Source organism: Paenibacillus sp. JT22N1 (assembly GCF_059692155.1).
This window is the reverse complement of sequence record NZ_JCAUAW010000012.1, coordinates 1-230,686: the sequence shown is the minus strand read 5'-3', so window position 1 is coordinate 230,686 and position 230,686 is coordinate 1. Positions and strand designations below refer to the sequence as shown.

Genomic DNA, 230,686 nt, shown 5'->3' with positions numbered 1-230,686 from the left:
AAATGGCGGCAGTTGTGATTGCAGCAGTTCCGATCGTAATGGTGTATCCGTTCCTTCAAAAATATTTTGTCAAAGGCTTAACGCTTGGTTCTGTGAAGGGTTAAGAAAAAAATTCTTGAGAGGGGGGATGCCGTGCTTTAGAAATGGTCATAAAGGTATCATATTCTCAAAGGCGGGCAGCAACATCCAAAAGAAAAATAGAGGAGGCAACAACCAATGAAAAAGTATTTGAAAATGACAGGCCTTACGGCAACAGTGGCTCTTATGTTTATTGCGACTGCGTGCGGAAGCGGCAATACCGCTAAATCAGGCGATACTCAACCGTCGGCGTCTACAAAGGCAGCGGAGAACAAAGCGCCTTCGGAAATTACGATTATTTCACCAACTTACAATGATGCACCTAAGAATGACTTGGAAGCCCTTCAACAGGTCAACCAGAAGTTTAATGTGAAAATCAATGCTACCTATGTGCCTTCCAACAATTTCGATGATAAAGTGAATGTCATGCTAGCTTCTAACGACTTGCCGGATTTGACAGTAGTGTGGGACATCACGAAACAAAACTGGACGCAAGCGCTTAGTCAAGGCGCGTTCTGGGATTTAACGCCATATATCAAGAACTATCCGAACTTGTCCAAAATTGATTCTAACATCTACAGCGCGCTTTCGTTTAACGGTAAAACGATGGGAGTGCCGCGTGTTAGACCTCAGGATGGCCATGAATCGCTGATTATTCGCAAGGACTGGCTGGATAAATTAGGCTTACAGCCGCCGAAGACGACTGATGAGTTCTACAAAGTCATGGAGGCGTTTACGAAAAACGATCCGGATGGCAATGGCAAGCCTGATACGTACGGCTTTGCCTCCTATGCTACGACATCGCCTCAGACCTACTTATTCTCGATGTTCGGCTCATCTTCTTCACAAAACGGCGCTCTTATGCAAGGCTGGCAGAAAAACAGCTCAGGTCAATTAACTCCGGCGTTTACTTCCCAGCAGATGAAGGATGCGCTCACTTTCTGGAGCAAAGCGTTTAAAGATGGCTTGATCGTTCCCGATTATCCGGTCATGAAAGCCCAGCAGCTGAAAGATATGTTCATTCAAGGTAAAATCGGGATGTATATCGGTAATATTGTCGATATTTACAATTCGCCAAACGTGATCAAAGAACTTCAAAAGGTGAATCCGAAAGCGGACGCAGTCGCCTATGAGCTTCCTGCAGCTCCGGATGGCAAACGTTACTATGAAAAAAGTACAGGGTCTTTCGGCCAGTTGATGATCAGCAAGAAAGTTCCGGAAGATAAAATGAAGAAGATTCTGGAAGTATTGGATTTTGGAAATACGCTCGAAGGTTCAAAACTGATTGGCAGCGGCATTAAGGATAAAGACTATACGGATACTAGTATTCCGACTATCGTCGTACAAACAGATGCCGGCAAGGCGAATCAGTACACGAATCCCGGTCAATGGATTCCTGGTTATTTTAACAAATATTCAAGAGCTGAACATGGAGATATGTCGCCAGAGGTCATCAAGTCCAACCACGAGCTCGTAGATGCGATCAGCAAGAGTTCCATCCTAGATCCATCTGCTGGCATCAATACGCCAACGAACGCAGAAAAGGGCGCCGATTTCCTTAAGAAAATTAGCGACAACGAAATCAATACGATTGTAGGCAAAAGCAGCTTGGCCGATTGGGATAAGTTCGTCAAATCTATGCTTGACGATGCCTCGTTCCAGAAGTTGGAAAAAGAAGTGAACGACGTTTACAAAGCTAAGTCTGGCGGTAATTAAGCAATGGTTTTCAAACTGACGTGCTTGTAAGTCGGGCAATACGGCGGGTACGGCGATGTCCGTACCTGCCGTATTTTTTTTGATCAAAGGAGAGGCGATGAATATGCTAACGGAGCGCTATGCGAATGATATTTCCAGGGTAATAACCACGTATGAAAACTATAATCCATATCCAAAAGCCCATGATAGGGCAATTTGGGAATCGATTCCTGATACGATTCGAAACTTCTGGATTTCCAGAGGAGAAGCTTACCTTAGCTTTTCGTGGCCTGCCCTTACGGCAGTTGATTACATGGAATATTCAAGAAATGGAAATGTAATGCGATTCCAGAGCAAATACGAGGAACGCAGAATTGCATTGGCCTCCTTGGTCCTTGCAGAATGTATAGAGGGGGCAGGCCGCTTTATCGATCAGATCATGAATGGGATCTGGACCATTTGTGAAGAAACCTCGTGGGTAACTCCACCTCATATGGTTATTTCCAAAGCATGCTCATCTGACTGCATACCTAATATTTCGGATCAATACATCGATCTGTTTGCCGGGGAGACGGCAAGTCTGATGGCAACCACACATTACCTTTTGCAAAAGCCTCTGGATGCAGTTAGTCCAAACATTTGCGGTCGAATTCGACTGGAAATGAAGCGCCGGATTTTCGATCCGTATCTGGAACGCAGCGATTTGTGGTGGATGGGACTGGAAACGAACCGTAAAATGAACAACTGGAACCCGTGGATCAACTCTAATTGTATTTCTGCTTTTCTATTAATGGAGAAAAATGATGAGCGGCGATACCTGGCAATAGAAAAGGTTATGCGTACTTTGGACCGGTATATAGGCGATTGCAGTACGGACGGAGGATGCGATGAAGGTCCGGTTTACTGGGATCGTGCCGGAGGGGCGTTGTTTGACTGTCTGGAACAGCTTTACCAAGCTTCCCTAGGCAAAATTAACTTGTATGATGAGCCATTGATTCAAGAAATCGGACGATATTTATACCGAGTTCACATTGCCGATAATTATTTTGCCAATTTTGCCGATAGCAGCGCAAAATTTGATATCGAGGCCACAACTGCATACCGATATGGCTCTCGTATCGGGGATCGGAATCTGATGAGATTAGCGTCATCCGCCTATCAAACGAACAAACCGCCACTCTCAAGATGGCTGACGCTTCATCGCGTGATTCCTTCCCTTTTTCTTGATGAGCAAATTACGGAAAATAAAAAAACACCTCCATATGTCCATGATGTTTGGATGAACAGTATCGAAGTTATGACTGCCAGGGAGCAAGAAGGCTCCAGCCATGGTTTGTATTTGGCCGTTAAAGGGGGCCATAACGATGAGAGCCATAATCATAATGATATCGGTCATTTCCTTGTATATTCGGACGGGAAACCATTTCTTATTGATGCCGGTGTCGGAACGTATACCGCCAAAACGTTTAGCCCGGAGCGGTACGACATCTGGACGATGCAGTCAGCGTACCACAATGTACCTTTGGTAAATGGAATTCAGCAGAAGGCCGACATTGCGTATAAAGCAAGTGAAGTGCATTATCAGGTCCATCATGAAGCGGCGCAAATATCGATGAATCTCACTAGTGCCTATCCGGAAACAGCAGGTATCGTTTCGTGGAAACGAACTTATAGCCTTTATCGCGGCCAAGCATCGTATATCGAGATCGTTGACGATTTTGAACTTATTCAGGCAACCGATGATATTATCGTCCACTTGATGACTCCTTGTATGCCACAGATTAACAACAATGGAAGCATTTTATTGCAAAACCCTGGCGGCGAGAAGGTAAATATTCAATATGACGCAAGCAATCTTCTAGCTTCAAGCGAGGTAATCAAACTAACAGATGAGAGGCTGCAGGCCGCCTGGGGCGAATATTTGTACAGAATTATTCTTAAGGCGAAACAAGCTGTTACTGCATCTGTATGGACAATGCGTATTTGCAAAGGATGACTCGCGGCCTCATCGCTTGCAAAGCAGGAAACCGTGAGTCTCGGCGCCATACCAAATCTTCGGCAAAGCCCGATAGGTTATAGGATAAGGGGAGGGCAGGTCGAATACAAGGATCTGCCCTCTTTGACGCCTGATTTCAAACTAACAATGCCTTCCCGGAATCAGATTGTCGGAGAACTGAGACTTGCGGAACATAGCAGGCGGAACGCTGCGGATGTCTAGGTTAACTAATAATCCCTTTCTTTGTGATTTCTACCTGAACCTCAGTAACAAAATTCACTTTTTGGTAGTTGCTCCCCCAGTCTTCCTTTTGCTTCTTCCAAATATCGGGATGGAACGCCAATAGTTGTCGGCCGATACCTAATCCGTCGCAGCGGGCTTTTTGCATTTTCTCAAGCGTTTCTTCTGCCAGATGGGTCATCTCTTTAGAAAGAAACTGGTCTAGTTGTGAGACCATTTTTTTATCATTTAAGCGATCTTTCGGATATTCATCGATACTTACTTTCCATTTTAATTCCATCGTAACCATGATTTTATCGCCCGATTGAGTCAGTACCTTCATTTTTCGCTTTGATTTTTCTACATTAAAGGTTATAAAGTCATGACCGCTTTGATGCCCCTTATGAGTACTTAGTTCTCTGGTGAATCTCGCTATCTTCCCCTTATTGCCCTTCATAAATAAATACATCCTAGATTCCTCAGGGCTTAGTGTCCCTGTAAATTGCTGATTATGAAACATGGCAATTCGCGAAACGTCGACTCGTTTCCCTTTTTCCGTGAGAAATGGAAGAACAAAATCCTCTCCGGGGTCCATCATGACAGAGTAAATCGTCTCAATGGTCACCTTAGGAACGGATGTCGTTTCTTCTTTACTCTTGATTAGTTCATCAATTTCTTCTTCTATTAAGACATTCCCTACCTTTTTAAGAGAAAGTACGTCAGCCGCTTTTCCTTGCACCACCCCGAACCTCGCATTTAAAGCGCTCTTAGGGTCGCGGTAAAAAAAATCGAGTATCGGATAAATATCTTGTTTGGCCTGTTCTTCTCCAATGAGAATTACGCGATTTCTGTAATTACGAAGATGCCGGGACATCATATCATCCGCTTTATTTTGGACTTCCCTTGCCGTATTTCCGACCGTGAAAATAATATCGTTTTTAGGGCTCTGTTGTTCGCTAGCGGGAACGTCCCGTATAACAAAGGTGGCTTGAAGCTCTCCATTCGGCGCGAGATCGAACCCTTCTGCATAAAGCAAACGGGCATTCTGTAAAAGATCTTGATCCCAACATCCAATCATCAATAAAAGAACACAAATAACTCCGCTTGAAGAGCAGATCATTTTCACCCGTTTCATCCGGTTTACACCATCCTTCTTCTAGTAAGGTAAGAGAAGATAAGCAGAATCAAAGGAAGCCCAACTACAAGCGTATAGTGAGAAATCTTATTCATGCGATCGTAAAAGTCGGTGATCGAAGGATTTTGAGCAATCATAGCCAGGATAAATAGAATGATTCCGGCATAGGGGACTGCCTTTTTATGTTCTCCCCGGTGAAATAGGTTGCCCAAACCTATTGTTGCCATGAATAACCAGGAGACAATGGCAGTGCTGACAACAAAAACCCATAAAGATAAAAAAATTAAATCGATCCGCTGAATGATCTGGAAAGAAAAACCTTTCAGCATATACAGTAAAGGTTCTTGAACGGAGGGCATAACCGCAGGACTGAATATAATTAAACTTGTAAACACCTCAAATGTGTAAAAAAGTGTAATTACCATATTCCCTAAAGAAGCTGCTTTTAATTTCCCGCCGCTCTTCCCTTCAACGAATGGATAAATCACCAATATCACTTCATATCCAACCATAGGAAACAATGCTTCATTCGCAGCTGCGATGATTTTTCCCCATCCAGCTTCAGTAATAGGAAATATATAGCTGAAATTTACATTGGAATAACCGAACATGGATAGTAACACCATGACAATGACAGTTAACGAAGAGATGACAAACAGTCTGGCAATCACTCTAAGGTTTTCTTTAACCAAATACATACAGGTGAGAAGAGTAAGAATTAATAACGCCCATCTAGGGGTGCTTTGGAGCACCCACTTTCCCACGACATCGGCAAATACGGCTAAGACCATACCCCCCGATAATAGAAAGTAGCCGATATAAACAAGGCCAAGCAGATTCCCAAAAATATTGCCGGCGATTTTGGGTAAAAAACCGTAGATCGTATCGGATGGATAACGCCTGCATAGCGCCCATAGAATCAAAATAATCACTTGTACGGCCAATCCGGCGATTAATGTTGATATCCATCCTCCTCCCTTGGCTATAGCCTGCATTTTATGAGGAAGCGATAAGATTCCAACCCCCACTTGAGACTGAATGACAAAAAACATAAATTGTCCCTGTGTAATTCTACTCTTTTCCGGGATCATCATGTTCCCACCTCCTTGAATTCTTTTCTTGAGTTAATTTTCTTGGATGCGGGTCATGAGGACGCTGATTTAAGCTCCAGATTGGAAAACGTACTAATGCATCTTTCAAATCTTTGATTCGAAGCGGCATTACCGGCGCAAAATAGGCTGAACCGAAGCACTCTAATTTACATAAGTGAATTAAGATAAATAACAAGCCGAACATGATACCGATCAAGCCGAACATCGAGGCCAGAATCATGAGAGGGAAACTCAGGATGCGAGTGGCTGTACTTATTTCACTAGAAGGGGCCACAAAGGACGAAATAGCGGTTAAAGCGACTACGATCACCATGGGATATGAAACCAATCCAGCTCGAACTACCGATTCACCGATAACCAGGCCGCCTACAACGCTGACGGTTTGACCTACTCGGCTCGGCAAACGAACTCCCGCTTCACGTAGCACCTCTAAGGTAATCTGCATAAGTAATGCCTCCACAATAGGTGGAAAGGGAACTCTGTCTATGCTGCTTTTTACGGTATAAATCAAATTTGATGGGAGAATTTCTGGATGATAGCCAATAATCGCAATATATAAAGCAGGTACGAGAGATGCGATGATAAAGCTTACCAAACGAATCAAACGTATGAACGATCCGACTATCCACCCGCTATGATAATCATCCGGGCTTTGATAAAAGGCAAAGAAAGTCACTGGCAAAATCAGCGCAGTCGGGTCTCCATCAGATAAAATAACTACACGGCCTTCCATGAGATGAGCTGTCGCCCGATCCGGTCTTTCCGTAAATAAAATTTGTGGAAATAGAGAAAACGGGTTGTCTGCAATCAACTCGGCAATGAATCCAGGGGAGAGCGTGGTATCCATAGCAATGGAACCGAGTCTATGATCCACTTCTTTGACCAAATCCGGATTCACCAGATCCTGCATATAGAGAAGAGCCAACTTTGTTTTGGTTGTCTTTCCAACCTGGTAATACCGAACGACCAAGTTCGGATTTTCAATACGTTTTCGAACTAGATACAGATTTGTAATTAGGTGCTCGATAAAGCCATCATGGGCGCCGCGAACGACTCCTTCATTTACTGGCTCTGATATACTCCGTTTATAGTTTGCTGTTACATCGATAATATAGGCCTCTACTTGACCTTCAAATAACAATAAGCATTTCCCTTGAACTAAGGCGTGTGGCACCTCGCCCAGATCCGATATTTTCGTAATCTCCATAGAAGTAATGAGTTCATCCACGGTTCCTGCTTTTTTTTCTTCTATAGGCTGAATAATTTCTTTTTGAATTCTCTGTTGATCAGACAGGGATTCTAAAAAGACGATAAGACCATCTAATTGATTAAACTTAATACTCCGGTATTTCAGATCACCCGAATGAAACAATTGGTCTTGAATGTATTCCTTATTTTTTTGCAAATGGGGATATACACTCATTTTCATATGTCCCCTTTTTACTACTTCGTGATTGTTCGACAACAATTTCCTTATGAGATTCCTCATTCGACTCCATCCAAGTACATTCCAATTTTGATTAATTTAACCAATAAAATGAGCATTATTCCGACAAAGTTATGAATTGGAAACGTACAATAGCGAATACATGAATTAAACGACAGCTTCACAAACTTTAAAGGTTACTTTTCCCATGATGAGATCGGCGAAAAGTAGTCTTTTTTCTTTACAAAACATTTACACCTATTTGATTTGTGGTTAACGTTGCGATTATACAATTGATTTGTTGATGAAAACAACAAAAACGCACAAATACACAAAATACGGAGGGATTCATTATGAAAAAACATCTATCATTGAAATCAGCCCTGATCATTAGTTTGATGGCTCTGAGTATGACTGCCTGTGGCGCGCCTCAGCAATCCGCTCCTGCGACAAGTACTCCGGTTCCGGCCAAAGAACAGACTTTGGAAGAGATTCAAAACCTGGCGAGGCAGGAAGGCAAGGTTGTCAGTGTCGGGATGCCCGATGACTGGGCCAACTGGAAAGAAACCTGGGGCAATATCACCTCCAAATACGGATTAACTCATTCGGATACGGATTTAACAAGCTCAGAGGAAATCGCCAAATTTGACGCTGAAAAGAACAATCCAACGGCGGATATCGGAGATGTAGGGATGGCTTTCGGACCGATCGCCATGCAAAAAGGCGTGACCATGCCGTATAAAACGTCTTACTGGAACGATATTCCGGACTGGGCGAAGGACAAAGACGGCCACTGGCTGGTTGATTATCAAGGTACAATCTCCGTGCTTGTCGATAACGCGCAGGTAAAAAATCCGCCGAAAACATGGGGAGATATTGAAAAAGGCGATTATAAAGTTCAGATTCCGGATGTCACCAAGTCATCGCAAGCGCAAATGGGCGTACTGGCAGCGGCGGTCGCGCATGGAGGCAATGAGGGCAACATTCAGCCCGGATTGGACTTCTTTGCGAAATTGGCCAAGCAGAACAGATTGGTTACGAAAGATGTAACCAAAGCAGATTTGGAGAAAGGTGAAGTGCAAGTTGCGATTCTGTGGGATTTTGTGTCGCTCGGCTTTAAAGACCAATTCGATCCGAATCGTTTTGACGTTAACATCATGCAAGAAGGCAGCATCATCGGAGGATATACAACCATCCTTAACAAGTATGCGCCTCATCCGAATGCCGCGAAGCTTGTCCGCGAATATATTTTGAGTGACGAGGGACAGATCAATCTGGCCAAAGGCTATGCCCGTCCGATTCGCAGTAACGTCAAATTGCCGGAAGATGTCGCCAAGAAGCTAATTCCTAACGAGCAGTATCGAAATGCGAAACCGATCACGGATTTTAAATTATGGGATGAAACATCCAAAAAAATTCCGCAGCTGTGGCAAGAACAAGTTTTAGTTAACATCAAGTGACGGATTAAAAAGAAGTGAGGTTTGTCTGAATGAATCACAAAGTCACGCTGCTCGCCGTCATTGCTCTGCTTCCGTTTGCCCTGCTGATTGTCGGGTTCGAGCTGCTGCCTCTGATTGCCATGATCCGCGACAGCTTTCTTGCGGATGACGGGATCACGTATACGTTTAAGCAGTATATAACGGCTTTAACCAATCCTTATTATACAAAAGGTATGCTGAACAGCCTGCTCATTTCTGTATATGCCAGCTCAATCGGTATCGCGATCGCCATCGCTACGTCGTATTCCATGACAAGAATGCCTGCGAAGATCCAAGCCGCTCTAGTGACATTCTCGAATTTAACGTCAAATTTTTCCGGCGTGCCGTTGGCCTTTGCTTTCATCATTTTGCTCGGCAACAGTGGAGTTTTTACGCTCCTATTCAAAGAATGGGGTTGGAACATTACAGGATCATTCAATCTATACAGTTGGAGCGGTTTAGTGGCTGTGTATGTATATTTCCAGGTGCCGTTAGCCATTCTGATGCTTTATCCGGCCTATTCAGGTATTCAAAGACAGTGGCGGGAATCCGCCGCGTTGCTTGGCGCATCGGCCTTCCAATTTTGGCTGCGAATCGGATTCCCTGTTATTATTCCCAGTGTGGTCGGTACGTTCAGCATTCTTCTCGCCAACGCCATGGGCGCTTATGCAACAGCCTATGCTTTAGTGGGGGGCAGCTATAATTTGCTGCCTATCCGTATCGGCGCGCTTGTAGCCGGAGATGTTGCCACAAGACCGCAACTCGGCAGCGCTTTGGCCGTCATTTTAGGATTGATGATGGTCATGGCGATGTGGTGTAATGAACGTATGATGCGACGGTTCAGGAGAGATTTGCGATGAAGAAAAAATGGCTGCACACGATGATCATTTCGGTGACTTTTCTATATCTCTTCCTGCCGCTTGCGGCAACGTTCTTGTATTCGATCGCCAAAGAATGGCATCACACGATTCTCCCGGTATCCTATACGTTCAGCGCGTATGAGAATTTGTATACGGATCCCCGATTTTTACAAGCAGTCGGGCGTACGCTTCTCGTATCTGCAATTACACTTGTTCTAAGTGTAGTTACCATGTCGATTGCCATCTTTGTCGTGTTCTTGTATTTGCCTAAAATGGAGCGTGTGCTGCAGACGCTTGTCATGATCCCCTTCGCTGTTCCGGGGGTGGTCGCGGCCGTTGGATTAATCAAGGTGTATTCAAGCGGGCCGATCGTATTGTCCGGGACGATATGGATATTAATCGGAGCGTATTACGTACTCGTTCTTCCCTATATGTATCAAGGTATCCGAAACAATTTGCGAACGATTGACGCCAAAAGGTTGATGGAAGCCGCTGAAGTGTTGGGAGCAAGTAAAATCAAGGGTTTCGCATTCGTTATTATGCCTAACATGGTAACCGGCATGCTGGTGTCCGCCTTATTATCATTCTCGATCCTGATCGGCGAATTCGTCCTGGCCAATTTTCTCATCGGCGGATATTATGAAACGATCCAAATTTATTTAATGAGACGCTTGAATGAAAACGGCCACTTGGCCAGCAGCATTGTAATTACGTACTTTCTAATGGTAGCGGCCATTTCGTGGTTGATGTTGAGATTAGGCAGACGCTACCGTAAGTTAGATGAAATCAAGGAGAAGGTATCATGAGCTACGTCCAAATCGATCAAGCGTTGAAGCAATACGCGGATTCTACTGTACTGAAGCAAGTATCTCTCCAGATAGAAAAAGGGGAGCTGGTTACCTTACTGGGACCAAGCGGCTGCGGGAAAAGCACGCTGCTGCGTTCCATCGCCGGGTTGGAAAAGCTGGACGGCGGGACGATCAGCGTTAATGGAAACGATATCTCCCAGCTTCCGCCGCAGCGCAGAAATGTCGGCATGGTTTTTCAATCCTATGCCCTGTTTCCGAACATGACTGTTTTCGATAACATTGCATTCGGTTTGAAAATGAGAAAATGGCCTCGAAACGAGATAGCCGTTAAGGTCAACCAAGTGATCGAGTTAATCCATATGTCCGATAAAGCATCCTCTTATCCGCATCAATTATCCGGCGGGCAGCAGCAGCGTGTAGCGCTTGCCAGAGGGATCGTCACTGAACCGGATATTCTGCTGTTGGATGAACCTTTAAGTGCTCTTGATGCCAAAATCAGGAAAAACCTGCAAACCGAACTGCGAAACATTCAGCGGGAATTGAAGATGACGATGATATTCGTTACGCATGACCAGGAAGAGGCGATGACGATTTCTGACCGTATTTTCATTATGAATGGCGGAAAAATTGTTCATCAGGGCAAGCCGGAGCATATTTACGCTTCCCCGAAAAACGAGTTTGTGGCCCGCTTTATCGGCAGCTATAACGTATTGACGGATCGTGAACTTTCCCGATTAACTGGACAATCCTTCAAGCCCGGAAGCTATGCCATTCGTCCGGAGGTTATGGAGCTGCACCCGCACGATGTGTTGTCCGATCAGCAGGAGCCTGGCCTATGGCTTGAAGGGATCGTGAAGAGTATGACGGTTCGAGGCAATGTGCGCCGCTATGAGATTCAAGCACAAGATATAAACCTGTCGGTGGATGAGCTGAATGTTCCCCATAAAAACGCTGTTGATGAGGAATTGTTCATTAAGGTGTGGATTCCGGCGTCAGCGTGCAACTTGTTAGAATAGAGGAGGATGATCGTCGTGTCGGTTTTGTCGTTAGAGAGAAAAAACTTTATTCTTGATCGATTACAAGCTTACGGTAAAGTGAACGCGGCTGAATTAGCTAAACTGATGGACGTTTCAATGGAAACCGTCCGGCGCGACCTTGATATGCTGGAGAAGGAAGGACTTCTCAAACGTGTGCATGGCGGAGCTGTCAAAATTAATTTTCAACTGGGTGAACCGTCGTTCTATCAACGCAAAGATGTTAGTCTGGAAAACAAAAAGAAAGTGGCTCAGAAAGCCGCGCAGCTGGTAAGAGACGGAGATACGATCGTCATGGGAGGAGGAACCACGATCCTTGAAATGGCGCACGCTCTCCGCGGCGTCAATAAGGTCACCATTCTGACCAATTCGGTACCTACGTCGCATACGCTATTGGATTCTTTAAATCAGGGTTTATTTCACGGAAAAGTGATTCTGTTAGGCGGGGAATTGAATGAAGAGCAGTATTCAACGAGTGGATCTGTTTGTGAAAAAATGCTGGATCTGTTTTGTGTAAATAAAGCTTTTATTTCGCCGGGAGGCATCTCCCTTTCGGGTGTTATGGAATATACGCTGGAAGAATCGTCGATTTCGGCCAAGATGATTCAGGTGGCGAAAGAAAAAATTATCCTTGCGGATCATGGCAAGATCGGTGCTGAAGCATTGTGCAAATTCGCGCAGCTTGACCAGATCAACGTGATCGTTTGCGACCAACAAGCGCCGCAATCGTGGAACTCTTCTTTGGAGAATATCGAATGGGTTACAGCGGATGAGGAGATTGTCAAGTGAAACAGATTAAAGGGATTTTATTTGATAAAGACGGAACATTAATGGATTTTTATTCCAGTTGGGTCTTGGTGGCTACGCAGCTAGCGGATCGTTTGCTTGAAAAGCTAGAAATCGCCAATTGCCCGGAGTTGAAGGACGATTTGCTCATTTCTATCGGGCTTCATGACAATAAAGTAGATCCGAAGGGGTTTCTGGCCAGCGGCACTACACAGGATATATACGGGGCGTTTGTTCAGGAGCTGACGAAAGCGGATGTAAGTCAGGAGAAACTGGTCGGGCTGGATGTTTGGATGACAGATGAGCTTTACAGCTTGACCAAAGCCAATCGGGACAATCTAAAGCCGACAGCGGATTTGCCGAATTTACTGGATCGGCTTCGCCGGCATGGTATTAAAATGGGTGTCGCAACAGCGGATGACCGGGATTCTACGATGTTCTTTTTGCATAAAATCGGCATTCAAGGTTATTTTGATTTTATCGGCACATCGGATTATTTCGAGAAAAAGCCGAATCCAAGCATGATTCAAGTATTTTGCGAGATTGCGAATATCAGCGCGGAAGAAGTGGCTGTCGCCGGCGATACGGTTGTCGATCTTCAATTTGCGAAGAACGGTTCGGCAGGACTCGCGATCGGTGTTCTCTCCGGTGTTAGTGGAACAGCCGAGTTAAGCGGATTCGCTGATCTCATCATAAATACAGTCGGGGATATCGTTACGGAGAACGGCGACTTGATTTGGAAGAAGATGCAAATCTGATGAAGCGGGATTGGTCTTATGTGCTGATTGCGAGTATTTTCGAGGTTGGCTGGGTAACTGGATTGAAGCATGCGGATAGCTGGTGGGAATGGCTAGGAACTTTAACAGCGATTTATATTACTTTTGACATGCTGATTCGTTCTTCAAAAAAACTGCCCGTCGGAACGGTCTATGCGGTTTTCACCGGACTCGGCACTTTTGAGACCGTCATCGTCGAGATGCTCGTGTTTGGAGAGCCGTTTAGCTGGGCTAAAATAGCACTCATTCTATTATTGCTGACCGGTGTTATCGGACTCAAAATGATAACGAAACAATCCGAGAAGGAAGGGGCCGGGGCGTAGTGGGCTGGATTTGCTTAATTCTCGCAGGCGCTTTTGAGATCGCTGGGGCTGTGAGTCTGAACAAACTGAGCAAAAACAAAAGTTGGAAGACAGTTATCCTGCTAGCCGTCAGCTTCTCATTAAGTTTCTTTTTGCTGTCCCAAACGATGAAAACCATTTCTATGGGTACGGCATATGCGGTTTGGACAGGAATAGGAACTGTAGGAAGTACGCTGATCGGCATGTTTATATATGGCGAATCGAAAGATTGGCGGCGGTTATTGTTTATTAGCATGGTCGTTATCGCTGCCATTGGATTAAAGCTGTCGGCGTAATAAGGATGTCATAGGATACGGAGGAGAGATTATGAAAATCGGGTTGGAAACTGAAAGTTATCACTTGCTGTTCATTTCTGGCAAAATGGATGTATTTCAATTTATCCGCAAGACAGCCGAATTGGGATTAGACGGTGTCATGCTGAATATTAACCCTTGGCCGGGGCTGCCGGGGTGGGGGGTTCTTGAATCATTTGATCCCGAATATTTGGCTAAAGTAAGAAACGAAATCCGGAAATACGGATTTTTTGCTGAGATCGATACGCGCGGAACGGATCCGGGGCATTTAACGCAAGTGATTGAAGCTGCTCATCAGATAGGGGCCGACGTCATTCGGACTTACGTTTGCACTGACGGATATGATCCGGGTAAATTGAGTAGAGCTCCGCAAGACATCGCGCAGCTTGTCCCGTTACTGAAGAAATACAGAATTCGACTGGCCGTGGAAAATCATGAAGAAGAGATTGCGGATGAAGTCATTCAAATCATCAAGGAAGTGGGTAGCCCTTGGGTGGGTGCACACTGCGATATCGGCAATAGCATGATGGCATGGGAGGATCCGGTCGCCGCTGTCAGGAAATTGGCGCCGTATGCATTTACGACCCATTTTAAAGACCACATCATTATTCATGACGGCGAGGACTTCCAGGTATGCGGAGTTCCTATAGGAATGGGCAATATTGATACAGAGGAATGTTTCAAAATATTGGTAGAACAATCGACACTTACCCGTATCAATGTGGAAATGTGTTTCCCGTATTCCGTGTCTTTCAAAAGAGAACCGGGAACCGGAGGTGTATTTGAAGTTGGTGAGGGAGCATTTAAAGTTGAAAAGCCCCCTTATGATTTAAATATCATTAGACCCGAGGACTATTATTACCCGCCAGAAGAACTTTTGGCAAAAATGATTGAAGATCAAAATAAAGGCGTAGAGCAATCGATTCAATACACGCTGGCATTAAGGGAGAAATATTGCCGTTAAATTAAATGTTCTCATCTAAAGGTCATCACGCAGGAAGGAAATATTTCAAGATATTTTAATTAAAAAGCATGAGGTATAAGACCCTCGTGCTTTTTTTTTTGTAAAACTGAATTGATTCACCAGTCGTTTTCACATACTCTAGTTAATCAAAATCCACAAACACTGCAGCAACAACTTGTCTCCCATTAAAGGTAATTCAAGCGAATATAAACTTACTGGATTCTTTTTCCGACTTTTGATCGGAGGCGTACCAGGGTCTAGTCAAAAATTTTTAGGAACATACATCATTACAGGATTGGTAGTAGGAATATCCTCTGGAATACTATTTCATCTTGTAGAAAAACTAATTTTTATTCATCTCAAAAAGAGTTAAAGCCTAGTTTTTCATCCCGCAGCACCCTCTGCTTCAAACACTCCAATACATCATAGTACTAACTAACGAAATTTAGTTCTAGTGCTCTGATCTGTCCCGAGGCTTGTAAACAACGAATTGAGTTTGAATTCCTATTTTTCTACTTGACTTCTAGTACGAGCGGTCACTGTAGTATATTCGCAAACAGCTAGTGTTGAAAGAGTTTCTAAAAGGGGAGACTTTCGGGGCTCCATTCTTTTTTCTTATGGGGGTAATAACCACGCAATTGTCGGACGACAAGAACTTGTCCCTTTTATGGACGTGCGAGCGACAAGAACTTGACCCTTTTGTCATAACTCGTATTTGCCCTTACCAATCAACACAACATTGCTAATGGTCCAATAGAGCTCTCTCAGTAACTATTGTCTAAAGTTAAGAAAACATTTGCGAATGCATTACTTTCCTAAATTCTGGTCATCATAAAAACAGATAAGGGGGGGGACTCGCATTGCAGACCATTAAAATCGCTTCGATTCAAGAAGCCTTATTTTATACCGAAGATTTAATCATGCGCGAACTTAATGTGGGCGAAGGCAAAGCCACCCTTCTCTATTTAGAAACGATGTGCGACCCAATCAAAATTGAAGCTAGCCTACTTAAGCAGTTACAGAGTGAATCCAAAGATGGGCACGCGATGCGTCTGGAAGAACTGCTCACCGCTACTAAAGTAAACCCTTGTCTCTCAATACAAGATGCTGTCGACGCTCTGCTTCAAGGCAGAGCTATTATTTATGATGAAGCAGCAGATCTCTGTTGCAGCTTTGATGTCAGCCAGCAAACCAAGCGCTCTCCCCAGGAACCCGAGAATGAACGGTCCTTAGCAGGCAATAGAGACGGTTTCGTTGAGCATTTGCAGACGAACTTGAATTTAATTCGCAACCACTTGTCCTGTAGTGAACTCAGAGTACGCTATTTCAAGCTAGGCAAAAAATCCATGCGTCTAATCGCTTTGGTATGGTTGGAAGGAACAGCCGAGGAGCGCATCGTAAAAGAAGTTGCTGACCGATTATCCTCACTGTCATCATCGCACGACTTGCATCCCGGTCTTATTCGGAAACAACTGCGAGAGAATAAGTATTCCATTTTTCCGCAAACCTTTAATACGGAACGCGTTGATTTCGCGGCGGCCCTACTGGCCCGGGGAAGAGTCAGCGTGCTTTGCGACCAAAGCAGTTCAAGCCTTATTCTACCAGCTTCCTTCTATACGTTTATGATGACAGTGGACGACCTGATACAAGGTACATACCCGTCGTTAATGATGAGGATGGTTAGAATAATTGGATTGCTATTTGGGCTAATTCTGCCGAGTCTTTATATCGCGATTGTCGGCTTCAATTATGAAGTCCTTCCGTTCAAAATGGTTTTTAGCATCAAGAGCTCCCTTGAAAACGTACCCTATTCCCCGGTATTCGAAACGTTACTCATGATATTCATTTTCCAGCTCCTTGCTGAAGCCACTCTACGTCTGCCCTCGACGCTTGCCCAGATGACGGGCATTGTCGGAGGCATCGTTATCAGTGAGTCACTCGTTAAAATCGGATTCGTGTCCAATATCCTGATCGTTGTCATCGCGATTACGACCATCGGGAAGTTTGTGATTCCTTCCATGGAGTTACGCTCTTCCATTACCATTATGCAGTTAATGCTTATTTTCGGGGCGACAATCCTGGGTTTTTACGGTATTGTGCTCGCACTTGTCGGATTCCTCATCCACTTTTTTGCCTTAGAGCCATTCGGCGTTCCGTACTGCTTACCGGTTAGGAGCTTCAAACGATGAAAAACGTAAAACTACCTATCGGCCCCATTCAGTTGTTCTGTCTGCTGTTCCAAGCGCAGTTCGGCCTTAGTTTCTTATCCCTCCCGCATTTGGTTGACGCCGATGCCGGATCGGATGGCTGGATTGCCTGCTTATTAGGTGGCCTATTGAATCTTATTCTACTGCTCGTGGTTTGGAAGCTTAGCGAGCAGGACAGGAGCAAAACCGTGTTGCAGATGGTACGGCGACGGCTCGGCCCGTACTTGGGAGGCTTTCTCATCGTGGTTTTTGCCGTCTATTCGTTTACCATATGCTATGAAAATCTCGCGAATTGGGTCTTTATATCCCATGTTTGGGCTTACGAGGGAACTCCTGCATGGATTCTGGCTTTGCTACTCGTTGGCGGATGCACCTATCTCGTTTCCAATCCGCCCCGTGTTTTGGCCCGCATAGCCGTGTTCGCCACAGCATTCGTCCCCTTGTTCATAGGGCTTATCTGTTATACGCTCAAGGATGCCAACTTACACAACGTGATGCCTCTATTTTCTTTCGGCCCTGTAAATATCGGCTACAGTACTTGGCAAAGTATGATGTCGTTTGTGGGCCTCGAAATTCTAATGGTTCTATCGCCTTGTTTTCAGATACCCTCTAAATCCGTCTTGCGCATTGCGATTTTCTGTAATTTCACAATCACCGCCATTTATATGCTCTGCGTATTCTCTGCGACGGCCATCTTGAGCTCCGAAATGATCAGTTTCATCCGCGAGCCGCTGCTGTTTATGTTCAAATCTATATCTTTCAAGATCATCGAGCGAATGGATCTGATCGTGCTGTCATGTTGGATCCTGTTTATGATCACTACATTATCTACCTATCTGTTATTGTTTGTGTCCTCGGTAACTGCTATCGCAACTCCTAAGAAGGGAATCCAAATTCCGACACTGCTCGTGAGCGCGCTTGTCTTGATCGGGCTTGGCCAATGGAAGCTGGATATCTCACAAATAACCCGCCTCCAAAATTTTATCTCCCTTTATGCGCCGGCTGCAGCTATCGGGATCCCGGCAACGATGCTGATAATGATCTACCTTAAAAGATGGCTATTAGGGGGAAAGGACTTCGAATATGAAGCCGGTCATAAGTAGCTTAATTCTGGTTCTCTTTATTCCATGGTTGACTGGGTGCTGGGACCAACGTGAATTGAAGGAAGTACGCATTGAGATGGCAGAAGGCTTCGACCTGCTTGAAAACGGCCGAATTCGGTTCACCATAACCATTCCGACCATTAAGTCACCAAGCATATCCCAATCCAGCATTATTGTGCCGGCCATCGGCGCTGAAGGAAGGACGATCAACGAAGCCTACTTGGAAATTAAGAAGGCCGTTTCCCAGGAGCTGGACTTCGGGAAAACACGCCTCATTCTCATCAACAAGCGATTCGCAGCCAAAGGCTTGTATCCTGCGCTGGAATCGTATTACCGAGAAGCCCATAGTCCGATCAATGTCAAGATGGCCATCGTGGATGATTCCGCAAGCGAGGTGCTACGGTTGAAAGTAGCGGATCGCTTGATGCTCAGCGATTATCTTTACGATTTGCTACAAAGTGGCGAAGAGAACGGTCTGATTCCGAAAGTCTCTCCTTATTTATTTTATTCGATGTTTTCGGATCACGGTATCGACGCTACGATTCCGATCGTCAATCCAATGGGCACCGATCGGGTTAAAATAACGGGACTCGCGCTATTCCACGACAAGCGGATGACCGGCGAGCTGGACAGTAAAGCATCCATGCACTTGATCATGCTTTCAAAATTCAAACCTGAGTACTTTACCATCACCGAGCATGTCACCCCCCTAAACACGGATGTTTCGCTGTTCATGAACCGAGGCGACCGTAACATAGACGTCACGACTGACAAGGGCTCCGTCAAGGCCGTCATAAGCGCCGACTTTGATTGTAATTTGGTAGAAGTGCCCTTAAATATTCACGTCGATGAAGAAATGCTGAAGGAGATCGGCTTGAAATTGGAGCAAAAGTTGAACGAACAGGCGAAGAAAGTCATTAAGGAGATGCAGAAAGCCAATTGCGACGCCTTCGGCATAGGGTTGCAAATAAAAGCTCATCATAACAGCTATTGGAAAACGATCCAATGGGATAAGGTCTATCCCGAAATATCCATTGAACCCAAAATCACCATAAACATCGTCAAAAGAGGCATTTTGGAGTAGCGTTTTTTTCAACCTGCAGGGATTAATAGGCCAATAGGTATGATGCTTTATGCAATAAGCGATTTAATGGAAAGATTCACCACTTCGTAATTTCAACTTTGGAAATTGGGATGAAAGAGAAAGTGGTCAACCAGAAAAAACTGGCTGACCTCTATACGAACGGGCAGTTTAACGCAACAAAATATTACCAGAGATCCGTCTAATAAAGTGGGTAGGATAAAGACTTTTTGTTTGCCAGATCACGAGGGCACGATGTAGTAAGTATGATCGCGAAGCAAGTAAAGGATCAACGAAAGAATGTATGGGGTGACACACACATTGGAATGATCTTGGCAATTCACTGGTATCTCTGATATACCCTAGGTGAAAAATGGGATATTATCGCTTTCAGCAATCTGAAGAGAGCGACGGAAACCATGAAATTGTACGTTCATCAATGGGTACCACCGAAGAAGAACTGCGAAGCGGATTGTGCGGTTTCGGGATGGGCGAATTCATGAAGATGTGTCGTGAGTTTTGTAACTTGCAGCAGTGAGTGGACGAACGTCATTGCAACGAGACACTAAGCCTATAATTATCAATCAAATATTTGGCATGTAGAAGACCGGACTCCTTGGAATATAAGGGGTGCCGGTTTTATAATTTTATTTTCACACTGTTGATTTTATCTACAATTCATTTGAAACAAGAATCTTGTTCTTCTTATTTGGTAGCTGCTACTGTATAATATTTATACAATCGAATGGCAGGTGAGAATGTTGAACTTAAGCCCTAAAGTATTGCTGCAGCAAAGCCAAAGCATTACAATAAGCCCGAAAATCTTACAATCGATTCATGTTTTGCAGTTATCTTCAGTCGATTTAGTAAGTTATTTGCAGGAGCAATCGTCTGAAAACCCTTTGCTAGAAGTTATATGGACCGAGAACATGAGTAGCCGGAGAACAAAAAACAAGTTAAATAGGGTATCCTCGAACACTGTAGTTTCTTTGTTAGAGCTTACAGCGCACCTAGAGGATTCTCTGGAAATGATGCTTTTAAGCCAGCTTCGCCTGGGCAATCATTCTGATCGTCAATACAAAATCGCGAAATTTTTAGCTGGAAGCTTAAATGAAAATGGTTATTTAACAATTACACTTAAGGAAGCAGCGCAATGCCTGTATGTTTCGGAGGAAGAAGTAATAGAAGCCTTGGACAAAGTTCAAGCACTGGAACCGGCAGGGGTTGCAGCAAGAACATTTCAAGAATGTTTGGAAATTCAAATTCGGCGGGATGAAAACGCAGATCCCTATGCCGAAAAGTTAGTAAGCTGCTATTTATATGAATTAGGCGCCGGAAAATGGAAGTATTTGGATCGTGAATTGAATATTCCTTTAGATAAGGTAAAGCAATCTCTCGCTTATATCCGCACTTTGAATCCCAAACCAGGCCTTGCCTTCAAGCACCATCAGCAATTGGATATAAAACCGGACGCTGTGATTAAAAAAATTGAATCGTTATATTGTCATTTTAAATCATGCCGGAATGCCGAATGTCTCTTTAAATAAACAAGTCCAGCAGCTCATTTCTGAAAGCGGTTCCAAAGAAGCTGAAGATTATATGAAGAAGCATGTTCAAACAGCAATGGGTTTAATCCAAAGCTTGGAGGATAGGCAGCATACACTTTTTAGAGTAATGGAAGCGATTACTGAAGAGCAGATGATGTTTTTGGATAGAGGGTTGTTCTTTTTGAAGCCATTGAATTTGAAAACGATAGCAGAGAGGCTGCAACTCCACGAATCTACCGTAAGTCGGGCCATTCAGAATAAAGTAGTGCAGACGCCGCAAGGTATATATGAATTAAAATTTTTCTTTGCAAAAGGTCCTTCAACGACGGAGGGAGAAGCAGCTTCCGCTGAACAGATTAAATGTCGGATTCAAGAACTAATCGATGGTGAGAATAAAAGCAAACCATTATCCGACCAGCAGCTTACTGAAATTATGAACAAGGAAAACCTTCAAATTTCCCGCAGAACGGTAATGAAGTATAGGGAAGAAATGAATATTTTATCTTCGCGGTTGCGAGGATGAGCTAACATAAGTAGTTTGGAGGAAAATAAAGATGTCTTATTCATTTGGAATACTAACCGTAGATGACGAAGAAAATCTGTGCCGTATTATTTCCCATAAGTTGAAAAAGTCAGGTTTTCGAACGTTTCATGCATTAACAGGAGAAGCCGCATTGCATACGATTACGGAGAAGGATATTGATGTTATTATTCTGGACTACATGCTTCCCGACCTGACTGGACTTGAGTTGCTGCAAAAGATAAAGACTGATTTCCCACACATCGAAGTGATCATGCTTACTGCATACGGAAATGTGGAAAACGCAGTCAAAGCCATGAGAATGGGTGCATTTGATTATTTGAATAAGCCGAGTGAGCTTGAATTAATTAAAGAAGTAGTTGTGAAGGCTTGTGAAAGTAAGCGGCTTCAACTTGAAAATCAGGTGTTAAAGGAACAACTAGCATCAACGAGCGATCATGAGGAACTAGTGTTTCAAAGCACAAAAATGATAGAAATCCGCGAGCTTTTCCATAAAGTCAAGGAGACCGATGCTTCCATCTTAATATTAGGGGAAAGCGGAGTAGGAAAAACCGCTCTCTCTAAGTGGGTTCATAAGCACAGCAATCGCAGAGACAATCCATTTGTATCCATCAATTGTGCAGCTATTCCAGATTCTCTATTGGAAAGTGAGTTATTCGGTTATCAGAAGGGTGCTTTTACTGGAGCAACAGAGACAAGAGCAGGAAAATTCGAAGCGGCCGACAGCGGAACCATTTTTCTCGATGAAATTGGCGAGATGCCGCTTGCTATGCAAGCTAAGCTGCTCCATATCATTGAGGAAAAGAAGTTCATGAAGCTTGGGAGCAATTCTTACCGCAGTGTAGATGTAAGAATTATTACTGCGACGAATAAAGACATTAAAAGACTGGTGAAAGAAGGGAAATTCCGTCATGATTTGTATTATCGTTTGAACTTGGTTGAGATTGAAATTCCTCCTCTAAGAGAGCGGAAAGAAGATATTCCTCAAATGATCGCCAACTACATTCGTAAACTAAATTATAAATATAACAAGCAAATCATTTTATCCGATGAAACGGTTGCGAAGCTCACCTCTCACGATTGGCCCGGTAATATCAGGGAGTTGCTGAACATGCTGGAAAGATTGCACATCGTACATTCAAAGGGTGTCATTCATATTCAGGACCTATCAGAGGAAATATTTAGATCTCAGCAACAAGAACAAGAACAAGAATCTAAAGGAACGAGTAAAAAAAGTGCCGGACAGCTGAGTTTGCAAAAGGTGCTGGAAGAAGTAGAGGAAGACCTTATCACTCGGGCACTTGAGGAAGTTGGAGGAAATCAGACCAGAGCAGCAGATCTGTTAGGTATTTCAAGGCACACACTTATCTACAAAATGAAAAAAATAAAATAAGGATGGGCAGATACTATGGCATCGAAGTTTTATAATCATCCGATCGCATCCATCACCAGCAGTATTAAGATGAAATATCTGATGATCTATTCTGTCATTATTATTGTTCCAGTTCTCCTTATCTACACGATTATTCTTGACTATACCCATAGGGTTGTTGAAGAGGATATTGTTAGAAAAAATATGCTAAGTGCGGATGCTTTGGTGAAGCGGTTCAATACTGAAATCTCAGATGCGGTTCTACAAGTGCAATTGATCGCAGAGGTGGATGAAGGCAACAAGCTCAATACTCAAAGAATGTATGAACGCGCCAAGCAAACCATAGCAAGCAGCTCGATGATTCAGTCAATCACAATGGTTGATGCTCAAAAGCAAATGCTATTTGAGGCGCCTTTTGCCTTGCATACGCTAATGACGACCTATAATTTCCCTAACTTCGATATTGTTCGTTGGAGCAGAAATTATGCGGTTTCCGATGTACACCAGAACCCTCGCGGAGAGCGGGTCGTAAGTATATCGATCCCGGTTATGGGCATAAATGAACAGTTTATAGGCGTTATGGTTGCAGAGCTAAGCCGTGACCATCTTTCGGAAATATTAAGTGTAAGCAGTATACCCAACAATGGATTTAGTTTTCTGGTGGACAGTAATGGTGAGGTTATTGCAGCTACAATTGTTTCTGAAATGGGCATAAATACGTCTACCCACCCGGCTACAATGGAGTTGTCTCGTTATACCTCAGGCTCGATGAAAGGCAACTATCATAACGAGCCGAGTATTATGGCTTACAAAACGATGTGGGATGGTTGGGGGCTTGTCCTCGGTGTGCCGGATCAATATGCCTTTAAACCTTTGACTGATCTGACAAGGGCAATAACAGGAACTTTTATTTGTATTCTATTGTTAACATTTCTATTTATCGGAATCGGTGTACAAAAAATTTTGCAACCTATCGTGAAGTTGACCCAATTTGCCAGAAGTATCGAACGCAACGACCCACTCGCAATTAAACCCAAAGTATCGAGCCAATCCAAGGATGAAATTGGTATTTTGTGGAAAACTATGATTGCAACGGCGTTAAGCTTACGTGAGAAGCAGAAAATGGTCGAGGATAATGAACGATATTTGCGCGATGTGATTGAAGGCATTCCTTATGCCATATTGACTGTAGATAATGAAGGCATAATTACGCATATAAACAGGCAGTTTGAACAAATCACAGGGTATTCTAGAAATGACATCATGGGAAAACTTTTATCTGAAATTCCGATAAAGAACAAGGATGCCGACTTTGTTTTATTGAATACATTAAATTCTGACCGCATTGGAGAGGAAGCGGAAAGCTACATTATGAACGCCAATGGACAAAAGCATGTTGTAAAGATAGCGACTTCAAAACTATATAATATTCAAGAAGGGAATATTGGCAGCATAGCTGTATTACAGGATATTACCCAATTGAAACTCCTTGAAGAACATGCTAAGCAAAGCGAGAAACTTGCCTTAATCGGACAAATCAGTACAGGTATAGCTCATGAAATCAAAAATCCGCTGGCCATTCTTTCCGGTGCATCTGAGCTGCTAAAAGAAGAGGTCGATTCCGAACCTAGGGGAGAAAGTATAAATGAATTGGTGAACGACATTTATCGTGTGGTTAGACGTATGAATGGTATTGTCACTCAATTTCTATCTTTTTCCAAGATGAATAATGAAAAAGACGAGACAATCCGGATGGACAAGCTGCTGGATGAGGCGCTGCAATTATTGAGAATTAAGCTGCGGGATGCCAAAATCAACACAATGAAAGATTATCCGCCTCAGCAGACTACGATGATTGGAAAATATAACAAATTAATGCAAGTATTTTTAAATTTGATCATCAATAGTATTGAAGCGATGCCTAATGGAGGAACATTAAGCATTCGGACATTGGAGAGCACAGAGAATGAAAACAGGCTCTTCGTTGTCGAAGTGAAAGATACCGGTGCTGGTATTTCCGACCAATCGATGGAATGGCTGTTTAACCCCTTCTTCACAACAAAACAGGAGGGTTCTGGATTGGGGCTCACTATTGCTAGAGATATCGTTATGGAACACGGCGGGGAGCTTCAAATTCAAAGTTGTGTGAATGAGGGAACTACGATGAGGTGTAAATTTCCCATAAATGAGAGGGAGAGATAGGATGAAAATGAAGTCAGCAACTATCATAACTCTGTTGATTGTTCTATCTCTGTCTGCTGCTCTATTGATTGCGTATACGTTTAGCGTGAGGAAGAAAGATAAAGCTAGCATCGCTGAAAATCTGTCCTCAAGCATGAAGCCAGTCATTACCATTGGTTCCAAATCCTTCACAGAGCAATACCTGCTAACGAAAATGACCGGTATTTTACTAAGAGAAAACGGGTTTGCCGTAAAGGAAATTATTTTTAAAGGAAGTACCAGTATCCGTTCCGCCATTGAAGCCGGAGTAATTGACCAATATTGGGATTATCCAAATACGGCGATACCTTTTTATCATCATAAATCTGTCATTATCGATGCCAACGAGGCGTTTCGGACGATCGCTGAGGACGATAAGAAGATCGGATTGCATTGGCTGCCCATGACCACCGAAATTAACAATACCTGGACGTTGCTGATCAAGAAAGATCTGAAGGAGCAGTATGGCATCAAGACAATTAGCGACTTAAGCAAATATGCTAAGGAACAAAAGCCACTCAATATTGCTACCAACAGTGAATTTCTAATTCGTGGTGACGGCATGGAACAATTTCAAAAGGTATATAGTTTGGATATTCCACGTGAGAATATTATCGTTTCGGATACGAAGCTATTCGCGCAGGCTGTAAAAGAATCCCGCGTCCAAGCTGCAGTCGGCTTCGCCTCGGATGGCCGGATCAAAGCTTATGACTTGGTCGAGCTAGAGGATGATCGCCATTTCTTTCCTCCGTATAATCCGGCACCGGTTGTTACTGCTCGAACTTTAAATCAGCATTCGCAGGTGGAGTCGTTATTAACAGGTCTCTCACAAAAAATAGATCATGACAAGTTTATGTCGTTTCTTTACAAGGCAGATGTTCTGCATGAGGATGTAACCGAACTAGCTAGACAATACTTAATCGATTCAGGATTAATTAAGAAAAAGTAAAAAAAACATACAGTGTGTAAAAACTCTACAATATAATTGTAGAGTTTTTACACACATTAAAATACGGCTCTTGAAAAGAGCCGTATTTTTGTATGCAAACAATTGGCACGGTTTTTGCTGTATATATAATGAGTAATAAATAAAAAAACTTCAAGGGGGGGATCCAATGATCCGGTTTGAAAGCGTTAGCAAAGATTATGCAGAAGTGCAGACGTTGGTCGATATTAGCTTTGAAGTTCAGAATGGCGAAATCGTTTCCTTAATCGGACCGAGCGGATGTGGCAAGACAACGACGTTGCGTATGGTCAACCGACTGATCGATCCATCATCTGGAAAAATTTTTGTCCAGGATGAAGACATTTCGAAATTAAACGCGGTGGAACTCAGGCGCAATATTGGTTATGTCATTCAGCAAGTCGGTCTGCTGCCGCATATGACGATTGGCAAAAATATTGGACTAGTACCAAAGTTGAAAGGGTGGAAAGAGAAGGACTATTCACAACGAATCGATGATTTGCTTGATATGGTTGGACTTGATCCGAAAGTATTCCGAAATCGTTATCCGTCTGAGTTAAGCGGAGGACAACAGCAACGAATTGGAGTCATTCGAGCGTTGGCCGCAGAACCGCCTATTGTGCTAATGGATGAGCCGTTTAGCGCACTCGATCCTATCAGTCGAGAACAACTACAAGATGAGCTTAGCAAACTGCAGAAGGAAATTAATAAAACAATTTTATTTGTCACACACGATATGGACGAGGCCTTAAAAATCTCCGATCGTATCGCAATTATGAATAAAGGGAGTATTGTACAGCTGGACACGCCAAAAAATATATTGGGCCGACCAGCGAATCGCTTCGTTAGCGAGTTTATCGGCGAGAAGCGACTGAATGTACCTCGTGTTGACTCAAAAGCGACGATTGCTCAGTTCATGATTCGATCGAAAGCGAAATTGCGACGTGAGCATACAATCAGAGATGCTATTGAAGTTTCGCGTAAAGTCAATGAAGAAGCGTTTATTGTATCGGATCGTGACGGAAGGCTTTACGGCATGGTGACGTTGGAAGCGCTTCAACATCCATTGAATAGGGCAGACGATAGAGTGGATTCGCTTACTGTTACACATGCTCCTATGCTTGAGTCTGATGAATGCTGGGAAAAGGCAGCAGCCCGGATGCTCGAGTATAAAGTTAACGCACTTCCTATTGCTATAAGTGGGGAAGTCGTTGGATACGTAACTAAGGAAAGTATTCTCTGCGGCCTATCGGGAGTAGATATGAGGATTAGTTAAGAAAGGAGGTTTGGTTTCTGATGGACAAATCGACAAATGCTTTGGACTTATTCTTAAACACCTTTATTACGAACAAAAGCATCATTCTTACTGCATTATGGCAGCACATTTACATTTCGCTAACAGCATTGATGATTTCACTTATCATTTCCATTCCGCTTGGTATTTTTTTAACGAGAAGGAAAAATATCGCGGGGGTTGCTATTGGAATTACCGGTGTATTTCAAACAATTCCAAGTATTGCTTTATTCGGTTTCATGCTTCCTTTCGTCGGTATTGGCGTTAAGCCGACCCTTATAGCATTAGTTCTTTATTCTCTTTTACCAATTGTACGCAATGTTTATACCGGTATTCTTGAGGTGAATCAGTCTGTTGTAGATGCGGGGCGAGGGATGGGTATGACGAATTGGCAAATTCTTTGGAATATTGAATTGCCACTCGCTTTACCTGTTTTAATGGCTGGAGTACGCACAGCGGCTGTTTTGACGATTGGGGTAACGACAATTGCAGCATTTATTGGCGCTGGAGGCCTCGGCGAAATCGTTTTTAGAGGTGTGGCACTTATGCGAACAGAGCTGATTATTGCAGGTGGTCTGCCTGCGGCGCTGCTGGCTGTTATAACAGAATTTTTGTTGAAGCGTTTGGAGATCAAGGTAACGCCTAACAAACAATCTAACCCCCAAAAATCAAAGCGTTTGAAAAAGAAAGTGGAAAGAATCGCTAGAGTATAAAAATATGAGGAGGATACGACAAATGAAAAAAATGAAATGGTTAGCCGTAGCAATGTCCTTGGTCGTCTTATTACTCTCTGCATGCGGAAGCAAAGCGGTGCCGGCAGCAGGTACTGCTCAACCATCTTCGGCTCCGGACAAGGCGGCTCTAGACAAAAAGAAAATCAAGATGGTTGTAGGCGGAAAAGGGTTTTCAGAACAATACTTGCTAGCTCAACTAGTCGGCCAATTGATGCAGAAAAATACTGATTATGATGTCTCTATCAATGAATCAGGTTTTGCCGCATCCTCCTTTATTAATCAGGCTATGAAAGATGGTAAGGTCGATGTATTCGTCGATTATACAGGAACCGGTTTTCTTAATGTTTTGAAAAGTAAACTTGCGCCCGATGATACGAAGGAAACCGTATATAAGAAAGTCAAAGAAGGTTATGAGAAGGAATTCGGCTTCACATGGCTTGAGCCCCTTGGATTTACGAACACGTACACCATTCTGTTAAGAGAAGAAAAAATGAAAGAATTAAATATTTCGACTTTCTCTGACCTTGTCAAACATGCGCCTAATTTGGTGCTCGGTATCGACAATACATTCTATGATCGGCAGGATGGACTCAAGGGCTTATCGGAGAAATACGGATATAAATTTAAAGATGTTAAGCAAATGGAAATTCCGCTAGCCTTTCCGGCACTTGCTGAGAAAAAAATCGATGTTCTTGTAGCTTATTCCACAGACGGGCGTATACCAGCATTGAAATTGGCAGCGTTAAAAGACGATAAAAATTACTTCCCGCCCTATTATGCTGCACCTATTGTCACCTTGGATTTCGCAAAAAAATATCCTGATGCCGTTCAAGTGATCAACAAGTTAGCTGGAAAAGTAAATGATCAGACGATGTCTAAGCTGAATGCGAAAGCTGACGTAGAAAAAAGAACACCTGCTGATGTTGCAAAGGAATTTTTGACTGAAAACGGTTTGATTCCAAAAAAATAGCTGTCCAATTGCCGTGCTAATAAGGAGATGAGTTGCCTTGTGGACGTTAGTTGCCATATTTTTCATACAAGTCATTTATGTCTCCAGTTTGACCACCAGAATGATTTTAACTATAAGGGGCTACCGTTATTTTGCGGCTTTATTAAGTATGGTCGATATTATGGTTTATACAATCGGTTTGAAAATTGTACTTGATAATTTAAGCAAACCTATCAGTCTAGTCGTTTATTGTGTGAGCTATGGAATCGGCATTCTCGTTGGCATGAAGCTTGAAGAGAAACTGGCGCTCGGCTACATTAATGTGCAAGTAATTCCGAGCAGCCGTGAGATTTCGTTATCTTCGATTCTGCGTGGGAAAGGCTATGGCATTACGCAGTGGATGGGAGAGGGAATGGACGGCGAACGTGTTTTGCTGTCGATTACGATGCAAAGGCGAAACCAGAGTCAACTGCTTCAGGAGATTGAGAAAGTCGATCCGCATGCCTTTGTGGTCACTCATGACATCAAACAATATCGTGGCGGTTTTTTTGCCGGACAATTAGGAGGAAATAAAAAATGAAAATAACATCGATTGACATTAAACATTACCGAATTCCGCTTGATCCTCCATTTAGAGCATCTTGGGATCCTAAACCGCGTACTCAGTTCGGCTCCACGGTTGTTTCCGTTCATACGGATGAAGGTATCACGGGTGTTGCGTCTGGGGATTTAATGGTCGGTTTCGCCGGGCATGAAAATTTGTTTATCGGGCAAGATCCATTCCAAATCGAAAGGCATTCACAAATCATTGATAATATCGATTTGCATTACGGCCGAAACTGGCCGCTTGACCTCGCTTTATGGGACCTTATGGGCAAAGCGACCGGCCAGCCCATCTATAAACTGTTGGGGGGCCGTCAAGATAAGATGCTCGCTTATGCGTCTACGGGTGAAATGCTTGCTCCTGAAGTCCGTGCTGAACGAGCAATCGGCTTGGTGGAAGAAGGATTTAAAGCGATGAAAATTCGCTTTCATAATGCAAACCCTAGAGATGATATTAAGATCGTGGAAGCCGTTCGCAAGGCTGTTGGCAACAAGCTGGAAATTATGGTTGACGCCAATCAAGGCTGGAAGATGCCTTGGGATGTCGAAAGAACGTGGGATTTAAAGCAAGCCTACCAAGTAGCCAAGGAACTCGAAAACCTCGGTGTCCTTTGGTTGGAGGAGCCTTTGCCGTGTCATGATTTTATAGGAATGGCACAACTTCGTCAAATGGTTGGTATTCGCATTGCCGGAGGCGAAATGAACCGGAATTGGTACGATTTTAGGGAAATGATACGGCATGGTTCATTGGATGTCTACCAACCCGATGTAGCTTTGACAGGCGGATTCACACAAATTAAGAAAGTAGCCGAGATGGCGCAGGCCAACGGGCACTGGTTTACGCCTCACAGCTGGAGCAACGGTGTGGGCATGCTTGCCAACCTGCAACTTACTTGCGCGATCAGTACATGTCCTTATTTCGAGGTACCTTATGATCCACCGACTTGGACACCAGAGCGCCGGGATTTCATTCAAGCTGACAAGATGAGGGTCGATAAGGATGGTTACATCTCTGCACCAGATAAGCCGGGATTAGGATTCGAATTGGATACAGAAATGTTAGCCAAATATGAGATCAATCAAGTTCACATGTGGTAGACAACTATGGAGAAGATGCGGACAGAAGAGGATTTTTTAGGAAAAGTGTCAGTTCCGGCAGAAGCCTTATATGGTATTTATACCGTAAGAACAGTTCGTAATTTATCTTTTTCGGGGCGGGTATTGGGTGCCTATCCGGCCTATATTCGTTCACTCGCATTCGTGAAAAAGGCAGCTGCAAAAGCAAATTATGAAGCCAGAGTAGTTGACGAGCGAATATGTGAAGCCATTGAAGCGGCGTGCCACCAAATCATTTCAGGAGAGTATGAGGATCAGTTTCCTGTTGATATTTTGTGCGGTGGCGGTGGCACCGGAATTAACATGAATATGAACGAAGTGATTGCAAATGTCAGCAATGAGCAGCTCGGCGGGAAGCGGGGTGTTTACGACCTCGTTCATCCGGTTGACCACGTCAGCGCCTCACAATCTTCAACCGATGTGTGTCATACGGCCATGCGCATGACGATTTTAGAGCTATGGAAGAAATTGAACGGATCGTTAAACAAGCTAGTTTGTTCCTTGGATCAAAAGGCTGTCGAGTTTATGCCGATCCGGACGATCGCCCGCACCTGTTTTCAAGATGCAACAACGATTTCAATGGGTAACCAGTTCAGTGGCTATTCAGCTGTCATTGAACGGCGAAGGAAAGAAATCGACCGAGCGGCCGACAGGTTAAACATGATTAACTTGGGTGCAACTGTTGTCGGTACTGGCATTAGCGCACCTGAAGCATACCGGAAGGTTGTCGTCGATAAGCTGCGAGAAGTTACGGGTTCCTCCGATTTGCGCTTGCGCGATAATTTGTTTGATGCCGCTCAAAACTTAGATGATCTGGCGGAAGTGTCTTCTCGGCTCGCGTTAATGGCATCGACGCTAAGCAAAATCGCACATGATTTCCGCATGCTCTCCTCAGGACCGGAAGCTGGGTTTGCAGAGCTGCAATTGCCCGCTGTGCAGCCGGGGTCATCATTCTTCCCAGGGAAAATCAATCCGGTTGTCCCAGAGACGATGATTCATTGTTGTTTTCAGATGATCGGCTTCGACCGAACCGTACAAGCGGCATACGAGCATGGCGAATTAAACTTGAACGTATGGGAGGGGCTTGCCGCTTGGAACATTTACGAATCGATGCGCATGTGTTCGGAAGCGGTCGACCATTTCGCTTCGGACTGTGTCAACGGAATCACTGTGAATGAAGAGCGCTGTAGGCAATATGCGGAAAGTACAATCCCGTTTGTTCTTGAGCTAAAAGTAAAAGAAGGATATTCGACCGTTTCAAACATGCTTAAGGAAGCGGGAAAAAAAGGTATCAGTATCAAGGAGCTAGTCCAACAAGGAGGAGAGTAAGGGTGGAAAATCCAAAACTGGAATGGGCCAAAGAATGGCTAAAAACTACGAAGCAGCTCTATATCAACGGTAAATGGGAAGATAGCTCGAGCAATCGTCTAATCGAATCGATAAACCCTGCAACGGGTCAGATGCTCGGTAATATTCAAGAAGCGACGAGAGATGACGTTGATCAAGCTGTAGCAGCCGCTCAGAACGCTTTTAAAAGAGGTCCATGGCCGTCTATGGGACGCAAGGAACGAGCCAATGTCATGCGCCGAATTGCTGAAGTTATTCGTATGCATCGTGCAGAACTAGCGACACTTGAAGCTCTTGATAATGGAAAATTATACAAGGAAGCTTATTACGACGATTTGGGAGAATCGGCTGATATTTTTGAATACTACGCAGGTTGGACAGATAAAATACACGGTGAAACGATGCCGGTTGAAGGAGACTTTTTAAACTACACGCTGCGTGTGCCATTTGGCGTGTGCGGTCAGATTGTTCCATGGAATTATCCGATGCTGATGTCTACTTGGAAGCTGGCCCCGGCACTTGCCACGGGTAATACCGTTGTACTTAAACCATCAAGTGCAACGCCGTTTTCCGTCGTTCGATTATTCGAAATATTACACGATGAACAAGTGCTGCCACCCGGCGTAATTAACTTGATTTTGGGAAGCGGAAAAACAGGCTCCTATATTTCCAGTCATTTAGGGGTCAACAAAGTATCCTTTACAGGCAGTACAGCCGTCGGCAAACAGCTTGTTCACGATTCAGCAGACTCGAACTTGAAGACAGTAACGCTTGAACTTGGCGGCAAATCGCCAAACATCATTTTCAATGATCCACCAGATGTGGAGTATGCGATTGAACGTTCGTTTACTGGACTATTTACCCACAAGGGTGAAAAATGCTCCTCACCGACTCGCCTTTTCGTTCATAGGACCTTATACGATTATACAGTTACGCGCCTTGCTGAGTTTGCGGATCGTTATGTACTTGGAGATCCGTTTGATCCGAGGAGTGATCAAGGAGCACAATGTACGAAATCGCACATGGAGAAAATTTTGGAGTATATCGAAATCGGAAAAGCCGAAGGCGCACGTGTCGCAGCCGGAGGTGGGCGGGATATGACTGGTTCGAACGCAAACGGCTATTTCGTTAGACCTACGATTTTAGCAGATGTGACAAACAACATGAGAGTTGCACAAGAAGAAATTTTTGGTCCTGTGCTTGTTGTGATCCCATTCGACAATGATGAGGAAGTCATTGAGATGGCTAACGATACCATTTACGGTTTGGCCGCAGGGCTGTGGACGAAAGACATCACTCGCGCTCATCGGATCGCAGCACGGCTAGATGCAGGTGCAGTCTTTATCAACAAATACGGCTGTTACGATTTGGCTAGTCCGTTCGGCGGATTTAAAGAAAGCGGTTGGGGTAAAGAATGCGGCATTCAATCGCTTGATTCGTATACGAAAGTAAAATCGATCTGGGTCAACTTAAACTAAATGAATGATGGAGAGTGTAACATGAAAGTTAAGGCAGCGATACGCACAGAACTCGGTAAACCACTTGTCATTGATTATGTTGATTTGGCTCCTCCTAAAGCGAATGAAGTGTTGGTCAAAATCGGCGCCTCCGGTGTGTGTCATAGTGATTTGAACAGTTTGAACGATCCAACACTTCGCTTACCGAACATTCTTGGGCACGAAGGATCGGGCATCGTCGTTGAAATTGGTGCCAATGTAAAAAGTGTGAAAGTGGGAGATAAAGTCGCATTAAGCTGGATTCCGTATTGCGGCGTATGTTTGTTTTGTAAGAACGGCCAGGTCCATTTATGCGAAACAGCGTTCGGGCCTATATTCGACGGCACCTTGCTTGACGGTACATCACGGTTAAGTAAAGACGGCGAGACGGTTTATCACGATTCGGTCTTGTCTACTTTTGCTGAATATGCCGTTGTATCAGAAATGTCCTGTGTGAAAATTCCAGACCAAATGCCATTTGCACAAGCAGCTTTGCTTGGATGCGGTGTCGCAACCGGATATGGTGCAGCCGTATATGCAGCGGGGGTAACAGCGGGGTCTTCCGCAGCCGTCTTCGGTATCGGCGGTGTTGGTGTCAATGCGATTCAAGGGGCTCGAATCGTCGGAGCGTCGAAGATTATAGCCTGTGACCTCAAAGATCAGAACCTAGAGATTGCCAGAAAGTACGGTGCAACGCATACAATTAATGTCGGTAAAGAGGATGTCGTTGAAGCGTTAAAAGAATTAACAGGCGGCTATGGGGTCGATTTCGCGATTGATGCGACGGGTAACACGAACGCCACCGTTAACGCTTGGCTTGGGACGCGTAGGGGGGGAACTACAGTTGCTGTCGGATGGTTCAACCCGAATAAAGAATTGAATATTCCTGCAAAAGCGTTTCATCGTCAAGCCAAAACACTCAAGGGCAGTCTTTACGGGAATATTAACCCACTGAGAGATATAGCGATTTTGGCGCAGCTTTATTTAGACGGTAAGCTCCTGCTTGATGAACTCATATTGGAGAAAATTAGTCTTGATGAAATCAATAATGCGCTAGACTCTTTCCATGATTGCAATTGTGTAAATGTAGGCCGTTCTGTTGTCATGTTTGAATAAGTGTATGATGAGAAGCTGCTCCGAAAGGGCGGCTCCTCTTTTTTTTCTTTAATTGTGTATTTGCTTCGAAAAGGAGGTAGGCGTGTGAAAGAAACAGTATGTATTACGGGCGCAAGTAGAGGTCTTGGCTATGAGCTGACTAAACTATTTTACGCGCATCATTATCGTGTGTTTCCATTGGTAAGATCGAACACTGCGGCTGAAAATCTTCTCAACGAAATGCCAAATTGCCATCCAATTATCGCTGATGTTGCTAAGGATACATGTACCGACATTTTGAAATCAGCTTTAAGCGCCCATACGGATGTTCTGGATATTTTGATCAACAATGCAGGGATACCTGGAATTGCTTACCAAATTACAACGGTCACGACGCATGAAACGGGTGCGTTATTTAATGTACATAGCTTAGGCGTCATTCGTACGGTACAGGCTGCACTCAGCTTTCTCGAAAGATCAGCTAAACCAAGAATTATTAATGTTTCGTCTAGACTAGCCTCTTTGACAAAGACAGCATCGGGAGAGTTCAATGAAGGCAGGTTTAGCTATTCCTATAGAATGGCCAAAGCCGCACAAAATATGTTGACTCTCTGTTTGGATCAAGAGCTAAGGAGCAAGGGCATTCATGTGAGCTCGGTTCATCCTGGAAAAATCAATACAAATTGCGCATCCTATGATGCCAATTTGGAGCCAAATGAAGCAGCAAAAAAAGTTTTTGATTGGTGCAATACGGCCGGTTTTCATAATTCAGGTCATTTTGTAGAGCCTGGGACGGGGGAGTTACCTTGGTAATCTTATCATTTCAATCTCGGATTGCTGTCATCAGGCAAGACTGTGGATACACATTTGGACAATATATGCGTTTTCTTCTGTTCCCGTAATCTAATTTCATTTGATTCAACACACGTTATCCCGGACTTTCGACGAAGAGGAACAGATCCGCTAACATCAAGGTCGTCTCAACGACCCCAAGGCTCTATGGAGTCTTGGGGTCTTTTGTATCCATATATTCCCTGAAGAGGGCATACAAGTTCTTGGTGAAATATCCAACAACGTAAAAAATGTTTATTATTTTTTTCTTCATGTGTTATTCTAGATAAATATAATTTTTGAGGTGAAGATAATGCAATTAACTGATGTCAAAAAGGTCCCTGCAACATTTTCAAGGACAAATCCGTTTCAAGCGAAGGTTCTCAAGAATGTAAATTTAAATGGAGCCGGTTCGAGAAAAGAAACTCGACATCTCGAGTTATCGTTAAAAGGATCGGGCCTTTCGTATCTCCCAGGCTATGCTCTTGGTATTTTCCCGCAAAATGATCCGAAACTAGTGGCTTCGCTTCTTGAGGAAATGAAGTGGGATGAAAAAACGATCGTTACAATTAATAAGGAAGGTGACACACTTCCATTGAAGGAAGCGTTAATCACTTACTTTGAAATTACGCTACTGTCGAAAAAGATTTTACAACAGGTCGTGGAATTCACAGAAAACGAAGAGCTACAAAAGCTTTTATTAGCTGAACATGCAAACCAACTGAAAGAATATACCAATGGGCGTGATTTGCTTGATATGTTACGCGATTTCGGTCCATGGAAAGCTTCAGCCCAAGTAATGGTGTCTCTATTAAGAAAAATGACACCACGTCTCTATTCAATTGCAAGCAGCATTGCCGCTCATCCTGAGGAAGTGCATCTAACCATCGGTGCTGTACGCTATATGGCTCACGGACGCGAACGGAATGGAGTTTGTTCTGTTTTAGTTGCAGATCGCCTTCAAGAAGGAGATACGCTTCCAGTATTTATTCAACCCAATAAACACTTCCATCTGCCAGAGTCACAAGATAAAGACATTATTATGGTTGGTCCAGGGACAGGCATTGCACCATTCCGTTCCTTTATCGAAGAACGTGCAGTGAATAAAGCAACAGGCAGATCATGGCTATTTTTTGGAGACCAGCATTCAGCGACGGATTTCCTTTATCAGGACGAGTTGGAGAAATATCAAAAAGATGGGGTCTTGACAAAAGTAGAGGTTGCGTTCTCTCGTGATACGGTTCAAAAAGCTTATGTGCAACATAAAATGCTTGACAACAGCAAAGAATTGTTCGAATGGCTAGATGATGGAGCATACTTCTACGTTTGTGGAGATAAGCAAAACATGGCGAAGGATGTCCACAACGCACTTATTGATGTAATTGAAAAAGAAGGCATGATGACCCGTGAAGCAGCCGAAGCGTATCTAAACGATATGCAAGAGCAAGGGCGTTACCAACGTGATGTGTATTAAAATCTATGGTTGTTAGTGGCACTGCCGCATTATTTTCAAAAAGAGTGACTCTATTCCGCAATTAGCGGTCAATTGGAGCCACTCTTTTTTTAGTTGTAACCCCAATTTCAGTGTATTTGCTATCCATCTGAGATTCTTTTTTGCATGCTTGCCTTTGACGGAGGATAGCCTTTAATGGATCTGAATACATTGCTGAAATAGCTGATGTCTTTGTACCCGCAGCGTTCCGCCACTTCTGAGACGGAAAACCCGCCGCCGGACAGCATCATTTCCGCGTTGTTGACCCGAATGATATTGATGAAATGCTTGACGCTGAAGCTCGTGTTTGTTTTGAAGAGCTTGCCGAGATACACAGGGTGCAGATTGACTACCTTGGCGACGGTCGCCAAATCCAGCTCATTCGAGTAGTGGTCGATGATGAACTCCTTGACCTTGTCGATCCGGATATCGGAATGAGATGTCGGGGAATGGTGAAAGGAAATCGCCAGCAACCGGTGGAGAATCAAATGAAAGATACCCCTCGCAAACATCCGATATCCGGGCTGCATGCCACTCCAAACGCGATTAAATTCAAGGATGTAGTTTAAGATTTCACTAGAGATTCGATTTTTGGTTACGGTTTCGAATGGAAATCGGATTTTACCAGAGGGCTGCAACAGAGTAAAGTTGAAAGCATAGGAATGCATGGGATCATCTTTGAAGGTATGCGCCTCGCGGATGCTTCCATGGGGAATGTAAAGCATATCCCCCGCTTCCACCGTGATTTTCTCGCCGTTAACAAAATAATTCGATTTTCCCCCGACGATAAACGTCAGGTCGTGAAAATCGATTTCCTGTCGGATGATTTCCCATTCGGGGAAACAGCGTCGGTCGACGAATAAGAAAACCTCGGGGACAATTGATTCGAACTGCTCGAAGTCCATGGCAAAGATCAGCTCCGGGATTATTCAGGATCGCTTCCTTTCTCGGGAAAAGGAGGCACTATGTCCATCATAACATGCCCATACGGCGCTTAAAAAGATATTTAATAATTACAAGTTTTCTTGTATTCTTCTATGGTAAAAAAAAGGGCCATTTTGTAAAATAATATTAAATAAATGGTGCTTATGCTACAATTGAAACCGCGCCAGTTTGCGATGAGAATATTTAATAATTACAGGTTTTTATGATTCGAATAACGCGGGGAACGGCAATTGAGGACAACTTTAGGCAACGTAACCGTTTTTTTTAAAAGCATTTTGTATGCGGTTTCTGAAAACGCATACGAATCAAGGGGGATAGTGATGAAGCACGATTTCGAAGATTTATTGGTGTGTGATTAGTGGACAATTTTCCAATAGAAAGTGGTGGGTGATTGTATGTCAGTTGCGAATAAGGCGGTTTTACAGACCCCTCTTCTGAGACACGTCAGGAAGGAGTGGAAGTTATATTCCTTTCTAATTATTCCCGTTATTTACTTTATCATTTTCAAGTACGTTCCTATGCTTGGTAATGTAATCGCTTTCCGCAAGTATAGAGGCGGAACCAACTTGTTCGGGACGGAATGGGTAGGATTATCTTACTTTACCATGTTCATGAAGGATCCCTCCTTTTGGAGAGCCTTCCGCAACGATTTGTATTTAAGTGTCTTGTATTTAGTCATTCGTTTCCCGCTCACTTTGATTTTTGCGCTGTTGCTGAATGAACTGCTGCGGATTCGCGTCAAGAAATTCGTCCAGACCGTATCATATCTGCCTCACTTTATCTCCATGGTCATCGTCGCAGGCATGACCAAGGAATTGCTGTCCATGTCCGGGCCGATTAACACACTGCTCGTCAATCTGGGGTTCGAGAAAATTGCATTCATTTCCTTACCGCAATGGTTCCCGACGATTTATGTGACGTCCGGCATTTGGCAAGGGCTCGGTTGGGGCACCATTCTCTACTTGGCGGCGATGACCGGCATCAATACCGATTTGTACGAAGCGGCCAAAGTGGACGGGGCTAATCGGTTACGGCTAGCATGGCACATTACGATTCCAGGTATTTTGCCGACGATCATGACGCTGCTCATTCTCGATATTGGCAGCATATTGGGAGCGAATTTCGAGAAAATCCTGCTCTTGTACAATCCATTAACCTATGAGTCGGCAGATGTTATCTCCACTTACGTCTACCGGATGGGGATCACCGGCGGGAACTTCAGTTATGCCACTGCTGTTGGTCTGTTCGAAGGCATCATCGGTCTTATTCTGGTCACGTCGGCGAACTACATTTCTAAGAAAACAACGAATTCGGGCTTGTGGTAGAAAGGAGCAGTTCAGGTGAAGGTGTCCGCGTCCTACCGTGTGTTTCAAGTCATGAACGGATTCATCATGGCCTTTGTCGTTGTCATGACTTTGTATCCGTTCCTATATCTAGTCGCTCAGTCGTTCAGCTCGGAGGCTGCCGTATATGCAGGGAAGGTCACCATATTCCCCGTTGACTTTACGGACCAAACGTACCGAGCGGTGCTAAGCAGGCCGGAATTCTTCAAATATTATGGCAATACGATCCTGTATGCCATTGTAGGAACGGTGATATCAGTTGCTGCGACGGCCGTTATGTCTTACCCGTTGTCGAAGGATAAGTTGCGCCTTAACAAATTTTTTATCCCTTTCGTCTTGTTCACGATGTATTTTGGCGGCGGGCTGATCCCGAACTATATCTTGGTCGCCAAAACGCTGCACATGAGGGATACCATCTGGGCCATTATCATACCCGGTGCCATCAGCGCTTTCAATGTCATCCTAGTGAAGACCTTCTTTGCAAGCTTGCCGAACGAATTGGAAGAATCGGCTAAGGTCGACGGCCTAGGCGTCTACCGCATCTTCCTAAGGATTACGCTTCCGCTCTCCAAACCGATCCTGGCCACGATGGTGTTGTTCAGCATGGTCTCCATCTGGAACAACTGGTTCGGCCCGTCTCTCTATCTGGAGTCGAAGGATAAATGGCCGATCGCCCTCTATTTGCGGCAGATCATCGACAGCGCGATTAATCCGACCGAAGCCGGACTCAGCAGCGATGCGACCGCTCAGATCGCGGCAACCATTAAATCCACTGCGATGGTGTTGACCTCTTTGCCGATTATTTGTCTCTATCCTTTCGTTCAAAAGTATTTTGTGCAAGGCATGATGATTGGTTCCGTAAAAGGGTAATCGCGTTATGTTTTGGAAAGGCTGCAATCGCTAGATGTTATTAATGGGCTTCTACATGGCAGCGTTTCTGTTATATAAAATAAACACATTTGAAAGGGTGGCACTGAATGAAAAGATCTGCAAAAGCAGTAGGGGTCGCATTGGCGGTCATGATGGCCGTCGGCATGACAGCATGTACGAATAGCGACACGAAAGAATCGTCCAGCAGCGCATCCCCAGGCACGAGCTCTGCAGCACCACAGAATTACACCTTTGGTGAAGGCCAAACGTTCCGTTCGAATGAGCCTGTGAACTACTCGATCATGTTCAGCGATCAACCGACCTATCCGTATAAGAAGGAATGGCGGCTCTGGAGCGCGATCAAGGAGAAAACGAACGTATCGTTTGACGTAAACGTAGTAGCGGCTACCGAATACGAGAACAAGAAGTCGCTCTTAGTCAACAGCGGCGACGCTCCCTTCATTATTCCCAAAACATATGACGAATCCGCTTACGTAGCTGGAGGCCAAATCGTTCCGATCAGCGATTGGGTGCAGTACATGCCGAATTATCAGAAGGCTGTAAAAGCTTGGGGAATGGAAAGAGACCTGCAGCAGAAGCTGAAATCGGACGGGAAATATTACGTCCTGCCAGGGCTGTGGGAATCGCCGGGTGCAGGATACTCCTACATGATTCGGAAAGACATTTTCGAAAAAGCGGGAGTCGACGTAAAAGGTCAGGAAGGCAAATGGACTTATGAAGACTTTTACCAAGCCCTCAAGAAAGTGAAAGAATTTACCGGCGGGAAGTATGTAATGTCCGATGAATTCACCGGAAAATCGACGCTGAATATTACGGCAGCTCAATACGGCGTAACCGGCGGTTGGGGAGTTGCCAACGGCACGCGCTTCAACGAACAGACGAAACAGTTCGAATTCGCCAATTCGACCAATGAGTTCAAGGATTATGTGACGTTCTTAAATAAGCTGGTCAAAGAGGGGCTGCTCGATCCGGAGTCCTTCACTCAAGACGATAAAACCGCGCAAGCCAAGTTCTATAAAGGCGATACTTATGTCATGAACGCCAACTACCAGATACTGGCCGATTCCAAGACCAAGATGCAGGTGCCGAACGCCGATCTGTATATGATCGTTCAACCAGGCGGTCCGAAAGGGATGCTTCAAATCGAAACGTCCCGTCTCGAGAACGGAGTTATGATCAGCCAGAATGCGCTCAAGAAGCTCGGCAAGGACAATTTTATCAAAATGCTTCGCTTTGTTGACTGGCTGTGGTATTCGGACGAAGGCCAAACGCTCAGTTTGTGGGGAGTTGAAGGCGAGACTTATACGAAGGATGCGAGCGGCAACATCACGATCAAACCGGACATCTCCTTTAACGGCATGAACCCAACAGCAACGAAGAAATTAAACGTCGATTTCGGCTTCGGCGGCGGCAACTTCGCGTATGGCGGTTCCACTAAACTGCGGATGTCCAAAATGACCGAAGGCGAGAAAGACTACCTCAGCCGCATTCAGACTCATCGTAAACCGAGAACGATAGCTCCGCCAATCATGGGTACCCCGGACGAAAGCGAACAAATGAACCTGATCTCGAAGCCGCTGATGGATTATGTGGATACGATGACCCTGAAGTTCGTAACCGGCCAAGCTAACATTGCAAACGATTGGAATGCCTATGTGGCTCAGGTCGAAACACTCGGCGCATCCCGCTATATCAAAATGGCAAATGATATTTTTAACAAGACGAAGAGCAAGCTTGGATACTAATCATAACAAATAGTGCCCTTATAGGATCTGCGACAATGGACATTGTCACAGATCCTGAATTTTAAAATATGACAATTACTCGTGGCGTTAGCCCGAGTCATCTATATATGAAATATCTTGGAGCGCGGGAGAAAACTATGAATGAGAAGACACTGTTTAATAGTGGATGGGAATTTGCCAAGAGCAGCCTGGATGTGACGGATGGCGCCGGTTTGACATTTGAGCTGGTAGATATCCCTCATGATTGGCTGATCAACAATACATTAAATCTCTATGAAAATAGTATCGGCTGGTACCGGAAAAGATTTACATGGACTCAAGAAGCGGAACGGCAAATTTTATTATGCTTCGATGGGGTCTATATGGACTCATCCGTATATGTGAATCAGCAGTTTATTGGAGAGTGGAAGTACGGATATTCATCCTTCGAACACGAGATCACAGATGTGCTCGTTGACGGGGATAATGAAATCGTGGTGAAGGTTGTCCACCAAAGTCCGAATAGCCGGTGGTATTCGGGGGCCGGCATCTACCGAAATGTGTGGCTAAAGACGAGAGCTCGAGATCACATTGTAACGGATGGAATTTATGCTGCTGCGAAAAGGGTCAACGATAGCTGGGAGGTAGAAGTCGAGACGGAATTGAGCCTCCATGAGGACGAGGATGTCCGAATCTCGCATACGATCCTGTACAAGGGCGAACTTGCTGCGACAGCGACAGACAAGATTGTTGCAGGCGGCTTTCTTCATCGACAGACGCTATCGATAGATCGCCCTCATTTATGGAGCACGGCAGAGCCGAACCTGTATCAACTTGTCACCCAATTGCAGCGTGCTGCAGAGGGCCAGGAAGTCATAGTCGTAGAGAGCATCTCTCAAAATATCGGGCTTCGTGAGATCAAGCTGGACCCTCAGCTGGGCTTTTATTTGAACGGCACAAGAATGAAATTAAACGGGGTTTGCGAGCACCACGACTTAGGCGCGCTTGGAGCCGCCTTCTATAAAGAAGCATTGAGAAGAAGGCTTCGGATATTAAAAGAAATGGGCGTTAACGCTATTCGAACGGCTCACAATATGCCGGCGGTGGAACTTATGGATCTAGCAGATGAGATGGGGTTCTTGGTCGTCTCGGAAGCGTTCGATATGTGGGAAAGAACCAAAACCCCTTACGATTATGCGAGATTTTTTAAGGATTGGGCTAAGGCCGATGTGAAAAGCTGGGTCAAGCGGGATCGGAATCATCCGAGCCTGATGATGTGGAGCATAGGAAATGAGATTTACGACACTCATGCAGATGCAAGAGGGCAAGAAATCACTCGAATGCTTAGGGATGAAGTGCTGAAATACGATCCGAAGCAGAACGGCCGAGTGACCATCGGTTCCAATTATATGCCTTGGGAGAACGCGCAAAAATGTGCGGATATCGTGAAGGTGGCCGGCTACAACTACGCGGAAAAGTATTACCATAAGCACCATGAGGAGCATTCCGATTGGATCATTTACGGCAGCGAGACGGCCTCTCTCGTTTCAAGCAGAGGCATTTATCGATTCCCGTTCGAGAAGTCCATTCTTGCTGATGACGACGAGCAGTGCTCAGCTCTGGGAAATAGTGCGACGAGCTGGGGAGCCAAGTCAGTTGAGGCCTGTATTATCGCCGAAAGAGAAGCGCCTTTCTCTCTAGGGCAATTCATATGGACCGGCTTCGACTATATTGGGGAACCGACGCCATATCATACCAAGAACTCTTATCTCGGACAGATTGATACGGCTACATTCAAGAAAGATTCGTATTACATCTACCAATCCGCATGGACCGACTATAGGACGAATCCGATGGTCCATATTTTCCCCTATTGGGACTTTAATCCGGGCCAATTGATTGATGTTCGAGTGTGCTCGAATGCGCCGAAAATTGAATTGCAATTGGGTGGCGCTATCGTGGGAACTTTTGATATCAATCATAAGCATGGAACCCAGCTGGTCGGCTGGTGGAAGCTTCCTTATGAAGCAGGGGAATTGAAAGCAATAGCCTATGATGAAATGGGCCGTGTAATTGCGACAGATATTAGAAGATCCTTTGGGGATACGAAGAAGATTTGTCTGCTGCCGGATAAAGAGAGCCTGAGGGCAGATGGTACGGACTTGATCTTCCTGGAAATCTACATGGAAGATTCAGATGGCAATCCGGTGGAGAATGCAAGCAATCGGGTTCGTGTCGAGGTGACGGGGGCTGGCCGTTTGCTTGGTTTGGATAATGGCGACAGTACGGACTATGATCCGTATAAAGGGACTAGCAGAAGACTATTCAGCGGCAAACTTATGGCTATTATCGGGGCTACACTTGAGCCCGGTAAGGTTCGGGTTGAGGTTTCTTCAGTCGGTTTGGAGAGTCAGACGGTGGAATTTGATGCTCTTCCAGTAAGGGGTGAAACATCCTTAGCAGGGGTTTCCGCCCACACCAAGAATCAAGAGCTGCCGCCGGTCATGGGAAACGTAGACGAAATCCCTTTGCGCAAGCTTGAAATCGTAAGCCCGTCCGGTCAAATGTTCGACGGATCGAGAAAAGAGATGACGGTGCAAGCCTACCTGTATCCTGCTGATACTTCCTATCAAGAAGTCGAGTGGAGTGTAGTGAATGATGCGGGAATTGCCTCCAACCTTGCGAAAGTGGAAGCATTCGGTCATGAAGCGAGAATCACCGCGTGGGGCGATGGAGATTTCCGGCTTCGCTGTATGAGTAAGAACGGTACGAACAAGACGAAGCTCATCTCCCAACTGGAATTTAAAGCAGCGGGACTCGGCACAGCTTACAAGGATCCTTATGGATTTATCTCTGCCGGCCTTTTTGATTACAGTAAAGGGGAGGTTGGAAACGGGAACGAGAGAGGCGTAGCTACAAGCCGGGACGGTGAAACTGAAGTTGGGTTTCGTGATATTGATTTCGGAACGCACGGGTCCGATATGCTTACGATTCCGATTTTCGCCTTGTCCAGTGAAGAGTATTCCCTGCAAATTTGGGAAGGCATGCCGGATGAAGAGGGCAGTGTACTCCTAGCGGATGTCATCTATCAGAAACCGTCCAAGTGGAATGTGTATCAAGAAGAAACCTATCGGTTATCCAAGCGTCTTTGCGGGATCACTTCCATTTGCTTCGTCCTACAGAAGAAGGTGCACATCAAGGGTTTTTCGTTTCAAAAGCAGAACAGAGCTTTCGAGAAAAATTACGCTACGGAATGCGACCGCATTTATGGCGATACGTTTACTATCTCGGAAACCAGCGTTGAAGGGATAGGAAATAATGTTTCTTTGGAATTCGACCAAATGGATTTTACAAGCCTAGGGGCAACGCAGCTTGTCGTCTATGGCCGATCGTTACTTGATAAAAATACCATTCATATTCGTTTCGCTAATCCGGAAGGTGAGGGAAATCAACTCATCGAGTTTACACAGTCCGATGGTTACGAAGAGCGGGTATTTGAATTGGAACAAATAACAGGCATCCAAAAAGTAATCTTTCTATTTTTGCCGGGAAGCCATTTCGATTTCGGTTGGTTTCGATTTGAGAGGTCGTTTACCTGATCGGACGAAAATTGTGAATGAACATAAACTAGCGGAGGTATCACGATGAGTCACATCACGAACGCATATGCCTGCTGGTTGCGCAATGCGCCGATAAACGATGATAAGAGGGTAGAGGAATATCGGGAGTGGGCACGGGAGATCGTCGTTCCCGGTCCTGTATCAGAGGTGCTTCAGACTGCGGTCGCCGAGTTGAAGGATGGTCTCGATGCCATGCTTGGAGTGAGGCCCCTCCGTTCAACGGCTTCCAAAGGGAGCGCCTGCATCTTGATCGGCGTCCGCGGGCAGTTACAGGGTTTTGATGCGGAGCTAAGTTGGCAGGATGGATCCGAGGACAGTTACGTGATCAGAAACGTATCGATAGATGGACAATCAAGACTTGTGGTTGCTGGCCATTCGGCCAAAGGAGCCTTGTACGCGGTTTTCCATCTACTGCGGCTGATGCAATGCGGCGAGAGTTTGGCAGATCTTGAGATAACGGAAACGCCTGCGAACGGATTGCGGATGCTAAACCAATGGGATAATATGGACGGTTCGATTGAACGAGGCTATGCGGGGAAATCCATATTCTACCAAAATAATGAGATTGTTCGAGACATGTCCCGAATCCGTGATTATGCCCGCTTGCTGGCATCGGTGGGGATCAATGCCGTTTCGATCAATAACGTGAATGTACACTCCGTAGAATCCTTGCTGATTACGGATAAGCTACTACCGGATGTCGCCCGGGTCGCCGGCGTATTCCGGCGCTATGGAATCTCAACTTTCCTAAGCGTCAACTACGCCAGTCCGATGCAGCTTGGAGGCCTGACCAGCGCAGACCCACTTGACGAAAACGTCAGGCAGTGGTGGAAGGAGAAAGCAGAGGAGATTTATCGGGATATCCCGGACTTTGGCGGCTTCCTGGTAAAGGCAGACTCCGAGGGGCGACCCGGGCCGTTCACCTATGGGCGTGACCATGCCGATGGTGCGAATATGCTGGCGGAAGTGCTTCAGCCCTTCGGCGGGATCGTCATTTGGCGCTGCTTCGTATACAATTGTGAACAGGATTGGCGCGATAGCAAGACCGACCGGGCGAGAGCAGCGTTCGATCATTTTACACCACTTGATGGTAAATTTCGTGATAACGTCATTCTGCAGATTAAGAACGGACCCATGGATTTCCAGGTCCGCGAGCCGGTTTCTCCGCTTCTCGGAGCGATGTCCGCAACGAATCAGTTGCTGGAGCTGCAAATTACGCAAGAGTACACGGGTCAGCAGAGACATCTGTGCTACCTGATCCCGCAATGGAAAGAGGTTCTTGATTTCGATACGTTTGCCCATGCGAGCGGAAGTACGGTTGCGAAAGCAGCCAGCGGCCAGTTATTCGGGAGAAGGCTTGGGGGCATTGCTGCGGTATCGAATATTGGAGACAACCGGAATTGGACCGGACATACGCTTGCACAAGCCAATTTATATGGCTTTGGAAGACTTGCTTGGAATCCGCAGCTATCAGCTGAGCAAATCACGCTAGAATGGATCTACATGACATTCGGTTCTGACCCCGATGTAGCACGCAGTGTGTCGAAGATGCTTCTCGATTCGTGGAGAATCTATGAAAATTACACAGCTCCTCTTGGTGTAGGATGGATGGTCAATCCGGGTCACCATTATGGCCCGAATGTAGACGGTTATGAATACTCAAGATGGGGGACGTACCATTTTGCCGACTGCCACGGCATCGGCGTAGATCGAACCGTCCAATCGGGAACAGGGTACACATCCCAATACTTTGCGCCGCGTTCGGAATGGTACGAGTCGAGGGAGTCATGTCCGGATGAACTGCTTCTCTTTTTCCATCATGTGCCATATACGCACAAACTGAAGACGGGTAAGACGGTCATCCAGCACATCTACGATACCCACTTCGACGGCGCTCTTCAGGCGGAGGAATTGGTCCAGAACTGGAGTTCTATAGAGGGGAAAATAGATGCGGAGCGCTTCGAAGATGTGAGGAGCCGACTGCGAGCGCAAGCGGACCATTCGAAGGAGTGGCGCGACCAAATCAATACATACTTCTTCCGCAAATCGGGCATTCCTGACGAGTACGGCCGCATCATTAATTAAAATTATGAAGATGGGACAAACGAGATGACGTGGTCACCGGTGTCTGTCTACAATCCCGTCTTTATTTTGCTGATCACTTCATATAAGGGATGGTTTGGATGACGATTACAATTGGACAGGTTATTGATCGATTGTTAGAGCAGGCTCCAGTAACCGAGCCCACTGTGGATTCATTGAGAGTCGGATCGGCCCAAACGGAAGTAACGGGAATTGTCGTTGTTTTTTTGGCCACGCAGGCTGTGATCGAGCAGGCTGCGGCTTTAGGAGCCAACTTGATCATTTCACACGAAGGGACGTTTTACCGCCACCAGGAGGATATGAAGGGGGTACTGGATGATCCGGTTTTCAACGAAAAGCGCGAATTGCTTGATCGTACCGGAATCGCCATTTATCGTTATCACGATCATATTCACCGTTACAAAACGGACGGTATTATGATGGGGTTAATAAACGCACTTAGCTGGGCGCCCTATGTTGAAGAGCATTTGCCCGCTGCAACGGTTGTGCAAATTCCTTGTATGACCCTTGAACGAACGGTGCAATACTTGAAGGAAAAGCTTCAAATACCATTCGTGCGCGTTGTGGGGAAAATAGAGATGTCTTGCACCCGCATTGGACTATTGGCAGGCTACAGAGGTGGGGCAGCCTTGGCACTCCCATTGCTGAAAGATTACAATCTCGACCTAGTTATCGCCGGAGAAGGGCCGGAATGGGAAACGCCGGAATATATTCGCGACGCTGTTCATCAAGGCAAGAACAAGGCATACATCGCATTGGGTCATGCGGAAAGCGAAGAGCCGGGCATGAAAGAATTGGCGGAACGACTGTCGGAACAGTTCCCCGGCCTTCCCGTTCATTTTATAAGGGAAAAACCTTTATTTCTTATTTTGTAGTTCAATTAGGAAGAATGAAGCGACTTCTCCACTTATTATAGTGGAGAAGTCGTTTGACATTGAGCAGTAGATGGATTCTCCTAGAATAGTGATGTCGTTTTTACACACCCACAAAGTAGTGGTATTTTTGAACAAAGTAACGGCACATATGAAAGCGTGTTCTTGGTATATTTAAAACAACTAAAAGTTGGAGAGTGAAGAGAATGTTGAAGGTAGCGATTATTGGAGCAGGCGCGATTTCAAGAGCGCACATTGAAGGGTATTTACAGTTTCCGGAACGATGCCAGATTGTTGCGATTAGTGATATTTATGTGGAGAAAGCGCAGAAGCGCATTGACCAATTTCAATTAGCTGCCAGGGCGGTTAAGGATTATAAAGAACTGCTGCAGGAGGATATAGATCTCGTTTCCATCTGCACACCCCCATATACGCATGCAACCCTTGCAACTGAGTTTCTTGAGGCGGGCTCTCATGTTATGGTTGAGAAACCGATGGCCTCTTCACTCGAAGAGTGCGACCTGATGAACGACGTTGCCAAGCGGACAGGCAAGATTTTATCGGTAGTGGCGCAGAATCGTTTCAAAACGCCGATGATGAAAATGAAATCCGTTCTGGAAAGCGGACTAATGGGGAAAATTGGTCACGTACAAGTTGACTCCTTCTGGTGGCGTGGGCATTGCTATTATGATCTCTGGTGGCGCGGTACATGGGAGAAAGAAGGCGGCGGTCCAACACTGAATCACGCTGTTCATCACATCGATGCGCTGCTTTGGATGATGGGTAGTCCAACGGAAGTCCAAGCTTTCATGAGCAACGTTTCCCATGATAATGCGGAGGTCGAAGATCTGTCCATCGGCATGTTGCGCTTTGCGAACGGTTCTTTGGGGCAAGTAACTAGTTCAGTAGTTCATCATGGAGAGGAGCAGCAATTGATATTTCAGGGAGCGAGAGCACGAGTTTCCACTCCATGGAAGGTGACGGCATCAAATTCAACAGCCAATGGCTTCCCTGAGCCGAATCATGAGCTAGAGGCTCAGTTGCAAGCTTTCTATGATGAACTTCAGGAAGTTGTGCATGAAGGACATACTGGGCAAATCGATGATGTATTAACCGCTATTGAAACAGGCGTTCCTGTACTTATTGACGGCATCAGCGGACGTCAAACGCTAGAGCTTATTACTGCTATATATAAATCAGCAAGTACTGGGGAACTCGTGAAACTCCCACTGACGAATGAAGATGCATTTTATACAAGAGAAGGCGTGCAAGCGAATGCGACCCAGTTCTATGAAAAGAAGACATCCATCGAAAATTTCGTTTCACAGACGATTACGACTGGCAGCAACTATAAATAGTAGATAAGGAGCCGTTTGACGACGATCACTGCTTCGGAGAAACAGTGATGTCAAACTGACGCTGCCATTGTTTGCGGTATTGGTGCGGCGTAACCCCAATTAATGTTTTAAAAGTCTTGCAAAAGTGTGAGCAATTGGGCATACCAATGGTTTCACCGATATGAGCTACAGATTGCTCTGTCGAGATTAACAACTTAACACCCTCCTGCATGCGTCTTGCAATCACGTAATCAGAAATGCTGGAGCCGGTGCACTCTTTAAATAAATGGGATAAATGGTGTGGAGAAAGGTGAAGCTCATTCGCAATTTTCTCCAAACGTAAAGATTCGGTGTAATGCCCCTCCAGCCATGCGAGAATTCGCTCTGCTTGGTGGGGCTTTCTTGCTGTACTTGTACGAATTTGGCCTGAACTTTGTTCCCAGATGTGCTTAAATTCGTGGAAAAAAGCAATCAAAAACAAAGAGTATTCTTCGAAGGCATCTTTCTTACTTAAAGTGGATTGTTTATGATCCAACATTTGGAGAAGAAGGTGAAATTGTTCTTTCTCACAAAGGTTATATAAGCAAGGGTAGGGTAGCTTGTTTGAATGAATATGTCTAAAAAAAGCCAATAGACTTGGCCATTTTTCGAAATAGACTTCGTAAAGAGAAGGCTCGAACTGAATGATAGAACGAACGAAGGGGACTTCTGGACTTAGTTCCATCTGGATATGGTGCAGTTGGTAAGGCTGGAAAACACACAACATACCGGGCTTAACTTCGTAACTTTTCTGATCAACTATAAGGGTTCCATTCCCTTCATGGACGATTAGAATTTCAATGCCTTGATGGGCATGGAAAGTTCCTTGAAATTGTTCTTTCCCTGTACTTTTTCGTTGATATGCAAAATACAGCATTATTTCGTTCAAACCAATAGGTTGAATATAAGACATCAGGCTCACATCCTTTTTTCATTAAACGCCTGAATATGCCATAAATCCGCCATCAACGGGAATTGTTGTGCCTGTTACGAAGCCAGACATATTTTCATCGGTTAGCCAAAGTAGAGTACCAAGGAGATCTTCCGGTTTGCCGAAACGCCGCATGGGCGTGTGAGTAATAATTTTATGCGATCGATCTGTAAGAGACCCATCTTCTTTAAGTAAAAGCTTCTCATTTTGCTGTGTCAGGAAAAATCCTGGAGCAATTGCGTTGACACGTATTCCGCTCTCAGCTAAATGTACAGCCAGCCATTGAGTGAAGTTGTTAATGGCTGCTTTGGCAGCACTGTAAGCAGGCACCTTGGTCATAGGTGAAGGTGCGCTCATGGATGAAATATTGATAACGCTTGTGCCTTGCTTGCCAAGCATCTGCTTTACAAATATTTGAGTTGGAATCAAGCTACCAATGAAGTTCAGATCAAGCACATTACGAAAGCCAGTAACGCTTAAATCGAAAAATGTTGTTAAGTTCGGATTGCTTAGATCTTCCGCATTAAAAATCTCATTTGTTGTATTTGCACTTGGATGGTTACCGCCGGCTCCGTTGATTAAGATATCGCAGGATCCGAGTTGTTGAAGAACGACTCCAGCTGCCTGCTGCGTGCTGTCTACGTCTGTGACATCACAAGCAATAGCAATGGCATTACCGCCAATTGAATGGATTTCGGCCACAACCTCTTGACCCTTTTCAAGGGTACGATTCAAAATGGCTACTCGAGAGCCTTGACGAGCAAGTTCTAATGCCATGGAACGACATAACACACCTGCCCCGCCAGTAATGACAATTACTTTATCTTTCAGTGATGGATGATTAGTTAATGTACTCATTCGTTTTCTACCGCCTTTTGGGTTAGTGAATTTTTGGAATACGCATCCCAAAGTCCCCAGAGATACATAATGCCAAGAGCGCGATCGTATAGGCCATAGCCTGGACGACATTGTTCGTTCCATATATGTCTGCCGTGATCTGGTCTGCAAAAACCATCAAAATTATTTTGATGCAGTGCTTGAACGATTCCAGACATATCAACCGTTCCGTCTTGCGTGCGGTGTGAGGTTTCGATGAAATCCCCATTATCGTAAACACGGACATTACGCAAATGTGCAAATGGAATGCGATCAGCAAATTCATGGACCATCGCAACTATATTATTGGAAAGGTTAGCTCCAAGAGATCCGCTGCAAAGTGTGAGGCCGTTATACGGACTAGCGTGTAGGTTTAAGAAACGTCGAATGTTTGTCTGGTTCGTCATTATTCGCGGGAGTCCGAATATCGGCCATGGCGGGTCATCCGGATGAATGGCCATTTGAATATCGTGTTCGGCAGCAACTGGAATAATAGCGTCCAGAAAATATTTGGCGTTATTGAACAAATCTTCTTCGGTCACATCGCGATAGGCATCAAACAACTCGGTTAAGCGACCCAGGCGTTCTGGCTCCCAACCAGGCATTGTAAAATTCGGGTTTGCATTTATTCGTTGAACTTGCTCGTCTAAATTTAGATTGGCTATTTTACTTTGTTCATAAAATAAGGCTGTAGACCCGTCTTCAAGGACTTTATGTAAATCTGTTCGTACCCAATCAAATATAGGCATGAAGTTATAGCAAATCACTTTGACGCCAACAGCTGCAAGTTTAACGATTGTTTTCTTATAATTTTCGATATATGTATCTCGAGTAGGAAGTCCTAGTTTAATATCCTCATGAATGTTTACACTCTCCACGACTTTCAAATGGAGACCTACATGATCGGCTTTTTCTTTTAACACCATGATTTTATCCATCGGCCATTCTTCGCCCACCGGGATGTCATGCAGTGCCCAGACGATGCCCTCTACGCCAGGAATTTGCTTAATTTGGTCAAGACTGACCGTGTCATTGCCTTCGCCAAACCATCGGAATACCATTTTCATACCCGTTGTCTCCTCCCGTTATTTGAAGTATGTGGGGAACTTTTGCTTGAGCAACGCTTGATCTAAAATGGTCAAATGCATATGCTCACTCATTATTTTTTCTGCCTTAACTACGTTGCTTTCTTGAATGGCTTCCACCATTTGTTGATGCTGAGTAAAAAGATCATCCCAATGATGGTCAGCCGCAAGCCTTAGCATTCGGGTCCTGTTTAGGTGTACATTGATTTGTTGAATAACCGCCCATGTATTGAGTTTTCTACAGCCTTTAAAGAGAGTTCTATGGAAGGCTTCATCATATTCAAACATTTTTTTATAATCCTGATCGGTGACACATTTTCTCTGCAAAATAAGGTTGGTTTGAAGAGCATCTAATTCTTCAGAAGGAAAGCTGAGGCAAGCCAATCGAATGACAGCGCATTCTAGCTGTTCGCGCATGAATCGTGCTTCTTCCACAAGCTCTAAGTCGATGAGCGAGACAACCGTTCCGCGTTGCGGGTAGATATCCAACAATCCTTCCTGAGATAGTCGAACAAAACTTTCTCTTACTGGCGTTCGGCTAACACCAAACTGAATCGACATTTCTTTTTCTGAAATACTTGTGCCAGGAAGTAGCTCGTTACTTAAAATTTGCCCCTTAAGTGTGTGGTAAACAGCTTCACGTGCGGAATGAATCGGTGGTTTGATTGTATAGTTCATTGAGCAACTCCTTAGTATCATTATTACCCATACTACCATACTTGTATGGTAGTATGGTAGTGAAATTAAGTGCCTATGAGAATGTGGAGTTGCCTTTGATCTATCGGGGAACCGTAAAAAATGACATGGGGATCATAAATTAATCTATACTGGAAATTTCATCAATTCATTATAATGATAGTTGAAAGCGTTTGCCGGCAAGCATGGCCTTCATACCCTGAGGGTCGTCATCACCGACCAGGCAGGCAATACGAACGGACGCCAATGCTTTGATCATAGGATGGTCCGCGAAGTAAATAATACAGCATCGTACAACACATGCACTCAAGCATCCGACCTGGATTGGCGGATGCTTTTACTCTCTGTGACTTGGAGCGGCTGCCATTGAGGCAGCCACTTTTTCTATATCAATGACCGAAAAATGTAAGAGGACAAGTCCATATAACATATAACTATTGCCGGGAGGATTCCAATGTTTAACGTGTTGATCGTGGACGACGAAAAATTTGAACGTGACGGAATCAAATATTTGCTATCCAAATACAACTTTAATGTAAGTGTTACCGAAGCACAAAATGGCAAAGAGGCACTTGATTATCTTCTTGATCATGAAGTGGATGTTCTGATAACGGATATTAGAATGCCGATCATGGATGGAATAAGCTTGGTGAAATCGCTTAGAAAGCATAACGAATCGTTGAAAATCGTCATTTCCAGCGCATACAGCGAATTCGAATATGCGAAAAAAGCTATCGAGCTTGGCGTAGAGCATTATATATTAAAACCTGTCGACATCGAAGAATTTATTGACGTCATTCGAAAAGTGTTCAGCTCGTGCGAAGCTGGAAGAATGGAGAAAGTAAGGAGCGAAAAGCTGCTCGCGGGATATCATCGAAGTATCAAATACGAGAAGGAAAAAATAATGTTGGATCTTATCAATGGGGCAAGTGTCGATGTGCCGATGAAGACAAGAATGCGGCAATCCGATTTCGATTACCAATATAACTGTTTCCAATTGATCTTGATCCAAGTGAACTTTAAAATATTTGATTCAATGACATATCGGCTGGAGAATGATTTGGGCAACATGATTCAAACGCCATATGACCATGTCAATCTGAACGAATATCAAAGCGTGATCTTGTTAAAATCAAACCATATGCTCGCACATTCCGAATTGTTGGAGATTGGCAACCGGATGCAGCAGTTTTTTACTAATAATGACCTTACCGCCGCATGGATCGTATTCGGCAGATCGGTGAACAAAATCGAGGATCTTCATGATGCATATATGGATATGGAGACGATGCTTGATTACCATCTCTTCGGTCATGGTGAAGGCAGTTTATTGTTCGTGGATCAGTTCTATGTGAAGGAAGAGCAGCCTTCCTCGATCATGAACCGGGATTTGGAGGATATAAAGGGCTTGATTCGATTTCGAAACCTCAAAGAAGGGAAGCGTCGCATCTCCATGTTCTTTGACGAGCTTCAGGAAAGCAATCACTTCTCCAGTATTTACATCAAGCATTTGTGCGTGGAGATTATAAAAGAAATTTGCGCAAATTACCCCATTCACGCTCATAAATTTCAAAGTGTGATTCGAGACGTTTATTTAATTCGGACGCCCGCAGATATCAAGAAGATAATTTACACATTACTCGAAAATGAGGATTCCGATACGACTAACGACAATATCGACCAGAATCGTAAAGTGATCCAGGAAGTTGTTGACCTTATCGCCAAACAGTACAATCAGGATATTTGCTTGGACACGATCGCTTCCGGCGTTCATTTGTCCCCAAGCTATTTAAGTCATCTGTTTAAGAAAGAAACAGGTGAAAATATGGTCAAATATATTACAAGCATAAGACTTAAGGAAGCAAGCCATTACTTGAGGAATACGAATATGAAGATCGTTGACATCAGCAAAGAAGTGGGATTCTCCAATTTGCCTTACTTCTGCACCTTATTCAAGAACTATTACGGTTTTACCCCTGCAAAGTATAGGGAGAAAGCCTAATGAAGCGGGCCCTACGGATTCATGCATTTCAATTCGCTTCTATTAAGCAAAAGCTGTTCCTCTCTTATATATTACTAATCGTGATCCCAATTGTGGTACTGGGCTGGTATTCTTATTATCAGTCCAAGTTATTGCTCCAGAAGCAGGCCCTACAGGGAATACGAGAGACGATTCAAACGATTTCGGACAATATGGACTATAAGGCGGATCAATATAACCGGATTATGGACTCCATTGTGTACAATACCGGCATCCTCAAAATATTCAATAACGATTATACGGACGTATCTAATTTATCTTATGATTTAAGAAGCTACCTAGATCCTACGTTCAACATGATTAAGGGATTAAACAAGGAGATTATTCAGCTTACCGTTTACACGCAAAATAAACTACCGGAATACGGCGATTTTATTCAAAACAGCAGCCGTGTATCGGAAACGAATTGGCACCGGAGCGCTTCAGCCAACGTCAATACGGAATGGTATTGGGAAGATGGAAACTTGATCGTAGCCAGGAAAATACCGGATATTTTCCAACTCCGAAATCCGAGCACCGTCTCTATGTATCTTACCTATAGCAAAATGTTTGAAGGTTTGCAGGGCAAAGAAATGAACAATTTCGGCATTGTCGTAAGAGATAAGAATTCTAATGTCGTTTACAGCAATTCCGCCTACCAAAAACAACGCCCCCTTTTTGAGGCTATGGGCAGATCCTCTAAGATTGGAAATCAAGAATACTTCATTATCGAAGAGCAAATTCAGCATCCGAACTGGACGTTATCGTATTATATTCCGCTTCATGAGGTATCTATCAATGCAACGAGCATCATTAAAGCGACTGTTATTATCGTACTTGTATGTTTTTCAATCCTACTGCTGATGATTTGGATGTTTTCCAACATGTTTACCATACCGATCAAACGGTTGATCCATAAAATGAAACTGATCGAAAACGGAAATTTGGATATCGTCGTCTCTTCCAATTCAATAGACGAATTCGGCATCCTGACCAATAGATTCGGACAAATGCTGCAAAAAATAAACGAGTTGATTCTAGTCGGTTATCAGAACAAGATCGATCAACAGAAAGCGGAATTTAAGGCTCTCCAATCCCAAATTAACCCTCATTTCCTTTATAATACGCTGTCTGCTATTAAGTGGAAGTCCGTTCAGGCTGGACAGGAGGAGATCAGCAAAATCGTCACCGCGCTTTCCAAATTTTATCGAACGGCGTTGAACAAAGGGGACAATATCATTCCCGTACGTGAAGAGGTCGTCAATATGAAATCCTATGTGGAGATCATGTTGATTATGAGGGAAAGCAGCTTCGACGTTCATTACGATTTTGATGAAGACATATTTCGTTGTGTGACCATTAATTTGATTTTGCAGCCTATTGTAGAAAATTGTATCGAGCATGGGATTGCGGGCAAAACGGACGGGCGGGGAAAGATCACGGTAACAGGACGAAGCCGTGATGGGTATATCGAGATCACGGTAGAGGATAACGGAGTCGGTATGACGGAGGAGAAAGCTCAAGAAGTGTTGTCTTGGGAATCCAGAGGCTACGGGTTGAAAAATGTAAACGACCGGTTAAAGCTGTTTTTCGGCGAAGAGTACGGGATCTCGATTGAAAGCAGTTTGGGGAAAGGAACAGTAATGACCGTTCGCTTTCCGAAAGGAGAGGAGCTATTGATGTGCATATGAATCGAACACAACTTCAAAATTTATTGAAGCATATCTAAAGAATCTGAAATTGTCGGCGAGAACGGAAACTCCTACAATAAATACAAGGAGGTGGACGTTCTGGAGAGCAGAATGAGGAGCTTCAAGAAGTATAAGGTGTTGTATGTGATGATGCTGCCCGCGATAGCTTATTACATCCTTTTCCATTATGTTCCAATGTACGGTGCTGTGCTGGCCTTTAAGGATTTTCAGCTTATGAAGGGGATTTGGTATAGTCCTTGGATTGGCATGCACCATTTTATGTATGCGTTTTCAGATCCGGTTTTTTTGCAAGTGCTGAAAAATACGATCATCATCAGCTTTTACAAATTAATATTCGGCTTCCCTGTTCCGGTCGTGTTTGCCCTGCTGTTGAATGAAGTAGCCAGTGCAAAGTTTAAAAAATTAGCTCAAACGATATCGTATTTGCCGCATTTTATCTCGTGGGTGGTGATGGCGGGGATCTTCATGAGTATCTTATCGATAGACGGTCTCGTCAATTCCGTTATCAAGCTGCTCGGGATGGATCCTGTCTTGTTTATGGGAAATGAACAGTATTTCCGGCTCATTCTCGTGTTGACGGAAATTTATAAAAGCTTCGGCTGGGGAGCGATCGTTTATTTCGCCGCCATTTCGGGTATTAACGGTGAATTATATGAAGCGGCCATTATCGACGGCGCAGGCAGATTCAAAAGGGTTATTTACATTACGATCCCCATGCTCGCTCCAGTCATGGCCATCCTGTTAATTTTGTCGATGGCGGGAATTCTGGATGCCGGGTTCGATCAAATTTTCAATATGTATAGTGTTAACGTATACCGGGTATCGGACATTATCGATACGTATGTGTACAGAAAAGGCATGGTCGAGATGAAGTACAGCTATGCAACAGCGGTTGGTTTATTCAAATCGGTCGTTGCCTTGATCATGATCGTAACTGTTAATCAGGTGATCAAGACGGTGGGCGGAAAAGAGCATGCATTATGGTAAAACCGGCATCTGGCGGAGGGGCTTATGAAGAAAACGAAAAGTGAAAAATGGTTTGATATCCTGCTGTATGCGCTCGTATCAGGGATCCTAATGGTTACCTTGCTGCCGTTCTGGAATCAGATTGTCATCTCCTTATCTTCAGGCAAGGGAGCTTATTCATCCGGGCTGATGTTGGTGCCTCAGAATTTTTCTTTAGCCGCTTATAAGCTTGCTCTGGAATTCACAGGCTTGTGGATCGGTTATGGAAACACGCTGCTGCGGACGGTGCTCGGAGTAACCTTAAGCCTCCTATTTACTTCGATGTTGGCTTATCCTCTTTCCAAGTTGGATCTGCCGCTTAACAGAACGATCACGATGTTCATCTTGTTTACCATGATCTTTAGCGGCGGCTTAATTCCTTCATTTCTGCTAATCAAAAATTTAGGTTTGCTCAACACGATATGGGCATTAGTGCTGCCGTCCTTGGTCGGTACGTACAACGTTCTCATTATGAGAAATTTTTTTCGGTCGTTGCCGGAAAGTCTGGAAGAGTCAGCGAAGGTGGACGGGGCGGGTTATTTTATGATTTTCTGCAGGATCACGCTCCCATTGTCGAAGCCTGTTCTGGCAACGGTTGCGCTATGGGTAGCGGTTTATCATTGGAATGCATGGTTCGACGCCATGATTTATATTAAGGATCCTGGCAAGCAGGTACTGCAAATCGTGCTTCGTAAAATCGTGCTCGAAAACAACCTCGATTCCATGCAAGCTTTGGTCAACAGGACGGATACGACGAAGCATTTGGGCAGAGAATTGTATGCGACTATCGTGATCTTGTCCATATTGCCTATGCTGATCATTTATCCGTTTGTGCAAAAATTTTTCGTTCAAGGTATCATGCTGGGGGCTGTTAAAGGTTAATCCGTTGTAGGACAGGGGAGCCTTTATCGATACATACACTATATAAAAAGGGCGTGATTCAATTGAAGAAGAAAGTGTTAGCAGGCAGTATTATGGCAATTACGCTTGTGGTTATGACCGCATGCACCGGTCAGGGCAATCAGAGCTCCAAAGGAGATGCGGTGGCGACGGCAGGTGTCCCAGGTAAGGAAGAACGATACAAGCTGACTTTCTTAAGCTGGGCCAGTGACAAAATGACGGATCAGCCTTATGCAGTCAAAGTGATACAGGACAAGTTTAACGTAGACATTACCATTGACCCGGAAAAGGCGGAAACGTATCAGCAGCAGCTGCTTTTGGATATCGCTTCGGGAAAGGTGCCCGATTATTGGGTGGATTTGAAAATGCCTGACTACGATAAATTTGTCGCACAGGGCATTCCGGCCGAGCTTTCAGAGGATTTCATCAAGATGAACGCTCCCAATTATTATAATTGGCTGGTCAAAAATTTGGGCCAAGACCCGTTCAAGTATCAACGCCGGGACGGCAAAATCTACTCCTTGCCGATTATATGGACACTCGGCAGCGATGCCACTGTAGTCGGCATCCGGAACGACTGGTTGAAAAATGTAGGGATTACCAAAGTGCCGGAAACTCTCGGTGAGCTGGAAGAAGCGTTAATTAAATTCAGAAACGACGACCCCGATAAGAACGGTAAGAAAGATACGTTCGGCATGACCGCAAAAGCCGAGCTGCAGCCCGGGGTGGTACCGTTCTCGGATATATTCACTTCAATCTTCGCGGCATTCGGCGTGTATCCTGGTGCATTCACAGAAGAAAACGGGAAAATTGTCAAAGGAGAAATTCAGCCCGGCGCCAAGGATGCATTAACCATACTAAATAAATGGTATAAACAGGACCTCATAGATCTCGAGTTTGCCGTGAACAAAAAAGCGAACATAGATGATAAAATCATTTCCGGGAAATATGGCGTCATCGAAAGCAACTGGTGGAACTTTCTTCCCGCAAGAGCGTTCTCCGGAGGCAAATATTTTGAGAAAATACCCGGCGTAGATTGGGCGCTTTTTGCCGGACCCAAAGGCCCGAATGGAGATTACGGCGCACTCCAGAAAAACCCGGTAGGCAATTCCGGTCAACAGTTTTCTAAGAAAATGGAAAAAGATCAAGGGAAACTGAAAAAGTATCTTGAGATTATGGATGCCTACAGCTTTAACACGGATGTTCGCGCCTCGGTCACCTACGGGGAAAAGGGAAAAACGTATAACGTTACACCGGAGGGCGACTATCAATTTATACCTCCATATGACCAAGAAAGCGAACGAATCAAGTTTGGAATCGGACCGCAATATCCGTTTATGGGCAGCTTTAACGATTATGATTTCCAGACTCCATTCATGACCGACGCGAAATATCGGGATTTGAGGAAAAAAGTCGAGCATATCGGCAGAGGGAAATATGATATTCTGGAGCCCGTATCTAGACCCTTGTTCAACGAGAATAAAGATCGTCTCGATCAATTTGCCGTCAAAGCCTTCATCGACTTTATTACCGGGAAACGGCCGATCAACGAGTTTGATGCATTTGTTGCGGAATGGAAAAAAATGGGCGGTGATCAAGTGATGAAGGAAGCCCAACAAAAATACGACGAATTATTCAAAAAATAAAAATGGAAAGAAGGAGTGATTTTAAATGAGAACTTATCGTTTACAGCAGTTGGCAGATGTTACGGAAGGACATATTTTGAAAGACATTATGCCGGGGGATTACCTCTCTTACGGCGGGCTTGCCTTCGAGAAGCCAGGCGCGCGCGCTCATACGAACGACGGTCCAGGCGGCATCGATTATCATGTACATGAAGATTGCGAAGCTTTCCTTATCCTGCAGGGCAAAGGCGAGGTTGAAATCAACAAAGAGCACATGTACCCCGTAAAGACGGGAGATGTCGTCATTATTGAGCCGGGAGAGGACCATCATCTCATTTCAAGCGTAGAAGATCCTATTGTCGTAGTCTGGTGTCATGCTGGACCGTCCCGAAACAAAAATCAAATGTAAAGTAGATAAGAGAGGATGAGCAATATGAAGGCGGTTCTGGTAGGTTTAGGAAACTTCGGTTCAGGGTGGTATAAGAGACTGAGACGTCATGCTGGCGTGGATGCGGTATGCGTTGTTGAAGCGAACGTTCAGCTGCGCGAAACGATTGATCCGGAAACTCCGTTTTACTCGTCTTTGGAAGATGCGATCATCAGCGAGCGCCCCGATTTCGTCATTAATGTTACACCTCCACACATTCACACTTCGATTAATGAGATTGCGTTCGCGCATGGCCTGCCTGTGCTCTGCGAGAAGCCGATTTCGAACGATATTACGGATGCGCAATATATTGTCGGCCAGGCCGAACTGAAAAACATCCCGTTCATGATTTCCGAGAATTACCGTTTCTTCGCCCCAGTGCTAAAGGCGAAGGAGCTTTTAGACAGCGGCGTTATCGGACATTTGTCATCCGTACACATCGAATTCGACCGCTATCATGTCGTACCCGTTCCTTATTTCGGTCGGCTGGCAAACGGATTGCTGGAAGATGTCACGATTCATCATTTCGATATGATCCGTTATTTTACCGGTCAGGAAGCGGTGAAATTGTTCGCTATGAACAGCAATCCGCCCGGAAGCTGGACGGAGACGACGACGGTCCACCTTAGTGCTTGGATGGAGCTTGACGGAGGAACGGTCGTGGATTATCACGGCAGCATGATGGCCAAGGGAAAACTGACTGAATGGTATGGTGATTGGCGTTTCGAAGGTGCGGATGGCGCGATTGTGATAACGAGCAACCGAGTGCAGCTTATGAAGGAAGGAAAAGCCGATGAAGTGTACACCTTCGACGGGGTAGGAAACGTGTTGTCGATCGATGAATTTCTAACTGCGTTGAAGGAAAAGCGGGAGCCAAGACCAAACGGAAGAGATTATTTAAAGTCGCAAAGCTTGGTACATGCTGCTGCTGTATCGTCGAGAACAGGCAAAATGCTTTCCGTGGAAGAAGCACTTAGAGAGGCTGTCTTAAAATGCTGAATTTGGACGATGTAAAAAAAATCAAATCTAGTGTTAGACTTTCCGATTGCACAACAGCTACCGACCGTGAGGTTACCGTAGAGAAATCATGGGTGAATAATCTTTTAAGCGCTAGAGTTGTCAATCGGTCCGATCATTCACTGCGGATTAGAGAGGTCGTGCTTTTTTCTGGGGATATGCCTCTCGCCCCGGATACGCCATTTTATGGTGAAGGCTTTCAAATGCTTACTCAATACGGAGGTACGCTTTCTTTGCCCTATGTGATTGGGGCTTACGGAAAAGATCGGGACTTCTTCCGAATCCCCGAAACTCCGTTTCATGAGAACTTATGGACGGTTTACAATCTATTGGCATTGTCTCCCTATAATGAGGAGCACCTGCTGATGGCCTTTACTTCATGCAATCGCTTTTCCGGCGAGTTTCGATTTAGAAATTCCTATATAGAAGTGATTCTGGATACAGAAGATTTAGAGTTGGGGCCTGGCCAGTCGTGGGAGTTGGAACAATTCATGTTTGCTTCCGGATCGAACCGCGATCTGCTCTTTCAAGAATTGGCTGAATGTCTCAATCGGAACCACCCGCGCATGCTTTATCCTGAAATTCCTACGGGGTGGTGTTCCTATTATTGCCTTCGTCCAATAACTGCAGAGGGACTTTACGATAATGCGCGCAGCATGGTCCAGCGAATACCTGAACTGAAGCGAATTCAAATTGATGGGGGCTATGCAGAAGCTGATGGCGACTTCTTAATTCCGAGTGTCACGCTTGGAGCAGACGTCAAAACAATTAGTGAAGGTATCCGAGCAACCGGGATTGAAGCTGCAGGCTACCTATCTCCCTTTATTGTAGAACCAGGGTCGAAGCTGATGCTTGAGCATCCGGATTGGCTGGTTCAAGATCAGGAAGGCAAACCTTTCAATGGAATCGGTCAGAAAAAGAAGCTGCCGGAAAAGCAATGGTATATGTTGGACGGAACGCATCCTGAAGCCCAAAACTATTTGAGGTCAGCTGTCAGGGTTATGCATGATGAATGGGGTTGGCGGTATTTTAAGCTGGATTTTCTGCAATACGGTGCTTTGCCAGGATGCCGTTACGACAAACAAGCAACAAGAATCGAAGCATTTCGCAGTGGAATGAAGGCGATTATCGATGAAGTCGGGCACGACAGCTTTATTCTGGGGTGCAATGCTCCATTCTGGCCGCTGCTTGGCTTAGTTCACGGGAACCGGGTGACCAATGATATTGCAAGGGACTGGAAACATGTCAGCGGCAATGCGAAGGAGCTATTTCCTCGGAACTGGCAAAACGACACCTTGTGGTATAACGACCCGGATGTCATAGTTCTCGAAAGAGTAACGTTTCGTAACCAGACGATTAGCGGTGAAGTCATTGAGAAGAAATCGGATATTTCAGATCAAGAGTTCGAATTTCATAAAGCCGTTATCCTAGCATCCGGAGGGATGATCCTAAGCGGAGACTTAATTCCATCTCTGTCCGAGGAAAATATTCGGGTATTGCAGAAGCTCTTGCCTCCAACCGGTAAAGCCGCCCGTTTTGACGATGATACGTATACGATTGGACGAATAAAATTGGAGGATCGTTATCTCATTTGCGTCTTCAATTTTGACGATCAGCCTAAAGATATCGAGATAAGCTTGGATGGAAGCTATCGGGTTTATGATTTCTGGACGGAAGAGGAAGTTGGTTACTTCACGAACGCGATGAAACTTAACAGCTTAGAACCTCATTGTGCCAAAGTATTGTATTATGAGGTACACGGGAACTTATAAATGTATGTAAAGGTTTCGAGAGTCGCATGACAAACACGGTTGTACGGTATCAGTTCCGTCAGGTATCGGGGTGTCAATATCCAAACCACAAGATCCGTGTCTTTTCGTTTTGTGGAAGTACGATGTGTCATTGCAGAAATAGCCATGGGATCTCCTTAACAGGAGATCCCATGGCTATTTCTTACGCTATTCTTGGATTCACATAGCTTTTACAAAATATGGAAGTATTTTACCACTAAGAAACAGTTAAACGACAACCGAATGTTATTAAAAGGTCCCTGAAAGTATTACAAGGAGTTTATTAGACCAATATCGAATTTTTAATAAATCATAAATACTTTCGAAGGAGTGTGAAGATATGAAAAATATTTGGAACTGGGCTGGCAACTACAGGTATAGTGCCTCTGAACTCCATATGCCCACAAGCGTGGAACAAGTACAGGAATTAGTGGCTCGCAGTAAGCAAATAAAGGTGCTTGGCACACGGCACTCGTTTAATAGCATCGCCGATTGTACTGAAAGCTTTCTTTCGCTTCAGAAGCTTAACCAAGTGATAGCATTAGATACTGTACAAAATAAGGTAACTGTTGAAGCCGGAATTCGGTATGGAGAGCTTGGTGAACACCTTCATAACCATGGCTATGCGCTTCACAATTTGGCGTCGCTGCCGCACATAACCGTTGCTGGTGCATGCGCTACGGCTACGCATGGTTCTGGTGATCGGAATGGCAATCTTGCTACAGTGGTTGATTCTATGGAAATCGTTCAGGCGAATGGGGACATGGCTGTATTCTCCCGCGAGCAACAAGACATTGCAGGTTCAATTGTTGGGCTTGGAGGATTGGGTGTAGTCACTAAAATTACACTGGATGTGATCCCAACATTTCAAATGAGTCAGCATGTTTACGATAATCTGTCTCTAGTGCAACTAAATGAGAACTTTGACGATATTTTTTCCAGTGCTTATAGTGTTAGTCTATTCACCGATTGGAAGAATGCGAATTTCAATCAAGTCTGGCTAAAGCGGAAACTGACTGATCAAGTCTCTGATCAGGTGGCACCTGAGTTTTTCGACGCGCAATTAGCAACTTCACCTCGGCATCCAGTGCCAGGACATACAGCAGAGAATTGCAGCGAGCAGATGTGCATCGCGGGACCATGGCACGAGAGATTGCCGCACTTTCGCATGGATTTCACTCCGAGTGCTGGAGAGGAGCTGCAAAGCGAGTATTTCGTGCCACGACAAGATGCCTATCAGGCATTGAATGCGCTTAATGGCATACGGGAGCATATCTCGCCACACCTTTATGTTTCTGAAGTTCGTACCATTGCAAAAGATAATTTGTGGATGAGCCCAAGTTACAATCAGGATTCAGTTGCTATTCATTTTACGTGGAAACCGAATTGGGAGGCAGTCAAACAAGTGCTGCCGATGATTGAAAAGCAACTTGCGCCTTTCCGGGCTCGTCCACATTGGGGGAAGCTGTTTACCATGCAGCCCACTCAGTTGAAGCCGCTCTATGAGAAGCTGCCAGACTTCCGACAACTACTCCTTCATTGTGATCCACACGGAAAGTTTCGTAACGACTTTTTGAATAAATATTTGATCGAGAAATAGATATTGATAACGGCTACAATTCTCTTTTTTCATGAATTGTATGGCTGATGGATATGCTGGGTTTTTGTCCAAAGTAATCACACGTGGTATTGTGAGTTCGTTCGCTCATTGGCAGCCTTTTGCATTGCACTGGTCGAAATCGTACAAGCAAGAAGTCAAAAACGGAGTAGTGAGTGACCAGCGCAGTCACTATAATAAAGATATTATTCTAGTAAATATAAGAAGCCAGCAGATTGCTGGCTTTTTTAATTCGTGCATTCAGTCAATAATGATTAGAGAAGAATATGAAAAGGGGGAGCAATCATGACAGGCCGATTTTTTCGAATTCCTTTCAATTCCATTCGTTTCAAGCTGATCGTCGGCGTGGTGCTGATCACAGTGCCGTTAAGTTTGCTGCTCATTTATACCAACTACTATGCGATCGGTGTTGTTCGGAGCCAAGTGGCCGATTCCAACAAAAAAATGATCTCTTTGTATATGGGACAAATCGATGAACAATTACGGTTCGCGGAATCGTATTTAATGGGCTTAACTATCGCCGAGGCCGACTTTACCGGCATTGAGAACAAAGTTTCGGAAAGTGATCGCTACTTCGCTTTAAGAAGACTGTCTAACCGGATTACCGAAAATATGTTGAATTTCAAATCGGTGGACGGCTTTTTTATTTATTCGGCTCCCACGCAATCTTACATGAATGCATTTCGGGAAGTTACCAATTATGCTGAACGAGAATCGGTCAGAAACTTTATTGAGGATGAAACCGGAAAGGCAACGCCCAATTTACCGATCAATCGTTGGTACGTGCAGGAAATCGGAGAAAAATATTACTTGCTGCGTACGATCAAGGTGAGCGATACGTATGTCGGTACATGGATTTTATTCGACAATTTAATGATGCCGCTAAATCTCATCGGTCTAGGTGAAAAAGGGGCAGCCTTATTTACGACGAGTAACGGCGTGCCTTTGGTGAATGCGGAAATTGTCAAGAATAATCGGCTCGATGTAAATAAAAATCTTCAACACTATTATTTAACCGGGGACGATTATCGTTATCTGGTCGTCGGCGAAAAGTCGGCTGTGGGGAATTTCAATCTGATTGCGCTCATACCGGATGAACAAATATTAAAAAATCTTCCTATCCTCCGAAACATTGTCAATTTCATTCTCATCGGAGTTTTCATTCTGTTGCCAGTCTGTTTGCTGCTTCTCCGAAAAACACTGCTCATTCCGATCAATCGACTGATTTTAGCGATGAAACGAATTAAGGATGGCAATTTGGACATGCGGATTCAATCGTTTAAGACATCTGATGAGTTTCAGCTTGTGTATGAAACCTTTAATAACATGATGTCACAAATTCAAGAATTACGGATCCATGTCTATGAAGAGCAGATGAACAAGCAAAAGGCGGAGCTCCAGCATTTGCAGCTGCAAATCAATCCGCACTTTTATTTGAATTCGCTTAATATTATGCACACGCTCGCGCGCGCCAAAAATTATGCGCTGATTGAAGAGATGGCGCAATGTTTGGTTGGCTATTTCCGTTATATGTTCCGAAGTAATTTGACTTTTGTCTCTGTGCAAGAAGAAGTACAGCACGTTCGAAATTATTTGCGCATTCAGGAGCTGCGATTCCCGAATCATTTACAATGTACGATTCATGTTCCTGACTATTTGCTGCGTACCCCGATCCCGCCGCTTGTCGTTCAAACGTTTGTGGAAAATGCGATCAAGCATGCGGTAACGATGGACGAACCGGTTCTATTGACGATCGATATGGAACTTGATGATGCGGCTGCGGCCCCCACTCTCAAAATAACCATACAAGATACGGGGCCGGGTTTTCCCGAGGATGTGCTGGAAGGCATTTGCAGTGGAGCCCAGATGACGAGTACGCAAGGCGAGCATATCGGAATTTGGAATGTTCAACAAAGGCTGCTGCTGTTGTACCAGAGCCGTGCTGAAATCTCATTTGCTAATGATGCTTCTGGAGGTGCTGTCATTGTCATTACGATGCCATTACAGCCGGATATGGGAAAAGGAGAGCGATTATGATGCAAATGCTCATTGTGGATGATGAAATTCTGTTCGTGGAAGGGCTCAAATCAGATTTGCACTGGGAGACGTTTGGGGTTTCAACCGTCCACACGGCTTATAATATTAGGCAAGCGAAGGAGATTTATGAGGCTCATCCCATCGATATCATGCTTTGTGACATTGAAATGCCACAAGGCAGCGGCCTAGAGCTCTTGACATGGGTACGGGAGCATTATCCGAAAACGGAATCGATTTTCTTAACTTGTCATGCCGATTTCAAATTTGCGCAGCAAGCCATTCAGCTTGGCTGCTTTGATTATTTATTAAAACCAGTTGCTCTTACTCAGCTGGAAGAGGTAATTGTGAAAGCAAGGGCTAAGATCAATAAAGAGAGTGAACTTCAGCAATATAGCCGTTATGGCCAATTCTGGGTCCAGCACCAGCCGCTCCTGATTGAGCGATTTTGGCTCGATATTTTGCATGAAACCATTCCCTCAAATTTGGAAGCTATTCGAGAGTCTGCCGCGGATCGCAATATCCCTTTTTCAGAGGAAATGAGGTTTTTGCCTGTTCTAATCAGCGTTCAACGCTTTTATAAAGAGTTGAGTTTGCGCGATGAGAAGATTATGGAATATGCCATTCAAAATAGCGCCGAAGAAATGATCGTTGAGCACAAAGAAAAGGGACAAGTGCTGCTGTTGGGCAGACAAAATCTGCTTGCGATCGTGTCCTGGGATCAAGAAGCTGAACCGGAGATGAAGCGATTGAAACAAAAGTGCGAAGCCTTCATCTCGTCATGCAGACAATTTTTCTATTGCGATATCTCCTGCTACATCGGGAATCGAGCGTTCGTACACGAACTGCCATCGATGGTTCACGAGCTGTCTCATCTCGAGAAAAACAATGTTGCCTATAACAATACAGTTTTCATGCTATCTGGAAAAAAACAATCCGCCAAGGCCGTCGCAATGCCGGATTTGCCTGTGTGGTCGGTCATGTTGAAAGAAGGATCAATGACGAAGGTGTTGTCGGAGGTTGAGCGATATTTGGAGAGCATGATGCATACAGGAGAACTAGATGCGAGGGTGTTGCATCAATTTCACCACGATTTCCTGCAAATGCTGTATCACGTCATCATGCTGAAAGGCATTCAGGCACGCGAGCTGTTAAGTGATGCCGTATCGATGGAACTTGCACCGCGTGCTACGCGTTCTGTAACGGATACGATTGCATGGATCAAGCACATTATGGAGAGATCTCTTCAATACGTGAATACGGTTGAACAAACGCAATCCGTCGCGGAGCGTGTTAGAAATCATATTGCGCTTCACTTGAATGAACAAGAGCTGTCACGCGAGGAAATTGCTAATCATGTCTATTTGAATCCAGATTATTTGGATCGCATCTTCAAGAAAGAAACCGGGATATCGGTTACTGAATATTTGGTTCAGGAGCGTATGGGAATGGCCAAGGAGCTATTGTCCAAAAGCGGCATGTCGATCAGCAGCATTGCCTCGCATGTCGGGTACTCGAATCTTGCGCATTTCTCCAAACGATTCAAAAGTGTGACCGGTATGAACCCGAATGATTATCGACAACAGCATGGTCGGAATGGTACAAACGGAAAGTCGAAAACGGAGTAGTGACAGTTTCAATGGGTACTTATAATGAAATTGTTCGGATAACAACAAATAAAAGGAGATAACCATGAAGAAAAGATTGAGTTTCTTAAGTTCGATTGTGGCATTGACGGTTATTGTTTCAGGTTGCGGTTCCGAGAATGGTGCAGCAAGTCCCAAGAAGCAGGACGACAAGAAGACCGAAGCGCCATATGAGCTCACGGTGGCGATTCCTGTTAAAGGCGCAATTCCGAAAGACATGCAGCTGGTGAATGACGAGATTAACAAAATTGCCAAAGAGAAAATTAACGCCACTGTTAAGCTGTTGCCTATCAGTTACAGTGCATATGTGAATCAAATGAATTTGATGATGACTAGCGGAGAAAAGCTCGATTTAATGGTGGTGTGGGGAGCATTCTACTCCAGCTATGTCGCAAAAGGACAAGTGCTGGCCCTTGATGATTTGCTTACCAAGCATGGCAAGAATATTTCAGAATCGTTGGGACCTGTATTTCTAAATGCTCCGAAAGTGAAGGGTAAAATTTACGGCGTGCCGACCATTCGTGATTTAGCGCAAGATTACGGATTTATCATGAGAAAAGACTTGGTAACCAAATACAACATCGATTTGAGTAATGTGAAAAAATTGGAAGATCTTGAAAGTGTACTAAAGAAACTCAAAGAAAACGAGCCGAGCATGGCTCCTATGACGAATAAGGTGAATAGCTCCCTATACGGAACGTTTAGCACTAGAGATTCTTTGGGCGACGATTTAGGGGTGCTTCTGAATAATGGTCAAGGCGAGCTGAAAGTCGTGAACTGGTACGAGACTCCTGAATATGCCGACATGGTGAAGCTCATGAGAAAATGGAACCAAGCGGGATACGCGATTAAAGATGTCGTGACAAACAAAGAAAGTGAAAACACGATTATAAAAGCAGGTAAAGCAGCAGGGAATATCACGCACATGAAACCGGGCTTTGCTGAACAGCAGTCGAAAATAGTCGGAACTGAAATGATCGCGGTCAAACTTGCTCCAGCAGCTGCGAATACAAGTACGGTAAATAGCGTGATGTGGGGCATTTCTCAAGGTTCGAAAAATCCCGAGAAAGCTATGCAGTTCCTTAATCTTATGTACGCTGACAAAGATATTGTTAACTTATTCTCTTGGGGTATCGAAGGCAAGCATTATGTCAAAAAGCAGGATGGTTTTATTGGCTACCCTGCAGGAGTAGATGAGAATAATACGGGTTTCGCTTTGAACCAAGGGTTTATGTTCGGTAATTCGTTCCTTGCCGATATATGGGAAGGTAATGACAAGAATGTATGGCAGGAAACGAAGAAGTTCAACGAGAGTGCAACCCGATCGAAGGCGCTTGGGTTTACGTATGACAACACTTCGGTGAAGACAGAAGTTGCCGCTGTAAGCAACGTCGTGAATCAGTACCGATTAGGGCTGGAGGATGGAGCCTTCGATCCGGATAAAGAACTGCCTAAGTTCATTTCTGAGTTGAAAGCTGCCGGAATCGACAAAATCATTGCCGAAAAGCAAAAACAGTTGGATGTTTGGGCTAAAGAAAATAACGTGAAGTAAGCGAAATATCAGTGAAATTCAGGAGGATATGATGGAAACTGCCTACAAGCAAAGAGTAGAGGAAATAGAGCGCAGAACCAACTTGCGTAATTTAGGTGGATATCGCACTGCAGATGGAAGGACAATCAAGCCTAATCTATTGTTCCGCTCCGCAGAGCTAGCGGAAATGAACGAAGCAGATATTGCTTACCTGCAAGAAAACGGTTTGCGTTATATTTGCGATTTCCGTTCGGAAGGTGAACAAAAAGCAACGCCGAATCCAGTCGTTGCTGGCGCGGAAAACATTCATATTTCCGTACTGGGTGGAGTTGTTAATCCACAGGAAATGATTGCGGTGATTAAGAAAATGGACATCGCTGAGTTCAAGGGAGATTGGCTGGAAAACGTTTATGTGCAGTTTGTCTCAGATCCAATTGCTCAAGCTGCTTATCGTCGATTTTTTGATTTGGTGCTGCAGGCAGAAGGCAGTCCGCTGCTCTGGCACTGTGCAGCAGGTAAAGACCGAACGGGATTTGCTGGAGCCATCTTGCTTCTTGCACTAGAAGTGCCGATGGAAACCGTTATGGAGGATTTCTTAAGAAGCAACAATAACCGGAAAGAAGCGATTGAGCACCTGCTTAGCTCGATTCAAGAGAAGCTAGGAGATGACAACAAGCTTGCAAAGGTTAGAGAAATGATGGCAGTAAAACAGGAATACTTGACTACGGCACTGCGTGCAATCATAGAGAATTATGGGACCATGGAAACTTATATGGAAGAAGTGCTCGGATTGACATCCGAAGCGCGCGAAAAACTGAAAAGCATTTATTTAGAGTAAAAGTTAGAACTCCAAACAGTCATAAGAGAAGAGGGACGCTACATGGTTGATTTGCATGCAAAACCTTTTCATCTAGACGATGATGGGATTGAGTGGGTTAAGGACACTTTGGCCTCCATGGATCTTGCCGCCAAGGTTGGACAGCTGTTTTGTCCAATCGGATTCACGGATGACAAGGAGCAGCTAGCGAAGCTGACGCAAAAGATGAGAATCGGCGGCATCCTGTACCGACCTGGTCCCGGGGAGAAAGTCCAGGAAACGCATCGCTATTTGCAGGATACTTCGGAAATTCCGCTGCTTATTGCCGCCAATCTGGAAGCTGGGGGCAACGGCTCCGCTGTGGATGGCACTTTTTTCGGCAAGCAATTACAAGTCGCAGCTACGGACAATACAGAGATGGCTCGCAGGCTCGGCGTTATTGCTGCTCGGGAAGGCAGCGCAGTTGGCGTAAACTGGGCGTTCGCGCCAGTTGTGGATATCGACGTTAACTTCCGCAATCCAATCACGAATGTGAGAACGTTTGGTTCCGACCCAGAGCGTGTTGCTCGTATGAGCAAAGCTTATACGACTGCGGTTCAGGAACATGGCATGGCTGTATCGATTAAGCATTTCCCAGGCGACGGCGTGGATGAGCGCGATCAGCATTTGTTAACTTCGATCAACTCGTTATCGGTTGAGGAGTGGGACACTACCTTTGGTAGTGTGTATCAAGACTGCATTGACGCTGGAGCCATGACCGTTATGGTCGGACATATTGCTCATCCTGCTTACAGCAGGCACCTTCGTCCGGAGATCAAAGATACGGACATTATGCCTGCGACTTTGGCGCCCGAGCTGCTGAACGATCTGCTGCGAGGGAAGCTTGGATTCAATGGGCTTATTACGACGGATGCTACGCCTATGGCCGGTTTTATGATGGCGATGAAGCGGGAGACAGCCGTTCCGGCTTCGATTGCTGCAGGCTGTGATATGTTCTTGTTTAATAAGAGTATCGAGGAAGACTTTTTCTTCATGATGAAAGGGATCGAGACGGGCATCTTGACCGTGGAGCGGCTGGATGAAGCGGTGACACGCATTCTCGGTGTTAAAGCTTCGCTTGGTCTGCATACGAAGAAGCGGGAAGGGACCCTTGTGCCGGGCGTAGAGGCGCTATCCGTTCTGAAATGCGACGAGCATATGAGATGGACTGTGGAATGTGCGGATCAATCCGTTACACTCGTGAAGGACACGCAGCAATTGCTGCCCGTTAGCCCAGAGCGTCACAAGCGTATTCTGCTCTTATCGCTCGGCGGCGAGGATGGCTTGTTCAAAAGTACGAACATCATGCCATACTTCATTTCCAAACTGGAAGCGGAGGGCTTCGAGATCAAGATATTTGATACGAAAAATTTCGATTTCAGAACGATGTTTGCTGGGGTGAAGGCGATGAGTGATCAGCATGACGCTGCTATCTACTTCTCCAATATGGAGACCCATAGTAACCAGACCGTTGTCCGCATTAACTGGGCGCCTCCTTTTGGTCTAGATATGCCGTGGTTCATTCAGGAGCTGCCAACGATGTTTATTTCCGTGGCTAACCCGTACCATCTGCTGGATGTGCCGCGCATGCCAACGTTTATTAATGCGTATTCAGCCAGCGAGCAGGTCGTGGACGCGATTATCGAGAAGTTGCTGGGACGCTCCTCCTTCAAGGGGATTAACCCAGTAGATCCATTTTGCGGCTATTGGGATACACGTCTGTAAGCGATACATGCAAGCCGGACTATGAAAGGGAATTTCTACCATGTCAATACTTGCAGTCATTTTTGATTTGGATGGTGTGCTTGTGCATACAGATCAGTATCACTACCAAGCGTGGAAGCGAATGGCGGACGAAGAAGGCATTGTATTCGATGAGTCCGTTAACGACAGACTGCGTGGCGTTAGCCGGATGGAGAGCTTGGAAGTCATCCTTGAGAAGAGCGGCAGAACGTATACAAGCGCGGAAAAAGAAGCTTTGGCTGAGAGAAAGAACGGTTACTACCGCGAACTGCTTGACCGTTTGACTCCAGCAGACGCGGCGCCGGGTTCTCGCGAGGTCATTGCTGCCTGCAAGCAGCAGGGGACTAAAGTCGCGATCGGATCATCCAGCCGGAATACGCCGGTCATTTTGGAAAGGCTTGGCTTTACGCACTTGTTTGAAGCTGTGGCAGATGGTAATGAGATCGTTAACAGTAAGCCGGATCCTGAAGTATTTCTACTCGCAGCAAAAAAGCTTGCCATAGATCCAAAATATTGCATCGTCGTAGAAGATGCGGAGGCTGGCCTTATCGCCGCTAAGCGTGCCGGTATGAAGACGGCTGCCATTGGTACTGTGATAAAGAGCTCGACAGCAGACTATCGGCTTCATCGTTTGGAAGAGCTGACAGGTGTAATTTGGGGTTAAGTAAACAAAAGGAGAAGGAGCTGACAAGGTGGCTCCTTCTCTTTTTATATTGCACGTCTAAATTTTACATAAGGAGAGATCTTTCATGATGCTAAGCATAGACGTTTATATTTTGATCAAATTAGGTCTTTCGGCTGTACTCGGGTTAATTATCGGTCTGGAACGCGAAGTTCGCAATAAGCCGCTAGGGCTGAAAACTTCCCTGGTCATCTGCTTAAGCAGTTGCTTGTTAACCATTGTTTCCATCGAATCTGCGAGTAAATATGCAGTCCCAGGCTTGCATGTTATGGACCCCATGCGGCTAGCAGCACAAATCGTCAGTGGAATTGGTTTTATCGGGGCAGGGGTTATTCTAAGGAAGCATAACGATGTCATTATCGGTCTAACGACTGCTGCGATGATTTGGGGAACGGCAGGGCTAGGGATAGCCATTGGTGCTGGATTTTTCGGTGAGGCTATTTTTGGACTTGCACTTATTATGTTTTGTGTCATTGTGCTGCCTTATTTTATTAAGAAAGTCGGCCCGAAGCCATTGATTATGAAAGATCTGCGTGTAAAGCTCATCGTGTCCCATGATGCTAATTTAACCGCTATTATTAAAGCGATCATTGCCAAAGGGTACAAAATGAATAGCGTTCATATTAAAGAGTTGAACGGCGAACAGCAGGAGCTTAATTTCATCGTGTTCATCGACCGAAAGTATGCTTCTGAAGTGTACGATGAGCTGAAAAGCATGACATACATCGAGATCGCCGAAGTGGAAACGCTTTAGAACGGCGAGGTCGGAATGGTACAAACCGAAAGTCGAAAACGGAGTAGTGACTGTCCCGCCTAGTTCCTATAATAAAAGTGTAAACAAGCAATAGATGCGATGAAGTGGAGGAAATGAGCATTATGACACCATCAACAACGATTAAATCCTCAACAAGTAGAAGGCTTGCCAAATGGAAGAATTATTTTCCTCTGTACTTTCTGATGATCCCCGGCGTGCTTTACTTGCTCATTAACAATTATGTACCGATGTTCGGTGTAATTATCGCGTTTAAAGACATCAATTATCAAGCAGGCATTCTCGGCAGCGATTGGATTGGCTTTAAAAATTTTGAATACTTGTTCAAGACGAAAGATGCCTTAATCATTACACGCAATACGATACTGTACAATTCGCTTTTTATCGTTGTACACACGGTAATAGCCATTTTTGTGGCGATTTTGCTGAATGAAGTGAAGAAGAAATTTTTATCCCGTTTTTATCAAAGCGTAATATTACTCCCTTATCTGATTTCAATGGTCATTGTCAGCTATCTCGTCTATTCCATGTTAAGTGTCGAATCAGGCTTGATGAACAAGGCCATTCTTCCGCTGTTCGGAATTGACAGCATTTCTTGGTACTCAGAAGCGAAGTACTGGCCGTACATTCTGACACTGGTGCATATCTGGAAAGGTGTCGGATTCTTATGCGTAGTTTATTTAGCATCCATCATCAGCATCGACACGGAGTATTACGAGGCAGCGACACTGGATGGCGCTTCAAGATGGTATCAGATTCGCTCGATTACCATTCCTTTGATCATGCCTGTTATTATCATGATGACCTTGCTTGCTATCGGCCGCATTTTTTATTCGGATTTCGGCTTGTTTTATCAAGTGCCAATGGATTCGGGCGCGTTATCCAAAACGACCAGTGTAATTGACACCTACGTGTATAGAGGTCTGATGAACCTCGGAGATATCGGGATGTCATCGGCAGCCGGTCTGTACCAATCGCTTGTCGGATTCGTGTTGGTTATCGTATCTAACTATGCGGTGCGCAAATTCAGCAAAGACAATGCATTATTTTAGAGGGGGAAAGATTCATGGCACAAGATAGTAAAGCGCTGCAGTGGACTACTCATATTGTTCTGATCGCATTATCCGCTGCAAGCCTTCTGCCTTTTTTACTGCTCATCATGTCCTCCATTTCAAGTGAGACAAGCATTATTCAACATGGATACTCTCTGTTTCCACAAGAATTTAGTTCCAAAGCGTACGTGTATTTACTGGATCACTGGCAAGAGTTGGGCCGCGCGTATGGGATTACCGTGTTCATTACGGTAGTGGGCACCACTGCAAGCTTAGCCATCACGTCGATGCTGGCGTATCCGATTTCCCGTCAAGATCTGCCATGGAAGAAATTTTGGGCATTCTTTGTTTTCTTTACACTTTTATTTAATGGGGGCCTTGTCCCAACATACTTGATTTATACGCAGGTTTTACATGTGAAAAATACGATTTGGGCGCTGCTTATTCCTGGACTGCTCATGAACGGATTTAACGTCCTGCTCGTCCGAACCTTCTTCATGACTTCCATTCCGCCAGCGCTTATCGAAGCGGCTAAAATCGATGGGGCGGGTGAAATTAAAACGTTCTACAAAATCGTTCTCCCGCTTTCGCTTCCGATCATGGCGACCATCGGTCTTTTCGAGGCCATCTTGTATTGGAACGATTGGTTTAACGGATTGACTTATGTGACCAACCCGAAGCTGTTTAGCATTCAAAATATTTTGAATCGGCTCATTCAAGATGTCCAATTCTTGAGCAGCAACTCGGACATGGCTTCGGGCGCTGGGGCGAAGGTCGCAGAGCTTCCGAGCACATCGGTAAAAATGGCGATTGCTGTCGTCGGCGTACTTCCGATTCTGGTGGCGTATCCGTTCTTCCAAAAGTACTTCATCAAAGGGATTACAATTGGTTCTGTGAAATAGTGGGAAATATCGGGAGGATACGGCTATGAGAGCAGTCATGATCATGTTCGATTCTTTAAATAAGCATATGCTGCCGAGTTACGGCTGCGACTGGATTCACGCTCCTAACTTTCAACGTCTGTCTGAGCGGACAATGACGTTCGACAAATGCTACGCGGGTAGCTTGCCCTGTATGCCGGCACGGCGCGAGATTCATACAGGACGTTACAACTTTTTGCATCGAAGCTGGGGGCCGCTTGAGCCATATGACGATTCGATGATCGATTTGCTTCGGAAAAGCGGTGTGTATACGCATCTAACGACCGATCATAATCATTACTTCGAGGCTGGAGGAGCTACATATCACACGAGGTACAATTCGTGGGAATTCGCCCGCGGTCAAGAGGGAGATCCGTGGAAAGGAAATGTGGGGGATCCGCATATTCCGGAAAGCTTAAGTGGTCCTAAGCAGGGCGATTTATGGAGACAGGATTGGGTGAACCGACCATATTTGGATAGCGAAGAGAAGATGCCACTAGCGGTAACCGTCAATCGGGGCATTGAATTCATCGAAAGAAACCACGATCAAGACCGCTGGTTTTTGCAAATCGAAGCTTTCGATCCACATGAGCCTTTTTTTACCCAGCAAAAATATAAGGATTTATATCCGCATGATTATCAAGGCAAACATTACGACTGGCCGGATTATTCGAAAGTCACGCAGCAGCCGCAAGAAGTGCAGCATATGAAATACGAATATGCGGCGCTCGTCAGCATGTGCGACGAATATTTGGGCAAAGTGCTGGACGCATTCGATCGGTACGACCTTTGGGAAGATACCCTGTTAATCGTGAATACGGATCATGGATTTTTGCTGGGTGAACATCGCTGGTGGGGGAAAAACATCCAACCGCTCTATAGGGAGATCACGAACCTCCCCCTATTTATTTGGGATCCCAGATACGCTGTGAAAAGCAGGAGAACGGACGCGCTAGTTCAAACGATCGATCTTCCTCCAACGCTGCTCGATTTTTTCGGGGTGGATATTCCTGCCGATATGCAGGGCAGTTCCATCCGCCCGATCATCGAATCGAATCAGACCATTCGTGAAGCGGCTTTATTTGGCATACATGGCGGTCACATTAATTGCACAGATGGAAGATACGTATACATGCGGGGACCAAAGGACATAAACAACGGGCCGCTGTACGAATATACGCTGATGCCGACGCACATGCATACAATGTTCAATCCAAAAGAGTTTGCCGGAATGGAACTCGCCCCTCCTTTTTCGTTCACGAAAGGCTGTTCTGTGATGAGGCTCCTGGCCGCAAACTTTTTGAACCCGTACCTTTATGGTGATTTGTTATTTGATCTTGAAACCGATCCTTCACAGGAGACCGTCATAGCAGATCCGGAAGTGGAGGCGACCATGATCGACCATATCGCCAGGCTGATGCGAGAGCATGATGCACCGGCCGAGCAGTATGAGCGTATCGGCATTCCGAAGGACGGTATAGTGACGGCAGAGGAGCTCGAACGGGAAAAAGAAACGAAGCGGAAGCAAAACGAAGTTGATTTGGGGCTAAAAGAGCGATGGATCGGGAAATCGAAAGAAGCCTTTTTCACCCTGAGCTGCCTGACGCCGAATCCGATGCGATCGATGCTGAAAGCGAAGCTGGCTACGATGGTGCAAAGCAAACCATCGATGGAAGTCAGTGAAGATGACGTTGTCCTGCTTGCGACGAGCTTGTTTGGCAATCACGCGCCGCGGCTTGTCGGTTTTCTGAAAATGCTCTTGGTGTAAGGGATAGCGGAGCGGATAAAACATATAAAGGAGTTTGCCGGATGAAGGATGCAGGACGAAAACCTAACTTTTTGTGGATTACATTGGAGGATACGAGCCCAAGAATGGGCTGCTACGGAGATCCTTTGGCTCGTACACCCCATATAGATTGCTTAGCCCAAGAGGGAACTTTGTATCGGAACGCATTTGCCACGGCGGGAGTATGCGCTCCCAGCCGATCCGCGGTCATTACGGGCATGTATCAAACCGCGATAGGTACGCAACATATGCGAACAGCACATACCAATGTGCACACACCGGAGCTGCCGACACCTTATTTTGCAGTCCCACCCGCTCATGTCAAAACCATTTCCGAAATTATGCGGGCGAACGGATATTATTGCACAAACAATGCGAAAACAGATTATCAGTTTCAGGCGCCTCTAACGGCATGGGATGAAAACAGCAAGGAAGCCCACTTCCGCAAACGGGAAGGCAATCAGCCCTTCTTCGCCGTATTTAATTATGACGCTACGCATGAAAGCGGCATGTGGCCGGCTGAGTCAATGAGGCAATTTGCGCCTAACTACGAAGAGAGACCGCTCACGACTGACCCGGATCAGGTTGTTCTTCCACCCTACTTGCCGAATACTCCAAAATCGCGAGCAGCGCTTGCTAGACATTATGATAATCTAGCCAATGCGGACGAGTATGTAGGTCTTATTCTTCAACAACTTGAGGAAGATGGTTTGACGGACAATACGATCGTCATGTTATGGAGCGACCACGGAGAAGGACTGCCGCGTGCCAAGCGGTGGACGTATGATGCGGGGATCCGCGTGCCGCTTATCGTTAAGTGGCCCGATATGGTGGGAAATGGCCAAGTCAGCGAACAACTAGTTAGTATGATCGACTTGGGACCTACGGTGCTTTCTTTGGCAGGGATACCCGTTCCCCGGCATATCCAAGGTCAGCCGTTCATGGGAGAGCTTGCCGAATCGAGAGATTATGTATTTGCCACACGTGACCGTTATGACGAGTCTTATGATAAGGTTCGTGCTGTAAGAGATACGCAATTCAAATACATTCGTAATGATTATCCCGATCAGCCTTACCTTCAGTGGATCCCGTTTAGTCATTTCCATCCGATATTCCAGGAGCTATGGAAATTACAATTGGCGGGCGAATTAGAAGGCGATAAGCAAGTGCTCATGCAGAATAAGCGTCTTCCGGAGGAATTGTATGACTGTTTAAACGATCCGCATGAATTGAAAAATTTGGCGGACGATCCATCGTATCGGGATGAAAAGATTCGTTTGCGCAAGGAGCTTGACAATTGGTGTGGGAAATTCGACGTTTGGGGTGATGTTCCAGAGGCGCAAATGGTTGCGACCATGTGGCCAAATGGCATTCAACCACAAACGGCTAAGCCGCTCTTCATCCCGATCAACAGCAAGTTGCCGGGTAAGAATGCAGTAAATGAGGGAACCTTCAAAGAACCGACAGCGGTCATGCTTCATTCAGCGACACAGGGTGCTTCCATTGCCTATACGACCGATGAAGATGTGAATCCTCGATGGAAGCTGTACACAGGCCCGATTATCATAACCGCAGGTCATGCGCGTATTCGAGCGATTGCGGTGCGCATCGGCTATAAGGATAGTGAGGTGGCGGAGGCTACTTTTGTTGTTGAATGAGGAAGTGTTTGCTGCAGGAAGTTGTATCATGAGCGAATGCCGATAGACTAATTGACCATACGGAGGAACATTTCACTCAGTTGATAGTTCGTCATCGGTGGGGATTGAGAAATTGGAAACATTATAATGAAATGAAGGGAAGCCTGTTAAATAAGGCTTCTCATATTTGTTTTTGTCGAAATTAAGCTGGGCATTGTCTAGCTTGAGCTTAGGGATATTGTTTGGACGTTTTTGAAGATTGGGCCAGTTACTTTCGGAGGTGGTTATGCTATGCTTCCGATCATTGAGAGGGAGGTTACAGTCAAACGGGCATGGATTCCTGAGAAAGATATAGCCAATCTTATCTCAATCATAGGCTCCGCACCTGGTGACATTGGTGTTAGAGGCTGCATTGGTAGGCATTCATGCTGCAATTATTGGGCTCATTGATGTAGCCGCTTATAATATGGGGAAATCAGCTATTTTTGATAAAACAACCTTGATTACCTCGCTTAGTACTTTAATCATTTTATTGTCTTTTCCGATTCATCCCTTGTACGTAATCCTCGTTGGATTATTTATTGGCAATATCTTGGTAAAAGGCTATGCCAATTACGAGTATATTGCTTTGTTCAGTTAATTACGTTTAAATAAAAGTAAAGGGGCGATCTCCAATAGATACCAATAAACCATCATGCTGCTCGGCAAGTCGGAGCGCTATTCATCAAACTGACGTAAGTCCAGAACGTTTGCTAGATTATACACAGGCTCAAACAAAGTCAAATTGCCAAACAGAAGGTATGATTTATATACCAGGTGGGAAGTTTTTAATGGGGACCGACGATCAAGAAGGATTCCCATCTGATGGCGAGGGGCCTGTCAGAGAAATTTCTGTTAACCCATTTTACATCGATGCTACGACGGTAACGAATGAAGAATTCAAGAGATTTGTTGAGGATACAGGCTTTCAAACAGAAGCTGAAACCTTTGGGTGGTCCTATGTTTTTCATCTTTTTGTTTCTGAAGCAACTACGTTGCAAGTGAAAAATTCGGCCCAACAAACACCATGGTGGTGGGTGGTACATGGTACTGACTGGCTTCACCCCGAAGGCCCTGATTCAGGGATCCAAGATCGGATGGACCATCCGGTCATCCATGTATCCTGGAATGATGCAGTTGCGTATTGCCGATGGGCTGGGAAAAGACTATTAACAGAGGCTGAATGGGAGTTTGCTGCCCGAGGCGGACTGGTGCAGAAGAGATACCCTTGGGGTGATATATTGAAGCCAGACGGACGGCATATGTGCAATATTTGGCAAGGAAAGTTCCCAGAGAAAAATCATGCTAGCGATGGATATGCGGGCACGGCGCCTGCCAGATCTTTTGAACCAAACGGATATGGCCTTTACAATGTAGCTGGTAATGTGTGGGAATGGTGCTCGGATTGGTTTAGCCCTACCTATCATATCAATGGCGCAAAGGATAACCCCATTGGCCCTCCATCTGGAGACAACAGGGTTCTAAGGGGAGGTTCGTACTTGTGCCATGCCTCCTATTGCAATCGATATCGTGTGGCGGCACGGAGTAAGAATACACCTGACAGTTCTGCGGGAAATATAGGTTTCCGTTGTGCTGCTGATGCTTAGTTACACTTTTATGTCGCGAAAGGAGCTTGCCTCATGGCATCTCCTTTTTTTGTTCATTCAAGTAACAGGCAGGATGCACAAATAATAATGACTGTACCTAGGTTTTGCACCAGCATAAAGGATCCTCTCCCCCAATGTCCGACCACTTTCCACTCCACGAACAGAGGCTGCACTTTGAAAGAAATAAAGAATGTCGTCTTATCGTAATGAAAAAAAACAAACGTCTTTATTCCGATGAAATGAACCGGAGCATAGACGCTTGTCATAATCGAATTTTCTAGATAATTGCTGTTTTCCTTAAACAATACCTTGAGCAATCATGGCGTCGGCCACTTTTGTAAAGCCTGCAATATTGGCGCCTACAACAAGGTTGCCCGGATGCCCGTATTCCTCTGCCGCTTGGACAGCGCTTTTGTAAATATTTTTCATAATCGCATGGAGCTTATCGTCTACCTCATGGAATTGCCATGAGTACCTCATGCTGTTTTGAGACATTTCTAGCGCTGATACTGCAACGCCGCCTGCATTCGCTGCCTTGGCCGGTCCAAATAGCACACCTGCCTGCAGGAATACATCAATCGCTTCCAAGGTAGATGGCATATTCGCGCCTTCCCCCACCGCTATTACTCCGTTGCTTACAAGGATCTTCGCCGCATCCTCATTAATCTCGTTCTGTGTTGCGCTAGGAAGCGCAATTTCGCATGGAACGGACCATATGTCGTGACAACCCTCATGATAGGTTGCTGTCGGATGCTCCTTTACATACTCGCTGATTCTCTTTCTCTCAACTTCCTTCAACCGTCGAATCGTGTCTAGGCAGATCCCTTTTTTATCATAGATATAGCCATTGGAGTCGCTGCAAGCAACGACCTTGGCGCCTAATTGTATCGCCTTTTGCATGGAATATATGGCCACGTTGCCGGAGCCGGAAACTACTACGGTGCTGCCCTCGAAGCTAAGGCCCTTGGATTGCAGCATTTCATTCACAAAGTAAACACATCCATACCCAGTCGCTTCGGTACGTCCCAAGCTGCCTCCATAGATGATCCCTTTTCCTGTCAGTACACCAGCCTCGTAAGCACCGCGAATTCTCTTGTACTGACCGAACATGTAACCAATTTCGCGTGCACCTACGCCAATGTCTCCTGCCGGAACGTCGGTATCTTGACCCATATATTTATAGAGCTCTGTCATGAAACTTTGGGTAAAGCGCATGATTTCATTATCGGACTTTCCTTTAGGATCGAAATCGGAGCCGCCTTTACCGCCGCCGATGGGCTGGCCTGTAAGGGAGTTTTTGAACGTTTGTTCAAATCCAAGAAATTTAATAATGCTCGCATTAACGGAGGGATGAAAACGCAATCCACCCTTGTACGGCCCAATCGCACTGTTAAATTGAACACGAAAACCACGATTAACTTGCGTAATCCCTTGGTCATCTACCCATGGCACGCGGAAAGTGATTAAGCGCTCTGGTTCCACGATCCGCTCAAGAATACCTGATTTCATATACTTCGGATGCTTTGAGAGAACCGGGATCAGCGACTCTAAAATCTCCTTCACAGCTTGATGGAACTCATACTCATAAGGATTACGTTTGACTACGGTTTCGTATACGACGTGTACATATTCCCTTGCAACTACCTCATTGTCCACTTGAACAATCACAATCTCATCCACCTTCACAATCAGTTATGTTAAAAATGTCTAATAGTATAGTTTTACCTTATCCTTGGCAATTGAGCAATTAAAATTTACATGTCATGTAAGCTTACTTTGTTGTGTTAATCAAGTGTTCATTTGGTATGAAATAAAATAACATGACATCCATGCTCCGTTACTAGGTACAAGACTGATGACATAAAAAATATAAGTAAATATTACTATTGTTTCTAATTATGTATTGGGGTAAATTGATAAAATAAGAATGAATCATACTACGCTTAATTCTTTAGATTAAAGAAGCGGGGGAACCAAGTTTTCTGGGGTGAGTACACTTTTTAAGTGTTAGGGTTAACTTTCAACCCGAATCCGTCAGCTAACTTCGTCAGCGTAGAAAGAAAATGATAGAAATATTAAAAGGGTCCTTTATATTTTAGGACTATATTCCCTCGCTTCCTTTTTTCGTTCAAGAGAAAAAAGGAGGAATTAGACATGTTTATTAAGAGAGTTACCAAAGAGGTGAAGAAGCTTTTTCAATTGAAAAGATCAAACACTTCTGTACAGCGTCAAGATGAGATTCTTCACTTAAAGCGACGGCTGGAGGAGTTTGACATTCAATTTTCGAATTTGGCGTATCGGCCATCAGGTGTCGAAACACAGGCTTTATTGGAAATAAGCAAAACGGTCGGACAAAACAATGACTTGCTAAACCAACTAAGTTCGGAAAGTGAATTAGCGGTTCAACAATTACTAGCCAATCGCGTCGGCATTTCCCCAAAAATTTGGGAGGAACATCACAAATTTATCGTAACTATGGCTCATATTTTTGGTGGTCCGTATCCTTGTCTCAGAGAGTACATCAGAAGTAGTATTATATGAGCTTCGTTGAAGGTTTCTATATATTTTTCGGTTGGTTGCTACTTCTACCTTCTACATTAAGCCCGTCATAACCAACTTTTTGAATGTATGTTATGGAAGTCCTTCAAAAAACAATACTAAAAAGCAGCCTCTGTGAAGAAGCTGCTTTTTAGTATTGCATTAGTAAGTGGTCTATCACTCTATACAATAATGTTATGTTTTTCCAGCAGTTTCATCAAGGTCTTCGTTGTAAGCCAATATCCCGCGTTTAAAATAATGAAGTTTTTCGTCTGAGGTAGTTTCCATTAAATTGGTGATCAACAGTTCAACACTTTCTTTGTAGTTTTGGCTATTGTACAGAGCCATGGCGAGAAACACTTGAATTGCCCGATTCTCTGGAAATTCTCTCACGCCTCTGCGCAACGTCTCAACTGCTTTTTGGTAGTACCCCCAGTAGCGGTATGTACTCCCCAGACCCATTAGGCATCTTTCTAGGTCAGAACCAGATAGGCCTAACTTAAGAGCCCGCTCATAATGTGGAATAGCCTCACGTCCAAGGCCGGAGTTGTCATGCACTATCCCGGTTTGGTAGTTGATTTCTGCATCATCCGGGTAATCGGATAGCAATTCTAATAACTGCTCGCGAACCTCACTTAAGATCGCTTGATCTTGTTTGGCTCGCCCTTCTTCACGCCGTTCAATTATTTTGCTCAATTCGTTTCTTGTCATATTTTCACCATTCCCAAGTTTGGCAGTCTTTTTTAAATGAGACCATTTTAACATAAAACTGACTCTCATTGCGTTAACGGGAAACAATAGTTCAATTGGTAACGACGAATCATAAGAGGTGACATAATCCTTATCTCTCCTGCCATTTACTCCTTGATAGACCCCACAACCATGCCTTTAACGAAATATTTCTGCAGGAACGGATACACGATGAGAATCGGCAGAGCACCGATGAAGATTTGTGCAGCCTTCACTGTGTTATTTGATATGTTCTCCATTTCCCGTCCAAGTGAAGACAGCTGCGTCGAATCGAGTTGAATCAAGATCGTCTGAAGGAAGGTGGCCAGCGGATAATCTTGAATGTTATTCAAATAGATTAGCCCGTCGAACCAAGAATTCCAGTGACCGACCATTTTGAACAGCGAGAGTGTGGCGATAGACGGTAGGGATAGCGGAATGTAGACAAGCATCAAAATTTTAAACTGCCCCGCACCATCAATTAACGCCGCTTCTTCAAGCGCTTTCGGGATGCTTCGGAAGAAGTTGAGCAGCAGCACGATCAGCCAAACATCGATGGCTCCCGGAAGTATAAGCGCCCAAAGGGAGTTCATCAGCCCGAGCTTTTGGATGACGATATAGGTAGGAACCAACCCCCCGCCAAAGAGCAGGGTCACTACAAAAAACCACGAATACCAAGTGCGACTCCGCATCACAGTCGAGTCCTTCGAGAGCGGGTAGGCGGTCAAAAAAGTAACGATCATCGTAATGAGCGTGCCGATCACCGTCCGTTGCACGGATACCCAAAGCGAATGAAGAAAGTTTTCGTTGGTTAGTGTCTTCTTATATGCATCCAGCGTAAAGTCGATCGGGATCAATCCTACCAGGTTGGCATTCGCCGGCCCACGGCCACTGAAGGAAACCGCGAGCGTATGAATGAGCGGAAGAATGCATAAGAAGGCGATGACAGCCAAGAACACATAGTTGCAAATGTTGAAAATCCGGTATGGCAGAGTTTTATGGTACAAGTCGAAGCCCCCCTTTAGAAGATTCGGTAATTAGCCATCTTAAGTGCAAGCCGATAGACCGATAGAATCAGAATACAGCTCACAATGGATTTGAATAGTCCGATCGCCGTAGCAAAGCTTAACTTCTGGCTAAGTATACCGACCCGATACACATACGTATCGATGATATCCCCTTTCTCGTACACGAGCGGATTATATAAGTTATAAATTTGATCAAAGCCGGCACTGAGGATGCTGCTTAAGGATAAGGTTGCGCAGACGGTCATGATCGGGACGAGCCCCGGAAGCGTGACATGAACGGTTTGCTCCCAGCGGGAAGCGCCATCAACCTCCGCTGCCTCATAGAGTTCTGGGTTGATCCCCGATAAGGAAGCAAGATAAATAATTGTGCTGAAGCCAAATTCCTTCCACACCTCGCTCGTCACGACTGTAAATCTGAACCATTCTCCATCCCCCAGGAAGAAAACGGGAGGGAGACCAAACCAATCCTGCAGCACTCTATTGACAAGCCCTCCTTCAGGAGATAACAGATCGACCAGGATCGCACCCAAGATCACCCATGATAAGAAATGGGGAAGATACACTAGTGTCTGTACGATTCGCTTGAATGCCATCTTGCGAATCTCGTTGAGTAGGAGAGCAAACGCAACAGGGACGATAATCATGAATCCAATCTTCAGCGAAGCGATGAGCAGCGTGTTCCAGATCACCTGCAGACTGTCTGTTCGTTCGAATAACGCTTTAAAATGCTTGAACCCTACCCATTCGGATCCGGTAATCCCAAGGTATGGCTTATATTCCTGAAAGGCGATCACTACACCGAACATAGGCAAATAATGAAACAACAAGGCAAGGATTACAGCAGGGAGCAACATCAGATGAAAGGGCCAGGTTTTGCGAAATCGGCGGAGTGGTGACGTTTGGGTGCCCGTTTGGAACGAACCCTCGGGGTGTGTAGACGTGTTCATTCATTCACCTCTTTAAGGACTTATTGTGATTTGTTAACAGTGTAGCATAGGCTCACAGACAGCTATATACCATTTTCTTAACACCTGATAATGTTTTGTAAAGGCGATAGGTATGAGGAGGCCGGATGTTAATAAAAAAACATGCTGTGTTAACAAAGTGTTATTTCACCCGCCGATATATTCCTTTATGATTTGAATGTAAGCCCAATACAATAGGTTAAGGGGGAACGTACGTTGCATCTAACCAAACGAAGAATGGCACTAGCCGTGCTCACTATTGCCCTAGCCGGATCCTCGATCGGCTGTACGTCGAGCAGTGGCGGCACAACGACAGGGACACCGGCAGCGCCGGACAAAGCTCCGCTTCAGCAGGTCAACGGTAAATTTGATCCGCCTGTAACGATTACAACGGTAAGAGGGGTTCCCGGCCCAGCTACATTTAAGAACGGGGAGACGATCGACGATAACGTGCATACCCGCTGGGCGAAGGAGAAGCTGGGCATTGAGATCAAAAGCTTGTGGTCCGTCGTGAACACGAACAATGCCTATGATACGAAGTTGAAGCTGGCGCTTTCCGCCAACGAGCCGATGCCCGATATCGTGCATGCCAGCGGGGAAATGGCTCGGCTCCTGATCGAATCTGGTCGTTTCCAAGACGCTGGAGCCTTATTTGATAAGTATGCTGGCGAGACCTGGAAGAAAGCGATGGCTGAGAATCCATCAGCCTGGTATGAATTCACCAAAGACGGCAAGCGGTACGGTATTCCTGGGCTCGATTACGATTACAATAACGACCCTGTGCTTTGGGTTCGCGATGACTGGATGAAAAAGCTGAACCTGCCTGAGCCGAAAACCGTCGACGATTATGAGAAGGTACTGGATGCTTTCACGAATCAGGACCCGGACGGTGACGGTCAGAAGAACACATTTGGCCTATCAGTGGGCTTCAAGAAGGCGTATGCCAACCATTTCGGAGTCAGCTGGCTGTTCGGTGCGTACGGCGCCATCCCAGGGATCTGGATGAAGCAAGCGGATGGTACGCTGGCTTACGGCTCTGTACAGCCGGGCGTCAAGGAAGGGCTCGCGAAGCTCAAGAGCTGGGTAGCCAAAGGCTACATTCCGAAAGAAGCGCCTGTATGGGATGAAGCGAAGGCGGGCTCCTTCGTATCCGCAGGCCGGGCAGGCAGCTTCGCCGGTCCGTATTGGTCCGAAGCATGGCCGATGGGCGACTTGACCAAAAACAATCCGCAAGCGAAGCTTAATACGTTCCAGCTGCCGGTGGGCGCAAACGGTAAAGGGCTTCATTTTGCCACACAGCCGTATGTAGGTGCAATTTTTATCAATAAAGAGATGAAGAAACCGGAAGCCTTCTTCACTTATGGAAACTTCCTGTTCGATAACATCGCCGATCCGAAGGCCGGAAGTGAGTTTGAGAATGGTTGGGCGAAGGGCTATGACTGGGATATGGTTGACGGCAAGGTGACAACGGATCTGCAAAAGATTCCCGGCGGCGGTGTACGTGTCTTCTTCTACAGCCTACTGATGACTCAGGGTCCTCGTATTCCGTCTCAGAACATTACGGCACTGGTCAACCTGGCGAAGAACGGACAGCCGCAAACGCCGTACGAGCGCTACTGGTCACAGCTTGCTCCTCCGATCGAGATTCAGTCCTCGAGCAATGTCTGGAATCAGCGGGCCAATCGTCTGATGAACGCGTATACGGGTGGGGCAACAGCAACCATGACCGACAAAGGCGACTACTTGAGCAAGCTCGAAATGGAAACGTTTAGTAAAATTGTATTCGGCGACGAACCGATCGAAGCTTACGATAAGTTCATCCAGACCTGGAAATCACAAGGCGGCGATGCAATCACCAAGGAAGTCAATGAATGGTATAAGAGTGCCACCAAAAAATAATCCGCTTCAAAAAGGGAATTTTTCATTACTACTGAGAAGTTCCCTTTTTGCTCAGGAAGGATTTGAGTCCCTCATAGAGAAGGCAATAACCATCAGTGTCTCTACAGAGGGGAAAGGTGAGCAGCATTGGATAAGAAGGTTACGATATTCACGAAGATCGTTGTGATGATTATAGGCTTGTTGGTGCCCGTAATGCTCTTATTTGCATTGTCCAACCAGACGGCGGTTCGTGTCTTGGAAGATGAAATGAAAACGAACAATTTGAATAAGCTTCGGTTTCTTTATCAACAAATGGAGGCGAAAATCGATCAAATCTCCATGAATTCCATTGCGATGTCGAATGACGCAGCTATACGTGAATTGGAATATCAGCATCAATCCGGCTCTTATTACGAACGGGAGAGGCTTCTCCAGATGCTTCTGGATAATATTACACTCCAGTCTGGGATCAGCGGGTGGATGACGGACATTACCGTCTACTCACGGCTCACGAAGGATATCATCTCGACCTCCAGCACATCCGTTGATTTGAAAGAGAATCTTCTGCTCAGTCAGATTGCGAAGGGCTGGAATTATGCAACGATGGATAACGGGAAAGCCGTGAAGCCCGAGTTTGTTTGGTATGCGGTGCATCCGATTACAGCGTTTGAGAAGCCTTCAGAAGCAAAACTGATTGTCAAAACATCGTTTTCGCCTTCATATCTGCAGGATCTGCTGGATCAATATAAAGCGGACGGGCAGGGCGATCCGTTCTTATATCATCCTGAGCATGGAGTTATTGCTAACCGAACGCTGAACCCGGCCAACTCGGCCGATTTAATAAAGTATCTCGATAGCCAGACGATGGTGAACTCGAACATTCATTTCACGGTGGAGATGAACGGCAGAAAGTCTCTCGCCAGTTACATGAAGCTTAATAACTTGGGCTGGTATTTGGTGGACACCGTGCCGCTTGAGGATATTTTGACGCCGGTGGTCAAAATGCGCAATTTATTCTACGGTTCAACGTTTCTCCTGCTCTTGCTCAGCTTGTTCGCCTCGTACATGCTGTACCGCAATGTGCAGGTTCCTATTCGTGCACTGGTTTTACATGTACAGCGAATTAAACACGGGGATTACTCCTCTCGGGTCAAGCTTAACGGCGGGACAGAGTTCAGCTTTCTGATCGTACGATTTAACGAGATGGCGGAACAAATCCAAGATCTGCTGGAGAAAGTGGTCGCCGAGCAATTGCGATCCCGGGAAGCTGTGCTCAAGCAGCTGCAGTCACAAATCAATCCACACTTCCTTTATAATTGCCTGTTTTATATTAAAAACATGGCACGGATGGGGGACGAGGAGTCAGTCGTTGCGATGGCTTTAAACTTAGGAGAATACTTCCGGTACACGACTAGGCTTGGTAACCAGTCATCCACTTTGGAGGAAGAACTGTCTCTGATCGTGAATTATCTGGAAATCCAAAACCTGCGCATGCGAAGAATCGCTTACGAAGTAGATGTTCCCGAGGAAATGAAAAGTCTTGTAGTTCCGCGCCTTTTGCTGCAGCCGTTGGTCGAGAACGCCATCCTTCACGGTATCGAGCCTAAGGACGGCAAGGGGAAGGTGAGCATTACCGGAGAGTCGGGCGTTGGGGAATACCGTTTGATCGTGACCGACGACGGTATCGGGATGGATCAGGAAGAGCTCATCTATATGAAGCGGGCCGTAAACCGGAGCGAAAATGAGGACGAGAACGGCATCGGCTTTGGACTATGGAACGTAAATCAGCGGGTAAAGCTTATGTATAGGGATGGATCAGGTTTATTCTTTGCACACGGACCGGAAGGCGGCGTGAGGGTGATGATCGTGCTTCGTACAGGAGAGGGGGATTCGCATGTATCAGCTGCTGATCGTAGATGATGAGCCGTCGGTTGTCGATACGATCGCCCATACGCTTCCGTGGGCAGAGCTCGGCATCGAGGATGTCCTGTGTGCTTATTCGGGACGCGAGGCGCTCGAGCTCATCAAGAAGCAAGTCGTGGATATCGTCGTTACCGATATTCGCATGCCCGGTATGGACGGCATTCAGCTCATGGAGCAAATTATCAAATTTTCGAAGGACACTCAAATTATCCTGTTAACGGGCTACGCCGAGTTCAAATATGCCAAACGGGCACTTCAGCTCGGTGCGGTGGACTATTTGCTTAAGCCAGTCAGTGACGACAAATTGGCGGAGTCGATCCGAAGCATAACCCGTAAGCTGACGGTTGAAGGGGAAGAGGCGGCTTCCTATCAGCGGGCTGCGCAATTCTTGAAGGAGCACCAGCCAGCTTTAAAGTCAGAAGTGCTGGCTAATATGCTGGAAGAGAGTAGATTTGAGGCGGAGGACAGTCTGGCCATGATGGGCATCCCATTTTTCCAAGGGGATGAGGTACCGCTAGTGTTAATCCGGCAGGAAGGGCGGTTCACCCGGTATAACCGGAGAGATCGTTTGCTGATGGAATTCTCGATCTGCAATATGGCCGAGGAATCGCTGGGACCGTATTTCGAGATCTGGTCTTGCCGAGACAGCCATGACTATTTGGTGCTCGCGCTTAAGGCCAAGGAGGCTCCGGATACAGAGGAAGTAATGCACCTGCTTCCGCGCTTGTGCAGCCAGCTGCAGCATAATGTCAAGCGCTATTTGCAGGGGGACATTTCCATTGTTATCGGCAATTCGGTATGCTTCCCGAATGATATGGCAACTGGCTATCAATCCGTTCTGAAAACGATGCGGCGCCGAATCGGCAAGGACGTCGGTCTGCTAATGACGGTCAATGACCCAGAAGAGAATCGGAAGGTTTCTGTATTGAAAACGCTTCATGAGGCGCCCTCCCTCAATCACTTATTCGAGGCGGGAATGTGGGAGGAAGCAGCCCGCAAGCTGGACGCAGTGTCGGACGAATTGGATCAAGCCTGGGACGATTCGCCGGAGTTGCTGGCCGAATGGTATCATACCCTCGTTTCGGCGATCTATCGTTTTGCCCACATGAATGGAGAAACGCTCGCCCAGCTGCTTGAACGCATCGGGGAGATGGAAGGCATTCCGGACATGCGTGCATTGCTGTCTGTCCAGCGGATGAGGGAATGGGCGGTGAGCCTGTGCAGGAAGTTAGCCAGCGACAATACAGAGGACATTCGCAGCTCGCGTGCATTGGTGATCAGTCAGGTAAAGGATTTCATTCATGAGCATTTATCGGAGGACGTGTCTCTGCATATCCTTGCTGACCGGGTAAACCTGCATCCCGTTTACCTGTCGAAGGTGTTCAAGCTAGAGACCGGTGAAGGGCTCAAGGAATATTTGCACCGGGTGAGAATGGAGAAAGCCGTCCACCTCCTTAAGAAAAGCGATGCGAAAATCTATGAAATTACAGCCGCTGTCGGCTATTTGAATACGCCGTATTTTATCAAGGTATTTAAGAAGGAGTTTGGCATGACCCCGCAGGAATACCGGGATCATCATGCCGTAAGGCAGCTGTGATTTTATCAAAACGTTATTGTAGAGCAGGATTTGCTCTACGTCGTAATATCTGACAGAAGTTACGTTATGGATTCAAGTCTTTAATAAAGTAGGAGGTCTCAGCTATGTCCGATATCAACATTTCATTGAGTCATTCAGCTGGAGAAATCAAGGCTATCCATGGGGTCAACAACGGACCGGTCTGCTACGGCTCGCTCATTGATGTATCCCATTATTACATAGAGGCGGGAATTCCGCTGGTCCGCATCCATGATCCCAACTGGCCTCATGCCTGGGAGGTGGATATTCATACCATTTTCCCTGATTTCAGCAAAGACCCGCAGGACCCGCAATATTACGATTTCTCGCGCACGGATGAATATTTGCGTACGATTCTGGAGACAGGGGCGAAAATTGTTTACCGGCTTGGCGAAAGCATCGAGCACACCAAGCAGAAGTATTACGTTCATCCGCCGGCCGATTATCAGAAATGGACCCAGGTTTGCGTCAATATCATCCGCCATTATAACGAAGGCTGGGCTGACGGTTATCACTACGATATCCGGTATTGGGAGGTTTGGAACGAGCCGGATTTGGACGAACGGATGTGGTCCGGCACTCCGCTTCAGCTGTTTGAGCTGTATGAGGTGACCGTAAAGACCATTAAAGCGTATGACCCCACCCTGAAGGTAGGAGGCTATGCGGCGGCCCGGCCTACACTGCCGTTCTTGACAGATTTCCTGGCCTACTGCCAGGAGCGTAGTTTGCCGCTCGATTTCTTCACTTGGCATACGTATACCGGCAATCCCCATAAAATCGTGGAGCACGCCCATCATGTACGCGCCGAGCTCGACCGGCATGGCTACTCGGAGACCGAAAGCCACTTGAATGAGTGGAATTACCTGGAGACGGATTTTACGAAAATCTGGCATCGCGGAAATGAATATGTACGCAAGAGTAACTTTGACAGGCAAAAGAATGCGCACGGCGCAGCCTTTACCTCTACCGTGTTGACGCTGCTTCAGGATTGTCCTGTGGACGCCGCCAATTACTACGACGGTCAACCGACAGCCTTATTCTGCGGCCTGTTTGATTACCACGGGGTACCGCAGAAGCCCTACTATAGCTTTAAGGCGTTCCAACGGATGACAAAGTATGCTGAACGTGTGCAGACGCTCGTCGATGACAAAGCGACTAATGTGTCTTGCTTGGCCGGGCTGAACGGAGCGGGGGGCGGCGCTGCATTGATTACTAGCTACGGTGGCAATGCAAGGCTGCATACGATTGGATTTGAGGGGATGCAGGGGCCAAGCACGGTTCGCATCTATACGGTAGACGACGATCATCGGCTCGATCTGCGGGAAGAGCGCATCGTGTCGGATGGCCAGCTCGTATGGTTTCTTCCTTCCTATAGCGTGACCTTGCTCGAATGGTCGCCTCTGGAGGTGTAGCGCTTGGGTCGTGGCAAGGGCAAGAAGGTATTGATCGGGAGTCTGATTCAGGAAAGCAACACATTTACTCCTGCGCGAAGCAGTATGGAGGAATTTTATCGGCACCACTGGGTAATAGGCGAAACGATCCGGGATATCCGGACGGAAAATGAACTGTGGGGATTTATGCGGGAGGCAGTCGAGGAGGGCATCGAGGTCATTCCTGTTCTAGCCGCAAATGCAGTATCCTCCGGAATGCTGAGGGCTCAGGCGTTTACAGAGCTGAAAACATCGCTTCGCGAGCTGCTTCAGACTGCGTTTCGGGATGCCGGAAGCTGCGACGGAGTGTATTTCGCCTTGCACGGGGCTATGGTTTCTGAGGATTGCGATGATACGGAGGGCGAACTGATCGCGCTGATCCGGCAGTGTATCGGACCGGACATCCCCTTGGTCATCTCCTTGGATTTGCATGCGAATGTCACACGAAGCATGGTGCGTCATGTGGATGGACTTATCGGGTTCCGTACCTATCCGCACACAGACTTCGCTGAGACGGGGCGCCGGGCGGCTAAGCTGCTGTTTGCCACTATTCGCGGCGAGATCGAACCGATCGTTATTATGCGGAAGCTGCCCCTGATCGTTCCTGCGGAAAACAGCCAATCGACCTCCGGACCGTTTGCCGAGATGTGGGCGGAAGCAGAGGCAGGCGAGGTCCGGGGGGACTCCTTTGTAACCTCGTTATTTCCAGTCCAGCCCTGGCTTGATATCGAAGAAATGGGCAGCGCCGTGGTGATCGTCGGCGATGCCCGCCGCAAAGAAGCCGCCGCCCGGGAGGCGGAGCGTCTGGCATCGCTCTTCTGGGAGAAGAGGAAGGAATTCGATATTCGGTTATATAGCGTGCAGGAGGTCGTGGAAAAGCTGCAGCAGCTGCATCCTGGGGAGGGCCAGATGGTCGTCTCAGATTCGGCGGACAGCCCTAGTGCTGGTTCGCTAGGGGACAGCAATGCCGTGCTGCAAGGACTTCTCGCTAGTGGAATACACGAATCGTATAGCTGCCTGCTCACGATGGTAGACGCGCCTGCCGTTCTGAAGGCCATTGCCTCCGGCGTAGGGCAGGAGGTTACACTTTCGCTTGGCGGCTCTGTATCCAGTATGGATTCGAATCGGAACATCAGGCCAATCGAGGTGAAAGGCCTCGTCCGAAGAATCGGCGATGGGCGATTTTTCCTGAAGGGCGGCTATGCCAAGAATACGGAAGCGTTCATGGGACGCTGCGTCGTATTCGACATCGGGCGTATATCAGTGCTAATTACGGAACGCGCCACCTTCTCCGGAGATCCGAGCATGTATCGAAGCATGGGGCTGGAACCGGTTGAGGCAGATCTGGTGCTGGTCAAATCTGCGAACCAATTCCGGGCCGATTACGGAAAGATGACCCGTCATATTTATATTCTCGATACCCCCGGGTACAGCACGGCTAACATCAAGTCCCTATCGTTTCGAAAAATTGCACGGCCCTTCTATCCGTTTGATGACGTAGCAGATTGGACGGAGCATCCGTTATACGGGATGACTTGCCAGAAGAGAGAGGACGAAGACAATGAACGGTCATGATCGAGTAGAATGCGGTGCAGCAAGCGAGCCTGCGCAGAAGAAGGAGCATGAGTCGAATATGGATGTTGAGCTTAATAGCCAAAAGACCCGCAAAATCAGCTTTGAGGGCGACGCGCTGCGCATGTCGATGGATTGGACAGTAGAGGACCTGGATAAGGTGCAGGTACTCGTGGAAAGCACGAATGGAGCGAGCCACCCAAGCTCCTACCACCTCGGAGAACTTGTAACAGAGATCGAGAAAGGCGTATTCCAGAGCGGCGGTAAGCCGGCGATCTATACCACGACGGACATTTGCGACGGCGTGGCTCAGGCGCACAATGGGATGCACTATTCGCTGCCGTCGCGAGATATGATCGCTTCGATGGTGGAGATTCATGCGCTTGCGACCCCGTTCGATGCCATGGTATTGACCTCGGCTGGTGATAAAGCCGTTCCAGCGCACCTCATGGCCATCGCACGGCTCAACATTCCGGCCATTCATGTGCCTGGTGGTGCGATGAGTGCAGGTCCATGCTTGCGGAGCAACGAAGAACTGTGGCATATGAGTGTGGAAGTAGAAAAGAACAAGATGACGAAAGAGGAGTTCCTTGCTTTCCAGCGTGCCTGCTGTCCGACCTGCGGTGCCTGTCAATATATGGGCACTGCAGCGACAATGCAGGTTATGGCCGAGGCACTGGGGCTCGCTCTCCCGTGGACGGCGCTCATTCCTGCCGTCAATGCTGAGATCCGGAGAGCTTCGCGGGCAGCTGGGCAGCAGATAATGCGGCTGATGAAGCTGAACCTCAGACCGTCCGATATCTTGACGCCTAAGGCGTTTGAGAATGCGATCATGGTGCATTCGGCGATCGGCGGCTCTTTGAACGCTGTGATGCACCTGATAGCGATCGCTCAGGAAGCGGGGATTGAGCTGAACGCCGCCCGGTTTGATGAAATTCATCGCAGCATTCCGGTTCTGGTCGATACGAAGACTGCCGGACATTATCCGACGGAGTTGTTCTGGTATGCCGGCGGAGTACCGGCGGTCATGGAGGAGCTGCGCGATTATCTTCACTTGGATGTCATGACCGTTACGGGGAAGACGCTCGGGGAAAATCTCGAGCAGTATCGGAGCAATGAGATGAGGTCCTTCGCGGAGATGTTTCTTGCTAACTATAAGCTGAACCGACGGGATTTAATTTATTCCATCCGCAAGCCGCTGAAGGCGGAGGGCTCCCTTGCGGTGCTGCAAGGCAGCCTGGCTCCTGAAGGCGCAACCGTGAAAAAGTTCGCCGTAGCCGATTCGATGCAGGTGCATCAAGGCCCGGCGAGGGTCTTCGACAGCGAGCGTGAAGCAGTTGACGCCTTGACTCAAAAGCACATTCAACCAGGCGATGTGGTGATCATCCGTTATCAGGGCCCTAAAGCAGTTGGGATGCCTGAAATGTTCTTCATGTCGGAGCTGATCGCTTCCGACCCGGTGCTTTCCCATACGACGTCCCTCGTTACGGACGGCCGTTTTTCCGGGGCTACACGCGGGCCATGCGTAGGCTATCTCGGTCCGGAGGCGCTTGACGGCGGACCGATAGCGGTAGTTGAAGACGGAGATCTGGTCCGCATCGATATTCCGAATCGAACGATTGACGTCGTGGGGATCCGAGGCGAAGAGTGCACAGCGGAAGAAGTAAAACGGGAGCTTACAGATCGATTTGCGAAGTGGTCACCGCCGGTGATTCGTCACAAAGGGATTTTGGGGCAGTACACAAAGCTAGCCCGGCCGGCCTTACAGGGCGGGTCGTGCTCTACAGGGGGAGCAGACAGATGAAATTGCAGGGAAAAACAGCCATTATTACCGGCTCATCTCGTTCCATCGGTGCAGCGGTTGCAAAGTGCTATGCGAGAGAAGGGGCCAATGTCGTTGTAAATTACCGTTCTCATCCCGAGCTCGCGGAACGTGTGGTGGAAGAAATCTGTGCTTTCGGCGGAGAAGCCTTCGCCTTCGGGGCGGATGTCTCGAAGGAGGATGATGTCGAGGCCATGGTGAAGGAAACGGTCAAGCGCTATGGGACCGTGGATATTCTCGTGAATAATGCTGCGATGGATCCGCGCAAAACGTGGTACGAAATTACTGCCGAGGAGTGGGACTCTATTATGGGAGTAAACGTCCGCTCGCAGTTTCTGTGTGCGAAGGCTGTGTTTCCATATATGCGGCAGCAGCAGTACGGTAAGGTCATCAATGTGTCGTCAGTTACCTTTTTCACAGGTCAAAAGCAATTTCTGCACTACGTCACCTCGAAGGGGGCGATTATCGGGTTTACCCGCGCCTTGGCGCGTGAAGTGGGGGAGCATAACATCACCGTTAACTGCATCACCCCAGGCGCCGTTTTGACCGAGACGGAATACGAGAAGGTCAGTGAGGAAACGATCCGAGAGAGCGGGGAGTTTCTGGCCAAAGCACAATGCTTCTCCCGTCGGGAGACGGCCGCAGATGTCGAAGGAGCCTTCCTCTTCCTCGCTTCCAAGGACAGCGATTTCATATCAGGCCAAACGCTTAATGTCGACGGCGGTTGGATGATGCATTAACTAACACGACAAGAGAGCCTAATAGTAAGTGCTTTAGGTAATCCGCGAGCTTCCATAGAAGGAGAGATGATGATGGCAGGCTTTGAGCAATCGAAATTTGAGAAATCAAAACGGAAATATGCTGAATCGCAGCAAGTACTTTCCGGTGGCGTCGCTAGTTCGCTGCGTTCAGCGATGAAGCCGACGCCGTTGTTCGCCGAGTCCGGCGAAGGACCGCGTATTTTGGATATCGACGGCAACGAATATATTGATTACTTGCTGGCATACGGGCCTTTAATCCTTGGTCATGCCCATCCAACCCTTACGGACGGGGTGCTTGCAGCATTGAAGAAGAGCCCATGCTTCGGCCTTCAACATGAGGGAGAAATCCAATTGGCTCGCCTCCTGACAGAGGTGCTCCCGTGCGCCGAACAAGTTGCATTGAGTGGCTCCGGCACGGAGGCGGTCATGCTAGCGCTAAGGCTTGCGCGGGCCCACACAGGGCGGCCGAAGATTGTTCGTTTTCACGGACACTATCATGGCTGGTCGGACTCCATTTTTACTTCGTTTCCTAGCGCCGACATGCGCCAATCTGGCGGGGCTGCCGGTGTGCAGGCTGAACGAATTCTTCCTGGCACGGGCGGGCAAAGCGACAACAGTTTGCAGGACGTGATCCTGCTGCCTTGGAATGAACCCGAAGCGTTAGAGCAAACCTTACGAGAACACAAGGATGAGATTGCTGCCGTCATCTCCGAACCGATCATGTGCAACTCCGGTTGTATCAAACCTAAACCCGGTTATCTGGAGCTTATGCGGGAGCTGACCTCGAAGCTTGGCATCGTGATGATTCTAGATGAAGTAATTACGGGCTTTCGTCTTGGACTCGGAGGCGCGCATGGAAAGTTTAATCTAAACCCGGATCTCGTTACGGTAGGGAAAGCGATGGGTGGCGGCATTGCCATAAGTGCGGTTGGCGGACGCAGAGAGATTATGAAGCTGATCGAAGATGGAACTGTGAGTCATCTTGGCACGCTGAACGGCAATGGAGTGGCAGTAGCAGCGGCACTGGCTACTGTAGAGGAGCTCGCCAAAGACGGCGGAGCTGCATACAGCCATATGGAGCAAACGGCCGATCAGCTGGTCGCCGGAATCCGATCCACTCTCGCCAAGCATGGTATTCCCAGTGTGATCAATCATGTGGGTCCTGTGTTCCATATGATGTTCACGACGGAGACACAAGTGGAACACTTTGATACCTTTAACAAGCGAGATGGAGCAATGTACAGCCGTTTCGCTGAAAAAATGCTAGAGCGCGGCGTGCTTATTCGGCCTAATGGTCTTTGGTACGTATCGGCAGTTCACGGTGAACGGGAGATACAAGAAACCGTCCGTGCGGTGGAAAGCGCGTTAGCCGCGCTTTAATGAGGCTCGACTGCTAGATGAATGCGCCAATGATGCTAAGCGGGAGGAGAATTGCTGGATGGAGAAACTGACCGACGGTCTGCAGGTGGCCGTGAAACGTCCTACTCTCCTAGGGGAGGGGGCTGTCTGGGATGCGGCGGCGAGCTTGCTTTACTGGGTTGACATCCTTGGACAGAAGGTGTTTATTTACAATCCGGTTACCGACATGAATCGGGAGATTGATGTAGGCCAGCCGGTTGGGGCTGTCGTGCCGAGAGCATCTGGCGGCCTTTTACTGGCCATGAAAGACGGTTTCTATGCATTTGATAAGAAATTGGAGCTGCTTACTTCTATTATTAACCCGGAAAGTCATCAAGGAGCGAACCGTTTTAACGATGGTAAGTGCGATCCGGCCGGCAGATTCTGGGCTGGAACGATGACGAATGATTCCAGCCCTGGGGGCGCGTTATACAGGCTAGATACTGACATGTCTGTGACTAAGGTTCTCACAGGCATCACCTGCTCCAATGGCCTAACATGGAGCCCCGACAAGAAGAACATGTATTACATCGATTCGCCAACACGTGAAGTATGGAGCTTTGATTACGACGAGGTTACAGGAAACATCAGTGGACAGCGTACGGCGGTCACCATTTCCAAGGAGGAGGGCGTTCCTGATGGAATGACCATCGACGAAGAGGGGATGATTTGGGTTGCCCATTGGGACGGCGGTATCGTTTCACGGTGGAATCCGCATACCGGCGATCGGTTGGATACCATCCATGTGCCGTCGCCTCAGGTCACTTCCTGCGCATTTGGCGGTGCAAACCTGGATACCCTTTACATCACGACGGCCAGCGTCGAAGTATACGAGTCTGATAGGGCGGAGTATCCTTTAGCAGGTTCTCTATTCCAAATCAAAACTAAAACAAGGGGGATTCCCGGATTCTCCTTTCGGGCATAAACTGTGAAAATTGTCACCATCCGTAAACATGACCGATTTCAAGTGGGGATTAAGACGGAGCGTGGTGTTCTAGTTGATCCCGAACCGAATAGAACGATTGAGCAGTTAATTCAAGGCTTAAAACATGACGATATAGACTCGAATTCCCTTGATCGCTCTAGTAAGAGATATTAAGGGTGTTTTTTCGCATACCTACTTGTAACAACACGATCCGCCTGCAGCAAGTCATAACAAAGGGAGGGACCTTCATGCTCAAACGAATGTTAACGCAAGGCTCGGCTGCAACGTTACTCACCCTGTTTATAGTTCTAGCATGTCTGATCACAACGGAACAAGCCAATGCAGCGGTAAATCAGACAACGGCAGGAGTCACGAACGAAGATCCGGGATTTACCTATGGCCCTGTCTCAAGGGACTGGATCGAGGGTAGAGATTATTACTACATAGAGAATAATGAGATCAAGCTGACAATCGGCACGAACCATCTGGCTACTAGGGATACGGTGGACTTCAGCGACAATAAGTCGGGAAACAACAAGTGGGGAACCTTAACGCCAGGACATATTATGGATGCGGCCCCTAAGTTCAACCGCCGAGATAACCTGGATTATACGGAGTTTGTGCTTAGTAAAAACTTAGCCCGCACATGGTGGTATCCGCTAGAGAAGCTAAGCATGCCCGACATTCAAGTGTCGGACAACTCGATTGTATCCAAAGGCGCGTGGGACAGCGATTCCAGCATTAAAGCACAGGTCACCTATTCTATCGTAGAGAATTCCCCTTTAATTCAAATGAAGGTGAAGCTAACTAATGAGGGGACTGCCGCCTTCGCCGGTCACTTGGCTTATATCATCGATCCAGAAGAGACGTTGGAGCAGCAAAGCTATGTACCTGGCTGGGGGTGGAGAGGTGGTCAAGCCAGCGCATATATCACTTCGGGCTGGAACAAGAACTATATTTTCAATGGGATACAGGATAAGTACACTGGAAATACGGCTCAAGCCATCCTGTGGCCGAATAACCAGCAGCCTTCGGCACTTATTCCGGAAGGTTACATCACCGGAGCATGGTTTAAGGTGAACTTGGCCCCGAAGGAGACGAAGGAGCTTATCATCTACCATCTTCCGCATAACCCGTCTCCGGCATATGAGTCCTATAAGACCGCGGAATTATGGGCGGATGTAATTCGAAACGGCATCGACCCTGCGGTGATCGGTACGATATCAGGAACCGTAACAGATGCCCGGGGCAAGCCTTCTCCTGGTGTTGAGATCAAATTCCAAACCGTAACCGGTAGCACCTATGCTGCCGCCACTACCGATAGCAGAGGAATGTACAGTGTGTATACGGTTACTGGTAATGTTTACAGCCTTAGCGCAACGAACGGAATCGATCGCTTTGAGCTGGATCTGACCGACGTGCTCACAGAGCCTAAGGCAAAGATCGATTTTACCATGGAGGCTCCTGTCCAAGAAATCGTTACCGGCGTAACTAAAGGAGATCCAGGCTTCACTTATGATGGGACCTCTAGGGACTGGTGGGTAAGCAACGATTATTATTACATGGAAAGCCCCGATATCAAGTTTACCGTAGGTACGGTAAGGACTGCCGGCAAGGACCCGAAAGACTGGACTGATAACGCGTCGGGCAACAGCAAGTGGGGGACGCTGACACCCGGCCATATCATGGACGCGGTTCCTATGCAGAACAAACAAGAGAACATGGACTTTACGGAATTCGTCTTGAGCGACGATCTTGGTGTGATGCCGGAGGATGAGGCGAGCGGTAAGTATATGGAATGGTCATGGTTCCACCCGTTGAACAAGCTGGAATTTCCGCAGATAAGCAGGACGGATAACAGCATCGTCGCAGCCGGAGACTGGGACAAGAACGATAAGATGAAATCGTCTGTCCAGTATTCTATCGTTGAAGGAACCCCCTTGATCCAAATGGAAATCACGCTGAATAACCAGACGGGTGCCGATTTCAATGGGAACTTAGGGTACATCATCGACCCAGATCAGCCGGGGGAGCAGCACAGTTACTTACCTGGTGCAAGCTGGGTGTACAGCCAGGAGAAAAGTACGGTTAAGAGCGGCTGGACGGAGAACTACGTGTTCAGCGGAATCAACAATTCATTTACAGGAAAAACCGCGCATGCCATCATATGGCCTGAGGACCAGCAGCCAAACAGCGTCATACACGAGGGGATCTGGATAGGAGCCTGGTTCGATGCGTCCATACCGAACGGACAGAGCAAGACCTATAGGCTCTACCATATGCCGCATATCGCTGGCCCGGCCGATAAGCCGTATGCCGCAGCCGAATTCTGGGCAAGGTTCATCCGTGAGCACGGCGAAGCAGAGAATTACGGAAGCGTTACAGGAACTGTAACCACCGAAACAGGAGAACCGGTGACCTTTACGGAGGTCATGTTAACGGACAGCCAAGGGAGCATATACGGTAGAACAGTTACGAACGGTCAAGGCAAGTACCAGCTGTTCGCTCGGAAGGGCATCTATGGCATCACTCCAGTAAGCGGTGAGTTCTCCGTGGAGGGAAAGAGCATACAGCTTGCAGATACGCGGAGGATTCAGGCGGATTTCGTGATGAAGAAGTACGCGGACATCAGCATCAGCATGCCTTCGGAGCTTACGGTTACAGCACCGTTTGATATTACCGTTACAGTAAAAAATGTGACCAAAGATGCGCTACAGCAATTACAGGTTGAGGTTATACCGCCGTATTTTGTTCATCTGCTTGATGAAAACGCAGTGATAATCCCTGTTGTGGAAGCACAGTCGCAGGTTGAGATTAAGGTCAAGGCGGTTGCGCTGGAAGGCGGAAGAGCAGCCATGCGGGCCAACGTCTCGGCAAGCCTGTTCAACATAACTAGAATAGGCAGCTTCGACGTTAAGGGTGCGGGATATTATGGGGGTGACAACCATACACACACGAAAAATAGCGACGGTGTTCATACGACTGCCGAGAACGCGAACAGCGTGTATAACAAAAGGCTGCTTTCCTGGGTATGGAACGTAGAACATAATCTATTCTTTAAGCAAGATGCGGATAACGTCACCCAGAGCTATGGTGGCCGTTTCCTAAGCCTTGCTGGCTCTGAGCTTACGACGAGTGTAGGTCATGCGCTGGTTTACGGGCTGGACGCCGCCCCTCGATATGACATTAACAATTCGGGGACCGGATACAGCTGGCAGGACAGCATCAATGAAGTGACAGGTCAAGGCGGATTGTTCTATTTCGCTCATCCGTTCGATAACAAGTATACGTTAGAGGATCCGTACCGCTGGAGAGACTTCACCGGCATTGAGGTATGGAACGGCACCTTCCATGCGCTGGACAACGGCGTCAATGAGCGGGCATTCAAGTTCTGGGACGAAATCAATATCCGTGGCGATGCGAAATATTACGGATTCGCCAATACGGACGGCCATACGAAGGATAAGGTAGGCGATACGTACAGCAAGGGTCTGATGCAGGGCCTCACCGGGGACAATGTACTCGAGTTGCTGAAAACCGGAGCATACTTTGGCTCCAATGGCCCGGAGTTAAGGTTCAGTATCGACGGTGTCGATATGGGCGGGACGCTGCACATCGAAGGCGACGGCGTCGCACAGCTTCATATTCAGGCATTCGATCCTAACTCCAATCTGAGCCGTGTGCGCGTGATCAAATATCCAGTCACGGGCAGCATAGACGACTACTCCAGAAGAGAGGTCGTCCTTGAGGAAGACCTGTCGGGCTTGTTCACGAATACATTTATGAAGACGGTAGCACTGCCTGTGACAGCTCAGGAGTTTTACCGAATGGAGGTTTTTAGCGAGAAAGCCAATGAGAGCAGCTCGGGCATAGGCCCTCTCACTGGCACTGGCTTTGCGTTCTCCAACCCTATCTGGGTAGAAACCACCAAGAGCTCGAATGCTGCGGCTATCGAATTTATCTCGTACAAAAATAAAAACAAATTTGAAGTAACGAACAAGTTTGGAATAAGTACTCTTGCGATCGACGATAAGGCTATGGATCTAAAGAAGCTGGAAGTGGAAGTAAGCAACGGTGCGGCCGTAACTGCTACAAGTTTCGCCGAATTAAACGAGGGCGATCCTTCCGTGGGGCTCCTTACGATTAACGTGATGGCGAAGGACGGCACACAGAACGAATTCACATACTTGGTTTTGGTTCAGAAAGACGGAGCCTATCGAAAACGAGGATAACTACACGTATTATTCGTTTTCGAGATGGGCGAATGTATGAGGATGTATCATGAGTTTTTGCAAGGCAAATGGAGAAATAAAGATTGCCTCTTATCCGACCTTCCAGGCGAGATAATTGGTAATCTTTTTACGTTCTGAGCAAAATTTGGAGCGAACAAAATATTTACGGGTGCGCCCAAAAATAATCCATTCATCCTGAATCCCCCGTCGGGCTATAATCAAAATGTAAACGGATTCAATGAAGGAGGAGCGACATGTCCAAACTAAAAAAAGCGATGTCATTGCCAGTTGTTTTCTCACTCGTATTTGCAGCTGCGGGCTGCAGCAGTCCAAGTAACAATGCCAGTTCGAATGCGACTCCAGTGAGCGGCAGTACTACGGCTCCAACCACACAAAACGCAGATGCATCGAAATCGGGGGAGCAAAGCAATGCCAAAAAGACGAAATTGATCTTTTGGGACAAGTCGGAATACGTGAAGGAATATAATGATTCGCAAAAAGAAAGAGTGGCGCAATTCGCTAAGGAGTTCAATGTCGATGTGGAGTATGTCGCGATCCCGCCGGCAGATTTAAAAACCAAGCTGCTTGCGGCAGTGGAAGCGGGGAACCCGCCTGATTTGCTGCTAGCTGACGATTTTGTCGCGAAACAATTCGTGGGCAATAATCAATTGGTGGAAATTTCGGATATCTTAAAGAAATATGATTTCCGGGAAGATTCCAAGAAATATGCCTATGCGTTAGAAGGTTGGTTTGAGGTTCCGGTTTATCATAATCCTAACGTTATGTATGTGCGAAAAGATAAGGTGGCAGAAAAGAATCTGGAGCTTCCGAAAACGTGGGATGATGTAAAGAAAGTGGCAAAAGCGATCAACGACCCGAAAAATAATTTTTATGGGCTTGGATTTCAGCTTGGAGGCGGCGGAGACTCGAATGGCCGGATCGAAAACTTAATTAGAACGTTCGGCACGGACTTGGTGGATAAGGACGGTAAAGTTACGGTCAATACGGCGGATGCTTTGGAAGCACTCAAATATGACGCCAGTTTCTTCACGGAAAAATTGACGCCTCCTGGCGCCGTAACAGGCGATGACTCATGGAACAATACGGCATATTTGAATGGTCAAGTAGGGATCATTTTTAACTCCAGCAGCGTATATGCGGCTATGAGAAAAGAGAAACCGGAATTGCTTAACAACACGCAGATCATGCCTTGGCCAGCCGGTCCAAAAAGACAATTTGGTTCAGGCGGCGGTACCGTGTTCGTCATGTTCAACAAGGGCAAAAATATTGATAACGCCAAAAAATACATTGATTATTTCTTCAACAAAGATTTTTATGGAAAGCTGATCGAGAAGTTAAATGGATTGGCTGTGCCGGTATTGAACGGATTTGAAAATACGGAGTTTTGGCAAAAGCCGGAAAATAAAGGCTGGTTCAACGCTACGAAAAATATTGTTCCGCTTGGTGATCCAGGACCTCCGGATGCGCGCGCTTCTCAAGTCATCAGCGAATACATTTTACCCAAAGCTGTTCAAAGTATTGTCGTAAATAACACAGATCCGAAAAAAGCGCTTGATGAGATTGATAAAGGCTACAAGAAAGTTTACGAGAAAAAATAAAACGAACATAAATCCTAACTGACGTACTTTCCCGAGGCAGGTGTAACCATGCTGCAATCATCCAATCGAAGAAGTGAAATGGTTTTGGGGTATACGTCGGTCATGCCGGTTATCATCGTCATTTTCGTGGTGATCGGCATTCCTTTTATCAACGCGCTATACCTGAGCTTAACCGATAAAACCGTAGGGGCCCAAGCGCATTTTATTGGCTTTGCGAACTATCGCGAAATTTTTACAGACCCCGTGTATTGGAAGGTTCTCAAAAATACTTTCATTTATTTTATGACGGATGTGTTCTTTAAACTGGTGATCGGGATGATTTTTGCCTTGACGCTTAATCAGGCATTTTTTGGCAGATCCATTGTACGGGTATTGTTCCTTGTACCGTGGGCGATTTCCGGACTGGTGTCGGCGCTTACGTGGAAGTGGATGTATAACGATTCTTACGGCATCATTAACCAATTGCTGCTTGATACGGGTATGATTGAAAATCCGGTCGCTTGGTTGAGCGGGCCTAAGATCGCATTAGTCTCTGTCATCATCGTCAATATCTGGCGGGGGATCCCCTTCTTCTTATTCAGCATCCTTGGAGGTTTACAGACGATTGACAGGCAGATGTATGAGGCTGCGAAAATTGACGGGGCGGGGACGATACGACAATTTTTTTCGGTCACGATTCCTTCCATCAGTTCGGTCCTTGTTATTACGACAATGCTATCCTCGATCTGGACGTTCAATGATTTTGAAAATATTTATTTAATTACCGGAGGAGGACCTCTGTATAATTCGGCGGTAATTTCCGTTTATACGTACGAGACTGCTTTTCTCCAAAATAATATGGGCAAATCGCTCAGTGTGGCCGGATCCATCATTCCGATCTTGCTGGTGCTGATGTTCTTCATGACCAGCAAGCTTGCCAAGGAAGATTGAGAGGAGGTGGCAGCTAGGATGAGAGCATCCACCGTACGTGCTGTTCGCAAAAAAGTGTTGATTTATGCAATCGTCGTTTTCGGCTTAATCTGGACATTATTTCCGGTCTATTGGATGGTCAAAACATCGTTCACTCCCGACGCACTTATGTACGATGCCAAACCTTCATTGATCCCGACCGAGGTAACCACGAAGCATTATAAGGACTTGTTTAGCCAAACGGAGTTTATGACCAACCTTAAAAACAGTTTAATCGTTTCCCTACTTGCTACCCTGATCTCCTTATTCATAAGTATTTTCGCTTCTTACAGCCTGACCCGACTTAAGTTTCGTGGCAGAAAATTCATTACGAAAAGCATCATAATCTGCTATTTGATGCCGGCAGCCGTGCTGTTTATCCCGATGTATGTGCTTGTCAGCAAGCTTGGTTTTGCCGATAACAAGTATGGATTACTTATTATATATCCGACTTTTATTGTGCCTTATTGCTGCTACATGCTGCTCAGCTACTTCAAGGCGATTCCAGGTTCTTTGGAAGAAGCTGCGCTGATTGACGGGTGCACGCGACTGCAAACACTATGGAAAATTATTTTCCCCATTGCTGCTCCGGGCATTGCGGTGGTGGCGACCTTCGCCTTCACCATGTCATGGAACGAGTTTCTGTATGCACTTGTCGTCACGACGAGTCCGAGCCAGCTGACCGCAATGGTTGGAATTGCAGGCTTTAAATTCTCTGATTCCTTCATTTGGGGACTTCTAATGAGCTCTTCGGTTATCGCTTCGATCCCTGCATTGATCTTGTATCTCGGCGCCCAAACCTTTGTGATCGGCGGACTTGCCGACGGAGGCGCAAAATATTAAGCCAAATGGTTCATACGCGTCAGGTCATCCGGAGCAATCTGGCTGACCTTTTTAACTATGATTCTATGAAATTTAAGCTATAATAGTGCTTAAACGAATCAGTACCACAAAACAGCATCTCTGGGGGAAGTTTACATGAATCATAAGAAGCAAAGTCTATTACCTTTGTTGACGATTGGTCTTGTACTTATATCTGGTTGTGGTAATGGCGCTTCCGATAAACAGGCCCTAGCAGCTGCAAACGAAACGAATAACAGTGGGGCATTGACCTTATGGATGTTTAATACGGATATTTATTTGAAGCCGGCTGCCGAAGAGGTCGCCAAAGAGATGAATATCAAGCTGAATTATGAATTTATAAATCCGGAACGATATAAGACCAAAATCAAAGTGGCCGTTTCTGCAAATGAGCTGCCCGATGTATTCGCGCAATACTTAGGCAAATCCGAGCGGGAATTAATATTGAATGCTAACGTGTCTGCACCGTTAAATGACGTGTTGACCTCTACAGGGCTTGCATCCAAATTTGACAAAGGGAGTTTGATTCAAGAAGCGGATGGCAGTATTTACTCCGTACCTTACCGTCCCGAGCAGTCGCAAGTCGTCGTCTATAATAAGAAGCTTATGGCCAATTTGGGCGTTCAGCCACCCAAAACATGGGATGAACTTCTTGCTGTGATTAAGACGGCCAATCGAAAAGGTGTTATTCCGATTGCCTTAGGCGGCAAAGACCGCTGGCCGGGAGATATCATCTATAATACGATGGTGCTGCGCGAGGATCCGAATGCTTTTAACCGAGCACTTAACAATGAAATCAAATTCACCGATAAGCCATTTGTGGATGCTGCCGACAAAGTCATTAAGTTGGTACAGTCAAATGCGTTTCAACAAGGTTTTTTAAATCATAGCGATCTCGAAGCACGTGAACTGTTTTACACGGGCAAGGCGCTCATGCTCATCAACGGCTCTTGGATTTTCACGAAAGCCATTTCAAGCCTAGGCGACGATTTGGGCTATAGCAAGTTTCCCCAGACGGGAGCAGCAGCGGACCCATTCTCTACAAACACCGGGGAGCGTAGCAGCACGCCTTACGGACTGTTCGTCAACGTGCAATCCCAGCAGCTGCAGAAGGCTAAGGAGTTCGCAATCCGATATTCGCTAAAGATCAATAATGAACTTGTTAAGCTTGGTCAAGCTTCTTATGCTGACTCGGAAATGAAAACAGAAGGAAAAACAAACGATGCTTATGCGGAGTATGTAAAGGATTTCAAAAGCTTCAAGTTCATCCAAACCTATTGGTATAGTACAATCACAACGTCTAAGGGAGAAGAGTATCGGGATTTGAACCAGAAATTGTATACGGGAACACTATCTTCCTCACAGTATACGGAAAGTATGGAGCAAATTATGAGGAAGCCGTAAACGGCTAATTCACAACGTTGCTTGCTGGAGGGGATATGTATTAAGGCGTTACAAGTGTTTCAAGACATGCCGATTCGCAAAAAAATTCAGTTCATCAACGTGATCATTATTTTACCCAGTATCGTATTTTTGACCATAACGCTGTATCAAATGACGTTAAATCAAGCAGAAGAGCGGGCTCTTCGCAGCTCTGAACAAAAGATTGGACACATTACCAATACAATCAACACCTTGTTTAATGATATCGAAAATTTCTCGAAGCTCTCGATGATCAATAAAACGTACCAGTCCGTATTGATGGATACGAATGAGGAGAACAGCGAGTTGCAGAAGTTGGATGATATCCAATCGATGTATGCCAATTTGAATACGCTGGTCGAATCCAACCCTTATATTGACTCTGTTGTCATTCAATCGACGGATGGCAGCAAAATTTACTATTCGGACAACATGTCGAATGTGACCCGCTCATCGGTAAACGTCTATCCGAAAGAACAACTGATAGCGGCTAAAGGTACGGCGGTATGGATTGAAACATTCGAGAGCTCGTTTCTTGTCAACGATCAGCATAAAAATTTACTATCCATAGGAAGGCGAATTATTAATATTAACAATGGGCTGCTAATGGGTTACATCTATATCAACATTGATGAGAGAAAGTTGTCCAACATTTATAGCAATGACGACTTACGAAGCAATATCATGATCGTCAATGCCGAAGGCAGGATTCTTTCGGCTAATGATTCTGATATCGTTTATCAATCGACTCATGACTTGTTTGGCCGGATGATTGTTGATGGAAATGGCTCTACGATTTTCAATAATGGAAAGATGAACATACTCGTTTCGTCTAAAGTTATGGATAAGAACGGGTGGAGAGCCGTCTATGCGGTACCTACCAAGGAATTAATGAAAGATCAGTGGAAAATCACTTTATTTATTTTAGGCTTTGGTCTGACAGGGTTACTTTTGGCGCTCATACTTTCGATTATTTTTTCCAAATGGATCACCAATCCGATTATGCAGCTAAGCAGGGCTATGACAGCCGTTGGAGACGGCAAACTGCATACGCGGACGATCGTTACTTCTAACGATGAAGTCGGTCGATTGGCTTATAAATTCAATGAAATGGTAAGCCGGATTCAAGACCTGATGCATACCATTAACCATGAGGAGAAGCAAAAGCGAAAGTTGGAACTTCGACTTTCTTATTCGCAAATTAAACCCCATTTTCTATATAACACCTTAGAGATGATTCGTTCTATGGCCTTGATGAAACAAGCTCATGATATCGGCAAGGTCGTCAAATCGCTCGGCGATTTTTACCGGATGTCGCTGAATCGCGGTCAAGAGCTCATTCCAGTGTCTCAGGAGAGGAAGCATCTCGAGAGCTATCTCTATATCCAAACAATCCGGTACCACCGTATGCATTATCGGATTGAATTCGATAGCCGGATCGAGGGATGTTGGATCCCGAATATGCTGCTGCAGCCGCTTGTGGAAAATGCGGTCTACCACGGACTTAGAGAAAAGCAGGAAGGTGCACTCTGTGAGATCACCGGCGGAATTGAAGAGATGAATGGCGTGGAGGTCCTCTGTTTCACGGTGAAGGATAACGGTAACGGGATGAGCGAGGAGAAGCTCCAACGAATTTGGCAGCATGAACAGTCTCATCACGGTTTATCCAGCTTTGGCATTAGCAACATACAGGAACGAATTAGACTTCGCTACGGACAGCCATTCGGTATCACGATTTTCTCGAAACCTGGAGATGGCGTAGAAGTGCAGCTGAGGATCCCTCTTGTCTTCGAAAAAACTGAGCTTGAGGAGAGGATGTAGCTGTCTATGAACCCCAAATTACGTGTACTACTCGTTGATGATGAATATTATTTCCGAAAACTTCTGATTAATTTGATTGACTGGGAGGCTCTTGGCTACATCATCGAGCAAGAAGCAGAGAATGGCTCTCAGGCCCTAGAACTTGCGCGACAAGAACAGTATGATTTGATCGTTGCCGATATTAATATGCCGGGAATGACGGGATTAGATTTTGTAGAAGCATTAAGATCTTCGTATATTGATACGAAAGTTATTTTTATTACAAGCTACGATATATTTGAATTTGCTCAGGCTGCCATAACGTTGGGGGCGTCTTACTATTTGCTAAAGCCCGTCGATGAGGATGAGCTTAGCCATGCTTTAACAGAAATTCGCGAAGAGCTTTTACAGGAAATGCAATCTTCTCATGATGTTAAGGATCTAAAGGAACAAGTTGAACGAACGAAGCCTTTGTTAAGAGACCATTTTGTACGTCAACTGCTGCTTTATGAGCCGTCAGACAGTCCGGAAATGCTGTATCGGCAAGCCCAGTATTATGACATTCCTCTTCATGCGGACGGTTATGTCGCCTTTGTTGTCGAAATCGACGAATTGGGCGTCCGTTATAGCAAAGAACAAGAGCGCCAGCTTTGGCGGTTTGCGGTCAAAAACATTTTACAGGATACATTCGAGTCTTCGGGCGCTTATTGTGCGGTGATCGACGGCGAGGACAATAAGATTGCAATCCTAGTCGGGCAGAAGGATGATCAAGACAAAGCATTAATTGAACTTTGCGAGCAAGCCCGCAGCTTTATCGACCAAAGAATGCATATTGGGGTTACGATCGCTTTAGGGCAAACGTATGAAAGTTTAAGCCAAGTACACCTCTCGTATTCGGAGGCGGAGTATGTTTTAAAGGTTAAATTTGCAAAAGGCGGTAACCGGGTTATCTCTTACACACATGATCAAGAAGGTCCAGAAGATGCTGTCTTTTCTCTACCTATCGATCGAATGGAATGGATAACGGCAATTCGCAATAAGAATCGGGAAGCGCTTGCCGAGAAAATCAACGAGCTCTGTCAAAGACTCGTCAGCATTCAGGCGAGCAAAGAAATTGCTTTATTCGTCTTGATGGAGTGTGTTTCATTCGGCAGCGCCGTCATTCTGGAACGCGGGGGAACGCTGCCAAGCGGATGGATGACGGACCGTCATCCGTTGTTTAGGCAGATGCATAGCCTGGAAACCATTTCCGGCGTGCAGCACTGGCTTCAACTCTTTTTTAATCAAATTGTCTTTACAGAACTGGATAACTATTTGGCACGGTTCAAAGGTTCCGATATCGTAAGTAAAGCAATTGCGTATATTGAAGAGCACTTTGCCGAGGAGTCCCTGACCTTACAGCATACAGCACGCAGTATCTGTGCCAACCCAAGCTATCTAAGCCATATATTCAAGAAAGAAACGGGGAAATCGTTTACGGAATATTTATCCGATTTGAGGTTGGATCGAGCCATGGAGATGCTGAGAGAAGTACCGCCTGAAGGGTTAGTCTCACTTAAAATTATTGACGTCTCGCAAAGCGTCGGCTATTCGGATCCGTACTATTTTAGCAAGTGCTTCAAAAAAAAGTTTCATATCGTTCCAAGCAAAGTCATCCAAGCATGACTGAAGAAGCCCTTACACTTCCAGGAAGAAGGTAAGGTTTTTTTTCATAAGGATTCACAAAATATTTACGGATGTGCCCAAAAATATTCCATTCAGTCCCAACCACCGTGTGATTATAATTAAAAACGATAAGAAATACGTATGTGAGGGGATGTACAATACCTATGAGTGATTTCAAGCTGGATGGGAAGGTTGCACTCATTACTGGCGGTTGCCAGGGACTTGGGCTAGAGTTTTCACGTACGTTAGCGAATGCGGGAGCAAGTGTCGTTGTGACAAGCCGGGATGAGCGCAAAGCGCACATGGCAGCGGAAGCGATCCGCAAGGAAACAGGCAGGGATACATTAGGGCTCGCTGCCGATGTGACGGATTTTAGTCAGATTCAAGCTGTGGTTGATAAAGCTGTGGACACATTCGGGCGTTTGGATATTTTGATTAATAATGCCGGAGTCAATGTGCGCAAGCCGATTCTCGAATATGATGAAGAAAGCTGGGATCTTGTTCAGACGACGAATCTGAAAGCGCCTTTTTTATGCGCCAAAGCAGTCGTTCCACAAATGATCAAACAAAAATTCGGAAGAATTATTAATATTGCCTCCATGCTGGGTACGGTGGCGCTCCCTGAGCGGTCCGCTTATTGCTCCAGTAAAGGCGGATTGATCCAACTGACGAAGGTTATGGCACTAGAGTGGGCTGAGCATAACATAACGGCTAACGCAGTTTGCCCGGGTCCTTTCGCTACAGACATCAACCAAGCCGTCATCAACAATCCGGAAGCGAATCAATTTTTCCTGAATCACCTGCCGATCAAGCGTTGGGGGAAACCTGAGGAGCTTACTGGGTTAATGGTGTATCTTGCTTCCGATCTGTCCAGCTTCATGACGGGATCGGCGATCGTGATTGATGGTGGTTGGACATCTGAATAAGGAACAAATAGGAGGCATGTGCAATGAGATTCGGACTTACGGCTTACGGAACTGTCTATGCGATGGGCATTCACCCAGCGGCAAACCGGAAACGCATTACGGCGAAGGAACTTCTGCAGATGGCCGAGTCTTATGGGCTTCAGGGAAGCGAGATTCCGTTCGATATTCTAAAAAGCAGTGATGCCGACGAAGCGGCTGACTACGCGCGAGACAAAGGGCTGTTCATTAACGTTGCGGCCGGAGGGTTTGACCCCGAACAACTGAAGGAAGCGCTGCAGATGGCTGACCGGGTAGGTGCCCTTACAGTGAGAACGGTTGTGGGCGGGGCGAAGTTCGGCGGAGACCGCAGGCATATGGCCGGCTCATGGCAGCCTTTCTTGCAATCCATCCTTCGTTCTTTCCAAGAAGTGATGAATTCGGCCAACCCAGCCGGCGCTAATTTAGCTGTCGAGAACCATCAGGATTTGGCTTCTGAAGAATTGCTCTGGTTATGCGAAAGCATCGGCTCCGAGAAATTTGGCATCACGCTCGATACCGGCAATCCGCTGGCCACGGCCGAAGAGCCGGTCGACTTCTTTCGCCAGGTAGCCCCATATGTGAAAAATGTCCATCTCAAAGAATACGCCATTTATTCATCCGAGGAAGGATACCGATTAGTACGGAAGCCACTTGGACAAGGGGTTATAAACTTTCCCGAATTGCTGAGAATCTTTAACGAAGTCAATCCGCAGATTACGATGTCGATCGAACACGGTGCTTTGGAAGCGAGGCATGTACGTGTGCTGCAGGAAGATTTTTGGACCGAATACCCAGAACGTTCGGCACGCCAGCTCACTCGTCTGCTGCGATTTGTCGAGGATCATGCGAGAAACAAGGGGGATTGGCAAACCCCATTCGAAAAGGGCATGTCACCTGATGCCATCGTCGCTTACGAGTTGGATGAACTGAATACCGGTATGGCTTACTTATCGAGCATAATCAAGCGCTATGCATAACCCATTAATTCCATGAGGTGATCAGGATGACGACGTTCGATCTGACAGGTAAGAATGCTCTTGTAACCGGTTCCAGCAGAGGTCTTGGGAAACAATATGCCGTTGATTTGGCACGTGCGGGCGCTAATGTCATTATTCACGATGTGAATGAAGAAGCTGCGGCCCGTTTTAACGAGGCGTCATCCGGCAGTGCAGTCGCGCAAGAAATCGCTTCTAAGTATGGCGTGAAAGCTCATTTCATTGCGGCGGAGTTGTCCGATGCGGAGCAAGTCAAAGCGCTCATCGAGCAATCTATTGAAACGCTCGGTTCGATCGATATTTTAGTGAATAATGCCGGTGGTGACATCGGTTTACATACGCCGCGTCCGGATCCAAACGATGCATTGGATATTTCTGTGGAGGATATCCGTGCTGTTGTAGATCGTAACTTGCTATCAACCATGTACGCTTGTAAATTTGCTGGCCTCCATATGCGTGAGCGCCGTTCCGGCAAAATTGTGAACGTTGGATCGATTGCCGGGCATATTCCCGTTAACGAAGGAATTATTTATGCAGCGGCAAAAATGGGCATCTCGCACTATACACGAAGTTTAGCTGAGCAGCTGCGTCCGTTTGACGTGAACGTCAACTGTATTTCCCCAGCGCCGACCTACACGGCTCGTTTCCTGGCGACGCGTACAGTAACAGAACAAGATGACCGTTCGCGCTTGCAGAAAGTTGCGCAGCCTGAAGATATGTCGGGTATTGTCATGTTCTTGTGTGGACCGCAATCCGATGCGTTAACGGGCGAGACGATTGTTTGTTGGAAATAACATGACGAGCGAGGGGAAGTAAGCGATGAGCGATGCGTTGACATATATTATGGGTCAGGAAGATCAAGAAAGCTACCGATTGCAAACCCATGCGGCGGGTCCTCAGGGCTCGCTGCCGCTGACGGGCGACATGCTGCTCAACTGGCCGAGCGGCGATTTGTTCGGCTTGAGCCAGAATGTGGGCATGGGGTGGAAGCCGGATCGTTTAAACGGGAAGCAAGTACTCATTCTCAGCACACAAGGCGGCCTGCGTGCAGAGGACGGAACGCCCATCGCCCTCGGGTATCATACCGGTCACTGGGAAGTCGGTATCCTTACGAAAGAGGCGGCACTGGAGATCAGCGAGCTGGGCGGGGTTCCGTTCGCAGGCTATGTGAGCGATCCTTGCGACGGTCGTTCGCAAGGCACGACGGGGATGTTTGATTCGCTGCCGTATCGCAACGATGCCGCTATCGTGTATCGACGGCTCGTGCGATCCTTACCGACACGCAGTGGTGTAATCGGCATCGCGACTTGCGACAAGGGACTTCCTGCTATGATGGTCGCTCTAGCCGGTATTCATGATTTGCCTGGGATTATCGTCCCCGGCGGCGTGACATTGCCCCCAACGAACGGAGAAGATTCCGCCAAGATCCAAACGATTGGCGCCCGCTACTCGCAAGGGCAAATTTCGCTGCAGGAAGCGGCGGATATGGGCTGCCGCACATGTGCGACCCCCGGCGGCGGCTGTCAGTTTCTTGGAACGGCGGCGACCGCGCAGGTCGTTGCGGAAGCGCTGGGTATGTCTTTGCCACATTCCGCGCTCGCTCCGTCCGGACAGCCGCTGTGGCGCAATATCGCCAGACAGTCAGCGAGAGCCGTCTATTGGATGCAATCGAAAGGCATCCACATGAGCCATATTTTGACCGATGCCGCCATTCAAAATGCGATGGTCGTTCACGCTGCGTTCGGCGGATCGACCAATTTGCTGCTCCATATTCCGGCCGTTGCCCACGCGGCGAAACGCCGCATCCCGGACGTGGCCGACTGGAACCGGATCAACAAAAGCGTACCGCGCCTCGTAAGCGTGCTGCCGAACGGTCCGGAATATCATCCGACGGTTCGCGTATTTATGGCCGGCGGCGTGCCGGAAGTGATGCTCCACTTGCGGAAGCTGGGGCTGCTTGACGAATCGGTCAAAACGGTGGCAGGCGAAAACCTCGGTGTCCTCTTGGATTGGTGGGAATCTTCGGAGCGCCGTCATCAGATTCGCCAGCATTTGAAGGAAACGGACGGCGTTGATGCCGATGATATCATTATGAGTCCTGCCAAAGCCAAGAGCCGGGGACTCACGTCCACAGTGACATTTCCAATAGGAAATATTGCACCGGAGGGCTCCGTCATTAAATCGACCGCTATTGACCCTGAAGTTGTTGGGGAAGACGGCGTTTATCGCCATACCGGACGTGCAAAAGTATTTACGACTGAGAAATCGGCCGTTAAAGCGATTAAAGACGGCCACATCGTCGAAGGCGACATCATGGTGCTAATGGGCAGAGGTCCATCCGGTACGGGCATGGAAGAGACGTACCAGCTTACCTCCGCATTAAAGCATCTGCCCTTCGGCAAATATGTGACTTTGCTCACGGATGCCCGGTTTTCCGGCGTATCAACGGGGGCGTGTATCGGGCATGTTGGTCCTGAAGCACTCGCTGGCGGACCGATTGGAAAGCTGCGTAACGGGGATTTACTGGAAGTGACAATCGATATTACCCGACTGGAAGGAAACGTCAATTTTATCGGGCAAGGAGAAGAGCAGTTTAGTCCTGGGGAGGGAGCCGTCATACTTGCCTCGCGTCCTTCCCATCCTGAGCTCATGCCTGACCCTAAGCTGCCGGATGATACTCGTCTATGGGCAGCGTTGCAGGCTGCAAGCGGTGGAACATGGAGAGGAAGTGTCTATGATGTCGATCGCATCATTGAAGTGCTGAACGCTGGTCATACGTATTTGGAAATACTAAAGGAGACCCAGCCATGATCATAACTGATTTGGAAACGTATATTGTCGGAAATCCATGGAAAAATTGGCTTTTCGTGAGATTGCAAACAAATGAAGGCGTGTACGGAATCGGTGAAGGGACGTTAAACGGTTTCGCCAAAACGGTGGAGGCGGCTATCCACGAGCTGAAGCATCTATATATCGGCATGGATCCTCATGACGTGGAGACGATCGCCTTGAAGATGACACGCGACGTCTATTCCGACGGCGGGCAAATTCAAGGCTCAGCGCTTGCGGCGATTGAAACCGCCTGCTGGGATATTATCGGCAAGGTCGCTGGGCAGCCGCTCTATAAGCTGCTCGGCGGGAGATGTCACGAGCGGCTGCGCTGCTATGCCAATGGCTGGTACCGTGGTCCTCGCGATCCGCAAATGTTTCATGATAAGGCGAAGGAAGTTGTTGCTAGAGGCTACACCGCATTGAAATTCGATCCGTTCGGCAGCGCCTGGCGAACCGTGGAGAGAAATGATTTTCAAACCGCAATCGAAATCATTGCAGCCGTTCGGGAGGCAGTGGGGCCGACGGTCGATATCCTTATTGAGGGCCATAATCGCTTTAGCGTGCATACGGCTCTTCAGTTTGCGGACGCGATGCTTCCGTATAAGCCGACGTGGTTCGAAGCGCCGGTGCCGCCGCAGCGTATTTCTTCCATGGTAGAGGTGGCAAAGCGCAGCCCCGTACCGATTGCTTGCGGTGAAGATTATTATTGCCGGGAACAGTTTGCCGAGCTGCTGAAGCACGACGCCGTACATATTATCCAATTGGAGCCGCAGTACCTTGGAATTGCCGCGTCGAAGCAGATTAACGGCATGGTTCATGCTCATAACGGAGTCGTTGCGCCGCACAGCGCACAAGGACCGATCTGCTCCGTCGTTTGCGCGCATTTGAATATGGCGACCCCGAACTTTTTCATTCATGAAATTTTTGACGAATTCAATGACTCGTGGGAAGAGCAAGTGTTGGTTCCGCCTTTGAAGGTTGTTAACGGTTATTTGGAGCCGCCGGAAGGTCCCGGACTTGGCGTCGATCTGAATTTGCAGGAAATCGTGAAGCATCCTTACCATCCAGGTCACTGGCTTCCGCTTTTTAAACAAGGCTGGGAAAAACGCGAAAAGCATCAATAAAGGAGGTTTCGACGATGAAAGCTCTTATTTATGAAGAACCTCGGGAGATGCACATAAGGGAGGTTGAGATTCCTGTTCCCCTACCGGATGAAGTGCTTATTCGTGTAGAACGAGTAGGGATTTGCGGATCGGAGTTAAGCGGGTATTTGGGGCACAATTCGCTGCGCAAGCCTCCTCTTATTATGGGACACGAGTTTGCCGGGACAATTGCTGAGCTGGGCGTCAGCGTAACTCGATTTAAAATCGGTGACCGTGTCACGGCGAATCCGCTCATATCTTGCGGAGGTTGTCGACCTTGTACGAACGGCGCTGCTCAGCTATGTGCACAGCGGAAGCTTGCGGGTGCACACCGTCCAGGTGCCTTCGCAGAATACGTGGCGATAGCTGAAAAAAACGTGTACGTGCTGGAAGATCACGTTTCCTTCGATAAAGGAGCTTTCACCGAGCCATTCGCTTGTGCGGTCCATATTTGCAAGCTGGCGAAGCCGCTTCCATCCGACAAGCTATTGATTGTCGGGGCTGGTCCGATCGGGCTTCTGACGCTTCAGGCCGCACAGGTGTATGGACTAAGGCATATCGTACTGATCGATGTCAATGAGGAGCGCCTTGAAATCGCCAGGGAGTTAGGTGCGATAACCGCAACAAGCCTTGAAGCAATTGGCGATGGCTTCAAATACGACGTTGCCATAGATGCGGTCGGATTGGAAGTGACGCGCCGCACTTGCTTGGAAGCTGTAAGGCCCGGGGGAAGGGTTATCTTTACCGGCTTGCATGAAGAATCCAGTAAACTCCCGGTGAACTTGCTCATCCGCAGCGAAATTCAAGTGACAGGTGCTTTCGCCTATCATTCCGACGATTTCGAAACCGCTTTGCAATGGATCAGCGAAGGGCGTGTCCATTTGGATGCCTGGACGGTGCATGCTCCTCTTGAAGAAGGGGCGCGATGTTTCGAAACCCTGATCTCCGGGCCCGGCAAAATCGCTAAAATCTTGTTAACCGTATCCGAAGGAGCCGATGATCGATGCTGATCGATTTAAAAGGAAAAGTCGCGATCGTGACAGGGGCCGGTCGGGGGATAGGAAGAGAGATCGCTTTCACTTTGGCTCGCGAAGGCGTAACGACAGTCATCCTCGACATCGATCCCACTAACATCGCGGACATCCGGCAGCAATTTGAGGAACAAGAGCTTCATGGAAGCCAATACATCTGTGACGTACGGGAGTATGCTCAAATAACGCAGGTGATTAGTGACGTAGAGGGAAAATACGGACGGATCGATATCCTGGTCAATAACGCCGGAGTTGCTAACGGCGGAACGGTTGAAACGCTGCAGGAACATATATGGGATCTTAACCTCGATACCAATTTAAAAGGCACTTTCCTCATGTGCAAAGCGGTCGCGCCTATAATGAAAAAGCAGCGAAAGGGCCGTATCATTAACGCAGCCTCCTTCGCGGCGATCGTGCCGAGTTACGGAAGCGCGGCATATGCCTCGTCCAAAGCCGGTGTAGAACAGTTTACCCGGGTATTGGCAGGAGAGCTTGGACCATGGAATGTCACGGTCAACTGCTACTCGCCAGGCATGATTCCAACGGATTTGAATCATTTCTCTGAGCTTCCGGAGCAGCAGCAGCAGCGGCTCCTCGACACGCTTACACTGCGTCAGTGGGGGGAAAAGGAAGACGTTGCAAATTTGATTTGTTTCCTCGCTTCCGACCTTGCCGGGTACATCACCGGAACGATGATCGATGTGAGCGGAGGCAAGTTAGCAACGCAAATGCCACAGGTCGCTTACGAAAACTTAGTTTAATACTTTAAACCTAAGGTGAAGGAGCTTGCGTCGTTGCAGACTAACTCACCGGTAATTACCATTATTATTCAGATCGTAAGGGGAACACAATTCACCGATCCATTTTGAGAATAGAATAAGAACCTTGATAGTTCTGAATTGATCTAATGGGAGGGACTGTCCCATAAGGCGTTCATCTTTAGGCTGCCTCTGTTTTCACTGTTGCACTACATGGAAAACCTACCGTTAATTTAGATGGTTTTTCACAAAAAGCTAGTTTACATGGAAAATCTCCCGTTATTTCTGATGTTTTCTCGCGGAATAGCGATTCCCCCAAAAATTAGAGGGAGGTTTTCCAGTTAGATGACCGTTTAGAACAATTAACGCCAAATTAACGGGAGGAATTCCTGTTAGATTTCGCTCCGTATCGAAACAAAATAGAGGCTGCTCGCTAGGTTATTAACCTTTTGAGTCAGCCTCTTCATTTCGGTAAAGGGCAGGATACGATCAACTGTCTAACATGTTACTTTTTATTATCGCAATCATGAGCATAAGGAGCTTATGGTAGAAATAAATATGTAAATACGATTATATTTAGGGCAGATGAACCAACACTCATCACAGCAATCCAACTACTTATGTGAATTCTACCATTAATGTATAATAGGGTAACACTAAGGATCGGTTTTTCTAAATCCCGAGTTGGATAACGACTTATCCTTATTTCCAAAATGAGAGGATGATTCTATTGTTCAAGAAGTTTGCGGCAGATGCATTAGGTTTAAGTGATATCGGTAAGGTAATTAGTCCGAGTGATTTCGACAAGGTAGATTCAGATGATTATGTCATGCATGAGGATGGCGAGAAGATTTTCTTCATCATTAAGTCGAAGAAAGACGAATACTGCTTCACCAACCTTGCCCTAATCCACCTTGATGGAGATAGTGCTATTAGCAGCAAGCGTATGCTGAAACGGTACAGCTACCACACAAATGCAATTTCCAAAGTGTATTTAGAAACTGCAGGAACTATCGATCTTGACGTCGAGATCAAGTTCGTTATCGGTGACGTCAACTTCTCAATTGATGTGGACAAGAAGCAAATTGAGCAGATAAAAGACTTGTATAAAGCCTTAATTAAGATTTCCGAGACAGTAGCACATAACGAGGACTTGTTTGGTTATGCGAAGCAAAGCGTAGTTATTGCTAAGGAAGCGACAGGCCGTATCACAACTCAAACTACTTCCCCTGTAGCCCAATTTGATGCAATCAACGAATCAACCTACAATTGGTTGAAGAATAAGCACTCTGAGTTAAAGGTCAAGGATTTCGGTTACATCTTCGAACGCTATATCAACAACTAAATGTGAGTAACGGGGGGGCGACCAGGAAACGATGCTTGGAAAATGTCTACCACATTTTCATTGACGAATACTGTAAGCTATCTGGGGTTACAGAGGAAGAATTACGGTCATGGTACGTTCCTGTTGCAGCACGTTCGATAGCATCGGGCGCCCTACCGGATGAACAAATTGCCAAGCTTGCTGCTATGATTCGGCATAAATTATGCCTTGCCTGAAACTTATGCTTGTATATTTGTGTCGAATGTTGATTGGGTGTCTTCTATGAAGTAAAGTAAAGTAAAGTAAAGTAAAGCGAATGAAGGAGCTGCTATTTGGCAGCTCCTTTTTTATATTTCTATAAATACACTAGATGGAACTAATTATTTGTATTGACACCGATACATAGGGGCGTATAACATATAGTTATAAGTTAGATATACATTATAACGAGGGGATGATCAGATTTGATCAGTATTAAGAAAGCTTTATTGGGCTCTCTTGCAGTTACACTCCTTCTTAGCGGATGTTCTGACGACAAATCATCAACAAAACCGGTGGAGACCGGGACGGCTGCACCGTCTAGCAAGAAACTCACATTGAATTGGTTTATCGTTGCTGATAGCAACGCGCAGTTGCCTTCGGTAGATAAAGACTTCGTGAAAAAAACGATCGAGCAGAAATTTAATGTAGAGCTAAAGCTCCAACATATGAATTTCACTACGGATTATCAGAGCAAGGTCAACCTGTTGATTACTTCCAATCAGTCACCGGATATGTTTTTTATGGGCGGAAGAGAGTCTAATCAATACGTGCTAGATAAAGTTGCAGCGGATATGAGCAAATATGTGAATCCGCAAGTGATGCCCAACTATTTCAAATATTGGACGAATCCAACGGAATTGAAGCAGTACCAAGTTCATGGCGCATTCGCTAGGGCACCGGTTCCATTTGCCAGGACGCAATACGCTTCCTATTATATTCGTAAAGACTGGCTGGATAAGTTAAATTTGAAGGTACCTGAAAACTATAATCAAATGATTGAAGTGATGAAGGCTTTTACGTCTAATGATCCGGACGGTAACGGTAAGAACGATACATATGGTCTGTCGGCTGCCGGGAATGGCGCCAACTTCGTGCGAGATTTCCCAGCCTGGTATGAATATGGCCGACCTGCCGGATTTGTTCTTGAGGGTGATAAATTCATTGATTCAGCAAGCGATATTAAAGTCCAGAACATTCTTGAGGATACGAAGAAATTGCTGGCGATGAAAGTGGTGGATCCGGACTGGTATTTGAACAAAACCGGACAAAACATTGAAAAGGCGGCCCAGGGTAAGGTTGGGATCATCTGGTCTGCCAATCGGGATATCGCCTTCGATAACAGCCCCAACAGTGTTCAAAAGAAAACCATCGATGTTACGGGAGTGAAGACAGCCGATTGGCAGCCGTTTCATCCATGGGCTAACGCCGGGGTAAGTTCAGAAGCGGTACCAGGCATCCCTTTCCTGTTCAGCGCCAAAGCACCGGAGGAGAATATTCAAAGGTCAGCACAAATCATGGATTGGCTCTTCGGAGAGGAAGGTTTCCTACTATCGAAGTATGGGCAGGAAGGTGTACACTATAAGAAAGAAGGAAGCAAAATTACCCTGATTTCTGACGCCTACAAGAAAGACATCATTGATAATGGGAATTTCCTGAAAATTTATGGTGCCTTTACACCTGATGAACCCTTCGTTATGAAACTGGACGTCATCAATCCGAACGAAACCGACCGTGATCGAAAAATCGTGGACAAAGTAAGAACTTATAAATATATCCCCTCCCCGGGAACGAGTTTAACACCACCGCAAGGATTTGATTTAGCAGCATTCCGGGCCAAAATGAACGCTTACCACGCCAAGATCTTGTTTGAGGAGAAGGATGCCTCCAATTGGCCGAAATATCGTGAGGAATTAATAAACAAGTATCATGGAAAAGAAATATTTGAGAATTACGCCAAGCAAGTATCGGATGCACTAGGCAAACCGTATACGTACGTTTCGGCCAATCCGTAGTAGGAAATCATATTTTTGTATACGGATGTAAAACTAAGCAGTTTTTTGAGGTGAATGGTTGTCATGATGGATGAAAAAGTAAGCAGAAAAACATTCCGAATCAGATTGGAGGAAATGGCCAGTATTTTGCGGGAGGAAATTATTTCAGGCAAGCGAGCGGTAGGTGAATTTTTGCCCTCGGAATTAGATTTAACGAGACAATTTCACCTTAGCAATAAATCGGTGCGCAAAGCTCTGGATATGTTGGTTGAGGAAGGGTTAATCGAGAAAATACCAAAGGTCGGCAATCGTGTTACCGCCATTGCTGACGAGAATAAAACGTTGGTTCGCTTTGGTTATCACCCGAGCACCAATTATGAGACGGCTTTGGCGGAAATGATTTCCGAATTTCACGGGCTTTATCCACACATACAGGTGCAGCCCGTCGAAATTCCCTCACAAAATTTCCATAACTCCATAAAGGAATATTTGGATGCCGATCTTTTGGATGTTTTCAGCATGAATGACCGGAGCTTCATGGAGTTTGTAGACAATGAGACTTATAACCTGTTGGAACCATACGAGCTCAATCCTTCGCTGTATCCGTTTCTATCTGAGCCGTTTATGCACCAAGGGGAGCTTCTGGTCCAGCCCTTTTCATACTCGCCGGTCATTTTGTGTTACAATCGGGATCATTTTGCCGAAATCAATTTATCGGAACCTTACAGTGGTTGGACATGGACCGATCTTCTTGCTCATGCCAAGGAATTGGCTATCGAGAATGAAAGATTCGGATTCTATTTCCACTTGCTTTCCCAAAACCGATGGCCGATCTTCCTGTTTCAGAGCGGCATCGCTTTCGAACGAAACCAGCATGGACACTATGAAATCGACGAAGCAAAGCTGATGGAAAGTCTGGAGACGTGCCGTGACATTATATACATGCCCAATGTGTTTCCGACCATGCTTTCAGCCAGCGAAGCAGACGCGGAAGAGCTGTTCTTGAACGGGAAGGTATCTATGATTATGACCAGCTATTTTGGTCTCAACAAAATAAAGGGGGCATCATTTTCTTACGATATTGCCCCCTTGCCATACCTGAAAGAGTCTAAAACCATGCTGGTCATCATTGGGCTGGCGATAAGCAGAAAATCGAAGGTAAAAGAAGCCGCGCGCAAAGTCGTTGAGTTTCTACAATCGCCTCGTGCCCAACTGATCATGCGGAAACACACCTTAAGTATCCCGGTGGATAAGAATGCAGCAGAGTGGAAGGGCGAGGAGAGCATCACAAGACCTTCCCGGTATAACATCTATCGGGAGATCGTGCCTACCTTTAAACGACTGAGCGAATTGAAGCTGGATTCCGTCCAGCTGTCTCACGTGCTGCGGCAAGCTAAGCTGTATTGGTCCAAGCTTCAGGATGTTAAAGTGACCTCCACAAATATTGTTACTGGGCTGAACACTGATCAAGCAGAGTGAATAACCCGAAAAGTGAATGTATACGCGCCCGGTCCTTTCAAAAAAAGGACCTTTTTTCATTACATAAATTCACTATTTGTATATTAGATATAAACTAATTTTTCGAATAAAAGTTGTTGACAAGTAAAATGCTGGATACTTATAATTTAGATATAAATTAGATGTGCATTTGAAAAACGTGAGCGGGGAGAGTTGGTTACTGTGAAGGCAATTATCAATCATAGAGGAAATGTCAAAGTGGCCGATGAGCCTCTGCCGCAAGTGAAAAGTAATTTCGTTCTAGTTAAATCACTTTATTCAACGATTAGTCCGGGTACAGAGCTTACTGCATTAAAACGGATGCCGGAAAATCCTTCACCATTGGGTTACAGCGCTGCTGGAATCGCCATTAGTACTGGAGAGGGCGTTGTGGGCATTGAGCCTAATCAGCCTGTTGCTTGCTACGGGGGTCCCTATGTGAAGCATGCGGAATATTTGCTTGTTCCAAAGCATTTAGTCGTCCCCGTCCCCGCTCATGTTCCTTTGATGGATGCATCTACGGTAGGGCTTGGTGCGATCGCCATTCATGCGCTTAGGCAAGCGAATATAAAGTTTGGCGAGTCCGTCGTCATCGTGGGGTTAGGCATTCTGGGGCAAATTATAGCACGAATTGCCCATGCAGCATGTGCCAGGGTGATCGCGTTCGATATTTTGGAAAAGCGAAGAGAAGCGTTATCCGGCATAGGAAACATCACTATCTGCAGCAGCATGGAAGAGATCAACAGCAAGATTCAGGAGATTTCAGGAAGCGGTGGGGCAGACACAGTTATTCATTGCGCCGGCGGCAAACAAATGGACCTCCTCGATGAAAGTTTTGATTGGATACGCGATCGAGGAAAGATTGTCATCGTTGGTGACATGTACATGGAATTCACACGAAGCAAAATGTTCCTCAAAGAAGCTCAGGTGCTCATATCCCGCGCCGGAGGTCCCGGTAGGTACGATGAGGCCTATGAACATGACGGCTGCGATTATCCGATAGGCTATGTCCGCTGGACGGAAGAACGAAATTTACGGGAATACATTCGGCTTTTGGCCGAGCAGAGAATCGATATCAGTGGGCTGATTACTAATCAGGTTGCTTTACCCGATGCTTGGCAAGTATACGAGCAGTACAAACATGACCCTGGAAGCTTACTTGGAGCAGTGATTAAGTATTAATGGGAACGGAGGGGCTTCCGATGAGGAATGTACATCTTGCAGATGACGCAATAACGGTCACTAAAAAACGCAAGTCATTTGTACTTAGTATCAAACATGCATGCATGCGATATCACTGGCTGTACTTGATGATGATCCCCGGCCTAATCTATTACTTGATTTATCATTACATTCCTATGCTCGGACTTATCATCTCCTTTAAAGATTACAACATGATGCAAGGTATATGGAAAAGCCCTTGGATCGGACTGCAGAATTTCCGAGAAGTCTTCAGTTCCCCAGACTTTCCGTTATTACTGAAAAACACGCTCGTGCTGAGTGTATACCGAATTTTGTTCAATATGCTTCCGGATCTCCTTCTTGCACTGATCCTAAATGAAATCCGGGTTAGATGGTTTAAGCGGATCATCCAAACGGTGACATACGGGCCCTATTTTCTTTCCTGGATCATCGTTTACGGTTTGACATTCTCATTTCTGGCACCTGATTCTGGACTTATCTCCTCTTGGGTAAACGAACATTGGGGGTTATCCATTAACCTGCTAACCGAAAAAGAATGGTTCAGACCGATTCTGTTATTGACGGACATATGGAAGAACACAGGCTTCGGAGCCATCATCTATTTGGCTGTTCTAGCCACCATCAATCAAGAGTTATACGAAGCGGCCGTCGTGGACGGTGCGGGGCGCTGGAATCAGCTGTGGCATATTACCCTGCCTGGAATTAGAGACGTGTTCCTCATGCTTATTATCCTAAGAATCGGTCATATTTTGGATGCCGGCTTCGAGCAAACCTACATTTTCTTGAACGCTCGCGTTTATGAAGTCGGTGATATTATCGATACCTGGGTATTCCGGAGAGGGATTGAGAATCTGGATTTCAGTACTGCGTCTACGGTTGGATTATTTAAATCCTTCGTCGGATTCATTCTGGTGATTGTTGCTAATAAACTCGCTAAGAAATTCGGCGGATCCGGAATTTGGTAGCTGAAAAAAAGGAGGATAACGGATGTCCTTTATTCTGAAGAAAAATAAAACGGACCGGATCATAGACACAGTCCTGTATACGAGCCTGGTTATTTTTGGATTCGCGACTTTGTTCCCGCTGTACTATGTAGCCGTAATGTCCGTCACCCCTATTGCAGAAGTGCTTCGTAACGGCGGATTCGTCTTATGGCCACAGCATGTCACATTCGATGCTTACTACTATATTTTCAAAAGCAACCGGATTCCCGATGCCCTGAAAATTACGATCATGGTAACCACGTTAGGAACGTTCTGTAATCTGCTGATCACCTCATTGCTTGCTTACCCCTTGTCCAAAAAATATTTACCCGGCCGCAATGCGGTTCTGGTTAGTATCGTGTTCACGATGCTTTTCTCGGGTGGGTTAATTCCGCTGTATCTCGTCGTTAGTGCAACTGGATTGTTAAACTCCATTTGGGCGTTGATCATCCCCGGGCTTGTTTCTTCTTTTAACATGCTGATCATGAAGTCTTACTTCGAGAACTTGCCAGCCGAAGTGGAGGAAGCGGCTAAAGTCGACGGCTGCTCGGACCTCCAGGTATTAGGGAGGATCGTTCTTCCATTATCGATGCCGATAGTCGCTACATTAGGATTATTTTATGGCGTCAATCACTGGAATGCTTACTTCGGAGGGATCATGTATGTAACGGATCCATCGTTAATGCCGATACAGGTTGTTCTTCGCAACATGATCGTGACACCAAGCGTCAGCCAGGAGCTGGGCCTCAATGTTCAAGATCTGCAAGTGTTGCCGCCTGAGACGATCAAGATGGCTACCGTCGTAGTAGCTACACTGCCGATACTTATCATTTATCCGTTCCTGCAAAAGCACTTTGTCAAGGGTATGCTGCTCGGCTCCATTAAAGGGTGATACCGGTAACCAACCGGATTAACTAATAAACGTTGGAGGTAAGGACATGAGTACGATGATAAAGAGGAAAACAAGTATTTGGAAGCTTGTGTTTTGCACGATTATGGCCGTCTGTCTGGCCATCTCTGGATTGGTCCCGTTTGCTGGCCGCGTTCTAGCCGAGCAAGCTCCGCCGAACCTGCTTGTCAATCCGGGTTTCGAGCAATTGGCGGAAGAAGGCGATATGATTCCGGGATGGACTTTGTTCCGAGGAGCGGATAACTCTGTAAAACCCGGTATTACGGCAGAGACAACCGACGAAACAAGTTCATCGGGCGCCTACAGCCTCACGGTAAAAGACGACAACACGACTGCAGCAATCGTTGTTTACAGCGATTTAATCGAGGTGACGCCGAATCAGGCGTATAAGCTGGACATGAAAGCAAATCAAGTAAGCGGTACCATCTATACGGCAGTAAGATTCTACAAGAAAGCCACGGACAATCCGATTTCTGGATTCATTGCAAAGCCCGCCCTTGCAGCATTATCTCCCACACTGATATGGAAGAACGTGAATCTCGAAGCGCCTGCACCTGCTGATGCGGCCTATGCAAGGATATTGGTATATACAGCCTCAGCGACCAAAGGAGCAGCGATAGTGGACGATTTGTATTTTTCCGTTAAGCAAGAAGTTCCCTCGGACAATATTCCATTCAATATAACCAATCTCGGACCACAAGTGCATACCGTTAACACCCATCGGGCTGCTCTCGGTAAGGATGCCGCAGGAAACCCGGTTGCTTATTCCACGATGGTGGGAATCCCGGCCAAGCTTCTCGTCATTGATGTGAAATCTGAAAAGCTCATCGCTGCGATTCCAATTGAAGACACTGTAAACGGAACCAATTATTCTTGTACCTACGTTCGCGGTTTAAGTGTTCAGCCTGACGGTACTGTATACATGGCAGGAACACCAAGTAATCTTTTTAAGTATGTGCCAGGTACAAATAAAGTTGAATTTGTAAGCAAGGTTTCGGGCTCGCAGGTGTTTGACATGGAAAATGGTCCAGAGGGCACCCTGATTGGCGGGACTTACAATAAGAGCGAAGGCTTTGAATTCAATACCAACACCAAAGTGAACACAAATCTGGGCCCTATCATGTCGGGTGAATCCTATTCTTATTCCGTCGCCTATGATGAGAAGCGTAATGATACTTACTATGGAATCGGAGCCCATGCTCATTTGATCAAATATGACCGTGATACGAAGTTGAAAACGGAAATTCCGCTTCCCGAGCGTTACCAATCCAGTCAATTCATCTACGATATGACGGTATCGGGAGATAAGCTGTTTATGAGGTTCTCTCCAGGTTTAACGATTGCCATGGATCTGAATACCATGCAATTTGATGAGATAGAAGGCAATGTAACTTCCAGGCATGTTTCTCCTAAAGCGCCTTCCGACAATAAAATCTATTTTACATCCGATTCCCAGCTGGGGTATTACGATACGGTTTCTAAACAATATGTCATGCTTGGCGTGGATGCGCAAGGCGATATGAACGGCTTTGGATTCGCTCAGCTAGACGACCCGGAATATCCCGGTGATACGCTTATTGGAGTATCCAGATATGGCAAGCTGTTCAAGTACAATCCGGCAACTGGCAAAAGCAAAAGCATTTTATTCGAGATCGCAGGCGAGCCCACAGAGCTGCAGACCGTGGAAGTGTCGGCTGACGGGATGGTTCATACGAGCGGGTATTTGTCGGGAGGCAATTCGATCTACAATCCATTTACAGGGTTGACTCAGGAATTTACGAACGAAACGATGGGTGACGGACAGAAGCTGCCAGGCTCGCAGACGGACCGAATTTATCATTATAACGATAAAATCTACTATGTGAATTATACGAATATGGTCGTATATGAATTTGATCCCGCAAAACCATGGAATCGTCTGGACCCGGTTTCCCCGAATCCAAGAGAGTTGTTTACAGCCTCCGATGTGGGGCATCAAGACCGCGGACTTGCGGGTATCATGATTGATGATGGAAAATTAGCGATCGGCACGGTTCCGAAATACGGATATTTAGGCGGTGCACTTGCTATTTATGATATAAAAACGGACCAGCGAGAAGTATACTGGAATATCGTGAATCAGCAAAGCGTAACGGCTGTCACGTATAAAGACGGCTTGATTTACGGAGGCTCCAACATCTATGGAGGTCTTGGCGCAGATCCAACGGAAACAGAGGCGAAATTATTCATTTGGGATGTGAAGGCGAAGCAAAAAGTATTTGAGATCGTACCGGTCCCAGGTAAAAAAGGAATTACGGAACTGATTGTTGGCCCGGATGGGATGATCTGGGGTTCTGCGGAAGGTTACCTGTTTATTTTCAATCCAACTACCCGGCAAATCATTCATACCCAGGAGCTGATGTCACGTAACTATAGCAGCGCAGTCTGGAGAGATGCACAGTTCGAAGTCGGTACGGACGGTAATGTATACGGGGTGCAGGCTAATCAATTTTTCGTTATTAACGCTCAGACCAAAGTGAAAAAAGTGATTCGAAATGTTGGTATTCGGAATTGGATTTCGCAGGATGCGTTCGGAAACTTCTACTTAGCGGAAGGAGCAGAATTGCTCAAGCTCACCATACCGAATCTTATCCTACAGCCAACAGGTGCCCAATTGACTCTGACTTCCAACAGTTTAATCCGAAACCAGAGTGCCGAACCGATGATAAAAGCGCTGCTACCGCAAGGGCGATCCATTACCCTCTTGGAAAAACGCAACCCGGTTTATGCCAGTAGTAATCCAAGTGTTATCGCGATAGAGAATGGGAAGTTCATCGCCAATCATCCCGGTACCGCAGAGGTATGGGCTCAGGTGAATGTCGGAGGGTCAACGCTGGTAACCAATCGCGTTACCGTAACGGTAACCGCTACAATTGACTCGTTGGAGAACGAAGTTAACAATTACATCCAATCTGGAGCCATCGGAAATGGTAAAAGCCAAGTGCTGCTTAATACGCTTAGGCAAGTGCGCCATTCTATGGACAAAGGAGACTCGAAACAAGCTTCAAAACATTTGGATGATTTTATCAAGCACGTAACCTCCCGTGATCAGAATGACAGGATTGACGATTCTATTGTCCAAATCTTGGTCGCAGATGCTAAAGCAGTCTCAGCTATTCTTGGCTCTAACTAAAGGAGAATTACGATGAGTGTCCCGCTTGATGATCACGAACTTTTTCACTTTTATACCGATCATTTGAAGAATACGCTGCTTCCCTTCTGGTTGCGCTCAGTGGATTGGGAGGATGGCGGATACTTTAACGCTTATGACAATAGAGGAACCCACCTGGTCAGTACGGACAAATTCACATGGTCACAAGGCAGATTTGTATGGATTTATGCCAAATTAGCTTCGATGGACACGGATATTTTTGATCAAAAGGAACGCCGCCATTTCTTGAAGCTTGCTGAGCATGGAGCCAATTTTCTCATGAAGCATAGCCTGCTTGATAATGAATGCTGCACCTTTTTGATGGATAATAAGGGAAATCCGAAGCTAACCGCTTCAAGCGACCGGTATGATTCCAGCATTTTCGCCGATTGCTTTGTCATCGCTGGTCTTGCCAAATACGCAGCCGTATCCGGGGATAGGAACAGCCTTCATTTTGCCCAGCAGTTGTACCGTTCGGTGATTGGCAGAATTCAAGGAGGCAGTTATTTCACGGAACCTTACCCCATTCCACATGGTTATAAATCACATAGCATTCCTATGATTCTTTTGAATGTTACTCAAGAGTTGTATGAGGCGGAAGAAGAAGTGCTGGGTGTGCAAACAGAAGAGTTAAAAAACAACATGATCTCGTACATGGATGAGATTTGTAACCATTTCATGGATGAAGATTTCGTGCTTAATGAGATGATTGGTACCGACAATAAGCGGGTGGACTCGCTGCTCGGCCGCTATTGCAACCCAGGGCATACGGTAGAGGATATGTGGTTTGTGGTTCATGCGGCATTAAAGCTGAAACGGAATTCTTATATCAGCAAGGCAGCAAGAACGACCGCCAAAATGCTCGAGCTGGGATGGGACCAGGAATTCGGAGGGATCTTCCTGTTTGTCGACAGGGAGGGAGGTCCTCCGAGAGGGAACAAGGAAGGCATTGAACATACCTCCATGGTAAAACAAATAGAACAGAATTGGGATTCCAAATTATGGTGGCCTCATTCCGAAGCGCTGTATACAACAATGCTCATCTGTAAGTTGACGGGAGATCCGAAGTTGTTAGCTCAGTACAATAGGCTTCACGATTATACGTTCAAGACTTTTCCCAACCCGGATCGCAGCGTTGGAGAGTGGATTCAAATCCGTTCGCGAAGCGGCAAACCGATTAATCAAGTCGTCGCGTTGCCTGTAAAGGATCCTTATCATATCATTCGCAGCGTCATCCTAATCATTGAATTGCTTGCTACAAATGAAGTGAAAACCGAGTAGTGATAAATGCCTTAGTTCGGTAACGAACCGGACTAAGGTTGTTTAGGCTGCCCATGTGATCGGCAGCCTTTTTACTCACCTACGGGTAGGGGAATATGGTAATATTAGGTATATGGTTTTTATTATTGGAGGGATAGTTGTTGAAGCAGATTGCGTTAATTTGCTTGATTTTTACGTCGATTGTTTTTTCACAGCTTCATTCCGCAACGGCCATAGCCGCCCAACAAGATCTGAAAGAGAAAAAATTGCCGGGTGTACTCATTCTGACGGAGATGCAAACTGCAATGTACGACGCCCCGAACGGAAAGCAGATTGGAACTTCCTCCTTCTCAGTAGTGAGCGTGCTAGATGCGGAACCGGGATGGCACGAGCGATTCATAAATGAATCTGAGCCATTGATTTGGTACAAGATTACTTCCGAACAAGGGGAGTCTTGGATTAGACCGAAACATCCCGAATATCCCGAAGATTTTTTCGAATGGATTCAAACGTCAGGAGAAGAGTTTTTATACGATGAATCATCCGAACAAGGGAAAACAACGAATACGATTTCTCCGCAACCGGTGAAATCTATGGGTACTTATCACGGATTTTACCGAATCCAAACATGGCTCGGGTACAAATGGATCAAACCGAAGCACAAGATTGTTCCTTACTACATTCCGACGAATGAAGACATTAGCTTGAACGCGACCACGCCAATATTTGACGCTCCGGAGGCGGACGCGAAGGTCACCGGGTATTTGAGCGCACAACAGTCAGTGATCGCCTTCGAACGAATCAATCGGGATTGGTTCCATATCCAAACGTGGTTGGGAGAGCAATGGATCAATCCGTTGTATTCCCTGCCGAAAGATGTGCGGACAGGAAATGAAACTATCAAGTTAAAGGGAAATACCCCAATTTACGAGTTTCCCAACCGCGAGGCCAAAGTACTGGGAACACTCGCCCCGCAGATCGTGTCGGCATTCGAGAGCGGGAGCGGCTGGCATCATATTCATAGCAGTTGGCTTGGCGATGTCTGGATCTATGCAAGCGACCCCGATGCCGACCCGGAAATGTATAAACCTCCGGCTGTTATCACAAATCAGTCGATTGCCGGCACATGGAGCTCCGTTCAGTATGATCCGGCATCTACCGGGACTAGAGGATTTCCGCTAGCCCCATCAATCGGGGTTGATTGGGGCCGAAATACTGATTTTTCTGGGGGAATTGTCTCGTTTGGAAAACCGGTTCCCCTCCGTTTTGCATTGGCCAATGCAAGCGATGATCCGATTACAATAGCTCAGGAAGAACACATTATAATCGAGATATCGCGAATAACGGGTTCCATCTATGACCCCACGATTGAGACCGTTTGGAGGGGCACGTTGCCCACACTATCTTACGATTTTAAAACGAAAATGTTGAGCGCAGAGATAGTTTTTGACTGGGATGGGAAAGACTCGGACGGTAAGCCGGTCCCATTCGGTGAGTATAGGGTGCGCGTAAAGCTTCCATGGACTATCCGCTACAGCATCGACGGGAAAAACGAAGCCTTGTCGCAAAAGGTGGAAACATCCGTTCTTACTCAACGTGGTTTTTTCATCGGGGCCCCGTGAAAGTGCTCCGCTGCAGCGGAGAAGGCTGCCGATATCAATAGATCGGCAGTCTTCTCCGTTAAAAAATTGCTACGTTAACGCAGAACTTTAGCACAATAGCTTCTAGGAGAGGGTGTCATTGAAATGAGCCAAGTAAACAAAACGGGGATCGACTTAACCCTCGTGAGCCGGTTGATCTCAACGCAACATCCACAATGGGCAGACCTTCCCCTCGTGCCGGTCGATTCCGCTGGGACGGACAACTCGATCTATAGGCTCGGAGTGGATATGGCCGTTCGATTACCCCGCGTAGAATGGGCCGTTGGTCAGGTGGAGAAGGAGCACCGGTGGCTACCGTTACTTGCCCCGCAGGTACCGATTTCTATTCCTACCCCGCTTGCGATGGGGATGCCCACCGAGGGCTACCCTTGGCACTGGTCCGTGTATCGGTGGCTCGAAGGCGAGAACGCAACTATTGGGCAAATCGATGATTCATGCCAAGCAGCGTCCGCACTGGCTCATTTTGTAGCAGCAATGCAGCGGATCGATCCCGCCGGGGGGCCGCCACCAGGGCCACACAACTCTAACCGTGGCGTTCCACTAGCAATGCGAGATGCCTCCGTCCGGGCCGCAATCGCAACCCTACGCAACAATCTCGATACCGATGCGGCAACCGCGGCTTGGGAAGCAGCCTTGCAGGCATCCGTGTGGTACGGTGCCGCCGTCTGGCTCCACGGAGACCTCCATCCAGGGAACTTACTGGTCGAAAAGGGGCGGTTAAGCGCGATCATCGACTTCGGTACACTGGGCGTTGGCGATCCTGCATGCGACTTAATGGTCGGGTGGACGCTCCTCTCCATCGATTCCCGAGAAATATTCCGCGCAGCGCTACCTGTCGATGACGCGACTTGGGCGCGAGGCCGCGGATGGGCACTTTCTTTCGGGCTGATCGCCTACGCATATTACTTAGACACTAACCCCGTACTCGCCGAAATATCCAGACGCGCAATCGATGAAGTCCTCACCGATTACAAGAACGGCATATGATGATTAAAGATGGAAACTCCTCTCCATAGAGCCCAAATTGATGTTAACAAGCTAGTCGTCTTTCCGTTAGCGGGAAACAAAAGTTAAGTGAATGTAACATGATACTCTATTAGAGACTTCGAATTCCGATCTGTTCTTCGCTTACCATCCATAATCGTTTAGTGGTGTCCAGGTTCTGAGCGGGAACAGACGGAATCGTTGTTTGCCTGTCAGTGTAGTAATAACCATTATGACCAGTCACTTCGTCCGAGTCTGCTAACCACACCAAAGTTTCGGCACCTTTCTCCGGACTACGGGAGAACATTTTCATCACGGCCATAGTCATACGGGCTAAAAGTCCGTTGTTCTGATTGAAGTTCGTGGAAACAAGACCAGGATCAAAGCAGTAGGCGCTGACTCCAGTCCCCTCCAGCCGCCTCGCCAATTCAGAGGTGAACTGGATATTGGCGAGCTTAGTCTCAGCATAGCGAAATGTAGGACCACCAATAAAATTTTGGGGAAAGCTATAAAGATGTTCCGCAGTGAGATCATCAAAGTTGATGCCTTTCTTGGCCATCTTGTGACCATGGGATGCGGTTGTGATAACACGGGCATGTTCGCTTTCCTTCATACGATCAAGGAGAAGCGTAGTCAGAAGGAAAGGCGCCAGATGGTTAACAGCCCAAGTCATCTCCATACCATCGTCGGTTAATTGCCTCGTTTCGAACAAGGCGCCGGCGTTATTGACCAGAACGTCCACTCTCGGGCATTTGGTCAAAATATCAGCTGCAACATGACGTATGGACTTTTGTGAAGTCATGTCAGCCAAGAATACGTCCACAGTGGTTCTTCCACCGGTTGATGCCATGATTTGAGCCGCTACTTCATTTGCTTTAGCCTGATTACGAGCTACGATTCCTATGTTTGCACCCCGAGTTGCGAGCTCTTTGGCCGCTGCCAACCCAATGCCGCTTGTAGCCCCAGTAATCACTACATATTTGCCTTGTACTGTCCACTTACTATTCGTAATCATTCTAGCCATTTTTGTTCCACCTTTCGAATAATGAATGAATGGTTCATTTATTAATATCATAATTTAAGCTTTGTGTACTGTCAATAGGGAATCACCTAGCTTTATGTAAGCACCGGACAGTAATGCAATAATTAAGCGTTTACAAATAAAAGTAGTTCATATAATATTGAATTGGTAAATACTTCTAAATTGAGGTGAAGAAATGGTTGGAGAAGTGAAGAGTCCAGTAAGAAATGAAATCACCTCTGTAATTTTATGGTCTAGAGATTTAAAGAAATCGGTAGAGTTGTATAGTAAATTTCTGGGTTTGTCAATTGAAGAAAAAGATAATTATGGACATTTGCATCTATTTCATTTACCAAATGGAACGGAGATAATGATTGATTCAAACGGAATGGATACAATTCCAATTCCACAGTCCGCTCCTCCATTGTTTTTTATGCCTTCTGATGATATTGATGGAGCTGCTAAATTTGTTCAGGAGCTTGGCTTTGAAATTATTTATGGCGGAATACATAAGACGAGTCAAGCATCATTTTTTAATATGAGAGACCCAGACTTTAACGTTATAACGATTTGTCAACAACATTAGTTTTGATTTTACTCTAACGGATATTGATAGTGTGGAGGAGCTTGCTAAGTAGCGGCTTCTCTTTTTTATTCGAATTAAAAATCGAAGAGGGGAAGAGTGACGAAGAACAAGGGTGAAACACCAAGGTAATAAAAGGAATAACTAATACATTTGGCCCCAATGGAGTTAATTAGATGAATTTGAATACTGCGAATCTGCAAGGGAAGGGGAATGCACTTGGCTAAAGAAGTAGTTATTGAGGAATATAAACCAGAATGGCTCCAAGAGTTTGAGAATGAGAAGACGAAGATACGTCAAACTTTACAAGGCAAGGTAACTAATATCGAGCATATAGGAAGTACTTCAATAGTTGGATTGCCCTCCAAGCCAATATTGGATATCGCGATTGGGGTGAACCGTCTCGATGAAGCAGATTCGTTTATAGAACCTTTAAGAAAGCTTGGCTACGAATATATTCCAAAAGTGGAATTTCCCAATCGTAGGTTTTTTCGTAAAGGAGAATGGAGAAAGGGAACACATCATCTGCACGTTTATGAACTAAGCAGTGACGAATGGAATAATAACCTTTTATTCCGGAATTACCTCAGATATCATCCGGAGAAAGTAGTAGAGTACGCCCAACTTAAGAAGCATCTTGCTTCCTTATATTTAGAAGATAGAACAACATATACCCAACTGAAAGCACCATTCATTCAATCAGTTATTGAATTAGCGAAAAAGCATTCAACTAACGGTGAACGTTAGTTCAATAAACGGCAGCGGCGGCAGCCTAAGACCTTGTAATACTTCAAACGACATTCAAGGTGTGGAAATTGGCAGTTGGACACGGAATTTATGCTTCGTGCTGAAAGATCAGGTAAAGGGAATGGACGCATATATACCGTCACCTACACGGCGTTTGATCTTGCAGGTAATATAACTTCCACTTCAGCAACTGTTACGGTTCCTCATGACCGATCTGGAAAGTAAAGGAATATAACTCTACAGGTAATTTTAAAATTATAACAACTGACTCGAATAACCAGGGAGCAGATTGCCACGGCAGCTGCTCTCTGATTTCTTTGGCGGAAGTTCAGGGAATAATGAGTATTATTATCAAAATAGGGGGGATTTGAACTGTCGTCGTCAAGATAAGTTCACAGAGATCCGCTTACGAACAACCCCTTGTACCATACGGCTTGACGCTTCGTTCTTCGCGCTACGGCTTCTGCCGAGCAGCTGGCAGGCAGGAGCACAAAGCTTGCGGTGTCACCGACCTTTGGCCATACTTGTTCGCCTTTCTGGTCGAGCGGTGTTATCCCGCCTGTAATGAATCCTAGAGATTGAGAGAGCGAACATTCATCGTTACACCCATATAGTTCAGCGAACCGTCCAGCTTTCTCCAGTTGATCGCCATTTCCAAAAGGAGACCAGTGATCAGTCAGGCTGTCTGTTGCTAATTTCACATGAACACCTTTGTTATGCAGCATCGGGAGAGGCATCGTAGTTCTTCCGATTGGCACCGTCGAGGCAATGGACATGCCCAGAGAAGACATCCTTGCAGCTACTTCTTCGGATTCCTGCTGAGGAGCACTAGCGAACCAAAACGCATGGCTAACGGTCACCTTGCCTTGCAAGCCAGCTTCTTCCGTCAAATCAGCCAGCCGCAGCAAAGTTTGCTTCCCTGCTTCATTTCCATCATGCAAGTGAAGATCAATACCGGCATTGTTCATAACCGCTAGCTCTACCATGGTCTGCAGTGACTTTTCAATATTGCCATCTACCGTGTATGGATCTACCCCGCCGACAAGGGTCGCTCCTTCTGCCAAGGATTGCTTTACCAATTGAACAGAATCCGATCGAAGCAGTCCATGCTGAGGGAACGCAACAATTTCAGAGGATATTTTACCAGAGAATGTCTCCAAGGCTTGCTTGGTTGCCTCTAAACGGTGCAGACCGCTTACGGGCTCGATATTACAATGGCTGCGCACATGCGTGGCACCAAACCCTTGAATAAGAGTCAAAATGCTCTCGGCTTGTTGTCTTGCCATGGGCAGAAGTTTAGGCAATAATATTTTTTCTTCTTCAATCCGTTCGAAAATGCTTGAAACTTTTTTCACCGCTTTCCACGGCCCGTCATAATACGTTTTATCTAAATGGATATGCGCCTCCTCGAAAGAGGGCAGCAGCAGGAACTCCTTGCAATCGTACTTGGGAAGTGGTCCCTGAGGTTCCAATTCCGATCCGATAATTTCAGCTATGGCGCCGCCGTCAATCCGGACATGACAAATCTTCGTATGCGTACCGACCACTTGTCCGTCTTCTTTGACATAACCCTGTTCTAATCTTACATTCATTAACCAATATGAAGTATTTAACATGATATCCCGTCCTTTTCACAACAAATAATTGGAGGCTATATTAAGCTCCCGCGTCTACTAATAAACGTTCGATAGCAGTAAAATGGTGCGCTCTAGCATGCTCCAGCGGTGTAACTCCATGCTTATCCGGTATCGTCACGTCAGCTCCGTGTTCAATTAGGAGTTTTATGACTTGCTGCTGCCTTTTCCCGCCATTGCTTAGTACAATCGCTTCCATCAGTGCCGTCCAACCGAGATTGTTTACGTGATTTACATTCACTTTTGATCGGGTAAGAAGCTCTGTTACGACTTCAACATATCCATGTTCGGATGCAGGAATGAGCGCCGTTCCTCCATAGCGATTGGTGATGGTTGGATCAGCGCCAGCTTCGTTAATCAACTTGACGATTTCGAGCAATCCTTCTGCCCCAGCGTATAAAAGAGGATTATCTAAGAAATGATCTTGTAAATTGATATCTGCTCCAGCCACGATCAACGCTCTAACCGTATCTGCTTGATTGCCGTGTGTGGCGGCTAAAATCGGAGTACGTCCGCGTTCATCTCTTCCATTGATATCCGCGCCATCTTTGATACATTGCACAACGAATTCAGTTTTTCCGCGCTCTGCTGCTTGAATGAGGGATAGATTCATTGACGACACATCCTCTTCGACTAAGTTGACATACGCAATACAAAGCAACTACTTTCTTCCGATTATACGGATATGGTACCATAGCCATTAGCATTCGAAAAATATTTAAAAAGTTTGGTTTCCATACGTTTAACATTCGATAAGGAGGTTGTCTCTTCCTTGGATATTCGCCAACTTCGTTATTTCATTGCTATCGCTGAAGAGAAGCAAATTACGGCTGCCGCCCAAAGATTGCATATGACTCAACCCCCTCTTGGCCAACAATTGAAGAACATGGAGCAAGAACTCGGAGTCCAGCTTGTCATAAGAAACGGTAAAGTATTAGAACTGACCGACGCAGGACAGGCCTTATACAAGCATGCCGTTCATATGACGCGGCTCTTAGAAGAATCGGAGAACGAAGTGAAAGAAATTGGCATGGGGACACGAGGCAAATTGACGATAGGCGTGAACACATTGTCTTCAGCACCGTTGCCTCATTTGTTGCGTATTTTCAAAACTCGCTATCCTAAAGTTACTTATAAAATACAACAGAGTGAATCCTTACAGCTTCTTAGGCTCATTAGAGAACGTTCCATTGAGCTTGCCATCGTAAGGCTACCGCTGGAACTAAGTGATTTTGAAGTGCTGAGGCTTCAAGCTGAGCCGTTTTATTTCGTTACAGCTAAAACCTTTGCGCCTGAAGCACATGGATTTACCTACGCTGACATTCAGCGCTATCCGCTTATTCTGCCTAGCAGCGAAGGTCTTGGCTTATATCAAAGTATCATCGATCAATTTACTGAACGTGGTTTGCATGCGAACGTCATCGGGGAGTGTTCAGATATCGTTACGTTAATGGAGTGGGTATCCTCAGGGGATGGGGCGACAATCGTGCCGGAATCCATTCTTCATTTGCATCGAGGGTATGACATTCAATCCTTTGCCATTGCAGAGAATCAGCTTAAATTCGCAACCGGATTAATCTGGTTAAAAGAGCGCTATTTAACAAAAGCAGCACAGCATTTCATCGAACTTATCAAAGAATCAAGGATTTGAACCCAATATGGAAAACATAAAGCATGAGTACTCAAATTCCAAATAATATTAAAGTTGAACTAAAAACCACCATACTTTGGCTGAACAATTTCTTGGAACTTATCGGCACCTTAAACTTTTTCCTAAAGTTCTCTATACTGATCCAATTGGCTGACAATGTTAGTAAAAGAACTTTTCAATAATTACGAAAAATCTCTACAAACTGACAAGTGGGGAAGGTTACAAAGACCAATTCAAACTTGGAGTGAATGGAATTATCGGAGTTTGGAGGATACAAGAAATGATTGGGGTAGCCTTTTGCCAGTTGAGGATTATGATAGAATGAGATCAATTGTTGAAAACATATCGCAGAGTGCAGAGCATGAATCAAGATATTTGCTGCATGGAGATACTGGTGTGCATAGTTTTGTTTTTCACGGGCACTCACTGGTTGGTGTTATCGACCCCTCACCAATGATTGGTCCTTTGATATATGATTTTACTTACGCTTTTTGCTCTTCTCCAGACGATTTGAACCTAGAAACTTTAATGGCAACATTCACTTTGCTCAATCATGTACCTATTGAGAGATCAAGGCTAATTGAAGAAGTAATCTTTCAACTTTATTGTCGAATTGGGATCTGTATACAATTCCATCCACATGATCTGGAAGAGTATTTAAAAGCGTGGGAATACTGGAAGTCATTGTCCATTAATTAATACTTGATTTCATAAGTTGTGTTTTTTATATAAAGTTATTCAACTAAACGAAGAACGATAGCTCTATACTCATCTTAATGAAGCTGCCGACATGATCGGCAGCTTCATTGCGTTAACGTGGGCAGGATAGTTTGAAACTACGTGGGTAAATATCCAAAATGGATACTATTCGAATGGGTGTTCACATTGAGTTTTTTTATAGAAGTCTATATATTTCATGAGCTCAGCTATTCCCAAAAACTGATTTAATAATTGGCTGTTTAATTTTTGCAAGGCAAGCTCAAAGGTGCGTTCCACTTGATTATAGTGCTGAGTCTCCAGGTCGTTCAACAGCTGTTTCATATTCTCGATAAAATATACAGTTTTTCTTAAACTGCTAATCAGAAGAATTTTTTTGAATTCCGTATGATAAAAGACTCTATACCCGTTATCTTTATTTCTCACCGAAGTAATTAATCCTTCTTGTTCCCAATGTCGGATGGCAGAAGGCTTGACATCTGCCATTCGTGCAACTTCTCCAATCGTCATCGAGTCGGTTACCTTCAAATTTCTGTACTTTGAAAAATCCGCATTTCGAAGCATACACAGGACTTCCTCGACTCTATGTTTTTCCAATTGAGTATCATGTAACTGCTGATTCAAGAGCCAGAGTGCAGTTTCGATATCTAGATTCTTAATTTTCCTCATAATATCGTACACCCCGGGAATCTCATATCCTCGCAATAACGCTCGAATGGTAACAAAGCCTTGCATATGGAGGGATGAGTAGCATCTTCGGTTGCTCGGCGTCCTCGGCACATCCGGAATCAAGCCTTGATCTTCGTATCTCCGCAACGTAGTCGTACTCACATTAAGTTTCTTAGCAATTTCTATTGGTGTATAGACCGTATTCATGATCATTTCCTTTCCATAGCTTAAAGTCTAACCTTCAAGTGCTACAACAATATTGCAACAAATATAAGTGCATAAATCAAGGCGATCGAAGCTCCGAACTTAAAGATTGCATGAATGTACTATGATTATAATATAAACATAGAAGGAGTGAAGGCATTTGAAAAAGTTGATACGACTATCGGACGATTCAGAAATAGAAGTGGGTATATCAGGAACTCACAACCGTCAAACCATCATGTTACCAATTGCTAAAAAATCCGTTTACAATCAGGAAGCGGAAAACTTGAAGCTGTGGGGTGTGGATCCTGAATTGGGGAAACATTTTGTAGAGGGGTTAACGGATACGTTTCAGGTTCTATATTTCGATTATGAAGGACATAGATTTCGGTACCCTAATCCGGAAAGGCTCACACCTGAAAATATCGTAATTGACTTCCTGTATATTGCAGATGAAATGAACGTTAAGAATTTCAGTTACTACGGCTACTCCTGGCTTGCTCTGGTGGGACTACAACTGGCCATAAGGTCAAATCGTCTTGAAAGCTTAGTAATGGGCGGCTTTCCGCCCTATGAAGGGCCCTATCAAGAAATGATGATTGTTACCAACAAAACCCACATGCAGGCATTGAGTACGCAGTGTAAAGGCATTAGGCAACCTGAAGGAGCCTGGAATTTAGATAATTTGGATTGGGAAAACATTGAAGTTACGTTAGATCCTCGTGTAACAAAGCAATTTGTTACGTTGTATCAGTGTCTTGCTGATTTTGATGATCGTGGTATCCAACATAAGCTGCATCTTCCGAAATTAGCTTTTGCAGGAGAGATGGATTCCATCGCGTATGGCGAAAATTTTGGCAATGTTACTGTAGACATGGTCGGGTTATTGAAGCGTAATAGGAGAGAATTAGCCGATCTAGGATGGGAAGTAGAAATCCTTAGGGGAAGTGACATGGACCATACGAAAGCCATGCAGCCGTCCTCGGTTTTACCGCTTTTAAAGCCATGGTTCATGCGACACCTTGGCATTCAGAAAAAGGCTTAAACACACCATCTGATTAAGCTAACGCAGAACTCTAGTTCAATTATGGAAATGGGGCTGCCGCGCACAGCCTTTCTTCGCTAGACAATCATCACTAAAGAATCACAGAAAAAAAGCTAAATGCCGACGCAATTAGCTTTATTCTGTGATTCTTCCAATTTCATAGACAATTCACAAAAATGTTCCATTTCATTGATCCAGTCTTGTAGGATGGAGGATAAACTAATAAAAGGAGGGATCATTATGCGGAGATTGTGTATATTATGCTTGATGCTGGTCGCTTTATCAGGCTGCTCAGAAAAAGTCGTTACCGATACTGACACAGTTCCGTCTATTCAAAGAGTTCCGGTCAATCCGGATTATAAGATATATTACCATCGTTCCGATAACATGGATCGTGGGCATCATGATTATTATTACGAGGAGCTCGTAATTGATCCAGCTTATTATAACAATCATGATGTAAAACGGGGAGACGTTGTATATTTAGAGGGCGTAAGAGAAAACAGTAAGCTCCCTGAGTTTGATATTTCAAGAGTTGTAGCGCTTCCAGGTGAACAGGTAAGGATTAATGCCGGTCAGTTATATATTAATGGCAAAAAACTTGATACGTTCTATGGAAAAGCACATCGTTTAGGTAACGATGCCGAGGAATTAAAACAATTCATGAATAATGAACCAAACAACAGCAATGTGAAAAATGCCTTAGATTTCTTACAAAGTATAAATATAGATGAGATTAAGGTACCCAAAGACCACATACTTCTAATTGGTGATGATTGGTTTCGTAGTGTAGACAGTCGGATGTTCGGTTCTACTGAAACGAATAAAATCAAGGGTAAGGTTCTCGGATATATAGAGAAACATAAATGGGAAGCTAGTCCCACCTTTGAAATAGCCTCAGATGGGCAAAAGGAATCAACCAGACTTCGCGGGGAAATAGGTAAGTTAGCTATTGTTGATATTTCATTAACTGCAGGCAAACCTTATCAAAACTTTTGGTTATTTTGGGGGAAGTCCGATGATTTACGGGGCGAATTCAAAGTGATCGCTGTAAAAAAGGGTGAAGAACAACGCAGGACTGTTTTTTTGCGGGTGGCTTAAGCGGTACATTTAGATCCGCCGATGCATCTGTTCCGCCTTCGAATATGACCATTCCTACCTCAGGTTTATGGAGGTTGGAGGCATATATTGGGGATAGGTATTTTGGTAGTATTGTAGTTGATGTAAATTAAGCTTATACATTAACAATCAGATATTTTTTTAATCCATCAACAAGCAGGAAGCTAAGGGCACCTACTCATTTTTATATCAAGTAACGGAAGCAGCAGCCCTTCGCTCAGCTAACTGGCAGATTAACGCAAAATTCTTGTTGAGTTTTCGTTACGTATTAGACGATGTTAGAAGTTAACATGGCGATGCGGGTATTTTCGAGGGGGGAAGGGATAATTGGATGCGTTGATACAGGCGGCGTCAAAGGTGAAACGGTGGCCTAAAGATACCATAGCGACGGGTTATCGTCATTCCGTCGGTCTTAAATCGGGCGGCACGGTGACGGCTGTGGGTGATAATAAATATGGCCAATGTGATGTAAGCAGCTGGCGCGATATGGTAGCGGTTGCGGCGGGTAATGCTCATACGGGTAATTCTCATACAATTGGTCTTAAATCGGACGGTACTGTGGCGACTGTGGGTTGGAATGAGCATGGCGAATGCAATGTAAGTGGTTGGCGCGATATTGTGGCGGTAGCGGAGGGTTGCGCTCATACTCTCGGACTTAAATCGGACGGCACGGTGGTTGCTGTGGGTGATAATGAATATGGCCAATGCGATGTAAACGGTTGGCGTGGCATCCAACTGCCCGGCAATTAGTTTTCAATATTAATAATACATATAATAACAGAGAACGTTAGTTCAGCGATCCAGGAGCAGTTTGCCGCCGCGGCAGCTGCTCCTTTTTCATTAAGCTAAAGGGCAGATTTGCTGAATAATTCCTTAATAGTTCTATATAAAAAGCTGATCCTAAATTCCTGAATATGGTAAAGTTAAGGCAAAACATTTAGAGGTGGTATATGAAGCATCAACCTCCAGATTGGGAAAGCAAATATGGTTACTCCGAAATAATAAAAGATAAACTATTTCTCGGCGGTGAAGATGATATAGACGAGCTGTTGTATGGATCAGTTGAAGCTCGTAATATCAATCGAACTGGAAAATTCGAAAATCAACCATTACCTAAGATTGATGTTTGGATTGATTTAAGAGACATTAGATCGTCAAATCGTAACGTATTTATCCCAGATGGAATTGAATATCTTGCATTTCCGTTTCGTGATGGAGAATTAAATGAAGCGAAAGAGTTTTTACCAAAAGCAAAGGAAGCCCTCCAAAATAGGATCGATCAACATAAACGCATTCTTGTTACTTGTCATCAAGGAAGGTCACGTTCTGTTATGTTGCTACTGTGGTTTTTGGGTGAAAAAGGGGGCTCTTTTACTCAAGCTTTTAAAGATATAAAAACAAAGCGCCCTATTATAGACCCTGATAAGAATTTCAAACCGCTAATTGAAGAGTGGAAGCGAGAATATCCAAATTGAATTAGTGACTTAGGCGTCCGGCAAGAGTTATTGATGCGACAGTTCATAATTTCGTCAACAGAAGAAATTGAGAGATGTTTTTATGAATACTTTAATATACTTAGACCAAATGAAAATTAAAGCTAAAAGAGGCATCCATTTATGAGTAAGTCCATGGCTGCCTCTGATGTTGAAATAGGTTAATTTTAAGCACCCCTGAGATGCTGTAAATGAAAGCTTCGCCTACAATTTAATCAACACTTCCGTGCCGTCCTGAGCTTGGACATCGACCAGAACCGTCCCTTTGCAATGTTGCAACTCCTTAATGAGCTGTCTGATCGCTTGCTTCGTGCTTCGGTTTTCGAGAATCGACAGCACCAGTTCAATCCCGAACCGGCTGCTGTCCGAATCGAAATCATGCTTCCGGCTCGAGTGCCCACCCGCATGTCCGCCGTGCTTGTTCAGCCAATCCTTCATTTTGCGCTGGACTAAATTGGAAGTCAGGATACCGCTCCCCATGCGCAATACGGCATAAGGGACCGGAATCGTAAAAGCGTGCTCCTTGCTCTTAACCTTCACAATCATCATGACCCATCACTCAATCACTACGGTGACGGTATCCTCTTCACCGGAGCGGATGTCAACGATTTGCCCGTCAAGCTCGTTCTCGATTGCATCGATCAGCAGGTCGATATCGATATCCTTCACATATTTCGCAGCCTGCGGAATATTGGACGCGATGCTGTGCCCCGCTCCGAGAACAGCCTTCACCAGTTTAATCGGCAAATTGATGTTGATATTATCGTTTTTTTGGGATGTTACCCGTATTTTCAACGTTTTGTCTAAATAACCGCCGGATGCCGATGACAGTTTCTTCGAATAGTCGGGTTTCCCCAGCACCTGCACGGCTTGCGATGTATGAGCCGTTTGCTTCTCCTTTAGCGCGTCAATCAACTCCGAAGCCTTGTCTGAATCAATTTTGCCTTCCTGCATCATGGACAGCACTTTGCTGATTTCTTCTTTCATCGTTTCTTCCTCCTTATTCATCCTTCAACATTTTGACCGCTTCATCCGCGGTGATTTCGCCATTCTCCAGCATGGAAATGACCTTCTTCTCATCGACTTCCGGCTTCTTCCGCGTATCGTATCCGAGGGCCGTAATGATATCATTGAGCTTGCCGCGCACCGTCGGGTAAGATATGCCGAGCTCTTTCTCCACTTCCTTTATGTTGCCCCTGTTCACTAGGAAGGTGATCACAAAATGGAGCTGTTCGGGCGAGAGTAGAGCCAGCTTTGATAATTCAAATGTGTTCTCAATCGTCGTCCGGCAATGTCCGCATTCCAGCTTGACGGCGTGCAGCGGATGGTCGCATACAGGACACTGTGTGATGATGGGATATTTCATACTCTACTCCTTTCTTTTTTTAAATTATAATTCAATATATTCAATTTGTAAATTCATAAAATTAATTATTTTAATTTTATAATTAATTTTATTGATTTTACGGTTTATAACCCTAAAAATTTCAAAATGCTCTGTTTAAAAAAAGAAAGCCTCAACGAATCATCGGAATGTAGCCCAGTTTCAACCTGGTCCATCCCTATCGACTCGATGAGACTCTTTTCATTTTGGCCTGTTTTATAATGCCAATACACAATACATTATCGATTCATTAACTTCCCTCGGGAAACGATAGTTAAAGAGTGCTATAGTTATGATAGACGAAAGCCGGCTTTCCTTGGTGTACAGGAATCCGGCTTTTTAACTTTCAATATTACTTTTTTATTTATAAACCAAATAATAAGAAAAGGAATAGAATTTCAGCTAAACGAATATTAATTCTGCGGATTCTCCGACCAATTCTCACATGCATAATCATAAAATCTGTTCCAACTGAAGTTAATTTGCCCGTTAATGTTCTGCCGCTAGTCAATTGCACTTGTACAGACTTACCAATCATCTTTTGTGCTTGATTACGAAATGACATGTACAGTCCCCTCCTTTTCAATTGATATTGCATTGTATGTACAAATCATTTAAAGGAAAGAACATTAGCGGATAAAAAACAATTCCAACGAATACCCTTATTGCAAAACCCTTGGATCTCGCTAAGTACAGGCTCCTTTTTCTGAAGAAAAAAGTGTTGTATATACTAATTATATTAGTTATAATACTAATTATATTAGTTTATAGGAAAGGTACTGGTGAGCAGCATGTCATTCATTGTGTTTATGCTTTTGTTTACAGTTTTATGCGGATGGTTAGAGAGCAGAGTTCGCATGCAAAAAAAAACAAAAGGGGTGGGGAAATAAATGTTTGCTGGACATTTCGGACTCGCTGCTGCTGTGAAAGCCAAAACTCCGGAGGTGCCGATTTGGGCGCTCATGCTGAGTACACAGCTTCTTGATGTTATATTCGTACCGCTATTCTTGTCAGGCATCGAAAAGATCGATAACAGCCTGGGAACGGGTTATGGTGAAGGAATCATTCATGCAGATTATACGCATTCACTTCTCGGAGCAGTAATTATTGCTATTCTATCGGCGATCATCGCTTGGAAGCTATGGGGCAAACGAGGCGGTCTTATGATAGGTGCTCTTACTTTCAGTCACTGGCTGCTGGATTTGCTCGTTCATAGAATGGATATGCCGATCTTACCGGGAAATGCTGGAGGGCTCCCGCTGCTGGGATTCAGCTTGTGGCAATGGCCGGTAATTAGCAGCGCATTAGAGGTGATTCTAGTCGTGGCTGGAGCAATATTCTACTATCGATCGATTCGAGGCACGGCACTATTATCGGAGGGGAATCAAACGCTGTCTAAAGGTGCTAGAATTCGTGCTATAATAGCAGGCGGCGTAATGGCGATACTGCTGGTGCTTTCACTAATAACAGATGTCGTGTCTCACTAACAGAGCCCCACCTTTTCAATTAATATAGCATTATTTAAAATGTGGTTTATCCAAATGTACAGTTAAAGTTCTTTGACCAGGACCTGACGATTGAACTAATGAGAAACGATAGTTAAATACCTGAGGGGCTGCCGAGTGGCGGCCCTTCATAAACCACAGGAGTAATAATATGGCGATATGTATAATAAGGGAAAAAGAAAATTACGCTTTAAGCCAGCAGTGAAAAAGCAGCCGATTATGGCTGCTTTTTCTTTTTCAAGTAAACTTACCATGGAATCGAAAATCGGTGGCGCGTACTTTTCCACTTCAATGTACCCGTCAATACGAGTGCGGCGAAATAGAGAAACAAGGAACACACGATTGAAGTGATTACGCACCATAACTGCGGCATACCCTGGCTGGCAACATAGCTATAGGTCAAGTGTCCGCATATCATCATCAGCATCATGCAGATCCCAACCTTGACATAAGGACGAATACTCCAATAAAATCCGATCGAGCTTGAGATGGAAAAGAAGTTCAGCAGTGTTTGTATCACAATGCCGATACCGATGCCGTACGCAACGCCAATAATACCAAATTGGCTGCCGAACATGAAGATCGAGACACCCTTGAATACGGTGGCTATTACGTAATTCCACAGCGTAGCTTTCGCGCGGCCGAGCCCGAGCAGAATCGCATGAAGCGGAGCGTCGAAATAATGTAGGAAAAACATCGGCGCCAATATTTTCAGAAGCAATCCTGCTTCCGGCGCATTATAGACAAGTGTCGTTAATGGAGTTGCCCACTCGTACAGGATAACGGTCGCCGGCGCGCCGATCAGGAGTCCCAAGATCATAGCCTGATTCATCCTCTCATGTATGAGCAGACTGTTCTTGTTCGCCGCTGCCTCGCCAATCGCAGGAATGAGAGCGGTGGACAAGGACTGCGTGATAAAGCTTGGCATGAAAAGCAGCGGAAACGCATAGCCGGCCAGCTGGCCGAATTGCTTCGTCGCTAACGCCGTGCCGATGCCGGCCAGCGCCAGGCTGGTTGTAATAAGAAGCGGCTGGAAGGTGCTGTATAACGAATGAATGACACCGTGGCCGGTCGTCGGCAGTCCGATCTGCAACAGCTCGCCGAGTGTGCTTCTTCCTTGTTTCAGGTGGCTTGCCCAAGTCTCGCCCGGCATCTTCGATTCACCGTATAGCTTGTAGCTTGTCACCAGGAATAGGAGGCTGATCGCTTCGCTGACAACAGAGGCAGCCATTGCTCCGGCAGCCGCATAAGCGACGCCGTAAGGCAGCAATAGGTGGACCAGCGCAAGTACACAGGCGATTTGCACCGTATGCTCCAGCACATCGGAAGCGGCAATGGTCTTCATCTGCTGCATGCCGCGGAAATATCCCTTTAATACGGCGGAGACAGCGACGATCGGCGCGATCGGCGTAATCGCCAGCATCGCGTAATAAGCGCGTTGGTCGCTTAGCAGAATGGATGCGATCCACTCAGATCCAAGTAACGATATGGTCGTGAGCGCTACGCTCAAGACGCCCGTGACAGCGAGCGAGACATGCAGGATGCGCCTCACTTTCAACCGTTCGCCGCGAGCGTGGGCCTCTGCGACCAACTTTGAAATTGCCACCGGCAATCCAAGCTCCGTAATCGTAATGACGAGCGGGACGAGCGGATGCGCCATCATCAAGATGCCGATTCCCTCTGCGCCCAGTACGCGAGCGATATACATGCCGCTGATAAAACCGAGAATACGGTTGATGAAAGCAGCGACAGACAAGACCAGCGTACCTCTCATGAACGATTGCCCGTGTTGTGACATGACTTGTGTCCTCCTGTTTATCGAATACTTAAATGTATTCAAAAATTGGAAAAGCATGCGAACAAGCCGGTGTTGATGTCATTTTGGACATGTGATGGCGCAGCGGCGCGGCGGCTTTCGACATAATCCATCCAGATTTGAGACCAAAGACTTTTGCCACATTTTACAAAAATATTTATAATAATGGTATTGCGCAAGGAATAGGTTAGTTAGATTTTGCGGGTGTAACTTTGTAAATCTCCGCTCCGATCGATCAGTGACCATGGTTTTCATGAATTCATTTATTTACTCATGGCCGGACCGTCGTCAAGGGAGACGTCCCGCTCGCACGAGGTCGGCTTTCGAAGGAGGCGACCGTAGTGAATACGATCTGGGCCATTCGAACAGGAATTCGGGATTTCTTTGAGGCCATATACGGAATTTGCCAAGCATGGATTGTGAAATATCCGTTTATTAAAACGGCGTATACGATTTTTTCTTGGTTGTCGCTAATCATGTTTGTTTTAAGTTTGTTTTTCGCTAAAGAATCGCGCACCATGATGGTTCAATATTTATGGTCGTTTTATGTGCTGCTGCAATTTTGGTTTCTGTGCCGAAGCAAAACCATGCCGTGGAAGCAGATCGTTCTGTTCGTTCTGGCAGGCGTTTTTATTGTCGTACCGTTCACGACGCTTACGGTCAATGCTTTCCACATGCTTTTCGGTGGAAAAACTTCCGACACTTGGTCCATTGCCGTTATCACGCCAATTTTCGAAGAATTATGGAAGCTCCTTCCGCTAGGCATCTTCCTGTTGTTCTCGCGTCGAGCTTCTGCCTTAAGTTTAAGCGATTACACGCTCATCGGAGCGGCGACCGGCGTCGGCTTTCAACTGATGGAGGAGCTTTCCCGAAGGTGGTTGAATTCCGGCATTCTTGCTAAAAAGTTTGGTTACAGCTTCACGATGCTAGGCGGCGAAACGATCCATTGGGACTTTTTCTCGCTGTTTCCCGGGCGTTTCGAAGAAAGTCTGTTTCCGTCGCTAATGACCGTCGGTCATCCCGTACATACCGCCATGATCGCGCTTGCGTGCGGAATTGCCTATCGGTTGCGGTCAAGACTGACGAAATGGGTTTTTCTGTTTCCGGCAATCATTTTGCTTTGGTCCATTCTGGATCACGCGGCTTATAACGGCCAACACAAGCTACCGGGTTGGGTGTTCCGTCTTAATGACTGGACCGGCAGTGGTTATAAAACTCAGCTGGCCTTCCTGCTGATGCTGGCCGCATCGCTCATTGCCGATTACTGGTCGCTGAATAAAGTGCGTCACCGCCTTCCAAGTCTGCTGAACGAGCCGTTTCTCAATCCGTTCTCTGAGCTGTGGAACATGATATCCGCCCTTTTCCTGGATCGGGGGAAATTCGGTTATTGGCTTGGCTTCTACCGGGGACGGCGGGAGCTTGGATTTAATTTGCTTTATGGAAATGAGGAAGCAGCAGGCAGTCAGGAACATGTCCGGGAACGGATGAAGATTCTTTACCAGGTACTTACCGGACTTGCTGCGGTACTGCTTGTTGCTGCTCTGTTCGCAGGTATAGAAGCCTACTACTCGGGCGGTGATGGAACGGCTTGCTTTGCCTGTATGTTCGATTCCTTGCAAAATTGGTGGGATCGGCTGGAATGGTACGAGCAAGGTGCGATCCTGCTAGGTGCCCTTGCGTTATCGTTGCTGTTTGTCGGATTCTGGCCGGCTCTCGGCTTCGTGTTGACTACGTCGGGAATCGCCGGAAGCGGACATGAGATCGCAGGCTATATCCGCGATCCCAAGAAGCTTTTGACGCCCGAAAATGCGCTCGCAATGGCTGCAGGCATTATTCTAAGCCGAATTCCATTCGGCAGAGCAATCGGATGGCTGGGGAAGAAAGGGCGCCGCTACGTGCGCAAGCTTCTCGACAAGCTGGGCTCCCGGAAGCCGGATGTTGACGTGCCGGGATATCTTAAAACCGAAGAGGTTATTGCTCCACAGAGTGGGAAAGCAATTAAGGTTTATACAGATGGAAATACGATAATACCAGTTGATAAAATTGAGAAATATTTGCGAGGTAAAGTCAACGTTAATATTCAAGAAGTGACAAATGAACTTCGAGATTTAAAGAAATTAAAACAGACCCAAAGAAAGGTATTTGATGCAGACCGTCATAACGCCGAACAAATTAAAAGACTTGAAAAAATGAAGCATAATTTTGATCGTTCGGATGATATGAGACAAAAACTCGAGTCGGTAGGACTTAGTGATACAATAGAGAATAACCAGTCCATTGCAAAACATTTATTAGAAGTGGGTAAACAGATAAGACCTGGAAATACGTTGGATTTCCCTAGTGTACTAGAAGGTCCTAATGGAAAACTCAAGGTACTAACAACATGGAAGATGGTTGATGGACAGCCATATTTATCAACTATAAAGTTAATCCCAACAACAATTTAGATATGGAGGTGTATGATGGAGAACAATAAGCAAATAGAGAAAGCCGCAGCTGTGGACAGAATTGTTAATTATGAGACGTATATTTCCAGTATGAATAATGACCAATTAATTGTGATTCTAAACAGTTTAGAGAATTTTGAAGAAGTCGCTGCTGCTTTAACAGAACTATCAATAAAGGATAAGGAAAAAGCAACACCTTTCTGTTCTAAGATATTGGAAGAAAACTTGGGGGATGAGTTTCTCCAAGCGGTTGCATTTAATTTGCTGTATGAATGTGACCATGAAAAAGCTATAGAGATACTTAACAAAAATGTATTAAGTGCTCCTGCCGCATTATTAGGGGCAATAATGGACAGCTTATCCGCTGATAGTTTACAACCATTTGGACAGTCACTTTCATCAGGGTTGCTAAATTCAATTGTAGAAAGATATTTAGAATTGAGTGATGCTGACAAGAAACGTATTCTTGAGAATTATGAGTGGTTTCAGGAATCCTATGAGAACAAACTTTTGTAATAATGTTTTAATAGTAAACACAAGAATCGTATAATCTGTCTTAACTAACGGTAAATCAGAGTTTAATTAAAAGGAGAAGTTTGCCTCGGCAGCTGCTCCTTTTTTTTGATTAAGCTAAAGGGCAATTTAGCGCGGTGGTATTGAAATGATCGAGTTCGCTGGCCGTGTTTAAACGTCAGTATTTTCACCTAGATTTTCTTTCAAAATCTTTAATCCTCTTTGTAATTCCTCCATAGAATTTGTAGACGCAAGTGCTATTCTCAAAAAATTGTCCTTTGTACTGGCCCCACTTAAAAAGCGATCAGAGTGAAAAACACGAATTCCTTTGTTCAGAAAATAACTCTCCAAGCGTGATGCATGAACATTGTCCGATATGGGAAGCCATCTATAAAAGCTTAGTGGGTGACAAGTAGGGAGAGGCTGTGGAAAAAACTCTGAAAATAAATGGTTTGCAGACTGAGCCAGCTGTTTTTTTTCCTCAACAATGACATTTGCTTTTCCCGATAAAATAAGTTCGGTTATGATCTCGGCATCCAATGAAGATGTCTTGACATTAATATTAAAAATTGCCTTCATAATCTTCTCTTTAAATGCATCGCTAAACACCATAAATGCCACTCGGAGACCCGGACAGATGGACTTGGAGGTACTACAAATATAAACAGTTTGTTCCGGGAGAAGCTGAAACATAGGCTGACCATAATCTTCTATAATACCAGCTGCCAGAAAGGCATGAATATCATCTTCAATTAAAATCAAATTATGCTTTCGAATAATAGCAGCTAATTCTTTTTTGCGGCTTTCTGGAATCATGACAGTAGTGGGATTTGAACAAGAAGGCATCAAAAAAACGCCATGAACATCCAATTGAAGGCACTGATTTTCAAGCTCATTAGGCAGCATTCCGTGCTCGTCACCGGGAATCGGAACTAACTTAATACGACACATACTAGAAATCTCAATAAAATTTGTGTATGTATACATATCGACTGCGATCCGGTTTCCTGGTTCAAACAAAGCTAACAACGTAATTGCAAGCGCATTTAGTGCTCCAGAAACAATGGCCATATTTTCTGTGTCCGCATGGATGCCAAACGCCTTCATCCAATTTAGTGCCGCTATTTTTTGATGTGGTATTCCTGTAGGATCATTGTAATTCAATAGCTGTTCCAAATAACTTTTCTCTATTACTCTTTTTGCGGCTACGGCCACGATAGAATTTGTTTGCTCAAATGATGCAACAAAGCCAAGATCAATACATTCATTTGAGATTTTATCTTTTGAAATGGTAATGGAGCGTGCCGCGTTGGGCGAAACAAATGTACCGCTCCCGGTAACAGCATAAATGAAGCCTTTAAGCTCGCATAATTTGTAAGCACGCGTAATGGTCGTAAAATTTACATCTAAAAAATCTGCCAACTCCCTTTGTGGTGGAAGTTTTGTTCCGGGAGCTAAAAATCCGTTTGTAATGTCATGTTCCAGTAATAAAGCGAGTGATAGATAGAGTGGACGTTTCAATGCGTCTCTGTCGGGTTTCCACGACATTGGGTAATCAGTGAAGGAATTTATCGGCATGCTATACCTCACAAAATTGTAATCCATACAATTATACCGTTGATTGTACGGATTTGCATTGCTAAAATGACATGGATATGTAAATCGTTCCGAGGAGATGCAAGCTAACTATGATTAACAAAAAAGAACTTCAATCGGCATTTCGCGCGGCCTTTCCATCTACTATCCCCATATTGACTGGATTTTTATTCCTGGGGATTGCTTATGGCATCTTCATGAACGTATCAGGTTTCAGTGTAGGGTATTCCTTCCTAATGAGCTTGCTTATTTTTGCCGGTTCAATGGAATTTGTTGCTGTCAATCTGTTGCTTGGTACTTTTAATCCATTAGGTGCACTAATTCTCACATTAATGGTAAACGCGCGTCATCTTTTTTATGGGATATCGATGCTTGAAAAGTACAGGGGGACCGGAATAAAAAAGCTTTATCTCATTTTTGGTCTATGTGATGAATCGTTCTCTATTAATTACACAGCGAATATACCGCGAGAGGTGAACAAAGGATGGTATATGTTCTTCGTCACTCTTCTTAATCATAGTTATTGGGTGCTTGGAGCTACAATTGGCGGTTTTTTTGGATCATTTGTGCAGCTAAATATGGAAGGGCTTGAGTTTGTAATGACAGCTTTATTTGTTGTCATCTTTATTGAACAGTGGAAGAAGGAGACAACACATTTCAGCGCATTATTGGGTGTAGGTGTATCGCTTTTATGCCTATTCCTTTTTAACAGTAGCAACTTTATTGTTCCTTCCATGATCATCATTCTCTTAGTACTTACCTTGTTGAGGATGCAGTTAATGAAAGCAGGGGAACGGATATGTCAATGACTTTAATAGAGCGAATTATTACGATTGGTATGGTTGTTTTGGGAACCATGATGACAAGATTTCTTCCATTTATTATTTTCCCTTCAGGCCGACCCACACCAAGTTATGTACAATATCTCGGTAAAGTACTGCCTTCAGCAGCTATAGGGCTACTGGTTGTCTATAGTATTAAAGACGTCAAATTTTTAACTGGTAGCCACGGATTACCTGAACTACTTTCTATAGTGTTAGTTGCTTTGCTCCACATATGGAAGAGAAATATGTTTTTGTCAATTGCAAGCGGTACTCTTGTCTATATGTTTATGATTCAATTTATTAATTGATTTAATAACTCGTTATTGAACTAACGAGGAACGATAGTGAAGGAGCTTACCTCGCCGGTAGCTCCTCTTTTTGTTCATTGAATTTTTGTTGTAAATACAACAAAAATGATGTACTATTTTTTACGACGTTTGAAAAATACAATAGTAGTGGAGTTGCAATTATGAAGGAAATTCTACGTGAGGTTGGAATGATTGCTAGGGCATTGGATTCTATAAGTAATATAGAATTTAAAAAATATGACCTTACAAAAGGACAGTACTTGTACCTCGTGCGAATATGTGAAAATCCAGGAATTATTCAAGAAAAGTTAGCTGAAATGATAAAGGTAGACCGAACAACAGCTGCTCGTGCTATAAAGAAACTGGAGATTAATGGATTTATTGAAAAGAATGATGATCCATATAACCATAAAATTAAAAAACTATTTCCTACAGAGAAAGGGAAATCTGTTTACCCTTTTATAAAAAAGGAAAACGATTATTCCAATATGGTCGCACTATTTGGATTCTCCGAAAGTGAAGTAGAAACGATTTTTAACCTGCTGCAAAGAGTCAGAAAAAATGTAGAAAAAGACTGGGAGTTTGTAAAAAAGGGAAACAAGAGAAATTATTGATTTAGTAAAAGGAGGACAAATAAAATGACTATAAATATAAAAAAGTGCACATTTGAAGATCTAGGATTACTTCAAGAAATTAGTGTTGAAACATTTAATGAGACATTTAAGAATCAAAATTCACCTGAAAATATGAAAGCCTACTTGGAAAAAGCATTTAACTTAAAACAATTAGAAAAAGAATTATCAAATATCTCTTCGGAATTCTATTTTATTTATACTAATGAGGAAATTGCCGGGTATTTAAAGCTAAACACCAATGATGCTCAAACTGAAATAATGGGCAATGATTCGCTTGAAATCGAGAGGATTTATATAAGGAAAAAACTTCATAAACAGGGGCTTGGTAAATATCTAATAAATAAAGCTATAGAAATAGCGATAGAACGGAATAAAGAGAAGATCTGGCTAGGGGTTTGGGGAAAAAATGAGAGCGCAATTACCTTTTATAAAAAAATGGACTTTGTTCAAACAGGAGCCCACTCTTTCTATATGGGTGATGAAGAACAAATAGATTTTATAATGACCAAAACACTCATATAACATTTTCTCTGAAGCTCACCTCATCGAAGGAATGGTAGAAAAAAGTAGCATGGAAAGAGAGTTAATACTTTGTTAATAATTCATTTAGATGGATTCAATAAGCGTATATTAAAATAAATGGTAAGGAAACGTTTCCCGCAAATTGTGTTTAAAGGAGAACAAAGATGAAACTTAGCAAAAAATCAATTACTGTACTTTCATTCACGCTTGGAGCCTGTCTATTCGTATCTACCGCTTTCGCCGATGCGCTGCTTGGATCCGGGTATGACCGGTTGAAAGATTCAGCCAAAAACACGGCTGCTCTGATGGAAAAGGATCTAAACAACTATACGGTCGAGGCGCTGTATGTATTGAAAGATAATGATCAAACCTTGCTTCAAGATTCCATGATCGCGAAAATGGATACGGTAAACCAGGTGTCTGAGGAAAATAAGGTGACTAAAACCGCAAAGGGCGAAACCACCTCCAGTTATTCGTATTCCGACAAGAAGCTTTCAGTTAGGAAAAGCGGTATGGATAATACCTATTACGTAACGGAATATCCGGCTGATGTGAACCAAAAAGGGCCAGCTGATTTCAGTAACCCTTTTAAAGAAAACGGAGCAGCGGAGATAGAAAAAATTGTTGACGCCGTGGTTGGCTCTCTGAAAGATTATGTGCAAGTAGAGGAAGGGACTAACGGTGGAAAAGTGTATTCGGGAAGCTTGTCCGAGGCACAGGTGCCGGCCGTCGTGAATGCTGTCTCCTCCTTTGGTATCAAGCAGATGCTTAATGATGAGAGAGATTTACCGAAAATAGAGAGCGATATTTTTGTGAAAAAGGTTGTGGGTACGGCCGTTGAAAATAAAGCAGGCTATCTGGAAAATGTGACGGGTGATATCACTCTGTCAGGAAAAGATAAAAATGGGGTTCAGCATGACTTAAACTTGAATGTCATGGTCAAGCTCTCGGAGATTGGCAGCACGAAGATTACCATGCCTGACCTAACGAGCGCAAAGGTTGAGAAGGTCAGTTATTCAGGCGGATTTAGCAGTAAATATGTGGGAACATATAAAAATGATATCATTATGGACAAAGACGGTAAGTTCGTGAAGATTGGCGAGAGAACGGTTGAAGTTACAAGCGTAGATGGTGATAAAGTGACAGGAAAGTATTCAGAAACTGTTTATCCTGGGTTTGAGAGCGAGTATCCAAACAAGGATACATTTAATTTTGAATACAATCCGGCGACATCTTCAACTTTTACTTACACAGATGCGAAGGGTGAACAGAAAAACGGAGCGATTCATCCAAACTCTGCTGGCAAGGTGTATTTTGAAATGAATGTAGAGGTCATCGATAAAAACTCGTGGAAATCTAACTCGAAACCATATTATGATGGAGAATTCAGACGCATATTTGAATAGAAATGATGTTCAGGAGGCTGCTGATGCGGCTTCCTGAGCATTTTTAGGGAGATGATGAATTGACAGTCAAGGCGATTGAAATAAACGACTTAACCAAGTCATTTAAGAATGGCCGGGGAATCAGCGAGTTGAACTTAGAAGTAGATCAAGGGGATATATTCGGTTTTCTAGGACCAAATGGCGCAGGGAAGACGACAGCCATGAAGATGATAACAGGACTTATGAAACCGGATCGAGGCGATGTGAAGATTTTCGGAGCGAGCATTTTAGAAGACTACGTCAATGCGATGAAGCATGTAGGCTGTATGATTGAAACAGCGGAGTCGTATCCCTACTTGACGGCAAATGAAAACCTGAAACTGTTTGCGAGGTTCTATCCAGAAATTGATCAGCGAAGAATCGATGAATGTCTTGAAATCACAGGGATGCTGAAATATAAAAATGAGAAATCACAAAAATTTTCGCTCGGGATGAAACAAAGACTGGGGATAGCGGCGGCGATTCTATCGAGACCGAAACTGTTAATTTTGGACGAGCCTTTAAACGGGCTGGATGTAGAGGGGATGCTGGAGATGAGGAAGTTGATCAAACAGCTTTCCCAGGAAGGCACGACTTTTTTTATTTCCAGCCACTTGATTCACGATGTGGAACTAACGTGCACAAGAATAGGGATTATTTATGGAGGCAAGCTGGTCAACGTAGAATATACCCAAAATATTCTGTCTTATTATTCGTCGCTTGAGAACTATTTTGTTAGTGAGGTGGACAGGAATGGCAGGGTTTAGAGCTGCATTTATGAATGAAGCGGTGAAGCTGCTTAAAAAGAAAAAAATGATGGCAGCCGCGATATTGTCCATTCTTGCCGTAATGATCGGTCAAATTGCCGTAACAACGATAAAGCATGGCCTTGGATTAAGAGTTGTAGGGAGTGTTGAATTTCCCATCGTAGTTCTGTCGTTTATTGCTTATACGCTTTTACCGTTGTTTGCTATTTTTGTAGCGATCGATATGTTTAACGGTGAATCCTCATCGAATACGATGAAAATAACACTTTTAAGACCGGTCTCCAGATTCGGTGTTTTTAGTGCGAAGGTTTTGAATTTAGCTCTATTTATTGCTGGGAACCTTTTATTTGTCATGGTTCTTTCGCTACTGGCTGGTTTTATATTTAATCCTTCGTCCGCCAGCCTGCTTGGGATCGTAAAGGTCATTGTGTCATATGGCTTAACTTTTTTTCCTGTATTTGTGTTTGCGCTTATCGTCGTGCTGTTATCCAATGTGATTCAGGGAGGACTAGCCGTATTTTTCCTCTCCATTCTTGTGTTTATTGGTTTTAATTTTCTGGGCATAGTGTTCTCATCCTACTCGAGTTTTTTTATCACGTCGATGTTTGACTGGTATACCCTCTGGATTTCTGAATCGATCAATGTCTTTAAAATATTCCGCCAGATTTTAATCATGTCAGGTTGTGGTATCATGTTATTTACTACGGGGTATTACTTGTTTGACAGCAAGGATATATAGAAAGGAATATACATGCACTTAACGAAACGGTTTTTCACGATGAATACGCTGGCTGTGCTTCTTTCCATTGGTTTGACGATCCTGGCTGTCATTATTTTTGTTGCTACTTATACGAAAGTTTTTGACCGCGAAGCCGATATGAAGGAGTTTCAAAAAGGGTTCGAGGTCAGGGCAGCGATCAGTGAAATCAAAAAAGAAGCGCTGACCTTGGGGTTCGAGCAACTCTTGGATAAGAAATATCAACAAGAGCTCTCTGATCGAGTGATCGTTTTGGGTGCCAGTGCTATCATTTTAGTGGGTAGAGAGGTTTTGTACGCCACTCAAAATTTTAATAAGATTGATATCGAGAAAAGCCTAATGCTGTCCGGCGACAGGTCTAATCGCGATGAGATAGAGCTTGATGGCAAAACGTATATGTTTACCCGAGCGGATTACAAACTTCCGTCCGGTGATACGGGCATTCTGCTGTTGCTTGCGCCAATCAAGGTGAAAACAAGCTTTTATATGCTGCTTGGCATCTTTACGGTCAGTTTTTTCACGGTTGTTTTTTTGCTAATGAATTTTTGGATTTCGTATAAGTTCTCACGTGGAATTATTTTACCGATATCCAGATTAAAGGACGCCGCTATAAAAATCAGGGAAGGGGATCTGAGCGGCGAGATTTCCGAAGAAGGCGAAGGTGAGATTCGGGAATTAGGCAGAACCTTGGAGTTAATGCGGATCAAGTTGAAGGAGTCTGTCTATTTGCAGCAAAAATATGATGATAACAGGAAGTTTTTAGTTTCAAGTATTTCTCATGACTTAAAGACGCCTGTGACTTCCATTAAAGGATATATCGAAGGGATTATCGATGGGGTAGCCAAGACGCCTGAGAAAATGGAGGAGTATCTGGAAACCGCTCGATCCAAAGCTATTTTGGTAAACGCGATGATCGATGATCTCCTTTTATATTCTAAGCTCGATTTGAACCAGCTTCCTTACCATTTTGAAAAGAGTGATTTGGCGAGTTATTTCGAGGATTGCGTCGCGGATCATAAATATGAATGTGAAAAGGCTAATTTATCCTTAGCGTTGATAAATGAATTAAAGGAGCCTGTCAAAGTATTAATTGATCGTGAAAGATTAAAGAGGGTCGTACAAAACATTCTTGATAATGCTATGACGTATGCAGAAAAGTCGAATGGAAAGATTGACATTATACTCAGGGAAACTAGAACGTCTGCTATTATAGAAATTAAGGACAATGGAAAAGGAATACCCGAGAACAAACTTCCCTTCATATTTGAACGATTTTATCAGGTAGACCCTTCAAGAAAAAGCGGCAGTGGACTAGGTCTTGCCATAGCTAAACAAATAATAGAAGGGCACGACGGGAAAATATGGGCTAAAAGCAATGTAGGAGAGGGAACCGGGATCATGATATCTCTTAAGAAGTTCTAACATGTCTGGAGGTAATGATGAAAAGAATTTTGATTGTTGAAGATGACCAAAGTATTGCCAATCTGCAAAAGGATTACCTTGAGCTCAGCGGGTACTCGGTTAAGATGGTGAACAGCGGCTCAGAGGGCTTGAGAGCTCTAAAAGAGGAAGAGTTTGAGCTTGTTATATTAGATATCATGCTGCCAGATATGGATGGGTTTGAAGTGTTGAAAACAGTTCGTGAGCAGGATGATATTCCAGTGCTTTTGGTATCGGCGAGAGCAGAGGAAATTTATAAAATTAACGGTTTGGGCCTCGGTGCGGACGATTATATTACAAAGCCGTTCAGCTCGGGTGAGCTGGTAGCACGGGTTGGTGCTCATCTGAAAAAATTCGAGCGGATGAAAGAGCGGTTTGGAAAGGGGAATGAGGGAAGCACGATCCAGATTAGGGGTCTTGAAATTCAAAAGGATGCCAGAAGAGTTTTTGTGAACGGAAATGAAGTCGTTCTGGCCCAAAAGGAATTTGACCTGCTTCTGTTTCTTTTGCAGTATCCCAATCGGGTATTTGGCAAGGAAGAGCTATTTGAGAGGATCTGGGGGATGGATGCGATGAGCGACGCCTCTACGGTAACGGTTCATATTGCCAGGATCAGAGAGAAAATTGAGGAAATCCCATCTAAACCCCAGTACATAGGAACCGTTTGGGGATCCGGATATAGGTTTATGGTATGATCCTAACCGGAGTCTGCTGGATCCATTAGTTTAGACAGTGAGGTTTGACCCCCAATACTTACCGTTACAAACAACAATATAAAAAGCGATAAGACAGCCATTTTAATGGTTATCTTATCGCTTTAATGTTATTTTGACAGTTTGGTTGGATCAACCACTTGTACTAGCGGCTAACCGCGTAATGCAGCTGGATGACGCCGCCGCCAAGCGGCTTGGTATCTAGAAGCTGAACATCTTTGAACGTATAATTATCTGTGTCGATCATTAGATGAAGGCCCTTGCCCTCCAGCACAGGCGCTACATTGAAGATCAGCTCGTCGACAAGCCCCTGACCTAAAAATGCATTGTGCAGAACAGCGCCGGCCGCTACAACTGAGGTTTGATGTCCTTTCTGCCGAAGGTAGTTCAGGGCCTCCTGCGGCGATCTTGCAATCGTTGCCCCCGGAAGGGCGTCAACGTTCTTGGAAACCACAACGATATCCAAATCGGCAAAGGGACCGCCGCCGGTACCGCCGCTGGCCGCCATGGCCTCGAAAGTTCGACGTCCTACAATAAAATTCCCGGCTGCTTTGGCATGCTTCGCAAAATCATCAAGTGCTTCCTTCTTCGGCGGGTTCTCGGGACTCGACTGTGCATAGTTACCGTTGGCGCTTAATGTTGCCCATAAAATAGTTTTCATATGATTTTTCCTCCTGAGGTCCTTGACCATATTTTTCGAATTGATGCTGCTACCCGATCCGGTCGATCTTCCTGCACATAGTGAGAAGCATCGTCGAGGATTTCGGTTTCGTTCATCGGCAGATAGCTCTGCCATTTGGCCATGGCTTCAAGTGGGAAGCCGGCGCTGTCTTTTGTCCCCCACATTATTTGCGTGGGCAAATCGGATAACGACGGCAGTCCCGATTCAATCGCCGCCAGCCAAGACCGGGCCTTGCGAATCTGCCCGGGGAATACCCATGTCGGGATTCTGGACTCCGGTGTCGGGAACGGGTCAGTATAAGCTTTCCTCAGGCTTTCCGTCACTTTCTCGGCATGGTGGATTCCCTGCGGAACTATGACCTTGGCGAAGAAGTTACGGCGAGTCTGTAGCCAATATCCGAAAGGCCAGCCTCCCATCACAAGAGAGAACAATTTCATCGGAAGCAGCGTCGCTGGCCACGCCCAAGTGTTCATCAAGACGATTCCACGTAGCTGATCCCGGTTCCGTATGGCGTAGTTAAGGCCGATCGGCCCGCCCCAATCTTGGACCACTATGATAAAGTCTTTCAGATCCAGGCGGCGGATGAAGTCCGATATGGCCTCCGAATGCTCTTGCGGCGTATAACCATAGCCGAATGGCGCTTTGGACATTCCGAAGCCGGGATAATCCGGAGCGATAAGTCGGAATTCACCGCGCAACTCCTTAATGACATTCCTGTAAAGATATGACCACGTCGGATTCCCATGAAGGAGAAGAACTGTCGGTCCGTTTCCTTCGTCAATATAATGAATATTTCCGTTGCGGTATGGCAGCCAATGGTCTTTAAACGGGTACTCCATCACATCCACGTCAAATGGTCTTTTCATTGTCGTCTCCCTCCCATCTGTTGCATTTCTTTTTTTGCTCTTTCTGTTTTCAATAGTAGCCGACTGTGGTACATTTGAAAAGTAGTTACAATAAAGTGCAATAGTTTCAAAAAATGAACTATGGAGGAAACGCCGATGTTGGATCGCTCTTGTATCGAAGCCATTGATCCTTTGCTGGAAATCTTGGATGGCAAGTGGACCCTCCCTCTTCTGCTGGAGTTGTTTGTCGGCACTAAGCGATTTGGAGAGCTTCGCCGAAGGCTGAACCCGATTAGTCCGAAGACGTTAACGGATCGGCTGCGGGTGCTGGAGGAGAAGGGAATTATAACGCGCACACTGTACCCGGGTGTGCCCCTACACGTCGAATATGAGCTAACAGAGCGCGGACGGAATCTGCAGCCTATTTTTGCCGCTATGTGGGCATGGGTTCAGGAAAATGGCTTAAGTCCCGAGCGTGGGACGGAAATAGTTGAGGAAATCCATTCTTCTAGGCAATATATTGTGGGCAATGGTTTGTAAGAAGTGTCTTAAAGTAGACAATAAAGTTTTGAAGTACTTTAGCGTTCACTCTACTGGGTGAACGCTTTTTTTAGCAGGGTGGAGGAGGTGATTATGCTAGATGAACGAATCTTTGTTCCCTATTTCCATTATTATGGTAATGTATTAAAAGGAGGGGGAGATGGAAAATGAAAATAACGAATCTCATTGGTATACTAGCTTCAATTGGCTCAATGATACTTTGGATTATATTTACTTTTTACAATCCATACACTCATGAGCGTGTTGACAATGACGTTTTGTTAAATACATTATTTACGCTTTTTGTTCCAGCTTGTATAGCATTGTTAGCGTCCGTTATTAAAAAGCCTTCCCTTATGTTTATTGCATTTGTCTGGTCACTTCCTATAAGCCTTTATACCGCAATGACCCCGAGTATTTTTAAATTGTTTGGAATTACTTCAGTTCTGTACCTTATATCGGGTATTTTGATGATGAGGGAATATAGGTCTCGACATAAAGGACTTTAATCAATGTTAAAGTTAAAGTTTACTGTGCTAACGGAAAACTATAGCTCAAACAGAACGAAACGAGGCTGCCGGCACAATAGGCAGCCTCGTTTCGTTAGCAGTTTAGTGAAAAAGGAATCAAGTGGTAATAATAAACTAATCGGATAACAAGAGCTCATCAAAGGTTGCCAATATAGGTCATCCTCGGTCCATCTAGACGGTGGACTTTGCTTCCTTGAATTCCTGAATAAAAAGTAAATATAAGGCGAATAATTGCCTAGTAATGAAATCCACTTTAAGGAGGCTTGCAATGACTGAAAACAACCAGTTTGATGAAGTCGAAGACTTCGTGAGCTTTGAAGCTATGTCGGCTATGACTGCTGCTGAGATGCCAGATGAAAGCGAAAATCCTGATGATCATGATCCGAAGAAAGATAATCAATTCGATAATCAATTCTTATATCCGCCGATTAATCCGCATCCCCGAAATGACTTAGAATAGTGTCATCTGCCAATGTACCCCCGACAATTAGTATCCGATGAAGTTTGGTTCTCGTCAAAGGGAACGATAGCTCGCTTGAGGCTGCCGACTTCAATCGGCTGCCTTTCCAACGGCTTTATCATCCATGGAATCCACAAGAGCAGCTGAAGCTTGATCTGCTGAACATTCAAACAGCGGTAAGCCTTCCTTCTTAAAAGCTAAAAAAAACATCGAAATAATATTTCGATGTTTTTTTATAATTAGCTAACCCAGAAAAGCGATAGAACGTTTTACTTTCTTTGCAAATTCAAGAGGATTATCAATCGACTCCCAGTGAATATATATAAGACGCGGGTTCTCGAACAGCCAGTGATTATGGACTGCTGTTACTTTAATCCCGTTATTGCGAAGATTGGTCAACAAGCGATTTACTTGGTTTTGGAAGAGAGCCGTTTCCCCCAAACAGAGTGCGCGACCCGACTTGTCCAATGATTCAAACGAGAACAGTTGATAATTGACTAAAGGAGATGCTGTACGTCTTCTTAAAATAGAGGCGTTAAACCTTCTAGTTCTAGTAACAAAACAAACAGGACCTTTTGTAATTTCATGCTCGGTTCCACCTAAAATGGTTGAAAATTGATCACATAGTTTTCTAAAGGCTGGACTTACTCGTGGCGCCATATGAAAACATCCTTTCATAATAAGATACGAACAAAACTCAACGGCGATTAACCCAAGAATGCAATGGACTCTTTGGTTCTTGTCGCAAATACGACAGGATTCATGATGGCTTCCCAGTGCATATACATTAATCGAGGATTTTCTTTTAACCAGTGATTATGCATCGCAGTCACTTTTATCCCGCGTTTACGTAGGTTCGTTATTAAACGATTAACCTGATTTTGATGAACGGCAGTCTCACCCAAGCATAGCGCACGCCCCGTACTATCTAGCGATTCAAACGAGAACATTTGCATTTGAACCAGAGGGGAGCGCGTTCTTCTTCCTAAGATCGTTTCTCTTAAATTCGTCATTCGCGTCACAAAACAAACCGGGCCTGCTTCAATTTCCGATTCACCTCCTAAGATTCTGCTAAATTGCATACAAAGTGTTCTGAATTGCGGACTTACTTTCACTTTTTGCGCCATATAAATCCTCCTTTAATCATGTTCGACATAGCATATGATCAAAGTAGAATAGAGAATTGGACCAATCACTATTGTTTCAAAAATGTACGAATTCCACAGACTATCAAAAACACGTAAAAAAGCACTCTGAACATAGAGTCCTTTATGAAAACTGAACGTAGGATTTCAATTATTCTTCGCTATTTTCGAATTTGTTCCTCAAAAGTTTAGCAGAGAAGGTATGACGCATTGGATAAAGAACCTTCAAACCAACGGCTGAGAGCAGAGTGATTTTTACCGCTATCGAGAGAATGATCACTTCCGACAAGTCACAACAAAATGCCAGAGTAACACATCCGCTTCACCTACAATATGATGAGTCTAGAAATAAAATCTAAAGAGGTGAGACAATGGCAGTCGTAAAAGCTAGGAAACAGGATATTGATATGTTGGCAAGGTTGCTTCGAGCTGAAGCTGAGACCGAAGGCGAAATGGGCATGCTCCTTGTTGGAAATGTTGGCATTAACCGAATAAGAGCGAATTGCTCCGATTTTAAAGGAATCCGGACAATTCCCCAAATGATCAACCAGCCGCATGCGTTCGAAGCATTGCAACATGGTATGTACTATCAAAACGCAAGAGAGAGGGAACGTCGTCTGGCGCAACGGACTGTGAATGGGGAGCGGAATTGGCCAGGCAAATTCTCCCTATGGTATTTCCGTCCAGGAACGTTCGAAAATCCCGGACCATGTCCGCCGACCTGGTATAATCAGCCGCACGCAGGACGATGGAAGAAGCACTGTTTTTATGAACCGACCGCGAAAGAATGTGAAAATGTATATAATACGTTTTAATTTTATGAACGGAAAGAGCTCAGGATCTCTAAGTAAGCGCTCGATCTTTATATGAGAATGTGAAACATTTCCGCAGGATAAAAGTAAGAAGCTATCGGAGAATGGGATTAATGTCAATTTCATCTCCATAGATATATCCTGTCATGATATCGTAATCGTCGGCGTCGTTAATACTAATAAAAATAAGGCAAAATTTTGGTAAACTTATGTGTATTTTGTACCTTTCAGATGGACTGCATAAAGCATTTAATATGTTAAAGTCAATATTTGAAGGGTTGTGTTAAAGATGTCATTTAGCCGTATTCAACATCGTATGGAAGGCGTTACATCCGTTACACTGCAACACCAACATTTGTTCAGTAACATAACAGATTTATTAGTTCGTATCCCTGGTTCCCACAAACATACATTTCAAGGGATATCGAATACGACAAATGGTCATAGGCATTCGTACTCAGGGACAACCGGACCTGCCATAAATGGACAAGGCGCGAATCATTTTCATCGTTTTAGAATTGTTACACAATTAACGAATGGGCATACCCATATCATTATGGGGAGAACTTCAGTCCCTATACGGATTCAAGGCGTCATGTCTCATAAGTTAATCATCGAAAAAGTCATTCAGGTAAAAACGAAAAAGTAAGACGGTATCATTTCCGACAAGATCATGTATTATTTCATAGTTGAGAACAGTTATCACGACATTAATTTCTCAACATAAAACATAATTGTCTCCCAACAGTTGATGATGTTGGGAGACAATTATGTTTTGAAGTAACAAAAAATGTCTTGAAGTGAAAAATCGCCCAATCATGAGTTATATACAAACTTTAAGCACTATTTTCCTACTCACTCTGCGATTAATAAGCCACTTTTCGTCACCTCGAACGTGCGGAAGTAATAAGCTATACAGCTGGGCTTTTTAATCATTTGACGCAAGTGAAGGAGTGGAGCAATCTGCGAAACATCAGAAAAAAATTGATGTTCGACTACATCGTAATCGGAACAGGTCCTGCGGGAGCTGCAATAGCCAAGACACTCACGGACGATAAAAAAACTTCTGTACTAGTTATAGAAGCCGGAGAAAACAAGGATCGTGACAGGCCAATCAGGGATTCTGTATTCGCTCCCGAACTTGAGGAGCTTTTTTTCGCGCAATATTTCTGGCAGGGTGAGGGGACTCCTCAAAAAGGGGTTGACGATCGCACATTTGAATGGACGACTGGGAGACTCTCGGGAGGAGGCTCCTCAATTAACGGCGAACAGTATGTACGGCCAACAGCGGCAGTGCTTCGGCAATGGGAGAACCTGTTGGGACCTTCTTGGTCATTCCGGCGGGCAACGAGAACTTTCAAGAAATTGGAAAGATATAACGGAGAGACCAATAACCCGCAGTCTCGTGGATTTAACGGTCCCGTCGACATCCGACAGGCACCGCATAGGCCGACGGCCATGGCTCGTAAATTAGTTCAGGCAATCGAAGAAGCGAGTGGGTTTACTGAAATACTTGATTATAATGATCCCCGAACCCCGCTTGGCCCTTTTACCCGCTGGCAGTTGTTCCAAAATCCAAGTGGCCGACGTGAAAGCTCCTCTACGGCCTTTCTATCCTCCAGTATTATGACTCCTGGTGGTCGGGGAGTGAACGGCCGAAAATTGAGTGTTTTTTATAAATCGACAGCGAATCGTGTACTTTTTGCTAACAAACGGGCTATCGGCGTAGAATTTTTGAAAGAGGGCAAATGCATGAGTGCGTTCGCTCGCAAGAAAGTGATTGTTTCAGCGGGAATCAATAGCGCTCAACTTCTTATGCTTTCCGGAATCGGCTCTGCCACACACCTAAAAGCGGCAGGCATTCCATTAGTTTATCATAATCCAAATGTAGGAAAAAATTTAAGGAATCATACATTGAATACTGCAGTGTTTAGAGCGAATAGGAACGACAAAGCGCTACCGGATCGGGACCAAGCCGCTCTTTATACAGGAGGCGCTTTTTTGCCGGATCCAACTCCCGGCGCTAATCAAAGAAGAAGGGCAGTACAGCTTATCGGGATTGGGTCAGGTGATACTCTATCGCTCGTTTTAATTTATTTAAAACCTAAGAGCCGGGGAACCATTAAAATACAAAGTAACGATCCGCTGCAAATCGCACTTGCCGATGAGGGCTTCCTGGATAACACGGAAGATATAGAAGCGGTAAAGAACATCTATAGAATTTATATCAGGGAAATTGCTGATCGCCTTACAGCCATTGATCCGGAGTACCAGCTAGTATCGCCCAGTCTCGACATTATGAATAATGATGATGCGTTAGAAAGTTTTATAAAAGAAAACTTTGGTCATAATCATCATCAGCAGGGCTCTCTACGGATGGCACCGCGCTCGAAGGGCGGCGTTGTCAATCGTCGGGGAGAGGTACATGGGGTTAGCGATCTAATCGTTGCAGATGACTCAATTATTCCTTTCACCGTTGACGGCAATACTACCGCTCCTGCCTATCTTATCGGACTAACTATTGCGGAGCAATTACGAAAAAAAAAGCACGTACTCCCGACGCGCGAATGGGAGATTGAATAGTAAAAAGCCGCTTTCCTATGGATAGGAAAACGGCTTTTCCGCGTGAACGAATGCTTAGATTTAGAAAACCTAAGTGGAAGAGTTGCTTTGAAGCGGCTCCTCTTTGATTTCCGTTGAATTAAACGGGAAGTTATGTGCAAATGAGCGGCATGTTTAGTTATACAGAATCAGTACCGTGAATATTGTTTCAAATTATAATATCATTAGGTTAAATCGTAAATAAGCAGTCATGAGAACTCTTCTCTAGATTTCGTGAAGATGGGAGCATTTAATATGGATAAACCGATGAAAATTGCACTTTTGATCGTCGATATGCAAAAAAATTCCCTGCAAGACCATCCCGTGGCAAGCGCATGCGAGTATATTAATCATGTTGCTCGAACTCTGCGTTCCAGCGGACATCAAGTCATTCATATACAAGATGTAGAAGATGCCGAAGCTATTAGTCCAGAACTGCTGGAGTTCATTCCAGAGATTCAAGTGGAGAATGATGACCTCATTGTGAAGAAGACCTTCTCCAATGCTTTCTGGAAAACGGAATTAGAACAAATTCTGCTCAATCGTCAGATTGGCCTTGTCGTGGTAGCAGGCTTTGACGCTGGGAATTGCGTCTTATTTACATACAATGGAGCGATTGAACGCGGGTTTAAGGCAGCTATTTTACAACGTGGAATATTGAGTACAAAAGAAGATCTTATTGCCCTTACATACCGCGATCGCCATGTGATTTCTTATCCGATCATTGAGTTCATGGTTCAGTCATAGAAACTATTGGGGGATGATGTAAACTCCTACATGTGGATATTGAAAAGAGGGAGAAAGATGCTCTTAAAAATTGACGATGATAAAATGCTTAAATTACTTGAACAAGACGATTCAGAAAAATTATTTGCAATAACAGATGATTCTAGACGTTACCTTAGAGAATGGTTACCGTGGGTTGATGGGACTTTGAGTGTAGAGAACAGCGGCAGGGGGCATTTGCTCTCTTATTGGAATGTGTTCAAAGACAACTTGCAGAAGAAGTAACCAAAGCCCTTTCGATTCCAGTGATTGGAATCGGTGCCGGCATGATTGGCATCCTCCATTACGTTACGTTAACTGGCATCAATATTTCATTTACGCCTCTCCCTCACTTTTATATGATGTTGTAATGCCCTAATCTGATCGCAATGAATATTTCCCCGAGGAGGTTAATTAGATGAATGTTGTGGTAACAGAATACAACGATAATTGGAAACAAAAGTTTAGCGAGGAATCTCTAAAAATAAAGGATATTTTTGTTGATGAGTTAATCGATATTCATCATATAGGTAGCACTTCAGTTCCGGGGTTAAAATCCAAACCAATTATTGATATCATGCCAGTAGTAAAAGATATTGAAATAATAGATTCGTTTAATGAAAGAATGGAAGAACTTGGTTACGAATGTATGGGCGAGCTTGGTATGAAAGGAAGAAGATATTTCCGAAAAGGCGGAGATAATCGCACGCATCAAGTGCATGTGTTTCAAGGGGATAATAAGGAAGATATTACTCGCCATTTGGCTGTAAGGGATTACCTCCGAACGCATCCCGATGAAGCAAATCGTTATGGAGATTTAAAAGAAAGCCTCGCCAAACAGTTCCCAAGGGACATTGAAGCTTATATGGATCGTAAAGATGCGTTTGTTAAAGAGCTAGAAAGAAAAGCGCTAAGTTGGTACAAAATAGGCAAGGAACGTTAAGCTAACGGGAAACGATAGTGCAATCACTTTTGAGGGTCATTGTTTGTATAATAATAATTGCTTCTGTGGTTACAATACTGGGCGAAACATGTGCTCATCAAAGTAATGTTGTATACTTTATGCAATAAACCATCTAAAAATAATTTTTTATTGGAGGAAATATGAAACTGGGCGCATTCTCTGTAAGTTTAAGTGTAAAGGACATTTACAAATCAAAATTATTTTACGAAAATCTAGGATTTCAAATCTTAGGAGGCGATATTACCCAAAATTGGCTCATTATGAAGAATGAAAGTTGTATAATTGGTTTATTCCAAGGAATGTTTGAAAAGAATATTCTGACCTTTAATCCAGGATGGAATGAAAATGCCGAAAATCTTAATTCGTTTACGGACATTCGAGATATTCAAAAACAGCTGAAAGCAAAAGGAATTAAAATACTGACTGAAGCAGATGAAACAAGCGAAGGCCCTGCAAGTTTTACAATTGAAGATCCTGATGGTAATCCCATTCTTATAGATCAACACAGATGAAGTAGAGAATGGAATAGGTATATACATCAGGGCTTTCAACAAGAAAGCGTTAGGCTAACGGGTAACGTTATTGGAATAAAGACATGGAGGGAGCCGATCGCAAAGATTGGCTCCCTCTTCCACATTATCTTGTAGGATACGGTAACGGTAGTACCTTAGAATCCTCTTGTCGAGCATCTGCCTTCAGGTACGCCGACGCTTCAGTTGAGCAAGGAATGGGTTGCTTTTTTTACGACAGGAGACGGGGAGTTTGTGGCTTCGCAGCAACTGGGGATGTTTTCGGAGGATTGTCCGATTCTGTCCTTTACCAACTTGGAGGATCATGGTAGGGGATTTGAAATCTTCCATAATGGAGAAGTCGTGTCGAACCTGCAAGTGATGTACGATTTGATGGACGGAGAGGTCGAAGAACTGCTGGCTGAAAATGGGGAGGAAGCGACCCAAATGCTTAGTGGATATTTGAATCAAAATCCGAGCGCGGAGGCGTTCAGGCTGTTCGGACTGAAGGATGAGCAGATTGAGGCTATTGAAGCGTTACTTGCCGGCAATCTGGCGTTCGATGAGGATGAGTTCGTCGCGGTCGAGAAGTTCAAGGAGTTGCTGGGGATTGAAGAGATGAGTTGGATCCGCTACGAGCGGACAGAAGGCCGGGGAGAAATAGAATATGTGTAATCTGCTAATGTCGTTTGAGCGTTCAGCTTAACGAGAAACGTTTGTTCAATAAACACACTAATGGGAGGCTGCCGGCATGATCGGCAGCCTCCATTATGTTAACGGGCAGGATTCTTCAGTAAAGTTGTCCGAAAATGCCTCGCGGCAACTCCTTTTTTGTTCATTCAAGTAACTGGCAGATTACGCTAATCGAATAGGTAGGATAATTTTGATGTCTAGTGAGAAAATGAGCAAATCGGTGGGGTCATTTTTCAAGATGTAGCCAGTTCATTTCTAATTTACGGAATTCCTTAGGTGTAATGTCACGATGTTTTTTAAAAGACTGGATAAAATGATTTACATGATTGAAACCAACTCTCCGGGCAATTTCGGTTATCGTATACTCAGTAGATTCTAATAGCTCGCAGCTCCTTTTAATACGGTACTTAACCAAGTAATAATAAGGAGTCATATGAATGCTTTTTTTAAAGCTGCGAGTGCACTCCGAAACACTCAAATGTGCTGCCTCGGCAATTTCCTTCAAAGTTATATTGTTTGTATAGTTTTGGTGGATAAAGCTAAGCATTAATTGAAGTCTCTCTTGTTGGAGTCTGTTATGTTTAGAGGACTCCTCTGAAGATAGGGAAATATTAGATATTAAAATTAACCATAACTGTACCGTTTTGATGGAAATCTCATACTGCCACCCCCAGTTTTTTTTTATTTCAAATTCCTTCTTCATATACCAAAGTATTTGCAGGATTTGTTTTTGCCATTCCGCATCTCCTTTGATTTCTAATGATAATAAGAAAGAATTAGTATAAGGAAGTACATAGCTTTTTTCCATGGCACTATCTGAATAAAAGGCGAGCAGCTTCTCCGGAAAGTTAAAACTGACATATTGGCCGTCATGGGTTAGGTGTGTAACAACATGAAGGACACTCTTATTGATAAAAATGGCCTGACCCGTTTCTAAATCATAATCGATTCCGTTGATTTGTATAGTTAGTTTCCCATTGGTCACTAAAGTAATTTGCAATTCTTCGTGCCAATGTAGATCGTTAACTCCTCTGCCTTCAGGAATAGATCCATGATTAGTATGAGTGTACATGATGTATGGAAATGCCTCGTCAGGATACTGAATGGCTTCGTGTAATTGTTTTTTCAAAGTACAGGCTCCTTTATTTGACGATATATCAATATAAATTAAAGATATAGTTACACAAAATAAACGTTGATGATGATATTATTATATCAAGCTTCGGCTTATCATTACAATTCTGTGCACAGGAATTGTCTAACAGCTTGGAGGAACTATGGTTAAATTAAATAAATCTTCTTTACCTTCTCATCCGTTTATTTTGTTATTAATCAGTATATTGGCCGTTTCAATCTCTTCCATCATGATAAAATTTTCTGATACACCCACTTCTGTGGCTGGGATGTACAGATTGTTTATTTCTGTAATGATCTTGCTCCCTTTTGTACCTTGGAAAATGCTTCGCTCCTTAGATATGAATAAAAAAGATTGGAGTATCGTTATTTTAGCCGGTCTTTTTCTAGGGTTACACTTTTTATTCTGGATGGAATCATTGGTCTATACCTCAGTTGCAAGCTCCATGGTCATCTTGTCATTACAGCCATTATTTGTAATGATCGGTTCATACTTTTTGTTCAAGGAACAAGCTAATCTGCTCACCGTTTTTTGCTTGATAGTTGCTCTTTTTGGTTCAATCATTATAGCTTGGGGAGACATAGGGATTTCGAAAGAAGCGCTAATTGGAGACGGCTTATCGTTAATAGGCACACTGTTCGTTTCAGCATATCTGTTGGCGGGGCAGAAAGTAAGCCGCAAATTGGATGCAAATGTGTACAGCATTTTCGTTTTTTTTATTGGCGGCATCATCATGCTCATCTACAATTTATTGAATAATTACTCTTTAATTGATTACAACTCATCCGAGTGGACATATTTTTTGTTGCTTGCAATAATCCCAACTATTTTTGGACAATGTATTTTTAATCTATTGTTAAAATCAATTGGGGCAACTACTGTCTCAGTAGGTATTATTGGAGAACCTGTTCTTGCCATTATTCTTGCGTATCTATTACTAGGAGAAACAATTTCTTTATTTCAGTTCTTAGGAGGTATGATGACTTTATTCGGTATGGGAATGTATTTTTGGTCAAAAACTTTAAAGTACAACGTTCAAAATAATAACTGATTAGTTGTGAATTTAAGGAATACCGGAAAAGGGGAATGTGATTCTATTGAAACCAGATATTAAATTACCTAGTGGAACACCTATTGGGTAATTTAGGAAGGTTCAAGTATTAAGCTAAGACGAGGAACGATAGTTCAATCAATAAAGAATGAAGGCAGCCGGCAAGATGATCGGCTGCCTTTTCTCAACTAAACGGGCAGGATTGCGTAATTGTGCGAAAGATAAAGCTGTAATTATATCCGGAGCGGAGTGAAATATTAATCTGTCCTACTAAACAAGTCGTTTGAAAAAGTTGGGAGTCAAAAGATTCGATGTTAATCAAATAGCAAAAGCCATCGTTTTGATCTAACTTTGATCAAAACGATGGCTTTTTTTCTCTTTTTCAACAGATCAGGTTCAAGATTATAGAAGCATCTTTGCGAGTTATAAAGTAGAGATGTCAATAACGAATCGATACCGCACATCACTTTTGAGAACACGCTCATACGATTCTTCGACTTGGTCTGCACTGATTACTTCAATCATAGGGGCAATGCCGTGTTCAGCTGCGAAATCGAGCATTTCCTGGGTTTCACGAATTCCACCAACGAGTGAACCTGCGATGCTGCGACGACCCATAATTAACGAAAATACATGATACTTATCTGGTTCAGCTGGTGCGCCAACATTTACAAGTGTTCCATCAATGCGAAGCAGTGATAAATACGCATCAACATCCAGATTTGCAGACACGGTGTTTAAGATCAGATCAAAACGACCTGCTAATTCTTTAAATGTAGCGGGATCACTTGTAGGAAAGTAATGATCTGCGCCAAATTTCAATGCTTCTGCTTTCTTATTAATAGACCGACTCAATACTGTTACTTCAGCACCCATAGCATGAGCAAATTGAATCGCTACGTGGCCAAGACCTCCCATTCCCACAATGGCAACTTTCTTACCTGGGCCAGTGTTCCAGTGTTTCAAGGGAGAGAATGTGGTAATGCCTGCACATAATAGTGGGCTTGCGACATCCATATCTAGACCGTCTGGGATTCGGACAACGAACCCTTCCGTTACAACGATTTTTTGGCTATATCCTCCGTATGTTGGATTACCATCGTAGTCTAGACCGTTATATGTGTTGATAACACCTTTCGTACAATATTGCTCCTCGCCACTGAGGCAGTATTCGCATTCTCCGCAGGAATCAACAAAGCAGCCAACACCAACGCGGTCACCAACGACATATTTGGTTACTTCTGTTCCTACTGCCTCTACGACTCCGGCAATTTCATGACCAGGAACCATTGGGAAGATTCCACCAGCCCATTCACCGAATGCACTGTGAATATCAGAGTGGCAAATGCCACTATACTTAATATCTATTAAGATATCGTGTGGCCGTAATTCTCTCCGCTCAATAGTGGTCTTTTCAAATGGTGCTTTTGCACTTGGGACACTTAGAACACGTGTCGTAGTCATGTTTTTATGATTATTGCACATAAAAGATAACACAATCCTTTCTTTTAATAAGTTGATTTAAGAAGTAACTCGCATCAACTTATTTTTAATGTATTTAAAAGCTACAAGAATAGCTTAATCCTTAATGTTGACTTTAAGGCAAGGTTTTTTTTGAAAATTATTAATAAAAGGAAAAGAGCTTGTCGCACTTCATTTTACAAGTAAGTTCTTAATTAAGCTTTTCTTTGTGATACTTCTTTTCTAATTCATCGTAGTATTCTATTTTTGAATCAATTTTTATAAAAGCATTATCCAAGTCTCTTTGTTTCTCCATCATTTTCTTTTTATGTTTTTCAAATATCTGTTTGCGTTGCGAGGCTGTGCTATCTCCTTCTTTTGTTAATTCCACGACCGCACGTAACTCTGAAAGAGGTATGTCAGTTTTCCGTAAACATACAATAAGCTCTAACCATAATAAATCTCCTTCGTTAAAAATACGATTTCCATTTTCATCTCTTTTAATAAAAGGTAGAAGACCCTCTTGTTCATAATATCGGAGTGTATGTGCAGGCAAACCTATCTTTTCTGCTGCTTCTTTTATATGAATTTCCATTGTATCCTCCATAAATCTTTTATTATTTTATTCTTATTACTGTGATCTTTCCTTGAGGTTTTATTATAGACCTTAAAGTGTACTTTAATGCAACAACGCGTTTTCATCTTCTTCTGGGAATTTAAGAATGTTTCTTGACTTAAAGTCAACTTTAAGGGTTATTGTTGCTTTGTATTAAAAAATAAAGAAGAAGTAAGGAAGGTTGGAGAAGGATTTTTATGGCTAAACGAAGTAATTTGCTTATATTTATATTGGCGGTAGGAGTTTTCGGCATTTTAAATACTGAAATGGGTGTTATTGGTATATTGCCTTTGATTGCTGATTACTATGATGTCAGTGTATCAAAAGCAGGGTTGTTTGTGAGTCTCTTTGCACTTGCTGTTGCAATATCTGCTCCAAGTATGCCGCTATTGTTTTCGGGTATAAATCGCAAGAAGGCAATGTTACTTGTACTCGGTGTTTTCGTTCTGGGTAACATTGTCTCGATATTTGCCTCTAACTTTACAATTGCGTTAATTGCTCGTGTGATTCCAGCTATTTTTCATCCAATTTATTGTTCAATGGCATTTACAGTAGCTGCTAACTCAGTTAGCAATGAAGAAGCTCCAAAAGCTGTTTCTAAAATAATGTTGGGAGTATCTGCAGGTATGGTACTTGGTGTGCCAATCACAAGTTTTATTGCTAGTGAAACTTCGTTTGAAATGGCCATGTTATACTTTGCTATCATTAATGCTATAACATTCATTGCTACATTACTATTTGTACCATCTATGCCTGTTAAGGAAAGACTTTCTTACGGATCACAATTAAGTGTATTAAAAAATTCAATTACTTGGCTTTCCATTGCCGCTGTAATTTTTATAAATTCAGCAATATTTGGGGTTTATAGTTACCTTGCTGAGTATCTTGAAATCATTACTAATATTTCTGGGAAAACGATTAGTTTAATGTTAGTAGTATACGGTGGGGCAAATGTTATTGGAAACATTGTGGCAGGGAAGTTACTTACTAAAAATGCCATCAAAACTGTAGCGACTTTTCCTTTCGCACTAGGAGCAGTTTACATCGTATTATTCTCATTTGGACAGTTCACTGTACCTATGGCTATCATTACTTTGGTTTGGGGAATATTAGCTGGTATTGGAGGTAATATCGCTCAATATTGGATCACATCCGCAGCTCCCAAAGCTCCTGATTTCGCTAATGGATTATTTTTATCATCCGCTAATATAGGAACAACAATTGGTACTGCTGTAGGTGGATTATTTATATCAGCAATCGGTACACAATACATCTTAGTAGGGGGATTATTATCGTTGATATTGTGTGCGGTGTGTATTTTGCTAAGAAACAACATATTTAGTCCTAGAAAACAACTTTCTATAGAAGAAATTTAATAAGTTTGTTCCTTTAGTGGGGTAAAGTTAAATTCCGCAAACGAAATAGGAGCAGATTTCATAAGTGCATCTGCTCCTTATTTTAAAATTAACGAACTATTTCCCGGTTCTTTTGCCGTAAACAGAACCTATCGGTGATCTTTCGAAATATCGATTGTTAGACATCAAGTTTACGGGTACCGAGCCATTTCACCATTTCAGGATCGCGATGTGAAAAGAATAGGCTCTGTTTCGTATCTAATGTAGTCATCGACTCCATATCCTCTTGGCTTAATTCAAAATCAAAGATATTGAAGTTTTCGATAATTCTTTCTTTACGAACGGACTTTGGAATCACAACGACTTCTCTTTGTGTCAACCAACGTAAAACCACTTGAGCAACGGATTTATTAACCTTTTCAGCTATGGATACCAATAGCTCATTCTGGAACAAGTTATTTTTCCCTTCAGCAAAAGGCGCCCAGGATTCGATCTGAACATTACTCTCTTTCATGAATTTTGCATTTTCAATTTGTTGGTTGAAAGGATGCGTTTCAACCTGGTTTACAGCAGGAACTACTTCATTATGAATGATCAAATCGATCAGACGATCCTCATGGAAGTTACTAACGCCAATTGCACGGACCTTTCCTTCACGATACAATTCCTCCATAGCGCGCCAAGAACCATGCACATCGCCGAATGGCTGATGAATTAAATACAAATCCAAATAATCCAATTGCAATCTTTCCAGTGATTTTTTAAATGCATTTTTTGTGCGCTCATAACCAGCATCCTGAACCCAAAGTTTCGTAGTAATAAATAATTCCTCTCTTGCCACGCCACTCCGTTTGATCGCTCTGCCAACTGCTTCTTCATTTAGATAAGAGGCAGCTGTATCAATCAGCCGATAGCCTGCCATAATAGCGTCATAAACGCTTTGTTCACATTCATTTTGATCTGCAATCTGAAATACACCAAAACCGAGTATAGGCATCTCAACACCATTGTTCAAAATTACTTTTTGCATATAAAATCCTCCATTTTTCAAAAATATTTGTAAGTCGATTTAATCTTATCCATTACAACCATAACAGGCTCACTCTGTCGCCACGCGTTTTGAGAACGTGCGGGTAAGCCCGAAGGAAACGTACGCCACGACGACCGCCGCCGCGACCGCGATGGCTCCAATCCAGCAGATGATTCGCCTTTTATAGATGGAATCGCCTTTGCGATGGCGAAAATTCCAAGTAGGGTGAATAATCCAATGCCCCAGAAGATCACCTTCCAATCATACGCGGCGGCAACAACGCGACCGATGGGAACGCCGAAAACGAGTGAGGCGCTAAAGCCCAGTGAGACATTGGACATCGCTCCAGCCTGTCGTCCATTAGGTGCTAGATTCGCAGCTGTAGCATAAGAGGTGACGACGAAAACGCCTGATCCGACCCCAAGTACAATACGAGAAAGAAGCAGGAAGCCAAAACCCGGCAAAGCTATTGTCAACATGATGCCGAGTAATATGATGGCGAGCGCCAGCAGCAGTTGCTTACGCCGCCCCATCTTCGCTGTCGCCACCATGACTACAGGGGTACCAATTGCAGTGGCAAGCGCGAATACAGTGATAAGCTGTCCCGCCGCCGATAACGATACGCCGACGGAAGCAGCGACCTCATCTAAAATACCTGAGATCACGAATTGTGACGTACCGACCAAAAAGCTGATAAGGGTCAGCATGTAAATTTTCCAAGTGTTACTCATTACGATGTATTATCCCCCCTCTTCACATCCTTATTATGCACCAGATGACAAAGAGACCGTTATCTCATTCGTGCCAAATGTTTGCCTAATCCTCTCACTACCACTTATGTAACAGACAAATATGGATTATAATCGAACTATAAAAAATAGGAACAAGGAGAATCAAATGTCTGAAATAATCACTAAACAGCAGAATGAGCTCGCCAAAATCATTGAGCGCTATTCAGAAAAGGACGGTGTTCACCCAACTGCTATTCCGTCCTTATTTTTCATGCGTGTCTCGAATGCGGCCGGACAAAGCTACGGAGTTTACAAGCCTTCCTTTTGTATGGTAGTTCAAGGGGCGAAGGAGGTTTGGCTGGCACAGGAGCGCTTTAGGTACAGTCCTGCCGATTACCTTGTTGCATCCGTTCACTTGCCAGTTACCGCCCAAGTCACTGAAGCCAATCCCGATGTTCCATATTTGGGTTTCAAACTTGAATTTACACCGAGTCAAATCCTAGAGGTTTTACATGATTCTGAATTTCGAGTTGATACGAAAGAAAATCCTAAGCGAGCAATGTTTGTCAGCCAGATAGAATCATCTTTGTTAGATTCGGTCATTAGGTTAGCTCGTTTGCTTGATAATCCTAAAGATATTCCGGTGCTTGCTCCACTATTTACGAAGGAAATTCTTTATCGGGTGCTGCAAGGTCAGAATGGGATTATTTTGGAGCAAATTGTAATGGAAGGAAGCTCAACCCATCAAATCAAAGTTGTTATTGAACAAATCATGAATAACTATGATAGCTCCTTACGGATCGAAGAACTTGCCGAAATAGCGAATATGAGTATTTCTTCGTTACATAGACACTTTAAAGAAATCACTGCGATGAGCCCTCTTCAATTCCAAAAACAGCTTCGGTTGCAAGAAGCTCGGCGCCTATTATTAACCGAGTCGGCGGATGCTTCTGAGGTTGCCTACCGGGTAGGCTATGAAAGTGCATCTCAGTTTAGCCGTGAATATTCTCGCATGTTTGGTTTTCCTCCCAAAGCTGACATGAAGCGTCTGAAGGAAACATATGACCAGGAACAGGTAATTACTGAGCAAGTATCCAATGTGTGAAGGGCATTTTAAGCAGTTAGTTCGAATCTTTATCTAGAAAGGCCAAATAGAAACTCTCTCATCAATGTCAGCGGGGGAAATCTATTTGGTTTTTTTATTATTTACATATAGGTGGAGCAACTTCAGTAACGGTAAGCGGCATCCTTGGTTGGTAAGATCCAACTGCGAAAGTAATCACAAATTCATAAGTGTTCTTTCACGTGAGAGAAATAGGCAAACATTTAAGATGATCAGGATATCGGTTTCTTTTTGATTCGTTGCATAATTAAATTACGCATGGTCTGTCATTTTGGACGGGCTGATATGCCGGTTAACTATGCTGGATATGTAACTTGGCATATTGAGGTTGATGTTTGAAAAACAGATCAGGCTAATTTCGGAGGAGGAAAAACATTGAAAAAACTATTATTACTTGCCTTTGGTTTAGTTACTGCCTTTACATTCTCTGCATGTGGAAGTGACAACAATGACATGACAAATAGTAATCGGCAAGCAGAGCAGTCTGCAACTGATAGTGCTATGACAGACAGTACTCGGGAAACAGAGCCGTCTGGAACTGACAGTGAACAAGTTAAACTCCCTGAGAACTACGATAAGGGCGTGCTCTATACGACTGTGAATCGTGGAAATGCCAAAGAGCTGCTCTATACGAATCGGGAAACTATCGAAGTGGTGAAAACCGGCAAGTCGTTCCCCAGTGGAACCGTATTGACTCTCGAGATCTACAGGGATGGAAAACTATCCGACATTTTTGTTTCGGAAAAGCGCGCTGGGTGGGGCGATCAGAACTCACCTAATAAGAGCAACGGAGATTGGCGATACCAGGCTTTCACTGCTGATAAATCAGTTAATACCAAGAGAAACATCGAGAGCTGCATTTCTTGTCACGCAAGTCAGGTACGGGATGACTTTGTATACACCTACAACCAAATGGAGAGTTTCAAACTTGAGGATTTTACGGCATCGCAGAATAATAGTACGGAATCGAGGCTTGCAGGTTGGGAGTTAAATTCATTAAAAGCTTACATGGCTACTCTATCATCCGAAAAAACCTCATATGACAATAAGTTATGGAGGTAATTTTTTGAATCCAAATATGTTTATTAAGCTGGTCATTGACCTTATTATGACAGTATCCATGCTAGTAGTGATGGCTTATCCTATTACCGGAAATATGGTCCATGAACTAGTTGGTGTTGTTTTGTTTGTATTGTTTATGGTTCATAATTTCTTGAATCGACGATGGTATAAAACGATTTTTAGTGGAAAGTACAAGGTTCAACAAATTCTTAGCATAGCGGTAAATTTGCTATTTCTCTTAACGATTGCTGTTGCACTGATTAGTGCGGTGCCGATTTCACGTGACATACTCCCTTTTATTCCGATGAATAATGAAATGATCGTGAGGCAGATACATGTTCTGAGTGCTTATTGGGGATTTATACTCATGGCTGTTCATATAGGAATCTCGTGGGGAAGGATTATTATTGCAGCGAGAAAAATGACGGGAATCATCACTACAAGCCGTGTACGCACAATTGCGTTTCGTTTCTTGGCGGTGTTAATTGTTGTTTATGGTGTGCAGATTTCCTTTGAAAGAGATATGGGTTCTAGATTGCTCATTTATAATCCATTTGGGTATTGGGGCTTCGATGAAACCGCCTTGAGGTTTGTAATAGATTACCTATCTATCATGGGGATCTATATTTGCGGGACTCATTATACTTTGAAATATATTCAGAAACATGAAAAGGCTAAGGCTTAAAAGTAGATAATGAAAAAGCGTGGGATAACGGTCTCTTTTTCATTTGTGCATATTAAGGATGAGCTTAAACTTCTGTATATAGAAGAGTAAAAATAAAAAAAGTGGAAGTAGGGATATTTTATGTCAGATTCTTCAAAAGAACTTACTGTCGCACAAAAAAACTTCGGAGATTTTGCACCAAAGATTGTTGAATTAACCGATGATGTTTTATTCGGAGATGTATGGAAACGTAAGGAGCTTACTCCACGTGATCGTAGTTTAATTACCGTATCTAGCTTAATTACTGGTGGGAATACGCAACAATTGAAATCCCATTTAAACTTAGCAAAACAAAACGGTCTTACGGAAGAAGAACTAATCGAAGTAATGATCCATCTTGCTTTCTATGCAGGTTGGCCGAAGGCAATGTCAGCCATGACTGTTGCAAAAGAGGTATTCTCAACAGAAAAATAACAATAACAAAAGGAAGTACTATTTCTAGATAATCATAAAAGAATAATAAAAAGCTCTTGGAGAGGTGAATTATTTTGGAAATTCGTTCTTTAGGACAAACGGGATTAAAAGTAACTAATCTGTGTTTGGGCACGATGACATTTGGCAATCAGGCAGACAAAAAAACCTCCTTCGAAATACTTGACAAGGCGTTCGACGCCGGAGTGAGTTTTATCGACACGGCAGATGTGTATCCCATTGGGAGGGCTTCGTATGCCAACGCGGGTGCAACCGAGTCGATTATCGGGGAATGGCTAGAGAGTAAACGAGACAAAGTGGTGCTAGCATCAAAGTGTTTTGGTACGATGGGATCCGGAGCAAATGATCGTGGGTTGAGTAGGAAGCATATCATAACATCCGTTGAGGATAGCCTCCGCCGTCTAAAAACGGACTATCTCGACCTCTATCAAGCTCATCAATTCGACCCAAGCACACCTATGGATGAGACTTTACGTGCGTTTGATGATCTCGTTGAGCAAGGCAAAGTCCGCTACATAGGTGTATCAAATTGGCGTGCTTGGCAGGTGGCGAAAGCAAACGGAATTGCTGAAAGAAAAAATTACGCCCGTATAGTGAGCATTCAGCCTCGCTACAATCTCTTATTTCGAATGATTGAGGACGACTTGGTTCCAATGGCCCTTGATGAGGGGATTGGCATTATCAGTTACAACCCACTTGCAGGAGGCATGTTGACAGGCCGTTATAGGAATAATGCAAGTGTCGAAGAGGGGACTCGTTTCGGACTTGGAAACAATGCGGGTTCGTTGTATCAGGAACGTTATTGGCAAGAGGCGCAGTTCGACGCTGTTGAAAAGTATCAGGCCTGGTGCCAAGAACATCACTGTGATCCAACAACGACGGCCGTACGTTGGGTTACACAGCAGCCGGGAATCACCTCCGCCATCATTGGTGCGAGTCGTCCGGAGCAGTTGGACGCGAGTCTGCGTGCTGCTGACATGGATAAATTAACGGAACAGGAGCTAGCTTGGCTCGATGGACTCTGGTTTGCTTTACCTCGTAGGCGCGAGTTTAGTTAAACTCAAGGTGAAAGAGCAGTGAAATTATAAAAAGCTTGTTACGCGGAACCGATAGTGAAGGAGCTTGCCTCGTGAAGCTCCTTTTTTTTGTTCGTTCAAGTAAAGGGCAGATTTGCTCAATAAAAAAGACATCCAAAAAAAGGAAAAATATGCCCCTTCGAGAAAGTAATATTGAAATTAAACATGGAGGTTATGGGATGGCTATAAAAATCATTGAAAGAGAACATTCCCGTATCATAGGAATGAAACTGGAAACATTATTAAGATTATTCAACTATGGAGAACAATAGTTCAAACAAACCAAGGAGCAGTTCTGCCGTGGCAGTCGCTCCTTGGTTTTATTGAGTTAACGGGCAGGATTCTTTAAGAGATACAATGAAATATTAGTACGAATCATCTTTAAAATTGGTATGTAAGGAAGTTGAAAAAATGGGGCTATCCGAAGAAATACTAAATTCATTTAATCTTAGCGGGGATATTGTGCCATTGAGCGGTGGGCAGAATACATCAGTAAGAGTTAGTAATGCTGTATTAAAACCTGTGGATGATATACAGCATTGTGAATGGTTGCTGAATATTATTTACAAAATAAATCCTCAAGGTTATAGGGTATCAAAGCCTATTAAAAGTAAAAAAGGTACTTTTGTAAGTAAAGGATGGGCTTGCACTCATTATGAAATGGGCCAGGATATAAAAGGGCGTATAGAAGAAAAACTTCTGGTATCTAGGTTATTTCACCGCGATCTATCTTCTATTAATTTTCGGGACTTCCCTCGTATTGACAACCCTTGGTCCAGGGGTCATCGCATAGCATGGCAAATAGATGAATTGCCAAGTGAACTGCCTAAAGAGATACAAGAAAGTATAAATAATTTACTTAGAAGGGTAAGCCAGCCTAAAAGAGCAATATAAGGTACAGATTGTTCATAGTGATTTGTCGGGAAATATTCTTTTTGACCAATTTTTAAATCCTTTGGTAATTGATTTTTCTCCAACAATTGCCCCAGTAGAATATGCAGAAGCCATTTTAGTTTGTGATTGTATAGCATGGCAAGGAAGCGAGGTTTCTGAGATAGACCTGCTTCCAGGTGATGAACTATATAAAGAAATGATTATTCGAGCAATTATTTTCCGTTTAGCGGTTTCCGCTATTTTTTCAAAAGGTGATTATAATAAATTTTTCTTCGAGTATCAGGCATTCAAACCCATTATTGAGTATATCAATTAGGATTCCTCTATTGATCTAACGGAAAACGAGAGTTCAATAAGAACATGAGAAGGCAGTTAAGCGAGATACGATCAGGTGAACGCGCATGGTATGCGCAGCTGAATGTACGATCTTAAGAGTGGATAGCTCCTGCCGTATGAAGAAGGAGACTACAAAAATGAGTCGTAAGGCAAAATCAAAAGCACCACTTAGGTGCTTTAAGCTGAGCTGATATTTCAGCACTCGGGGCTGCGCTAGGATTTTATTTGAGAATAATCGTAATAAGTACTTCACGATTTATTTAGTCGGATTCCGTTGGATTTTGCGCATCAAATCCATGCTATATATTATCGGTTGCGCCCTTATATAGGTATAGAATTTATTCTTCAGGACTGTCTTCTCTGTTGTTCAATTCAGAAAAAGCTGATCTTTTTTCACACCCGGTTTTTATACACCCTCATTGCAAAGAAATAGGCTACGAACAAAATCCCGACGCACCACGCAAGAGCGATCCATATATCATTGCCCACCGGCTGACCTGACAGTAGCGCGCGGATGGCTTCCACGATCGAGGTCACCGGCTGGTTTTCGGCAAAGGCTCTAACGACCGACGGCATCGACTCGGTCGGCACAAACGCCGAGCTGATAAACGGCAGGAAGATAATCGGGTAGGAAAAGGCGCTTGCGCCATCCACCGATTTTGCGGACAGTCCGGCAATTGCCGCGACCCAAGTTAATGCCAACGTAAACAGAGCAAGTATGCCGGCTACTGCAAGCCATGGCAGTAGCCCCGCCGACGAACGAAAGCCCATAATTAACGCTACGAGAATGATGACGAGAACCGATATGGCGTTGGATACCAGCGAGGTCAGCACATGCCCCCACAGTAAGGTGGAACGTGAAATCGGCATGGAGTGAAACCGCTCGAATATGCCCCGTTGCACATCGGTAAACAGGCGGAAAGCCGTGTAGGATATACCGCTAGCAATAGCAATTAGTAGTATGCCAGGTAATAGGTAATTCACATAGTTATCCGTTCCGGTTTGAATTGCACCGCCGAACACATAGACGAACAGCAACATCATCGCGATCGGCATGATGGTGACCGTGACGATGGTGTCCATACTGCGGGAAATATGGCGCATGGAACGCCCAAGCATAACGCCCAGATCGCTGAAGAAATGTTTCTTTACCGTCTCCATTTACTTTGCCTCCTTTTTACCGACGATTGCGAGGAATATCTCTTCTAAAGTCGGCTGTTTTTCAACATACTCCACCTTCGTGGATGGGAACAGCTTTTTTAGATCCGAAAGCGTGCCGTTGGCAATAATTCTACCCTCATGCAAAATGGCAATTCGGTCGGCAAGCTGCTCAGCTTCTTCCAAATACTGTGTGGTCAGGAGTACCGTCGTGCCACCGTCGGCAAGCTCCTTGACAATCTTCCAAACCTCGATACGCGACTCGGGATCAAGTCCAGTGGTCGGCTCATCGAGGAAAATGATCTGTGGTTTTCCCACAAGGCTCAAGGCGATGTCGAGCCTGCGGCGCATACCACCCGAATAAGTCGACGCCCTGCGGTCGGCGGCATCTGTCAAGCCGAAACGGTTAAGCAAGTCATCCGCAACCTGACGCGGATTTTTGAGGTATCGCAGCTTGGCAATCATGATAAGATTTTCCCGTCCGGTCAAAATTTCGTCCACTGCGGCAAATTGCCCAGTAAGACTGATCGCCTGCCGCACATTCTCGGGTTTTGAAGCAACATCGAATCCGTTTACGGTGGCGGTTCCGCTGTCTTGTTTGAGCAGTGTGGTGAGGATTTTGACAACCGTTGTCTTTCCCGCCCCATTGGAGCCGAGCAGGGCGAAAATACTGCCCTTTTCCACCTCGAAATCTACGCCCTTTAGGACTTGATGCTGCTTGTAGGACTTTTGCAGCCCTGTCACCTTAATGGATTTAGTTTGCATATTTTTCCCTCCTTATCGGACTGTAACCTTTGACAAATCTGCCTCTATGCCTTTGAGCGCAGCATAAGTCAACTTATCCATCATTGCGCCGTCAAAGCAGATCGTTTTGATGGCACGGTAATATTTTTTAGACAACGTAAACCCCGGAAGAAAAGACACATTCTTGAATATCGCACCCTTAAACGAAACATTGCTCAGTCCCGCCTTTTCAAACTTGACGCCAATAAAGGTTTGCCCGTCAAAACACTGACCTGTCAGATCGGAATATTTAAAGTCCACACCGTCAAAGATACAGTTATCAAAGATTGTTTTTCTAAGATCGGTCAACGTTAACGTCACGTAGGTCAGTCTTACTCCTGTGAATTTGGCTCCGTCAAGACACGACTTGCTGAAATTGGTTCGTACAAGGATCGCCTTATTGAAGCTTGTATTTGCCAGGTCAAGCGCGGAAAGGCTGCAGTCCGTCAGATTCGCGCCGTTAAAATTGGCTTCGCGTATGTCGCTGGCCTTAAACGTACTGCCGGTCAAATCTGCGCCCGAAAAGTCGGAACCGTGTAACGCGCTACCTTTAAACTGTCCTTTATGGGCCGTAACGCCTGCAAAGTCGCTTTTCGCCAGGTTGCTCGCGCTAAAGTTTGTCAGCACCTGCCGCTCTAGCGAGCGGGAGAGGTTGGCAACCTCCAGTATCGTTTGTTCGATGTCGCCGATGCTCTCAATGGTCATCTTAAACGCTGTTTCATCGTCTTTGCCCTCGGCTTTCAGTTCACGATATCGCTCCTGCAAATCGGAGTGCAGGTCCGCCTTTAATTCGGTGACGCTTTTTACCCCATCGTATGGCGTGAAAACGCCGTTCAAATAGTTCGTCAATTTCGGATTCATCTCATCAAATCTCCTTTATAATAAATTTTCTAGCACGCGCTTCGAATACTCCCAATTGCTTTTGTTACGGGCGTAAGTATCCTTGCCTTTTCCGGTAATCCTAAAATACTTGCGCCGTCCGCCCTGAGATTCATCGCCCCAATACCACTCGATATCGCCGTCTGTTTCAAGCCGCCGGACGCTGGAGTACATCGTGGCTTCCTTTAATTCATACTCGCCGCCCGAGCGGTCGGCAATCAGTTTGACAATTTCGTACCCGTAGCGGTCAGCTTCGGATAAGAGCCTTAAAATCATCGTATCGGTATGTCCGCGCAGCAGGTCGGATGTAATTTTGTTCTCGCTCATATGATCACCTCCGTGTTTTTATAATACGACATACTACTGTGACTGTCAAGGTAGTATTTTGAATAAAATACTTTGTTTGAAAAAATGATGTATTCATAACGATATCTAACGGATTCATGCTATTTTTTCGTGCTTTATCTAATTTGAACTTTCCAATCAAGCATTATTTGTCGCTGAAGGAGTAAGTCGTGGAGAAGTTTCTGCGTATAAAGAACATAAATATACCGATGCCCACTCCGACTTATACATCGGTGTAGGCATCGGTATGAATGTAGTAATTTGCGCAATATAACCCTCAACTTCCGAACAGACCTTGGACCTGAATACCATCTTGCTGTCCTACATGACTATGACTGTATCAACCGCCACCGTGCACAGAAGCTCGTCGAACTATTCAATGATCAGTAGGAGGGATTAGATTTCACTAATGAAGGTTTCGAGCATCAGGTTACTTTAGCAATCAGAAGCGCTGGCAAAGGCATCGCCCGTGCTAAAGTAAGAGCATTTCTTTGTAATGAGAAATGCTTTTTTTATTTGTCAAAATTAAAGGGATATTTCAATAATAATATAATATAAAACAATATGAATTTATTGAAAAACGATAAATCATATGCTAAAATCATGTTGTCATTAAATAAGTGGAGGTGTTTTAAATGAATGTTAAACGAGGTTCAACCACTTTCTTAAAGGTAATTATTTGTGGATGCACTTCAAAAGCCATTAAAAAACATCCTTGAATTAAAACCAGAAAATGATTAACGTTTCGGTAAAATTTAATTAACGAGGTGCTTTTTATGAAACAAGTTACGACACTCTTTTTAAAGCTAGCTGTTATTTTTATAGGAATCCCAGTTCTTGCATTGTGCATATTTTTGGTGCCTAAGATCGGGAATTTTGCTGGAGAATTGTACCCAGATATTGCTTATATGAAATCTCTCGTTTTAATCGATATGTACGCGGCAGCGATACCTTTTTACTTTGCTCTGTATCAAGCTTTTAAACTTTTAAGCTATATTGATAAGAACCAAGCGTTCTCGGAATTATCGGTAAAGGCTTTAAAGAATATAAAATACTGTGCCATCACGATCAGTACCTTGTACCTGCTAGGTATGCCACTCTACTATTTCATGGGGAAAAGAGTTGACCCTCCAAGTTTCATACCAATCGGATTGGTCATTATTTTCGCCTCTATGGTGATCGCCGTTTTTGCTGCTGTTCTCCAAAGACTTTTACAACAAGCTATTAATATAAAATCAGAAAATGATTTAACGATCTGAGGTGAATATCATGGTGATTATCATCAATGTTGATGTGATGTTGGCAAAAAGGAAAATGAGCGTAACAGAACTTTCGGAGAGGGTTGGAATTACTATGGCGAATATTTCCATTCTGAAAAATGGGAAAGCAAAAGCGGTTCGTTTTTCAACATTAGAAGCGATATGTAAGACTTTGGATTGTCAGCCAGGTGATATTTTGGAGTACAAAAGCGATGAAGACACTCAATACTAATTTATTTAACGAAGAACGATAGTTCAAACAAACCAGGGAGCAGCACACGTGCTGCTCCTTGTTGTCATTAAGCTATTGGTCAGTATACTTCCAATATGTGTTAATGTTGAAGGACAGAAGTAGGCGGAAAGAAAAACGAAAAACTTGATGAACGGCTGCCTTTTCTCAATTAACGGGCCGGATAGTTCTAACCAACGGCGTATTATTACGTATATATGTTGCTTGTAAACTAATAAAGCTATAAGAAGACTATTATGATTACCTTGTATCGTTTATTTACGACAATATCGATCATTTACAACTTACTAATCTTTCAAAGAGGGAGAAGCCGGGAATATTTTATGTATCATCAAGAACGATACAGCAAACCATTATTCACTTGGAAAATCGTTAAAAGAAATGGTGGGTTTAGATTACACCTATGTTCAATTTGAGTAGTGCAAACTGACGTAAGCTAACGCAGAATGAGAGTTCAATTACGTACATATGAGTGCAGCGGCTTAATAATAAAAATTTATTTGTTACATAATTGAAATCTTATCTTCATCTGGCATTAATCATTCAAAGCTATAATAAAGGTCGACCCCCTTTAAAATATAAACTTAGACCCTCAGCCCGTTGCTGTGGGTCTCTTTTTTGCCCATTAAGCTAAATGGCAGGATAATTGAGTTATAGATAGTATTATTTAAGTATAGATAGAAAATGAAAAAGGCGTGATTACAATGATCAAAAGTGTGATTGAACGATTTTTAGAGGATGAAATTCAGTTTCAAGAGTTGTATGAAGATATATTTAATTTTATTACTTCGTTTCATATTAGAAATGGGGAGTTTGAAGGTAACTACTTCATTATTAAGAAAATAGACCAAGATAATTTTTTTATTTTTCCAGAACATATTTATCCAGATAAACAAAGAGAAATCCCATATATTAACGCGAGTTATCATTTTGTCGCATAAAACACGGGTTAGTCAATAGATTAGCCAATTCCTGATGTCATCCTAAAAAGGAGATGCTTTTATGTTTACAAATCCATATAAAAATAGGAATCGCGTTCTTCTTGGTTTAGAGCTACTCATATCCATATTCACTGTTATATTTGTAATTGTTTCTTCAACTGGAGGCAGAGAGCTAAGCTTTTCTTGGTTTTTCCTGTTAACTGCATTGATTTTCCTTGTAAGGTTGGTTGATACAAAAGATAAATGCAACATTATCACATTAACTATCTATGTATTAGGTGCCCTTTTCATTATTTTTAAAAAATAAAGTTGGAGACTCTTCGATATAGCTTGCCTTATCAGCCCTTTTCTACTTTAGCAAACTAGGAATTTTTTAACATATTTCTTACTAGCATTGAGCTCTAACGAGGAGATAATAGACAGCATCTTTTCCATACCAATATTCTATGATAACCCAACCGGAGTTAACGACTATTTTGCATCTCCATAGGAAAGGAAGCGTGATATTTAAATGAAAAAATACTTCTGGGATTACATAGTAAAGAAAAGATATATATTCGACTTCTTGGTTTTATTGCCTATAGTTATCTTGTCAACCTTTACTGCGAATTCGGAAGCACCAATAACGAAATATGTAACAACTTTTTTAATTCTTTTTGCTTTATCAATATTTTTGTTTATTTTTTATTTTAATCGACGCGATTAATTTTTTCGAAAAGCTAACGGATACGTTAGTTCAATACGAACACTGCGGCAGCCGGCCAGAACGTTCGGCTGCTTTTTCATTGAACTATTGGGCAGTATACTTCCAATATGTGCTAAAATATTTAGACGAGTTCAAATTTGTGGAAGGAGGGAATTCCTTGATCAAATGGGTTGGTGCGGCAGGTATATGTGTGAATTCTGATAGTCAATTACTAATGGTTTTACAAGGCAAACCAGAAGAAGAGAAACGATGGTCAGTACCGTCTGGGGGAAAAGAGAAAGATGAAACCCTAGAAGAATGCTGTATCAGAGAAGTTTATGAGGAAACTGGTTACCGATGTAAAATCATCAAAGAAATTAAAGGTAAAGCAGGGGCATTTGGTCCAACTAAGTACCACGTAACATATTTCGAGGTTGAAATTTTAGACGGACAACCAACAATTCAAGACCCTGATGGGCTTATTTATGAAATTGCTTGGAAAACCTCTGAGCAGTTAAAAGAACTTCAAGTTTCATTTCCTGAAGATAAAGAGTTTTTGATAGAGTATATTGAAAAAAAACATTGAACTAATGCAGAACGTTAGCGCCGCGATGGAACCGATCCATCGCTTGTTTTCGTTCTGGGCTATTTGCTCAACAAACGAGCAGGATTTTTGCGTAATGGAGAATTGTAGATGGGGAATAATACCTTCATTAAGAAGGTGGTGCTATCAGTCTTGAAGAAACTTTTCCGTTTGTTGATTGTTATCGGGACAATTATTCTCTCTACTTCTCAACCAGCTTGGGCAACTGAGGGAGCAGAAGTTTTCGATATTAGAAAAGGTGATATTGTACTTACAATCCCCAATTCAAACTTATTGCAAAACCAGGTAAAAGAGTGGTTATCATCTGCAAGTGGTATTGCGGGTTCGTTTAGAATTGAGCCGAGCGATGGCATAGCGATAAATATCCCGCGCAGTCCATATTAAAACCAACAATTTGATAACCTTTCTCAAAGAAATTTCGGGAAATATACCTTGAAAAGGAGGAGGATTTCCTATGTTTTGGAGGGGATTTAAAAATACATTCAGACTAGAGCTTTGCGTATTTCTGATTGTATTTATTGCTTTCATGTCAGTATTTGAAAATTCGGTGGTAGCAGCTCCTAGCGATGGAGAATTGAAGAAAATAAGCCCATATGATCCGTATGTTGCCCCCCATGAAAACATAGAGTTGATGAAAGAGGCAATGTTGTTCGAATTCTACTCAAGAATAGAAAAAGCTGTCAATTTGAAGTTCGGGAACATTAGAGCTTCTTCCTATGAGATAGCTGGTGTAAGAAAGGATGGCCATGGTGGTTTTAATGTAAAGGTTACGGGGTATGTGGAGCATGGAGCAGCCACTGATTATGTTGAAATAATTTTAGGCTCGCCGCATTTCGGCAGTGGATTAGTAGTGGGGAATATAATAATTACTGGAACTAAGAAAAAATTGAATTAAACAGGGAGCTGACTGTCGCGGGCAGTTGCTCCCTGTTTTTCATTGAACGGGCAGAATAGTTGATTATTAAAGGAATTGTACCTATGAGGAATACAGCCACGGTGTTAAGATATTTTAAATCTTAGTTAAGGAGCTGGTGTAGTGTCGGAGAAAGGCAAGCTTATTTCACAGGTGTTATTAATTGCAGAAAAAACTGGTTTAACTGACATTACACCTATTGAGCTTAGTAATGGTGGGAACCTGATCATTCACTTGGCTCCCCACCCGATTGTGGCCCGAATAGCCACTGTCATTTCAAAAGAAAATGCAGAGTACGCATACAAGATACTTAATCGTGAGTTGCGTGTATCACGTCACCTCCAATCCAAGGGCATCCCCGTGTTATGTCCTACTGACCTTACTGATGCAGGACCGTACGATGTAGCTGGTACTTGGATGACATTTTGGAAATATGTTCCTCCTACACCAGTTCAACCTCCTTCACCGAGTGAAGCCGTTGAACTGGTAAACAGACTTTCAATAGCAATGAAAGACTTCTTTGACGAGCTTCCTATGCTTGGTGTTTGGGAGCGTACATGTCAATCGGCTGCTAGATTGAGGAAACACTCCGATCAGCGTATACAAGCACTATTAAAAGTGTTTCTAAGGATAGATAAACAAATGCGACTCGAACCCAGTTTGCTAATACCGTGTCATGGAGATGCCCATACAAGAAACTTATTACCAAGTCCCGAAGGTTGGGTCTGGACTGACTTTGAAGATGTATCATTGATGCCCGCTTACTGGGACCTGGCTTCATTTATTGGTAATCTTGCATTATTCGGCGGAACTCAGGAGCCAACCTTTAGATACATATTGAGCCATATCAACAATGGCACCGATCTAAAAGCTTTTGGATTTGCTATTACGGCACGTATACTAATGTCTACATTAGGTAATTTGGATTTCGCCCTTGCAGGTCACGGAGATTTGGAATTCGCAACTAGACAGCTAGAACTTGCGGAAGATTTTATACGTCAGATAGACCTGATAATTGGAGAAAAATAGAGAATGCGATTGAACTAAGTTAGAATGATAGTGCTTTTATGGGGGCTCGAAGTGTCACAAAAAAAATTAGATAATCAAACTGCGTGGTGGATGGGCATTGACTTCTTATTGGGGAGGTTACACGTCCTCATGAAGATCTCGATTTAGTTACATGGATTCAACATCGAGATATCCTGGAAAAGAAATTAATAAAATCTGGCTATATAAGGCTTTCAGTGAGCGATAGGCAAACGGATTTTATTAAAGATGAGATCGATATCCAATTTCTTTATTTCTTCCATTTAAATAAACCCAATCTCGTTTCCAAAGCAAGTCGCTCCATCCCATGACTTCATTATCAATTACGTTATCATGAATTAGAGCTTTGCACCACAACCCAGTTCGTACATATGTATAAGGGGGAAATGAGTATTCAGAGTGAGGAAAATAAAGGGACAACGGTAAGCATACGATTCCCCTTAACCGCGGCGTCAGACGCATAGCAAAAGCCCCTCATCAGAGGGGCTTTCTTAAAAAGACCTATAGGATAGCCCCTTCAGAAGGGATCGCAATGTTAACTCTTAATCGCGCCCATCATCATCCCTTTAACAAAATACTTCTGAAGGAATGGATAGACGAGAACGATCGGTAACGTAGCAACCATGGTGACAGCCATACGAATACTTTCGCTTGATACCGGAACGCGTGTAGAGCTTTGAGCGAGCTGTTGAGCGTCGGACATCATACCTGTGGTTTGGAATTGATTCAATATTTTTACCAAGACGGCTGGTAATGTCTTTAACTCTGGCTTGTAGGTATAAATATAGGAGTCATACCATGAGTTCCAGTGCCCAATGGCCAGGAATAAACCAATTGTTGCTAGAACAGGAACACAGAGCGGAAGGATTATGCGAAAGTAAATTTGCAGTTCATTCGCGCCATCCATTTTGGCAGACTCTTCAATTTCGACCGGCAGTTGCTCGATAAAGGTACGGACAAGAATCATCAAGAATACGCCGATTAAACCTGGGAATATGAACACCCAGAACGAATCAATTAATCCAAGCGATTTGATAACCATGTAAGTAGGGATCAGTCCACCGCCGAAATACATCGTGAGTACGAAGAAGAACGAGAAGAATTTCCAACCTAGCAGATGACGCTTACTGAGTGTGTAAGCAAGCATGGAAATGCAGAAGATGGATATTGCTGTCCCGATCACAGTACGTAGTGCGGTGACACGAATGGCGCTCCAAATTTCCGGATTTCGGAAAATCGTAACATAGCTCTCAAAGGTGACTTCTCTTGGCCAGAAAAATAAACCTCCGCGCAGCGAGTCGGTCGCATCGTTCAAAGAGATAACGAGAATATTCCAAAATGGATAAAAGGTAACGAAAAATATAAAGGTTAGAAAGACATATAAGGAAGTGTCGAATAGGCGTTCAGCCATACTTTTTTTGCTTTTCATGCTTGTCCCTCCAAGTAGACTAGAATAGTGACTGGCCGTTTACTTTTTTAGCAATGAAATTCACGATAACTACAATGATGAAGGCAACGACAGAACTAAACATTCCCACTGCAGATGCATAAGAGAACATGCCGTTTTGAATACCATAACGGAACGAGTAGGTAGACAATACATCGGAGTAGTCTTTCGTAAGTTCATTTCCTAATAAAAAGTGTTGATCAAAACCGGCATTCAATATCCCGCCAAGTGCTAGAATAAGCAGAATGACAATGGTTGGTTTCAAGTGAGGCAACGTAATATAACGAATTTGCTTAAATCGATTGGCACCGTCTACTTTTGCAGCTTCATATAACTCAGGATTGATCGAGGAAATCGCCGCCAAGTACATAATCGAGCTATATCCCATGTCTTTCCACGTATTTCCTAAGGCTACGATCCACCAGAAGTACCTGCCATTTTGCAAGAACAGTATGCTTTCATTCGAAATGTGGAAAAACTTGAGAATACCGTTGATTGCTCCGTCTGAAGATAAAAGTGTTACAATGATGTTCGCAGCGATAACCCAGGAAATAAAGTAAGGCAAGTACGAAGCGGTCTGCACCGTCTTCTTAAAGCTGACGCTCTTAATTTCATTAATTGCGATAGCGATAATAATGGGCATGGGGAATGAGAAAAAAATCGTAATTAGCGTTGAAGCCAACGTATTACGCATAATTTGCAGAAAATCACCGTTCGTAAAGAAATAATTGAACCAATATAATCCAACAAATTTACTGTGGAATAAAGTGGACCAAAATCCGCCGAGACTGGGCTGGTAATTGACAAAAGCCATGTACAAACCAATCATTGGCGTATAAGCGAACAAAACAGCCCAAATTAATGCAGGCAGCATCATGAGGAAAAGGTATCTTTGCTCTTTAAATAAGGACCAAATTCTACGTCGAGGAATCTTGAGTTCTCTTCCTTCGTGTACATTCATGTTAGTTTGCATTCGTGACACCTCTCAGTTCATGTTATATCTAAAATTATAAAACCTGCAAAAAAGTGAGTCGATATGATAATGTACCGAATCATGCTTGAAAATAACTTTCATTTTAAAAGGGGATTCAGAAACGATATATTAGACTGGTATAATAAGTTGTAAGCACATCGACAAGGGGTGGAACATCATGTACAGCATTTTTCTAGTTGACGACGAGGAAATTGAATTAGAAATGATGCGAGATATCATTCGTTGGAACGAGATGGGAATCTATGTTGCGGGCACAGCCGTCAATGGCAAGGACGCCATCGAAAAAATACAAGTGATTCAACCGGATATCATTCTCACCGATGTCCAAATGCCAATAATGAATGGAATAGAGCTAGCGAAGCTTGTAAACGAACAATTTGACTGGATGAAAATTGTCTTTCTCACGGGACATGATGAGTTTGCCTATGTGAAATCTGCGCTAAACGTAGGGGCAGTAGGCTATTTATTGAAACCACTTGATCTCGAAGAGATTGTTATCGTCATGGATAAAGTGAAAGAGAAGTGCGAAGAAGTATACCTCAAGAACACATCGATCCAAGTCACGAAGGCCCATATTATTAAAGAATTAATGTATGAAAAAAGTAAGGAAAGAAAAGATAATTTAGTAAACAGCTTCTACCGATTGGAACGAAGAATAGCGCCGACATCTTTCACGCTCGTACTTTGTAGTATCGATGACGATCACTTGCAGGAACTTGAAATTTTTATTGATGATGCCATCATTCAGCTAAGTGCTTTTACGGATCAATTCTGTAAAGAGAGCAGCATTCATGGGACCTATATATCGCTCAAAGAGGGCGAATTGGCAATTCTTATTGATGCTGAGCAGCGTAATATCGATAGAGATCTATGGGGCAGATTGCTACAAGCCATTCAACAAACACTACCGTTCACGGTAACGATTGCGGTAAGTGAAAGGTACGATGAGCTTATCAACATCTATTCGTTATATGAACATACCAAAAAGGTTCAAAGCGAACAGTTTTATTCGGGCTATGGGAATGTCATATATGCTAGCGATATTCAGGTGAATTTCGACAGTGATCAAATCCCGCCATTCTCGGAAGGCGAACTATTTGAAGCGGTTAAGGAGCTTCATGAAGATCAGATCGTTCCTATTCTACATGAATATTTCTTAAGGTTAGTTCGTCTGCGAATCCGTAAGAAGTATATTTACGATTGGGCCATTGATCTAATCGATCGATTAAATGAGCAAATAGGTATTCAGAACGCAGATGCGAATGCGGGAACCAGAACGGATTTATATCATTCCATTTATGATTGCAAAACGATCCAGGAAATTGAGGAAGCTGTTACGCAAACGTTAAAGCATACCATCGATTCGATGAAAGATCGGTTTACGGATAAAAATTTGAAGTTGGTGCATCAGGTGAGTTCGATCATTCAAAATACGTATCATGAACAAATAACAATTACAAGCTTATCGAGCCAAGTGTATTTATCTCCGAATTATATGCGTTCGATATTTAAAGAAAAGACAGGTACGACTATTCACGATTACTTAACAAAGATTCGATTGGAAAAAGCAAAGGAAATGCTTAGTGACCCTTCTCTCAAGGTTCAAGATATCTCCCAAAAGGTCGGCTATGAAAGCACCTCGTACTTTATTTCGTTATTTCTAAAGAGCCAAGGAGTTACCCCCAATGAATATCGAAAGAACTTATGAGAAGTTACGATTCTGGAGAAATCTGAACAGCAAAATGGGGTTAATCTCTAACTTGCGGTTAAGGAATAAGTTCTTCTTTATTTTCCTATTGATTTCAATAATCCCGTTTTCGCTGTTGATTTATTATTCTTACACTTCGACCAGAGATCAAATTACAGAGCAGACTTATTCCAATCTAAGCGTAACATTGAATCAAATTAATGCGAATATCGAGAATCGGCTGGATTACTATCATCAGCTTTCGAATCTGTTATATATGGATTCCCAGCTTCGAAATTATTTATTGAATAACTATGAACGAGCTTTTTATTATTTAGATGCTTTTGAATATATTAACCGAACATTATCCGAAATGATGACGCTTAATTCGAATGTAAAGGGGATTACGATATTCACGGATAATAAAACGCTGTATTCGGACGGTGTTTTTATTAAGTACATGGAAGAAATGCCGAATGATATTAAATTAAAGGCTATTCAAGCTGCAGGAAGTACGATTTACACGCAAACGAATGAACAGCATACAGGGGACCATTCCATCACGCTTGCCAGGTCGTTGAGTTATATTAGTCTGACGCATCCCTATGGTATATTAACCATCAATATCAGCAACGAAGAATTGTATTCATTGATGGAGAAGGAAAATAATAATAAAAGCGTGTATATCATTGATTCGTATGGGAGTATCCTTACATCTTCAGATAAAGGCATGATTTCTAAATCTCTGTATGACAGCTTCCCTATCCAAAATAAAATGGTATCCTCGTCCGGCAAGTTCGACAGCCTGATCCATGGAGAAAAGAGATTCTTTACGTACAAGCAATTAAGCAACGGCTGGAGGATCGTCATTACCGTAGCTTATAGCGAATTGCTTGCCAATACGAATAAGGCTACGACGCGGTTGATTTGGATTTCAGTCATCGCGTTCGCTGCTTCAATTCTACTCATTTATTTAACCACGAAGGTCATTACCAAAAGAATTGAGCAGCTTCTGCTTCAAATTCGCAAGGTAGAACGAGGTGACTTCCAAGTATCCGTTCAGTTCATGGGACACGATGAAATTGGTCAGCTCTCGTTCGCATTCAATAAGATGGCTTCCAAGATTCAAGAATTAATTGATGACGTCTATGTGAAAGAGATCTCGACGAAAGAAGCGGAATTGACGACGCTACAAGCACAGATCAATCCTCATTTCTTGTATAATACGTTGGCCTCTATCTCTTCTTTAGCGCTGAAGGAAGGAGGCACACAGGTGTATCAAATGGTCAACCATTTGGCAAAATATTACCGTGTTTCACTGAATAAAGGGAAGCGTATCATACTTGTAGATCAGGAAATCAATCTTGTAAAAAATTATATTTCCATTCAGGAGATTCGGTTCAGAGGCATGTTACACATGCATTATGATTTGGATGAAACGTTGTTTAAATACACCACGATAAAGTTAATTCTTCAACCGTTTATCGAGAACTGTATTAATCACGCGATTTGTCATGAATCGGGGATTAATATTATCGTAAAGTTGAAGTCAGATGAGAATGACATCCTGTTCCAGATCATTGATGATGGGATAGGCATGTCATTGGGAAGTTTAGAAACGGCATTTCATAAGGCTAATAATCTTTCGGGATACGGCATCAAAAATGTAGATGATCGAATCAAGCTTACGTATGGGGAGCAATACGGCGTAGAGGTGTTCAGTCGGCTAGGGATCGGTACGTCGGTCAGCGTACGTATTCCCAAAAGATATGATTGAAGTGAAATATGAAAGACGCTTTCCATTATGAATAGTAACATTGCGATATAGATAAACTGGTCAAAGCTTCTTATACTAAATTTAGATCACAGCACAAACATCATTGCTAACTTTAGAAAGGGGCAAATGTATGAAGAAGTTAAATGTAGTATTGACGGCAGCAGTAGTGCTAACCATGCTTGCAGGATGTGGAGAGAAGACGGCTTTAAATGGGAACCAACCATCACCAGGAAGTACAACTAAGGCGTCAACGAATGATAAATCTCCAATTCAGTTGAAATGGTTCGACAAAAACACAGGAGATCCATTTACGAATCCAGTTGCTAAAGCGATCACGGAAAAGACAGGCGTCACGGTTGAAATTCAACAACCGACAGGCAATCCGCTTGAGAAATTAAACTTGATGCTGGCAAGTAATGATTTGCCTGACGTACTCATGCTGGATCGTGGAAGCGATATCATGAACAAATATATTGCGACAAGCGCTATTATACCTTTGAATGATCTCATCGATAAGTATGGTCCGAACATCAAGAAAATGTACGGAGACACATTGAAAAAGACGAGAAGCGAGGATGGAAAGAACTACTACTTGGCGAATTGGTATGGGTTAGAGAAGTACCCTGTATTCGGATTCCTGATGCGAATGGACATCATGAAAGAATTGGGTGTTGGCGACAAAGTGAATAATGGCAAGCCATTTACATCGCAGGAGTTCGAAGACCTGCTCGTTAAATTTAAAGAGAAGTATCCAACGATTGACGGTAAACCTTCCATTCCGATGACACTGAATGGAGAAGACATTGGTAGTGTTCAATGGACATTCAAAGGGATGTTCGGCATGAAGCCTTATTATGAAGTGAATGGTGAATTGAAAAAAGATATTCGCGATCCTCGATATCTGGACATGATGAAGTTCATCAATTCGTTATATACCAAAGGGCTGATCGACAAAGAATGGGCAACACTTAAAACAAAACAATACGAGCAGAAAATTGCTGCGGGTAATGTATTTGCAACAGCGAATGCGTCCTGGAATGTTGGCGCTCCGAATACATTGCTCAAAGCGGATGCTAAAGAAGGAACGAACAAAGACGAAAGACAATTATATCAATATAAAGTATTAGGTCCCGGTGTTAACGCGGATCAAACAACATACGGACCGAAGAGCTCATTAGGTTGGGATGGCGTTGCGATCTCCAAAACGAACAAGGATCCTGTTCGAACGATTAAAATGTTGGACTTCTTGGCAAGCGAAGAAGGACAGTATTTATTGATGTGGGGTATTGAAGGTAAAGACTGGGATATGAAAAATGGCAAACACGTGCCTCGTCAAGAAGTACTCGACGCATTCACGAAAGATTGGAATGAAGCATCCAAAAGCACAGGAATTCGTAAATGGACTTGGGCAATCAAGAATGGTCCGGGTTCGGACGGAACGCCGTATGACTTAATGGGTCGATATAAAACAGATCCTACAACAGATTTAGCGATTAAGAATCTGGCAGATACCTCCTATGACACTGCGCCTTACGATAGCTTAGGACCTGCTGGAGGAACACCGGAAGCGATCATGGATCAAAGAGTAAACGAAACCATTAAAAAATATTATTTGAAAATGGCATTGGCTCCTTCGGGGCAAGAAGTAACCGATTTGTACAATCAAATGATGAAAGAAGCAGAAGCAGCAGGCCTGTCCAAGCTGGAGAAAGTGTACAACGACAACTATAAAAAACGTATGGAATTGTGGAAATAAAGTCTAACAAGCAGGTGATTATAATGGCAATTCAGGTTAACGAACAACATCGAATTTTTGCGATCCAAATGAAAAAAACGTCCTATATTTTTGGATTAAATGAAAAAGGGAGTCTGCAGCATTTATATTGGGGAGCTTCGGTCGATGTAGAAGATTGCATTCCATTGCTTGGTTCCCGGTCTCATAGCTCCTTCGATGCAGAAGTGGAGCGGGAAGTGGAAGAGTATAGCTTCTGGGGCGGACTTGTCTATACGGAGCCTTCGCTCAAAGTTACATGGCACGATGGCGTACGCGATCTCTGTATGAATTACGCAGGTCATCAAATCACGGAGCAAGATGGAAATGAAGCGCTCATTATTACCCTGAAGGATGAGGTATATCCTTTAGAAACGCATTTATCTTATATGGTTATCCCTGAGTTTGACTTGGTGGTACGCTCCGCGAAAATCGTAAATACAGGCACGCATGACGTCATCTTGGAGAACGTGCAATCGGCAGCGTGGTCGATCCCTCATTTGCAAGATTATCGGTTGACGCATGTAACAGGGAAATGGTCGGGGGAATTCCAGCTTCGTGACACCGTGCTATCCCAAGGTAAGCATGTGATCGAATCCAGAAGAGGATTCACGGATGGGCATGCGAATCCATGGTTCGCGATCGATAACGGTCAGGCAACCGAAGAGAACGGGAATGTATGGTTCGGCGCCCTGGCATGGAGCGGTAACTGGAAGATCACAGCCGAGAAGACGGTATTCAATCAAGTGAAAGTAACCGGCGGGATCAATGATTTTGATAGTGAATGGACGCTAGGAGCTGGTGAAAGCTTTGAAACGCCTACGTTTGTTGGAGGCTACACAGCAAGTGGTTTTGGTGAAATGAGCCGTCATCTTCATCAATATCAATACGATTATGTCATTCCTAGCCAAGAATCAAGAAAAGTCCTTTATAACTCTTGGGAAGCGACCTATTTCGATGTGAATGCCAAGGATCAAATGGCGTTAGCGGAGAGAGCGGCAAAGTTAGGCGTGGAGCTCTTCGTTGTCGATGATGGTTGGTTCGGGCAACGAAACCATGACCGTGCAGGTCTAGGTGACTGGTTCGTGAACAAGGAGAAATTCCCGAATGGGTTAAATGAATTAATTCATAAAGTTCATGATCTTGGCATGGAATTCGGGATTTGGGTAGAGCCGGAATCGGTCAATCCGGACAGTGATTTGTATCGTGAGCATCCAGACTGGGTCTACCACTTCCCTACACGCGGACGTACGGAATTACGTAATCAACTGCTGTTGAATATCTCCAAACCGGAAGTGAAGAGCTATATTCTTGAATTCATGACTGATCTCTTATCGAAGCATGACATTACATTTATTAAATGGGATATGAACCGGACCATTACACAGCCGGGGATGAAGGATCATCCCTTGAATCGACAGAAGGAAATTTGGATCCGGCATGCCCAAACCATATATGAAATATGGGCTGAACTTCGGGAACGATTCCCGCATGTTGCATTTGAAACCTGCGCGGGCGGCGGTTCACGGATTGACTTGGGCATTCTTCGTTATGCAGATCAGACGTGGCCGAGCGATAATACGGATGCATTCGACCGATTAAGTATTCAAGAAGGATTCTCTTACGTCTATGCGCCGAAGATGATGACCTGTTGGGTAACCGAAGCCATTAGCGGGATGAACAAGCGCGTAACCTCCTTGCAATACCGGTTCCATAGTGCAATGATGGGGACGCTCGGTATCGGTTCTAATTTGAATGAGTGGAGCGACGAATGGATTGAGGAGTCTGCAGGCTTCGTCCAACAGTACAAAGAAATCCGTCCATTGGTACAATACGGTCTGCAATACCGTCTAGATGCGCTGAAGAAACAAGGGGTTACGGCCGTGCAGTATGTAAATAAGCAGTCATCCGAGACGGTGCTATTCGCCTTCCTTCACTCGCAACGACTGGGTGAACCGCTACCTCGTCTTCGCTTGCGAGGACTATACCCGGATAAGACGTATGTGATCGAGCAGCTTCCGGGAGAATGGACAGGCAAGGCACTAATGAACATTGGGATAGAGCTGCCATTACGTGGCGATTTTGATAGTCTGATGTACCGCATTCAAGAAAAAGCATAAGAGAGCAAGTAGAAACACCTCCAATGTCTTTTCAAGAACGGGAACAAGGGGAAGTCACCCCTTCCGAGTATTACGATACTCGGAAGGAGACTTCCCCATTATTTTTTTGAAGATTCGTGAGAAATAGTAAGGATCCTGAAAACCGAGTCGAATGCTAATTTCTTTGATGCTTTGCTCGATGGTTGGCTGTACGCCCCAGGATTACAGGGATTATCACTAAATGCGTAAGATACGTCACTTCCCGCTATAGATCGGAAGATCGTTGTATAGAAAACGCTTTATTTAGTCTTTTATAATGGTAGCAAGCTGTGAATACAGGCAGATTTTGCAGCTTAATATGCTATGAACAGGAGGCAAAAGTATGAAAGTGAACAATGAAAATAGGGTGAGCATGAAAGTGGAGTCTAAGTCACTTATTTGCGTGGATAATGGTCTGGTACACATCGAAATGGATCTGGAAAAAGGCGAGTATTCTTGTGCGTGGCAAGGTTTGTTTATATTGAAAGAAGTACGCAGCGCCTTTCGCTGGAACGGTCGGGAATATCATACGGGGGCTTATGAACGCCATGTCATGAATGAACAATCTGAGGAAATTGAGGATAGTTTCGGTAAAGGCGTGCATGTGGTTATTCTACACGAATCGTCCAGCCTTCCCAAACTGGAGCAGCACTTTTATATGTACGAGGATGCATCTTACTTTTTGACCAAAGTCGTTGTGATCTATGAGGAAGAAACAAAGTTAAACCGAATTGCAGTTATGAAGACGAATGTATTGTCATTTGACAATGGAACCGCACCGGAGGATGAGCTTCAAGTGTTACGGGTTCCTTATGATAATGACAAATGGGTGCGTTATGTCGCGCAACCATTGCCGCTTGAAACCGAAAGCTATGAAGTTACCGCCTTGTATCAGCCCGGTAAGCGGCACGGGTTCATCTTGGGCTCCATCACGCATGATGTATGGAAAACAGGCATTCGGATCAAAGGCGAGCAAGCTGGAAAACTGGATGAGATCGAATTGTATGGCGGGGCAACGGGCGTAATGACACGCGATTCACAACCGCATGGCTATGTGTTGGGTTCACTTATAGAATCTCCGCTTGTTTTTGCAGGATTCTTTGGAGATTTCAGAGAGGGGCTTGAGACGTATGGATGGGCCAACACCCGCATAGCCGCTTCGCTGAACTGGGATGGCGGCGCTCCGTTTGGCTGGAACAGTTGGTCTGCAGCAATGAGCGAGTTGGATTATGACTTGTATATCTCGACTAGCGATTTCTTGAAACAAGAAGTGCAATCGCTAGGTTTTCAGAACGAGGATACCCTTTATATCAATTTTGACGCCTTCTGGGACAAGTTGACGGCTGAAGAAATGGAAGATGCATTGAACAGAGTCCGGCAGAACGGCCACAAACCTGGCACGTACTGGACCCCGTTCGCTTTCTGGGGGAGTCCTGCACAGTTCAGTCAATCTGTCGAAGGAACGAATGGCAAGTACACGTACAGCGACATTCTGCTTCGGGATGCTGACGGGGAGATCCTGCCGGATATTGCCGGAGGGTTAGCGATCGATCCGACGCATCCCGGAACGCTTGAGAGAATCGACTGGTTCACCAGCAAAATTATCTCGGAAGGCTTCGAATACATCAAGTTGGATTTTATGGCGCATGGTGCGCTTGAAGGAAGACACCACGATCCGAAGATTACGACGGGTATTGCCGCTTACAACTACGGTCTGTCCTATTTGACGAGTAAGCTATCTCCGGAAGAGGCGGGAAGAAGGGTGTTTATCAACTTGTCCATCGCGCCGTTGTTTCCTTATGCGTATGCCCACAGCCGTAGAATTTCCTGCGATGTGTTTGGGACGATACAGGATACAGAATATTTGTTAAATTCACTGACGCACGGATGGTGGATGAACGATACCTTGTACCGATTTAATGATCCGGACCATTCCGTGCTGTATAAGAGCTTCAATCAGGAATCGACGACCCGGCATGAAGGGCGAAGCCGCCTGACGGCTTCCGTTATTGCGGGGACTGTGCTATTGCTGGGAGATGATTTCCGCAATGAGGAAGCGGCTTGGCGAGCCAAATCCTGGCTTCAAAATCAGGAAGTCATGGATATTGCGCGTTTGGGGAGAACTTTTAGGCCTGTCGAGGGGAACTTTGGCGACAAGGCTTCTGATACTTTCATCCTGTACAGTGCGGACCAGGACCATTCCGTTTATCTCGCTGTTTTTAATTTCGATGGGGAACAGTCTGCTAGGAAATCGATTTCTCTGGAACGGGCGGGGCTCGATCCTGGTCAACGATACACCGTATCCGATTTGTGGGAAAGCACGAGAAGCGAGGTTCAGAAGGAGCTTACGGTAGATTTGCAACCTGCGGAATCCAAGATTTTCAAGCTGAGCAGAACATAATGTTTCATGTTCAGCAAGCGTTAAAGAAACAAGGCGAATCCGAAAAAATTTCAGAAAATTGGGAGGTTAATTATGGCGGCTAAAAGAAGATTCAAAAATGTGGGTTTATATTGTTTAATGCTTGTATTTCTATTACCTAATTTGATGGTAGGAGCTACAATGAATCCGACCAAAACTCTAGCAGCGGAGACAAACAATACATATGAAGCGGAAGCATCGGGAAATACGCTTTTGAATGGAGCTGGTATAGGAGATTGCGCGGGTTGTTCGAATGGGAAGAAGGTAAATAACCTCGGAAATGGCGCTGTAATCATTAACCATGTTAATGTTCCTGTCAGCGGCAATTATACAATGAACGTTTATTATATTGTTGGGGATAACAACCGCTCGTTTTACTATACGGTAAATAATAATACAGATGTGGTATATCTAACAACGCCATCTACAGGATCCTGGAATACGGTAGGATCGGTTACAACTACCGTAGCCCTTACAGCAGGAGATAACACGATCAAGTTTGATAAGGCGGGGGGATATGCGCCGGATTTGGATCGAATAACCATTTCAAACGCACCAGTGACGGATCCTGGGGGGAATCCAAGTGAACCTGTTGTATACCCCAATAGTCATTTTGTTAATATCATCAATGGAAATGTGAAAATAGAATATGATCTTAACAACGGAGTAGCCAATTATTATGCAAACGGCGTTAAAAAAATAGCTAACTTTTATGCAAGCGTCCAGTTGGATAACGATATAACAAGCAAGGATTATACGACTAGAACAGTTTCAACTTCTGGTAATGAAACAACAATTACACTTGAAGGCAGCGGGCTGCCTACAATGAAGCAGCACTTTTATATGGTTAACGCGGATTACTTCGATACGCTTGTAGAGGTGAGTGGCGCTAACTTAAGTACGAACAGGATTGCGCCGATCGTAGTGGATCCTACAGGAAATGTAGATATAGGTCAATATTCAAATGTCAGGGCGTTATGGGTTCCATACGATAACGATGCTTGGGTCAGCTACAACGCAATGTCGATCAATAACACGGCAACAAGCAACGAAATAACTGCCTTCTACGACAATACCAGTAGGAATGGATTGGTTATTGGGTCGGTTGTGCACGATACATGGAAAACCGGCATTACCTATAATGGTGTTGGCAATAAGCTAATCAATCTTAATGTGTTTGGCGGAAATACGAATATAGATGCGACCCGCGATGTCATGCCTCATGGCAAGGTTACCGGGAACGCGATAAAGTCTCCAAAGGTATTTGTCGGGTATTTCATGGATTGGCGGAATGGAATGGAAACCTATGCCAATGAAAATACAGCTCATGCTCCAAAGTTCACTTGGAACGGAGGCGTACCTTTTGGATGGAATAGCTGGGGAGGGCTCGGGACGAAGTTAAGTTATACGAAGGCCACGGCTGCAGCAAACTTTATTAAGAAAGGGCTAATGAACGACAACTTTAGCAATAACGACACTGCTTACATAAATCTTGATTCGTATTGGACTAACTTTACTGATGCGCAATTGAGCAATTTTGTATCTACCGTCCATAATAATGGCCAGAAGGCTGGAATTTACTGGGGACCTTTTGTGTATTGGGCTTCGGACCTAAATTCGCAGGTTGAGGGAACGAATTATAAGTATAGTGATATTGTTATGCGAAAGAGCGACGGAACACCTATATCGCTTGGCGGGGCCTTTGCCCTCGACCCGACGCATCCTGGAACGATCGAAATGAATAATCTCAAATTTGCATACATGAAAAGTAAAGGTTTTGAATATATCAAATTGGATTTTCTAACCCATGGTTCACTTGAGGGCGGTTCGAACGATGGCGTACATTACGATCCATCTGTTCAAACGGGTATTCAGGCATACAATAAAGCCATGCAAACGATTAAAGACCAAATTAACGGGTCAATGTTCATAAGCCTATCTATTGCACCTTTGTTCCCGTACCAATATGGCCAGGCGAGAAGGATTGCTACGGATACCTATGGGAAAGTGAGCGAGACGCAATATACCTTGAACTCCGTATCCTATGGGTGGTGGATGAATGAAAAATTATACAATTATAATGATCCAGATGGTATGGTGCTCTACAAGAGTTATTCCGGGACAATATACAGCGATTCCGACAACAAAACGAGAGTCAACGGCGCTGCCATTACCGGAACTGTTTTCTTGAACAACGATGATTTAAGTGATGTAAATGCGCAAAACAGGGCATCGGCATACCTGACAAATCCAAACATTAATAATCTGGCAAAGAGAGGTAAGTCGTTCAAACCTGTTGAAGGCAATACTGGGGTAGGGGCAGCTGATACGTTTACACTTGATGACAATGGAGAGCATTATATTGCCGTATTCAATTATGATATAAATTCAAGCGCTAGAAAAACTATAGATTTATCAAGAGCTGGTTTAAACGGAACAACAAATTATACCGTAACGGATTTATGGACCAACACCACAACAAGCGCGACTGGAGCACTTAACTTAACGCTTAATCCAGGAGAATCAACAATCGTCAAGCTGGATGAGACAAGCGAGAATACAACATTAAGCGGTATAACAATGGATGGAGAGTCATTAAAGGGTTTTGCGCTTAATGTGACAAACTATTCTATTGTACTCCCATACGGTACAACGAAAGTACCTAAGATTAAAGCAACAACTATAAACAGCCGAGCTAAAGCAAAAGAAACGAAAGCTAAAAGCTTACCGGGAACAACGACAATAGACGTAACATCAGAAAGCGGAAGGACTACAAAGACATATACAATCTATTTTACTGTTGTGCCGGAAGCAAAGACAGAGGCAGCATTGGCTGATTTAACAGTAAATGGAGCGACAATAACCGGATTCACTGGAAATATTGAAAGCTACGACATAGAATTACCCTTTGGAACGACTATAGTTCCAACAGTAGCCGCAACAGTAAAAGCTGAAAATCAAGCAAATGCAGTAGTGAAACCAGCTTTAAGCTTGCCTGGAACAACAACAGTCGTGGTCACGGCATTAGATGGCATTACAACAAAGACATATACAATCCATTTCACCGTTAGTCAAGATATACCGCAATCACAGATGACTGCCTCTGCAACAAGTGCGCAAGAGACTTGGAATCCGGCTACAAATGCTATTGATGGCGATCCAGGAACGCTTTGGCATACATCATGGAGTCCATATGATTATCTACCACAGGCTTTAACACTAAAACTGGGCGGTTCCTACAATGTTAGTAGCTTAAAGTACCTTCCAAGAAATGACGGCCCAAATGGGATCATTACTGAATACAATATCTATGTAAGCAATGATGGTTTGAACTACACGAAGGTTGCACATGGTAATTGGGATAATAATGCTTTGCTGAAGACGGTTACCTTTACACCCGTAATGGCACAATTTATTAAGCTTGAAGCTTTAGTCGGGGTTAATGGATATGCTTCTGCGGCAGAAATTAATGTTGGGGTGGAGACAACCGCACCAGTTATTCAAGTGGAATAGTATTGCGGTAACAACTGAGGGAAGTAAATCGACGATAACGACCAAAGGAGGTGCGTTGCAATTATCTGCAAATGTGGTTCCAATGAATGCGTCAAATAAAGAAGTTGCTTGGTCGGTAGAGAATGGAACGGCTAGCGAAAGGTTATCGTAAAAGCTACTGCAAAAGATGGCTCAGGTAAATTCGGAGCATTGACCGTTACTATATCTGGGTAAAAGGCCAAAACCAACAACGAAGATGACGACGATAAAAAAAATAACAAAGATAACGATAATAACGGTAATGGACAGCACAACTAACAAAGGCAATGACAGCACAAATGAGGACCAACGGAGCCGTAGCTACAACTTTGAGTTTTAAAATTGTTACAGTAAAATTTAATTAGATGTGGAGAGAGCTATCTCAAAGACAAGTTACTTTGTTTTAGAGATAGCTTTCTTTATTTTCGAAGAACAGGAGGATGAAATTATGATCCTGAAATATTCACAGCTCAACAAGTCTGTATCATCTGCACAAGCACTATATTTCAAATAATTCATAAGACCATGATGGAGTCGGACATTAAAATCTAGAGCTGCTAATTTCATACGTGGTTAATTGGAGTGAAACTGAAACGATTTACAACTCTCTATTTACGAAACAACGGAATGACTATAACGGGATGATTATTATTAAGTGGGAGTAGGTACAATGAATATTCTAATTACAGGGGCAAGCGGATTTATCGGCAAGAAATTGGTCCATCGTTTGGCAGAGAAGCATAAGGTTATTTGTCTATCACGTCATGCATTAGCCGAGGATGTAACTTTCGTTCAAGGATCATTCGATCGTTTTGAAGATTTGCGTGGCTTGGATCTTTTTGAAATTGATGTGGTCATCCATCTTGCTTCCGTTACCGGCGGATGTAGCGAGGAAGATGGGCTTGCCGTAAACGTTTTGGGGACAAGAAGGCTCTATCGGTACTTGCTTGATCGAGGATGTAAAAAATTCATAACGGCGAGTTCGATTGCCGCTGTAGGCAGCCTAGACAATGAGTTCATTCCGCTTCAATTGCCTATACAAGATGATCATCCTTGTCTGGCAACAGATCCTTATGGGCTAAGCAAAGCTATCGTCGAAAATTTGACCCGTTATTTTCATCGCAAGAATGAAGGCACGGAGTTTATCAATTTACGCTTTGGTGCCGTAGCTGATGAAGATTGGATACCTTCTTCAGTTCAAAAGGATACTCAGATGCCGGTTCCTTTTGTTTCATTAGCGCATGTGTATTCTAACGATGTCGTAGAAGGGATAGTCAAAACTGTAGAAGCGCCAATGAAAACGGGCGTTAGAAATTTCAACTTAGTCGGGCCGGATATAAGTAGTAATATACCTGCATGGGATATACTCACATCCATTCTGGGAGATCAGTCTGCTCAATACGATCTGGATTATTATAAACTTCCTGGCAATGAGTTTAAGCCCGTGTATGCAATGGATCGCTTTATCTCTGAATTCGGTTATGAACCTGCGCGATCAACACGTTATGTTACTGAAGGGTGAAACTTGAGGAACTGATACTGATTTTTGGGCTGCCGCAAGATTGGCAGCCCTTTCTATATTAATTGTGTGGTCAGTCTACCGCAACTCTTTTTTTAATACGCTAGGATTAACGCCGTACCATTTGCGAAATTGATTTGTAAAATGGTTGTAGTTTTGGAAGCCAACGTCATAGCAAACTTCTGTGGCGCTACGATCCGTGTGTTTCAGGAGGAGAACCGCTTGTTTAATCCGCATTTGGTTCAAGGTATCGATAACGGAGTGGCCAGTGCTTTCTTTAAAAAGATGAGACAGACGGGAGGAGGAGAGACCTACAGCATCGGCCAACTCGTCAATTCGAATGGGTTGATGCATATTCTTCGAGAGAAGGTATTGTACCTCCTCGATGCGCGGATCAATATTTCTATACGATTTCTGAGCGATGATGAATAATAGTTCTTGGACGGAGGTACTGCAAAGTTCAAACCAATATTCTCGGCGTTCTCGCGAATCCTCTAGGATACGAATGAAGGTACGATAAATGCGATCGCGCAGGGATTCGCTATCAATAGATAGGTGCAAAAGTTGTTGATTGGGAAGTAGATTCGTTTCCATAAAAGTATCTGGGAAATGAACCCAGCAAAATTGCCAAGTTGCACCGGGACTTGTCCCATAATGCTGCGGGGTTTCAGGACGCAACAAGTTGATGTCACCAGCATTGCATTTGCGTACGTTGCCTTGCATGTTGAAATAACCTTCCCCGTTCAAGGTAAAAGTAAGCAGCCAATCATTTTTTGCCTTGTGGACGCTTCATTGAATAAGTATCATTTTCTAGAAAGTGTCCACCAAATAAGGAATATTCATCGAAGTTCAAGATCATTTCCTCCAATCGCTATCCTTTCGGAACGTTTCGAAATGCACTAGGGGCAGAACCCGTCATTTTCTTAAATAATCTCGAGAAATAATAGGGGTCAGCAATACCAATGTTTGCGGCAACTTCCTTGATGGACAGAGCCGTTAAACTGAGCATTTGGGCTGCTTTTTGAATTTTCATGCGCAAAAAATATTCAATTGGTGGAAAACCTGTTTCTTCGTTAAATAATAAAATTAAATGCTGTTTAGACAAACCTGTGTGTTTAGCCAACGCAGGGAGTCTAATGGCATCTTCTATACGATCATTCATGTATCGGATGGCAATTTCTAGATATTGCTCCCTTTTTTTGTCCTTGGCAGTACCGCCTGCATTAATACCGATACTGCTAATCAGTTGCCGGATAGACTGGGAAACATGCGTGTGAATGGGTAATGAATAGGTTTTATCGGATAGCAGGTAATAACATTTATCAAAAACATCCTTGTACTCAGTCATAGCGCCGATGGGTAAATGTAGCGGACCCGTATCCATTCCGTACATTTGTATAAAAGCCGTTGTATGGTCGCCTTGAAGATGAAACCAGTAAATACTCCATGGTGCATGGGCGGACGCTCCATATCGATGTGGTGTATGGGCAGGAATGACGGCTAGATGATTTTGAGTCAAGGTGATTGCAGGTTGTTGACCCAGTTCAATCCAGCCTTCTCCTTCGGAGCAAAAGATGAAAATGTGGGAGTCACTGCCCTCAGGACGTTCCCGATAATGATGACGGGCATGCGGGAAGAAGCCAATATCACTTACAAATAAATCACGCGTCAGCTCGGAGCGGGATAGTTCAGTTTGCATATAATCAGGAAGTATGAACAATTTCTCTTCTTCAAACCCTTCAGGCTTTCTAGTCATATTCATTTAAAAGTCTCCCTCCATAATAAGAATATAATCCATTACATTAAGCATTTTGTCAATTGGATATTGTCTTCTTTCGAGGTAAAGTAGAGACAAACAGATAAGGGAGTGATGATGTTGAGTCAGAAAGTTCGCATATGGGAAGAAGAAATGTCGATTCCGACTTATGGCATTGGTGAGCCGGATCGCAATCCGATGTTCTTAGAGAAACGTGTTTATCAAGGAAGCTCTGGTAAGGTATATCCTCATCCAGTTATCGATAAAATTGACGATGAAAAGAAACTCCAGTCGTATCGTATGGTGATATTGGAAAACGAATATGTTCGTATCGAGATTATGCCTGAGCTTGGCGGACGCATTTACCGTGCGTTGGACAAAACGAATGACTACGACTTCGTATATTATAATCGAGTCATTAAACCAGCATTGGTTGGCCTAGCCGGTCCATGGATTTCCGGTGGCATTGAATTCAACTGGCCGCAACATCACCGTCCGAATACGTACGGACCGGTTGAATACAAGCTCACCGACAATGAAGACGGAAGCGCTACCGTATGGGTGAGTGAGATCGACCGCATGTATGGGACGAAAGTGACTGCAGGTTTCACACTCTATCCGGGTAAAGCTTATCTAGAAATTTCTGCGCAGTTATATAATCGGACACCGGAACCACAAACGTTCCTATGGTGGGCAAACCCTGCAGTTGCTGTTAATGATCATACGCAATCTGTATTTCCACCAGATGTAACAGCTGTCTTTGACCATGGAAAACGTGACGTCTCCAGGTTTCCAATTGCAACGGGAACGTACTACAAAATGGATTATTCAGCTGGCGTTGATATCTCACGCTATAAGAACATTCCCGTTCCTACATCGTATATGGCCTATAAATCCGATTACAACTTCGTCGGCGGTTATGATCATGGAGTACAAGCAGGTTTGTTGCACGTGGCGAACCATCATGTTTCACCAGGTAAGAAACAATGGACTTGGGGGAATGGTGAGTTCGGGCAAGCCTGGGATCGCAACTTGACGGATGAGGACGGACCTTACATTGAGCTCATGACTGGCGTTTACACAGATAACCAACCGGATTTCACGTGGTTGCAGCCCTATGAAGAAAAATCGTTCAAGCAATATTTCATGCCTTACAAAAATATAGGTGTCGTTAAAAATGCTTCTATCGATGCTGCGATCAACTTAGAAGTTGACGAGAATACGCGTGAAGCTGTTGTATTTGCCTATGCAACTTCCGTATTTGATGGCGCTGTTGTTGAGTTAAAAGGTCGAAGCCGAACTTATTTGAAGGAAATCGTGAAGCTGTCTCCAAATGAAACGTTCAAGTCTGTCCTTACACTGGATGAGAACGATCAAGCATACGACTTGAAACTGACTGTAAGGGATGCAAAGGGTACGCTACTCATTGCTTATCAGCCTGCCAAGCCTTCAATCGAGCAAGTACCGGATGCAGCTAAGCCACTGCTGGAGCCAGCGGAGTTAAAAACGAATGAGCAGTTGTATTTAGCCGGTCTACATTTAGAGCAATATCGCCATGCAACGTTCGAACCAGAAGATTACTATTTGGAGGGCTTAAAGCGCGACCCAAGCGATAGCCGTATTAATGTTGCATACGGTACACTCTTGCTACGTCGCGGGCTGTACACTAAGGCAGAAGGACACTTCCGGACGGCTATAAAGTCTCTTACTTGGCGGAATCCAAATCCGTATGATAGTGAAGCTCTCTATCAATTAGGCGTAGCACTTAAAGGGCAGGGACGTAAGGAAGAAGCATTCGCTGCACTCTACAAATCGACATGGTCCGCAAATTGGCAAGATGCTGGCTTCTTCACTCTGGCACAAATTGCTTGTGAGAAGGGTTCTTACAGTGAAGCGTTGGAATTGGTTGAGCGTTCGCAGGTACGCAATTCCCGCAATTACAAAGCACGTCACTTGAAAGCTGCACTTCTGCGGAAGTTGGGGCAGTTGCAAGAAGCACTAGTTTTCTCAGAGGAGACACTTGCTTTGGATATCGCTGATTTTGGATCAGCTAACGAACGTTGCCTTACGCTTTCAAGCCAAGGGGAGCAAACACTTGCTAACGAAGCATTAAAGGAGCTTATGCGCCTCATGCGCGGCGATGCTCATAATTACTTGAACTTGGCGTCGGATTATGCAAATTGCGGATTGTTCGAGGAAGCCATTGAATTGCTTGGGAGAATTGTACAAGGTCACGATTCGGATGTGAACCCAATGCTCCATTACACGCTTAGCTATCTCAATAAGCAAGTAGGGCATTCGGAGCTGGCTCATCTTCATAAGAGAGCCGGAAATACTTCAACATCGGATTATTGTTTCCCCAATAATTTATTTGATTTGCAAGTGCTGACAAGCGTTATCTCGGCGGACGCTAAGGATGATAAAGCACATTATTACCTTGGCAATTGGTATTACGACAAAAAAAGGCACGAAGATGCCATCACACACTGGGAAGCGTCACGTTCCATTCGTGAAGATTTCGCGACGGTACATCGCAATCTGTCTCTCGCGTATTTCAACAAACGAGGGGATTCAGCATCGGCTCTTATCTCTATGGAAAAAGCCTTTGCTTGCAGGCATGATGATGCGCGTGTATTCTATGAACTGGATCAATTGTATAAGAAGCTAAGTTACACCGCTGCTATTCGATGCGCTAAGCTAGAGGAGCACCGAGATTTGATTAACAAACGTGACGATCTCTATGTGGAGTATGTCACTCTCCTGAATGCGCAAGGTTTTCACGATAAAGCCATTCAAGCTATACAAGCACGCAATTTCCACCCTTGGGAAGGTGGTGAGGGTAAAGTGACGGGGCAGCATGTATTTGCCCATGTCGAGCTTGCTAAGACAGCTTTAGCAGAAAATCGCTTTGAAGCAGCTGTATCATTTTTACAGCAAGCACTTATTTATCCGGATAATCTAGGTGAAGGTAAGCTGTCTGGTGCGCAAGAAAATAATGTGTACTATTATCTTGGACTCGCTCATGAAGGTTTAACTCAGACTGAACAAGCTCAAGAATGTTTCGTAATAGCTTCTCAGGGATTGGAGGAGCCAGCTAGTGCCATGTATTACAACGATCAACCGCCTGATATGATCTTCTATCAAGGCATGGCATGGCTTGCTCTAGGCAACGAGAAGGAAGCGAAACGTCGCTTCAATAAGCTGATTGATTACGCCGAGAAGCACCTGTTCGACGAGGTGAAATTTGACTATTTCGCAGTTTCCTTGCCAGACTTCCTGGTTTTCGAGGACAATTTGAATGTGCGAAATGAAGTTCATTGTCTATATATGATGGGACTGGGGCACCTTGGTCTTGGTAACATGGAAATGGCTAGTGAGCAGTTCGATAAAGCTCTCGAACTGGAAGCTAATCATTCAGGTGCGCGAATTCATCACGGCATGTGTAAGTGATGAAAGAGCGTGAGAATATCGTAACAACTGGAACCTATAAAGGCTTCTTATCCATCACCATTGAAAATGAACAAATCCGTATGGAGATTGTACCGGATCTCGGAGGGAAATTGGTTTCAATGATTTATAAGCCAAGTGGCAAGGAATGGCTGATTGATTCGGGTGAAAGACCTTTAAGACTACCGATTTACGGCTCGACCTTTGGTGAATGGGATATGAGCGGTTGGGATGAATGTTTTCCGACGATTAATGCTTGTCCATGGGAAATGGATAAAAGCATTAACCTGCCCGACCATGGCGAGATATGGGCGCTTCCTTGGATGTATAGGGTGGAAGAGAACGAGGTCATTTGTTCAGTAGAAAGTCCGTTGCTATCGTGTAAGTTCACAAGAAGCATCTCCTTTCATTCAGCGAATAAGGTGAGGATGGGTTACCGTGTTGATAATATGAGCGACCAGCCCATGCCTTTTTTGTGGGTGCCTCACCCACAATTCGCAGTCACGGAACCGACTCGTATACTACTCCCCGAATCCATGGAGGAAATGCTTTGCGTGTACACGGGTCATACGCTGAAGAATGGAGAAACGTATGCCTGGGATGATGTATCTCTGATTTCTCCTGTAGTTACTGCAGATGGAAGAAAGTTTTATTATGAGGGGCAAGTACCCTTAAGTTGGTCTGGTCTATATGGTCAGGAAAGTGATAACTTCTTGATTGTCTCTGTTCCAAAGGAGAAGGTTCCTTATCTAGGGGTTTGGATAGATGAAGGCATGTACAATGACCGAGTTGCATGTGCATTGGAGCCTAGTATTGGTTATTATGATTCACTTGATATGGCTGTAAGTAATGGAACTGCACAAATAATACCGGCAGATTCATCTTTTGAATGGTATTTAGAGCTATCTATCGGTGTAGGGGATTGGTGTTCTGTTACTAACAAGTTACAGGGGTGAATAGTCATACATGAGGAAGGCTGTGCATTTACACAGGCTAAGCTTGAACAGCAGAATGCCGAGTTGACGGCCAAGATTAGCTGGTAACGAAGAGCAGTTTCGGCTTGCCCAGCAAAAGCGTTTCGATGCCTCAAGAGAAAAAACGGATCCAGATCAACTCGCGCTTAATTTGTTCAACGAAGCCGAGAAGAAATTCGCACGCCCATCGTAACGGCGCCGATGCCCAAACCCGTTTATCCAGGAAGTCTCGCTTCTGCCTCCATCATCGCGCATGTCATGAGTCAAAAATATGTGGACAGTCAGCCACTGTACCGCCAGGAGCAACAGTTTGCGCGCCTTGGTCTGACGATCTCACGACAGACGCTGGCAAACTGGATGATCTAAGGGACTGACCAGTGGCTAACGCTGCTCACGAATCGTATGCGCGAGCATCTGCTTAGCCAAGACATTCTACATGCCGATGAAACGACACTTCAAGTGCTGAACGAACTGGGCAAGTCCGCAGAGACACAGTCGTATCTGTGGTTGTACCGGACAGGCCGAATGGTGTCCAATGACACAAAAGTGCCTACATAATTTTATAAATAAACGCCTGAGAAATCAGGCTTTTTTATTTTTATGTGGGAAGATTAGTGTCATCAAAAAATGCACAAATGCCCCTTCATTGTAGTCTTACGACATAAATTCACCTACTTTATAGAAGCTCGAATTCGGGATAGCTCCTTATTTCATTAAGCTACCGGGCAGGTATGCGTGGTGTGAAAGATACTATTGGAATTAGTTGAAGAAGTAAGAATGAATAGTTGAAGGCTCATTAAGCTAGCGAAAAACTATAGCTCAGGAGCTGTATTGAAGCAGCTTTTTTTGATTTCGAGCAGTTTAATTTCGGAATTGACAAAAATCATAGAGGAATATACAGTTATATGCAGCTTATAAAGGTAAATTATGGTCCTGGTTTAAAAGAATTCATTCAGAAAGGAGAAAAATTATCATGAGCTTCGGTACTTTGATAGCCTTTGCCTTCGTTTCGCTTGGTATGGTTTGTTCTCCTGGTCCTAACATGATTTACTTAATTTCTCGTACTATTACGCAAGGGCGTATGGCGGGGGTTATCTCTCTTCTTGGCGTCATGCTTGGTTTTCTTGTTTACATCATTGCAACAATGTTCGGACTCACGATACTTTTTACTGCGGTTCCATTTGTTTTCGAAACAGTCAAAATAGCAGGTGCGGCTTATCTACTCTGGCTTGCTTGGAATGCAGTTAAGCCTGGAGCTACATCTATTTTGTCGACTCGAATTCTTCCAATTGACCCGCCAAAGAAGTTATTTCTAATGGGGTTTATGACTAACCTACTCAATCCCAAGATTGCTATTCTATATGTGTCGCTACTGCCTCAGTTTGAGAACCCTGCGCGAGGATCATTATTTTTTCAAAGCGCGTCTCTGGGTCTAGTTCAAATAACCGTTAGTTTTATAGTCAACCTCTTGATTATACTGACTGCGAGTAGAGTTGCCGTGTGGTTCGGCACGCGCCCTACTTGGTTATCAGTACAGCGTTGGATCATGGGGAGTGTTTTAACTGGTCTTGCTGTACGTCTTGTTTTTGAACGCCGGCAATAAGTTGGTTTAAATAAAGTCGATAATTGAAGCAGGAAAGTTAAGGAACCTGCTTCGCGGCAACTCCTCTTTTTGTTTATTGATTAACTGGCATAATAAAGCAATTACCATCTCTTACTAACTCCATTGTCAGGAGTGACTTGTTGCTATATTTCCAAAAAAAGAACCCGGTCAAGTACAAATAAACCGGGTTTTGTTGATGCTTTGATAGTATTTGACCTGGTACGTAACAGCTTTACTTTGATTTCTTTTGTTCTCCAGTTTTCCCTGATGACGTGGCATGTTTTGGGTTGTTAGTGTCTTTAGTTTTGCTCATGTTCATTGTTCACCTCCTGTCTTATTCCATAAAAGTATTTCTCCAAACCGCAATCCTTATTAGAAAAATGGTTGTATTTCGGAATACGGGTTTTTGTATCCCCCATGCTGATTGAAAAAAACGGGGCAGCCTCTCGCTCACCGAGGGACGGGCAGTTTACGCTAATGATAAAAAGCTAAAATAGGGCGTAAAGAATGAGACAATCCACCAAGTTCATACCTGAATAAAAAGGATGACGGTGATGGTAAATTTGGAGATAAACAACAAACAAATAATCATTTTTTACACTATAAATGGATCCACAATTGAAAGAGTTATTCTTTTCGATATCATTCTTGGAACAGCGTTTTATTATGTTGTTGAAATGATTTCTTCGAGTACGATAATCGCAACTATAGGCTCTCTAATCGGAACTGAGGGAGTTAAAAAACTTCGAAGGCCAATTAATGGAAGGATAATACCAGTCTCTTAAAGTTACTTTAGCAGGTCTAACGGAGAACAAGAGCGAAGCGATGGAGCCGATCCATCGCTTTTCGGCATTTATCAGTCAACCGCTCAACTATCGGACAGTAGAGCAGGACATTAGAGGATTGATCGTATAAAGATAATACTATGTTCATAATTAGTTCTTATGGACTTTTTCATCAAAGTTGGGTATTTTGCACATATTCGGCACGGATGAATGATTAAATAGACGACTATAACTTGCCTCCGGTTGCATCCCCTCATATTGTAGTGCGAAGGGGGTGATGAAACATGGCGCAACCGATAACTATTGGAGCAAATAGCATAGCTAAGATCGGCGATCGTTTTTTTCTGATTGTCGAGGTGGAGGCGAAAACAACCGGAGTTGAAATTGATCCGGTATTTGGCGTGCGAACGACCGCACAACAAGCAGCAGCACTCCTTCGTGCAGGTGTAAAGCGTACGAAATTTGAAGACTCCGATCCGAAACCGACTCGCACAACGATGGTAGAGTTGAAAGGCGTATTATTTGCTAACGGACGAATTTTCAAGGTATTCGACGTGGAAAACGCGACGATCGACATTTCCGTCTTAGTTCGGATCAATCTAGCACAGGCGCAAAGGCTTATCCGAAACGGTACACGTATCATCAAAGTTTATAGAAAACCTTTCTAAAATAGCGAAGGAGCTGCGAATGCAGCTCCTTTTTACATGTTCAAAAAATCCAGCGTTTTGTATGTACATATTTCTTGATGTTTCTCCTTCCGCTAACGTGTAACTATAGTGCAGAGGAGCTTGCTTTGAAGCAGCTCCCTTTTTGATTGCGCTGAAGTAAAGGGCAGATTACGCTAATGAGACATTGTTAAAAATATGATAGTTGATTAGATTGAAAAGTGGCATCTATGGACAAATTAAACCTAATTGTTGTTACTGGGCTAAGGATGGGTTAGATGTCGACATGGAATGTAATGTTGAGGAGATAGAGCAGGCTCATAAGAAATTAACTGAATGCAAATACATTAATGGCTGCGGCCTGTGCTTTCATTGCAGAACACATAAGTGTTTGGATAGGCATTTATAAATTGCTTAACTGGAAATACATCTACTCATTTCCGCTAAACATCCTAAAAGCGGTAATTATTAAGGGGCTCTTAGAAATAATGTTACGAGAAAGAAATATAATTAATTCAACATTAGAAAATTAACAGAGGTTTGAATAAAAGTAAAAAGATCTCCATGATCAGGAGATCTTTTTACTTTGCGGTGAGCTCATTTTGACTAGGTTTAATGGCGAACAAAGCAAGAAGGGACGCAAGCACACAAGTGCCGGCTACTATACTATAGAACATAATTTGGGGTGACAGTGTTACAAGAACAGAAGCCAGTGGAGAGCCAGTAGCAACGCCAATAAACCTCAAAGAGCTATAGATTGAAGTAATTGTGCCACGCTCAGCTTTATGTGTGACACCAATTCCAATGCCAGCAAGACTAATTAAGGCAATCAACCAGTGTAAGGAGTGAACCCCCATAATCATGAATCTGCCTCGAATTGGGTTGTTTGCATTCGTGTTTTGGCAACCCCCAGTGCCAAGTTTCCCCACAGAGTTTGCTCCACAAACTGGGATTGCTCATTTGTGCACTGGACAATCAGTATAACTTCACTTAGTTTAGTCTTCGCAGTTCTGATCTTTCTTCGTTTTATTAGGTTCTTTGTAAAATCGTATAAAAAACCAATAGCAAAACCGCTAACCGCACCAATTAGCCCCCAAAAAACTGGACCCCAGTGGAGTACAAATCCTCTGGCTACCCCAATCGTCCCGCCCATCATGGCAACTACAAGCCCAATATCGACTAATGATGTACCGTCTGTTAGGTAAACAAAAAAGAATGTGCGACATTGACACATTCTTTTTTGTGCGTTTAATGCATTAAACGATGATCTTCGTACACGAAGTGAAAGTCAAACAGCCCCCACCTAGGGATGGGAGAGAAGAAATATCTATTGTTTAAGACTTTAGCCGGCAATGCGTTGGCAGCGAAGCTGACCATGGCATGAATGGCTCCAGCGCCTGCGGATCGAGCTGACCTGTTAGTTGAGGCAGCTGTTCAAAGAGAAAATTCAAGTAGTCGAACGGCTTGAGTCCATGTTCCTTGGCTGTCTCGACAACGCTGTAGATGTTCGCGCTGGCCTTTGCGCCTCGTGGCGTGTTGCTAAAAATCCAGTTTTTTCGTCCGATTACAAAAGGTTTAATCGACCGCTCGCTTCTGTTGTTGTCGAGCTCGAGTCGTCCGTCCGCATAATGTACGGATTGCTTCTATAACTTGTCCCTTTCAAAATGGAATCTTTCAGCATTTACTATATTGCTAGAAGATTTTAAAAAATTTTAAAGGAGTGAAAAAATCTTGAAAAGCATTTATGGAGCTAATGACCCTTCTGGGAATCCTACACTACCGCCAAGTCAGGTACGAGCTACACTACCGCCAAGTCAGGTACAAGCTACACTACCGCCAGGTCAGGTACGAGTCGGCTGACACAGTTATAGGTATGAGGATGGGCGTTTGTATTGGAAATATTGGGTACAGAAGAGTGATGGCTCTTTTGACTATCTGAGAGGATGGTGGCATTTCTCTACTGGATGGTGGTACTACTTTGACCCTAGGTTTGGACCAGGATATCTAACGACAGGATACTACAATGGAAGGTATTATGATTGGAACCCTTTTACTCGTAGATTTGACCCGCGTTAACTGCCCTTCCCAAATTTCCGTGGTCGAATACAATCAAAATGAATTTGCAATAACTCGAGATAAAAAAAGGAACAGGAAGAATGAACCTGAATGACGGAGGGTAATGCAATGGGTCGAAAACGATTAACTGTTTATTACGATTACGTTTTAATTTAATGCAAGGTAGATCGTAAGATAAAAGAGTAATACACACAGTAAATCACGGAAATTATCATACCCCTTGTTGTCTGATAACAAAGTTGTTTAAAACAGCCGTGAAAAATGCAAAAAACCCGGCCTTATTATAGGCTGGTATTATCCCCTCCAAGTTACACTCATTTCCTTATGGTACCATAAGGAAATGAGTGTAACTTGGAGGGGATTTTTTATGGCTAAAAAAGGACAAACATTTAAGCAGTATACGGAGGAATTTAAGTTAGCTGCGGTTCAGGAATACATGAAGGGATCATCTAGCTATAAAATGGTAGCTGAAAAGTTAGAGATCAGAAATTGTACCTAATTGAAGGTGTGGGTGAAGAAATGGCTGAACGGAGAGGCCTTTGACGAACGCGCAGAGAAAATAACCAACCCTGGAAAGAGTCGAAAGCTTTGAGGTTCTTTGCCACCTTTATCCCCACTATAACATTAGTTGTTGATTTAAGTGACAAGCAAGTTGTTATGATACAGCTTTCAGGGGATTCTATGAAAGAATGATTCTTTCAATGTATTTCAAGATTATTAGTTATTTGAGGGGCTTTAACCACAACGCGGTTGCCGCCATGGATCGGCAGCCGCGTTGTGCTAACGGGCAGATTAGTGATATAGGTTAATTCAAAGATATGGTAATCTGTATTCAGATAACAAACCATTAGGAGCTAAAACAATGGGAAAAGTTAGTGCGATAATACAAGATCCATATTTTGATCAGCCTTCTTGGTTATCAAAAGCTGAATATAGGGAAACCATTAATCTTTCCAAATTGTCTACGCTAGATGATGCAGTCCTATTTTTTACGTTACTATGTGGGTATAACAACGTAGATGTGGATAGAGAGTCTGCAGATGTATTAAATGAACTCATAACCACAGATGAAGTTGCAATACGTGGTGGAATAGCCTTTGAGGACAAAGATAAAGTGATACTTCCGAGCTGTTGTTGTGGGCTTGAGAATTGGAGGGACTTGCTCGAAGCGGTTTTAAGTAAGAAGGGTGTATGGCTTGGTCACGATCCTTTCCCATCAATAGAATACGTAGATAATACGGTAAGGATTTGGTCTGACGATTTTTCTGGTGTAATGAGAAAAGATCAATCTGAGCAAGAGTTGCAGAAGATGGATTATATCGAATATAACAGAGATGATTTAATAAAAAAATTGCAATCCAGCGAGACTGATTTGTTGGACTTTTATAAGTACTCGTTAGAAAAGGCACTTTGGATGGTTGACGATTACTATAAAGAAATGTTGTTTTTGAAATATTGTAAGTGATTCAATCTGGATGTGAGATAGGCTGACGCTAGCACAGCTGAACTAACGAGGAACGATAGTGAAAAAAGCCAAGTCTTTTCGCTAACCGGGATACAGACTAAACCTTTTTCTTTTACTCGAGACAACGTGGAACAATACAGCAGCTAAGAGGTGCCGGTTTGTTTACAAATAAATTATTTATGCACACACTCATCACGATTGCGGCTAGAAGAACGGAACAAGTCCAGGATGGATACGAAGCGCCGGCCATTTGAAAACATGTGTTGAATGAGCCTTTTGAGGGGGGAACGATCCTCATAAATGGGACGAGCATTCTTCCGTATATGAATATAGGGAAATTCGAGAAACGGATGATAAAAAAAGGAAGCCAAATCATTTTCACCGAAGCTGTTAGCTTGGTTCATCATCCTATTCACGTCTTGTTCCACGGTTTCACTGCCTATATAGCCCAGGGGCGTCGGTACATAATATGTCTTTCCGAAAATCGAACTTGATCTGCGGAAACTCACTTGTTGGCTGTCGGGGGCTTCTGGATTATCTTCATACATTAACCAGGTACAGGTCTCCAAAATCTTGCGCTGAACTTCGGATACCGTATAATGCGGGGTTTCAAACCAATCCGGTTTCAAACCTGCAGCATAAAACTCGGAAAATGCCATGTAAAATCGTCTGTAAGCGTAAGACTGTTGAAAATGTAACATTGTTGATAACGATTCCAGCGGATCCCCAGGTGGGCAGTCTTTCTTACATCCTGAATAAGCAAATTCATATCCCTCACCACTGATAGACTGGCCATACTGGTGAGTATATCCGTGCATGCCGAGTGATGCTCCGCGTGCGCACAAGGCATGTAGGGTTTGAACGAATCTGACGGAAACTGGATTGTAAGGATTTCCCATAGGGCAATCGACTCCACGTAGGGGATCGATAAATCGAGAGATAACCGCAACCTGAAAAGGCACTCCATGCATATATAAATAATCCGCAACAGTGAGTAATTTCAGTTGACTATCCGCCGTTTCGTAATAACCCCCAGGTCCGATATCCTCGAGCCGAATTAATGCTTCCAACTTTCAATCTCCCCCAAAACTGTACTTTTCCTTTTTTAGCAATTTATGTGGATAACTTGAGTTTCATTACTTGATGATACCTGTATATTATTGGGCAGAGTCTCATTGCGCTAAAGGGCAGTAGAGCGTGGTGTCATTGGAATGCTTTTGTGGAATTATTAGGAAGAATAACACAACGATATAGAATGTATATACGTCTAATATGTGAAGAAACGGGGTGCACGCATGATACGAACAAAGATAACGATAGGAGTGCTTGTTGGTATCATCGGGGTGTTGGTAATGATCTTGGTTATTATTTTAACGACTGACAAAAATGCATTTGAAAGAAAAGATATTATCCTTCACCATTTCAACAAGGTGGATGTAGACCGTTTAAATGAGATGGTTCAGCGCCATAAAAATGGAAAAGGCGACTATCTTATGCTCATTCCACAGATTATCGACGGTGGTTACTGGATACATGATGTGCATTCAAACGGCAGGGAGGTCACCTGGACCATTGATAATACCAGAGATGGAATGAGTTCTGAGCATGGAAAACAGGTTTACAGATGCAAGATGATTAGCATGGATGAGACAAAAGATCATTACGTGTATACACTTAATCAATGTGAAAATGAAGGTGAAAAGAGCATACCAATTTTTAGCCTCCTCAAGGAAGATGTTTTGTTACGCTCCCTCGATTAACATGGGGATTTTTAGTAGTGGAACTATAAAACAACCCCGAGCCAAGAAACAGGCTGTTCCGGACAACGAACAAAATGATTGAAGAACTCAATCCGAAAATCCAGGGATGGAAAAATTGCTATGCCATGGATTCCTTTGCCGACCAGTTTCTGAATAAAATCGATTGGTATATTCGGAAAAGATTGATGCTGTTTTGGAACAAGAAACACAACCGTCGTAAGAAGCACAGCAACTCCAGATTGGCGGGTATTGTGGCTCAGCAATCGGGGTTAAAGAAACTTGTAGGCTAGGAAATACGCGAACGTCAAATTTTATTTTAATCAAAACTATTACAATTCGAAGATTGAAATAAACGGGCATTCATTTGAAAAAGGTATATCAATAAGGCTCGATAAAGATTTCTTTGCCGAAGTATGCATTGCCTGGAATGGTATGGCAAGGATATTACATGGACACCGAAGGATATATTTGGAATCCATCAGCCAGATAAGGATGCAAAATAGTATTTGTCTTTCCAAACATAGAAAAGCCCGACCTCATGCGGTCGGGCTTTTGGCAGTACCGTTATTTTTATATCGATGTTGATCGAAAAGAATTTGATTCCCGTCCGGATCCTCAATGATAAAATGTGCTGGTCCTTCACTTGCTTCATCTGCTTCAGTCAGCATTTTCATTCCTTTTGCTTTAAGTTGCTTTTGTATTTCTCGTATATCCGTAAACTGATCGAGATTTTCATTATCTTGGGTCCACCCTGGATTAAAGGTGAGAATGTTCTTTTCAATTATTCCTTGAAATATTCCAATTTCGCAATTTTCATTCTTCATAACAAGCCAGTTCTGTTTAATGTCACCGGCCCAAATTTGAAATCCGAGGTTCTCGTAAAAAGATTTTGATACATGAATGTCTTTTACGCTTAAACATACAGAAAATGCACCTAGATTCATATTTTCTTCTCCCTTACTGTTATATTCCATGTCATTAATATTATCTTAATCGCTAAACATTATGAAATAAAGAGCTGCTAGACACTAGCCATCAAAATGACTCATTACCTGGTGAATTACAAAAAGGGCGACGAGTGTGTACATCACTCATCGCCCTTTTTTGCAGGAAGACAGAATTTCGCAGAACAAGAACTAAGAAGAAAGTGAAATATATGAAGATAACCGCCATATAACGGAGCGTGATTATTTGTCAAGAGGGCTGATTATCTTTATAAATGACTTCATTCCCAAACAAGAAGTGCTAGAGTTTGTGAAAGTTTCTTTGAATGGTTATGTTATCTGGGAAGATGACTTGAAAAATGCAGAAGCAGTTATGGAAAAGGATGAAGGCACAATTTGGATTAAATATGGTTTCGATTTCGAATGGTGGAAAGAAGAAATAGAAACTTTAAAAATCCAATTTGAATTTGATGTAAAGACCTATATACGGATTGAAATAGGTAGTGCTGATGAATCTGATGAATTAGCTAGAGATTTTTGTGTCTCATTTATGAATCATTATAGTCGCTCTTATTTACATGACTTTAGGAAAGATTTTTTTCTTAATTATACTGAGGGTTCTCAGATAAAACTAAATGAAGAGGGCAGTTGGGAATTTTTTTTAAGATAGTTGGAATCGAAGACTGCCGTCATCATGCACCACTTAACCGCACTACGCCATTGAGCTAACGGGAAACGATAGCTCAATTACCTTCAAGTCAAGGGCTGCCGGGCAAACCGACAGCCTTTTCTCTTGCGATTATTCGAACAGGCTTACCCAATTTCATCAGTGTTTCAAGTTATAAATAGTGCATCGTTATCTCACTTCTGACTAAAAATCTTGCATTAATACCCGTCTGCCCAATTCCCTTAGATATGTAGTAAGCCCCATATTGGTTTTTATGTAGACCCTTATATATCCCCATTCTAGGCAATTTTCCCGCGTCTTTAACTCTAAACAAAAATGGAATATTAAATTGTTTACCATGTAGATGTCCAGCCATTAAATAATCAAAGTGTTTGTTCAAATGTAGAACAATGTTAGGATCGTGAGTAATAACGATTTTCGTTTTAGTATGATCAACATTTTGAAAAGATGTTTCTATGTTGCTTTTGCCTGAATCAAAGTCATCAATTCCAATTAAATCAAATTGATCAATCTGTACCGATTCATTTCTTAATAGATGTAATCCATACTTCCTTAATAGATTGATTAAATCCATTACATTCTTTTGCTGGTAATCATGGTTTCCAAGGACACAATAAATCGGTACATTACATATAGTCATTGCTCTTAGATACTTTTCTAGCTTGGAGAGGCTTTTACGATATTTGGTAAAATCACCTGTAACAAATATAAGGTTTGGCTTTTCACCATTGATAATGGTCGCAATTTTTGTTGGACTTATTCTTAATCTTTCTACATGCAAATCACTAATCTGAAGGATTTTCAAATTTAAATCTAGAGGATATTTAATCCGCTCAATTTTCAACCATTGTGTAGGTAAGATAAAACTTATATACAACAAGAGTATTAGAATCAATATGTATAAATAAATCACTTCACCATTCTCCTCACATAGAAGATTCATTTTGTTGAAGTAATATTTATTCTAGATAAATCTGGAATATCCCTTCCTGTCTAAGTGAAACAAATGAGATACTATCCGAACTGAACAGTCTTTAGAATGATGTTGAGGTTACAGCATTATCTAAATAAAAGAGAAGTTTGATTAGCAGCATCATCACAGGATGGTGCTTTTTTGGTTGCCCACGGGAGCTTCTAGGAGCCTGTCGGGTGACAAGAAAATAGTCCGATTGCCGAACCACGCCAAGAATATCGTCCGATTGCCGACAACGAGACATATACGGTGGGTCCATTCCACTACCATGAAAATTAAGAATCGGCAGTCGAAGAAAAAGAACAGCACTAAAGAAGACGCAGCTAATTCATTTTTTGAAAATGTGCAGCGCCTAGGATATTGGTGATCCGTGGATCAGGAGACTTCCGAAATTGTAACATTGTAGCCTAAGGTTTCGAGTCTTCGAACCGAATTCCGTACAATAGCTCCAAGTTTTTGTTTATCAAAATAATCTTCACCTAAGTCTACATACATCTCTTTTCTTGTCAGCAGATAATAAGCG

At 44.3% G+C, this 230,686-nt stretch carries 211 protein-coding genes, 7 pseudogenes and 1 riboswitch (1 of these 219 cut by a window edge); of the genes and pseudogenes, 170 read left to right on the top strand and 48 right to left on the bottom strand.

Features of this window, described 5'->3' with window-relative positions; genetic code table 11:
• The 3 genes from AC58UU_RS23465 to AC58UU_RS23455 all read left to right on the top strand — a co-directional run.
• On the top strand, nt 1–104 hold the 3' portion of the coding sequence (locus AC58UU_RS23465; protein WP_497319289.1) for a carbohydrate ABC transporter permease. The gene continues 757 nt to the left of window position 1, outside the view; only the last 104 of its 861 coding nucleotides appear in the window; its start codon lies beyond the left edge, outside the window; the stop codon is at nt 102–104.
• A gap of 112 nt (nt 105–216) precedes the next feature.
• Entirely contained in the window at nt 217–1,794 is a 1,578-nt protein-coding gene (locus AC58UU_RS23460; RefSeq protein WP_497319287.1) for an extracellular solute-binding protein, read from the top strand.
• A gap of 97 nt (nt 1,795–1,891) precedes the next feature.
• Entirely contained in the window at nt 1,892–3,769 is a 1,878-nt protein-coding gene (locus tag AC58UU_RS23455; RefSeq protein WP_497319285.1) for a heparinase II/III domain-containing protein, read from the top strand.
• A gap of 223 nt (nt 3,770–3,992) precedes the next feature.
• Here the strand turns inward: AC58UU_RS23455 and AC58UU_RS23450 are convergent, their stop codons facing one another.
• From AC58UU_RS23450 to AC58UU_RS23440, 3 genes are read right to left on the bottom strand one after another with little or no spacing between them, the layout of a single operon-like run.
• The gene (locus AC58UU_RS23450) at nt 3,993–5,123 is read right to left on the bottom strand and encodes a Ger(x)C family spore germination protein (RefSeq protein WP_497319284.1); all 1,131 of its coding nucleotides are present in this window, start codon (nt 5,121–5,123) and stop codon (nt 3,993–3,995) included.
• Between the two features lie 5 nt (nt 5,124–5,128).
• Nucleotides 5,129–6,217: a GerAB/ArcD/ProY family transporter gene (locus AC58UU_RS23445; protein ID WP_497319283.1), complete on the bottom strand. Its 1,089-nt coding sequence runs from the start codon at nt 6,215–6,217 to the stop codon at nt 5,129–5,131.
• A complete protein-coding gene (locus AC58UU_RS23440) occupies nt 6,195–7,664 on the bottom strand; it encodes a spore germination protein (protein WP_497319282.1) in 1,470 nt (489 codons plus the stop codon). The genes AC58UU_RS23445 and AC58UU_RS23440 overlap by 23 nt, the downstream gene beginning before the upstream one ends.
• A gap of 350 nt (nt 7,665–8,014) precedes the next feature.
• Here AC58UU_RS23440 and AC58UU_RS23435 point away from each other — a divergent pair, with 350 nt between their 5' ends.
• From AC58UU_RS23435 to AC58UU_RS23300, 28 genes are all read left to right on the top strand, one after another.
• Nucleotides 8,015–9,121 (top strand): ABC transporter substrate-binding protein, encoded by a 1,107-nt coding sequence (locus tag AC58UU_RS23435; RefSeq protein ID WP_497319280.1) that lies wholly within the window; start codon nt 8,015–8,017, stop codon nt 9,119–9,121.
• A gap of 29 nt (nt 9,122–9,150) precedes the next feature.
• Entirely contained in the window at nt 9,151–9,999 is an 849-nt protein-coding gene (locus AC58UU_RS23430) for an ABC transporter permease (RefSeq protein ID WP_497319278.1), read from the top strand.
• Nucleotides 9,996–10,805, top strand: coding sequence for an ABC transporter permease (locus AC58UU_RS23425; protein ID WP_497319275.1), 810 nt, complete (start codon nt 9,996–9,998; stop codon nt 10,803–10,805). The genes AC58UU_RS23430 and AC58UU_RS23425 overlap by 4 nt, the downstream gene beginning before the upstream one ends.
• Nucleotides 10,802–11,824 (top strand): ABC transporter ATP-binding protein, encoded by a 1,023-nt coding sequence (locus tag AC58UU_RS23420; protein ID WP_497319273.1) that lies wholly within the window; start codon nt 10,802–10,804, stop codon nt 11,822–11,824. Before AC58UU_RS23425 ends, AC58UU_RS23420 begins: the two co-directional genes overlap by 4 nt.
• 15 nt (nt 11,825–11,839) lie before the next feature.
• Complete coding sequence (locus AC58UU_RS23415; protein WP_464651708.1) at nt 11,840–12,631, top strand: DeoR/GlpR family DNA-binding transcription regulator; 792 nt, start codon at nt 11,840–11,842, stop codon at nt 12,629–12,631.
• The gene (locus AC58UU_RS23410) at nt 12,628–13,386 is read left to right on the top strand and encodes an HAD family hydrolase (RefSeq protein ID WP_497319270.1); all 759 of its coding nucleotides are present in this window, start codon (nt 12,628–12,630) and stop codon (nt 13,384–13,386) included. The genes AC58UU_RS23415 and AC58UU_RS23410 overlap by 4 nt, the downstream gene beginning before the upstream one ends.
• Nucleotides 13,386–13,727 carry a DMT family transporter gene (locus tag AC58UU_RS23405; protein WP_497319268.1) on the top strand — a complete coding sequence of 114 codons (342 nt, stop codon included), beginning with the start codon at nt 13,386–13,388 and terminating at the stop codon, nt 13,725–13,727. The genes AC58UU_RS23410 and AC58UU_RS23405 overlap by 1 nt, the downstream gene beginning before the upstream one ends.
• Nucleotides 13,727–14,041 carry a DMT family transporter gene (locus AC58UU_RS23400; protein WP_497319266.1) on the top strand — a complete coding sequence of 105 codons (315 nt, stop codon included), beginning with the start codon at nt 13,727–13,729 and terminating at the stop codon, nt 14,039–14,041. Before AC58UU_RS23405 ends, AC58UU_RS23400 begins: the two co-directional genes overlap by 1 nt.
• Nucleotides 14,042–14,072: 31 nt before the next feature.
• Nucleotides 14,073–15,023 carry a sugar phosphate isomerase/epimerase family protein gene (locus AC58UU_RS23395; protein ID WP_497319264.1) on the top strand — a complete coding sequence of 317 codons (951 nt, stop codon included), beginning with the start codon at nt 14,073–14,075 and terminating at the stop codon, nt 15,021–15,023.
• A gap of 860 nt (nt 15,024–15,883) precedes the next feature.
• Nucleotides 15,884–17,212: a spore germination protein gene (locus tag AC58UU_RS23390; RefSeq protein ID WP_497319262.1), complete on the top strand. Its 1,329-nt coding sequence runs from the start codon at nt 15,884–15,886 to the stop codon at nt 17,210–17,212.
• Nucleotides 17,209–18,333: a GerAB/ArcD/ProY family transporter gene (locus tag AC58UU_RS23385; RefSeq protein ID WP_497319260.1), complete on the top strand. Its 1,125-nt coding sequence runs from the start codon at nt 17,209–17,211 to the stop codon at nt 18,331–18,333. Before AC58UU_RS23390 ends, AC58UU_RS23385 begins: the two co-directional genes overlap by 4 nt.
• Nucleotides 18,314–19,417: a Ger(x)C family spore germination protein gene (locus tag AC58UU_RS23380; protein ID WP_497319258.1), complete on the top strand. Its 1,104-nt coding sequence runs from the start codon at nt 18,314–18,316 to the stop codon at nt 19,415–19,417. Before AC58UU_RS23385 ends, AC58UU_RS23380 begins: the two co-directional genes overlap by 20 nt.
• A gap of 370 nt (nt 19,418–19,787) precedes the next feature.
• Complete coding sequence (locus AC58UU_RS23375; RefSeq protein WP_497319256.1) at nt 19,788–19,952, top strand: hypothetical protein; 165 nt, start codon at nt 19,788–19,790, stop codon at nt 19,950–19,952.
• A 220-nt stretch (nt 19,953–20,172) separates the two neighbouring features.
• Nucleotides 20,173–20,961, top strand: a complete 789-nt coding sequence (locus AC58UU_RS23370; RefSeq protein WP_497319254.1) for an RNA polymerase factor sigma-54 — start codon at nt 20,173–20,175, stop codon at nt 20,959–20,961.
• Complete coding sequence (locus AC58UU_RS23365) at nt 20,939–21,484, top strand: RNA polymerase factor sigma-54 (RefSeq protein ID WP_497319252.1); 546 nt, start codon at nt 20,939–20,941, stop codon at nt 21,482–21,484. Before AC58UU_RS23370 ends, AC58UU_RS23365 begins: the two co-directional genes overlap by 23 nt.
• Nucleotides 21,485–21,515: 31 nt before the next feature.
• Nucleotides 21,516–22,895: a sigma-54-dependent transcriptional regulator gene (locus AC58UU_RS23360; RefSeq protein WP_497319250.1), complete on the top strand. Its 1,380-nt coding sequence runs from the start codon at nt 21,516–21,518 to the stop codon at nt 22,893–22,895.
• Between the two features lie 15 nt (nt 22,896–22,910).
• A complete protein-coding gene (locus tag AC58UU_RS23355; protein ID WP_497319248.1) occupies nt 22,911–25,076 on the top strand; it encodes a sensor histidine kinase in 2,166 nt (721 codons plus the stop codon).
• 1 nt (nt 25,077) lies between these two features.
• Complete coding sequence (locus tag AC58UU_RS23350) at nt 25,078–26,043, top strand: ABC transporter substrate-binding protein (RefSeq protein ID WP_497319246.1); 966 nt, start codon at nt 25,078–25,080, stop codon at nt 26,041–26,043.
• A 166-nt stretch (nt 26,044–26,209) separates the two neighbouring features.
• Entirely contained in the window at nt 26,210–27,334 is a 1,125-nt protein-coding gene (locus tag AC58UU_RS23345; protein WP_497319244.1) for a betaine/proline/choline family ABC transporter ATP-binding protein, read from the top strand.
• A 20-nt stretch (nt 27,335–27,354) separates the two neighbouring features.
• Nucleotides 27,355–28,065 (top strand): ABC transporter permease, encoded by a 711-nt coding sequence (locus AC58UU_RS23340; RefSeq protein WP_497319242.1) that lies wholly within the window; start codon nt 27,355–27,357, stop codon nt 28,063–28,065.
• A gap of 22 nt (nt 28,066–28,087) precedes the next feature.
• Nucleotides 28,088–29,056 carry an ABC transporter substrate-binding protein gene (locus tag AC58UU_RS23335; RefSeq protein WP_497319240.1) on the top strand — a complete coding sequence of 323 codons (969 nt, stop codon included), beginning with the start codon at nt 28,088–28,090 and terminating at the stop codon, nt 29,054–29,056.
• Between the two features lie 37 nt (nt 29,057–29,093).
• The gene (locus AC58UU_RS23330) at nt 29,094–29,615 is read left to right on the top strand and encodes a DUF2179 domain-containing protein (protein ID WP_497319238.1); all 522 of its coding nucleotides are present in this window, start codon (nt 29,094–29,096) and stop codon (nt 29,613–29,615) included.
• On the top strand, nt 29,612–30,736 hold the full coding sequence (locus AC58UU_RS23325; protein WP_497319236.1) for a mandelate racemase/muconate lactonizing enzyme family protein: 1,125 nt from the start codon (nt 29,612–29,614) through the stop codon (nt 30,734–30,736). The genes AC58UU_RS23330 and AC58UU_RS23325 overlap by 4 nt, the downstream gene beginning before the upstream one ends.
• Nucleotides 30,737–30,781: 45 nt before the next feature.
• Nucleotides 30,782–32,083: a lyase family protein gene (locus AC58UU_RS23320; RefSeq protein ID WP_497319234.1), complete on the top strand. Its 1,302-nt coding sequence runs from the start codon at nt 30,782–30,784 to the stop codon at nt 32,081–32,083.
• Between the two features lie 2 nt (nt 32,084–32,085).
• Nucleotides 32,086–33,579, top strand: a complete 1,494-nt coding sequence (locus tag AC58UU_RS23315) for an aldehyde dehydrogenase family protein (protein WP_497319232.1) — start codon at nt 32,086–32,088, stop codon at nt 33,577–33,579.
• 21 nt (nt 33,580–33,600) lie between these two features.
• Complete coding sequence (locus AC58UU_RS23310) at nt 33,601–34,713, top strand: Zn-dependent alcohol dehydrogenase (protein ID WP_497319230.1); 1,113 nt, start codon at nt 33,601–33,603, stop codon at nt 34,711–34,713.
• Between the two features lie 84 nt (nt 34,714–34,797).
• On the top strand, nt 34,798–35,505 hold the full coding sequence (locus tag AC58UU_RS23305; RefSeq protein WP_497319228.1) for an SDR family NAD(P)-dependent oxidoreductase: 708 nt from the start codon (nt 34,798–34,800) through the stop codon (nt 35,503–35,505).
• Nucleotides 35,506–35,836: 331 nt separating this feature from the next.
• Complete coding sequence (locus AC58UU_RS23300; RefSeq protein WP_497319226.1) at nt 35,837–36,997, top strand: sulfite reductase subunit alpha; 1,161 nt, start codon at nt 35,837–35,839, stop codon at nt 36,995–36,997.
• A gap of 119 nt (nt 36,998–37,116) precedes the next feature.
• Here the strand turns inward: AC58UU_RS23300 and AC58UU_RS23295 are convergent, their stop codons facing one another.
• Nucleotides 37,117–37,920: a helix-turn-helix transcriptional regulator gene (locus AC58UU_RS23295; protein ID WP_497319224.1), complete on the bottom strand. Its 804-nt coding sequence runs from the start codon at nt 37,918–37,920 to the stop codon at nt 37,117–37,119.
• Nucleotides 37,921–38,355: 435 nt separating this feature from the next.
• Here AC58UU_RS23295 and AC58UU_RS23290 point away from each other — a divergent pair, with 435 nt between their 5' ends.
• The 7 genes from AC58UU_RS23290 (at nt 38,356) to AC58UU_RS23260 (ending at nt 49,871) form a co-directional block, all read left to right on the top strand.
• Nucleotides 38,356–39,285 carry an ABC transporter permease gene (locus tag AC58UU_RS23290; protein ID WP_029195429.1) on the top strand — a complete coding sequence of 310 codons (930 nt, stop codon included), beginning with the start codon at nt 38,356–38,358 and terminating at the stop codon, nt 39,283–39,285.
• Nucleotides 39,286–39,300: 15 nt separating this feature from the next.
• The gene (locus AC58UU_RS23285; protein WP_497319221.1) at nt 39,301–40,173 is read left to right on the top strand and encodes a carbohydrate ABC transporter permease; all 873 of its coding nucleotides are present in this window, start codon (nt 39,301–39,303) and stop codon (nt 40,171–40,173) included.
• 107 nt (nt 40,174–40,280) lie between these two features.
• Nucleotides 40,281–41,939 (top strand): ABC transporter substrate-binding protein, encoded by a 1,659-nt coding sequence (locus AC58UU_RS23280; protein ID WP_497319219.1) that lies wholly within the window; start codon nt 40,281–40,283, stop codon nt 41,937–41,939.
• Between the two features lie 137 nt (nt 41,940–42,076).
• Entirely contained in the window at nt 42,077–45,517 is a 3,441-nt protein-coding gene (locus tag AC58UU_RS23275) for a glycoside hydrolase family 2 TIM barrel-domain containing protein (protein ID WP_497319217.1), read from the top strand.
• Nucleotides 45,518–45,562: 45 nt separating this feature from the next.
• Entirely contained in the window at nt 45,563–47,623 is a 2,061-nt protein-coding gene (locus tag AC58UU_RS23270) for an alpha-glucuronidase family glycosyl hydrolase (RefSeq protein WP_497319215.1), read from the top strand.
• Between the two features lie 98 nt (nt 47,624–47,721).
• Nucleotides 47,722–48,516 (top strand): Nif3-like dinuclear metal center hexameric protein, encoded by a 795-nt coding sequence (locus AC58UU_RS23265; protein WP_497319213.1) that lies wholly within the window; start codon nt 47,722–47,724, stop codon nt 48,514–48,516.
• A gap of 203 nt (nt 48,517–48,719) precedes the next feature.
• Complete coding sequence (locus AC58UU_RS23260; protein ID WP_497319211.1) at nt 48,720–49,871, top strand: Gfo/Idh/MocA family protein; 1,152 nt, start codon at nt 48,720–48,722, stop codon at nt 49,869–49,871.
• Between the two features lie 25 nt (nt 49,872–49,896).
• Here AC58UU_RS23260 and AC58UU_RS23255 read toward each other — a convergent pair whose 3' ends face one another.
• The 5 genes from AC58UU_RS23255 to AC58UU_RS23235 all read right to left on the bottom strand — a co-directional run bounded on the left by AC58UU_RS23255 (nt 49,897) and on the right by AC58UU_RS23235 (nt 53,787).
• Nucleotides 49,897–50,802 (bottom strand): helix-turn-helix domain-containing protein, encoded by a 906-nt coding sequence (locus tag AC58UU_RS23255; protein ID WP_497319209.1) that lies wholly within the window; start codon nt 50,800–50,802, stop codon nt 49,897–49,899.
• A 21-nt stretch (nt 50,803–50,823) separates the two neighbouring features.
• Entirely contained in the window at nt 50,824–51,678 is an 855-nt protein-coding gene (locus AC58UU_RS23250; RefSeq protein WP_497319207.1) for an SDR family oxidoreductase, read from the bottom strand.
• Entirely contained in the window at nt 51,675–52,763 is a 1,089-nt protein-coding gene (gene uxuA / locus AC58UU_RS23245) for a mannonate dehydratase (protein ID WP_497319205.1), read from the bottom strand. The genes AC58UU_RS23250 and uxuA overlap by 4 nt, the downstream gene beginning before the upstream one ends.
• Before the next feature lie 18 nt (nt 52,764–52,781).
• Nucleotides 52,782–53,459 carry a GntR family transcriptional regulator gene (locus AC58UU_RS23240; protein WP_497319203.1) on the bottom strand — a complete coding sequence of 226 codons (678 nt, stop codon included), beginning with the start codon at nt 53,457–53,459 and terminating at the stop codon, nt 52,782–52,784.
• A gap of 169 nt (nt 53,460–53,628) precedes the next feature.
• On the bottom strand, nt 53,629–53,787 hold the full coding sequence (locus AC58UU_RS23235) for a hypothetical protein (RefSeq protein ID WP_497319201.1): 159 nt from the start codon (nt 53,785–53,787) through the stop codon (nt 53,629–53,631).
• Nucleotides 53,788–53,931: 144 nt separating this feature from the next.
• Here AC58UU_RS23235 and AC58UU_RS23230 point away from each other — a divergent pair, with 144 nt between their 5' ends.
• From AC58UU_RS23230 to AC58UU_RS23125, 22 genes and pseudogenes are all read left to right on the top strand, one after another.
• On the top strand, nt 53,932–55,479 hold the full coding sequence (locus AC58UU_RS23230) for a response regulator transcription factor (protein WP_497319199.1): 1,548 nt from the start codon (nt 53,932–53,934) through the stop codon (nt 55,477–55,479).
• Nucleotides 55,479–57,188, top strand: coding sequence for a histidine kinase (locus AC58UU_RS23225; RefSeq protein WP_497319197.1), 1,710 nt, complete (start codon nt 55,479–55,481; stop codon nt 57,186–57,188). Before AC58UU_RS23230 ends, AC58UU_RS23225 begins: the two co-directional genes overlap by 1 nt.
• A gap of 111 nt (nt 57,189–57,299) precedes the next feature.
• On the top strand, nt 57,300–58,196 hold the full coding sequence (locus AC58UU_RS23220; RefSeq protein ID WP_497319195.1) for an ABC transporter permease: 897 nt from the start codon (nt 57,300–57,302) through the stop codon (nt 58,194–58,196).
• A 24-nt stretch (nt 58,197–58,220) separates the two neighbouring features.
• Nucleotides 58,221–59,096 carry a carbohydrate ABC transporter permease gene (locus AC58UU_RS23215; protein WP_497319193.1) on the top strand — a complete coding sequence of 292 codons (876 nt, stop codon included), beginning with the start codon at nt 58,221–58,223 and terminating at the stop codon, nt 59,094–59,096.
• Between the two features lie 62 nt (nt 59,097–59,158).
• Nucleotides 59,159–60,760 (top strand): extracellular solute-binding protein, encoded by a 1,602-nt coding sequence (locus tag AC58UU_RS23210; RefSeq protein WP_497319191.1) that lies wholly within the window; start codon nt 59,159–59,161, stop codon nt 60,758–60,760.
• Nucleotides 60,761–60,785: 25 nt separating this feature from the next.
• Complete coding sequence (locus AC58UU_RS23205; protein ID WP_171649360.1) at nt 60,786–61,148, top strand: cupin domain-containing protein; 363 nt, start codon at nt 60,786–60,788, stop codon at nt 61,146–61,148.
• Between the two features lie 15 nt (nt 61,149–61,163).
• Nucleotides 61,164–62,165, top strand: coding sequence for a Gfo/Idh/MocA family protein (locus AC58UU_RS23200; RefSeq protein ID WP_497319188.1), 1,002 nt, complete (start codon nt 61,164–61,166; stop codon nt 62,163–62,165).
• Nucleotides 62,159–63,955, top strand: a complete 1,797-nt coding sequence (locus tag AC58UU_RS23195; protein WP_497319186.1) for a glycoside hydrolase family 36 protein — start codon at nt 62,159–62,161, stop codon at nt 63,953–63,955. Before AC58UU_RS23200 ends, AC58UU_RS23195 begins: the two co-directional genes overlap by 7 nt.
• Nucleotides 63,956–64,313: 358 nt before the next feature.
• Nucleotides 64,314–65,573 (top strand): FAD-binding protein, encoded by a 1,260-nt coding sequence (locus AC58UU_RS23190; RefSeq protein ID WP_497319184.1) that lies wholly within the window; start codon nt 64,314–64,316, stop codon nt 65,571–65,573.
• Between the two features lie 303 nt (nt 65,574–65,876).
• Nucleotides 65,877–67,628 (top strand): sensor histidine kinase, encoded by a 1,752-nt coding sequence (locus tag AC58UU_RS23185; RefSeq protein ID WP_497319182.1) that lies wholly within the window; start codon nt 65,877–65,879, stop codon nt 67,626–67,628.
• Nucleotides 67,625–69,253 carry a response regulator gene (locus tag AC58UU_RS23180; RefSeq protein WP_497319180.1) on the top strand — a complete coding sequence of 543 codons (1,629 nt, stop codon included), beginning with the start codon at nt 67,625–67,627 and terminating at the stop codon, nt 69,251–69,253. The genes AC58UU_RS23185 and AC58UU_RS23180 overlap by 4 nt, the downstream gene beginning before the upstream one ends.
• Nucleotides 69,254–69,317: 64 nt before the next feature.
• On the top strand, nt 69,318–70,823 hold the full coding sequence (locus AC58UU_RS23175) for an ABC transporter substrate-binding protein (protein WP_497319178.1): 1,506 nt from the start codon (nt 69,318–69,320) through the stop codon (nt 70,821–70,823).
• Between the two features lie 28 nt (nt 70,824–70,851).
• Nucleotides 70,852–71,640 (top strand): tyrosine-protein phosphatase, encoded by a 789-nt coding sequence (locus tag AC58UU_RS23170; RefSeq protein ID WP_497319176.1) that lies wholly within the window; start codon nt 70,852–70,854, stop codon nt 71,638–71,640.
• Nucleotides 71,641–71,682: 42 nt separating this feature from the next.
• The gene (locus AC58UU_RS23165; RefSeq protein ID WP_497319174.1) at nt 71,683–73,383 is read left to right on the top strand and encodes a glycoside hydrolase family 3 protein; all 1,701 of its coding nucleotides are present in this window, start codon (nt 71,683–71,685) and stop codon (nt 73,381–73,383) included.
• 40 nt (nt 73,384–73,423) lie between these two features.
• A complete protein-coding gene (gene pgmB, locus AC58UU_RS23160; protein ID WP_497319172.1) occupies nt 73,424–74,065 on the top strand; it encodes a beta-phosphoglucomutase in 642 nt (213 codons plus the stop codon).
• Nucleotides 74,066–74,150: 85 nt separating this feature from the next.
• Nucleotides 74,151–74,837 carry an MgtC/SapB family protein gene (locus AC58UU_RS23155; RefSeq protein ID WP_497319170.1) on the top strand — a complete coding sequence of 229 codons (687 nt, stop codon included), beginning with the start codon at nt 74,151–74,153 and terminating at the stop codon, nt 74,835–74,837.
• Between the two features lie 122 nt (nt 74,838–74,959).
• On the top strand, nt 74,960–75,907 hold the full coding sequence (locus AC58UU_RS23150; RefSeq protein ID WP_497319168.1) for an ABC transporter permease: 948 nt from the start codon (nt 74,960–74,962) through the stop codon (nt 75,905–75,907).
• Between the two features lie 14 nt (nt 75,908–75,921).
• A complete protein-coding gene (locus AC58UU_RS23145; protein ID WP_497319166.1) occupies nt 75,922–76,809 on the top strand; it encodes a carbohydrate ABC transporter permease in 888 nt (295 codons plus the stop codon).
• A gap of 25 nt (nt 76,810–76,834) precedes the next feature.
• Nucleotides 76,835–78,595 (top strand): sulfatase, encoded by a 1,761-nt coding sequence (locus tag AC58UU_RS23140; protein ID WP_497319164.1) that lies wholly within the window; start codon nt 76,835–76,837, stop codon nt 78,593–78,595.
• Between the two features lie 41 nt (nt 78,596–78,636).
• Entirely contained in the window at nt 78,637–80,271 is a 1,635-nt protein-coding gene (locus tag AC58UU_RS23135; protein WP_497319162.1) for a sulfatase family protein, read from the top strand.
• Between the two features lie 270 nt (nt 80,272–80,541).
• Nucleotides 80,542–80,890, top strand: a pseudogene (locus AC58UU_RS23130) (chromate transporter).
• Nucleotides 80,891–80,924: 34 nt separating this feature from the next.
• Nucleotides 80,925–81,896, top strand: a complete 972-nt coding sequence (locus tag AC58UU_RS23125; RefSeq protein ID WP_497319357.1) for a formylglycine-generating enzyme family protein — start codon at nt 80,925–80,927, stop codon at nt 81,894–81,896.
• Nucleotides 81,897–81,949: 53 nt separating this feature from the next.
• On the opposite strand, the gene AC58UU_RS23120 is transcribed toward AC58UU_RS23125, so the two are convergent.
• Nucleotides 81,950–82,201: a hypothetical protein gene (locus AC58UU_RS23120; RefSeq protein WP_497319160.1), complete on the bottom strand. Its 252-nt coding sequence runs from the start codon at nt 82,199–82,201 to the stop codon at nt 81,950–81,952.
• On the bottom strand, nt 82,194–83,564 hold the full coding sequence (gene gdhA / locus AC58UU_RS23115; RefSeq protein ID WP_497319158.1) for an NADP-specific glutamate dehydrogenase: 1,371 nt from the start codon (nt 83,562–83,564) through the stop codon (nt 82,194–82,196). The genes AC58UU_RS23120 and gdhA overlap by 8 nt, the downstream gene beginning before the upstream one ends.
• A 262-nt stretch (nt 83,565–83,826) precedes the next feature.
• A riboswitch (cyclic di-AMP (ydaO/yuaA leader) is annotated at nt 83,827–83,963 on the top strand.
• 87 nt (nt 83,964–84,050) lie between these two features.
• Between gdhA and AC58UU_RS23110 the strand changes: the two genes are divergently transcribed.
• Complete coding sequence (locus AC58UU_RS23110) at nt 84,051–84,437, top strand: hypothetical protein (protein ID WP_171688777.1); 387 nt, start codon at nt 84,051–84,053, stop codon at nt 84,435–84,437.
• Between the two features lie 192 nt (nt 84,438–84,629).
• Here AC58UU_RS23110 and AC58UU_RS23105 read toward each other — a convergent pair whose 3' ends face one another.
• The 3 genes from AC58UU_RS23105 to AC58UU_RS23095 all read right to left on the bottom strand — a co-directional run bounded on the left by AC58UU_RS23105 (nt 84,630) and on the right by AC58UU_RS23095 (nt 87,138).
• Nucleotides 84,630–85,199, bottom strand: coding sequence for a tetratricopeptide repeat protein (locus AC58UU_RS23105; protein ID WP_497319156.1), 570 nt, complete (start codon nt 85,197–85,199; stop codon nt 84,630–84,632).
• A gap of 92 nt (nt 85,200–85,291) precedes the next feature.
• Nucleotides 85,292–86,170, bottom strand: a complete 879-nt coding sequence (locus tag AC58UU_RS23100) for a carbohydrate ABC transporter permease (protein ID WP_497319154.1) — start codon at nt 86,168–86,170, stop codon at nt 85,292–85,294.
• 14 nt (nt 86,171–86,184) lie between these two features.
• Complete coding sequence (locus AC58UU_RS23095) at nt 86,185–87,138, bottom strand: ABC transporter permease (protein WP_497319152.1); 954 nt, start codon at nt 87,136–87,138, stop codon at nt 86,185–86,187.
• A 234-nt stretch (nt 87,139–87,372) separates the two neighbouring features.
• Here AC58UU_RS23095 and AC58UU_RS23090 point away from each other — a divergent pair, with 234 nt between their 5' ends.
• From AC58UU_RS23090 to AC58UU_RS22920, 35 genes are all read left to right on the top strand, one after another.
• Nucleotides 87,373–89,055: an extracellular solute-binding protein gene (locus tag AC58UU_RS23090; protein WP_497319150.1), complete on the top strand. Its 1,683-nt coding sequence runs from the start codon at nt 87,373–87,375 to the stop codon at nt 89,053–89,055.
• 126 nt (nt 89,056–89,181) lie between these two features.
• A complete protein-coding gene (locus tag AC58UU_RS23085) occupies nt 89,182–90,954 on the top strand; it encodes a sensor histidine kinase (protein WP_497319148.1) in 1,773 nt (590 codons plus the stop codon).
• Nucleotides 90,929–92,554 (top strand): response regulator, encoded by a 1,626-nt coding sequence (locus AC58UU_RS23080; protein WP_497319147.1) that lies wholly within the window; start codon nt 90,929–90,931, stop codon nt 92,552–92,554. The genes AC58UU_RS23085 and AC58UU_RS23080 overlap by 26 nt, the downstream gene beginning before the upstream one ends.
• Nucleotides 92,555–92,658: 104 nt before the next feature.
• Complete coding sequence (locus tag AC58UU_RS23075; RefSeq protein WP_497319145.1) at nt 92,659–93,984, top strand: GH39 family glycosyl hydrolase; 1,326 nt, start codon at nt 92,659–92,661, stop codon at nt 93,982–93,984.
• A 3-nt stretch (nt 93,985–93,987) separates the two neighbouring features.
• Nucleotides 93,988–95,577 carry a M81 family metallopeptidase gene (locus AC58UU_RS23070; RefSeq protein WP_497319144.1) on the top strand — a complete coding sequence of 530 codons (1,590 nt, stop codon included), beginning with the start codon at nt 93,988–93,990 and terminating at the stop codon, nt 95,575–95,577.
• Nucleotides 95,564–97,378, top strand: coding sequence for a dihydroxy-acid dehydratase (gene ilvD, locus AC58UU_RS23065; RefSeq protein WP_497319143.1), 1,815 nt, complete (start codon nt 95,564–95,566; stop codon nt 97,376–97,378). The genes AC58UU_RS23070 and ilvD overlap by 14 nt, the downstream gene beginning before the upstream one ends.
• The gene (locus AC58UU_RS23060) at nt 97,351–98,136 is read left to right on the top strand and encodes an SDR family NAD(P)-dependent oxidoreductase (protein WP_497319142.1); all 786 of its coding nucleotides are present in this window, start codon (nt 97,351–97,353) and stop codon (nt 98,134–98,136) included. The genes ilvD and AC58UU_RS23060 overlap by 28 nt, the downstream gene beginning before the upstream one ends.
• Before the next feature lie 72 nt (nt 98,137–98,208).
• Nucleotides 98,209–99,537, top strand: a complete 1,329-nt coding sequence (locus tag AC58UU_RS23055; RefSeq protein WP_497319141.1) for an aspartate aminotransferase family protein — start codon at nt 98,209–98,211, stop codon at nt 99,535–99,537.
• 58 nt (nt 99,538–99,595) lie between these two features.
• Nucleotides 99,596–100,480, top strand: coding sequence for an SMP-30/gluconolactonase/LRE family protein (locus AC58UU_RS23050; protein WP_497319140.1), 885 nt, complete (start codon nt 99,596–99,598; stop codon nt 100,478–100,480).
• 3 nt (nt 100,481–100,483) lie between these two features.
• Nucleotides 100,484–100,654, top strand: coding sequence for a hypothetical protein (locus AC58UU_RS23045; RefSeq protein ID WP_497319139.1), 171 nt, complete (start codon nt 100,484–100,486; stop codon nt 100,652–100,654).
• Between the two features lie 74 nt (nt 100,655–100,728).
• Complete coding sequence (locus AC58UU_RS23040; RefSeq protein WP_497319137.1) at nt 100,729–104,712, top strand: CehA/McbA family metallohydrolase; 3,984 nt, start codon at nt 100,729–100,731, stop codon at nt 104,710–104,712.
• Between the two features lie 254 nt (nt 104,713–104,966).
• Nucleotides 104,967–106,331, top strand: a complete 1,365-nt coding sequence (locus tag AC58UU_RS23035) for an ABC transporter substrate-binding protein (protein WP_497319136.1) — start codon at nt 104,967–104,969, stop codon at nt 106,329–106,331.
• Nucleotides 106,332–106,379: 48 nt separating this feature from the next.
• Nucleotides 106,380–107,261, top strand: coding sequence for a carbohydrate ABC transporter permease (locus tag AC58UU_RS23030; RefSeq protein ID WP_497319135.1), 882 nt, complete (start codon nt 106,380–106,382; stop codon nt 107,259–107,261).
• Nucleotides 107,262–107,279: 18 nt separating this feature from the next.
• Nucleotides 107,280–108,122, top strand: coding sequence for a carbohydrate ABC transporter permease (locus tag AC58UU_RS23025; RefSeq protein WP_497319134.1), 843 nt, complete (start codon nt 107,280–107,282; stop codon nt 108,120–108,122).
• Between the two features lie 135 nt (nt 108,123–108,257).
• Nucleotides 108,258–109,544 (top strand): ABC transporter substrate-binding protein, encoded by a 1,287-nt coding sequence (locus AC58UU_RS23020; RefSeq protein WP_497319133.1) that lies wholly within the window; start codon nt 108,258–108,260, stop codon nt 109,542–109,544.
• Between the two features lie 66 nt (nt 109,545–109,610).
• The gene (locus tag AC58UU_RS23015; protein WP_497319131.1) at nt 109,611–111,383 is read left to right on the top strand and encodes a sensor histidine kinase; all 1,773 of its coding nucleotides are present in this window, start codon (nt 109,611–109,613) and stop codon (nt 111,381–111,383) included.
• A gap of 6 nt (nt 111,384–111,389) precedes the next feature.
• Nucleotides 111,390–113,027: a response regulator gene (locus AC58UU_RS23010; protein ID WP_497319130.1), complete on the top strand. Its 1,638-nt coding sequence runs from the start codon at nt 111,390–111,392 to the stop codon at nt 113,025–113,027.
• 164 nt (nt 113,028–113,191) lie between these two features.
• Nucleotides 113,192–113,953 carry an SDR family NAD(P)-dependent oxidoreductase gene (locus tag AC58UU_RS23005; protein WP_497319129.1) on the top strand — a complete coding sequence of 254 codons (762 nt, stop codon included), beginning with the start codon at nt 113,192–113,194 and terminating at the stop codon, nt 113,951–113,953.
• Between the two features lie 23 nt (nt 113,954–113,976).
• Nucleotides 113,977–114,948 (top strand): sugar phosphate isomerase/epimerase family protein, encoded by a 972-nt coding sequence (locus tag AC58UU_RS23000; protein WP_497319128.1) that lies wholly within the window; start codon nt 113,977–113,979, stop codon nt 114,946–114,948.
• Between the two features lie 26 nt (nt 114,949–114,974).
• Nucleotides 114,975–115,760: an SDR family NAD(P)-dependent oxidoreductase gene (locus tag AC58UU_RS22995; RefSeq protein WP_497319126.1), complete on the top strand. Its 786-nt coding sequence runs from the start codon at nt 114,975–114,977 to the stop codon at nt 115,758–115,760.
• Nucleotides 115,761–115,785: 25 nt separating this feature from the next.
• Nucleotides 115,786–117,777 (top strand): YjhG/YagF family D-xylonate dehydratase, encoded by a 1,992-nt coding sequence (locus AC58UU_RS22990; RefSeq protein ID WP_497319125.1) that lies wholly within the window; start codon nt 115,786–115,788, stop codon nt 117,775–117,777.
• A complete protein-coding gene (locus AC58UU_RS22985) occupies nt 117,774–118,922 on the top strand; it encodes a mandelate racemase/muconate lactonizing enzyme family protein (protein ID WP_497319124.1) in 1,149 nt (382 codons plus the stop codon). The genes AC58UU_RS22990 and AC58UU_RS22985 overlap by 4 nt, the downstream gene beginning before the upstream one ends.
• Nucleotides 118,923–118,936: 14 nt before the next feature.
• Nucleotides 118,937–119,950, top strand: a complete 1,014-nt coding sequence (locus AC58UU_RS22980; protein WP_497319123.1) for a zinc-dependent alcohol dehydrogenase — start codon at nt 118,937–118,939, stop codon at nt 119,948–119,950.
• Nucleotides 119,944–120,732 carry an SDR family NAD(P)-dependent oxidoreductase gene (locus tag AC58UU_RS22975; RefSeq protein WP_497319122.1) on the top strand — a complete coding sequence of 263 codons (789 nt, stop codon included), beginning with the start codon at nt 119,944–119,946 and terminating at the stop codon, nt 120,730–120,732. Before AC58UU_RS22980 ends, AC58UU_RS22975 begins: the two co-directional genes overlap by 7 nt.
• Before the next feature lie 727 nt (nt 120,733–121,459).
• Entirely contained in the window at nt 121,460–122,074 is a 615-nt protein-coding gene (locus tag AC58UU_RS22970) for a PH domain-containing protein (RefSeq protein ID WP_497319121.1), read from the top strand.
• A gap of 35 nt (nt 122,075–122,109) precedes the next feature.
• A complete protein-coding gene (locus AC58UU_RS22965; protein WP_497319119.1) occupies nt 122,110–122,289 on the top strand; it encodes a hypothetical protein in 180 nt (59 codons plus the stop codon).
• 228 nt (nt 122,290–122,517) lie between these two features.
• Nucleotides 122,518–124,107, top strand: coding sequence for a type 2 periplasmic-binding domain-containing protein (locus AC58UU_RS22960; RefSeq protein ID WP_497319118.1), 1,590 nt, complete (start codon nt 122,518–122,520; stop codon nt 124,105–124,107).
• Between the two features lie 63 nt (nt 124,108–124,170).
• Complete coding sequence (locus tag AC58UU_RS22955) at nt 124,171–125,565, top strand: ABC transporter substrate-binding protein (RefSeq protein ID WP_497319116.1); 1,395 nt, start codon at nt 124,171–124,173, stop codon at nt 125,563–125,565.
• A gap of 201 nt (nt 125,566–125,766) precedes the next feature.
• Nucleotides 125,767–126,765: a zinc-dependent alcohol dehydrogenase gene (locus AC58UU_RS22950; protein WP_497319115.1), complete on the top strand. Its 999-nt coding sequence runs from the start codon at nt 125,767–125,769 to the stop codon at nt 126,763–126,765.
• Nucleotides 126,766–126,785: 20 nt separating this feature from the next.
• Nucleotides 126,786–127,751 (top strand): ABC transporter permease, encoded by a 966-nt coding sequence (locus AC58UU_RS22945; protein WP_497319113.1) that lies wholly within the window; start codon nt 126,786–126,788, stop codon nt 127,749–127,751.
• A gap of 22 nt (nt 127,752–127,773) precedes the next feature.
• Entirely contained in the window at nt 127,774–128,661 is an 888-nt protein-coding gene (locus tag AC58UU_RS22940) for a carbohydrate ABC transporter permease (RefSeq protein ID WP_497319112.1), read from the top strand.
• A gap of 46 nt (nt 128,662–128,707) precedes the next feature.
• Nucleotides 128,708–131,851, top strand: coding sequence for an FIMAH domain-containing protein (locus tag AC58UU_RS22935; RefSeq protein WP_497319111.1), 3,144 nt, complete (start codon nt 128,708–128,710; stop codon nt 131,849–131,851).
• A gap of 12 nt (nt 131,852–131,863) precedes the next feature.
• Nucleotides 131,864–133,150, top strand: a complete 1,287-nt coding sequence (locus AC58UU_RS22930) for an AGE family epimerase/isomerase (protein WP_497319109.1) — start codon at nt 131,864–131,866, stop codon at nt 133,148–133,150.
• A gap of 140 nt (nt 133,151–133,290) precedes the next feature.
• A complete protein-coding gene (locus tag AC58UU_RS22925) occupies nt 133,291–134,751 on the top strand; it encodes a flagellar hook assembly protein FlgD (RefSeq protein ID WP_497319108.1) in 1,461 nt (486 codons plus the stop codon).
• Nucleotides 134,752–134,874: 123 nt separating this feature from the next.
• Nucleotides 134,875–135,777: an aminoglycoside phosphotransferase family protein gene (locus AC58UU_RS22920; RefSeq protein ID WP_497319107.1), complete on the top strand. Its 903-nt coding sequence runs from the start codon at nt 134,875–134,877 to the stop codon at nt 135,775–135,777.
• 109 nt (nt 135,778–135,886) lie between these two features.
• On the opposite strand, the gene AC58UU_RS22915 is transcribed toward AC58UU_RS22920, so the two are convergent.
• Entirely contained in the window at nt 135,887–136,798 is a 912-nt protein-coding gene (locus AC58UU_RS22915; protein WP_497319106.1) for an SDR family oxidoreductase, read from the bottom strand.
• A 193-nt stretch (nt 136,799–136,991) separates the two neighbouring features.
• On the opposite strand from AC58UU_RS22915, the gene AC58UU_RS22910 reads away from it, so the two are divergent.
• The 3 genes from AC58UU_RS22910 (at nt 136,992) to AC58UU_RS22900 (ending at nt 138,350) form a co-directional block, all read left to right on the top strand.
• Nucleotides 136,992–137,381, top strand: a complete 390-nt coding sequence (locus tag AC58UU_RS22910) for a VOC family protein (protein WP_497319104.1) — start codon at nt 136,992–136,994, stop codon at nt 137,379–137,381.
• A 210-nt stretch (nt 137,382–137,591) separates the two neighbouring features.
• The gene (locus tag AC58UU_RS22905) at nt 137,592–138,125 is read left to right on the top strand and encodes a GrpB family protein (protein ID WP_497319103.1); all 534 of its coding nucleotides are present in this window, start codon (nt 137,592–137,594) and stop codon (nt 138,123–138,125) included.
• Nucleotides 138,126–138,200: 75 nt separating this feature from the next.
• Nucleotides 138,201–138,350, top strand: a complete 150-nt coding sequence (locus AC58UU_RS22900) for a hypothetical protein (RefSeq protein ID WP_497319101.1) — start codon at nt 138,201–138,203, stop codon at nt 138,348–138,350.
• A gap of 167 nt (nt 138,351–138,517) precedes the next feature.
• Here the strand turns inward: AC58UU_RS22900 and AC58UU_RS22895 are convergent, their stop codons facing one another.
• Entirely contained in the window at nt 138,518–139,741 is a 1,224-nt protein-coding gene (locus AC58UU_RS22895; protein ID WP_497319099.1) for an amidohydrolase, read from the bottom strand.
• A gap of 40 nt (nt 139,742–139,781) precedes the next feature.
• Nucleotides 139,782–140,393 (bottom strand): annotated as a pseudogene (locus AC58UU_RS22890) (ankyrin repeat domain-containing protein); the annotation flags it as partial.
• 138 nt (nt 140,394–140,531) lie between these two features.
• Between AC58UU_RS22890 and AC58UU_RS22885 the strand changes: the two are divergent.
• Both AC58UU_RS22885 and AC58UU_RS22880 read left to right on the top strand, forming a co-directional pair.
• A complete protein-coding gene (locus AC58UU_RS22885) occupies nt 140,532–141,410 on the top strand; it encodes a LysR family transcriptional regulator (RefSeq protein ID WP_497319098.1) in 879 nt (292 codons plus the stop codon).
• Between the two features lie 156 nt (nt 141,411–141,566).
• The gene (locus tag AC58UU_RS22880) at nt 141,567–142,109 is read left to right on the top strand and encodes a protein kinase family protein (protein WP_497319096.1); all 543 of its coding nucleotides are present in this window, start codon (nt 141,567–141,569) and stop codon (nt 142,107–142,109) included.
• Nucleotides 142,110–142,274: 165 nt separating this feature from the next.
• Here AC58UU_RS22880 and AC58UU_RS22875 read toward each other — a convergent pair whose 3' ends face one another.
• Nucleotides 142,275–143,003, bottom strand: coding sequence for a MerR family DNA-binding transcriptional regulator (locus AC58UU_RS22875; protein WP_497319094.1), 729 nt, complete (start codon nt 143,001–143,003; stop codon nt 142,275–142,277).
• A 157-nt stretch (nt 143,004–143,160) separates the two neighbouring features.
• On the opposite strand from AC58UU_RS22875, the gene AC58UU_RS22870 reads away from it, so the two are divergent.
• The 5 genes and pseudogenes from AC58UU_RS22870 (at nt 143,161) to AC58UU_RS22850 (ending at nt 146,639) form a co-directional block, all read left to right on the top strand.
• Complete coding sequence (locus tag AC58UU_RS22870) at nt 143,161–144,045, top strand: alpha/beta fold hydrolase (protein WP_497319093.1); 885 nt, start codon at nt 143,161–143,163, stop codon at nt 144,043–144,045.
• Nucleotides 144,046–144,285: 240 nt separating this feature from the next.
• A complete protein-coding gene (gene lepB, locus AC58UU_RS22865) occupies nt 144,286–145,146 on the top strand; it encodes a signal peptidase I (RefSeq protein ID WP_497319091.1) in 861 nt (286 codons plus the stop codon).
• Nucleotides 145,147–145,184: 38 nt separating this feature from the next.
• Nucleotides 145,185–145,277 (top strand): annotated as a pseudogene (locus AC58UU_RS22860) (DUF4871 domain-containing protein); the annotation flags it as partial.
• Nucleotides 145,278–145,491: 214 nt separating this feature from the next.
• Nucleotides 145,492–145,914: an RCC1 domain-containing protein gene (locus AC58UU_RS22855; protein WP_497319089.1), complete on the top strand. Its 423-nt coding sequence runs from the start codon at nt 145,492–145,494 to the stop codon at nt 145,912–145,914.
• A gap of 200 nt (nt 145,915–146,114) precedes the next feature.
• The gene (locus AC58UU_RS22850; RefSeq protein ID WP_497319087.1) at nt 146,115–146,639 is read left to right on the top strand and encodes a protein-tyrosine phosphatase family protein; all 525 of its coding nucleotides are present in this window, start codon (nt 146,115–146,117) and stop codon (nt 146,637–146,639) included.
• Nucleotides 146,640–146,861: 222 nt separating this feature from the next.
• Here AC58UU_RS22850 and AC58UU_RS22845 read toward each other — a convergent pair whose 3' ends face one another.
• The 4 genes from AC58UU_RS22845 to AC58UU_RS22830 form a co-directional block, all read right to left on the bottom strand.
• A complete protein-coding gene (locus AC58UU_RS22845; RefSeq protein ID WP_497319086.1) occupies nt 146,862–147,206 on the bottom strand; it encodes a hypothetical protein in 345 nt (114 codons plus the stop codon).
• Between the two features lie 6 nt (nt 147,207–147,212).
• The gene (locus AC58UU_RS22840; protein WP_497319085.1) at nt 147,213–147,644 is read right to left on the bottom strand and encodes an SHOCT-like domain-containing protein; all 432 of its coding nucleotides are present in this window, start codon (nt 147,642–147,644) and stop codon (nt 147,213–147,215) included.
• Between the two features lie 13 nt (nt 147,645–147,657).
• Entirely contained in the window at nt 147,658–148,023 is a 366-nt protein-coding gene (locus tag AC58UU_RS22835; protein ID WP_063187382.1) for a DUF2089 domain-containing protein, read from the bottom strand.
• Between the two features lie 382 nt (nt 148,024–148,405).
• Complete coding sequence (locus AC58UU_RS22830) at nt 148,406–148,606, bottom strand: hypothetical protein (RefSeq protein WP_497319084.1); 201 nt, start codon at nt 148,604–148,606, stop codon at nt 148,406–148,408.
• A 325-nt stretch (nt 148,607–148,931) separates the two neighbouring features.
• Here AC58UU_RS22830 and AC58UU_RS22825 point away from each other — a divergent pair, with 325 nt between their 5' ends.
• The gene (locus tag AC58UU_RS22825) at nt 148,932–149,528 is read left to right on the top strand and encodes a permease (protein WP_497319083.1); all 597 of its coding nucleotides are present in this window, start codon (nt 148,932–148,934) and stop codon (nt 149,526–149,528) included.
• A gap of 265 nt (nt 149,529–149,793) precedes the next feature.
• Here AC58UU_RS22825 and spoVB read toward each other — a convergent pair whose 3' ends face one another.
• Nucleotides 149,794–151,401: a stage V sporulation protein B gene (spoVB, locus tag AC58UU_RS22820; RefSeq protein WP_497319082.1), complete on the bottom strand. Its 1,608-nt coding sequence runs from the start codon at nt 151,399–151,401 to the stop codon at nt 149,794–149,796.
• Between the two features lie 302 nt (nt 151,402–151,703).
• On the opposite strand from spoVB, the gene AC58UU_RS22815 reads away from it, so the two are divergent.
• Together AC58UU_RS22815 and AC58UU_RS22810 are read left to right on the top strand one after the other, a co-directional pair.
• Nucleotides 151,704–153,809, top strand: coding sequence for a PrsW family glutamic-type intramembrane protease (locus AC58UU_RS22815; RefSeq protein WP_497319081.1), 2,106 nt, complete (start codon nt 151,704–151,706; stop codon nt 153,807–153,809).
• Between the two features lie 15 nt (nt 153,810–153,824).
• The gene (locus AC58UU_RS22810) at nt 153,825–154,325 is read left to right on the top strand and encodes a hypothetical protein (protein ID WP_497319080.1); all 501 of its coding nucleotides are present in this window, start codon (nt 153,825–153,827) and stop codon (nt 154,323–154,325) included.
• 168 nt (nt 154,326–154,493) lie between these two features.
• Here AC58UU_RS22810 and AC58UU_RS22805 read toward each other — a convergent pair whose 3' ends face one another.
• Complete coding sequence (locus AC58UU_RS22805; protein WP_497319079.1) at nt 154,494–155,900, bottom strand: aminotransferase-like domain-containing protein; 1,407 nt, start codon at nt 155,898–155,900, stop codon at nt 154,494–154,496.
• A gap of 110 nt (nt 155,901–156,010) precedes the next feature.
• Here AC58UU_RS22805 and AC58UU_RS22800 point away from each other — a divergent pair, with 110 nt between their 5' ends.
• The 9 genes from AC58UU_RS22800 to AC58UU_RS22760 all read left to right on the top strand — a co-directional run bounded on the left by AC58UU_RS22800 (nt 156,011) and on the right by AC58UU_RS22760 (nt 163,290).
• On the top strand, nt 156,011–156,727 hold the full coding sequence (locus tag AC58UU_RS22800; protein WP_497319077.1) for an AzlC family ABC transporter permease: 717 nt from the start codon (nt 156,011–156,013) through the stop codon (nt 156,725–156,727).
• Nucleotides 156,718–157,050: a branched-chain amino acid transporter permease gene (locus tag AC58UU_RS22795; RefSeq protein ID WP_497319076.1), complete on the top strand. Its 333-nt coding sequence runs from the start codon at nt 156,718–156,720 to the stop codon at nt 157,048–157,050. The genes AC58UU_RS22800 and AC58UU_RS22795 overlap by 10 nt, the downstream gene beginning before the upstream one ends.
• Before the next feature lie 161 nt (nt 157,051–157,211).
• Nucleotides 157,212–157,664 (top strand): MarR family winged helix-turn-helix transcriptional regulator, encoded by a 453-nt coding sequence (locus tag AC58UU_RS22790; protein ID WP_497319074.1) that lies wholly within the window; start codon nt 157,212–157,214, stop codon nt 157,662–157,664.
• A 24-nt stretch (nt 157,665–157,688) separates the two neighbouring features.
• Complete coding sequence (paiA, locus tag AC58UU_RS22785) at nt 157,689–158,207, top strand: spermidine/spermine N(1)-acetyltransferase (protein WP_497319073.1); 519 nt, start codon at nt 157,689–157,691, stop codon at nt 158,205–158,207.
• 164 nt (nt 158,208–158,371) lie between these two features.
• A complete protein-coding gene (locus tag AC58UU_RS22780) occupies nt 158,372–159,613 on the top strand; it encodes a hypothetical protein (protein ID WP_497319072.1) in 1,242 nt (413 codons plus the stop codon).
• Between the two features lie 59 nt (nt 159,614–159,672).
• Nucleotides 159,673–160,398 (top strand): ABC transporter ATP-binding protein, encoded by a 726-nt coding sequence (locus tag AC58UU_RS22775; RefSeq protein WP_497319071.1) that lies wholly within the window; start codon nt 159,673–159,675, stop codon nt 160,396–160,398.
• Nucleotides 160,385–161,137, top strand: coding sequence for an ABC transporter permease (locus AC58UU_RS22770; protein ID WP_497319069.1), 753 nt, complete (start codon nt 160,385–160,387; stop codon nt 161,135–161,137). The genes AC58UU_RS22775 and AC58UU_RS22770 overlap by 14 nt, the downstream gene beginning before the upstream one ends.
• 12 nt (nt 161,138–161,149) lie before the next feature.
• A complete protein-coding gene (locus AC58UU_RS22765; protein WP_497319068.1) occupies nt 161,150–162,577 on the top strand; it encodes a sensor histidine kinase in 1,428 nt (475 codons plus the stop codon).
• A 17-nt stretch (nt 162,578–162,594) separates the two neighbouring features.
• Complete coding sequence (locus tag AC58UU_RS22760) at nt 162,595–163,290, top strand: response regulator transcription factor (protein WP_497319356.1); 696 nt, start codon at nt 162,595–162,597, stop codon at nt 163,288–163,290.
• Between the two features lie 163 nt (nt 163,291–163,453).
• Here AC58UU_RS22760 and AC58UU_RS22755 read toward each other — a convergent pair whose 3' ends face one another.
• Entirely contained in the window at nt 163,454–163,969 is a 516-nt protein-coding gene (locus AC58UU_RS22755) for a dihydrofolate reductase family protein (protein WP_497319067.1), read from the bottom strand.
• On the bottom strand, nt 163,966–164,856 hold the full coding sequence (locus tag AC58UU_RS22750; protein ID WP_497319066.1) for an alpha/beta fold hydrolase: 891 nt from the start codon (nt 164,854–164,856) through the stop codon (nt 163,966–163,968). Before AC58UU_RS22750 ends, AC58UU_RS22755 begins: the two co-directional genes overlap by 4 nt.
• 135 nt (nt 164,857–164,991) lie before the next feature.
• Between AC58UU_RS22750 and AC58UU_RS22745 the strand changes: the two genes are divergently transcribed.
• The 3 genes from AC58UU_RS22745 to AC58UU_RS22735 all read left to right on the top strand — a co-directional run bounded on the left by AC58UU_RS22745 (nt 164,992) and on the right by AC58UU_RS22735 (nt 166,559).
• Entirely contained in the window at nt 164,992–165,375 is a 384-nt protein-coding gene (locus AC58UU_RS22745) for a winged helix-turn-helix transcriptional regulator (protein WP_497319065.1), read from the top strand.
• 798 nt (nt 165,376–166,173) lie between these two features.
• Nucleotides 166,174–166,365 (top strand): hypothetical protein, encoded by a 192-nt coding sequence (locus AC58UU_RS22740; protein WP_497319064.1) that lies wholly within the window; start codon nt 166,174–166,176, stop codon nt 166,363–166,365.
• Nucleotides 166,366–166,409: 44 nt separating this feature from the next.
• The gene (locus AC58UU_RS22735; protein WP_497319062.1) at nt 166,410–166,559 is read left to right on the top strand and encodes a hypothetical protein; all 150 of its coding nucleotides are present in this window, start codon (nt 166,410–166,412) and stop codon (nt 166,557–166,559) included.
• A 49-nt stretch (nt 166,560–166,608) separates the two neighbouring features.
• On the opposite strand, the gene AC58UU_RS22730 is transcribed toward AC58UU_RS22735, so the two are convergent.
• The gene (locus tag AC58UU_RS22730; RefSeq protein WP_497319061.1) at nt 166,609–167,025 is read right to left on the bottom strand and encodes a DUF1259 domain-containing protein; all 417 of its coding nucleotides are present in this window, start codon (nt 167,023–167,025) and stop codon (nt 166,609–166,611) included.
• 47 nt (nt 167,026–167,072) lie between these two features.
• Nucleotides 167,073–167,492: a DUF1259 domain-containing protein gene (locus tag AC58UU_RS22725; protein WP_497319060.1), complete on the bottom strand. Its 420-nt coding sequence runs from the start codon at nt 167,490–167,492 to the stop codon at nt 167,073–167,075.
• A gap of 389 nt (nt 167,493–167,881) precedes the next feature.
• Here AC58UU_RS22725 and AC58UU_RS22720 point away from each other — a divergent pair, with 389 nt between their 5' ends.
• The 9 genes from AC58UU_RS22720 to AC58UU_RS22680 all read left to right on the top strand — a co-directional run bounded on the left by AC58UU_RS22720 (nt 167,882) and on the right by AC58UU_RS22680 (nt 173,836).
• Nucleotides 167,882–168,325, top strand: a complete 444-nt coding sequence (locus AC58UU_RS22720; protein WP_497319058.1) for a cell wall hydrolase — start codon at nt 167,882–167,884, stop codon at nt 168,323–168,325.
• Between the two features lie 286 nt (nt 168,326–168,611).
• A complete protein-coding gene (locus tag AC58UU_RS22715; RefSeq protein WP_497319056.1) occupies nt 168,612–168,971 on the top strand; it encodes a YmaF family protein in 360 nt (119 codons plus the stop codon).
• 338 nt (nt 168,972–169,309) lie between these two features.
• Nucleotides 169,310–170,905 carry a GMC family oxidoreductase gene (locus AC58UU_RS22710; protein ID WP_497319355.1) on the top strand — a complete coding sequence of 532 codons (1,596 nt, stop codon included), beginning with the start codon at nt 169,310–169,312 and terminating at the stop codon, nt 170,903–170,905.
• Nucleotides 170,906–171,178: 273 nt separating this feature from the next.
• Entirely contained in the window at nt 171,179–171,670 is a 492-nt protein-coding gene (locus tag AC58UU_RS22705; RefSeq protein ID WP_497319055.1) for a cysteine hydrolase family protein, read from the top strand.
• Between the two features lie 57 nt (nt 171,671–171,727).
• Nucleotides 171,728–171,934, top strand: coding sequence for a hypothetical protein (locus AC58UU_RS22700; RefSeq protein WP_497319362.1), 207 nt, complete (start codon nt 171,728–171,730; stop codon nt 171,932–171,934).
• The gene (locus AC58UU_RS22695) at nt 171,898–172,059 is read left to right on the top strand and encodes a 3-methyl-2-oxobutanoate hydroxymethyltransferase (protein WP_497319053.1); all 162 of its coding nucleotides are present in this window, start codon (nt 171,898–171,900) and stop codon (nt 172,057–172,059) included. Before AC58UU_RS22700 ends, AC58UU_RS22695 begins: the two co-directional genes overlap by 37 nt.
• A 47-nt stretch (nt 172,060–172,106) precedes the next feature.
• Entirely contained in the window at nt 172,107–172,631 is a 525-nt protein-coding gene (locus tag AC58UU_RS22690) for a GrpB family protein (RefSeq protein ID WP_497319052.1), read from the top strand.
• Between the two features lie 161 nt (nt 172,632–172,792).
• Nucleotides 172,793–173,164 carry a VOC family protein gene (locus AC58UU_RS22685; protein ID WP_497319051.1) on the top strand — a complete coding sequence of 124 codons (372 nt, stop codon included), beginning with the start codon at nt 172,793–172,795 and terminating at the stop codon, nt 173,162–173,164.
• 204 nt (nt 173,165–173,368) lie between these two features.
• Nucleotides 173,369–173,836, top strand: a complete 468-nt coding sequence (locus tag AC58UU_RS22680) for a hypothetical protein (protein WP_497319050.1) — start codon at nt 173,369–173,371, stop codon at nt 173,834–173,836.
• A gap of 244 nt (nt 173,837–174,080) precedes the next feature.
• Here the strand turns inward: AC58UU_RS22680 and AC58UU_RS22675 are convergent, their stop codons facing one another.
• Nucleotides 174,081–174,983 carry an AraC family transcriptional regulator gene (locus AC58UU_RS22675; protein WP_497319048.1) on the bottom strand — a complete coding sequence of 301 codons (903 nt, stop codon included), beginning with the start codon at nt 174,981–174,983 and terminating at the stop codon, nt 174,081–174,083.
• Nucleotides 174,984–175,131: 148 nt separating this feature from the next.
• Here AC58UU_RS22675 and AC58UU_RS22670 point away from each other — a divergent pair, with 148 nt between their 5' ends.
• Nucleotides 175,132–176,040: a DMT family transporter gene (locus AC58UU_RS22670; RefSeq protein WP_497319046.1), complete on the top strand. Its 909-nt coding sequence runs from the start codon at nt 175,132–175,134 to the stop codon at nt 176,038–176,040.
• 423 nt (nt 176,041–176,463) lie between these two features.
• Here AC58UU_RS22670 and AC58UU_RS22665 read toward each other — a convergent pair whose 3' ends face one another.
• Together AC58UU_RS22665 and AC58UU_RS22660 are read right to left on the bottom strand one after the other, a co-directional pair.
• Nucleotides 176,464–177,525 carry an NAD(P)-dependent alcohol dehydrogenase gene (locus AC58UU_RS22665; RefSeq protein ID WP_497319045.1) on the bottom strand — a complete coding sequence of 354 codons (1,062 nt, stop codon included), beginning with the start codon at nt 177,523–177,525 and terminating at the stop codon, nt 176,464–176,466.
• Between the two features lie 187 nt (nt 177,526–177,712).
• Nucleotides 177,713–178,096, bottom strand: coding sequence for a MerR family transcriptional regulator (locus tag AC58UU_RS22660; RefSeq protein ID WP_497319043.1), 384 nt, complete (start codon nt 178,094–178,096; stop codon nt 177,713–177,715).
• Nucleotides 178,097–178,314: 218 nt separating this feature from the next.
• On the opposite strand from AC58UU_RS22660, the gene AC58UU_RS22655 reads away from it, so the two are divergent.
• Complete coding sequence (locus AC58UU_RS22655) at nt 178,315–179,493, top strand: MFS transporter (RefSeq protein WP_497319042.1); 1,179 nt, start codon at nt 178,315–178,317, stop codon at nt 179,491–179,493.
• A 157-nt stretch (nt 179,494–179,650) separates the two neighbouring features.
• Here AC58UU_RS22655 and AC58UU_RS22650 read toward each other — a convergent pair whose 3' ends face one another.
• Both AC58UU_RS22650 and AC58UU_RS22645 read right to left on the bottom strand, forming a co-directional pair.
• On the bottom strand, nt 179,651–180,502 hold the full coding sequence (locus tag AC58UU_RS22650) for an aldo/keto reductase (protein WP_497319354.1): 852 nt from the start codon (nt 180,500–180,502) through the stop codon (nt 179,651–179,653).
• A gap of 17 nt (nt 180,503–180,519) precedes the next feature.
• A complete protein-coding gene (locus AC58UU_RS22645; protein WP_497319040.1) occupies nt 180,520–181,233 on the bottom strand; it encodes an MFS transporter in 714 nt (237 codons plus the stop codon).
• Nucleotides 181,234–181,399: 166 nt separating this feature from the next.
• Here AC58UU_RS22645 and AC58UU_RS22640 point away from each other — a divergent pair, with 166 nt between their 5' ends.
• From AC58UU_RS22640 to AC58UU_RS22605, 8 genes are all read left to right on the top strand, one after another.
• Nucleotides 181,400–182,338: an AraC family transcriptional regulator gene (locus AC58UU_RS22640; RefSeq protein WP_497319038.1), complete on the top strand. Its 939-nt coding sequence runs from the start codon at nt 181,400–181,402 to the stop codon at nt 182,336–182,338.
• Nucleotides 182,339–182,731: 393 nt separating this feature from the next.
• A complete protein-coding gene (locus AC58UU_RS22635; protein ID WP_497319037.1) occupies nt 182,732–183,418 on the top strand; it encodes a cytochrome P460 family protein in 687 nt (228 codons plus the stop codon).
• Nucleotides 183,419–183,422: 4 nt separating this feature from the next.
• A complete protein-coding gene (locus AC58UU_RS22630; protein ID WP_497319036.1) occupies nt 183,423–184,103 on the top strand; it encodes a DUF4405 domain-containing protein in 681 nt (226 codons plus the stop codon).
• A gap of 120 nt (nt 184,104–184,223) precedes the next feature.
• Nucleotides 184,224–184,556 carry a carboxymuconolactone decarboxylase family protein gene (locus AC58UU_RS22625; RefSeq protein WP_497319034.1) on the top strand — a complete coding sequence of 111 codons (333 nt, stop codon included), beginning with the start codon at nt 184,224–184,226 and terminating at the stop codon, nt 184,554–184,556.
• A 74-nt stretch (nt 184,557–184,630) separates the two neighbouring features.
• Nucleotides 184,631–185,632 carry an aldo/keto reductase gene (locus AC58UU_RS22620; protein WP_497319033.1) on the top strand — a complete coding sequence of 334 codons (1,002 nt, stop codon included), beginning with the start codon at nt 184,631–184,633 and terminating at the stop codon, nt 185,630–185,632.
• 71 nt (nt 185,633–185,703) lie between these two features.
• Nucleotides 185,704–185,922: a hypothetical protein gene (locus tag AC58UU_RS22615; protein ID WP_497319032.1), complete on the top strand. Its 219-nt coding sequence runs from the start codon at nt 185,704–185,706 to the stop codon at nt 185,920–185,922.
• Between the two features lie 139 nt (nt 185,923–186,061).
• A complete protein-coding gene (locus tag AC58UU_RS22610) occupies nt 186,062–186,544 on the top strand; it encodes a hypothetical protein (RefSeq protein WP_497319031.1) in 483 nt (160 codons plus the stop codon).
• A gap of 22 nt (nt 186,545–186,566) precedes the next feature.
• Nucleotides 186,567–186,860, top strand: coding sequence for a hypothetical protein (locus AC58UU_RS22605; RefSeq protein ID WP_497319030.1), 294 nt, complete (start codon nt 186,567–186,569; stop codon nt 186,858–186,860).
• A 413-nt stretch (nt 186,861–187,273) separates the two neighbouring features.
• Here AC58UU_RS22605 and AC58UU_RS22600 read toward each other — a convergent pair whose 3' ends face one another.
• Genes AC58UU_RS22600 through AC58UU_RS22585 form a run of 4 tightly spaced genes read right to left on the bottom strand, consistent with a single transcriptional unit; the run spans nt 187,274 to nt 190,027 of the window.
• Nucleotides 187,274–188,041 (bottom strand): ABC transporter permease, encoded by a 768-nt coding sequence (locus tag AC58UU_RS22600; RefSeq protein WP_497319029.1) that lies wholly within the window; start codon nt 188,039–188,041, stop codon nt 187,274–187,276.
• Nucleotides 188,042–188,803 carry an ABC transporter ATP-binding protein gene (locus AC58UU_RS22595; RefSeq protein WP_497319028.1) on the bottom strand — a complete coding sequence of 254 codons (762 nt, stop codon included), beginning with the start codon at nt 188,801–188,803 and terminating at the stop codon, nt 188,042–188,044.
• Nucleotides 188,804–188,815: 12 nt separating this feature from the next.
• Nucleotides 188,816–189,682, bottom strand: a complete 867-nt coding sequence (locus AC58UU_RS22590; RefSeq protein ID WP_497319027.1) for a pentapeptide repeat-containing protein — start codon at nt 189,680–189,682, stop codon at nt 188,816–188,818.
• Nucleotides 189,683–189,697: 15 nt separating this feature from the next.
• Nucleotides 189,698–190,027, bottom strand: coding sequence for a PadR family transcriptional regulator (locus AC58UU_RS22585; RefSeq protein WP_497319026.1), 330 nt, complete (start codon nt 190,025–190,027; stop codon nt 189,698–189,700).
• Between the two features lie 794 nt (nt 190,028–190,821).
• Here AC58UU_RS22585 and AC58UU_RS22580 point away from each other — a divergent pair.
• The 9 genes from AC58UU_RS22580 to AC58UU_RS22540 all read left to right on the top strand — a co-directional run bounded on the left by AC58UU_RS22580 (nt 190,822) and on the right by AC58UU_RS22540 (nt 196,055).
• The gene (locus AC58UU_RS22580) at nt 190,822–191,304 is read left to right on the top strand and encodes a DUF2975 domain-containing protein (RefSeq protein ID WP_497319025.1); all 483 of its coding nucleotides are present in this window, start codon (nt 190,822–190,824) and stop codon (nt 191,302–191,304) included.
• Nucleotides 191,305–191,314: 10 nt separating this feature from the next.
• Nucleotides 191,315–191,536 (top strand): helix-turn-helix domain-containing protein, encoded by a 222-nt coding sequence (locus AC58UU_RS22575; protein ID WP_497319023.1) that lies wholly within the window; start codon nt 191,315–191,317, stop codon nt 191,534–191,536.
• Nucleotides 191,537–192,258: 722 nt separating this feature from the next.
• Nucleotides 192,259–192,495 (top strand): hypothetical protein, encoded by a 237-nt coding sequence (locus AC58UU_RS22570; protein ID WP_497319021.1) that lies wholly within the window; start codon nt 192,259–192,261, stop codon nt 192,493–192,495.
• A 61-nt stretch (nt 192,496–192,556) separates the two neighbouring features.
• Nucleotides 192,557–192,802: a hypothetical protein gene (locus AC58UU_RS22565; RefSeq protein WP_497319020.1), complete on the top strand. Its 246-nt coding sequence runs from the start codon at nt 192,557–192,559 to the stop codon at nt 192,800–192,802.
• 556 nt (nt 192,803–193,358) lie between these two features.
• The gene (locus AC58UU_RS22560; RefSeq protein WP_497319018.1) at nt 193,359–193,766 is read left to right on the top strand and encodes an NUDIX hydrolase; all 408 of its coding nucleotides are present in this window, start codon (nt 193,359–193,361) and stop codon (nt 193,764–193,766) included.
• Nucleotides 193,767–193,874: 108 nt separating this feature from the next.
• Nucleotides 193,875–194,168: a hypothetical protein gene (locus AC58UU_RS22555; protein ID WP_497319017.1), complete on the top strand. Its 294-nt coding sequence runs from the start codon at nt 193,875–193,877 to the stop codon at nt 194,166–194,168.
• Nucleotides 194,169–194,238: 70 nt separating this feature from the next.
• A complete protein-coding gene (locus tag AC58UU_RS22550; protein ID WP_497319016.1) occupies nt 194,239–194,679 on the top strand; it encodes a hypothetical protein in 441 nt (146 codons plus the stop codon).
• Nucleotides 194,680–194,820: 141 nt separating this feature from the next.
• On the top strand, nt 194,821–195,726 hold the full coding sequence (locus tag AC58UU_RS22545) for a phosphotransferase (protein WP_497319014.1): 906 nt from the start codon (nt 194,821–194,823) through the stop codon (nt 195,724–195,726).
• A 107-nt stretch (nt 195,727–195,833) separates the two neighbouring features.
• Nucleotides 195,834–196,055 carry a hypothetical protein gene (locus AC58UU_RS22540; protein ID WP_497319353.1) on the top strand — a complete coding sequence of 74 codons (222 nt, stop codon included), beginning with the start codon at nt 195,834–195,836 and terminating at the stop codon, nt 196,053–196,055.
• A 224-nt stretch (nt 196,056–196,279) separates the two neighbouring features.
• Here AC58UU_RS22540 and AC58UU_RS22535 read toward each other — a convergent pair whose 3' ends face one another.
• Both AC58UU_RS22535 and AC58UU_RS22530 read right to left on the bottom strand, forming a co-directional pair.
• Nucleotides 196,280–197,173, bottom strand: coding sequence for a carbohydrate ABC transporter permease (locus AC58UU_RS22535; protein WP_497319013.1), 894 nt, complete (start codon nt 197,171–197,173; stop codon nt 196,280–196,282).
• A gap of 19 nt (nt 197,174–197,192) precedes the next feature.
• On the bottom strand, nt 197,193–198,164 hold the full coding sequence (locus AC58UU_RS22530; RefSeq protein ID WP_497319011.1) for an ABC transporter permease: 972 nt from the start codon (nt 198,162–198,164) through the stop codon (nt 197,193–197,195).
• 178 nt (nt 198,165–198,342) lie between these two features.
• Between AC58UU_RS22530 and AC58UU_RS22525 the strand changes: the two genes are divergently transcribed.
• The 4 genes from AC58UU_RS22525 to AC58UU_RS22510 all read left to right on the top strand — a co-directional run bounded on the left by AC58UU_RS22525 (nt 198,343) and on the right by AC58UU_RS22510 (nt 205,540).
• A complete protein-coding gene (locus tag AC58UU_RS22525; protein WP_497319009.1) occupies nt 198,343–199,893 on the top strand; it encodes a response regulator transcription factor in 1,551 nt (516 codons plus the stop codon).
• Nucleotides 199,871–201,649, top strand: a complete 1,779-nt coding sequence (locus AC58UU_RS22520; protein ID WP_497319007.1) for a cache domain-containing sensor histidine kinase — start codon at nt 199,871–199,873, stop codon at nt 201,647–201,649. The genes AC58UU_RS22525 and AC58UU_RS22520 overlap by 23 nt, the downstream gene beginning before the upstream one ends.
• A 130-nt stretch (nt 201,650–201,779) precedes the next feature.
• Nucleotides 201,780–203,405 (top strand): ABC transporter substrate-binding protein, encoded by a 1,626-nt coding sequence (locus AC58UU_RS22515; protein WP_497319005.1) that lies wholly within the window; start codon nt 201,780–201,782, stop codon nt 203,403–203,405.
• Between the two features lie 23 nt (nt 203,406–203,428).
• Complete coding sequence (locus tag AC58UU_RS22510; RefSeq protein ID WP_497319004.1) at nt 203,429–205,540, top strand: alpha-galactosidase; 2,112 nt, start codon at nt 203,429–203,431, stop codon at nt 205,538–205,540.
• 54 nt (nt 205,541–205,594) lie between these two features.
• On the opposite strand, the pseudogene AC58UU_RS22505 reads toward AC58UU_RS22510, so the two are convergent.
• Nucleotides 205,595–205,711, bottom strand: a pseudogene (locus AC58UU_RS22505) (helix-turn-helix domain-containing protein); the annotation flags it as partial.
• A 190-nt stretch (nt 205,712–205,901) separates the two neighbouring features.
• Between AC58UU_RS22505 and AC58UU_RS22500 the strand changes: the two are divergent.
• The 4 genes from AC58UU_RS22500 to AC58UU_RS22485 all read left to right on the top strand — a co-directional run bounded on the left by AC58UU_RS22500 (nt 205,902) and on the right by AC58UU_RS22485 (nt 213,030).
• On the top strand, nt 205,902–207,959 hold the full coding sequence (locus AC58UU_RS22500) for an alpha-galactosidase (RefSeq protein WP_497319003.1): 2,058 nt from the start codon (nt 205,902–205,904) through the stop codon (nt 207,957–207,959).
• A gap of 72 nt (nt 207,960–208,031) precedes the next feature.
• Nucleotides 208,032–211,490 carry a discoidin domain-containing protein gene (locus tag AC58UU_RS22495; protein ID WP_497319001.1) on the top strand — a complete coding sequence of 1,153 codons (3,459 nt, stop codon included), beginning with the start codon at nt 208,032–208,034 and terminating at the stop codon, nt 211,488–211,490.
• Entirely contained in the window at nt 211,420–211,641 is a 222-nt protein-coding gene (locus AC58UU_RS22490; protein WP_497319000.1) for an Ig-like domain-containing protein, read from the top strand. The genes AC58UU_RS22495 and AC58UU_RS22490 overlap by 71 nt, the downstream gene beginning before the upstream one ends.
• 537 nt (nt 211,642–212,178) lie before the next feature.
• On the top strand, nt 212,179–213,030 hold the full coding sequence (locus tag AC58UU_RS22485) for an NAD-dependent epimerase/dehydratase family protein (RefSeq protein ID WP_497318998.1): 852 nt from the start codon (nt 212,179–212,181) through the stop codon (nt 213,028–213,030).
• A 75-nt stretch (nt 213,031–213,105) separates the two neighbouring features.
• On the opposite strand, the gene AC58UU_RS22480 is transcribed toward AC58UU_RS22485, so the two are convergent.
• Both AC58UU_RS22480 and AC58UU_RS22475 read right to left on the bottom strand, forming a co-directional pair.
• The gene (locus AC58UU_RS22480) at nt 213,106–213,750 is read right to left on the bottom strand and encodes a helix-turn-helix domain-containing protein (protein ID WP_497318997.1); all 645 of its coding nucleotides are present in this window, start codon (nt 213,748–213,750) and stop codon (nt 213,106–213,108) included.
• Between the two features lie 148 nt (nt 213,751–213,898).
• Nucleotides 213,899–214,789 (bottom strand): helix-turn-helix domain-containing protein, encoded by an 891-nt coding sequence (locus AC58UU_RS22475; protein ID WP_497318995.1) that lies wholly within the window; start codon nt 214,787–214,789, stop codon nt 213,899–213,901.
• A 111-nt stretch (nt 214,790–214,900) separates the two neighbouring features.
• Between AC58UU_RS22475 and AC58UU_RS22470 the strand changes: the two genes are divergently transcribed.
• From AC58UU_RS22470 to AC58UU_RS22445, 6 genes and pseudogenes are all read left to right on the top strand, one after another.
• Nucleotides 214,901–218,233, top strand: a complete 3,333-nt coding sequence (locus AC58UU_RS22470; RefSeq protein WP_497318994.1) for a DUF5107 domain-containing protein — start codon at nt 214,901–214,903, stop codon at nt 218,231–218,233.
• Nucleotides 218,233–219,186 carry a DUF5107 domain-containing protein gene (locus tag AC58UU_RS22465; protein WP_497319351.1) on the top strand — a complete coding sequence of 318 codons (954 nt, stop codon included), beginning with the start codon at nt 218,233–218,235 and terminating at the stop codon, nt 219,184–219,186. The genes AC58UU_RS22470 and AC58UU_RS22465 overlap by 1 nt, the downstream gene beginning before the upstream one ends.
• A gap of 183 nt (nt 219,187–219,369) precedes the next feature.
• Nucleotides 219,370–219,729 (top strand): annotated as a pseudogene (locus AC58UU_RS22460) (transposase); the annotation flags it as partial.
• Between the two features lie 445 nt (nt 219,730–220,174).
• Nucleotides 220,175–220,807, top strand: a complete 633-nt coding sequence (locus tag AC58UU_RS22455; RefSeq protein ID WP_497319349.1) for a LysE family translocator — start codon at nt 220,175–220,177, stop codon at nt 220,805–220,807.
• Nucleotides 220,808–221,361: 554 nt separating this feature from the next.
• Nucleotides 221,362–221,592 (top strand): hypothetical protein, encoded by a 231-nt coding sequence (locus tag AC58UU_RS22450; protein ID WP_497318993.1) that lies wholly within the window; start codon nt 221,362–221,364, stop codon nt 221,590–221,592.
• Between the two features lie 284 nt (nt 221,593–221,876).
• On the top strand, nt 221,877–222,260 hold the full coding sequence (locus AC58UU_RS22445; protein ID WP_497318992.1) for a hypothetical protein: 384 nt from the start codon (nt 221,877–221,879) through the stop codon (nt 222,258–222,260).
• 578 nt (nt 222,261–222,838) lie between these two features.
• Here the strand turns inward: AC58UU_RS22445 and AC58UU_RS22440 are convergent.
• The 3 genes and pseudogenes from AC58UU_RS22440 to AC58UU_RS22430 form a co-directional block, all read right to left on the bottom strand.
• Entirely contained in the window at nt 222,839–223,120 is a 282-nt protein-coding gene (locus AC58UU_RS22440; protein WP_497318991.1) for a hypothetical protein, read from the bottom strand.
• The gene (locus AC58UU_RS22435) at nt 223,117–223,491 is read right to left on the bottom strand and encodes a hypothetical protein (protein ID WP_497318990.1); all 375 of its coding nucleotides are present in this window, start codon (nt 223,489–223,491) and stop codon (nt 223,117–223,119) included. The genes AC58UU_RS22440 and AC58UU_RS22435 overlap by 4 nt, the downstream gene beginning before the upstream one ends.
• Nucleotides 223,492–223,591: 100 nt before the next feature.
• Nucleotides 223,592–223,879 (bottom strand): annotated as a pseudogene (locus AC58UU_RS22430) (IS66 family transposase); the annotation flags it as partial.
• Nucleotides 223,880–223,988: 109 nt separating this feature from the next.
• On the opposite strand from AC58UU_RS22430, the gene AC58UU_RS22425 reads away from it, so the two are divergent.
• The 3 genes from AC58UU_RS22425 to AC58UU_RS22415 all read left to right on the top strand — a co-directional run bounded on the left by AC58UU_RS22425 (nt 223,989) and on the right by AC58UU_RS22415 (nt 225,798).
• Nucleotides 223,989–224,117 carry a hypothetical protein gene (locus AC58UU_RS22425; protein WP_497318989.1) on the top strand — a complete coding sequence of 43 codons (129 nt, stop codon included), beginning with the start codon at nt 223,989–223,991 and terminating at the stop codon, nt 224,115–224,117.
• A gap of 583 nt (nt 224,118–224,700) precedes the next feature.
• Nucleotides 224,701–224,832 carry a transposase gene (locus AC58UU_RS22420; protein WP_497318988.1) on the top strand — a complete coding sequence of 44 codons (132 nt, stop codon included), beginning with the start codon at nt 224,701–224,703 and terminating at the stop codon, nt 224,830–224,832.
• Between the two features lie 363 nt (nt 224,833–225,195).
• Nucleotides 225,196–225,798: a hypothetical protein gene (locus AC58UU_RS22415; RefSeq protein ID WP_497318987.1), complete on the top strand. Its 603-nt coding sequence runs from the start codon at nt 225,196–225,198 to the stop codon at nt 225,796–225,798.
• Nucleotides 225,799–225,971: 173 nt separating this feature from the next.
• Here AC58UU_RS22415 and AC58UU_RS22410 read toward each other — a convergent pair whose 3' ends face one another.
• Nucleotides 225,972–226,868, bottom strand: a complete 897-nt coding sequence (locus AC58UU_RS22410; RefSeq protein ID WP_497318986.1) for a DUF2334 domain-containing protein — start codon at nt 226,866–226,868, stop codon at nt 225,972–225,974.
• A gap of 225 nt (nt 226,869–227,093) precedes the next feature.
• Between AC58UU_RS22410 and AC58UU_RS22405 the strand changes: the two genes are divergently transcribed.
• The 3 genes and pseudogenes from AC58UU_RS22405 to AC58UU_RS22395 all read left to right on the top strand — a co-directional run.
• Nucleotides 227,094–227,558: a hypothetical protein gene (locus AC58UU_RS22405; RefSeq protein WP_497318985.1), complete on the top strand. Its 465-nt coding sequence runs from the start codon at nt 227,094–227,096 to the stop codon at nt 227,556–227,558.
• 53 nt (nt 227,559–227,611) lie between these two features.
• Nucleotides 227,612–227,848, top strand: coding sequence for a group II intron maturase-specific domain-containing protein (locus tag AC58UU_RS22400; protein WP_497319347.1), 237 nt, complete (start codon nt 227,612–227,614; stop codon nt 227,846–227,848).
• 104 nt (nt 227,849–227,952) lie between these two features.
• Nucleotides 227,953–228,061 (top strand): annotated as a pseudogene (locus AC58UU_RS22395) (VOC family protein); the annotation flags it as partial.
• A 33-nt stretch (nt 228,062–228,094) separates the two neighbouring features.
• Here the strand turns inward: AC58UU_RS22395 and AC58UU_RS22390 are convergent.
• Nucleotides 228,095–228,502, bottom strand: a complete 408-nt coding sequence (locus AC58UU_RS22390; RefSeq protein ID WP_497318984.1) for a VOC family protein — start codon at nt 228,500–228,502, stop codon at nt 228,095–228,097.
• 247 nt (nt 228,503–228,749) lie between these two features.
• Between AC58UU_RS22390 and AC58UU_RS22385 the strand changes: the two genes are divergently transcribed.
• Nucleotides 228,750–229,172 (top strand): hypothetical protein, encoded by a 423-nt coding sequence (locus tag AC58UU_RS22385; RefSeq protein ID WP_497318983.1) that lies wholly within the window; start codon nt 228,750–228,752, stop codon nt 229,170–229,172.
• Nucleotides 229,173–229,341: 169 nt separating this feature from the next.
• On the opposite strand, the gene AC58UU_RS22380 is transcribed toward AC58UU_RS22385, so the two are convergent.
• Nucleotides 229,342–230,103 carry a metallophosphoesterase gene (locus AC58UU_RS22380; protein WP_497318981.1) on the bottom strand — a complete coding sequence of 254 codons (762 nt, stop codon included), beginning with the start codon at nt 230,101–230,103 and terminating at the stop codon, nt 229,342–229,344.
• Nucleotides 230,104–230,686 lie beyond the last annotated feature (583 nt).

Bases quoted from the DNA above. Each gene is read 5' to 3' on its own strand.
- AC58UU_RS23460 (WP_497319287.1), top strand. From the start codon at position 217: ATGAAAAAGTATTTGAAAATGACAGGCCTTACGGCAACAGTGGCTCTT.
- AC58UU_RS23455 (WP_497319285.1), top strand. From the start codon at position 1,892: ATGAATATGCTAACGGAGCGCTATGCGAATGATATTTCCAGGGTAATA.
- AC58UU_RS23450 (WP_497319284.1), bottom strand. From the start codon at position 5,123: ATGAAACGGGTGAAAATGATCTGCTCTTCAAGCGGAGTTATTTGTGTT.
- AC58UU_RS23445 (WP_497319283.1), bottom strand. From the start codon at position 6,217: ATGATGATCCCGGAAAAGAGTAGAATTACACAGGGACAATTTATGTTT.
- AC58UU_RS23440 (WP_497319282.1), bottom strand. From the start codon at position 7,664: ATGAAAATGAGTGTATATCCCCATTTGCAAAAAAATAAGGAATACATT.
- AC58UU_RS23435 (WP_497319280.1), top strand. From the start codon at position 8,015: ATGAAAAAACATCTATCATTGAAATCAGCCCTGATCATTAGTTTGATG.
- AC58UU_RS23430 (WP_497319278.1), top strand. From the start codon at position 9,151: ATGAATCACAAAGTCACGCTGCTCGCCGTCATTGCTCTGCTTCCGTTT.
- AC58UU_RS23425 (WP_497319275.1), top strand. From the start codon at position 9,996: ATGAAGAAAAAATGGCTGCACACGATGATCATTTCGGTGACTTTTCTA.
- AC58UU_RS23420 (WP_497319273.1), top strand. From the start codon at position 10,802: ATGAGCTACGTCCAAATCGATCAAGCGTTGAAGCAATACGCGGATTCT.
- AC58UU_RS23405 (WP_497319268.1), top strand. From the start codon at position 13,386: ATGAAGCGGGATTGGTCTTATGTGCTGATTGCGAGTATTTTCGAGGTT.
- AC58UU_RS23395 (WP_497319264.1), top strand. From the start codon at position 14,073: ATGAAAATCGGGTTGGAAACTGAAAGTTATCACTTGCTGTTCATTTCT.
- AC58UU_RS23385 (WP_497319260.1), top strand. From the start codon at position 17,209: ATGAAAAACGTAAAACTACCTATCGGCCCCATTCAGTTGTTCTGTCTG.
- AC58UU_RS23380 (WP_497319258.1), top strand. From the start codon at position 18,314: ATGAAGCCGGTCATAAGTAGCTTAATTCTGGTTCTCTTTATTCCATGG.
- AC58UU_RS23375 (WP_497319256.1), top strand. From the start codon at position 19,788: ATGGGATATTATCGCTTTCAGCAATCTGAAGAGAGCGACGGAAACCAT.
- AC58UU_RS23370 (WP_497319254.1), top strand. From the start codon at position 20,173: ATGTTGAACTTAAGCCCTAAAGTATTGCTGCAGCAAAGCCAAAGCATT.
- AC58UU_RS23365 (WP_497319252.1), top strand. From the start codon at position 20,939: ATGCCGAATGTCTCTTTAAATAAACAAGTCCAGCAGCTCATTTCTGAA.
- AC58UU_RS23360 (WP_497319250.1), top strand. From the start codon at position 21,516: ATGTCTTATTCATTTGGAATACTAACCGTAGATGACGAAGAAAATCTG.
- AC58UU_RS23355 (WP_497319248.1), top strand. From the start codon at position 22,911: ATGGCATCGAAGTTTTATAATCATCCGATCGCATCCATCACCAGCAGT.
- AC58UU_RS23350 (WP_497319246.1), top strand. From the start codon at position 25,078: ATGAAAATGAAGTCAGCAACTATCATAACTCTGTTGATTGTTCTATCT.
- AC58UU_RS23345 (WP_497319244.1), top strand. From the start codon at position 26,210: ATGATCCGGTTTGAAAGCGTTAGCAAAGATTATGCAGAAGTGCAGACG.
- AC58UU_RS23340 (WP_497319242.1), top strand. From the start codon at position 27,355: ATGGACAAATCGACAAATGCTTTGGACTTATTCTTAAACACCTTTATT.
- AC58UU_RS23335 (WP_497319240.1), top strand. From the start codon at position 28,088: ATGAAAAAAATGAAATGGTTAGCCGTAGCAATGTCCTTGGTCGTCTTA.
- AC58UU_RS23325 (WP_497319236.1), top strand. From the start codon at position 29,612: ATGAAAATAACATCGATTGACATTAAACATTACCGAATTCCGCTTGAT.
- AC58UU_RS23310 (WP_497319230.1), top strand. From the start codon at position 33,601: ATGAAAGTTAAGGCAGCGATACGCACAGAACTCGGTAAACCACTTGTC.
- AC58UU_RS23300 (WP_497319226.1), top strand. From the start codon at position 35,837: ATGCAATTAACTGATGTCAAAAAGGTCCCTGCAACATTTTCAAGGACA.
- AC58UU_RS23295 (WP_497319224.1), bottom strand. From the start codon at position 37,920: ATGGACTTCGAGCAGTTCGAATCAATTGTCCCCGAGGTTTTCTTATTC.
- AC58UU_RS23290 (WP_029195429.1), top strand. From the start codon at position 38,356: ATGTCAGTTGCGAATAAGGCGGTTTTACAGACCCCTCTTCTGAGACAC.
- AC58UU_RS23280 (WP_497319219.1), top strand. From the start codon at position 40,281: ATGAAAAGATCTGCAAAAGCAGTAGGGGTCGCATTGGCGGTCATGATG.
- AC58UU_RS23275 (WP_497319217.1), top strand. From the start codon at position 42,077: ATGAATGAGAAGACACTGTTTAATAGTGGATGGGAATTTGCCAAGAGC.
- AC58UU_RS23270 (WP_497319215.1), top strand. From the start codon at position 45,563: ATGAGTCACATCACGAACGCATATGCCTGCTGGTTGCGCAATGCGCCG.
- AC58UU_RS23265 (WP_497319213.1), top strand. From the start codon at position 47,722: ATGACGATTACAATTGGACAGGTTATTGATCGATTGTTAGAGCAGGCT.
- AC58UU_RS23260 (WP_497319211.1), top strand. From the start codon at position 48,720: ATGTTGAAGGTAGCGATTATTGGAGCAGGCGCGATTTCAAGAGCGCAC.
- AC58UU_RS23255 (WP_497319209.1), bottom strand. From the start codon at position 50,802: ATGTCTTATATTCAACCTATTGGTTTGAACGAAATAATGCTGTATTTT.
- AC58UU_RS23250 (WP_497319207.1), bottom strand. From the start codon at position 51,678: ATGAGTACATTAACTAATCATCCATCACTGAAAGATAAAGTAATTGTC.
- uxuA (WP_497319205.1), bottom strand. From the start codon at position 52,763: ATGAAAATGGTATTCCGATGGTTTGGCGAAGGCAATGACACGGTCAGT.
- AC58UU_RS23240 (WP_497319203.1), bottom strand. From the start codon at position 53,459: ATGAACTATACAATCAAACCACCGATTCATTCCGCACGTGAAGCTGTT.
- AC58UU_RS23230 (WP_497319199.1), top strand. From the start codon at position 53,932: ATGTTTAACGTGTTGATCGTGGACGACGAAAAATTTGAACGTGACGGA.
- AC58UU_RS23225 (WP_497319197.1), top strand. From the start codon at position 55,479: ATGAAGCGGGCCCTACGGATTCATGCATTTCAATTCGCTTCTATTAAG.
- AC58UU_RS23220 (WP_497319195.1), top strand. From the start codon at position 57,300: ATGAGGAGCTTCAAGAAGTATAAGGTGTTGTATGTGATGATGCTGCCC.
- AC58UU_RS23215 (WP_497319193.1), top strand. From the start codon at position 58,221: ATGAAGAAAACGAAAAGTGAAAAATGGTTTGATATCCTGCTGTATGCG.
- AC58UU_RS23205 (WP_171649360.1), top strand. From the start codon at position 60,786: ATGAGAACTTATCGTTTACAGCAGTTGGCAGATGTTACGGAAGGACAT.
- AC58UU_RS23200 (WP_497319188.1), top strand. From the start codon at position 61,164: ATGAGCAATATGAAGGCGGTTCTGGTAGGTTTAGGAAACTTCGGTTCA.
- AC58UU_RS23195 (WP_497319186.1), top strand. From the start codon at position 62,159: ATGCTGAATTTGGACGATGTAAAAAAAATCAAATCTAGTGTTAGACTT.
- AC58UU_RS23190 (WP_497319184.1), top strand. From the start codon at position 64,314: ATGAAAAATATTTGGAACTGGGCTGGCAACTACAGGTATAGTGCCTCT.
- AC58UU_RS23185 (WP_497319182.1), top strand. From the start codon at position 65,877: ATGACAGGCCGATTTTTTCGAATTCCTTTCAATTCCATTCGTTTCAAG.
- AC58UU_RS23180 (WP_497319180.1), top strand. From the start codon at position 67,625: ATGATGCAAATGCTCATTGTGGATGATGAAATTCTGTTCGTGGAAGGG.
- AC58UU_RS23175 (WP_497319178.1), top strand. From the start codon at position 69,318: ATGAAGAAAAGATTGAGTTTCTTAAGTTCGATTGTGGCATTGACGGTT.
- AC58UU_RS23170 (WP_497319176.1), top strand. From the start codon at position 70,852: ATGATGGAAACTGCCTACAAGCAAAGAGTAGAGGAAATAGAGCGCAGA.
- AC58UU_RS23165 (WP_497319174.1), top strand. From the start codon at position 71,683: ATGGTTGATTTGCATGCAAAACCTTTTCATCTAGACGATGATGGGATT.
- pgmB (WP_497319172.1), top strand. From the start codon at position 73,424: ATGTCAATACTTGCAGTCATTTTTGATTTGGATGGTGTGCTTGTGCAT.
- AC58UU_RS23155 (WP_497319170.1), top strand. From the start codon at position 74,151: ATGATGCTAAGCATAGACGTTTATATTTTGATCAAATTAGGTCTTTCG.
- AC58UU_RS23150 (WP_497319168.1), top strand. From the start codon at position 74,960: ATGACACCATCAACAACGATTAAATCCTCAACAAGTAGAAGGCTTGCC.
- AC58UU_RS23145 (WP_497319166.1), top strand. From the start codon at position 75,922: ATGGCACAAGATAGTAAAGCGCTGCAGTGGACTACTCATATTGTTCTG.
- AC58UU_RS23140 (WP_497319164.1), top strand. From the start codon at position 76,835: ATGAGAGCAGTCATGATCATGTTCGATTCTTTAAATAAGCATATGCTG.
- AC58UU_RS23135 (WP_497319162.1), top strand. From the start codon at position 78,637: ATGAAGGATGCAGGACGAAAACCTAACTTTTTGTGGATTACATTGGAG.
- AC58UU_RS23110 (WP_171688777.1), top strand. From the start codon at position 84,051: ATGTTTATTAAGAGAGTTACCAAAGAGGTGAAGAAGCTTTTTCAATTG.
- AC58UU_RS23105 (WP_497319156.1), bottom strand. From the start codon at position 85,199: ATGTTAAAATGGTCTCATTTAAAAAAGACTGCCAAACTTGGGAATGGT.
- AC58UU_RS23095 (WP_497319152.1), bottom strand. From the start codon at position 87,138: ATGAACACGTCTACACACCCCGAGGGTTCGTTCCAAACGGGCACCCAA.
- AC58UU_RS23080 (WP_497319147.1), top strand. From the start codon at position 90,929: ATGTATCAGCTGCTGATCGTAGATGATGAGCCGTCGGTTGTCGATACG.
- AC58UU_RS23075 (WP_497319145.1), top strand. From the start codon at position 92,659: ATGTCCGATATCAACATTTCATTGAGTCATTCAGCTGGAGAAATCAAG.
- ilvD (WP_497319143.1), top strand. From the start codon at position 95,564: ATGAACGGTCATGATCGAGTAGAATGCGGTGCAGCAAGCGAGCCTGCG.
- AC58UU_RS23055 (WP_497319141.1), top strand. From the start codon at position 98,209: ATGGCAGGCTTTGAGCAATCGAAATTTGAGAAATCAAAACGGAAATAT.
- AC58UU_RS23050 (WP_497319140.1), top strand. From the start codon at position 99,596: ATGGAGAAACTGACCGACGGTCTGCAGGTGGCCGTGAAACGTCCTACT.
- AC58UU_RS23040 (WP_497319137.1), top strand. From the start codon at position 100,729: ATGCTCAAACGAATGTTAACGCAAGGCTCGGCTGCAACGTTACTCACC.
- AC58UU_RS23035 (WP_497319136.1), top strand. From the start codon at position 104,967: ATGTCCAAACTAAAAAAAGCGATGTCATTGCCAGTTGTTTTCTCACTC.
- AC58UU_RS23030 (WP_497319135.1), top strand. From the start codon at position 106,380: ATGCTGCAATCATCCAATCGAAGAAGTGAAATGGTTTTGGGGTATACG.
- AC58UU_RS23025 (WP_497319134.1), top strand. From the start codon at position 107,280: ATGAGAGCATCCACCGTACGTGCTGTTCGCAAAAAAGTGTTGATTTAT.
- AC58UU_RS23020 (WP_497319133.1), top strand. From the start codon at position 108,258: ATGAATCATAAGAAGCAAAGTCTATTACCTTTGTTGACGATTGGTCTT.
- AC58UU_RS23015 (WP_497319131.1), top strand. From the start codon at position 109,611: ATGCCGATTCGCAAAAAAATTCAGTTCATCAACGTGATCATTATTTTA.
- AC58UU_RS23010 (WP_497319130.1), top strand. From the start codon at position 111,390: ATGAACCCCAAATTACGTGTACTACTCGTTGATGATGAATATTATTTC.
- AC58UU_RS23005 (WP_497319129.1), top strand. From the start codon at position 113,192: ATGAGTGATTTCAAGCTGGATGGGAAGGTTGCACTCATTACTGGCGGT.
- AC58UU_RS23000 (WP_497319128.1), top strand. From the start codon at position 113,977: ATGAGATTCGGACTTACGGCTTACGGAACTGTCTATGCGATGGGCATT.
- AC58UU_RS22995 (WP_497319126.1), top strand. From the start codon at position 114,975: ATGACGACGTTCGATCTGACAGGTAAGAATGCTCTTGTAACCGGTTCC.
- AC58UU_RS22990 (WP_497319125.1), top strand. From the start codon at position 115,786: ATGAGCGATGCGTTGACATATATTATGGGTCAGGAAGATCAAGAAAGC.
- AC58UU_RS22985 (WP_497319124.1), top strand. From the start codon at position 117,774: ATGATCATAACTGATTTGGAAACGTATATTGTCGGAAATCCATGGAAA.
- AC58UU_RS22980 (WP_497319123.1), top strand. From the start codon at position 118,937: ATGAAAGCTCTTATTTATGAAGAACCTCGGGAGATGCACATAAGGGAG.
- AC58UU_RS22975 (WP_497319122.1), top strand. From the start codon at position 119,944: ATGCTGATCGATTTAAAAGGAAAAGTCGCGATCGTGACAGGGGCCGGT.
- AC58UU_RS22955 (WP_497319116.1), top strand. From the start codon at position 124,171: ATGATGGATGAAAAAGTAAGCAGAAAAACATTCCGAATCAGATTGGAG.
- AC58UU_RS22945 (WP_497319113.1), top strand. From the start codon at position 126,786: ATGAGGAATGTACATCTTGCAGATGACGCAATAACGGTCACTAAAAAA.
- AC58UU_RS22940 (WP_497319112.1), top strand. From the start codon at position 127,774: ATGTCCTTTATTCTGAAGAAAAATAAAACGGACCGGATCATAGACACA.
- AC58UU_RS22935 (WP_497319111.1), top strand. From the start codon at position 128,708: ATGAGTACGATGATAAAGAGGAAAACAAGTATTTGGAAGCTTGTGTTT.
- AC58UU_RS22930 (WP_497319109.1), top strand. From the start codon at position 131,864: ATGAGTGTCCCGCTTGATGATCACGAACTTTTTCACTTTTATACCGAT.
- AC58UU_RS22920 (WP_497319107.1), top strand. From the start codon at position 134,875: ATGAGCCAAGTAAACAAAACGGGGATCGACTTAACCCTCGTGAGCCGG.
- AC58UU_RS22915 (WP_497319106.1), bottom strand. From the start codon at position 136,798: ATGGCTAGAATGATTACGAATAGTAAGTGGACAGTACAAGGCAAATAT.
- AC58UU_RS22910 (WP_497319104.1), top strand. From the start codon at position 136,992: ATGGTTGGAGAAGTGAAGAGTCCAGTAAGAAATGAAATCACCTCTGTA.
- AC58UU_RS22905 (WP_497319103.1), top strand. From the start codon at position 137,592: ATGCACTTGGCTAAAGAAGTAGTTATTGAGGAATATAAACCAGAATGG.
- AC58UU_RS22895 (WP_497319099.1), bottom strand. From the start codon at position 139,741: ATGTTAAATACTTCATATTGGTTAATGAATGTAAGATTAGAACAGGGT.
- AC58UU_RS22880 (WP_497319096.1), top strand. From the start codon at position 141,567: ATGTTAGTAAAAGAACTTTTCAATAATTACGAAAAATCTCTACAAACT.
- AC58UU_RS22875 (WP_497319094.1), bottom strand. From the start codon at position 143,003: ATGAATACGGTCTATACACCAATAGAAATTGCTAAGAAACTTAATGTG.
- lepB (WP_497319091.1), top strand. From the start codon at position 144,286: ATGCGGAGATTGTGTATATTATGCTTGATGCTGGTCGCTTTATCAGGC.
- AC58UU_RS22850 (WP_497319087.1), top strand. From the start codon at position 146,115: ATGAAGCATCAACCTCCAGATTGGGAAAGCAAATATGGTTACTCCGAA.
- AC58UU_RS22845 (WP_497319086.1), bottom strand. From the start codon at position 147,206: ATGATGATTGTGAAGGTTAAGAGCAAGGAGCACGCTTTTACGATTCCG.
- AC58UU_RS22840 (WP_497319085.1), bottom strand. From the start codon at position 147,644: ATGAAAGAAGAAATCAGCAAAGTGCTGTCCATGATGCAGGAAGGCAAA.
- AC58UU_RS22835 (WP_063187382.1), bottom strand. From the start codon at position 148,023: ATGAAATATCCCATCATCACACAGTGTCCTGTATGCGACCATCCGCTG.
- AC58UU_RS22830 (WP_497319084.1), bottom strand. From the start codon at position 148,606: ATGTCATTTCGTAATCAAGCACAAAAGATGATTGGTAAGTCTGTACAA.
- AC58UU_RS22825 (WP_497319083.1), top strand. From the start codon at position 148,932: ATGTTTGCTGGACATTTCGGACTCGCTGCTGCTGTGAAAGCCAAAACT.
- spoVB (WP_497319082.1), bottom strand. From the start codon at position 151,401: ATGCTTTTCCAATTTTTGAATACATTTAAGTATTCGATAAACAGGAGG.
- AC58UU_RS22810 (WP_497319080.1), top strand. From the start codon at position 153,825: ATGGAGAACAATAAGCAAATAGAGAAAGCCGCAGCTGTGGACAGAATT.
- AC58UU_RS22805 (WP_497319079.1), bottom strand. From the start codon at position 155,900: ATGCCGATAAATTCCTTCACTGATTACCCAATGTCGTGGAAACCCGAC.
- AC58UU_RS22800 (WP_497319077.1), top strand. From the start codon at position 156,011: ATGATTAACAAAAAAGAACTTCAATCGGCATTTCGCGCGGCCTTTCCA.
- AC58UU_RS22795 (WP_497319076.1), top strand. From the start codon at position 156,718: ATGTCAATGACTTTAATAGAGCGAATTATTACGATTGGTATGGTTGTT.
- AC58UU_RS22790 (WP_497319074.1), top strand. From the start codon at position 157,212: ATGAAGGAAATTCTACGTGAGGTTGGAATGATTGCTAGGGCATTGGAT.
- paiA (WP_497319073.1), top strand. From the start codon at position 157,689: ATGACTATAAATATAAAAAAGTGCACATTTGAAGATCTAGGATTACTT.
- AC58UU_RS22780 (WP_497319072.1), top strand. From the start codon at position 158,372: ATGAAACTTAGCAAAAAATCAATTACTGTACTTTCATTCACGCTTGGA.
- AC58UU_RS22770 (WP_497319069.1), top strand. From the start codon at position 160,385: ATGGCAGGGTTTAGAGCTGCATTTATGAATGAAGCGGTGAAGCTGCTT.
- AC58UU_RS22765 (WP_497319068.1), top strand. From the start codon at position 161,150: ATGCACTTAACGAAACGGTTTTTCACGATGAATACGCTGGCTGTGCTT.
- AC58UU_RS22760 (WP_497319356.1), top strand. From the start codon at position 162,595: ATGAAAAGAATTTTGATTGTTGAAGATGACCAAAGTATTGCCAATCTG.
- AC58UU_RS22755 (WP_497319067.1), bottom strand. From the start codon at position 163,969: ATGAAAACTATTTTATGGGCAACATTAAGCGCCAACGGTAACTATGCA.
- AC58UU_RS22750 (WP_497319066.1), bottom strand. From the start codon at position 164,856: ATGAAAAGACCATTTGACGTGGATGTGATGGAGTACCCGTTTAAAGAC.
- AC58UU_RS22745 (WP_497319065.1), top strand. From the start codon at position 164,992: ATGTTGGATCGCTCTTGTATCGAAGCCATTGATCCTTTGCTGGAAATC.
- AC58UU_RS22740 (WP_497319064.1), top strand. From the start codon at position 166,174: ATGACTGAAAACAACCAGTTTGATGAAGTCGAAGACTTCGTGAGCTTT.
- AC58UU_RS22730 (WP_497319061.1), bottom strand. From the start codon at position 167,025: ATGGCGCCACGAGTAAGTCCAGCCTTTAGAAAACTATGTGATCAATTT.
- AC58UU_RS22725 (WP_497319060.1), bottom strand. From the start codon at position 167,492: ATGGCGCAAAAAGTGAAAGTAAGTCCGCAATTCAGAACACTTTGTATG.
- AC58UU_RS22720 (WP_497319058.1), top strand. From the start codon at position 167,882: ATGGCAGTCGTAAAAGCTAGGAAACAGGATATTGATATGTTGGCAAGG.
- AC58UU_RS22715 (WP_497319056.1), top strand. From the start codon at position 168,612: ATGTCATTTAGCCGTATTCAACATCGTATGGAAGGCGTTACATCCGTT.
- AC58UU_RS22710 (WP_497319355.1), top strand. From the start codon at position 169,310: ATGTTCGACTACATCGTAATCGGAACAGGTCCTGCGGGAGCTGCAATA.
- AC58UU_RS22705 (WP_497319055.1), top strand. From the start codon at position 171,179: ATGGATAAACCGATGAAAATTGCACTTTTGATCGTCGATATGCAAAAA.
- AC58UU_RS22700 (WP_497319362.1), top strand. From the start codon at position 171,728: ATGCTCTTAAAAATTGACGATGATAAAATGCTTAAATTACTTGAACAA.
- AC58UU_RS22690 (WP_497319052.1), top strand. From the start codon at position 172,107: ATGAATGTTGTGGTAACAGAATACAACGATAATTGGAAACAAAAGTTT.
- AC58UU_RS22685 (WP_497319051.1), top strand. From the start codon at position 172,793: ATGAAACTGGGCGCATTCTCTGTAAGTTTAAGTGTAAAGGACATTTAC.
- AC58UU_RS22670 (WP_497319046.1), top strand. From the start codon at position 175,132: ATGGTTAAATTAAATAAATCTTCTTTACCTTCTCATCCGTTTATTTTG.
- AC58UU_RS22665 (WP_497319045.1), bottom strand. From the start codon at position 177,525: ATGTGCAATAATCATAAAAACATGACTACGACACGTGTTCTAAGTGTC.
- AC58UU_RS22660 (WP_497319043.1), bottom strand. From the start codon at position 178,096: ATGGAAATTCATATAAAAGAAGCAGCAGAAAAGATAGGTTTGCCTGCA.
- AC58UU_RS22655 (WP_497319042.1), top strand. From the start codon at position 178,315: ATGGCTAAACGAAGTAATTTGCTTATATTTATATTGGCGGTAGGAGTT.
- AC58UU_RS22650 (WP_497319354.1), bottom strand. From the start codon at position 180,502: ATGCAAAAAGTAATTTTGAACAATGGTGTTGAGATGCCTATACTCGGT.
- AC58UU_RS22645 (WP_497319040.1), bottom strand. From the start codon at position 181,233: ATGAGTAACACTTGGAAAATTTACATGCTGACCCTTATCAGCTTTTTG.
- AC58UU_RS22640 (WP_497319038.1), top strand. From the start codon at position 181,400: ATGTCTGAAATAATCACTAAACAGCAGAATGAGCTCGCCAAAATCATT.
- AC58UU_RS22625 (WP_497319034.1), top strand. From the start codon at position 184,224: ATGTCAGATTCTTCAAAAGAACTTACTGTCGCACAAAAAAACTTCGGA.
- AC58UU_RS22610 (WP_497319031.1), top strand. From the start codon at position 186,062: ATGGGGCTATCCGAAGAAATACTAAATTCATTTAATCTTAGCGGGGAT.
- AC58UU_RS22600 (WP_497319029.1), bottom strand. From the start codon at position 188,041: ATGGAGACGGTAAAGAAACATTTCTTCAGCGATCTGGGCGTTATGCTT.
- AC58UU_RS22595 (WP_497319028.1), bottom strand. From the start codon at position 188,803: ATGCAAACTAAATCCATTAAGGTGACAGGGCTGCAAAAGTCCTACAAG.
- AC58UU_RS22590 (WP_497319027.1), bottom strand. From the start codon at position 189,682: ATGAATCCGAAATTGACGAACTATTTGAACGGCGTTTTCACGCCATAC.
- AC58UU_RS22585 (WP_497319026.1), bottom strand. From the start codon at position 190,027: ATGAGCGAGAACAAAATTACATCCGACCTGCTGCGCGGACATACCGAT.
- AC58UU_RS22580 (WP_497319025.1), top strand. From the start codon at position 190,822: ATGAAACAAGTTACGACACTCTTTTTAAAGCTAGCTGTTATTTTTATA.
- AC58UU_RS22575 (WP_497319023.1), top strand. From the start codon at position 191,315: ATGGTGATTATCATCAATGTTGATGTGATGTTGGCAAAAAGGAAAATG.
- AC58UU_RS22570 (WP_497319021.1), top strand. From the start codon at position 192,259: ATGATCAAAAGTGTGATTGAACGATTTTTAGAGGATGAAATTCAGTTT.
- AC58UU_RS22565 (WP_497319020.1), top strand. From the start codon at position 192,557: ATGTTTACAAATCCATATAAAAATAGGAATCGCGTTCTTCTTGGTTTA.
- AC58UU_RS22555 (WP_497319017.1), top strand. From the start codon at position 193,875: ATGGGGAATAATACCTTCATTAAGAAGGTGGTGCTATCAGTCTTGAAG.
- AC58UU_RS22550 (WP_497319016.1), top strand. From the start codon at position 194,239: ATGTTTTGGAGGGGATTTAAAAATACATTCAGACTAGAGCTTTGCGTA.
- AC58UU_RS22535 (WP_497319013.1), bottom strand. From the start codon at position 197,173: ATGAAAAGCAAAAAAAGTATGGCTGAACGCCTATTCGACACTTCCTTA.
- AC58UU_RS22530 (WP_497319011.1), bottom strand. From the start codon at position 198,164: ATGCAAACTAACATGAATGTACACGAAGGAAGAGAACTCAAGATTCCT.
- AC58UU_RS22525 (WP_497319009.1), top strand. From the start codon at position 198,343: ATGTACAGCATTTTTCTAGTTGACGACGAGGAAATTGAATTAGAAATG.
- AC58UU_RS22520 (WP_497319007.1), top strand. From the start codon at position 199,871: ATGAATATCGAAAGAACTTATGAGAAGTTACGATTCTGGAGAAATCTG.
- AC58UU_RS22515 (WP_497319005.1), top strand. From the start codon at position 201,780: ATGAAGAAGTTAAATGTAGTATTGACGGCAGCAGTAGTGCTAACCATG.
- AC58UU_RS22510 (WP_497319004.1), top strand. From the start codon at position 203,429: ATGGCAATTCAGGTTAACGAACAACATCGAATTTTTGCGATCCAAATG.
- AC58UU_RS22500 (WP_497319003.1), top strand. From the start codon at position 205,902: ATGAAAGTGAACAATGAAAATAGGGTGAGCATGAAAGTGGAGTCTAAG.
- AC58UU_RS22495 (WP_497319001.1), top strand. From the start codon at position 208,032: ATGGCGGCTAAAAGAAGATTCAAAAATGTGGGTTTATATTGTTTAATG.
- AC58UU_RS22490 (WP_497319000.1), top strand. From the start codon at position 211,420: ATGGATATGCTTCTGCGGCAGAAATTAATGTTGGGGTGGAGACAACCG.
- AC58UU_RS22485 (WP_497318998.1), top strand. From the start codon at position 212,179: ATGAATATTCTAATTACAGGGGCAAGCGGATTTATCGGCAAGAAATTG.
- AC58UU_RS22480 (WP_497318997.1), bottom strand. From the start codon at position 213,750: ATGCAAGGCAACGTACGCAAATGCAATGCTGGTGACATCAACTTGTTG.
- AC58UU_RS22475 (WP_497318995.1), bottom strand. From the start codon at position 214,789: ATGAATATGACTAGAAAGCCTGAAGGGTTTGAAGAAGAGAAATTGTTC.
- AC58UU_RS22470 (WP_497318994.1), top strand. From the start codon at position 214,901: ATGTTGAGTCAGAAAGTTCGCATATGGGAAGAAGAAATGTCGATTCCG.
- AC58UU_RS22465 (WP_497319351.1), top strand. From the start codon at position 218,233: ATGAAAGAGCGTGAGAATATCGTAACAACTGGAACCTATAAAGGCTTC.
- AC58UU_RS22450 (WP_497318993.1), top strand. From the start codon at position 221,362: ATGGTAAATTTGGAGATAAACAACAAACAAATAATCATTTTTTACACT.
- AC58UU_RS22445 (WP_497318992.1), top strand. From the start codon at position 221,877: ATGGCGCAACCGATAACTATTGGAGCAAATAGCATAGCTAAGATCGGC.
- AC58UU_RS22440 (WP_497318991.1), bottom strand. From the start codon at position 223,120: ATGATTATGGGGGTTCACTCCTTACACTGGTTGATTGCCTTAATTAGT.
- AC58UU_RS22435 (WP_497318990.1), bottom strand. From the start codon at position 223,491: ATGTGTCAATGTCGCACATTCTTTTTTGTTTACCTAACAGACGGTACA.
- AC58UU_RS22420 (WP_497318988.1), top strand. From the start codon at position 224,701: ATGGCTAAAAAAGGACAAACATTTAAGCAGTATACGGAGGAATTTAAG.
- AC58UU_RS22415 (WP_497318987.1), top strand. From the start codon at position 225,196: ATGGGAAAAGTTAGTGCGATAATACAAGATCCATATTTTGATCAGCCT.
- AC58UU_RS22405 (WP_497318985.1), top strand. From the start codon at position 227,094: ATGATACGAACAAAGATAACGATAGGAGTGCTTGTTGGTATCATCGGG.
- AC58UU_RS22390 (WP_497318984.1), bottom strand. From the start codon at position 228,502: ATGAATCTAGGTGCATTTTCTGTATGTTTAAGCGTAAAAGACATTCAT.